Here is a 215,885-nt window from a genome sequence, read left to right on the forward strand (position 1 = left end):
TGTCCGCGACGCAGGAAGACTTCATCGTCCAGGTTTACGGTGACAGCGCCGTCGTGTGGTTCACCCTGCGCGTGGTCGGCATCCGGCAGGGGCAGGAGGCGGAGGTGATGTTGCGCTACACCGACGTCTGGGTGCAGCGCGACGGCCGCTGGCAATGCGTCTCGTCGCACAGCACGCGCGTGCGGTAGTCGCGCCCGGCGCGTTCCACCTGCCGGGTTTCCTGGGGCCGGCGGAACAGACCCGGATTCTGGCGGCCATCGAAGCGCTCGCGGCGGGGCAGGCGGGATTCTATCGTCCCCGCGTGCGCGGCGGCGGCCTGATGCACTGCGACATGCTCTGCCTCGGACGCCACTGGAACGCGAAGGCCTACACCTACGGGCCGGTGCGCTCCGATTACGACGGCTTGCCGACGCCGCCGCTGCCGGAGGAGCTGGCGGATTCCGCGAAGCGCGCGGCGGTGGCTGTCGGCTTCGATCTTGTGCCCGACATCTGCCTCGTCAATCGCTACGGCGCGGACGGCCGGATGGGCCTGCATCAGGACAAGGACGAGGACGCGTCGACTCTCGATGCGGGCGTTCCCGTCGTTTCGCTCTCGATTGGCGACAGCGCGCGCTTCCTGCTCGGTGGGTTCCGCCGCCGCGATCCGGTGACGGAAGTTGTACTGCGGTCGGGCGATGCATTCGTGATGGGCGGGCCGAGCCGGCTTCGTTACCATGGCGTGGCGCGGATACTGCCGGCGTCGTGCCCGCACGGTCTTGGGCTGGAGGGACGGATCAGCCTGACCTTCCGCCAGTTCGCGCTGGTCTGATGTGCAAGGTCGACGCCAACGGTGGCGCCAATACACCAGCGGGAGTTGGAACGTGAAGACGTCGTTATGGGAGTCGGGAGGCGGGGACATGGAAGGGTGGATCGCGGTTACTCACCACGGTTGGTACGAACATCTCGCGCGAAGGCCTTTCTGGGACGAGGTGAACTTCTGGCGGCCATCCGCACGCCATGCCTTCAGAGGCACGCCGGGCAGTCCTTTCTTCTTCAAGCTCAAGACGCCGCACAACGCCATCGGTGGGTTTGGATTGGTCGCGCGGTTTTCACGGCTACCCGACTGGCTGGCGTGGGAGTCCTTCCGGGAAGCAAATGGTGCTGTCTCATTCGCCGAGATGGAGCAACGGCTAAACGAAATACGCACCAAGAACAAGTTTCGGGACGCTGGCCCGGTGCCGCAGATCGGGTGCATCCTGCTAAGCACAGCCGTCTTCTTTCCGCCGGAGTTGTGGATTCCTCAGCCCGCTGACTGGCCCGTACGCAACCTCACGAATATGCGGTATGACTTGACGCAGGGGGAGGGTCTTCGCATCTGGCGTGAGTGCGAGCAGCGGCTGATCGCCATGCGGGGTGACATTGGACGAGCACCGGCCACCCAAGCGAACGAGTTGAGCGTCGCCGAAGACGTCCTTGGGCGATTCGGAAAACCACAGTTGGTCGCGCCCAGGCTGGGTCAGGGCGCGTTCAGAATCGGCGTAACCGACGCCTATGGTCGCGCCTGCACCGTCACAGGCGAACACTCTCTGCCCGCCCTTGAGGCCGCGCACATCAAGCCCTACCGTCAGGACGGACCGCACGCGATCGCGAACGGTCTCCTCTTGCGGGCCGATTTGCATCGTCTCTTCGACCAGGGCTACTTGACCGTTACACCGCAACATCGGCTCGAGATCAGTCGACACCTGAGAATCGACTACGCGAACGGTCGCAGCTACTATCCCCACCACGGCAGGGAGATCGTGCTGCCGGACGACCCGGCCTGCCGGCCCAGCCCGGAGTTCCTACACTGGCACAACGAGAATGTGTACCGGGCGTGATGTGACCGGCTGCGGCGCTCCTGTTGGACTTCCGTTGACTCGCTGACGGCGATTGACAGCGGTTTCCAATAGCAGGGAAGCTCACCGTGACCGGCGTAACGCCGGTGTGTTGACGGCCTAACGCACCGGGACTAGCTTCCGGACCCAGCCGTCGCCCTTCGTCAGCAGGTAGAGCTCTCCGGCGGAATCGATCCCGAGGCGCGCGTCCACACGGTCGCCCTGGCCGTAGGTGTTGGGGAACCCGGCCACGTCGACGAGGTCCTGTTCCTCGCCGTTCAGTATCAGCCGGAGTTCCTGGATCTCGGCGAGTTGGCCGCTCACGAGGTTGTCCGCGTCGATGTAGAAGACCCGGCCGCGCGGGAAGTCGGTGAAGACGTACTTGCCCTGCAGCTCGGGGATGGCCTGACCGCGGTAGACGTACCCGCCGCCGACGGCGTTACCCTCGCCGTGGTCATACTGCGCCACGGGATACACGAAGGCCTGGTCGTCCTCCGCCGGGCGCGGATACACCCGGCCCGGACGCCTTTCGCCGACCGCGAAGGCGGTTGCGAACGCGCCTTCCCGGAGCCGCCAGCCGTAGTTGGCGCCCGGGATGCCCAGATTGACCTCTTCCACGAAGTTCTGGCCGATGTCGCCCATGAACATCCGGCCGTCCGTGTCCCAGGAGAAGTACTGCGCGTGCCGCAGACCGTAGGCCCAGATCTCGGGGGCGACGCCTGCCTCGCCCACGAAGGGGTTGTCCGGCGGAATGCCGTATCCCCGGTCGCCGTCGCCGGCAAGGGGATCGATACGAATGATTGCCCCGTGAGGATCGCTGAGGGACTGGCCATAGTCGCGGGGATCGTTGGCGGCCCCCGCGTCACCGAAAGTGGCATAGAGGATGCCGTAGTCAGGCGACCCCGGGGCAGCCGTCGGATTGAACGCGATGGCGCCGACGTTGTGGTTGGAGGCGAACTGGCCGATCCGGAACACTTCGCGTGAGGTGCCGCTGAACACGTTCGCGGCCGGATCGTCCGTCGTCCACTCCCGGATAACGCTCTCGTGGCTCTCGGCGTCGTCGTCCAGGTAGTCCGCGTGGCCACTGTCCGAAGTGGCGCTGTAGGCGGTGTAGAACTTGCCGAACCCCGCCGTGCCCGCGTCGGCGAACTGCGGGTGGAACGCCACGCCCACGATGCCGGTCTCGTTGGGGAACATCGAGTCGTCGAAGCCGACGTCGAGGGTGCGAATGTCCATGTAGGTGACCGGCGCCATCCCGTTCTCGTCGGTGACGTAGAGCACGCCGCGCAGGTCGTTGAGGACGAGGCGTCCCGAGCCGTCCCCGATGGGCGTCATGTACTGGATGCGGGCATAGGCCAGGTTCGTGATGGCGTCCAGGGCCGATTCCTCGGTTCGCGGAGCGCGAACGAACTCGGTCGCTTCCACGACGAGGTCGCCCTTCCGGATCGGCTCTGGAATGGGATCGGGCAGCGCCTCCTGAGCGTCGGCCGGGAAGGTCCCGGCCAGGATGATCATTGCGGTTATGACGAGCGCTCGTGCAACGTGCATAGCGGGCTCCATGGGCTTTGTCTTGGTGATTGCGGCAGTCGCGGAGAGCCGCCACGGGATTCGGCGACGCCGTCGATCATATCGCGTCAGGCCGTCCAGATTGTGCTCTCAGTCTTATACGTATATTCTGCTTCTCATACGTGTAGCGAACGTCTGGCGGTTGAGAATGAAGAAGAAACTGACGATCACTGTCGACAGTGAGTTGCTGCCCCAGGCCAAGCAGTACGCCCGTTCGCGCGGCGTGTCCCTGTCGTCTCTCGTCGAAGCGTCACTCAGGGAGATGGCGGTGACCGACGCTCCTTCGTTTGCATCGCGATGGAGGGGCCGGTTCGATGCGGCGCGGCGAGATGATCCCCGCTACGATGCGCTGGCCTCGAAGTACCTCTGATGCTGCTGGGCACCGACGTGCTTGTCGATGTCGCCCTGGATCGGCAGCCCCATTCCGGGCCCTCTGCCGAGTTGCTTGATCGGGTCGAGCACGGTTCCCGCCGTGCGTTCGTCGCGTGGCACACGCTCTCGAACTTCTACTACCTGGTGACTTCCGCCCGTGGGGATGCCGACACGCGCGACTTTATTTCCGAGTTGATCCGCTTCGTCGCCGTCGCGCCGACGGATACAAGCGCTCTCCGTTACGCGGTTGCGCTTCCAATGGCGGACTTCGAAGACGCCATGCAGGTGGCTGCAGCACGGTCCTGTGGTGCGCGGTACATCGTGACCAGGAACGTCAGGGACTTCGCACGTTCGCCGATCCCAGCCGTTACACCAAGGGAAGCGCTCGTGCAGTTGTTCTGAAGTGTCGTGAGCGCGCGGCTGATGTAGTCTCTGTTAGCTGTAACCATGGCGGATTGTGGCCGCCGGGAGAACACCGATGTCGAGAACCTTCGCAACGCTTTGCACACTCGCCCTGCTCGTCGCGCTGGCGCCGCTGCCCTCGCTTGCCCAGGACGCCGAGCGCACCATGCCGATGCGCACGCCCGACGGTAAGCCGGACGTCTCCGGCATCTTCACCTTCAGGACGCTCACGCCGCTGCAGCGGCCGGAGCAGTTCGAGGGGCAGGAGACCCTCTCGCTGGAGGACGCGGCGGCCTTCGAGGCGGCGGAGCGCACGCGGCGCAACCGCGACCTGTTCGATCCCGAGAAGGGCGCGCTGTTCTACCGGCCGCGGTCGGAGGGCGGCGTGCTGTCGTACAACGAGTTCTGGTACGAGCGGGGCGTCGAGATGACCTCCGACAAGCGGACGTCCCTGATCATCGATCCGCCCGACGGCCGGCTGCCGCCGCGCGTTCCCCGCACCGACGAGGAAATCGCCCGCGGCCGCGAGGAGGCGGCACAGCGGGCCGCCAGCCGGTACGACTCCTATGAGAACCGGAGCATGGCCGACCGCTGCCTCATGGGTTTCAACTCCGGCCCGCCGATGCGGTCGAGCACGTACAACAACAACGTGATGGTCTTCCAGTCGCCCGGCTGGGTAGCGATTCTCACCGAGATGGTGCACGACGCCCGGCTCATCCCGGTCGACGACACCCCGATGCCGCCGTTCCCGCAGCGCAGCGGCGTCTCCCGCGCGCGCTATGAAGGGGAGTCGCTCATCATCGAGACGACGCAGTTCGCCGGTGGCAGCAGCGGCCTGACCTCGACGAACATGCACCTGGTCGAGCGGCTGACGCGGATCGACCCGGATACCGTGGCCTACGAGTACACGGTGACCGACCCGACGGTGTACACCGCGCCGTACACGGTGATGATGCCGTTCCGGCGCCTCGATGGAACGCTCTTCGAGTACGCGTGCCACGAGGGGAACTACGGGCTCTACAACATCCTGGCCGGAGCGCGCCAGTTCGAGCGGGATGGCCGGGAGCTGCGCCCATAGCCATAGTCATAGGCAGACCAATGCGAGCAGCCGACAGCCGGTACTTCCGCCTAACGGTGGCGGCGTTCGCCGTTGCGGCCTTCAGTGGTCTCCATGCCGCCGGGGCCGGGCAGCAGGGCACGACGACCCGCGAGAGCGAGCCGCCCACGATCATCGCGGGCCAGAGCCAGGCGAACTGGGCGAGCCACAACCTCGACCCGTTCAACCAGCGGTTCGCGGAGCTCGACCAGATTAATGCCGGGAACGCCGGCCAGTTGCGGCAGCGCTGGTCCTACGACGTTCCGCCGGAACTGAACGTCAGCCAGACCACGCCGCTGGTCGTCGACGGGGTGATGTACCTGCACGCCGGCGCGTCAGTGGTAGCCATTGACGCGACGACCGGCGAGCCGGTGTGGACGCTTGAGATCGAAGGCGCCAGGGGCGGTACGGTTCGCGGGCCGCTGTACGTCGACGGGAAGATCTACTCGTACCACAACGACAAGCTGGTCGCGACGGACGCGAAGACCGGCGAGTTGGTCGAGTCCTTCGGCGACGGCGGCATCCTGCCGGTCTTCGGCGACGCTCTTGCGTTCAAGTATCCGGACACCTATCCGCCCGGGTTCGATGCGTCCACGCTCGCCTATCGGATGAACAGTTCGCCCGCGTACCACGACGGCACCCTGTACGTCGGTTCCGCGATCTCCGAAGGGCACATTCCTGGCGGCCTCGTTGTCGCCGCCGATGCCGAGACCGGCAGCATCAAGTGGGTGTTCAACACGATCCCCCAGCGCCCGCAGGACGAGGGCTGGGAGCTGGCCGCCCCGACGTGGGGCGACGGCGCGCGTGCGGGCGCCGGTATCTGGACCCAGCCGGCGGTCGACGCCGAGCTCGGCATGCTCTACTTCAACGCCGCGAACCCGAACCCGCCCTACGACGGCTCGGCGCGCCCCGGGGCGAATCTCTTCACCAACTCGACCATCGCCCTGGATCTGGAGACCGGGGAGCTGGAGTGGTATTTCCAGACCATCCACCACGACCTCTGGGACTGGGACCACGTGACCGGCCCGGTCCTCTTCGACATCACGAGCAACGGCGAGACCATCAAGGGCGTCGGGGCGGCGGGCAAGAACTGCCTGCTCTACCTCTGGCACCGGGACACGGGCGAGCCGATCAATCCGATCGTCGAAACGCCCTTCCCGACCGAGACGAACGTGCCGGGGGAGGTGGTCTATCCCACCCAGCCCATCCCGTACAACGCCCGCGGCATCCCGCTCGCGCCGTTCTGCGCCACCTACCTCGACCTCAACGATCCCGAGTTGCAGGCGCAGGCGCGGCCGATGTACTGGCCCTACTCGACGGACGAGCACTACATCGTCGCGCACGGGGGCTCCAGTTTCGGCTCACCCTCGTTCAGCCCCCGGACGGGCCTGCTCTATGTGACCGGCAAGAACGCCGGGGTGTCCCTGCTCGTCAAGCCGCTCGGCGACAGCCTGCAGCTCGGCGAGGGCGGCGGCCACCAGAAGAACCTCACCGAGATCAGCCGGATCCCGGAATACCCGCCGACGATGACGCTGACCGCCTACGAGCCGGCGAGCGGGGAGGACGTCTGGCAGCAGGTGCTGCCGGCCCTCACGTTCGGCGCGTCCAGCGGCAGCCTGGCGACCTCCGGCGATCTCGTATTCCAGGGCACCGAGGACGGGGGCTTCTACGCGTTCGAGGCGGCCACGGGGGAGCAGGTGTTCCACCACCAGGCGCCGCGCACGATCAAGTCGAGCCCGCTGACGTATGAAGTGAACGGCACGCAGTACGTCGCCGTCATCGCGACGAACACGATCCTGGCGTTCGCGCTGCCATAGAACGACGCGAATTCTCTTGACGCCGCGGACCTGAAGGGCCTTTATTTAGGCCATAGGGGTATAATGGCCCTTAAGGTATGTACTTATGGACCTTATAGAAGATCTGATCAAGGACCGCTTTGGAACAGCCGCCGCAAACGAGCTGTGTCAGAAGCCTGGCCTGTTTGAGCCGGGCCGACTGTACAAACGCATCGATATCAGTAAGGCCCTGCGGGACGAGTTCGTCCGACGCGGTGGGGACGCCAACACCCGCAAGGACGACGTAGTTCCGGTACTGAAGAAGTGGTTGCTTGGGGCCGCCAGCCCCTTTCGGAAAGAAGCGCGGGGGCGCTATCGGTTTCTCGGCCACGACGGCGCGACCGAGCCGGCATTCGATGTGAGTGCTCGAGGCGCCGACGAGGGCCGTGACGCCAGGGACGACACGCCGGTTCCCGAGCGCGAGCTGGGTGCAGGGCCCTGCGAAGTGTACGCGTGGTGTCTTCCGCAGTATCGGGCAACTTTGGGTGCTCGTTGGCCAATCAAGATCGGCAGGGCCGGACCGGACGGGCTGGAGCGGCGCTTGCGTGATTTTCGGGAGAGCCTCCCCGAACGGCCGTGCTACCTGCTGCGGTTTGGGTGCGCGGACGAACGCGAAGCGCGGGAGAGGGAGTCCCTCCTGCACGCCTGGTTCCGAAGTCGAGGTCAGAAGCTGAACGATCTGCCCGGCGCAGAATGGTTCCTGACCAATCCGAGCGAGATCGAAGAGGCGATCCGGAACATCATCGGCCCTGATGCCCCTGTCGGAGAAGCGACCAGTCCGGAGATCGAGGACGTTATTGCCGCCGCGTTCAAGGATGTCACGGCCGACGACTGGGCTCGACTTCCCGAAGACCTCGTTGAACGCCTGGACTACTACCTGTACGAGGACGATCGCCAGTGAGGTCGGTATTTGCTGACACGGTCTACTGGATCGCCACGGTCATGCCGAGCGATCAGTGGCGTGCCGCGGCCAGGGACGCGCGACGGTGCCTCGGACCCGTCGAGCTCGTGACTACCGACGAAGTGCTTACGGAATTCCTCGCGGCCCTCTCGAAGGGAGGTCCGCGGATTCGTCTGGCCGCGACGCAAACGGTGCGCGCGATGCTGTCCGGTTCGAATGTTCGTGTGATTCCCCAGTCGAGAGAGTCGTTCACCAAGGCGCTGGATCGCTACGAGGCGCGTGGCGACAAGGGTTACAGTCTTCAGGACTGCGTATCCATGAACGTGATGGAGGCCGAATCGATCACCCAGGTTCTGACGAACGATCGTCATTTCGAGCAGGAAGGGTTCACGGTGCTCATGAAGCAGGATGCAGCCCGCGAACCGCTGGATTCCTGATCGTTCAAGCCGATCACCGTCTGCCACTGACAACCGGAAGGAGCACCAGCGCTTTGCCAGACCTCCATTTGGACCATGTTGCCCGAACCGTCGCCCCCGCATCTCCGTCCCGCCGCCGCTTCCTGCGGGGAGCGGCCGCGGCGCTCGCCACTGCGCCTTTCTTCCGGCCGCTGGCCACCCTCGCGCAGCCGGCGGTGCGTCCGGCGCCCGGCATGCCGGAGCCGCACTTCGTCAACACCAACGGGATCAGGATGGCGGTGTACGAGCGCGGCGAAGGCCTGCCGGTCGTCTTCGTGCATGGTTTCCCGGAGCTGGCGTACTCCTGGCGCAACCAGTTCCGCTCGTACCCGGCGGCCGGCCTGCGGGCCATCGCCCCGGACATGCGCGGCTACGGGCTTACGGACCGGCCGACGGAGGTAGACGGCTACGCTATCCCGAGCCTGTGCGCGGACCTGGTCGGCCTCCTCGACGCCCTCGAGATTGAACGGGCGCTGTTCTGCGGTCACGACTGGGGCGGCGCGGCGGTCTGGGCGATGCCGCGGCTCTATCCGGACCGGGTTCTCGGCGTCATCGGCGTGAACACGCCCGCGTCCGGCGGGGAGCCGCCAAGCACGCCGCCGGAGGAGCCGCTGATCGTCTTTACCGAGAACTACTACGCCAGGACCTTCCTGGAGCCGGGCCGGGCTGAGGCGGTCTTCTCGCGCGACGTGCGGCGGGCGCTGGAGATGATCTTTCGCCGGGGATGGTACTGGGACGTCGAGAACATGCGCGGGTACCCGCCAGACTCGGCCGAGAAGACGATGGACATGCTGCGGATGATCGAGGAGGACAACTACCAGGGCGAGCTCATCATGCCCGAGGACGTCCTCGACTACTGGACGGAGACCTTCGAGGCGACCGGGTTCACCGGCGGGTTCAACTACTACCGGGCGAACATGGGCGGTGGCGGTGGGGCGGCCCGGCCGACCACGGACATCGACGTGCCCTGCCTCTACGTGGGCGCGGAGAACGACACGATCCTGCGCCCGTCCTCGTCCGACGCCATGGCGTCGTTCATTCCGGATCTCGAGCGGCACGTCATCGCGGACTGCGGGCACTGGACGCAGCAGGAGCAGCCGGAGGAGTTCGACCGTGTGACGCTCGACTGGATTCGGCGCAAGCTCCAGTCCGCCTGATGGCGCGGTTCATCGCTGCTGGAGGACTCCTTCTCTCACGAGTCGTTTCACCAGGGTCAGCTTTCCCTCGGCATCCAGGCAGTCGGGCAAGTCCTCGACGGCAAACTCGTCAGTCGTGGTGGCGAACTGCACCGCCGGCCACACGCCGAGGGGCAACCTCAACTCGCGGCCACCGAAACGCAGGAGGCATGCCTCGCCGTCTGTTGCCGCCTCCGTCAGCAGCCCGGCGCGGCGTCCTACGCGGGTGCGCGGCGTCAGCCGGTTTCCGAGGAGCCGCTGGCTCAACAGGTCGGTGAACAGGGGCACGTCGGTGGCCAGGACCTCGTCCGCAAATCGTCGCCACACGACCTCCGGATCGAGCCGCGATTGCACGGACGCGAGCTTCTCCGCGAAGAGTCGCTCGCGCTCGGCGACCGGGAACTCGTCACGGGCGAATTCATGCGGGAGATTCCGGCGCAGCGATTCGTCTTCGAGCGCCGCCGCGGTGACGCCCTCGACCAGAAACTCGGCCCAGGTGAACGCGGTGAGGCCGAGGGTGATGTGCAACGACGCCTCATCCGTCGAGTGGGCGGAGTGCATCAGACCGCGCGGAAGATAGACGGCGCTGCCCGGGCCGAGCTCGAACTCGTCGCTGACGTCGCCGGGAGGCGTGCCCGGTTCGAAGCGCTGGCCCCGGAGCGGCAGTTTGACCTTCGTGTCGTAGATCGACCAGCGCTTGGTACCGCTGATCTGCAACACGAAGACGTCGTGGGTGTCCCAGTGCGGGGCGAAACCCTGCGCGTCGGGCGGCGTGAGATACACGTTGGTCTGGACCCGCGACGAGAAACGCCGCCCGAGCGCCACACACAGCCGCGCCAGGGTCGGCACGCGCGTATGGAGTTGGTTGAAGATGACGGTCGCGCCGTCGTCGAAGTGTCTCGCGACCTCGAGCGGTTGGACCCGGCCGGCGTCGTTCGCATACTCGGCGGGAAGGATGTCGCCATCGCCTTTGACCAGCTTGATGTCGCGATGCCCCGCCGCGTGGGTACCCAGCACGGTGTCCAGATCGGCCACGGTGAGGAGCTCGGCATAGTAGGGAGAGGCCTCGCGCCGGATGTGCAGCAGCCGTTGCTCGTAGTAGTCCCGTTCGAACTCCGCGGTCGGCAGCGGATCGATGAGCCAGGCGAACCAGTCGCGCTTGCGCGTCGTTCCGGGCTTGGCGTGGTCCGTCGTCATGTGATCGCTCCGTGCTGTAACCCGATCGTATTGCGGTTCTCGCGCGATGGTCCGGTTGCCGGTTGACAGTCGACACCTGCGCTATTACTATACTGCGACTCGTTCTCACTTTAACGACGCAGGAGAAATGGCATGAACAGACGCGAGAATCGGAAGCTCGGCGCGAATCGGCCCGTATCACTGACAGACGCGGACATCACGACGGTCCAGGTGGGTCGCCGCTCGTTCCTCTCGCGCACGATTCTGGCCGGCTCGATCGCGGTGGGCGCCGCCCTGACCGCGGCCTGCCCGGGCGGGACCGACTCCGACGGCCAAGGCGACTCGGATTCCCAGCCGACCGACTCCGACCAGTCCCAGTAGGGAGCGCACGCGCCCCCGCGTGTGGCCGCCGCCCCGAGTCGGACGCTCGCGAACGTGCGAGCCGTGGACATGTCCCTGCGCAGGGCGATCTTCTGGATCCATCTGGCGGTCGGTGTCGCGGCTGCCATCGTGATCCTCACGATGGCGGTGACCGGCGTGCTACTCACTTACGAGGCGCAGCTCAACCGGTGGGCGCTTCGCGACTATCGTGCCGATCCGGCGGCCCAGGATGTCGCACCCCTCGAGCTTGACGAACTGATCGCGCGCGTGGCGGGCGGACAACCCGCCGGTCTCGTGACTTCCGTCGCCCTGCAACGGGATCCGCGCGAGCCTGCCGTCGTCGGGTTCGACGACGGAGCCACCGCCTATGTCGACCGCTTCACCGGCGAGTTGCTGGGCGACGGCGACACGCGAACGCGACGCTTCCTCCAGAGCGTCCTGTACTGGCACCGGTGGTTTGCCCTGGAGGGGGAATACCGGATCGTGGGACGGACGATCGTGGCGGTCGCGAACGTGGGCTTTCTGTTTCTGGTCGCCAGCGGGGTCTACCTCTGGTGGCCGGGGACCGGCGGCCGCGCCGCGTGGAGACACGCACTGTGGTTTCGCCGAGGCCTCAGCGGGCGGGCGCGCGATTTCAACTGGCACAACGTGATCGGTTTCTGGTCGGCCGTTCCGCTCGCCGTCATCGTCTTCAGCGGGGTCACCATCTCCTATCAGTGGGCCGCGGACCTCGTCCATCGGCTGGCCGGCGACACGCCGCCGTTTCAGCAGTCGCCGCGGCCGTGGCAGTCGGACGCGCGGGACGCCTCGGCCGTCGCGCCGGACGCGGCCACGCCGTTGATCGAACTGGAGGCACTCGTCACGGCGGCGGGCGCCGAGGCGCCCGAATGGAGAACGATGACGGTCGACCTTCCCCGCGCCGTTCACGACCCCGTCGTGGTCGCCGTCGACCGTGGTACCGGCCGCCAGCCGTCGCTAAGCGAGGACCTTATCTTCGACCAGTCGACCGGGGAACTGGTCCAGCGCGCCGGTTATCCGACCTTCACCCCCGGCTTCAAGGTTCGCCGCTGGCTACGCTTCGCGCACACCGGCGAGGTGTACGGCGTTGTCGGGCAGTCGATCGCCGGCATCGTATCCCTGGGCGTCGCCGTCATGGTCTGGACCGGTCTCGCGATGAGTTGGCGGCGCTTCTTCGGATCCGCCCGCTAGCCGCGCGTGGTGAAACCCTCGCTACATTCGAGCGGCGATGCACCTGGCGGCCACGGAATCACCTTCCGCCACCCACGGCGCGGGGATCTAGATGGTGGGCCGCGCTGGGATCGAACCAGCGACACCCTGATTAAAAGTCAGGTGCTCTACCACTGAGCTAGCGGCCCAAATCGTTTTATATCAATAACTTCCGGTGTGCCGGTTCTGTGCTGCCAGCCGGTGCTGCCAGCCAAAACCCTCCACCGCATTGGTGCCAGCAGAGCCGTTCTGCGGCGAAAGCGGCCCATCCGCCAGTCGTCGTCTGCTCTCTGGGAGTTGGCCGGCCCACGGGTCTCCATGCATTGTATGCTTGAACGCGCCGGGGGTGACGGCCTCGAGACACGAATGCCGGACTGCTTAACGCCGTGCTCCTCATCAGGACCTGAGCGGTGCCTGACCCTACTAACGGAGCACTGAAGGACGCGGGCGCTGCCGTTCGCCGCCCGCGGACGTTTCGCGTACTGGCTCTCCTGTTCGGTGTGCTCCTCGCACTCGTCTGTTTAGAGACCGTGGCGCGGGTGCTGCCGGTCAACGAGGGCCCCCAAGCGTTGTCGGTCAACGACGCGAATCCTATCTTCCGTTATCGGCCGAACCGGGAGTTCGTGTGGTCGGCGGGGTGGAACTTCTCCGCCGTCAACGAGGTCAAGGTCAACAACTTCGGTTTCGTCAATGATCAGGATTACGACCCCGACGGGACCGGTGCCCTTCTCGCAGTCATCGGGGACAGTTTCGTCGAGGCGTTCCGGGTGCCGTTTGAGCACACCTGCCACGGCCGGCTCGCCGCGCGCCTGAACGGCACGGCTCGTGTCTATTCCTTCGGTGTGTCCGGAACACCCTTGAGCCAGTACCTGGCGTATGCCGGGTACGTTCGGGACACGTTCAGACCGGCTGGCCTTGCGATTGTCATCATCGACAACGATTTTGATCAGAGCCTTGCCAAGTACGGGCTCCAGAGGGGCAAGCACCAGTTCGTGGAACGCGGCGGCGGCCGGCTCGCGCTAGAGCGAAGCGATCTCGAGTTCCGCCCGCGCTACAGGCTGGTCAGAGGATCGGCGTTGGCGAGATACGTGGCGATCAACTTGGGCATGGCAAGGGAACGGAATTATCGGTTGTTTACCGGCGAAGACCCGGATGCACGCGTCTCGGAGGCGGATCGTGCGACGTGGGTCGTCGACTCGAAGCGAGCCGTCGACGCGTTTCTCGACATGCTGCCCGCGGCGTCCGGCCTGGAGCCGGAACGGATCATGTTCATCGTGGACGGCATCCGCCCTCGCGTTTACGGAAGCGATGTCCCGGAGTGGGAGAAGGGAGTCTACCGCGAAGACGTGGGCTACGTGGATGCCATGCGGCGCTACTTCATCGAGAACGTTGTCCGCAGGGGATACGAGACCATCGACCTGGAGCCGGCGTTCGCCGCGCACTACCGGCTGCACCGAACGCAATTCGACTGGCTGCCGCTCGACGAGCATTGGAACGCACTGGGACACGAGGTGTGCGCGGAGGCAGCGGCCGGTTCGGAGCTGCTGCGGGAGTTGAAGACTCGTTTCTCTGCGGACGCTGCCTCGCCCGCACCGTAGATGAACAGCCTCAAAACAGCGTGTACACGAACGGGGCCGCCACGCTACCCGACATCAGTATCAACGCGCCGACCAGCAGCAGCACGAGGACGATCGGCGTCAGCCACCACTTCTTGTTGGTGGCCATGAACTCCCACAGCTCGGCGAGCAGACCGGGACGCGCCGCCTCGGCCTCCACCTCGAAGTCTCCGCCGCGTTCGTTTCCGGCTGCCTGCGATGGTCGGTCTGCCATGTCTCGAATCCCGTGTCGCCCGTTCCGACCCTAGAACTGCCGGAAATAGCGCCGCACGTCGCGCACCTGCCGGCGCGCGGTCCAGTAGCTGGCCGCGGATCGGTTCGGCGCGCGGTCCAGCGGGTCGCCGTGGACGAGGCGCAGTAACAGACCGATCGGCGTCAACAGCAGATAATACGTCGCGGCCAGCACCAGGTGCGACAGCGTCCACCCGATGGGGAACGCCGCGTAGAGCCAGCCGAGCCAGACCCAGCGGCGCAACGGCGGCGCCGCGGCGTAGACGGCGGCCAACACCCCACCCGCCGTCCAGACCATCCGCGCCGCCGCCGGGGCTTCCAGCCGCCAGTACACGAAACCGCCGGCAAGCGCGACGAACGCCGCCAGAAGCACCCCGAACCAGCGCAGCTCCCCGGCCGACGGATGCCGATTGAGCTCCAGCAGGGCCATCGCGCTCAGTCGAGGGCGAACTCGCGCAGATAGGCGCCTGCGTCGACCGTTGCGGCGTTCGGTTGCACCTGCCTGCGAAGCAGGAAGCGCTCCAGGACCAGCGCGTCCATGTTCGTCGCCAGGAAGCAGCGGTAGGCATGCTCGGGCGCGCACACGATCGGCTCGCCCCGCACGTTGAAGCTCGTGTTGATCAGGACCGGGCAGCCGGTCTTCTCCTCGAAGGCCCGCAGCAGCGCCGCGTAGCGCCCGTGCCGCTCGGCGTCCACGGTCTGGACCCGCGCGGTATAGTCGACGTGGGTGACGGCTGGGACGTCGGACCGCGCCGCCTTCAACTTGTCGAGCCCGCGCAGGCCGTTCCCACCCTCGTCGAGCGGCGTCCGGCGAGACTCGCGCACCGGGGCCACCAGCAGCATGTACGGGCTGTCTTCCCGCGGCCGCATCTCGAAGAAGTCGGCGACGCGCTCGCGGAGTACCGCCGGCGCGAACGGGCGGAACGACTCGCGGAACTTGATCTTGCGGTTCATCACCGACTGCATGTTGCGGCTGCGGGGGTCGGCGAGGATGCTGCGCGAGCCGAGGGCGCGCGGGCCGAACTCCATGCGTCCCTGAAACCACCCCACCACCTGCTCGCGCGCCAGCAGGTCGGCCACCGCGTCGCACAGGGACGCATCGTCCGCGTACTCCTCGTACACTGCCCCGGCGCCGTCCAGCAAGGCCCGGATGTCGTCGCCCGTCGCGCACGGGCCGAGCAGCGAGCCGTGCTGGGCATCCGGCGTCCGCGCCTCCCGCGGGTGGTCGAGAAGCTGGTGCCAGATGAACAGCGCCACCCCCAGGGCGCCGCCCGCATCTCCCGCCGCCGGCTGGATCCAGACATTGTCGAACGGCCCTTCGCGCAGCACGCGTCCGTTGCCCACGCAGTTCAGCGCAACCCCGCCGGCGAGGCACAGGTTGCGCATTCCCGTCTCGGCGTGCACGTAGCGCGCCGCCCGCAGCATCGCCTCCTCGGTGACTGCCTGAATCGACGCGGCGATGTCCATCTCCCGCTCGGTGATTGGCGCCTCCTGCCGCCGCGGCGGCCCGTCGAAGAGCGCGTCGAACCTGCGCGACGTCATGCGCAGGCCCTGGCAGTAGTCGAAGTACGACATGTCGAGGCGGAACGACCCGTCCGGCTTGAGATCGATCAGGTGGTCGCGGATGCGGTCGACGTATTTCGGCTCGCCGTAGGGCGCCAGCCCCATCAGCTTGTACTCCCCGGAGTTGACCTTGAAGCCGGTGAAGTAGGTAAAGGCGGAGTACAGCAGGCCGAGCGAGTGGGGAAAGCGGATCTCGTGGGTCAGCTCGATACGGTTGCCGTGGCCGACGCCATAGGCGGTCGTCGCCCACTCGCCGACCCCGTCCAGCGTCAGAACGGCTGCCTCGTCGAACGGTGACGGAAAGAACGCGCTGGCCGCGTGCGACTCGTGGTGCTCGGTGAAGACGATCTGGCGCCGGTAGCCTGGCAGCCCGCGCGCGATCTCGCGGGGCAGGTGCAGCTTCTGATTCGCCCACAGCGGCACGAACCGCAGGAACGACCGGAACCCGCGCGGGGCGAAGGAGAGGTACGTCTCGATCAGCCGCTCGAGCTTCAGGAACGGCTTGTCGTAGAAGCCGACGTAGTCGAGCGCCTCCGGGGCAATCCCCGCCTCGTCGAGGCAATAGCGAATTGCATGGACGGGGAACGAATGGTCGTGCTTCCGGCGGGTGAACCGCTCTTCCTGGGCCGCGGCCACGATGTCGCCGTCGACCACCAGTGCCGCCGCCGAGTCGTGGTAGAAGGCAGAGATGCCCAGGATCGTGGTCACTGCCAAGCGAACTTTCGTGGAGATCAGCGTACCACGTCGGGACGCATGGAGTAGTCGGGGCAAAGCGCTTGCGCGAAAATCGTGCTGGGTAATCCGCGTCTTGCGCGGAGTACGCCAACCGACTGTGGCGATCTGGAACAATCGTGTTGAATAATCCGCATGTTAAGCGGATAATACATCATGGTTCACGACCGGCGCTCTGGCCTGGCAAGCTATGTCAGTGGGTTGCTCTCCGCAGGCCGGACAGTGTTCACCGCCGAGGAAGCCGAGCGGGCACTGGGCGTCGGACGTGGTGCGTTTCTGGACGCTGCCGAGCGACTGCAGCGCCGCCAGGCACTACTGAATCCGCGGCGAGGATTCTACGTGGTCGTTCCACCGCAGTACGCGTCCTGGGGAGGACCGCCGCCGGCCTGGTACATCGACGCGCTCGTGCGCCATGAAGGCCATGCCTATTACGTTGGGCTGCTCAAGGCCGCGGAACTTCATGGTGCAACGCATCAGGCCGTCATGGAGTTCCAGGTCATGTCGGCCAAGCGCCTGCCGAAGATCCGCGCGGGCCGTAACCTGATCGTCTTCTACTTCCGCAAGAACCTGGAGGCGGTGACGGCGGGGACTGAGGAGCGCAAGACCGACACCGGCACGATGAAGATCTCGTCGGCCGCGCTGACGGCTCTGGACCTCCTGCGCTATCCGCAGGCATCAGGCGGCATCGACAGCGTAGCGACGGTCCTTTCCGACCTCGCAGAGAAGATCGATCCAGAGCAACTCGCCGCGCTTTCGGCGTCAGTGGAGCGGCCGGTCGTTCAGCGCCTAGGGCACCTGCTGGAGCATCTCGGCGAAGACGCTGCGACGGGCGTGATGCACGAGGCATTGCAGGCCCGGGGATCGCTTCGATGGACCGAACTAGACCGACATGAAGTGCAGGATCCGGACTTCGCGCCCGAGCCGCAACGGCGTGATCCCCGTTGGCGCGTCGTTGTCCGGCGCGTACCGGAGCCCGACGGATGATTCCCACGCAGAACATCGTGGCGTGGGGCAATGTCGCTCCCTGGACGGAGGCGCGACAGATCGAGCAGGATCTCATCATCAGCCGCGCCCTGGTTGAGACCTTCTCGGACCTAATGCTGCGCGACGCGCTGCGGTTTCGTGGCGGAACGGCGCTCAACAAGCTGCACTTCCCCGCGCCGCTGCGCTATTCGGAGGACATCGATCTTGTTCGTACTTCACATGGTCCGATCGGTGCAGTCCTCACTCAGTTGCGTGCCGTTGTGGAACCTTGGCTGGGGCGGGCGCGGTTCGAGCAGAGTCGCGTCGCGCCGAAACTGCGCTTCCGAGTCGAGGCCGAGGATGGCGGCGCCCCGATCCGGTTGAAGATCGAGATCAACACGCGCGAGGTCGAGGCCTTCGATGTGCCGACGGCGCTGCCGCTTGAGGTCGAGAATCCGTGGTTCGTCGGTAGGGCGGCTATCTCGACTTTTTCGCGGGAGGAAATGCTGGCGACCAAACTGCGGGCGCTGCTGCAGCGGGACAGGGGACGTGATCTCTACGACCTTGCACACGCGCTCGAAGTCTTCGAGGGGCTCGATACCGACCGTGTCGTCGAGATGTTCGGACGGTACCTCGCCCTCTCCGGCCGGGCCATCTCGCGGGCCCAGGCTCAGCAGCGCATGTTCGCCAAGTTGGCCAATCCGCACTTCATGTTCGACGTGCGCCCATTGCTGCCGGCTGCTCGGGCGGAAACTCTGACAGAGGAGTCGACAGCGGAAGCATTTCGCCGGGTGTTCATGACCCTCGTTGATCAGCTTCCCGGCGATCCGTGGATGAGGACGCCGACCATGAAACAGAGGTTCGGCGTTCCATGGTGAGTGAGACACGAAGGCCACGTTTGGTAAGCCACTCGACGCTCGGTCAGATCAGTCCGGCCGAGTTTGAACGTCGGAGGCTGACGCCGGCAGCATAGTCAACCCGTCCACGAAAGTGGATCAAGCCCAGTACCGCGCGTAGGCTGTCGCCACGGGCGGGGCGGCGGTACACTGGCGACGACAACTCCATGCAGTACGACAGACTCGGTCGCACCGGCCTGCGCGTCTCGCGCATCTGCCTGGGGACAATGACGTTCGGCTCGCCGGCCTGGCGGCCGTGGGTGCTGGAGGAAGAGGAGAGCCGGCCCTTCATCCGCCGTGCCTTGGAGGCCGGCATCAACTTCTTCGACACCGCCGACATGTACTCGCGCGGGGTGAGCGAAGAGATTGTCGGCCGCGCCATCCGTGAATTCGCCGCGCGCGACCAGGTCGTCATCGCCACCAAGGCGTTCTTCCCGATGGGCGACGGGCCGAACGACGGCGGGCTGTCCCGCAAGCACCTGTTCGACGCGATCGACGCGTCTCTCCGGCGCCTCGGCACGGACCACGTGGACCTCTATCAAATCCATCGCTTCGATCCCGATACACCGGTGGAGGAGACACTGGAGGCGCTCAATGACATCGTGCGCGCCGGGAAGGCGCGCTACATCGGCGCTTCAAGCATGTACGCCTGGCAGTTCGCCAGAATGCTGCATGTCTCTGAGCGCCACGGCTGGGCGCGGTTCGTCTCCATGCAGAACCACTACAACCTCGTCTACCGCGAGGAGGAGCGCGAGATGCTGCCGCTCTGCCGGGAGGCAGGGATCGGAGTCATCCCGTGGAGCCCGCTGGCGCGTGGGTTCCTGGCCGGCAACCGCACGCGCAGCGAGGCGGGCAAGACGCCGTCGGCGGGCGAGACGCTGCGGGCGCGGACGGATCGCTACGCCCACGGGCTGTACTACGCTGACGCGGACTTCGAGGTCGTCGAGCGCGTCCGCGCGTTGGCCCACCAGCGCGGCGTCACGCCGGCCCAGATTGCGCTGGCGTGGATCCTGCGCCAGCCGGGCGTGACCGCGCCGATCATCGGCGCGACGAAGCTGGCGCATCTCGACGCGGCCATCGCCGCGCTGGAGGTCACCCTCGACGACGCCGAGTGCCGGTCGCTGGAAGAGCCGTACGTGCCGCACCCGGTGCTGGGGCACACCTAAGGGGAACCCGCGCTGGTCGTGGTAACGTGCCGCTAACGGAATCAACGCGCCGTTCGCGCCCCTCGGCCGTCAGTCGAAAGGGAGTCCACGATGACTCGTCTCGCTCCGATTGTCACGCTCGCCATGCTCGCCGTGGCCGCTCCCGCGCCCGGCCAGGCGCCCGCGGTCAGCCCCGTCACTGACGCCGTGCTGGCGGATCCGCCGCCGGAAAGCTGGCTGAACTGGCGCCGCACGCAGGATGGATGGGGGTACAGCCCGCTGGATCAGATCACCCGTGACAACGTGGGCGATCTCCGCATGGTCTGGTCGTGGGCGATGGAGCCCGGCTCGCAGCAGACCACGCCGATCGTGCACGAGGGGGTGATGTATCTCGCGAGCCCCGGCAACATCGTGCACGCGCTCGACGCCGCGACCGGCGACCTGCTCTGGGAGTACCGCCGCGAGTTCCCGACCGCGCGCGGCCGCGGCCGGCCGAACCGCAACATCGCGATCTACGAGGACAAGATCATCCTGAACACCGCGGACGCGAACATTGTCGCTCTCCATGCGCAGACCGGCGAGGTTGTCTGGGAGGCGGACGTTGCCGACCCGTCCAAGGGCTTCTTCTTCAGCAGCGGCGCGCTCGTGGTGCAGGGTGTGGTGATCTCCGGCATGGCCGGCTGCCTGCGGTTCTGGGAAGAGGGCTGCTTCATTACCGGCCATGACGCCGACACCGGGCGCGAGCTGTGGCGAACCTCGACGGTGGCGCGGCCGGGCGAGCCGGGGGGCGATACCTGGGGCGACCTGCCGATGTTGTTCCGTGGCGGCGGCGACGCCTGGATCGCCGGTAGCTACGACCCGGACCTGGGGCTTACCTACTGGGGCGTGGCGCAGGCCAAGCCGTGGGCCCAGGTCAGCCGCCGCACCGACGCGGACGCGCTCTACACCAGCTCGACGCTGGCTCTCGATCCCCAGACCGGCGAGATGCGCTGGTACTTCCAGCATCTGCCGGGCGAATCCCACGACATGGACGAGACGTTCGAGCGGATCCTCGTGGAGGTCGATGGGCGGCCGTCCGTCTTCACCATGGGCAAGCTTGGCATCCTGTGGCAGCTCGACCGCGAGACCGGACAGTTCGTCAACGCCACCGACCTCGGCTATCAGAACATCGTCGACATCGATCAGCAGACTGGGCGCATGTCGTTTCGCCCCGGCATGATGCCCGTGCTCGACGAGGAGCTCTCGTTCTGTCCGAGCCATTCCGGTCTCAAGAGCTGGCGGGCGATGGCCTACAGTCCGGAGACCGAGGCGTTCTACATCCCCCTGACGCTGAACTGCCAGCGGACCATCTACAGCGAGGTCGAGTTCCGGGAAGGGGGCGGCGGCGCCGGGATGGTGTTCCGCGAGAACTTCCTGCACCCGGACAGCGACGGCAACATGGGCGAGTTCGTCGCAATGCACGTGAGCGGCGAGATCCTCTGGTCGCACCGGAAGCGGTCGCCGTACATTTCGGCGGCGCTGACCACCGCCGGCGGCCTGACGTTCGTCGGCACGTACGACCGGCGCACGTTTGCCTACGACGTGGCGACCGGCGATCAGCTTTGGGAAACGCGGCTGCCGACCGCGGTGCAGGGCTTCCCGATTACCTACAGCGTGGATGGCCGACAGTACGTTGCCATCGGGGCCGGAACCGGGGGCGGGAGTTGGACGACGATGCCGGCCGAGCTGATCCCCGACGTCCGGCGTCCGAACGTGGGTAACGGCCTGTTTGTGTTTGCGCTCCCTTGACGTGCCGCACCCGGTGCTGGGGTACGCCTAGGGGGCGCGCCAGAGCCGAAGGGCCGTCGAGTCCGCGAGCAGGGCGAAGTCCCGGTCGCTCGACAACATGACGAGATCGTGGGCGATGCATAGCTGTGCGAGCAGCGCATCGATGGTGCCGACCTGAACGCCGCGGCGGCGGCAGGCGTTGCGGAGTTGGGCGGCTTCGATGTGGTCGTTGCGGGTCGGGGCAATCATCGCGATGGCCGCGAAACGATCAACGATCTTCGCGTGAGCTCGCGGGCCTTGAAAGCCCTGAAGCAGTTCCTGGAGCACGAGGCCGGTCGCGTGGACCACGTCGCCGTCGAGCGCTTCTCGCAGGCGTCGGACCACGGGTGTGTCCGGCGGCGAGTCCCGTCTGAGCGCCAGCGACCAGACGCTCGTGTCGACGAAGATGTTCACGAACGCGTCCGCTCACGCTTGTAGTCGTAGGAATCGTCCCACTCGATCTTGCCGAACAGATCGAGCAGCCGTTTCTGCTCCCGGCGAGCGACGAATTCACGCAGAGCCAGATTGACGGTGGCCTTCTTGGTCCTCTTGCCGCCAACGGCCAGCGCTCTGTCGAGGAGGTTCTGGTCTATTGCGAGATTCGTTGCCATGGTGTCAATGCTCACACATCAGGCTACACAATCATAGCCTGTTTCAGGAGCATGCAGCACGTCCGGTCCGGAGCAGCGCCAGCGCGTAGACAATCCCGATGGCGGGAACGACCGAGAAGGCCAAAGCCAGCTCCCAGTCCCCCCGCACCGCGCCTGTGGCGATCAGTCGCGCCAGCCAGAGGTCCGCAATCACGTTCGCGGTGAGGAGCGCGGCTATGACGAGGATGTGGGCAGCGGCGATGCCGGGCTGCAACACCAGCAGCGTCATGCCGATGGCGCCGAGGGGATGCAGGAGGACCAGCACGAGCCGCTGCCAGATGTCTCCGCCGTCGGCAAAGGCCCCCACCATGGCCGTGAGGCCGACGAAGAGGGCGTGCAGCACGGTCAGCGGCAGCAGAACCATCCTGAATCTGGCCATGACAATGGCTCATACTAGCGATACTCTGCTGTGTGTATTCGGCAACAGGCGCCAGAGTCTCGGATTCGCCCGGCGCCCGGGGAGGCTAGAGATGTTCAGAAACACCCTCGCGACGCTCGTCGTCCTGACAGCGGTGCTTGCACTCGCCCCGCCGCCGGCGTCTGCCCAGACGTCGGGCGATCGCACCATGCCGATGCGGACGCCCGACGGACAGCCGGACGTCTCGGGCACGTTCACGTTCCGCACCCTGACGCCGTTCCAGCGCCCGGAGCAGTTCGAGGGAGTCGAGAGGCTCTCACCGGAAGACGCGGCGGCGTTCGAGGCGTCGGAGCGCGTGCGCCTGAACCGGGACCTTTTCGATCCCGAGAAGGGCGCGGCCGGTTACCGCCCGCGCTCCGAGGGAGGGGTGCTCTCTTACAACGAGTTCTGGTACGAGCGCGGCATCGAGCTCACCTCCGACAAGCGGACGGCGTTGATCATCGATCCACCCGATGGCCGGTTGCCGCCGCGGACCGAGGCAGCCATCCAGGCCGCGGCCGAGCGGCGCGCCCACCTGGAGGAGCACCGATACGATTCGTACGAGAACCGCAGCCTCGCCGACCGCTGCATCATGGGCTTCAACTCGGGTCCGCCGATGCGCTCGAGCGCCTACAACAACAACGTGATGATCTTCCAGGCGCCGGGATACGTGGCGATCCTGAACGAGATGGTGCACAACGCCCGCATCATCCCCCTGGAAGACCAGGCGAAGCCGCCGTTTCCGCAGTTTGCCGGCGTCTCGCGCGCCCACTGGGAGGGAGAGACCCTGGTGATCGAGACCACCCAGTTCCGGGGCGGCCAGAGCGGGGGAACCGGCCCGAACATGCATCTGGAGGAGCGTCTCACCCGGCTCGACCCGGACACGGTGGCCTACGAGTTCACGGTCACGGACCCGACCGTCTACACGGCCCCGTACACGGTGATGATGCCGTTCCGGCGGACCGACGGCCCACTTTTCGAGTACGCCTGCCACGAGGGCAACTACGGACTGACCGGCATTCTCGCCGGCGCGCGTCAGCTCGAACGGGACGGACGCCCGCTGCGTCCGTGATCGCGCACGGCGTAGAGCGATGAAGAAGAAGTACAAACAGGGACGGCAACCAGCTCCGCGACCCCGCCATCTTCGAGGAGGGCGGGCGGGTCTTCTTCTGTACGCGGTGGCGGGCGAAAGCGGTATCGCAATCGCCGAAGTCCGCCTCGACGAGTAGCGCCGCCACGGCGAATCGCGGTCCCCCCGGGGCACCGCCCCCGTTCCCGAATCAACGAGCGGGGCGCCGGCTCGCTCGGACTGGAGTCCTCGGTCTGCTGGGCGCTGCGGCGCGGGTGTGCCCGTTGCTTCCGCGTTGTCGACTACCGGTCTTCCGGCGACGCGGCTGCCGGCGGCCTTCGGGTGGCGCCGCGTCCAGCGTTGCGTCGAACCCCGCTACCTTCTCGCGCGGGATCGAGTTTCCGACCAGCCGCTCGATAGCGGCCAATTGCAGCCGCTCTTCCGGTGCGGCCAGCGAAACCGCGTGTCCGCTCGACCCGGCCCGAGCAGTGCGGCCGATGCGGTGCACGTAGTCTTCGGGAACGTGCGGAAGGTCGAAGTTGATCACGTGGCTGATCCCTTCGACGTCGATGCCGCGCGCGGCGATGTCGGTGGCGATCAGCGTGTCGATCCTGCCGGCACGAAAGCCGGCGAGGGCCCGGGTCCGTGCGCTCTGGCTCTTGTTCCCGTGGATCGCGGCAACCTGGCGCCGTGACTTCTCCAGACGCCGCACCAATTGATTGGCGCGGGCCTTCGTGCGGGTGAAGACCAGCGTCGGTCCCATGTCCGCACGTTGGAGGAGCGTCGTGAGGAGGTCCTTCTTGCTGGTCATCACCACCGGATGGACGACCTGTTTGATAGCGCTGACCGGCGTCGCTCGGCGGGTAACTTCGATCACGGTGGGATTCGTGGCCGTCCGGCGAATGAGCGCTTCGATCTCGTCCGGCATGGTCGCCGAGAAGAAGAGGTTCTGGCGCGTCTTCGGCAGGACCTTGAGGATGCGCCGGATGTCGGGCAGGAATCCCATGTCGAGCATGCGATCCGCCTCGTCGAGGACCAGGGTCTCGACGCGGTCGAGCCGTGCATGCCCCCTCCCGAGGTGATCGAGCAGTCGTCCCGGCGTGGCGACGAGCAGATCCAAACCGGCGCGCAGCCGGCGCGTCTGCGGCTCCATCCCGACCCCGCCAAAGATGACGGTGCTGCGTAGTCGCAGGTCGCGTCCATACTGCCGGGCCGCCTCGGCAATCTGGGCAGCCAGCTCGCGCGTCGGCGTGATCACGAGCGCGCGCGGCGAAGAGCCCGGCGATCGGTCGGCCAGGCGCTGCAGGATCGGCAGCAGGAAGGCGGCCGTCTTGCCCGTACCGGTCTGTGCGCACGCTATCAGGTCGTGGCCCTGGAGCACGGCCGGAATGGCGCGCGCCTGGATCGGAGTAGAGGTTTTGTAACCCGCGCGGTCGACCGCGCGAAGGAGTTCTGGGTGCAGGCCCAGGTCGGCGAAATGCATACAGACTTGTGCTCCAGCTTCCGCGTTCACCCGGACGCGGAGCGTTGCCGGTGACCGCCCCGCCGACACGGCGGGCGGTCTCAAGAGAATCTGGGAGGAGGGAAGGGCCGGGGATTGCGCCCGGCGACACCCGCTACTCTGAGCGGGGCTTCCGGGGTGGAGGAACACCTGCTCACGATTCGACCCCCTGATCGTAGCACGCATCGTCGCCCCCGCATGCGGAGCCCGGGTTACATCCAGAGCCGCTCGTCGTCCGGGTCCGAGTCCGACGCGCAAACTGCAGCGAACCCCTGCACTGGCTACCCCCGGCTCCAGGGGAGGGACAGTACAAGTGCCAGCGTCAGAATCGCGGCCAACAGGGGACACAGATGCACGTCAACAGGTAAGGACGTTTCGTTGATAGCTAGCGGACAGCCGAAGCCCCGGTCCCTGCGAGGCAAGGCCGATCGCCGGCTCAGTAGGTGGTGCGGCGCGCCGGGTGCATCCAGGCCGCGAACACGTCCATTGCACCGTCGCACGGGACGTACTCCATCGGCAACGCCCGCTCGGCGAACGGCTTCGCCACTTCCTCGTAGATGAACTCGTCGCGGAACTCGATGCCGGCGGCATCGTGCCGGCCTATTGAGAAGTACACCTTGCTGATGCGCGACCAGTAGATGGCGCCGAGGCACATCGGGCACGGCTCGCAACTGGTGTAGATCTCGCAGCCCGACAGGTCGTACGTCCCGAGCTTGTGGCACGCCTTTCGGATGGCCACGACTTCGGCATGGGCGGTGGGGTCGTTCGAGCTGAGAACCTCGTTCCAGCCTTCGCCGACGATCGCGTCGCCCCGGACGATAACGGCGCCGAACGGCCCGCCGTGCCCTAGCTCCATGCCCTGCCTGGAGAGGGCCACGGCCCGCTCCATGTGCGCTTTGTTCATGCGGGACGCGTAGGTAGAGGAAACCGGGGGGCCAGGTCGTCGATGCGATCCCCCACCCGCTACGCGACGCAGCACGGACAGCTCGGGCCCGTGTTCGAGAAGCTGCTGGTCGCTTCCGCGGCGTTTCGCCCGTGCGGGGTGGTCGAGGACCGTTCGGCCGCGGCGCCCAGCCCCGTTGCAGCGGCCATGCCAGCTGCCGCACCGGCGCCGGCCCGGGCGGTCCGCGCCGTTCGCTCCCCTTGTTGCGCGGCGTCCGCCTGCGTACCGGGACCCCGGTAGCCCGTGAAGATCTGGTAGTGGCGCAGGTCGATGCTGGCATCCAGGCGGATAGTGTTCGGGTCGACGACGCTGAATCTCCGGAACGGCTCGCCGTCGCACAGGATGTAGACATCGTCGGCGCTTGGCAGATTGGTAACCTGCCAGGTCGTATCGAGTCCCCGCCGGTCGGGCGACGCGGCATACGTGCCGACGTGGAGGGCTCCGCTTTCGGTGTCGTTCCACGCCTGGTAGACGCCGAGGGCGGGGAATTCGATGCCCTCGACGGTGGGCGCGTCGAACTTGTCGAGGTGCGGCGCGTCGAACGCCCGGTACCAGGCGTCGCCCATCCCGACCTCCGAGACCATCATGCTGGCGCTGCGCTGGCCGCGCGGGTAGGCCTCGTTGAGGTTGAACCACCAGCCGAACATCTCGTTGTCGTCACCGAAGTAGCGGGGGTCGTACTCCCGCTCCGCAGCGGCGCGGAGCCGCGCCAGCGACGTATGGTCGCCGAGCTCGCGCGCCATCACCAGTCCGGGCTGCGAGGCGCGGATCTCGACGCGCGGGTTGTTCCAGCCGAGCGCATTGGCGGCCGATTCGTACAGGAACGTGGCGAACTCCCGATCCTGGGGCAGCAGCAGAAAAGCCGTTCCGACACCCGCCCCGGCGCCGCCGTTGGCCTTGTGGTTGACGATCGGGTCGTAGTAGCTGGTGACCCACTCCAGGCGGCCATCGTTCCCGACGCCCACGAAGTTCTCGCGCGCGTACTCCAGGAAGCCCTGCACCGGCCGGTGCGTCTCGCGGCCGTTGATCCGGTCGTAGAGATGGAGGCCAAGCCCGGCAGCGGAGTTACACACGAACCAGACCTTGGTGTTCTCGCAATGCGGTCCTTCCGGCCGCTCGCGGTACTGCTGTTCGAGCAACTCCGCGATGCGGTGCTGATCCCACTGGAACACCTCGTCCCCGTAGCCGGTGACGTCGAACGGCCGCTCGTACTTGTCGTCGCCCGAGATGTAGCGATAGATGCCCAGGACCAGATTGAACCAGCCGCGAAAGAAAAGGTTGCCTTCCGAGCCGATCGGATCCGGGGAAAGCCCCCAGGGCTCGATACCGTTCGCGGTCCAGCCGATCCGGTTGTAGTTGCCGCGGAGCCGCTCCGGAATTCCCGCCATGACGTAATCGGGATAGTTTGCCCGCCGCGGGTCGTCGCCGATCTGCGTCAGCCAGTCGATCGCGCCCCAGTAGGTGGGGTAACGGCTGGCGAGGCCGTCGGCGATCCGGGTATAGACCTCACGCCACGCCGGCGTTTCGTCGGCCATGAGCAGCAGGGCGTACGACGAATTGTGGAGATCGAAGCGGCCGTAGCTGGTGACCACCGGAATCGAGTAACGGTCCCACCACATATGGGGAACGCCGTCCGCGTTCCAGTTGTCCGGGGTCGTCGCCTTCTCCCACAGGAAGCGCAGCCAACCGCGGGCCCGCCGGTTGAGGGTGGGATGGACGGACCGCGGCGTCTCCTCCGGAAACTGCGGCGCCGGCTGAACGGCTGCTTCCGCCATGGCGGAGGGAGTGAGGGCGGCGGCGCCGGCCGCGGTGCCGAAACGCTTAACGAAGCTGCGTCGCGAGTGTACGGCGGCCATCAGGATCTCCTTGCCGGATCAGGACGTTAGCCTACCCGTCGCATCGCGGCAAGGGCGTCGTCCCCGCAGCCTGCTCCTGCCTGGCTTTCTCGCGGGCCACCCGCGGCCGCTGGCCACGTCCCGCCGTGCCATAATCGGGTCCGGTTACCGTTTGACGACAACTGGATTGGAGGCCGCGATGCCGAACGGCGCACGATGCTATCCGTCAACCGCCTGCCACGCGGCGGACCATCCGCCGATGTCGAGACGGCGGGGGCCGTGCGCGGCCGCCGTACGGGTTGCCGGCGTGCTGGCGGTACTGGCCGTGGTGCTCGCCCCGGTGGCGCTGGAGGCCCAGCGGCCCCCGGTGTCCGGCCGCACCGCCGGTGTTTCCACCGGCCATCCACTCGCGACCGCCGCCGCGTTCGAGACGCTGGTGCAGGGCGGCAACGCGTTCGACGCGGGGGTCACGGCGATGCTTGTCGGCGGCGTCGTCGAGCAGGACCTCTACGGGCTGGGAGGAGAGGCGCTGATCCTGGTCTACCCGGCCGCGGAGGGCGAGGTCACGTCCATCGTCGGCCAGGGCTGGGCGCCGAGGGGCGCCAGCATCGAGTGGTACACGGAACGCGATCGGGACCTCAACGGCCAGGGGCTGGATCCCGGTGTCGTGCCGGGCGCCCTGCACGGCATTCTCACGGTGCTGGAGCGGTGGGGCACGATGACATTCGAGCAGGTGGCGGCGCGCGCCATCGACTATGCGGAGCACGGGTTTCCCCTCCGGCCGCTGACCGCCCGGGCCATCGAGGAGAACGTCGACTTCCTGAAGGAGTGGCCGCAGAACCGGCGCTACTGGCTGAAGCCCGACGGCTCGCCCTACGCGGCGGGCGAGACGATCGCGCTTCCCGCCCTGGCGCGGACGCTCCGGAAGATGGTCGACGCGGAACGGGACCACGCACACCTTGGCCGGGCCCGCGCCGTCGCCGCCGCCCGCGACCGCTTCTACAAGGGTGACATCGCGGTGGAGATGGTCGCCTTCCTGAAGGCGCACGGCGCGCCGTTCGATATCAGCGACTTCGTCGAGTTCCATTCCCGCATCGAAGCGCCGAGCCGCACCGACTACCGCGGCTACACCATCTACAAGCAGGGGTTCAACAGCCAGGGACCGGTGCTGCTGCAGACCCTGAACATCCTCGAGAACTTCGATCTGCAGGGGATGGGGCACAACAGCGCCGACTACGTCCACACCGTCGTCGAGGCGATGAAGCTGGCCTATGCCGACCGGGACACCTACTACGCGGACCCGGAGTTCGTCGACGTGCCGGCCGCGGGACTCCTGTCGAAGACCTACGCGGGGGAGCGGGCGGCGAAGATCGACGCCCGGCACGCTTCCGTCGCGTTCCGCGCCGGCGACCCGCTGCCGCACGATCCCGACGTGAACGAGTGGCCGTTCTGGGTGGCTGACATCGAGGACGGCGTGGCGGCGAGCGACGCGGACGGCTCGTTCGTGCCGTCGGCGGGCGGACTGAAGGACACGACGCACATCGCCATCATCGACGGGGACGGAAACGTCTTCGACGCCACGCCGAGCGGCGGGTGGATTCGAGGCGCCATCATTCTGGGCGGCACCGGCATCGGGCTCAGCACGCGCGGGGAGCAGTTCTGGCTCGACCCGGAACGTGCCAACCAGATCCGTCCGCGCGCCCGCCCGCGCTACACGCTGACGCCGAGCATCGTCTTCCGCGACGGGGAGCCGTTCCTGGCGATCGGCACGCCGGGCGGCGACAACCAGGATCAGACCATCCTGCAGGCGTTCCTGAACATCGTGGAGTTCGAGCCGGACTGGTACCCGAACCTGCACGACGCGCTCGCCTGGCCGCGGGTCCGCACGCAGCACCTGCACGGCTCGTTCTGGCCGCACGCGGCCGGCTTCAACCGGCTGGATGTCGAAGCGGACGTCGATCCGGCGGTGGTCGAAGAATTGCGGCGGCGTGGACACGAGATTATCGAGGTGCCCCAGTTCGGTGTCTCGGGGTGTGCGACGGCGGTGATGATCGACCCGGCCACCGGCAACCGGATGGCCGCGGCCGATCCGCGGCGCGACTGCTACGCGCTGGCCTATTGATGCTGGATGAGCTGCGGTGGACGTTGCGGTCGGCTGTCGTCAAGACTCTGGCCCTGCCGGAGTACTGGCGTAGCGGCATCGCGTACAACCCGCTGTCCGCCCGGGTGATCCAGGACCCGTATCCGACCTACGCGCGCCTGCGCTCGCGTTCTCCCGCTCACCGCAGCCGCGTGCTCAATTCCTGGGTGTTCACCCGCTACGCGGACGTGGAGGCCATCCTCCGGGACTTTCGCCGGTTCTCCAACATTCCCACGAGCCGCAGCCTCACGCCGAAGCAACGGTCGTCCCTGTCGCCACGGGCCGAGTGGACCATGCTGTTTATGGATCCGCCGGAGCACACCCGCCTCAGAGCGCTCGTGAACAAGGCGTTCACGCCGAAGGTGGTCGACGCCCTGGCGCCTCACATCCGGACGATCATGGGGCAACTGCTGGACGCCATAGACGACCCGTCCGGATTCGACCTGATTGCGGCTGTGGCCAACCCGCTGCCCGTCATCGTGATCGCCGAGATGCTGGGTGTGCCGCCCGAGGACCGGGCGGAGTTCAAGCACTGGTCGGACGAGCGGGCGCGATTGCTCGAGCCGGTTATCACGCCGGAGGAACGGAAGCGGGCGATGGTCGCGGGTGAGTCGTTCGATGCGTACTTCACCGCCATCATCGAGGCCCGGCGCCGCGAGCCGCAGGAGGACATCGTCAGCGCGCTCGCCCTGGCGGAAGAGGAAGGGGACAAGCTCACTGCCCGCGAGGTGCTGAACATGCTGCGCCTGCTGCTGGTCGCCGGCAACGAGACCACCACCAACCTGATCGGCAACGGCATGCTCGCGTTGCTGCGCAATCCCGACCAGCTTCAGCTCCTGCGGGAAGACCCGAGCCGGATACCGGCCGCGGTGGAAGAGCTGCTGCGCTTTGACTCGCCGGTGCAGCTCGATTTCAGGGGCGTCTTGGAAGACTGCGAGATGAACGGCGCGTCCCTGCGACGCGGCGACGGCGCCATACTGGCGATTGGGGCCGCTAACCGCGACCCGGAGGTCTTCGACGAGCCGGAGCGGCTGGACGTCGAACGGTCGAAGGGAAGCAATATCTCGTTCGGCCGTGGTGTTCACCATTGTCTCGGCGCCCCGCTGGCGCGTCTGGAAGGGCGCATCGCGCTGGAAGTGTTGCTGGAGCGCTTCTCCTCGATGCGCCTGCTCGACGACACGCCGAGATTCCGGCGGGCGATCGTGCTGCGCGGCCTGGAGTCGCTGCCGATGGCAGCGGAGCCGGCCGCATGAGGAGGCGACCATGCCGCACCGACCCCTGATCCGCCACTGGCTTCCGGCGACTTTGCTGCTCGGCGTCGCGGCTTTGCCCTTGTCGTCTCTGGTGGGCGCGCAGGAGGGTGAGACAATCACCCGCGAGGTGCGGCCGTTCGTGCCGGTCACGGACGAGATGCTGCGGAATCCGGATCCGGGCGACTGGCTGATGACCCACCGGACGTACGACTTTCAGGCGTACAGCCCGCTCGACGAGATAAACCGGGACAACGTGCATCAGCTCCAGGTGGCCTGGATGCGGGCGATGGACGAGGGACCGCAGCAGACCCAGCCGCTCGTCTACGACGGCGTGATGTACCTCGCCAACAACGACGATCACATCCAGGCGCTGGACGCGGCGACCGGGGACCTGCTCTGGGACTACCGCCGCCAGTTGCCCAGCGACCTGCGCGAGTACGTCACGCTGGGCAACCGGACCCGGAATCTGGCCATCTATGGCAACCACATCTATCACCTGACCTCCGACGCGCACCTGCTCGCGCTCGATGCCCGCACCGGCGAGGTGGCCTTCGACCAGGAGATGACCGACTACCGGGCGGGGATGACCCACTCGACGGGCGCCATGATCATCGACGGCCGGGTGCTTGCCGGGAGGGCCTGCTTTCCCACCGACATCCCGGCGCGTTGCTTCATCTCGGCCCACGATTCGGATACCGGAGAGGAACTCTGGCGGGTCTACACGGCGGCCGGAGCGGACGACCCTGGCGGGCAGACCTGGGGCAACGTGCCGACGTCGCAGCGGTTCCACGTGTCGGCGTGGGGCGCCCCGGGCAGCTACGACCCGGAGCTCGGGCTCATCTATTGGGGCATTGCGGTCCCGATGCCCTACACGCGCATCATGCGACGTGGCACCTGGGACGTCGGCGACAGCACGCCGTGCGAGCTGTACTCCAACTCCACCGTCGCCCTGGCCGTAGAGACGGGCGTAATGGAGTGGTACTACCAGCACCTGCCGTGCGACGACTGGGATCAGGACTTCGTTCAGGAGCGCACGCTGATTGACACGGTCGTCGCGCCCGATCCGGAGTCGGTGATGTGGATCAACCCGCGCATCGCCGGCACCGCCGAGGAGCGCAAGGTCGCGGTCACCCTGGGGGAGCCTGGCGGGCTGTTCGTCCTTGATCGGGAAACGGGTGAGTTTCTGTGGGCGACGCCGTTGCCGTATACGAGCACGGAGCGTTTCGTCATCCGCGACATCGATCCGGCGACCGGGCAGGTCTTCATCAACATGGACCTGGTGGCGCGCGAGCCTGGCCAGCAGTTCATCATCTGCGGGCACAACGTGAAGGGCTGGTGGTCCTGGTCATACAGCCCACGGACCGGGCTGCTCTACATTCCGATCAATCGCTCGTGTCTCAACCAGACCGCCAACGATCGGACGGTCTCGGGAACGGGCCCCAGGTTCACGCAACCCGAACCGGGATTCGCGGAGGACGGCCACCTCACCGAGGTGCGGGCGCTTGATATCTCGACCGGCCGGGAAGCGTGGCGCTATTCGCAGCGGGCTCCCAACGCTGGGTCGACGCTCGCCACCGCCGGCAACGTCGTCTTCTTCGGTGACCTCAACCGCCGCTACCGCGCCTTCGACGCGGAGACCGGCGACGTGCTGTGGGAGACGATCCTGGGTAGCCAGATCACCGGCTTTCCCGTCACATACGAGGCCGGCGGCCGCCAGTATCTGTCGGTGCCGGTGGGCGGCGCGGCGATATTCCGGATGAGCAACTACGCGCCGGAGCTCGAGGCGCCAATGGGTAGCAACATGCTCGTCACGTTCGCGCTGCCGCCGTCCTGAGGCTTCAGGCGTTGCAGAGACGTCGGATTCTCACGCTCCTGTTGCCCTTGGCGGTGACGACCGCCGCCTGTGCGCCGTCGTCGGGCGGCGGCGTAGCTGCCGGCGATTCGGACCCGCCGCGGGAGGTGGCGGTCGTGACCTCCGGGGGCCTGGCTGCGGCCTATGATCGCCTCGCGCCGCAATTCGAGGCAGAAACGAGTATCGGACTCGCGACCGCCTACGGGGCGTCGACCGGCGGCGCTCCCGACTCGATTCCGGCCCGCCTGGAGCGCGGGGAACGCTTCGATGTCCTGATCATGTCGCAGGCCGGCCTGGACGATCTCATCGGACGCGGCCTGGTCCGAGCCGACACCCGGGTCGATCTGGCCAGTTCATCGATCGGGATGGCGGTGCGCGAGGGAGCCGCACTCCCGGACATCAGCACACCCGAGGCGTTCGTGGAAACGCTGCTGGCCGCCGAGTCCATCGGCTACTCGGCGAGCGTGAGCGGGACGTACGTTTCCACGGAGTTGTTTCCCCGGCTTGGCTTGGCGGAGCAGCTTGCGCCAAAGGGCCGGCGCATCGAGAGCGAGCGCGTGGCGGCCGTCGTGGCGCGCGGCGAGGTCGAAGTCGGCTTTCAGCAGGTCAGCGAGATCCTCTCGATCCCGGGGGCGGCCTACGCTGGCCCGATTCCCGACGAGTACCAGAGGGTCACGACTTTCTCGGCCGGGATCGCGACGGATGCAGGAAACCCCGAGGGCGCACAGAGACTCATTGATTTCCTGTCATCCGGCGACGCAGCGGTAACGATTGCCGAGACGGGTCTCGAGCCGCTGCAAACAGCCAGATAGCCGTTGGACGGAGGGCCGGCGGATTCGGGGTCGAATCCCGCCCGCACCTGATGTAGTCTTGCTGGTTATGCAGCCGCGGGCGCTGTTGCTCGGCCGCGCGGTGTTTCTGCTGGCATTCCTCGTAGGTGCCGACCCCGCTACGGGTCAGGATGGGCTGAGTCTCATCGAGGCCGCCCGCAATGAGGATGCTGCGGCGGTGCGCGCGCTCGTCGAGGCGCAGGCACCCGTAGGCACCCCGCAGCCGGACGGCGCGACGGCGCTTCACTGGGCGGCGCACCGCGACAACCTGGAAATCGCGGACATCCTCCTCCGCGCGGGCGCCGACGTAAACGTGGAGAACGAGCTGGGGGTTTCGCCCCTTTCGCTGGCGTGCGCGAACGGCAGCGCCGCGATGGTGGAGAAGCTGCTGGCGCACGGAGCGGACGCCAACCAGACGCTGCCGACTGGCGTCACGCCGCTCATGACCTGCGCGCGGACTGGCAGCGTGGAGGCCGTAGAGAGCCTGCTGGCCCGCGGCGCCCGCGTGAACGACCGGGAGACGGTGCGCGGGCAGACCGCGCTGATGTGGGCGGTCGCGGAGAAGCACTCGGACGTCGCGGCCGCCCTCATCGCCGCCGGTGCCGACGTGCGGGCCCGCTCGCTCGGCGAGTTCACGCCGCTGTTGTTCGCCGCCCAGCAGGGCGACGTGGCGTCGGCCCGGTTGCTGCTCGACGCCGGCGTGGACGTGAACGAGGCGGGTGGCAACGGGAGCGCGGCCCTGCTGGTCGCCACCGAGAGCCGGCATCCCGCGATGGTGCGCTTCCTGATCGAGGCCGGTGCGGACGTGGACGCGATCGGCGCCGGGCGCACGGCGCTGCACGCCGCCGTGCAGCAGAAGCGCCGGGACATCGTGGAGCTGCTGCTGGCCGGTGGGGCGGACATCGACGCGCGGCTGCTGGGGCGGCTGCCGCGGGTGCCGGGCGACCTTTCCGTTACCAGCGGCCCGCTGTCCATGGTCGGGGCCACCCCGTTCTGGCTTGCCGCGAAGTTCGCCGATCTCGATCTGATGCGCCTCCTCGCCGACCGGGGCGCGGACACACGGCTCGCCAACGAAGGCGGCACCACGCCGCTGATGGTGGCGGCGGGCCTCGGCTGGGTCGACGGATCCGACCGCTACGGGCGCGTGAAGTTCAATGACGACTCGGTCCGCCGGGAGCGGCACGATCTCGAGGCGGTCAAGCTGGCCATGGAGTTGGGCGGTGACGTACACGCGGTGGACGATCACGGTCAGACGGCGATGCATGGCGCGGCCTACATGGGCGGCGACACCATCGTGCAGTTCCTGGCCGACCGGGGTGCGCCGGTAGACGTCGCCGATAACGACGGGTGGACGCCGCTGTCTATTGCCGAGGGCCTCTACGTCGGCGGCACTTTTCAGGTGCGGCCCACCACGGCCGCTCTGCTGCGCCAGCTCGGCGCCGGACAGGACAGCCAGTGATGCCGACGAGGATCCCGGCAGTGCGCGGGATGCTAACTGGCGTGCTCGGCGCGCTCGCGGTGGCGGTCGTCGCCGCTCCCGCGAGCGCTGCGCAGCCGGACCCCTCGCGGGCCTTCCTCGACCGGAACTGCATCGCGTGCCACAACAGCGCCCGCCCGACGGCGAACCTCGCGCTGGATGCGGAGGCGATCGATCCGCGCGATCCGCCGCGCGATGCCGCGATCTGGGAGAAGGTCGTCCGCAAGCTCCGGACCGGCGCGATGCCGCCGGCGGGCCGTCCGCGCCCCGACCCACGGGCCGCCACCGCGCTGGTCGCGCACCTCGAGACCGCCATCGACGCGGCCGCGGCACTCCGGCCGATGGTCGGCCGCCCGGTGGCGCATCGCCTGAACCGCGTGGAGTACGCCAACGCGATCCGTGATCTGCTCGGGCTCGACGTGGACGCATCGACGCTTCTTCCGCCCGACGACTCGGGCTACGGTTTCGACAACATCGGCGACGTGCTCACCGTCTCCCCCTTGCTGATGGAGCGCTACCTGGCGGCGGCCGGCAAGATTGCCCGCCTCGCCACGGGTATTGCGGGCGGCGCTTCGTCGGAGATCTACACGCTGTCCAAGTACCTCCGGCAGGACGACCGGATGAGCGAGGACCTGCCGTTCGGATCACGCGGCGGCATGGCGGTCCGGCATACTTTCCCGTCTACGGGCGACTACGTTGCCAAACTGCGTCTGCTCAAGAACCATCGCGACCAGATTCGCGGCATGCGGCAGGTTCACGACCTCGAGGTCCGGCTCGACGGTGAGCGCCTGCAACTGTTCACGGTAGGCCGCCTGCCCCTCGTAAACCCGACGCCGGAGCAGCGCGCGGACGAGCAGCAGTACATCCTGAACGGCGACGAGGGGCTCAATGTGCGTTTCCGGGCCACGGCCGGACCGCACCTCGTCTCGGCCGCGTTCCTCGCCAGGCCGGTCGTGCGGGAAGGGCCCTTGCGGCCGGCGCTGTCGGTGGCTACGTTCGGGTTCAGCGGTGACGCGGCGCTCTACGCAACCGAGGAGCCGGCCCTGTGGACCATCGAGATCGAAGGGCCGCTCGACGTCGCGCTACCTGTCCGGGCCGGCCACGTGGACACCGCCAGCGGGGAGCGCCTGTTCGTCTGCCGGCCCACGGACACCGCGGCCGAGATATCGTGCGCTCGGGACATCTTCTCTCGGCTCGTCCGACGCGCGTACCGCCGCCCGGTGACGGACGCCGACCTTGAGCCACTGCTCGCGCTCTTCGTGGAAGGCCGCGCGCGCGGCGGCTTCGAGGCAGGCGTCGAGCTCGCCCTGCGGAAGGTCCTCGCCAGCCCGGAGTTCCTCTTTCGCATCACGCACGATCCGGTGGACGCCGGGCGCGGAAGTCCGTATCGGCTCACCGATCTCGACCTTGCCTCGCGGCTGTCGTTCTTCCTCTGGAGCAGCATCCCGGACGAGGAGTTGCTCGGACTCGCTGAGCAGGGGAGGCTGGCCGACCCCGCCGTCCTCGACCGGCAGGTAGCCAGGATGCTGGCCGACCCCCGCTCTAGCGCACTGATCGACAACTTCGCCGGACAGTGGCTGTATCTGCGTAACATGCGGCTCGTCATGCCGGATCCGGAGACCTTCCCGGAGTTCGACGACAACCTGCGCGAGGCCTTCGCGCGCGAGACGGAGCTGTTTCTGACAAGTCAGCTCCGCGAGGATCGCAGCGTTCTGGACCTGTTGCGGGCGAACTACACGTTCCTGAACGAGCGGTTGGCCCGTCACTACGGAATCCCGGGCGTCTACGGCAGCCACTTCCGGCGGGTGGATCTGCCGGCGGGTGGGCGGCGCGGGCTGCTGGGGCACGCGAGCGTGCTGACCGTGACGTCGTACGCCACGCGGACGTCACCGGTGCTCCGCGGCAAGTGGCTTCTCGAGAACCTGTTGGGTGCCCCGCCGCCGCCCCCGCCGCCCGACATTCCGGCGCTACAGGAGATTGGCGAGGAAGGCGTCGCACCGAGTTCCGTCCGCGAGCGGATGGAAGTGCACCGGCGGAATCCGGTTTGTGCGTCGTGTCATGCGCAGATGGATCCGCTGGGGTTCGCGCTGGAGAACTTCGACGCCATCGGCCGGTGGCGGGAGACGGGAGAAGGCGGCAATCCGATCGACGCATCGGCGGAGCTGCCCAACGGCGAGACCATCACCGGCCCCGGCGGGCTGGCGCAGCTCTTCGCCGGGCAGCCCGACCGCTTCGCCTCGACGGTGGTCGAGAAGCTGATGACGTATGGAATCGGCCGCGGGGTCGAGTACTACGACGCGCCGGCCGTCCGGGCGATCGTCCGGGCCGCCACCGCGAGCGACTACCGCTGGTCGTCACTGATCTCGGGTATTGTCAGGAGCGCGCCGTTCCAGATGCGCATGTCTGACGGAGCCGTGTCCGACGCGAGGAGAGCGCCATGATCGTCACGAAGAAGCATGTGTCGCGGCGTACGGTGATCCGAGGACTTGGCGCCACGATGGCGTTGCCGCTGCTGGACGCCATGGTGCCGGCGTTCCGCCCGGTTCGGCTGTCGGCCGGCCGTCCGACGCGGCGGCTGGCGACGGTTTACGTCCCGAACGGCATCATCATGGAGCAGTGGACGCCGTCCACCGACGGCGCGGGATTCGACCTGCCGCCCACGCTGGCTCCGCTCGCGCCGTACCGCGACGACCTGCTCGTGCTGACCGGCCTTGTGCACCAGACGGCATACCCGCTGCCTGGCGAAGGCGCTGGCGATCACGCACGCGCGGCGGCCTGCTACCTGACCGGCGTGCACCCGAAGAAGACCGAGGGCGCCGACATCCGGGCCGGAGTCTCGATGGACCAGATCGCGGCGCAGCACGTCGGGTCCGAGACGCAGCTTGCATCGCTGGAGCTCGGCTGCGACCCGAGCTACTTTCTCGGCGCGTGCGACGCCGGCTACAGCTGCGCCTACGGCAACACCCTGTCATGGCGGACCGAGACCACGCCGCTGCCGGTCGAGATCAACCCGCGTGCGGTGTTCGAGCGGATGTTCGGAGACGCGGCGGACACCAGTGCCGTCGCTCGCCAGCGCCGGATCCAGGAAGATCGCAGCATTCTCGACGCGCTTCTCGCCGATGTCCGGAAGCTGCAGGGATCGCTGGGTGCGGGCGACCGCGAGAAGGTGGCGCAGTACGTCGACGCCGTCCGCGACGTCGAGCGCCGCATCCAGAAGGCCGAGCAACAGAGCGACCGTGAACTGCCGGTGCTCGAGAAGCCGTCAGGCATCCCGGACCGCTACGAGGATCATGTCCGGATGATGTTCGATCTGCAGGTGCTGGCGTTCCAGACCGACATGACCCGCGTCTCGACGTTCATCATGTCGCGCGAGGTCAGCTCGCGGACGTATCCGGAGTTGGGCATTCCCGATCCGCACCATCCGATCTCGCACCATCAGGACGATCCGGCCAAGGTCGAGAAGCTCGCGAAGATCAACGCGTTCCACATCAGCCTGTTCGCCCATTTCCTCGATCGTCTCCGGGCGACGGAGGACGGAGAGGGCTCGCTCCTCGACCACGCGATGATCAGCTACGGATGCGGAATCAGCGACAGTAACCAGCACCTGCACGACAACCTGCCCATCCTCGTGGCGGGTGGGGCCGGCGCCCGGATCGCGGGTGGACGTCATCTGCGCTTTGCGCCGGACACGCCGATGACGAACCTCCTGCTGACGTTGCTGGACAAGATGGACGTCCCGATGGACAACCTGGGCGACAGCACCGGACAGCTTCGGGAACTGTCAGAGCTGGCGTAGCCGGGATTCGCGGTCACGCGCCCGACCCGATCCGAACAGGCGACCATCGCGGCTCCCGGTTCACCGGTTCGCGCGCTCATCGGCGCGCCCGCCGCCGAGGTAGATAGCGACGTCCTGATTTCCTTCGTGGCAGGCGTATTCGTACATCTCGTACCCTGGGGCTCGGGTCAGCGGCATCGAGATCGTCCAGGGCCGGTCATAGACGTCGAGATCCTCGATCGTGACCTCCCACATGAGCTCGTCCTCCGACACCCGGGTAAAACGCTCGACGACGTGCATGGCGTCGCCGACGGGAAGCCCCTTCAGGCGCCCGCCATTGGAGCTCGTCACGATCATCGCCTGATCGTTGAAGTTCGTCGTGTCGACGACCAGCGTGTCGCCCTCCCAGTGCGCGCGGGCGTCACCGGTCCAGAGGCCGATATCTTCGTCGAGGTGAGGTCGATCGGTCACCGGAATGACCCGCGCCTCGTGGATCATCTCGTGCAGGATCACCACGAAACCCGGCGTTTGCAGAATGCGGTACGCGTTGTTGTAGCCGGTGGGCAGCATGGAGCCGGGGACGCCGCGCGTGATGCAGCGGTCCCACGTGCTCATGGCGCGGTAGTCGTCGCGCTGGCGTGCGAGGTTCCGTTCCCGAACCGCGGCGGCCCATGCCTTGACGGGAACCCGCCCATCCGGCGGGTCGACGACCAGCGATGTCTGGCGTGTCGACAGAAAACGTTCTCCCGCGTCCATCCAGACGTTGTACGCACCCAGAACTTCCGGACGCCTGGCGTTCGTCTGCTCCTCGAGGAGCGCGGCCTCTTCCTCGGTGAAGACCGCCTTGTCGGCAGCCGACTCGGGTACGACCACGTCGGAGTACGGCATGGTGTTGCCGCGCTCGAACGGGGTGATGGTCGCGTTCGTCCAGACGGCCTGCAGGTCGGGCCGGCCGTCCGGCATGCGCGGCATCGTCCAGGATCCGTCCGACTCCGGCGCTTGGCCCGCGGCCGGAGTGCTCAGCAGCACCCAGGTTGCGATGCCGACGATGCTCGTTCTGATGGCCATGTCTTCCCCCCGGTCGAGGCGCCTGCGCCGCAGGAGTTTCGCGCCAGCGAAACTTCCAACGCGCCGGGCACGGCGCGCCCTCTCGGTGCGACGGGAACTGCGACCGATTGCGCTTTGTCAGGTAAGTGAATACTCAGATACGCTATCAGCGACCGGAAGTCGCCGCCAAGAGGAAGCCGTTTTTTGCTAGCGCGGAGCGGGCCGTCAACGGTGATGGCGGAAGGAGACCAGAATGAGTCATTTGCGAGAAGCCGGCGGCGCCGCGCTGGTCGCGGCGCTGGTGCTGGCCCCGATGGTCGTGACGGCGCAACCGTCGTCCGACGTGCCGCGGACGCCGTGGGGCGATCCGGACCTGGGGGGTGTCTACGACTACAGCAGCATTACGCCGATGCAGCGGCCGGAGCAGTACGGCGACCGCGCGTATCTGACCGAGGAAGAGGCCGCGGAACTCGAAGCCGCGGCCGTCCAGCGGGACGAGGATGCGGCCAATGCGCCCGTCACCCGGTCGGTGGCGGGCGACAGGGCCGGCGCTTCGAGTCACTCGTGGTTGTGGGGGCTCGAGTTCGGCACGCAGGTCGTGGAGGATCTCCGAACATCGCGCATCGTCGACCCGCCGAACGGTCGCTACCCCGAACTGACGGAATGGGGCAAGGCCGACGCCGCGTCGCGCTACGGGTTCAACGACGACTCGCCAGCCGACGACTACACCGACCGTGGTTGGGGTGACCGGTGTCTGGCCATTCACGGGATGCCGATCAGCCCGCTTCCCTACAACAGCTTCGTGCAGATCTTCCAGACCCCCGACTACGTGGCGATTCTGTCCGAGGCGTTCCGAATCTGGCGGATTGTCCCCCTCGACGGACGCCCGCACGGCACGATTCGTCAGTGGCTGGGAGACACGCGGGGACGGTGGGAAGGCGATACGCTGGTCGTCGAGACCACGAACTTCTCCAACTATCTGCAGCAGGCCGGCTCCGGCCGGAACATGAACAGCCTGGTCGAAAAGTTCACGCGGGTGAGTCCGGACGTGATTCGCTACGAATACACCGTGGACGATCCGGTCAAGTGGGTGAGCCCCTGGACCGCCGCCATCTCGCTGAGAAAAACCGACCACCCGATGTTCGAGGTGGCCTGCCACGAGGGGAACTACGCCCTCGAGAACATCCTTCGGGGGGCGCGCGCGCAGGACGGGACTCCGGACGAGCCGGTATTCGAGGAAGGAAAGATCTGCTGGGACTGTGAGCCTGTCGTTCGGTAGCCGCACTCGATGGCTCAGCGGGCGGGGCTGAAGTTGTTACCGCGCGTCTCGCCGAAGCTGCGCCAGTCTGGTCGTTTTCCCGTACGGGATCAGCGCACGTAGAGCGACCCGCCGCCCAATTCGTGGAACACGATGGGAACGAAGTCGTTCGCCGTCCACGTCGCCTCCTGGCCCCATTGGGCATCGTATGCAGCCGTCGGCGCCGCGGCCATCACTTCGTCCAGGTTCAGGCCCTCGGAGATCATGCCCTGCACGCGGTCACGTATGTCGACGATCATGGCGAGGAACTCCATGAGCGCGTCGCGCCCCACGACCTCCAGGCCGTGTCCCGGAATCACCCGCGTGTCCGGTCCCGCCATCGCGATCGCCTGCTCGAGCGCCGCGATGGTGCCCGCGACCGAGCCCCCGTTGTAGACGTCGACGATCGGATAGCTGGTGGTTCGGAAGACGTCTCCCAGATGGAGTGCGTCCGAGTCCGGGAAGTGGACGAACGTATCCCCGTCGGTATGGGCGGCCGGCGCGAGAAACGCCCGCACCTCCTCGCCGTTGAAGTGAAAGGTCATGGTGTCGTTGTAGGTCACGACGGGACGTGCGCCGACCGGAGGCCGTGGTGCGAAACGTCCTCCCTGCCGCGGGAAACGGAGCCGCTCCAGGGCGCGAACCCGGACGTTGTCGTGCGCGAAGATCAGCACGTCCCGTCCGGCCAGCGGTTCGTTGCCACCGATGTGGTCCGGATGCACGTGGGTATTGATCAGGAAACGGATTTCGGCATCCGATACGCTGCGCACCGCGGCAACCAGCCTGTCGGCAAGCGGCGCGAACAGGGAATCGACCAGCAGGACGCCCTCCTCGCCGGCGAAGACGCCGACGTTGCCGCCGCCGCCCGGCCGCGTCACCATGTGAACCTGACCCGCCACGGGGACGATCGTCAGCTCGACCCCCGCGAACCGGTCGGTCGGGTTCTGCTCCCCGGCGGCGCCAACGGCCACGATGCAGGCGGCAACCATCGCGGCCAGGACAATACGGGGCTGTCCGGTCATGGGCGCATCCGGGAGTCTGGCGTGGTGGTCTTTCTCCGCCGCCTGAACCGGGCGCAGGGACGGCCGGGGGCGGTCCGGCCGGGAGCGTGCGGCTCGAGTGTCAGTGCACTATCAGCGGCACGCTGGCGGTCAGTGCGCCCCAGTCGAACGAAAGCGAATCCTCGTCGAGAGCGATGGTGAGCTGCTCGGCCGGCGGATCGAGTTCGCCTACCTCCATCGCAATATGTGCGAAGTCGTTCTCGCTGTTGTAGGCAGTGCCCCATTGGCCGGTCTCGCTGTTGACGATGAGGTGGAACTCGTCGTTCATGTGCTGGGTCCAGAGGGTGTACTCGCCGGCCGGGATGTGCGTTTCGCCCAGCATGAGGTCGCGGTCGGTCCGGAGCGTCGTCGCTTCGTCAGCCCCGAGCCGCCAGACGGCGTCTTCCATGGGCGGAACGTTCTCGCCGACAACCCGACCCTTGAGGTAGGGCCGGCCATAGTCGATGGTGATGTTCCCCTCGCCGACGGCCCAGTGGACGCTGACGTGCGGGCTGCCGCCGGCTCCCTCGTGGACGAGGGTGGCGTGACCGCCGCCGAGCATCTCCATGGCCTCGGCGCTGGCGCCCGCGTCGGTGTCCATGCCGTCATGGTCCATCGCGCCGCTGTCGGGAGCCTCGGCCACGTCGCTGCCGCCGCCGCCGCCGCACGCGACAGCCACCGCCGCCAGGATGCACAGGAGTGAGAGCTTCCAGTAGCTGGTCCGCATCGAACTACCCACCTTTCGGATTCAGAGAGGGGCGCAGCCCCGTCAACGCCAGTGAATTCACGAGAATACCACGGCGCTGCACCCCAACCGGAGCGCGATCAGAGGATGCGGCGACCCAGCGCGGATAGGGCCAGCTCGACGGCCAGTTCGGCGGTCTCGTTGCGGTTGTCGAGGGTCGGGTTGATTTCCACGAGATCGAGGGCGCGGAGCCGTCCGCTGTCGGCGACGGTCTCCATCAGGAGGTGCGCCTCCCGGTAGCTCAGTCCGCCCCGAACCGGCGTGCCGACCCCGGGCGCGATCGACGGGTCGCAGACGTCGAGGTCGAACGAGACATGCACGCCGGCGGTTCCCTCGCCCGCGAGGGCAAGCGCCTGGGTTGCCACGGCCGCCATGCCGAGGCGGTCCACTTCCTTCATCGTGAAGACGGTGACGCCTGATTCCCGCACGCGCTCGCGTTCCGCCGGATCGAGGCTGCGCACACCGATCAACACCACGTTGACCGGGTCGATCCGCGTATCACCGCGCCGGCCTATCGCGGCCAGCTCGTGGGGTTCCGGGCCCAGAAGGGCGGCAAGCGGCATGCCGTGGACATTGCCGGTCGCCGTGGTCGCCGGGGTGTTCATGTCGGCATGTGCGTCGACCCAGACCATGCCGACATGTGTGCGCTCGCGCTGCGCCGCCGTCACGGTAGCGGCGACGGATCCGGCCGCCAAGCTGTGATCGCCGCCGACTACGACCGGTAACGCGCCCGCGCCGTGGGCTGCGGACGCCGCGCGGTAGACCTGCCGGCAAACGCGCGCGATCGGGGCGATGTACTTCTTGCGATCATCCTGCGGCGAATGCGTCTCGGGCACTGCCGCCGGGACGTCACCCCGGTCGGTTACCCGGCAACCGAGCGTCGCGATGCGTTCGCCGAGGCGGGCGATGCGGAGGGCGGAGGGCCCCATGTCGGTCCCGCGACGACCGGCGCCGAGGTCGAGGGGGGCGCCGATGATCTCGACGGCGGGCCGCGTGGAGATGGCCTGTGGCGTCATGGCGTCGGTTCCGAGGAGGTCACGATGTTGCCTCCAGGCGTACGCCGGCCGTCGATCGCCGGTATTCCTCGACCGCCCCGCGCGCCGCCGCGCGGCCGGCTGCGACGCAGTCCGGGATGCCGACGCCCCGGAAGGCGGCGCCGACGATCCGGAGGCCGGGCAGGCTGGCGAGGCGCTCGTCAATCCGGGCGAGCCGGTCGATGTGGCCTGTTTCGATCTGCGGATTGGCGTCGATCCAGCGGTAGACGCGCGTCAGCGACGGCGCGCCGCGGATGCCGAGGAGGCGCGCGAGGTCGTCGTTGACCAGCTCAATCAGATCGTCGTCGCTGCGATCAAGCAGCTCCGGCGCGCGCGCGCCGCCGACGAAGCCGCGCAGCAGAACCTGGCCGTCCGGGGCGCGGGCGGGCCACTTCGACGAGATCCAGGTGGCGGCGAGAATGGAGAACGCACCCTCGGTGCGCGGTACGACGAACCCGGAACCGTCGAGGCGATGGGCGACGGCGCCGCGCGGGAAAGCGAGGGCGACCACGGCGGTCGACGTGGTGGGGAGCAGCCGGCAGAGACGGGCGATCGGCTCATTCATGCCGCCGACCAGCTGCGCCGTCGCCGCGGCGGGCAGCGCGCAGATCACCTGGTCTGCGGTCACGCCCGGCGTGTGGCCGGTCAGTTGCAGCGCATAAGGTCCGCCCGCCGATGCCGATGCCGTCGGCAAGACCGGCGTGATCGTCGCTGCGCGCGCCGCGGGTCCGTCCGCACGGGCATGCGTAATGGAGGTGACCGCACTGCGGCGGCGGATCGAAGCCGCCGGCAGCGCCGAGACGATGGCGCGGGGCAGTGCCTCGAGCCCGTCGGGGAGCGAACGGAACGGTCCGTCGCGGCGCGCGGCGGAGCGCGCGGCGTTCACCACGCGCATGCCCCGGATCACGCTGCCATGCACGCGCTCGGCCTCGACAAGACGCGGGAAGAGCGCCCGCATCGACAGCCGCTCCACGTTGCCGGCGTGGATGCCGGCGAGCAGCGGCTCGGCCAGGATGTCGACGGCTTCGCGTCCGAAACGGCGCCGAAAGAACGCGGCGATGGATTCGTCTTCGGTGTGTGCGCGCCCGCCCCGCCCCAGCAGGTCGAGCGTCATCCGCAACCGGCCGGACCAGGAAATGTGATCGCTTCCGGCGAGCGCCGCGAGGCTGGCCGGTATCCCGAACGGCGCACCGTGGGGCAGCGGCCGGAGCCGGCCGCGGCGCAGCACGTAGGCGCGGCGGGGTGGCAGCATCGGCACGAGACGGTCGGCCAGGTCCAGCTCGCGGCACAGCTCGATGGCCGCCGGCTTCTCGACGAGCAGCGAGTCGGCGCCGGCATCGAGGGTGAAGCCGTCCACCCGCTCGGTTCGGATCAGCCCGCCGAGGCGGTCGGACGATTCGAACAGAAGGAACGGCACGCCCTGCCGCTGCAGTTCGAATGCCGCCGCCAGACCGCTGATCCCCCCGCCGACGACGGCGAACGGGACGTGGTCCATCAGTGACGTCCGAAGCCGTAGCCACCCTGATGCACGAAGCGGGCGAGCGCCTGCACGTGCTCGACCGGCGTCTCCGGGAGGATGCCGTGTCCCAGGTTGAAGATGTGGCCTGGGCGGCGGCCGGCGCGCATCAGTACGTCCTCCGCTCCGGCGAGCATCCGATCGACCGGTCCGAGCAGTAGTGTCGGGTCGAGGTTGCCCTGCACCGCGCGAGTTGTCCCGATCCGCTCCCATGCCTCGTCGAGGGGAACGCGCCAGTCGACGCCGATGACGTCGCCTCCCGCGTCGGTCATGACGTCGAGAAGGGTCGCGGTCCCGGTGCCGAAGTGGAGGACCGGCACGCCGGTGGCGGCGACGGCGGAGAGGATGCGGCGCGTGTGCGGCGCGGCGAACTCCTGGTAGTCGTCCGGGCTCAGGGCGCCGACCCAGGAGTCGAACAACTGAATCGCCTGCGCCCCCGCCTCCACCTGGGCGACGAGGTAGTCGCCGAGGACGGTCGCGAAGGCGTTGCACAGCCGGTGCCATGCCTCCGGATCCCCGTACATGAGCGCCTTCGTCTTTGCGTAGTTGCGCGATCCGCCTCCCTCGATGGCGTAGGAGGCAAGCGTGAACGGCGCGCCGCCGAAGCCGATCAGGGGCACGCGGTCCTCCAGCTCGCGTGCGAGAATCCGGATGGTCGCCAGAACATGTCCCAGCGACTCGCGCGGGTCGACGGTTCGGAGCCTGTCGATGTCGGCGGCGCTCCGGATCGGACTCCTGATGACCGGCCCTTCGCCCGCCTGAAAGTCGAACGGGATCCCCATGGGGGCGAGTGGCAGCAGCAGGTCCGAAAAAAGGATGGCGGCATCGACGTCGAGTTGCTCGACCGGTTGCAGGGTCACCTGCGCGGCCAGCTCCGGCTGCGCGCAGATCTCCAGCAGCGTGTGCCGCGCGCGGATCTCGCGGTAGTCCGCCATGTAGCGGCCGGCCTGCCGCATGAACCAGACCGGTGTCGCGTCGACCGGTTCGCGGCGGCAGGCACGGAGGAAGCGATCGTTCACCTCGTCGATCGTACACCGCGGCGGATCCGTGCTAGCCTTCCGCTCCGGCGCGGTTGTGAGGCGCCGCCCGACGCAATGCCTTACCTTCGATTCCTGCGCGACGACCGGGGTTACGAACACACCTACGTGCTCCACGGGTTTCAGTCCGGTTCCCGCCCGTCTCTCTTGTACTGGTTCCGAACGCCCCCGAACCTCTCGGTGGGTCGTGAGCCCCTGGACGAGGAGGCGCTGCGGGCGATCGAGGAGAGCCACCCCGAATTAACGTTCGACTGGTCGAAGATGACGAAGGCGACCCGTCCCGTCCCGCCGCCCCCGGACAAGGGTGCGAGGGCACGGGGCCGCCGTCGTGAGAGAGCCCGCGGAGCTCGGGCGGCATCGGAGTCCGCGGCGGCGGAAGCGCGGCCGGTAGTCGGACCGGATAAGTTGATGCCGTCCGACGCGGGAGTTCGCCCGTCGGAAGCGGTACCGCCGGCTGATGATACGCCGCCGTCCGACGAGGTGAATGAAGTGCCTGTCGAGCCGGAAGCGACGTCCTCCGGAGAAGAGGAAGCGGTCGAACCGGATGAGCATCCCGTGGCGGCGTTGTTGGGGGAGGACGCGCTGAACGCGCTTCGCATGCGGTACGCCGAGCTCTGCGAACTGTTGGCGGAGAGCGACCTGGAGCCAGCGGATCAGGTGGCCGTCACGGCGCGCCTGGAATCGCTCAATCCGGACGCGTGGCGTCCCGGAGAGGAAACCGTGGTCGGGATCGAGCGTTTCGACGGGGAGGCGGCGGCCATCCGCGACACGCTGGACGACTGACCGAAAGGCGCTCGACGTCGCGACGAACGGCGCTATAATTGCAGAGTCATGACTAAAGGGAACCTTGGAGCGGTCAGGTTCCGGGGCTTTCCGGCGGCGTTGCTGATCGCGGCCCTCGGTGTCGGGGTCGGGGTCGGCGCGCAGGCTCCCCAGGCTCCGGATCAGGTCGCGGACACCGCGAGCGATCCATCACCCATTTTCCGGTCGGGCGTGACGTTGGTGACGACCGACGTCATCGTGCGGGATGGAGACGGCGTCTTCCTCGCCGATCTGACCGAGAACGACTTCCGCGTCTGGGAAGACGACGTCGAGCAGGAAGTAGCGTCGCTGGTGCTCGTCCATGGCGGTCGCGTCTTCAATCAGTTGCTGCCGCCCCCGCCGCCGCAGGAGGGCATCATCCTGCCTCCCACCCGGGCGGTGAGCGAGACGGCGGGGCGGATCTTCGTCATCCTGGTGGACGACCTGCACATCGAGACCAGCAAGACGCCACGCGCTCGCGCCATCTTCGAGCAGTTGGCCGACAACCTCATCCACGAGGGCGACATGTTCGGCATCGTCTCGACCGGACCGTCCTCGATCCGTGTCGACATGACGTACGACCGGAGCCTCATCAAGTCGTCGGCCGACCGGATGACGGGGGACGGCTTCAATCCGAACGAGATGACGCTACTCTCGCCGGGCCCGCGCGGCGTGACCGAGCTGTCGTGGCGCGCCCATGTCGCCTTCAAGACGATGCGCGACGTCGTCGGCAACCTCGAGTCGATCCAGAACCGGAGAAAGGTTGTCATCTACTTCAGCAGCGGCTACGACTTCAATCCGTTCGAGCATGAGCGGATCTTCGCGCGGTCACCACTGGCTCAGGCCTACTCGGACTGGGGAAGTTTCGACCGGGAGAGCCTGTATGCAGGGCTGCCCGATCCGGTAAACGATCCGTTCGATCAGATCGCCCGCCAGGGCCAGGTGTTCAACGACGCCGATCTGGCGATGGAGATCGCCGAGTTGGCGAAGGCCGCCAACCGGGCGAACGCGTCGTTCTACACGGTCGACCCGCGCGGACTGGTGACGGGTCCGGACATCGACTTCCAGGGTCCGATGGAGTCGTTCCGCGATTACGTCTTCACGACACAGAACAGTCTGCGCGCACTTGCGGAACTGACGGGCGGGAGGGCGGTTGTGAACCGGAACGATTTTGATGACGCCTTCCGCGAGATCGACGCCGAGACGAGCGACTACTACGTGCTCGGCTTCTACTCGAGCAATCCCGATCCGACGTTCAGGACGCGCCGCCTGCGGGTCGAAGTGGAAGACCGGCAAGACCTCGAGGTTCAGCATCGGAGCCACTACACGTACGCCCGGGCAAGCGCGCGGGCCAGTGCCCCTCCACCGTAGAAACCACGGGCTCCCAGACTAGCGCGGGCCGGTTCTGGTAGACTTTCCGGACGTTGTCGAGCGAGATTCCGCTGAGGCCAACCGGTCAGGTTCGCTTTCCTCGCGAGCCGACTCGCTCCACACTGTCCGCGCTGGCCCTGTTCGTCGCGGGCATCGCCCTGCTTGGAGTCGGCCGGCTCGGTCCCGACACTACTCCTCCGGCGCAGCCCGTAGAGTCGGTACGGCTCGCCGACATTCACCTCGCGGCGACCGGGACGGAAGCCCCGCCGCCTACGTTCCTCGATGCCGAGGATCTTTCTGCGCCGCGCGTGCGTGCGGCGGCCGGCATCCTCTACAACCCGCGGACGAACGAGGTGCTCTGGGAGTCGCGCGGACTGGAGCAACGGCCGATCGCCAGCATTACAAAGGTGATGACGGCGCTCGTCCTGCTCGATCAGAGGCCGGACCTGTCGCACGACGTCGTGATTGCACGCGCCGATGTCCGCCGGGCGTCGACGACCTATCTGCGGCGCAGCGAGCGGGTGACGCTCGACGGGCTACTGCATCTTGCCCTGGTCGCATCGGACAACGCGGCGGCACGGGCCCTCGCGCGCGCGTCCGGCCTCGGTTCGCGCCACTTCGTCGAGGCGATGAACCAGAAGGCGGCGGAGCTGGGGCTGGATGCGACGCGGTTCGTCGAGCCGTCCGGTCTGGATGAGCGCAACGTCTCGACGCCGTACGACATCGCCCGGCTGATCGCGCACGCGAGCGCGGAACCGACTCTGACGCACATCATGCGGAAGTCTTCGCACCAGTTGCGGACCAGCCGGCGCCGGCTCACCGTCCGGAACACGAACCGTCTGCTGAGAGGCCGCCATCTGGTGCAGGCGGGCAAGACCGGCTATATCGACGAAGCGGGTTATTGCCTGACGGCGGTCGTCAAGCTGCCCGACAGCGATCCCCTCGCGCTGGTCGTCCTCGGCGTCAATTCCAATTCCGGCCGGTTCCGGGAAGCCCGACGTCTGGTCGACTGGGTTTCGACCAAGGGCCGGCCGCTCATCGACGGAAGCCGCCGCGCCGACTGACGGTTCGGTGCGGCCGGCGGCTGGCGGGACACACTCATGCGCGACGTCATCATCATTGGATCGGGACCGGCGGGTCTGACCGCCGCGCTCTACACGGCGCGCGCCAACCTGGATCCCCTGCTGATCGAGGGGCTCGAGGCGGGCGGGCAGTTGATGCTCACCACCGCGGTCGAGAATTATCCCGGCTTTCGCGACGGCATCATGGGGCCGGACCTTATGGCGGACATGCGTGCCCAGGCGGAGCGGTTCGGCACCGAGATAGTGCAGGGCGACGTCACGAAGCTCGGCCTGTCAGGTCCGCCGTTCACGGTGACCACCAGCGCCGGCGACGAGCAGGCGCGGACGCTGATACTTGCCACCGGCGCGTCGGCCCGGCTGCTCGGCCTGGAGTCCGAGCGGAAGCTGATGGGACACGGCGTCTCCACCTGCGCGACCTGCGACGGCTACTTTTTCCGCGGCAAGCCGATCGCGGTGGTGGGAGGCGGCGATTCGGCGATGGAGGAAGCGACGTTCCTGACGAAGTTCGCGTCGCGCGTCACTATCATCCACCGGCGCGATCGGTTCCGTGCGTCCAAGATCATGCAGGACAAGGCGCGGGCGAACGAGAAGATCAGCTTCGAAATGGACACCGTGGTCGAGCAGGTGCGCGACGTGGAGCAGGGTGTCGTAACCGGGGTCGTCGTCCGCAACGTCCGGACGGACGAGACGAAAGAACTGGAGGTCGACGGCCTCTTCGTTGCAATCGGCCATACGCCCAATACCAGCCTGGTTGAGGGGCAGCTCGAACTGGATCAGAACGGGTACATCATTCCGGGGCGGGGAGCGACCACCAGTGTGCCCGGCGTATTCGCCTGCGGCGACGTTCAGGATCACGTTTACCGCCAGGCCATTACCGCCGCCGGCTCCGGCTGCATGGCGGCCATCGACGCCGAGCGCTATCTCGAGTCGGTGTAGCTCTAGTCGATCCAGCCGCCGCCAAGCACTACGTCGCCGTCATAGACGACGACCGCCTGACCGGGCGCAATGGCCGGCTGGGCCTCATCGAACTCGAGCCGGAGCCGGTTTTCCTTCGCCGCCCAGACCCGTGCTGCCGCGGGGTCATGGTGGTGCCGGATCTGCGCCGTGACCCGCGTGCCGGCTGCCGGAGCGCCCTCGATCCAGTTGACGTCCGAGGCGTCGAGGGTCGTCCGGTCCAGCGAGTCGCGCGGGCCGACGGTGACCCGCGCGGTCGCCGCGTCGATCGCCGTGACGTAGAGCCGCGACTGACTCGGAACGCCGAGACCCTTCCGCTGGCCGACGGTGAAGCGGTGGATGCCGTCGTGGTGGCCCAGGACGTTGCCGGCGGCGTCGACCACGTCGCCCCCGCGTGACACGTCGGGAGCCCGCCGTTCCACGAACGTGGCGTAGTCGTTGTCGGGCACGAAGCAGATCTCGTGGCTGTCGGGCTTGTCGGCGACGGTGAGGCCCTGATCGCGCGCGATGCGGCGGACCGCGTCCTTCGTGAGTTCGCCGAGGGGAAAGCAGGCGCGCGCCAACTGCGCCTGCGTCAGCGAGAAAAGGAAATAGGACTGGTCCTTCGACTCGTCGACACCGCGGCGGAGGCGGCGCATCGTCTCTCCGCCAGGACTGGTAACCGTTTCGACGCGCGCGTAGTGGCCGGTAGCAACATGATCGGCGTCGAGGGCGCGCGCGCGCTCCAGAAGGCTCGCGAACTTCAGATCGCTGTTGCACCGGACGCAAGGGATCGGCGTCCGCGCCGCGGCGTAGTCCCGGACGAACGGGTCGATTACGCGTCGCGCGAAGGGCTCTTCGAAGTTGACGATGTAGTGCGGGATGCCGAGGCGTGCGGCGACGCGGCGCGCATCCTGCAGATCATCGATAGTGCAACACGAGCCGAACGACGCAGTTCCTCCGGTCTGGTCGTAGAGTTGCATCGAGAGCCCGACGACTTCGCGCCCGGTGTCGGCGAGCAGGGCGGCGGCGACGGACGAATCGACACCGCCAGACATCGCGACGACGACGCGCCCGGCTGCGGAAGCTGCGTCGCTGGTCTCCGTGGCAGCGCACGTCCGCCCCGCGACGGCGATCGTGGTCTCAGGCGGCATTGGTTCAGCCGGCGGCGACGGCGGCGCCACTCAGGGTACGGAGCTTCGCGACGACGCCGGGCATCACGTCGATGGCGCGGGCCACGTCGTCTTCGGTGTTGCCGAGACCAAGGCTGAAACGAATGGAGTTTTGTGCCCGGTGGGGCCGGAAGCCCATCGCGCGGAGGACATGCGACGGCTCCAGGGTCCCCGAAGAGCATGCGGATCCGGTGGATACGGCGATTCCCTCCAGATCGAGCGCGATGAGCAACGCCTCCGCTTCGACACCGTCGAAGCTGATATTGGTCGTGTTCGGCACGCGCTCGCCGGTTCCATTCACCATCGTGCCCGGAACCCCATCGAGAATGCCCGCTTCCAGTCGGTCGCGTAGTGCCGCGAGGCGTAGCGCGTCCGTCGCCAGCTTCTCTCGGGCGACCCGTGCCGCTACTCCCATTCCGACGATTCCCGGCACGTTCTCGGTGCCGGGCCGCCGGTTTCGCTCCTGGCGTCCGCCGGTGATCGGCGCGACAAGCCGGGCGCCGCGCCGCACCCACAGCGCGCCCACTCCCTTCGGTCCGTTGAACTTGTGGGCGGAGATCGAGAGCAGGTCGGCGCCCAGGGCACTGACGTCGATCGGATGCTTGCCCGCCGCCTGCACGACGTCGCTATGGAAAAGGGCGCCGTGTTCGTGGGCCAGGCGAGCAAGCTCGGCCACCGGCTGCAGGGTGCCGATCTCGTTGTTGGCGAGCATCACCGAGACCAGCGAGGTCTCGTCGGTCAGAGCGGCGGCCAGGTCGTTCGGATCGACAACGCCGCTCTCACCGACCGGCAGAAGCGTCGTCCTCCAGCCCTCCTTCACCAGCGACTTCAACGTGTTGAGCACCGCCTCGTGCTCTATGGACGAGGCAATCAGATGACGCCGTCCGGAAACTGCCGCTGCTGCCGCGACGCCCCGGATCGCCAGGTTGTCCGACTCGGTGCCGCTGCCGGTGAAGATCACGTCGTTGGGGCGTCCCGCCAGCAAACCGGCGACAGACGTCCGCGCCTCGTCGATCGCCGCCTTTGCCGCCTGTCCGAACGTGTGGACGCTCGACGCGTTTCCGAAGCAGCGCCGCTGCGTCGCGTCCATAGCATCCGCGACAGCGGGATTGACCGGCGTCGTGGCGTTGTGATCGAAGTAGATCCGCATCCCCAGCCATCCTAACATCGCCCCTGCGCGCGGCGAGGCCGCGCCGGCGCTCGCGCGTCGCCCTTCGGTATATACTCCCCGTTTGAGCAGGCGCCGGTGCTCGGTGCGCCGGCCGGCTCGAGCAGGAGTCCTCCGACCATGAATATGTGGATGCGTCAACCCGCTGACGACCCCAAGGACAGCCGTGGCGCGCCGGGCGCTGCAGCGCCCGGCGCCCAGCCGTCGGTTCGGGACGGCGCGAACGCGTCTTCGTCGAAGGGGTCGCAGTCGAGTAGTCGAGACGTCGTGCACATCGGCAGCTCGATTTCCATCAAGGGTCAGCTGAGTGGTAGCGAGGATGTGACGCTTGCGGGGCAGTTCGAGGGCCGTGTGGAATTGACGGACTATGTCCTGACCGTCGGTCCAGGCGCCCGCGTCAAGGCGGAGTTGTTCGCGAGAGTGATTGTCGTGCTGGGCAACGTGAAGGGCAACATCAAGGCTGGTGATCTGATTGCCATCCGGGGCAACGGATCGGTCGACGGCGATCTGGTCGCCCCACGGGTTGCCATCGAGGAAGGGGTCACCTTCAACGGCCGGATCGTGATGCAGCCCGGAACGTCGGACAAGGCGGCCGCGCCACAGGCGGCGGACAAGCAGGCGAAGGCGGATCCAGTAGCGGCACGGCCCGCGGCGGCGCCGGTCAATTAGGCGGGTCCGAGGGTTGCGACCATCCTGTCGTGACCGCTGGCGGCCGCGCGTTCCGCTTCCCGCATCACGTTCCAGCGACACCCATGGAGGAGGGTCATCGTGCGACCGGTCATCGCGCTCCTGACGGACTTCGGCACGCGGGATCATTACGTCGGCGCCATGCGCGGCGTGGTGCTGGACATCTGCCCCGACGCCACCGTCGTCGACATCACGCATGACGTACCGGCCCACGACGTGCTGACCGCCGGTCTGGAGCTGGCGGCTTCCTACCGCTATTTCCCCACCGGGACGATCTTTCTTGTGGTGGTCGATCCCGGGGTGGGCTCAACGCGGCGGGGCCTCGCGGCGGATACCGGCGACTACCGCTTCGTCGCGCCTGACAACGGCGTGCTGACGTCCGTCTTCCGCGAAGATCCGCCGAAGCGGGTTGTGCAACTGACCGAACGGCGCTACGCCCGGCCCACTGTCAGCCGAACGTTCGAGGGGCGCGACCGCTTTGCGCCGGGCGCGGCCTGGCTGGCAAAGGGCATCGAGTTGAATGCTCTCGGGCGTCCGGTGACCGACTACCGGATGCTCGACATTCCGGTGGCTGGCGTGGAGGGAGGCCGGATCGTGGGCGAGGTGCTCCGGGTCGATCGATTCGGCAATCTCGTGTCGAACATCGACCGACACACGTTCGAGCAGTTCGCCACTGGCGGATCGCTCCGGATCGATGTGGCGGAGCAGGAGATCGGACGACTCGTGGAAACCTATGCCGATATTCGCGAGGGCGAGGTATGCGCGCTGTTCGGCAGCACCGACCACCTGGAAGTCGCAGCCAACGAGGCGAGCGCGGCCGAGCGCCTGTCGGTCGACCGCGGGGCGGCTGTCGTGGTGAGCCGCAGCTGACCGGTTGGTTGAGGGAACTCGGGGGAGAGAGGGAGACGACAGATCGATGTTCGACATGGACCTGACGGAGGAACAGCAGCTACTGCAGCGGTCCGTGCGGGAGTGGGCGGCGCGCGAGATCGCACCGCGTATCCGGCAGCTTGACCGTGAACACCGGTTCGACCCGGCGATTCTGCCGCAGATGGCGGAGTTGGGCCTGCTGGGGATCTGCGTGCCGGAAGAGTACGGCGGCGCGGGGATGGACTACCTGAGCTACGGCCTGGCGTGCGAGGAACTGGAGTACGTCGACACGTCGCTACGGGTGATTCTCTCCGTGCATGTCGCACTGAACTCGCTGACCCTGCTCACGTGGGGGACGGATGATCAGAAACGGCGCTACCTGGCGCCGCAGGCGCAAGGAGAGAAGATCGGCAGCTACGGATTGACGGAGCCGGCAGCGGGGAGTGACGTCCGCGGCATTCAGACGACGGCCGTCAGGCACGGCGACAGCTACGTAATCACCGGCGAGAAGCAGTGGATATCGCTTGCCGACGTGGCGGATCACTTTCTCGTCTTTGCCTGGAGCGACCTCGAGAAGAAGCAGCAGCGCGACATATCCGGAATCAGCGCGTTCATCGTCGAGCGCGGCTACGCTGGCTTTTCGAGCGGCACGCTGACGGAAAAGTGGGGGATTCTGGCGGGTAACACCGGTTTCTTCAAGCTGGACGACGTCGAGGTGCCAGCGGAGAACCTGGTCGGGCGCGAGGGCGAGGGCTTCAAGATCGCGATGTTTGCGCTCGATCAGGGACGGTTGAGCGTTTCGGCCGGCGCCAGCGGCCTGATCCGCGCCTGCCGCGACGCGAGCGTGGCCTATGCGCGCGAGCGGAAGACCTTCGGCGTGCCGATCGCCCAGCACCAGCTGGTCAAGGAGATGATCGCGCGAATGGAGTCCGACTACCAGGCGGCGCGCCTCCTCTGGCAGCGGGCGGCGTGGCTGAAGAACGTTGGGCGGCGCAGCACGCGCGAAACCGGCCTCGCCAAGTGGTTCGCCACTGTCGCGTCGGAGCGGGCGGCGGGCGACGCGGTGCAGGTGCACGGCGCGAACGGTTACTCCGACGAGTACCCTGTCGGGCGCTTCTATCGCAACTGCAAGGCGGCAGTGATCTACGAGGGCACGCGCGAGATTCACACCCTGATGCAGGCCGACTACGCGCTCGGCTACCGGGTGGACAAGCCGACCCGTTGCACGTTGCCGGCCTACGAGGGAGAGGCGGTACGGGCGTGACGGCACTGGGACCGGAGCTGGCCAGCGGTTTCCTGGACGTGGTCGAGCAGGCGGCAATCGCCTGCGCCCACACGATGGGACAGGGCGATCGCCACCGCTCCGATCAGGTGGCGGTTGAGGCGATGCGTGGCCGGCTCGATCACGTGCCGATCGACGGTCGCGTCGTAATCGGCGAGGGCGAACGCGACCGGGCGCCGATGCTCTACATCGGCGAGCGGGTCGGGCAGGGCTCGAACGGGCATGTGGGATTGCCGGAGGTGGACATCGCGGTCGATCCGCTGGAAGGCACCAACCTCTGCGCCACCGGCGCGCCGCGCGCGATCGCGGTGCTCGCCGCGTCCGAACGAGGTGGCCTGCTGCATGCGCCCGACATCTACATGGAGAAGCTGGTGGTCGGCGCGCAGTCGAAACGCTCCGTCGACCTGAACGCGCCGGTCGCGGACAATCTTGCCGCCATTGCCCGGTGCCTTGACCGCGAGGTGCACGATCTCGTCATCGTCGTGCTCGACCGGAAGCGGCACGAGCCACTCATCAGGGAGATTCGCGAGGCCGGCGCCCGCATCCGGCTGATCAGCGACGGCGATCTGACCGCCGCGATCGGCGCCGCCATCGTAGGCACCACCGTCCATGCCGTGATGGGGAGCGGCGGGGCTCCCGAGGGCGTGCTCGCGGCCGCCGCGATGCGATGTCTCGGGGGCGAGATCTTCGGCCGGCTGATCATCGATACGCCGGAGAAGGAGGCGCGTGCCCGGTCGATGGGGATCGAGGATCCGTCACGCGTCTACACGTCGAAGGACCTGGCGTCGGGCAAGCAGGTGATCTTTGCTGCCACCGGCGTGACTGAAGGCGCGCTCATGAAGGGGGTGCGGTTCTTCGGCGAAGGGATTCGGACCAGCTCCGTCCTGATGCAGACCGATCCTCCCCGCGTTCAGTTCATCGACACGATCCACGTCAAGGATCAGGCGGGCCGCCGCGGCCTCCGTTTCTGATGGGCCGTGGCGGCGTCGTGCCCGTCGACGCCCGCCATCCCGATCCGGCCGTCCTCGACCGCGCCGGACGGGCGCTCGAGGCCGGCGATGTCGTGGCGTTTCCGACCGACACGTTGTACGGCCTGGCTGTGGATCCACGCAGTTCGGTGGCTGCGCGCCGGCTGTTCGCGCTGAAGGGGCGCGCGGCGCAAGTTGCGGTGCCGTTGATAGCGGCCGACATGGCGCAGGCGGACCTCGCCGTACGGATGTGGACGCCGCTGGCCCGGCGGTTGGCCGCGCGGTTCTGGCCCGGTCCGCTTTCGCTGGTACTGGAGGCGGCGCCGTCGCTCGACACCGCGGTGCTGGGTGGCGGAACAACCGTCGCGATCCGCGTGCCCGCGCATCCGCTGGCCCGCGCTCTCGCTGCCACGTTCACTCATCCGGTCACGGCAACGAGCGCAAACCGTAGCGGCACGCCGGCCGCCGCCGACGCGTCGGCGGTGGTTGCCGCGCTGGGTGACGGCGTCGCACTGGTGCTCGACGCGGGACCAACGGCGGCTGGCCCGCCGTCGACGATCGCCGACGCACGCGGCGAACAGCCGCGGCTGCTTCGGAAGGGCGCGATTGCATGGGACAGGCTGCTAGAATCGCTCGCGTGAAGCTGGCGCTGGCGTTGTTTCTGGCGACGGTTCTGGCGGTGGCCGCCACCGGTTGCGCCACGCGCGTGCCGGTCGTCACCACGCCGGCCTTTCCGGATTTCATCTACCCGGGTCCACCGGCGGCGTACGCGTCGTCGCCGCTCGCGGCGCTTCAGCGCGACGCCTGGGCATTCCTGCAATCGGGCGATCTCGACCGCGCCGAGGAACGTTTCTCGACCCTGTTGGAGGAGGACGAGGCGTTCTTTCCGGCTTCGGCCGGCCTCGGCTGGGTCCTGCTGGCCCGCGGCCAGGGGGGCGAGGCCCTGGGTCAGTTCGACGCCGCGCTCAACCGCTCCTCGGGCTATGTCCCCGCCCTTGTGGGACGGGGTGAGGCTCTTTTGGCGACCGGCGTGTTGTCGGCCGCGCTCGCCAGCTTTGAAGCAGCCGCCGCCGCCGATCCGGGGCTTGAGCGGATTGTTCGGGTGGCGGGCGAATTGCGCCTCCGCGTGATGACCGAACGTCTGGCCGACGCGCGCAGCGCGATGGAGCAGGGGCGGTTCGAGGATGCGGTGTCGGCCTACGCCGACGTGATTGCCGCTTCGCCCGACAGCGGATTCCTCTACGTGGAACGAGCCCGGGCGATGGCGCAGGCCGGCGACGCGGACGCGGCGCTGGAGGAGGTGCGGCGTGCGTCCGGTCTCGATCCGAACGATGTCGAGGCAATCCGCCTGGAGGGCGGGTTGCTGGAGACCCTGGGCGATCTCGACGGCGCCCTCGACGCGTTCCGGCGGGCCGAGGCCATTGCCCCGGACCCCGCGACCGCGGACAGACTGGCGCGGCTGATCGCGGCGCTCCGGCGAGAGGGGCTTCCGCGTGAGTACTCCGCCATTGCGGGCAACACCCGGGTGACCCGCGGGGATCTGGCCGCATTGGTTGGGGTAGAGCTGGCGGACCTGCTCGACGCCGCCGCGACCGGCAGGGCGACGCCGATACTGATCGACACGCGCAACCACTGGGCAAACCGCTGGATTGTCACGGCGGCGCAGGCGGGCGTCATCCTGCCGGAGGCGGGCAACCGGTTTGACCCGGAGCGCAACATCCGGCGTGGCGATCTGGCTGAGGTGGCCGGCGCGGTTCTCACCTTGATCGCGGACATCGATCCGGTTGCGGCGAGTGCCTGGGAGGGTGAGCGGCCCCGCTTCCGGGACATGGGAACGGGGCACCTGAACTACGACGGCGCCGCGCGCGCGGTTGCCGCCGGCGTCCTGTCGACGATAGAGGGTGACCGGTTCGAACCGACCCGGCCGGTCGGCGGCGCCGATGCGGTCGATGCGATCAGGCGGCTGGGGCGGCTGGCCGCCGCGGCGGGCGCGGCGCCATGACGGCGCTGACCACCGCGAATCAGTTGACGCTGTTCCGGCTCCTGCTGGTGCCGTGTCTCGTAATCCTGGTCTTGTACGGCTTCAACGGCTGGGCGTTCGTCACGTTCGTGGTTGCCGGCGTGACCGATGCCCTCGACGGCGTGATTGCCCGGCGCTACGGCCAGCCGACCCGCCTCGGGGCGCTTCTTGACCCGATGGCGGACAAGCTGCTGCTGGTGTCCACGTTCGTCGTCCTGACGATGCCGCTCGGCCTGCCGAACCAGTTGCCGATCTGGTTCACCGTGCTGGTTATCAGCCGTGACGTAATCATCGTACTGACCGTCGCCATCGTGAATCTGGCAATCGAGCGGCGGGTCTTCTATCCGTCGCTGCCGGGGAAGGTCGCGACCGTCCTGTACATCCTGACCGGCGCGATCACGTTGCTGTACAACTACCTTGGCTACGCCTCACCGGTGGTCACCTGGACGGTGTACGCGGCGCTGGCCGTGACGATCATCTCCGGGCTGCACTACATCGTTCACGCCGCGCGGCTCGTGAACGAGGGCTAGCCGGTGTCCAGCTTCCCGCGGAAGTACTCGATTGTCGGCTGCAGGCCATCGGCGAACGTAACCTCGGGCTCCCAGCCGAGCTGCTCCCGCGCTCTGGCGATGTCGGGCTGGCGCACCTTCGGATCGTCGACCGGCAGGGGCCGGTGGACGATGCGCGAGGACGATCCGGTCGCTGTGATGATCGCCTGGGCCACCTCCAGAATGGTCATCTCGGCCGGGTTGCCGATGTTGACCGGGTCGGTGACGTTCGACTCGGCCAGCGCGATCACGCCGCGCACCAGGTCGCTGATGTAGCAGAGGCTGCGCGTCTGCTCTCCGTCGCCGTAGACCGTAACGTCCTCGCCGCGTAGCGCCTGCGTGATGAAGTTCGGCACCGCGCGGCCGTCCCGCAGCCGCATCCGCGGCCCATACGTGTTGAAGATCCGGGCGATGCGGGTTTCGAGGCCGTGATAGCGGTGGTAGGCGGTGGTCATGGCTTCGGCGAAACGCTTCGCCTCGTCGTACACTCCTCGCGGGCCTATCGGGTTGACGTTGCCCCAGTAGTCCTCCCGCTGAGGATGCGCGAGCGGGTCCCCGTAGATCTCCGACGTCGACGCCAGTACGAATCGGGCGCCCTTCGCCTTGGCGAGGCCGAGTGCGTTGTGGGTGCCCAGCGCGCCTACCTTGAGGGTCGGGATAGGCAGGTCCAGGTAGTCGATCGGGCTGGCCGGGCTGGCCCAGTGCAGGACGAGATCGACATCTTCTTCCACCGCGATGTAGTTCGTCACGTTGTGCTTGATGAACCGGAAGTTCGGTCCGGCGAGGTGCGCGACGTTGGCGATGTCCCCGGTCAGGAGGTTGTCGATGCCGACAACCGCGTAGCCCCGTGCGATCAGAGCGTCGGCGAGGTGGGAGCCGATGAAGCCGGCGGCTCCGGTGATGACGGCGCGGCGCATGGGAAAGCGGCGGGCGAAGTTCGACTCAGTAGGCGTGCCGGTGCAACAGCAGGTGCACCACCGTGAGCCACATGATCTTCAGGTCGAGCGTGATCGACCAGTTCTCGATGTAGTGCAGGTCGTACTCTATGCGCTTTTCAATCGACGTGTTGCCGCGCCAGCCGTTCACCTGCGCCCACCCGGTGATGCCTGCCTTCACCTTGTGGCGCAGCATGTACTTGGGTACGCGCGCCTTGAACTGATCGACAAAGAAGGGACGCTCCGGCCGGGGGCCGACCAGTGACATGTCGCCGCGCAGCACGTTCCAGAACTGCGGCAGCTCGTCCAGGCTGAACCGGCGCAGGAAGCGTCCGATCGTCGTGCGGCGCGGATCGTTCTCGCGCGCCCAGATCGGTCCGGTGTCCTGTTCCGCGTTCTCGTACATGGACCGGAACTTCAGCAGCATGAAGGCCTGGCCGTCGAGCCCCATCCGTTCCTGCCGGTAGAGGGCCGGGCCGGGCGACGTCATCCGGATGGCCGCCGCTATGGCCGCCATCGGCAGCGCGAGGACGACGAGGGCGACGCTGGAGCTGGCGACGTCCATCATCCGTTTCAGCGCGCTGTTGAAACCGCGCAGCGGCACGTCGTTGACGTTGATCAACGGCATGCCGTCCAGTTCCTCGAGGCGGGCGCGCAACGTGACGAACTGGAGGAAGTCCGGGATGACCTTGACGTCGATGCACTCGCGGTTCGCTACTTCGATGAGGTTCAGCGTCTTGACATGCTGCTCGACGGGCAGCGCGACATACAGTTGATCGATCTCCTCCCGGTGGATCACCTCTGCCGCGTCGTCGAGCGTGCCGAGGAGCGGCAGCCCCCGGTAGCCGATCCGATCGCCGCCGGCCTCGTCGTCCAGGAAGCCGATGACCTGGTACCCGAACTCGGCGTGCTGGAGGAACCGGTCGGCCACGTGCCGCGCCAGATCGTGGGTTCCGGCGATGAGCACGCGGCGCAGCCCGATGCCCGCCGCATAGCGATGCTGCAGGTAGCGTCGGACGAGATCGCGCGACAGGTAAGTGAACCCGATGTTGAGGGCGACGAAGAAAGCCCAGACCAGACGCGAGACTTCGTAGGCGCCGGTATCGCGGGCCGCGTCAGTGGCGACGTAGACCTGGACGTAGAGGGTGGCGAGCAGGCCGACGGCAACCGTGAGCAGGGTGCCGACGAGGACCGCGAAGAAGTCGTCGACGGCGGTCCGGTTGCGGCGGTAGCGGTAGGTGCCCTGCAGGTAGAACATGACCGGGATCAGCAGGCCGATGAACGGCATCAGCACCAGGTACTGATCGAACGGGGGCTGACCCTTGGGAGCGGCGAACAGGCCGGTCTCGAAGCGGATGAAGTAGGCGAGCGCAAAGGCGCACATCCCGATCAGGCAGTCGAGGACGAGGTGCACCGCCGTGAGCAATCGGGTCTGGTGGGTCATCGTCTCGGGACCATGCCGTCGTTTCAGGTTGCCGCCACCGCCTCTATGGCGCTGCGCATCCGTTCTGCGAAGACCGGCCGCGAAAAGCGGCAGGCGGCCAGATGCAGCCTAACCGGATCGAACGAACTGTCATCGATGGATCGCATGGCGTTCGCGAACGCTTCCGGCGTTGCCTCCTCCACCAGCATACCGGTGACGCCGTGCTCGACCGTCTCGCATGCGCCTCCCCGCGCGAGCGCCACTACCGGCCGTCCGCACGCCTGCGCCTCGACCGGCGCGATTCCGAAGTCCTCTTCCCCCGGCAGCAGCAGCCCGCGCGAGTTGCGGTAGATTTCCCGCAACTCATCCGCCGGGCAATGCGGGATGAACTCGACCGACGGCCCCGCCAGCGCGCGCAGCCGTCCTGCTTCGGGCCCGTCGCCGACGATCCGCAGCGGCGTTTCCGCCAGCCGGCAGGCCTCTATCGCGAGGTCGACACGCTTGTACGGCACCAACGCTGACACCACGACGAACCCGCCCCGCGGCGGCGCCTCGCCGGGATGATAGAAACCGGTATCCACCGGGGGCGCAATCACCGCCGCCTCACGACCATAATATCGGCGAATGCGCTCTGCAACGTAGCGCGAAATGGCGATGTAGCAATCGACCCGGCCTGCCGTGGCGGCGTCCCAGCGCGCCATGCGTCGCATCGCGGCGCGGTAGAACCGGCTCCGCAGCCCCCCCACCCGGTCCGGGCCGAAATACGCGTCGAACTGGTCCCACGCATATCGCATCGGCGTGAAGCAATAGCAGAGGTGGCGCGCCCGCCCCGTCGGCACGGCTGCCTTTGCGGCGCAATGGCTCGTGCTGATCACCAGGTCGAATCGGTCGAGATCGAACTGCTCGATGGCGGCGGGGAAGAGCGGAAGGTAGTGCCGGTACCGGGTCCGCGCGAATGGCAGCAACTGGATGAACGACGTGCGCGGCCGGAGCGCTTCGAGTCGCGGCGACGTGGTGCCTCGCGCGTGCAGCAGCGTGAACAGCTCCGCCTGCGGCACCAGATCCAGGATGGCCTCGAGGGCGAACTCGCCGCCGCGCATTCCGGTGAGCCAGTCGTGGACGACCGCGACGCGGCAGCCGTCGATGGCGGCGGGAGCAACCGCATTCGCGTCGGGCGGCGGGGAGGAGGGCGACGTCGTCACCTGTCAGCCTCGATCTCTTCATAGATCCGGCGGACACGGCGAACCGACTGTTCCCAGGAGAAATGGCCTACCCGTTCCAGACCCTTCTGCTGGAGTGCCGCGCGCAGGCCGGCATCCTCGAGCAGAACGGTTATTCCCTCGGCGATCGCTTCGGGATCGTGCGGGTCGACCAGGACCGCCGCGTCGCCCAGCACTTCGGGGAGCGACGACACGTTCGAGGCGACCACCGGCGTGCCGCATGCCAGCGCTTCCAGCGGCGAGAGCCCGAATCCCTCGTACAGCGACGGGAAGACGAAGACCTCGGCGAGGTGGTACAGCACGGCCAGCGTTTCAATGGTCTGGTAGCCAAGGAACCTGACGTGACGGTGCAGATGGTGGCGGTGCACGGCTCGCCGGAGCATGCTGTAGCGGGAGACTTCGCTGCCCGTCAGCAGCAGGCCGACATCCTCGAAGCCGCGCCGGCGCACTGCGACATAGGCATCGATCAGCCGTTCGAGGTTCTTGTGGGGCTTCACGTTCCCCGCGTACATGATGAACCGCTCGGGCAACTGGTAGCGCTCACGCACCCGCACCATGGCTTCCTCGGTGCATGGGGCGTGGAAGCGGTCGTCGATCGCGTTCGGGATGACGGTCACCCTCGACTCCGGAATGCCGAAGAAGTGCAGGATGTCCTCCTTCGACGCCTGCGAGACGGTGAGTATCCTCCGCGCCCGGCGCGTGGCGGCCCAGCACTGGCTCCAGGCGTAGGCGTGCGCGAGGCGGTTCGGGAGGTACTGGGGGAACCGGAGGTGGATGCAGTCGTGGATGGTCACGACAGTGCGGCAGGGCGTGAGGGGCGGCAGAACGTAGTGAGGCGCGTGGAACAGGGTGGCGCCGGTGCGGCTCAGGCTCAGCGGCACGGCGACCTGCTCGCGCACCGAGTAGTTGGGCGCGCGAAGCGGAACGGGACGAAAGTTGGGGCCGAGCTCCGCGATCTGATCCGCGTCCTCGGGCCGCGTGAGCAGAACGTACTCGGTGCGGCGGTCGAGGCGCGCGAGCTGGCGCACCAGGTTGCTGACGTACGTGCCGATTCCGAAGTCGTGCAGCTTGCGTACGTCGATGGCGATACGCACCGTCAAACTCTATCGCGCCCGCGCCTTCCTATCGTGGCCGCGCCCCGGCCTCCGGCAGCTCGCCCCGCAGGCGCAGATAGAAACGCAGCAGGGGGAGCCAGCGGGGGTGATGCTTGGCGTAGAAGGCAAGGTGGCTTCGCCGGTAGGCATCGCGAGTGGCGTCCGGATTCGTGCTGCCGGACCGGCCCCGGCGATGAATGACTTCCGACTCCGGCGTATAGAGAATGCGTCCGCCGGCCGCCCGCAGGGCGGCGCACAAGTCGACGTCTTCCGCGTAGAGGAAGTAGCGCTCGTCCAGCCAGGCCGCCGCGTCGCCCGCCGAGCGGCGCACCAGGAGGCAGGCGCCGCTCACCCAGTCCGGATGGTGTTCCCGTGCCGCCAGCCGTGCGATCCGCCGGCGCAGCCAGCCGGGGCCGCGCGCAAGGATGCGGACGCGGCACTTCTGCCGTGCTTCGTTCCAGGGTGACATCATGCGGCCGAATGACAGCTCCAGGGCGCCGTCCGCGCCGATCAGGCGGGGGCCGGCGGCGACGGCGGCGGCATCGGCGTCGAGCCGGGCGATGAGACGGTCCAGGCTGCCCGGCGGGACTACGGTGTCGCTGTTCAGCAGCAGCACGAGGTCGCTTGCCGTCGCGCGGATACCGGCGTTGTTCGCGGCCGCGAAGCCGGCGTTGCGTCCCATCGCGATCACGTCGACCGTCGGCCAGGTGTCACGCACCGCCGCCGCGCTTCCGTCGGTCGAGGCATTGTCCACCACGACGATTCGGTGGGTTGCCGCCGGCGGCGCGTCGTGCAGCGACTGCAGGCAGTCGCACAGATCGCCGCACGTGTTGTAGCTGACGATGACGATCGCGAGGCGTGTCATCGGGCCCGCTCCGCCGCGACCCCTTCGAGCACCCCCAGGGTGGCGGCGGCCGCCCGCCGCCACGTGTAGCGGGCGAGAGTTGCTTCGCGCCGCGCCAGGAGGGCGGCACGTGCCGACGGACTGGTCAGCAGGTCGACCATGACCGCGGCGATGGCGTCCGGATCGCCGATGGGCACGTAGCGCACGGCATCGCCGTACACCTCCCGCGCCACCGGGATGTCGCCGACGACGGCCGGCACGCCGGCGGCGAGCGCTTCCAGCGGCGTAAGGCCGAACCCCTCGTATTCCGAGAGCCAGGCGAAAAGCGTGGCCCGGCGGTAGAGGGTTGCGAGGGCGCGGTCATCCACGTAGTCGAGGCAGGTTACGCGGTCGGCGACGCCGGCCGCGTCCGCACTCCAGTCCAGATCCTCCGGCGGATACGTCCGATCCGGCCCCACGATGGTCAGGTGCGCGGCCGGAACCCGTTTCGCCACCCGCGCGAACGCGGCGACCAGCAGTGGCAGGTTCCGGCGCGTGAAGCGGGCTCCTGCATACAGTACGAGCGGACCGTCGGCCGGATCCGCCGGATGCCACGGCCCCACCCCGGCATCGTCGTCCGAAGCGCCGGTGCTCTCCGTTTCTGCGGGTGGGGTGGCGGGGGTGGCCACGCCGTTCGAAACCACATGGACGCGGGACGGATCCACGGCATAACCGTCGACAATCTCCCGTCGGGAGCACTCGGACACGGTTACGATGGCGCGGGCGGCGCGGGCCGATTGGCGGGCGAGCCAGCGGCGGCGCAGTCCCTCGCGTGGCCCGAACCACTCCGGGTGGGTCTCGAACGAAATGTCATGCAGCGTGACCGCTCTCGGGGCGGCAAGGGCGAGCGGCACCGAGTAGGCGGGCCCGAAGAATACATCGACGCGATCCGTGGCGGCCCGGCGCGCAAGCGCCGTCTGCTCCCACCAGGCGCCGCCGCTGCCCGGCACCCGCACGATGGCCATGCGGGCTCCCTCCGAAGCACGTTCCTCGTCCTCCGCCGGACCCAACGCGTCCGACGCGTCCGCCGGTGCATAGACCAGCATCTCGTGTTCCGCGGCCGCCGGCATTCGTGTCCATTCCCGGCAGAGATTTACCAGATAGCGTCCAACGCCAGTCGTCTGGCCAAGCAACTCGCGGCCGTCGATGCCGATCCTCATCCGACGCCTCGGGCTGCAACCGCCTCCCGGTACGTCTTGCACAGGGCGCGTGCCGACGCCTCCCAGGTGAACTCGCGCACTTGCTCATACCCACGCGCGACGCAGCGTTCGGCAAGCGCGTCGTCGGTGATGATGCGATCGAGTGCGCCGGCGAGCGCTTCGGTGTCGTCCGGGTCCACGATCAGGCCGGCGTCGCCGACGACCTCGGGCAGCGCGCCCCGATTGGAAGCCACCACCGGAACACCGCATGCCATCGCCTCGAGGACCGGGAGTCCGAAGCCTTCGTCAAAGGAAACCAGGGCCAGGGCGCGGGCGCCGGCGTAGAGTTGGTCGCGCGTCGGACCGTCGACGTAGCCGGTGAAGCGAATCCGCCCGGCGAGGGGCGGCCTGTCGCAACGCGTGCGCCAGTCGGGCGCCGGGCCGTCGGGCATCGCGCCGGCGAGCACCAGCGGCGGAACCTCCGGCCGGAGCTGCACGAGCCGCGCGTAGGCGTCGATCAGGCCGGCGACGTTCTTGCGCGCCGCCAGGGTGCCCACGAAGAGCAGGTGCCCGTCCGCCGGGATCGAGGCGCGCGGGGCGAGGTCGGGTGCGCCATGGCGGCAGATTGCGATCCGTCCGGGCGGCACTTCCAGGCGCCGGGCCACCTCGCCCGCGGTCCATGCCGACGGGACGACGATGCGGTCGGCCCGATGGGCATGCTGTCGCACGAGTCGCGGGTAGTCACGGCGCGCTTCGCGCTCGGTCCGTTCCGGGTGATCGAGAAAGTCGAGGTCATGGATGGTGACCACGCACGCCGCGTCGCGCGACGGGATCAGGAGGGGTTCGGGGGAGTGCACCACGTCGAAAGCGCTGCCGGCGAGCATCTCGATCGGCGGCCACTCCATCCGGCGCCACGCACGGTTCAGCGTCCGGAACGGAATGCGCCGGTCAATCCATCCGACCCCGTCGGGAAGCGGATCGGCGCTATCGGCGAGGCGGTCGCGCCAGGAGGCGCTGAAGACGGTCAATTCGACCCGTTCGCCGGCATCGTCCGATGTCGGGAGGCGGGAAAGTGCGCCGACCGCCTGGTGCACGAATTCGCCCACCCCTGTCCGTCGACGGAGGGCCGGCCGATAGTCGATCAGGACGCGCACGCTGGCCGCGATGGTACCATCTGGTCGCCTGGGTACGGCGAGGCGGCCCGGCGTGCGCGGAGGATGGACGGTCGATGAAACTGGCGGTGGTTGGAAGCGGGTATGTCGGTCTGGTGGTGGGGGCGTGTCTGGCCGAAAACGGTAACGAAGTGGCCTGTGTCGATAACAACGCGGCGAAGATCGCCATGCTCGACCGGGGGGAAATCCCCATTTACGAACCCGGCCTCGAGGAGCTGGTCCGCCGCAACCGGGCGGAGAAGCGCCTCCACTTCACGACGATGCTTGCCGGCGCCGTCCGGGAGGCGCAACTGGTCTTCATTGCTGTCGGGACGCCGCCGGGGGAGGATGGATCGGCCGATCTGACGCATGTTCTGGAGGTGGCTCGCGCCGTGGCAAGGGCGCTTCGCGGGTACACCGTCGTCGTCACGAAGAGCACCGTGCCGGTGGGCACCGCCCGGCGAGTGCGTGAAGCGATGGCGGCCGAGACCGACGAGCCGTTCAGCGTCGTCAGCAATCCGGAGTTTCTGAAGCAGGGGGCGGCGATCGACGATTTCATGCGGCCCGACCGAGTGGTGGTCGGCGCCGAGGACGATCGGGCGGCGACGTTGATGCGGCAGTTGTATGCGCCCTTCACCCGGACCGGCGCGCCGATCCTGGTGATGGACTGCGCAAGCGCCGAGTTGAGCAAGTACGCGGCGAACGCCATGCTGGCGACCCGCGTGTCGTTCATGAACGAGATCGCCAATGTCTGCGAGCTGGTCGGAGCCGATGTGGACGAAGTGCGGGGCGTCGTCGCTACGGACCGCCGGATCGGCAGCTCGTTCCTCTTTCCCGGGATCGGCTACGGGGGCAGTTGTTTTCCCAAGGACGTGCGCGCGTTGGTCAACTCGGCGCGTGACGCCGGCTACGACTGCCGCATCATCGAGGCGGTCGAAGCGGTCAACGACACGCAGAAGCTGCGAATAGTCGCCAAGGTCCGCGAGCACTTCGGGTCGCTGGAGGGAAAGACCATCGCCGTCTGGGGGTTGGCGTTCAAGCCGCGCACCGACGACATGCGCGAGGCGCCGTCGATTCCGACAATCTCGGGTCTGCTCGATGCCGGCGCGCGCGTACAGGCGTACGACCCGGAGGCGGAGCAGACCGCCCGCGCGATCTTCGGTGACCGGATCGTGTATGCGCCGCACAGCTACGACGCGCTCCAGGCCGCCGATGCGCTCGCCATCGTGACCGAATGGAACGAGTTCCGCGAGCCCGACTTCGGCCGAATGCGATCGTTGATGCGCCAGCCGGTCATTTTCGACGGGCGGAACATCTACGCCGTGGAGCAGATGCGCGCCGAGGGATTCACGTATCACTCGATCGGGAGGTGACCGGTTGCATCCGATGCTCCGGCTCGCCCGTTATGCAAGACCGCACCGCGTGCGGTTCATCGGCGCGGTGGCCGGGATGGCCGTCTACGCCGCGGCGCAGGGCGCACTGGTCTGGCTCCTGAAGCCGATCGTCGACGAGGTGCTGGTCGCCGATGCGCTGAGCGATGGAGTGCAGTTCGGAGTAATCGCGGCCGGCATCCTCGGCTTCACCCTGGCCAAGGGGATAGGCGGGTACTGCTCCGCCTACCTGATGACCGACGTCGGCCAGCGCGTCGTGCGCGACCTGCGTGACGGACTGTTCCGCCACATCCTCGATCAGTCGGCCAGCTTCTTCTCGCGCCATACAACTGGCGGCCTGATGTCGCGGATGAGCAACGACATCATGCGGATCCAGCAGGTGCTCTCCGAGACGGCGGGAGACCTGCTGCGCGAGTCGATCACGGTGCTGGTGCTCGCGGGCGTGCTCGTCTGGATTGACGCGCGGCTGGCTCTTGTCTCCATCTGTTGCGCGCCGCTCGTCGTTTATCCCCTTGTGCGCCTCGGCCAACGGGTGAGACGGACCACGCGTCGGACACAGGAGGCCTTGGAGCGGTTGTCGCACATCACCGCGGAGGCGTTTTCCGGGCATCGGATCGTCAAGGCTTTCTCCGCCGAGGGATTCGAAGGGGGACGCTTCATCCGCGCATCCCAGGCCACTTACCGGATCACGATGAAGGTGGCGAGCACGCTGTCGGCGCTGCCGGCCCTGATGGAGCTGATTGGCGCCGTCGGTGTTGTTTTCGTCCTCTGGTACGGCTCGACCCGGATCCGTAGCGGGGCGATGTCGACGGGTGACTTCGTGGCTTTCGTCAGCGCGCTGCTCCTGATGTACGGGCCGGTCAGGAAGCTCAGCCGGGTCAATGCCAACGTTCAGCAGGCGTACGCGGCGTCCGAGCGTGTATTCGAGGTGATGGACACCGACAGCGAAGTGCGGGAACGGCCGGATGCCCGGCCCCTGGCGCCGGTCCGCTCCGGCATTGCGTTCCGCGATGTCGGCTTCGTCTACGACGACGCGGAGGGCGAGGAGGTTCTGCGCGGGATCTCCTTCGATGTCCCGGCCGGGCGCACGGCGGCGATCGTCGGCCTGAGCGGGGCGGGCAAGACGACGCTGGTCAACCTGGTTCCGCGTTTCTACGACGTGACGGCCGGCGCGATCCTGATTGACGGCGTCGACATTCGGGATGTCACCCTGTCGTCGCTGCGCGCGAGCATCGGCATCGTGACGCAGGAGACGATCCTCTTCGACGACACGATCGCCAACAACATCGCCTATGGTGCGCCGGGCGCCGGACGAGCCGCCATCGAGTCGGCGGCTCGCGCGGCTAACGCCCACGAGTTCATCGAGGAGTTGCCCCACGGCTACGACACGACGATCGGCGAGCGGGGTCAGCGCCTGTCGGGGGGGCAGCGCCAGCGGCTCGCTATCGCGCGGGCCCTGCTTCGCAACGCGCCGATCCTCATCCTGGACGAGGCGACTTCGTCGCTCGACGCCGAGTCGGAGCTTCTCGTGCAGGATGCACTGATTCACCTGCTGAAGGACCGCACGTCGTTCGTCATTGCGCACCGCCTGTCGACGATTCGCCGGGCGGACGCGATCATCGTCGTGGATGGCGGCCGCGTGGTGGAGACTGGCCGGCACGAGGATCTGCTTGCCGATCCGGAGAGCCACTACGCCAGGTTGTACGCCAAGCAGATCTTTGGCCGGTCCGCCAGCGGGGCGCGGGCGCCGGACGGGACGGTGGTCGCGTGATTCGCTCCATGACCGGTTTCGCGTCGCTCACGCGCGAGGCGGACGGTCTGAGAGTCCGCGTCACCGCGCGGAGCGTCAATCATCGCTATCTCGATGTCCAGGTCCGCGTGCCGTCGCCCTTGCTCGCACTGGAATCGGCAATCCGCGAGCAGGTCCGCGAGCGTGTCGCCCGAGGGCGGGTCGAGGTAACTGTCTCGACCGCACTGGCCGATGCGCCGCCGGTTGACGTGCGGGTGGACGAGAGGTTGATCGCCGCGCTTCTCTCGGCGGCCGGACGCCCCGACGTTGCGGGCGCGACCCGCGCCGGCTGGACGGCGGGCGAGTTGCTGGCGTTTCCGCGCGTTGTCACCGTTACGGAACTCCCGCCGGAGGGAGAAGCCGAGGCGGTGAACGGCGTCGTGCGTGACGCCGTCGACGAGGCGGTCGCGGAGCTCGACGCGATGCGCCAGACGGAAGGGGAGCATCTCGCGGCGGACCTCGATCGCCGCCTCGCCGCGCTCGCCGGGCTGATCGAACGGATGGCGGCGGCCGCCGCGGCAGGCGAGGCCGCGCTCCGGGAGCGGTTGACGGCACGTGTTGCGGAACTGGCGCCCGATGTGGCGACGGATCCGTCCGCCGTCGCGCAGGAGGTGGTCCGCTTCGCGGCGCGCTCGGACATCGCGGAAGAACTCACGCGGCTGGACGCTCACGTGGCGCACTGGGCGTCGCTGGCGCGGGGTCCCGAGCCGTGTGGACGCAAGCTCGATTTTCTGTTGCAGGAAATGAACCGCGAAGTGAACACGATCGGATCGAAGGCGGACGGCGGCGACACGCCAGTGCTGGTGGTTGATGCCAAGGCCGAGCTGGAGAAGTTGCGTGAGCAGGTCCAGAACGTGGAGTGAGCGGTAGTGTCGCGTCGTGGAAGGCTGTTCATCGTCTCGGCTCCTTCCGGCACCGGAAAGACGACGGTGGTGGATCGGCTGGTGGAGCTGGTGCCCGGTCTGGTGCGGTCACGTTCGTACACCGCCCGCCCGATGCGTCCGAGGGAGGTCGACCGTGTTGACTATAATTTTGTCGAGGCGTCGCACTTCCGGGAGATGATCGACGCTGGCGCGTTCCTCGAGTGGGCGGAGGTGTTCGGCCGCCTGTACGGCACCGGCGCGGCGGACACCGAACGGCACCGCGCGGCGGGACGCGATGTCGTGCTGGTGATCGACGTGCAGGGAGCCCGGCAGGTGCGATCGCGGGTCGACGCGGTCGGCATCTTCATCCTGCCGCCGTCATTCAGCGAACTGGAACGGCGTTTGCACGCGCGGACGGCTGGCGCGTCGCCGGAGGACTTGGCTCGACGCCTCGAGACGGCGCGCCGAGAGGTGGAAATGAGCGGCGACTACGACTATGTCGTGGTGAACGACGACATCGACGACTGCGTCGAGCGACTCCGCCAGATAGTCCTGGCCGAGCGGTCGTCCGCGGCGGCGATGGCCGACACGGTTCGCGTGGTCGCCGACACGTTCCACCGGCCGGGCCGACGTGTCGAGGACGACTGACCATGGCGCTGGTCGCACTCGGTGTCAGCGGCGGCATCGGCGCCTACAAGGCGGTCGAGGTGGCGCGCGGTCTCCAGCAGAGGGGACACGATGTGGCGGCCGTGATGACCGCCAACGCGCAACGGTTCGTCGGCCCTCTCACGTTTGAGGCGATCACGAAGCGCCGCGTCGCGACCGATCAGTTCGCACCCGGCGTAAACGCCGATATCGATCACATCGCGCTCGCCACCGACGCGGACCTGCTGCTGGTGGCGCCGGCCACCGCGAACGTGATTGGCAAGTTCGCCGGCGGAGTGGCCGACGATTTCCTCTCTTCCCTCTACCTCGCCACCACGGCCCCGGTGCTGCTCGCCCCGGCGATGAACACCAACATGCTGGGGCACGCGGCAGTGCAAGCGAACCTTCGGACGTTGGCCGATCGGGGCGTGCGCTTCGTCGATCCGGGGGAGGGGTATCTCGCCTGCGGCTGGGTCGGCAAGGGACGCCTGGCCGAGCCGGAACAGATCGTCGAGGCGGCCGACGTCGTGCTGCGCGGCCGCCGCGAGTGGGCGGGGCGCGCCCTGCTCGTGACGGCCGGACCGACCTGCGAGGACATCGATCCGGTCCGTTTCCTCGGCAACCGGTCGACCGGTCGGATGGGCCATGCGGTGGCGGCCGAGGCGGCGGCGCGGGGCGCGCGGGTGCTGCTCGTGTCGGGCCCGACCGAACTGCCGCCGCCCGCCGGCGTGGAGCGATTCGCGGTCAGGAGCGCGGCGGAGATGCACGAGGCGGTGATGCGCCTGACCGCCGGCGAAGCCGTCGATGCCGTAGTGATGGCGGCGGCGGTCGCCGACTACACGCCGGCCGCCGGCGCAAGTGCGGCGAAGCTCAAGAAGCGCGACCGCGAGTTGGTGCTGGAACTCCGCCGGACACCGGACATCCTGGCTGACCTGGGCGCACGCCGCGGTGGCGGGCCCAAACCGATCCTGATTGGCTTCGCGGCGGAAACGCAGGATGTCATCGACCACGCCCAGGAGAAGCTGAACGCGAAGCAGGTCGATCTCATCGTGGCGAACGACGTCACGGCGCCAGGCGCGGGTTTCGGCACGGAGACCAACGCGGCCCACCTGGTGAGCGCGGATGGCGTCGAGCCAGTTTCGCTCCGGTCGAAGCACGATCTCGCCCGGATCGTCCTCGACCGGATCGATGCGCGTCTCGCGGCGCGGACGGCGGCCGTCCCGTCGTAGTCCCATCGTGTCCGACCGCGACCAGCGCAACCGGCGGGAACAGGTCGCCGCACACCTGGCGTACTATCGTGCGCTCGGCGTTGCCGGCGTCAGCCGGGATCCGGCGTGGCGCGACCGTCCCGCCGATGCGGCGGCGCGGGCGACGAGCGAGCCGGTTGAGGCCGGCAGCTCCGGCGCCACTTCGCCGCCATCCAAAGCGAGCGAGCCCGGGCCGGGCGAACTCGAGCCGATCGCCGCCCCGCAGGCGGCGTCGTTCCTCGACGAGCCGGTGGTCGTGCCGGAAGGTGCAACGGCGGCTGAGCGCCTCGCGGCGGTCCGCCACGAGCTGGGCGACTGCACCCGCTGCAAGCTCCACGGCGGCCGGAGGCACCTGGTGTTCGGGGTGGGGAACCCGGAAGCCGATCTGATGTTCGTGGGGGAGGCCCCGGGACGCGACGAGGACCTGCAGGGTGAGCCATTCGTCGGTCGGGCCGGGCAGCTCCTGACCCGGATCATCGAGGCGATTGGCCTGCGGCGCCAGGATGTCTACATCGCCAACGTGATCAAGTGCCGGCCGCCCGAGAACCGCAACCCCGAGCCGGACGAGATCGAGACCTGCCGGCCGTTCCTCTACGCCCAGATCGACGTGATCGCACCACGCGTGATCGTGGCGCTCGGGTCTTTTGCGGTGAAGACCCTGCTCGGCGACGATTCCATCGCCATTTCTAGAGCGCGTGGCCGGCTCTACGCGTGTCGGGGCGCGCAACTGGTCCCGACATTCCACCCCGCGTACCTTCTTCGGAGTCCCGACCGGAAGCGGGACGTCTGGGAAGACATGCAGCGGGTCCAGTCGATCCTCCGCGGCTGATGCCCCGTCTGGTGTCGGTCGCGGTGCCGGTGCCGTTCCTCCCTCCGCTTACGTACGGGGTGCCGGCAGGCATGCCGCCGCCGCCCGCCGGCGCGCGTGTCCGCGTTCCGCTCGGTCGGCGCACGGTCATCGGCTGCGTGGTGCCGGAGCCCGACGGCCGGGGCGAGACCCCGTCCGGGACACCCCCGGACGGTGACGTGCGGGATCTGGTCGAGATCCTGGATGAAGCGCCCTACCTGCCGCTCGACGTCGTCCGGCTCGCGCTGTGGGTGGCCGACTACTATGTCTGCGGCGCCGGCGAGGCCATTGCCACCGCCCTGCCGCCGCTTGCGTCACGGTCGACGGATGGTCGCCGGGGCGCGGCCGGCTTCCGCACGCAACGGGTCGTACGCATCACTCCCGCGGGTCTCGCCGCGCTCGCTGCGCCGCCGGGCGATTCGCCGGCCCGGCCCGGGCGCCCGCCGGGCGCGGCTCCGCCCATCCGCCCGCGCCTCGGACCGCGCCAGCGCGATGGCCTCGATCGTCTCGCCGTAACAGGAACGGAGGGCCTGCCGGCCAGCGCCCTCGCCGCGGCCGGTGTGGACAACACGGTCGTCGCGCGTCTCCGGCAGCGCGGCCTGGTGACGGTCGATCTGCGCCGCGTAGACCGCGACCCTTTCGCGCCGGGAGCGGGCGCCCTGCCGCGGGAGCTGGCGTATCCGCCCCGCTCCGCCGCGGTGCGCCGTCTGACGGCCGGCCAGCGCGCGGCGCTCGACACGCTCGGGCCCCTCGCGGCGCGGAACGCGTTCGACGTGGCCCTCCTGCGCGGCGTCACCGGCAGCGGCAAGACCGAGGTGTACCTGCGCCTCGCGCGCGACGTCGTGACCGCCGGCCGCCGCGCGCTGGCGCTGGTTCCGGAAATCGCACTCACGCCGGCCGTGGCGGCGGCGTTCCGCGATGCGTTCGGCGAACGGGTCGCGATTCAACACAGCGGCCTCTCCGACGGCGAGCGCCACGATCAGTGGCACCGGATCCGGAACGGCGCCGTAGATGTCGTCGTCGGGACGCGCTCGGCGGTCTTTGCGCCGCTCGACCGCCTCGGTCTCGTCGTCGTCGACGAGGAGCACGACGCGTCCTACAAGCAGGATGGGAATCCCCGCTATCACGCCCGCAGCGTCGCGATCGTCCGGGCCCAGGCGGCTTGCGCCCTGGTGGTGCTCGGGTCGGCGACACCGTCACTGGAAAGCGCGCACCACGCGGCGCGGCGCAAGTACCACCTGGTCACGATGGACGAGCGGGTGCATCGGCGCCCGCTGGCCGACGTGCGCGTCGTCGACATGCGGAGAGAGGTGGCGGACAGCGGCCCCGATACGGTGCTGAGCCGCCCGCTCCGCGAGGCGCTTGGGGGGACGCTTGACCGGGGCGAGCAGGCCCTGGTCCTGCTGAACCGGCGCGGCTTCGCAGCCGCCATGCTCTGCCGATCGTGCGGCCGGACGTTCGAGTGCCCCAACTGCAGCGTCTCGCTGACCCTTCACCGCGCCGCGGACCGCGTCCGGTGCCACTACTGCAACTACAGCGTCCGCCGCCCGGACACCTGCGCCCACTGCGCCGGTCCGTACCTCGAGGCGGTCGGTTTCGGTACGGAACGGATCGAAGCCGAAGTGGCCGAACAGTTCCCGTCTGCCCGGGTGGCCCGCCTGGATCGCGACGCGGCCCGCCGGCGCGGCGCGCTGGCCTCGCTCCTCGCCGACTTCCGTGACGGAGCGATCCACGTACTGGTCGGTACGCAGATGATCGCCAAGGGGCACGACTTTCCGAACGTGACGCTGGTGGGAGTGATTTCCGCCGATGTCGGCCTCGGTCTGGCCGACTTCCGGGCGGCGGAGCGCACCTTCCAGTTGCTGACCCAGGTCGCCGGCCGCGCGGGGCGGGGCGACCGCCGCGGCGTGGCAATCGTGCAGTCGTTCCACCCGGAGCACTACGCCGTCGTGCACGCGTGCGGCCAGGCGTATCAGCCGTTCTTCGAGGAGGAAATGCGTTACCGCGACCACCTGCGCTATCCGCCGGTCGTGTCGATGGTGAACGCCGTTGTCCGCGGCCGCTCGCTCGGCGCGGCGATGGAGGACGCCGGCGCCCTGGCCACGCTGATCCGTCGAAGCGTCGGTTCCCGCGTACGCGTGCTCGGTCCCGCGGTCGCGCCTCTCGCTCGCCTCCGCGGCCAGCACCGCGCGCAGGTTTTCCTGAAGGGCAACGCGCGACCGGCGATGAGGCAGGCGGTTCGCGCCGCTCTCGATGCCCGCCCCGACCTGCGCCGCCGCGTCACGGTGGATGTCGATCCCGTGAACCTGCTGTAGAAGCCAGCAGTGCGCCGGCGTCCACGCCGGCATCGACTGTTGTTCTCTTGCCGGCCTGGAGGCCGGCGCACCGGGGCGCGCAGTCAGCCGCCGAATTCAAGTGGTGTCGGCGTGAAGCAGACGATGAAGATCGCCGCGGCGGCGAGTGCGACACGTTGGCGGACCGGATCGAGCGGAATGTGCTCGTCGAGGGTGCGTGGATGCCGCGGCCCGGCCAGAATCAGCATCAACACCATCAGGATGGCCCAGACAATCCAGCTCGCGGAGACGAAAGTCAATGCAATGACGATGGCAACGGTGCCGAGGGTAATGGCGGTGGAACGCGGTCCGAGCGCCGCGTAGGCGATGTGCCCCCCGTCGAGCTGGCCGATGGGGAAGAGGTTGAGCGCGGTAGCGAGCAGGCCGAACCAGGCGGCGAAGCCCATCGGGTGGAGGTTGATGGAGTGCCCCTCCGGAATCGGTCCCCAGATCAGCCAGGCGGCGCCCTGGAACAGGAGGGGCTCGCCCAGTGTGAGAACTCCGGCGCCGTTCTCCGGCAGCGGCGTCACGCGTGAAAGCGCGATGCCGAGGAAGAGCGCCGGCACGGCTACGACGAAGCCCGCGATCGGCCCTGCCGCGCCGACGTCGAACAGGATGGGTTTGGTGGGAATGCGGCCGTGGATCCGGATGAAGGCGCCGATGGTGCCGGTCAGGAGCGGCGCAGGGAGGAAGTACGGCAGCGAGGCGTCGATTCGGTAGTAGCGGCACGCCAGGTAGTGACCCATTTCGTGCACGCCCAGGATCGCCAGGATGGTCAGGCTGTACCAGGCGCCGTCGAGAAACGAGACGGCCGGCGGATCGCGCGTGAAGTCGGACATGAAGCCTGCGTAGTGGCCGCTCCCGACGTACATGGTGCTGGTAACGGTGGCGAGAAACAGCGCCGCATGAATCAAGCGCGGGCGGCGGCGCACGGGCGGCGGCGGCGGTGGCGCTTCCGGAAACGGGACGGCGATCGGCTCGGTCAGGTCCCTATGTCCTGGAGGTCCTTGCCCGGCTTGAATCGGATGGTTCGCCCGGGCGGGATTCGGACCTCCTGCCCCGTGCGCGGGTTGCGACCGATGCCCCGTTTCCGCGGACGCACCGAGAAAACGCCGAACCCGCGAAGCTCGATCCGTTCACCGCGCTGCAGCGAGTGGCTGAGCGCGTTGAGCATCGTCTCCACCGCCCGCTCGGACTGCTGCTTGGTGATGGCGGCGGCCTGCGACACGCGGTTGACGAGGTCAGCCTTGATCATGGCGTGTGGTCGGATCAGAATGGAGCACCATCATACAAGAGCGCCGTCCGCGTGTCGTTCTCGCCGGCCGTCCCAACGTTGGCAAGTCGACCCTCTTCAACCGCCTGACGGGCGAGCGTCGCGCCATCGTAACGCCCATCGCGGGGACGACGCGCGACGTAATGCGCCAGCCCGTCGAATGGCTCGGCACGACGGTCGATCTGCTTGACACCGGCGGACTGTTCGGCGCCAGCGAGGATCCCCTGCACGGTGCGGTGGCCGCACAGGGCCTTGGCGCGCTCGACACCGCCGCCGTGATCGTCGTCCTGGTCGATGCCCGCGATGGTCTCGTGCCGGCGGACGAGGAGGTGGTGGCGCGGGCCCGCCGCGCCGCCGCGCCGCTCGTTCTCGCGGTGAACAAGGTGGACGATCAGCGCGATGCCGGCGTGGTGGCGGCGTTCGCCCCACTGGCCGTGGAGCCGGCGCTTCCGATCGCGGCCGAGCATGGCCTCGGCGTCGGAGACCTGCTCGATGCGGTCGTGGAGCGGCTGCCGCCGTCATTCCGCCCCGCCCGTTCCAGGCGGGGTTCCGAACATGATCGGACGGTGGCGCCGGACGATTCGGATGCAACCGCTGGCCGCGATCCGACCGAGACCGGCGTGGCGATTGTCGGCCGTCCGAACGTAGGCAAGTCGTCGCTCGTCAACCGGCTCCTGCGCGAGGACCGGATGCTGGTGAGCGAGCTGGCCGGCACTACGCGCGATGCCGTCGATACGGTGCTCGCCTGGCACGGGCGGCGCATCCGCCTGGTCGACACGGCCGGCATCCGACGTCCCGGCCGGGTCGCGCAGTCCGGACGCGTGGAGGCGGTCAGCGTCCTGCAGGCGCGCCGGGCCCTCGCGCGCGCAGACGTTGCGGTCCTGCTGATCGACGCTTCCGCGCCGATCACGAAACAGGACGCCGCGATTGCGGGCGCGGCGGAAGAGGCGGGCTGCGGCGTCGTCCTCGTCGCCAACAAGTGGGATCTGGTGAAGGAGAAGGGCCCTGGCTACTACCGAACGTACGATGCGGATTTGCGCGATGCGCTCCGTTTCGCGCGTTTCGCGCCAATCCTGCATGTTTCCGCGCTGACCGGGGAGCGGACGGTGCGGGTTCTCGAGCGTGCGGCCGACGTGGCCGCGGCCCGTGCGACGCACGTGGGGACGGCGGAGCTGAACCGGGTGGTGCAACGCATCACGGCGCGTCACCGCCCGGCGAGTCCGGGCAAGCGAGAGGTGAGGATCCTGTACGCGACACAGGTGGCGGTGCGGCCCCCGACGTTCGTCTTCTTCACGAACGTGGCCACGCGCTTCCATTTCTCGTACGAGCGCTATCTGCGCAATCATCTTCGCCAGGCGTTCGGCTTCGAGGGCTCACCCATCCGCGTCCGGGCGCGCGCCCGGCGCCAACGCGCGTCCGGGCGCCGCTGAAGACCCGGCGAGACATGTAGAATTGTCGCGAGACCGTGGCAGCCGTCGAGATTCCGGATCGCCCGCTCTTCAAGGCGTCGGAAGTGTGTGCCCTGGCGAAGGTGCAACCCTTCGTCCTTAGGTCGTGGGAGAGGGAGTTTCCGAAGCTGGGGGAGTCGACGCCGAACGGCGGCCGTGTTTACCGGAAGGTCGACATCGAACTGGTGTTGTCGATCAAGCGCCTGCTTCTCGAAGAGGGGTTGACGCTTGGAGCGGCACGGCGCAAGCTTGGGGCAGAGGAAGCGCCCGAGGCGTCCGTCGAGCACTTGCCGCTGGAGGATCTGTTGGGGCAGAAGGCCCGCGAGCGGATCACCGCGGTGAAGGCGGACTTGCGGGCCATTCTGACGTCCCTCTCGTCCGATGTCGTGGAGGGGCGGAACGGTCCCGCGGGATCGACCGCGGCGGCGGCGTCGAAAGCGGCGGCGGCATTGTCCCCCGCCGCGCGCGGCGCGCCGGCGCGGCCGGGGAAGGGCGGTGCGCCGCGGAAGCGCCGGCGCGCGTCGCCGTAGGTGAGTTCGTCGGGATGTGGCGCAGCCTGGTAGCGCACCTGACTGGGGGTCAGGGGGTCGCTGGTTCGAATCCAGTCATCCCGACCATGTTTCGTATCGTTCGGGTGTTCCGTCTTCCGGGAGGATGAGGATGAAAGTGGCACTCCGAAGTGGTGTCCTGACCGCCGTCCTTGCGTTGCTGGCGCTCGGTGCTCTGCCTGCGCCGGAGCTTGGCGCGCAGCAGGATGCCCGGCCCGAACGGGTGGTCGACTTCGAGCGCGAGGTGCGTCCGGTTCTCTCGGAGAACTGCTTCGCCTGCCACGGGCCGGACGAGGCGACCCGGCAGCGGGGGCTCCGCCTCGATACGCGCGAGGGCTGGTTCGAAGACCGGGGCCGCCTGGGAGGGCCGGTCATCGTCGAGGGGGATGCCGAGGCGAGCAGCCTGTTCCAGCGTCTGACCCATCGGAACGCGCGTCTTCGGATGCCGCAGGGCGCCGATCCGCTTACCGACGACCAGGTGGAGACGATACGCCTCTGGATTGATCAGGGTGCGGAATGGCGGCCGCACTGGGCGTTCATTCCGCCCGAGCGACCCGAGCTTCCCCCGGTGGCGGATGCCGATTGGTCACGCAATCCGATCGACCGGTTCGTCCTCGCCCGGCTCGAGTCCGAGGACCTGAGACCCGCGTCCGAAACGGACCGCGCGACGCTGCTGCGGCGCGTGTCTCTCGACTTGACGGGCCTCCCGCCCAGTCCGGCCGATCTGGCGGCCTTTCTGAATGACGACGCGGCAGACGCGTACGAGCAGGCGGTTGATCGACTGCTCGCATCGCCGCGCTACGGCGAGCGGATGGCGAGCGAGTGGCTCGATGCGGCGCGTTACGCGGACACCAACGGTTACCAGACCGACGGCGAGCGATCGATGTGGCGCTGGCGCGACTGGGTGATCGACGCTTACAACGCCAACATGCCGTTCGATCAGTTCACCATCGAGCAGATCGCGGGAGACATGCTGCCGAGCGCGACGAGCGATCAACGCATTGCCACCGCGTTCAACCGGAACCACAGCCTGAACAGCGAGGGTGGGATCGTTCCGGAGGAGTTCCTCGTGGCATACGCCGTCGACCGCGTCGAGACCACCTCGACGATCTGGCTCGGCCTGACCCTCGGGTGCGCACGCTGTCACGATCACAAGTTCGATCCCGTCTCGCAGCGCGAGTTCTACGAGGTGATCGCGCACTTCAACAACATCCCGGAGCGGGGCAAGGGCTTCAAGTACGTCAACTCGCCGCCGCTGATCACCGCGCCGACGGCGGAACAGGAAGAAGAGATCGCTGCGCTCGACGCCAAGCTGGTGGAGGCGCGCGAAGCCCTGGCGGCACTCGATGCGGAGACGGCCGAGGCGCGGGCGGCGTGGGAGGCTTCCCTTGCCGAAGCGGGGCCGCTCGACTGGGTGCTCCGGGACGACCTGCTGGCCCACCATCCGTTCGACGGTGACATCGCCGCGGCGAGAAGCCCCGAAGACGTGTCCGCCGTCCTGGAGGAGGGGACGCCCCGCTTCGTCGACGGACCGCGGGATTCGGCGTTCGCCTTCGACGGCGAGCGCTACGTCAACGCTGGTGCGCATCCGGACGTGGGTTACGACGACCCATTCACCATCGCGGCCTGGATCCGCCCGGAGGCCGCTGACGGCGTGATTGCCTCGCGCGCGTCGGCCGGCGATCAGGGTGAAGTTGGCTGGGGTCTCTATCTTGAGGCGGGCAAGCTGCGACTGAACATGTCGACGCGTGTCCTCGACGACGGTGTGGCGGCCGAGACGGTGGCTCCGGTTCGCCTCGGGGAGTGGCAGCATGTCGTCGCGAGCCACGATGGCTCGAAGACCCCGGAAGGCATGGCGGTTTACGTCGATGGCGTGCCGCAGGAGCTGGAGGGGCTTCTCGACCTGGTGGGGAACCGGATGCCGCAGCGCTATCCGCTCCGGATCGGCGCGAGCGGATCGGACAAGCCCCGGTTCGATGGCGCGATTGACGACGTGCGGATCTACGGCGCGGCGCTGACGCCGGAGCAAGCGGCGGTTGTTGCGACGCGCGAGGCGCTCGGCGAGATCGCCGCGATCCCGCCGGCCGACCGGTCCGCCAGCCAGACGGAGAAGCTCCGGCTCGCGTTCTTCGATCAGTACGCCCCGCCGGACGTGCGGGAGGCCTACGCCGCCGTCGCCATGCTGGAGCGGGAGCGCGAGGCGCTCTGGGCCAGCTTCCCGACCGTGATGGTGATGGAGGAGATGGCCGAGCGGCGTCCCACTTTCCGACTGGAGCGGGGCGCCTACGACAACCCGGCGGAGGAGGTCTTTCCGGGCGTTCCCGCGGTGCTGCCGCCGCTGCCCGCGGGTGAGGAAGCGAACCGCCTGACGTTCGCCCGCTGGCTGGTCGCTCCTGACCATCCGCTCACCGCCCGTGTCACCGTGAACCGTTTCTGGCAGCAGTACTTCGGAACCGGCCTCGTGAAGACGGCGGAGAACTTCGGCACGCAGGGCGAGTACCCGAGTCATCCCGAGCTGCTCGACTGGCTCGCCACGTCGTTCATCGATTCCGGGTGGGACATCAAGGCGATGCAGCGACTGATCGTCACGAGCGCCACCTACCGGCAGGCGTCGCATGTCACCCCGGAAGCGTGGGAGGCCGATCCCGAGAACCGCCGGCTGGCTCGCGGACCGCGGTTGCGGCTCCCGGCGCAGATGATTCGCGATCAGGCCCTCGCGGTTTCCGGCCTGCTGGCCGAGCGCCTCGGCGGGCCGTCGGTCAAGCCGTACCAACCGGAGGGCCTCTGGGACGAGGTCGTGGAGGGCGGCTACGGTTCCTACGAGCCCTCGGAGGGAGACGACCTGTACCGGCGCAGCCTCTACACGTTCTGGAAGCGAACGCTCGGCCCGCCGGCGATGATGACGTTCGATTCATCGACACGCGAGACCTGCATTGTCCGCACCGGGCGGACCAACACGCCGCTGCAGGCGCTCAACCTGATGAACGACGTGACTTACGTGGAGGCGGCGCGCCGCCTGGCCGAACGGATGATGACCGAAGGAGGCGTGTCGCCCGAAGAGAGGATCGGCTGGGCGCACTATCTGGTCACCGCGCACCGGCCGCGGCCGGAAGCCGAAGCAATCCTCGTGAATGGCTTCGGGCGGCATCTCGACCGCTACCAGGCGGATCGGGAAGCGGCGCTCGCGCTGGTGACCCAGGGCGAGTCGCCGCGCGACGAGACGCTCGACGTGGCGGAGCTTGCCTCCTACACGATGGTGGCGAACCTGCTCCTGAACTTCGACGGCACCATTACGAAGGAATAGCCCACGATGGACGAAGCACTGGAACGGTGGCTGTCTCGGCGGCGGTTTCTTGAACTGGCAAGCACCGGCATAGGTTCGGCCGCGCTCGCGACCCTCTTCGGCCAGGACCTGCTCGCGCAGGCGCCCGTCGCGCCGCCGGCCGGCGGCGCGGGGGGCGGCGCGCTGCCCGGGCTGCCGCACTACGCGCCCAGGGCGAAACGGGTGATCTACCTCTTCATGTCGGGGGCGCCGTCCCAGCACGAGCTGTTCGACTACAAGCCGGCGCTGGCGCGGATGGTGGGAGAGGATCTCCCACCGTCGGTCCGCGGCAACCAGCGGGTGACGACGATGACGGCCGGCCAGACCAGCTTTCCGCTGGTCCCGTCGAAGTATCCCTTCACGCAGCATGGGCAGTCCGGCACATGGGTCAGCTCGCTCATGCCACACACGGCGCGGATCGTCGACGATCTCTGCTTCGTCCACTCGTTGCACACCGAGGCGATCAACCACGACCCCGGGATCACTTTCTTCCAGACCGGCGCGCAACTCGCCGGCCGGCCGAGCATCGGCGCGTGGCTCTCCTATGGGCTGGGTTCGATGAACGCCGATCTGCCGACGTTCGTCGCCATGGTCTCGAAGGGCTCGGCCCAGACCGGCCAGCCGCTCTACGATCGACTATGGGGAAGCGGTTTCCTGCCGACCCGCTACCAGGGAGTGAAGTTCCTGTCGACCGGCGACCCGGTCCTCTACCTGTCGAACCCGCCGGGCGTCGACGATGCGACGCGCCGCCGCTTCCTGGACGATCTGGGTGAATTGAACACCCTGAAGGAGGCGGAGTTCGGCGACCCGGAGACGGCGACGCGGATCGCGCAGTACGAGATGGCGTACCGGATGCAGAGCTCCGTTCCCGAGCTGACCGATCTGTCGGACGAGCCGGAGAGCACGTTCGATCTGTACGGGGAGGACTCGCGCAAGCCGGGCACGTTTGCCCGCAACTGCCTGCTGGCCCGCCGGCTGGCGGAACGCGACGTCCGGTTCGTGCAGTGCTTCCACCGCGGGTGGGATCAGCACACGCGGCTGCCACAGGGCATCGAGCGGCAGGCCGGGGACGTCGATCAGGCGCAGGCGGCGCTCGTCACCGACCTGAAGAACCGCGGCATGCTGGACGACACGCTGGTGGTCTGGGGAGGCGAGTTCGGCCGGAGCGCCTACTGCCAGGGCGTCTTCACCGAGGAGACCTACGGGCGCGACCATCATCCGCGCTGCTTCACGATGTGGCTGGCGGGCGGCGGCGTGCGGCCGGGCATCAGCTACGGCGAGACCGACGACTTCTCGTACAACATCGTCAGGGACCCGGTCCACATCCACGACCTGCATGCGACGATGCTGCATCTCCTCGGCATCGATCACACGAAACTGACGTACGAGTACCAGGGACGCGACTTCCGACTGACCGACGTTCATGGCACCGTGGTCGACGACATCCTGGCGTAGACCGGTGGCTGGGAGCCGGCGCCGGACGCGCCCGCAAGGGCGCCCAGCGGCCTGATGGACTTCCGACCGACGGAGGCGGAGCAAATCACCCGCCAGTCGATCCGGGAGTTCGCCGAGCGGGAGATAGCACCTCACGTCACGGAGTGGGACGAGGCGGAGGCGTTCGGTCCGGAGCTTCAGCCCAAGCTCGCGGCCCTCGGCCTGTTCGGCATGCAGTTTCCCGTGCGCTACGGCGGCGCCGAGCTCTCTGCCGTCGAGTACTGCATCATCATCGAGGAGCTGGCCCGCGTCGACCCGGCGGTTGCACTGATGGTGGCCGCGCATAATGGCCTCGCGGCGTCTCACATCGCCAGGTTCGGATCCGACACGCAGCGCGAGCGCTGGCTCGGCCCGCTCGCGCGTGGCGAGATGCTCGGCGCCTGGGCGCTGACGGAGCCCGACGCGGGAAGCGACGCCGCGGCGCTCCGGGCTCGCGCCGTGCGCGATGGAGACGGGTGGTTGCTGAACGGCACGAAGTCGTTCACGACGCACGCGGGCATCGCGGGTTTGACGGTGGTGATGGCGGTGACCGAGCCGGCCAGAGGCCAGCGCGGGATCTCGGCCTTTGTGGTGGAAGCAGGCGCGCCGGGCCTCTCCGCGGGGCGGAAGGAGAAGAAGCTCGGGATGCGCGCGAGCACGACCGCCGAGACCCGGCTGGACGATTGCCGCGTCCCCGCGGAGTCGCTCCTCGGGCGGGAGGGATACGGGTTCGTCAATGCGATGCAGGTGCTCGACGCCGGGAGGATCGGGATCTCCGCGCTCGCGGTCGGCCTTGCCCAGGGAGCGTTCGAGGCGGCGCGGCGCCATGCCAAGCAGCGCCGCCAGTTCGGGAAGCCGCTCACCGCGTTCCAGGCGATTCAGTGGAAGCTGGCCGATCTCGCTACGGCGATTGACGCTTCCCGGCTGCTCACCTATCGCGCGGCGTACGAACAGGATCAGGGGCATGCGACAACACGGGAGTCATCGATCGCGAAGCTGCATTCCAGCGAGACGGCGGTGCGCGCGGCGGAGGAGTGCGTCCAGATTCATGGCGGCTACGGCTTTGTTCGTGACTACCCGGCGGAGAAGTTCTTCCGCGACGTGAAGCTGCTCACGATCGGCGAGGGGACAAGCGAGATTCAACGGCTGGTCATCGCCCGGCACTACCTCTCGTGACCAACGCTGCCGGGTTCCCGCCGCGTCCCGCCGCTTCCGACGCCGCCCCGGCCGGACCGGCCGAACTGGCCGCCGCCGTCATCGCGGGAGACCGCCGGGCGGTGGCGCGAGCCATCTCCGTCGTCGAGCGGGAGGCGCCCGAGTCGGCGGCGCTGATCGGCGCCCTGTTCCCCCGGACCGGACGCGCGCTGGTGGTGGGGCTGACCGGCGCGCCGGGTGTGGGCAAGAGCACCCTGGCGAATCGGTTGACGGCGCTCTGGCGGTCCGCGGGCCGGACGGTTGGCGTGCTCGCCATCGACCCGACCAGCCCGTTCAGCGGCGGCGCGATCCTGGGCGACCGAATCCGGATGCAGGACCATGTCAGCGACGATGGCGTCTTCGTCCGCAGCATGGCGACGCGGGGTCAGTTGGGCGGACTGGCCCGCGCCACGTACGATGCGCTGGTGGTGCTCGATGCCGCCGGTTGCGAGGTCGTGCTCATAGAGACCGTGGGCGTTGGGCAGGCGGAGGTCGACATTTCGCGGACGGCCGACGTTTCCGTGGTGGTGACCGTCCCGGGTGGCGGCGACGACGTGCAGGCGATCAAGGCCGGAATCATGGAGATCGCCGACGTCTTCGTGGTCAACAAGGCGGACCGCGAGGGCGCCGACCGCGTTGTCGCCGACATCAAGGGCATGCTGGCCCTGCGCGACGCGCGCCCGGATGCACCCCAGCCGGAGGTGGTCCGGACGTCGGCTGCCACCGGCGACGGGATCGAGGAGCTGGCGGCGGAGGTCGCGCGCTTCGTGGCCGACGGAGGCCGTGGCGGGGAGCGAGCGCGCAGCCGTGCGCGCGCCCGCCTGGAGGCGATTGTCGCGGAACGGGTTACCGCCGCCATCACGGCCAGCGGCAGCATCGACGCGATCGTGGATGAGGTTGCCAGCCGCGCGCTCGATCCCTACGTCGCGGCGGAGCGGTTGATGCGGCACATGGCGAAGCAGTCGGGATGAAGCGCGTCGGACAGGAGAGGAAGAGCGGATGAACGTGGAACTGGATCACATCGGCATTGCCGTCGGCGACATCGATGCGGCGCTGGCCTTCTATCGAGCCGCGCTCGGTCTCGACGTGGACGGGACCGAGGAGGTGCCGGCCCAAGGGGTGCGCGCGCACTTTCTGAGGGTCGGCTCCGCATCCCTGGAGCTGCTCGAGGCGACGGCGGACGACTCGCCGATCGGGCGCTTCGTCGGCCGCCGCGGTCCGGGGCTCCATCACATCACGCTTCGGGTCGACGACATTGCGGCCTCGCTCGAACGCCTGCGCGCGCAGGGAGTGCGCCTGATCGACGAAGTCCCCCGCGACGGCGCGGAAGGCGCGCTGGTCGCTTTCGTTCATCCGTCGAGCGCGCACGGCGTGCTGGTCGAACTGAAGCAGGAGCGGCCGGCGGCGGGGGAGACGTCGTGAGCGCCGGTGATCCCATCCGGATCGGCGTCATTGGGGGAAGCGGCCTCTACGACATGGCCGATCTTGCCGGCCGCGAGCAACGCGTGATCGAAACGCCATTCGGCGATCCGTCCGCCCCGCTCGTCATCGGGACGCTCGCCGGCCATCGCATGGCCTTCCTCGCCCGGCACGGCGCCGGCCATCGCCTGATGCCGTCGGAACTCAATTTCCGGGCGAACATCTATGCGCTCAAGACGCTCGGCGTCGAGTGGATCGTGTCGGCCAGCGCCGTCGGCAGCCTGCAGGAGCGGTACTCGCCGAAGGACGTCGTCGTCCCGGATCAGTTCCTCGACCGGACACGCGGCCGCATCAGCACGTTCTTCGGTAACGGCATCGTCGCGCACGTCTCGCTGGCGCACCCGGTCTGTCAGGACCTCGCCGCCGTCGTGGCGGACGCGGCGGAGGCGGCGGGCGCCAACGTGCATCGGGGTGGGACGTATGTCTGCATGGAAGGACCGCAGTTCTCGACGCTGGCCGAGTCGCAGTTGTACCGGTCGTGGAACATGGACATCATCGGGATGACCAACCTGCAGGAGGCGAAACTGGCGCGCGAGGCGGAGATCTGTTATTCGACCCTCGCCCTGGTCACCGACTACGACTGCTGGCATCCCGAACACGATCAGGTGACGGTCGAAATGATCGTCGAGATACTGCACGCGAATGCCGCGATGGCCCAGCGTGCGATCGCCAATGTCGCGGCGCACCTGCCGGTCGCCAGGAGCTGCCCTTGCGCGACCGCCCTTCGCAACGCCATCATCACGCGCCCGGACGCGATCCCGGCGGGGACACGGGGCGCGCTCGAGCCGATCATCGGGAAGTACCTCTGATGGGGCAGCCGGTTCTGACCGTCGGGTCCGTCGCGTTCGATTCGGTCATCACGCCGTTTGGCGAGGCATCGCGCATCCTGGGTGGTGCCGCCACGTACTTCAGCGTTGCCGCGTCTTATTTCACCGACGTCCGCCTGGTCGCGGTGGTGGGGGAGGACTTCGGCAGCGAGCAGATGCACGTGTTCGAAGGTCGGCCGATCGACCTCGCCGGGCTGCAACGGGTGCCCGGCGAGACGTTCCGCTGGAAGGGCGAGTACGGGCACGACCTGAACAGCCGCGAGACGATCTACACGCATCTGAACGTTTTCAGCGAGTTCCGGCCGCACATCCCGGCGGCGTACCGGTCGAGTCCCATCGTTTTTCTTGCGAACATCCACCCGGCCCTGCAGCTGGAGGTGCTCGATCAGATCGATGCGCCCGAGTTCGTCGCGATGGACACGATGAACTACTGGATCGAAGGGACTCCGGAAGAGCTTCGGGCGGTGCTCCGGAGGGTGCACGCCGTCGTCATCAATGACGAAGAGGCGCGCCAGTTGAGCGGCGAAGCGAACCTCGTCAAGGCGGCCCGTGCGATCCGCTCGATGGGGCCCGGCCGCGTCGTGATCAAGCGGGGAGAGCATGGTGTGCTGATGACGCGTGACGACGGTTTCTTCGCCACGCCCGGGTTGCCGCTCGAGGAGGTGTCGGACCCCACCGGGGCGGGCGATACTTTCGCCGGGGGATTCGTCGGCCACCTGGCGGCGGCCCGCGACCGGTCGGATGCCGCGGTGACCCGCGCGGTGATCTGCGGCAGCGCCATGGCGTCGCTCACCGTCGAGGATTTCGGCCTGCGGCGCCTGCTCGCGCTCGACCGCGACGACATCCGTTTCCGCCTCGACGCGTTCAAGCGGCTCACCCATTTCGATGCGCTCTGAGGGTTTCCACACGCTGCTGCTCGCGCTCGTGGTGGTCGGCGTCGTCGGCTGGACCACCGCGCTCGTTGCCGCGCCGTACGTCCTGGCGCACCCGGACCCGGCCACCGGCGTCGCGTTTGCCGCTACGGGGACGTACCTTGCCGCGAGCCTGGTCTGCCACCAGTTGCCCGAGCGGTCCTTCCACCCCTGGGCGCGCAAGCTGCCGGTCTGCGCCCGTTGCGCCGGGTTGTACGGGGGCGCCCTCGGAGGTCTGCTTCTTGTTCCGTGGCCGGCCGGCGCGCGGCGGACGCGGGCGGTAATCGCGGCGGCGGCCATTCCGACCGTGGCCACGTTCCTGCTGGAGTCGGTCGGCGTGTGGGATCCGGGAAACGCGATCCGCTTCGCGGCGGCGCTTCCCCTCGGCGCCTCGGTGGCCTGGTTCGTCGCGAACGCCGCACGCGGAGTGGTTTAATCTTCGGCGATGGCACAACGTTCCGGCACGACCGACACACCGGCCGCCGCGCTCGTATGCGTCGTTGCCTGGGCGATGCCGGGGGCGGGGCATCTGTGGCTCGGGCGGACCGTGAAGGGCGCGGTGTTCCTGGTGGCGCTGCCACTGATGTTCGCACTCGGTCTGGGCCTGGAAGGGGAGCTGTACCCCGTCGATCCGTCACGTCCTCTCGTGGCCCTGCAGGGACTGGCCGATCTGGGGATCGGCCTGCCGTACCTGGTAGCGGTCGCGGCGGGGCTGGGGGACGGGCGTGTCGCCGCCGCCACGTATGAATACGGGAACACGTTTCTGGTGGTTGCCGGCCTGCTGAACGTGTTGGTGGTTCTCGATGCCTTCGACATCGCCCGGGGGAGGAAGTAGCCCATGGCGAGCCACTTCCTGTTGCTGATCGTCTTCGCGGCGTTCGTCTCCCTCGTTTTCGCGATGCTCATGCGGGATGAACCGCGCGAGCAGGCGCGCTACGGCGGCCTGCTTTTCGCCACCTTCGTTCTCGCGGCGATGGTGTTCGGCTGGTTGATGTACCCCTTTCCGCTGTGAGCGCGCTCCACCGCCGACGCATCGGACGTGCGCTCTGGATCTGGGGACCGGCTCTTGTCCTGACAGCGGCGATCTTCGCCGTTTCGCACTCGTCGGCGCCGCCCTTCGCAGGCAGCGTGCCTGACTACTGGGCCCACATGGGGATCTACGCGCTGCTGAGCGCCGCGGTCCTGCATGGGCTGCAGCGGGGAGACTGGCGCAATGTCACTCTCGCCCGCGTCGTCGTGGCGGTGTTGCTGTCGGCGGGATATGGACTGACGGACGAGTACCACCAGGCGTTCGTGCCGGGACGGACGCCATCGGCGCGGGACGTTGCCGCAGACGTCGCCGGGGGAGTCGTGGGCGCGGGCGGTGCGTGGGTCTGGAGTATAGTGTTGGCCGGTCGGCGCGGCCGGCGCCACACCTCTCATGGATCCTGAGAATTCGAGCGGCGCGGACAGTCTGGCAATTGAACATGACGGGGCAATCGCCACCGTCACCGTCACGCGGCCGAAGGTGTTGAACGCGCTGAACGTCGCGACCGTTGCGGCGTTGCACGCGGCGATGGACGAACTGGCGCGGGACGACGCCGTCCGCGTGATCATCCTGACGGGTTCGGGCGATCGGGCGTTCATCGCCGGCGCCGACATCGGGGAACTGGCGCCGCTTACTCCGGTCGCGGCCGAGGCGCTCGCCCGGCGCGGGCACGCGCTGTGCCACTTCATCGAACAGATGGGCAAGCCGGTGATCGCTGCGGTCAACGGCTTCGCCCTTGGCGGCGGATGCGAACTGGCGATGGCCTGCACCATCCGGATTGCCGCCGACACGGCCAAGCTCGGCCAGCCGGAGATCAAGCTCGGGCTGATACCGGGCTACGGCGGCACGCAGCGACTGCCACGCCTTGTCGGCCGGGGGCGGGCGCTGGAACTGATGCTGATCGGGGACCCGATCGACGCCGTGGAGGCGTACCGGATTGGGCTGGTGAACCGCGTGGTACCGCTGGCGGATCTCCGGCGCGAGGCGCAGGCATTGGCGCAGACGATCGCGGAGCGGGCGCCGGTCGCGGCGGGCTACATTCTCGACGCGGTGGAGCAGGGTCTCGGCATGACGCTTGTCGACGGCTGCGCCCATGAGGCGTCGCTCTTTGGCCTCGGCGCGGCGACGGACGATTGGCGCGAGGGGACGGGCGCGTTCCTCGAGAAGCGTCGCGCGAAGTTCACGGGGTCATGAAGGACACGCCGGTCATCGAAGGAGCGGCCGATGCATCCGGATTGCGAATCGCGTTGGTCGTCTCCGCCTATCACGGCGCGATTACGGGTGCGCTCAGAGACGGCGCGCTCGATGCGCTGGGGGAGGCAGGGGCCGACACGGCCGCTGCCGTGACGGTGATCGACGCCCCCGGCGCCTTCGAGATTCCGTTCGCCGCCCGCTGCGCGGCGGCGAGCGGACGTTTCGATGCGGTGGTCTGCCTCGGTTGCATCGTGCGGGGCGAGACGCCCCACTTCGACGTGCTCGCGTCGGCGGTTTGCCATGCCATCGCCGCGGCGTCCCAATCCACCAATGTGCCCATTACGTTCGGCGTGCTGACCACCAACACCATGGCGGAGGCGGAGGTGCGTTCGCGGGGTAACGACAACAAGGGGCGCGAGGCGGCGCTGGCGGCCGTGCAGTTGGCGAACGTGCAGCGCCAACTGCTGTGGTGACCGCGCGGGCGGACAGCCGTCGCGAACGCCACCGGATCCGCGAAACGGCGCTGCAGTTGCTCTATCAGTGGGAAGTGGCCGCGATCGCGATGGGCGAGGCGGACGACGCGGACGACGCGCTCGCGCTGTTCTGGTCCACCCATCCGGCCCCGAAGACCCGGCAGGCAGGCGCGCTGCGCCTGGCGCGAGGCACCGTGGGAGCGCTCCCGACGATCGATCCGTTGATTGAGAGTCACGCCGAGCACTGGCGGCCGGAACGGATGGCCGTGATCGATCGGCTGATCATGCGGCTGGCGATCTACGAGATGCTGGTGGAGCGGATGCCGCCGGCCGTCGCGATTGACGAGGCGCTGGAGCTGGCCAGGACGTTCAGCGGCGAGGAGGCCGTCCGATTCATCAACGGCGTGCTGGACGCGATCCGACGCGATGCGGTCGGCGCCGTGACGGTGGAGGACGCTGCAGACAGTGAGTGACGAACAGCGCCGGCAGCGGCGGGCCGTGGGCGCGCGGATCAGCGATGAAGACGCGCTGACTCGGGTTCGCAGGCTGCTCTCGAGGGCTCGTAAGCACCCGGATTATCCCCTGGGCCGCAGATCCCTCAATGCCATTCTGAAGTCGACCAAACTGCGCCAGGACTTGGTGGATCGCAAGGAGCGCCGCGCGTATTTGGAGGAACTCCTTGCCGGCCAGCCCGATATCGAGAAGTTCGAGTACGGCGAGAAGATTCTTTACGCGTTGAAGGAGCGCGACGACGAAGAGCTTGGCAATCAGCGCCAACAGAGGCTGGCGAATCACGGCGCGCTACGCGCACTGGGCATCGATCCCTACCCCGCCCGCTACGACTTGGCCGAGAGCGTCTCCGAGATCGTCGATAAACACGGCGAGAGTTCGAGAGAGGAGCTTGACGAAGCGCCTCGGGAGACGGTGACGGCCGGGCGGATCATCGCAATTCGGAGCTTCGGCAAGGCCAACTTTCTGGTCTTGTCAGACGGTCGGCGTCAGTTGCAGGTCTACGTACGCACCGACTCGCTCAGCGTTCGCGACTTCAGTGGCTTCAAGCTGCTTGATATCGGCGACCTGGTCGGGGCTGCCGGCCGTCTTTTCCGAACTCGGACGAACGAGCTTACCGTGTGGGCGCGGAGCCTGGCGTTCCTCGCCAAGTGCTTCGAACCGTTGCCGGAGAAGTGGAACAAGCTCTCGGACGTAGAGACGCGGTACCGTCAGCGTTATCTCGACCTGATCGTGAATCGGCGCTCGCGGGAGGTCTTCGAGACGCGCAGCCGCATCCTTGCCGCCATCCGCCGGTTCCTCGACGACCGTGGATTCCTGGAGGTCGAGACGCCGATGATGCAGCCGATCGCCGGCGGCGCCCTTGCTCGGCCGTTCGTCACCCACCACAACGCGCTCGATCTGCCGTTGTACCTGCGGGTGGCCCCGGAGCTCTACCTCAAGCGGCTCGTCGTCGGCGGGATGGAGCGCGTGTACGAGATCAACCGCAACTTCCGGAACGAGGGCATCTCGACGCGGCACAACCCCGAGTTCACGATGCTGGAGTTCTACGAGGCGTACAGCCACTACGAGGCACTGATGGAGCTGACCGAGTCGCTGATCGAGGCGGTCGCCGACGACGTGCTCGGCCGGCGGGAGTGCGTCTTCGACGGCGAGACGATAAGCCTCTCCGCCCCCTTTGCTCGCTCCACGCTGCGCTCGGCGGCGGCCGGCGCCGCGTCCGAGCGCCTTGGACACGAGATCCCGGAGTCCACCCTGCGCGATCGGACAGCGTGCGCGGCGCTTGCCGCGGACCTCGGCGTGGAGGTGCCCGCCGCCGCCGGCGCGGGCTGGACCGCCACGGCGATCTTCGAGCACCTGTGCGAGCCGTCGCTGGTGCAGCCGACATTCATCTACGACTTCCCGACCGAGGTGTCGCCGCTCTCGAAGCAGCGCCCTGACGATTCCGACACCGTGGAGCGTTTCGAGCTGTTCGCCGGCGGCATGGAGCTGGCGAACGCGTTCTCCGAGCTGAACGACCCGGCGGAACAGCGCCGCCGGTTCGAGGCGCAGCAGGCGGCGCGCCGCGCGGACGGCGGTCGCGACGAGGAGGCGCACGCCATGGATGAGGACTACGTCCGCGCGCTGGAATACGGATTGCCTCCCACGGGCGGGGAGGGAGTCGGCATCGACCGGCTCGTGATGCTGCTCACCGACAGCCCCTCGATCCGCGACGTCATCCTTTTCCCGCTGATGCGTCCTCGGAGCGCTCCTGCGCGTGACGAATAGGGGGACAATAGGCGGGAGGACTCCAAGTCGGCCCGATGGCGCTTCCCTTTGAGCTCTACGTCGCCACCCGCTACCTGCTGGCGCGGCGCAAGCAGGCATCGATGGCCAGCACGTCGCTCATCTCGGTAGCCGGAGTCACGGTCGGCGTCGCCTCGCTGATCATTGCGCTGGCCCTCATGACCGGCCTGGAGCGAGAGATGCGCGACCGGATCGTCGGCTCCCAGGCGCACGTCTACGTCTGGAAGGTCCTCGGCGGCGGCTTCGACGACTACCGGGCCGAAGCCGCGACGCTCGAAGCGGTGCCCGGCGTTGTTGCCGCCGCGCCCGCAATCCAGGGCAAGGCGCTCGCCCGGACGCGCGTCGGCGAGGTGTTCGTCAACATCAAGGGGATTGACCCGGAGCTCGAGGCGCGGGTCACCGAGGTGGCCTCCGCGGTGACGCAGGGGAGCCTCGACGACCTCTTGTCGGCGCCCGAAGACGCCTTCGGCGGAATCGTCATCGGCAAGGGCGTGGCGGAGCGCCTCGGGGCGTTCGTTGGCGACGAGATCGTGCTCGTCACCCAGAGCGGCACTCTCTCCCCGATGGGCGTGCTGCCACGGCCACGTCGTCTCGAGGTGGTCGGGATCTTCGATCTGGGGCTGTTCGAGTACGACACGACGTTCGGCTTCGTCAGCCTGGACACCGCCGCCCGGCTGTTTGGGCGCGAGACGGTCGAGATGATGGAGTTGCGCGTCGACGACATCTATGGGTCGCGCGAGGTGGCGGACCGGATTGCCGCAGACCCAGGCGCCGGCTACCTGACGGATGACTGGTCGCAACTGAACGCCGCGCTCTTCTCGGCGCTCTGGATCGAGAAGATGGCCATTTCCATCGCGATTTCCCTGATTGTCGTCGTCTCCGCACTCCACATCGTCGCGTCACTCATCATGCTGGTGATGGAGAAGAGTCGCGACATCGCGATCCTGAAGACGATGGGAGCGGGGCGGGGCGCTATCCGGCGCATCTTCGTTTTGCAGGGAGGCATCATCGGCCTCGCCGGCACCGCGGCGGGCGCCGCGCTCGGCTGGGGGGTGGCGACCGTGATGGACCGCTACCGGCTGCTTGAATTGCCGGGCGGCGTGTACCAGATCTCCTACGTGCCGTTCGTGATCCAGCCGCTCGACTTCGCGTTGGTGATCCTCGCCGCGAACCTCATCTGCTTCGGTGCGACGATCTACCCATCCCGCCACGCGGCGGGCGTCGACCCCGCCGAGTCCCTCCGCTACGAGTAGCGCGCGATGCCGTTCGTCGACATTGCGGGGCTGTCGAAGTCGTTCCGGGCGGCGGGTCGGGACCTGATGGTCCTCCGGGACCTCGAACTGGCGGTAGAGGCGAACGAGATGGTGGCCATCGTCGGCGCCTCGGGCGTCGGCAAGTCCACGCTGCTGCAGGTGATTGGGGGGCTCGACCGGGCCCAGCAGGGACGCATCGCGGTAGACGGCACCGATCTCGCTACGCTTGATGACGACGCCCTGGTTGGGTTCCGGCATCGGGCGATCGGGTTCGTTTTCCAGTTTCATCATCTGCTGCCGGAGTTCACGGCGGTGGAGAACGCGGAAATGCCGATGCGTATCGGTCGCCGGGCGCCGGCCGAGGCGCGGGATCGGGCCGAGGCGCTGCTCGCGCAGGTGGGCCTGGGGGATCGCTCGGCGCATCGCCCCGGCATGCTGTCGGGGGGCGAGCAGCAGCGGGTCGCCCTCGCGCGGGCACTCGTGATGCAGCCGGCGCTCCTGCTGGCCGACGAACCGACCGGCGATCTGGACGAGACGACCGCCGCCCAGATGCAGGACCTGCTCCGGACGATGCACGCGGCGCACGGGTTGACGTCGATCATCGCCACCCACAATATGCAGCTTGCGGGGGGCTGCGACCGCGTGCTGCGCCTCGCCAACGGCCGCCTCGCGGCCGCGTAGCCGCATCCCGCGGCGGCCTTGCGCTGCCGTCCCGTTGCCAAAACGTTACGGGGGCCTTGTTGCAACTACCGTATAATCGATTGCAACCGGCGGGGGCGCGATGTTCGAGCGATACACGGAACGGGCGCGGCGCGTCCTGTTCTTCGCGCGTTACGAGGCAAGCCAGCTAGGCAGCATCTCCATTGAGACCGAGCATCTCCTGCTCGGTCTGATCAGGGAGGGGAAGGGGCTCACGAGCCGCATCTTCGCCCGGTCGCAGCTCTCCATAGAGAACATCCGCAAGGAGATAGAGGGCCGGACGGTCTTCCGCGAGAAGGTTTCCACGTCCGTCGAAATCCCGTTCAGCGCCGAGACGAAGCGGGTGCTCCAGTTCGCCGCCGAGGAAGCGGACCGGCTGCTGCACAACTACATCGGCACCGAGCATCTCCTGCTCGGCATCCTGCGCGAGGAGCGTTCCGTCGCATCGACCGTCCTCTCCGAGAAGGGGATGCGGTTGAAATCGGTCCGCGAGGACATCGTGCAACTGCTGAACGAGAAGAACACGCCGGCGCGCGTCAAGGAGAAGGAGACGCCGCTTCTGGCCGAGTTCAGCCGGGATCTGTCGGCGTCGGCGGCGAAGAATATGCTCGATCCGCTCGTCGGCCGCGTAGCCGAAGTAGAGCGGGTGCAACAGGTGCTCTGCCGCCGCACCAAGAACAACGCGGTGCTCATCGGCGAGCCGGGGGTCGGGAAGACCGCGATCGTCGAGGGGCTCGCGCAGCGCATCGCGGACGGCGACGTGCCACATTTCCTCGCCGACCGGCGCCTGCTGGCGCTCGACATCCCGCTGATCGTCGCGGGGACCAAGTACCGCGGTCAGTTCGAGGAGCGCCTCAAGGCGATCATGAAGGAGCTGACCGAAAACCCGAACATCATCGTCTTCATCGACGAATTGCACACGCTGGTAGGGGCGGGCTCGGCGGAGGGCTCACTCGACGCCGCCAACATCCTGAAGCCGGCGCTCTCGCGCGGCGAGATCCGCTGCATCGGCGCCACGACGCCGGCCGAGTACCGCAAGTACATCGAGAAGGACCGGTCCCTGGAGCGGCGGTTCCAGGCCGTCAAGGTGGATCCGCCGACGGAGGACGATGCGCTCGAGATCCTGAACCGGATCAAGGAGCGGTACGAGAGTTACCACCACGTCGCGTACGCGACGGCGGCGATAGAGGCGGCCGTCCACCAGTCGAATCGTTACATTACCGACCGTTTCCTGCCCGACAAGGCGATTGACCTGATTGACGAGGCGGGCGCCCGAGTGAAGCTGCGCGCCGCCGGGTACAGCGAGGAATTCAGCCAGATCGATCAGAACATCCGGGTGGCGGTGGAGCAGATGGAGATCGCCAACGCGCGCGAGGATCACGCCCGCGTGCGCCACTACCGCGAGCAGGAGGAGATGGCCCGCGAGCACCTCCGCATGGTCCGGGAGAAATTCGACGTCAAGGGTGAGCGCCAGCCGGTCGAAGTGGCGAAAGAAGACATCGACGAGGTGATTTCGAAGTGGACCGGCGTGCCCCTGACGACGGTCAATCAGGATGAGAGTGCCCGGCTGCTCACGATGGAGGAGGAGCTGCACCACCGCGTGATCAGTCAGGAGCGGGCCATTTCCGCGCTCGCGCGGGCCATCAGGCGCTCGCGGGCCGGCATCAAGTCGCCGCACCGGCCGGTCGGCAGCTTCGTGTTCCTCGGCCCCACCGGCGTGGGGAAGACCGAGCTGGCGCGGGCCCTCGCGAACTACCTGTTCGGGAGTGACAGCGCGCTCATCCGTTTCGACATGTCGGAATACATGGAGAAGCACTCGGTTTCGAAGCTGATCGGTTCGCCGCCGGGCTACGTCGGCCACGACGAGGGGGGACAGCTCACCGAGAAGGTGAAACGACACCCCTACTCGGTGGTGCTGCTCGATGAGATCGAGAAGGCGCATCCCGACCTGTTCAACATCCTCCTGCAGGTGTTCGAGGACGGCCACCTGACCGACGGGCTGGGCAACCGGATCGACTTCAAGAACACGATCATCATCATGACGTCGAATATCGGCGCCCGGCACATCCAGAAGAAGGCGGCGCTCGGCTTCCAGTCGTCCGACGCGGCCGAGGTGCAGCGGAGCGTCACCGACATGGTGCTGGGTGAAGTCAAGCGGACGTTCAACCCGGAGTTCATCAACCGGGTGGACGAGTTGATCGTCTTTGAAGCGCTGACCGACGACGACCTGCGTCAGATCCTGGCCATGCTGGTGGAGCAGCTCAACCAGAATCTGGCCGTCCGCGATCTGCGCGTGGCGCTCGCGCCGGAAGCGGCCGACTGGATCATCGATACCACCTGCAAGGACCGGTCCTACGGCGCCCGGCCGCTACGCCGCGCCATTCAGCGCTACGTGGAAGATCCGCTCTCGGAGGAACTGATCCGGGGCCGTCTGGAGACGGGCGAGGTGGAGGTCTATCTCGATGACGGCGTGCTCGCCTGGCGGGCCGCCGGTCAGGAAGTGGACGGCCACTGCCTCGCCTGATGCTCCCCGGCGTCCGGTACTATGCTGGCGCGCCCTTGCGGGCGCGTTGGAAGTTTCGCTGGCGCGAAACTTCCAACGGAGCAAGCGCCTAGCCGGAAAGGTCCGGGATCCCGTAAAATGGTGCGGGTGACACGAGAATCTGAAACCGTGGCGCCGCTCGCGCGGAGGCGCGCCGGGATGGTTGCGCTGCCCGCCGTATGCGCCCTCCTGGCGTTGATTGCGGCGCCGGCCGGCGTCGCCGCTCAAGCGCAGCAGCAGGCGCCCACCGCGCCGTCCATCTTTGGCGGCCAGACGCCCACCCCGGCGCCCGCCCCACCGTCCGGCCCGTTGCCGCCTGAGGATTCGCCGGTCCTGCTGCGGAACATCGCGCTCCAGTTCCCCACGCAGGGCGGCGTAGCGGGCGTCGACTTCGAAACCTACCTGTACTACATGCAGGTCACCGATCTGGTGAGTCGGCCGTCGGAGGGTGCATGGATGCCCTACGACCAGGAGACGGTCGACACCATTCTGGGGGACTTCGACCGCCTGTGGGGCACCGGTTTCGTCAACGACCTCTGGATCGAGGTGATCGATACGCCCTATGAGAACGGCGTTCTGGGGAAAACCGTCATCTTCAACGTCGAAGAGCGGGAGCGGGTGAAGGTCGTCACCTACGAAGGCTCCGACGAGATGAAGACCGAGGACATCCTCCTCAACCTCGAGGAGAATGACATCGACGTGCGGATCGATTCGTTCATTGATCCGGAGACGATCAATCGGGTCAAGTGGGTGATCCGCGGCCTTTTTGCCGCGAAGGGCTACATGTTCGCCGAGGTGGACCACCAGGTGGAGGCGATCCCGGGCGGGCCGAAGCTGGTGCGGCTCACGTTCCACATGGACGAGGGGCCGAAGATCCAGATCGAGGAAATCGATTTCGTCGGCAACGACGCCAAGACCGACCGCACGCTGCGGCGCCAGATGAAAAACACCAAGGCGCGGTGGTGGCTCTCGTGGATGACGGGCCGGGGCACGTACAAGCCCGAGGAGTACGAGGAGGACGCCGAGCGCCTCATGGCGTACTACCGTAACGAGGGATACATCGCGGCCCAGGTGGGGCAGCCCGAGCTCGACTACCTCGACCTGTCGGAGGACGGCGAAACGCGCGGGTTGCGGATGCGCATCCCGGTCGACGAGGGGGAGCGCTACCGGATCGGCGACCTGAACTTCGAGGGCAACGAGATCCTGCTCGAAGAGGGTTTGCGGCGGATTTTCGACGACATCGAGTCGGGAGACTACTACAGCGAGAAAGAGGTGCGGGAAGGGTTTGACGACGCGCGCGAGCTATACGGGTCGCTCGGCTATTACGAGATGACCCTCGCGCCGGAACTCTATCCGCGGACCGAGCCGGCCGAGGACGTGAACGGCAACGGCAATGGAAACGGCAACGGCAACGGCAATGGAAACGGCAACGGCAACGGAAGTGGCGACGACTACGAGGCCGAAGAGCAGTTGGTCCGAATGGACGGGGATCCGATCGTCGACGTGACGATCCGTGTGCAGGAAGGTGAGCAGTACTTCGTCAACCGGATCGAGTTCACCGGCAACGAGACGACCCACGACGAGGTCATCCGACGCGAGCTGCAGATCGCCGAGAACGCCGTCTTCGACACGGAGGCGCTGAGGCACAGCGTGCGCCGGCTCAACCAGCTCGGCTTCTTCGAACCGCTGGAAGAAGAGGGCGTCGCCGTCGAGAAGGTGGAGACCGAGGAAAGCAACGAGGTGAACGTCACCTTCGAGTTGACCGAGTCGAACCTGAACCAGTTGACGTTCGGCGCCGGGTACTCGCAGTTCGATGGCATTTTCGGCCAGGTGTCGTTCCAGACGACGAATTTCATGGGTCGCGGGGAGACGCTCGGCGTCTCCGTGCAACACGGACAGTGGGCGCAGAATTCGCAGATCTCGTTTACTCGGCCGTACAACTTCGGCCGCCCGATCTCGTTCGGCAGCCAGGTCTTCCGGCGCAAGATCGACTGGATCGGCAGTTTCGCGGAGAACGCGATCGGCGGTAGCGTCACGATGGGCGTGCCGCTGTCGCTGTACACCCGGGCGTTCATGATCTACAGCCTGGAGCGGACCTCGGCGACGCTCGGCCCAGGGCTCGAGAGAACGCTGGAGGGCACGGGGGCCAACCTGTTTGCCTTCAACCCGTTCTTCGCCGACGCGCTGAACCTCTCGACCGGCGGTTACCGGCTGGTGAGCAAGATCACCCCGCAGGTCCGCTTCAACACGATCGACCACCCGATTTTCCCGAGCCAGGGCCGCAGCTTCTCGCTCGCTTTGGAAATGGCGGGTGCTGGCGGCAATACGAGGTTCCTCAAGCCGATCCTCGAGGGGACGTGGTACAAGCCGCACACGGCCCGGACGATCATGGGGTTCCGCGTACAGTACCGCCATCTGCAGGCGGGCGCGCCGGAGACCATCCCGGTATTCGAGCGTCTGTGGCTCGGTGGCGAGTACTCCGTCCGCGGATTCGACATCCGCCGGATCGGGCCACTGGTCAGCGACATCAATGCGGAGGTGCCGCGCGATTCCTACTCGGGCCGTATCGTGATGGGCGGCAACAAGAGCTTCCTGTTGAACGCCGAGTACCAGTTCGTGCTGGGGGGACCGGTGCGACTGGTTACGTTCTTCGACGCGGGGCAGGTGCAGGACTTCGGCTATAACTTCCGCATGGAGGACTTCAAGTCTTCGACCGGTCTCGAGTTGCGGTTCTTCATGCCGATGCTCAACGTGCCGTTCCGGCTCATCTACTACTACAACCCGCAGGTCGACGAGGTATACAACGATCGGTTCGCGCCGCAGGAAAGGCACGGATTCCGTTTCGCAATGGGGACGACGTTCTAGGTCCGGGGCAGCGAGCGGCCGTCTTGGGACGGGAGCAGCTCAGCGTGCGGCGTACCAATACTGCGCGCGTGATGAGGGTGAATATCGATGAGATTCGCGATTGCAACACTGACGGCTTGCCTGCTGGTGGGGATGGCCGTAGTCCCCGTCGCGGCGCAGGATCCACCGGTCGCCGCTCCCGCGTCGCTACCGTTCCCGGCCGGCGCCAAGTACGGCTACGTTGACCTCCAGCGGATCCTCGCTGAGTCGGTTGACGGTCAGGCCGCGAACGCGCGGGTGCAGGAGTTGACGGATCAGAAGCTGGCCGAAATCGAGTCGCGCAACGCCGCGCTCCAGACGCAAATCGATGCGAAGAACCAGCAGTTGCAGGCGTCGCAGGAAAAGCTGGCCCAGGGTGAGACGGTAATGAGTCCGGAAGCCCGAATCAGCCTGCAGCGCGAGATCTCGCGTCTGCAACTCGAGATTCAGCGCGATACGCAGGACGCCCAGGCCGAGATGCAGCGAGTGACGCAGGATGCCGAGGCCGAGTTGGCCGAGCTGCAGCAGCAGCTCCAGGTAGAGTTCGATGCGAAGCTGACGCCCGCCCTGGAGTCAGTCGCGACGGAGATGGGGATAGACTTCCTTTTCAACGTCGGTCAGGGTGGACTCGTCTGGGCGAACCGTTCCCTGGATCTGACCCAGGCCGTCGTCGACAACCTGAACTCCGCGTCGGCGGCTCCGTAGTTGGTCCAGCGCGTCGCCGCCTCGCACCGCAACGGCATCATCATGGCAGAGCAGCAGGAACAACCCTGTTTTACGGTTGGCGTCTTTCAGGATCCGTATTGGGCCGAGCGTGGCCTGGCGGCACTGGAGGAACATGGTTTCGCGGCCGGTTCGCTTTCATTGGTGGCCCAGTCGTCGCCCGATGTCGAGACGCTGGTGCAGAGGACTTTCGGCATCGGCACCGAGCACGCTGCGCTCGAGATTCCTGGTCTCGGCGCAACGGTCGCCCACGGCCCGCTCGTCGAGGCGTTGCAGGGGACCGATGGCGCACTGGCCGCAAACGGCGTCGCAGCGACGATGCGCCGGGCCGGTTTCCAGGCTCACGACGGCTTCATCTTCGAGACGCTAACCTCGCGCGGCGGCATACTGATCGCGATCGAGGGCGAACCCCGCGCCGCCGACGCGCTGGCGCTGCTGCATGCCTATGGCGGTGGTAACGCGGCGATCGGCGCCTGGCGCGGCCGAGTCTGACCAGGTGCGCCGGCGCGCAGTCGCGCCGGCGTGCACAGGTATGCTGGCATCCACGCCATGGTTGCCCCATCCCCGACAGTCCGGCAGAATTGAGATAGAGGAGCGCAGGAGGCGCTGACGTGGCCCAGGGCCTTGGTCTCGGTCCAATTCGATTTCCGCCGCAGCACGAGCCGTATACGCCGCCCGAGCGGCGGCGTCACGGGACGTCGCCCGACAGCAGGGTAGGTCTGCTACGCCTGAAGCCCGCGCGCCCCCCCGCTGCCGCGACGGGCGCCAAGGCGGGGCGGGTGGGCTCCGCTGGCCCCGACGCCGCGCTGACCATCCTCCCGGATGACGTCGCTCCTGTCCAGGTGTCGTTTCTCCTCCGGGCAGACGGCCAGCGGATGGGCCGCTCGGCCGTCGCTTCGGTAGCCAGCCACGTCGCAGGCGTTGCCCTCTTCATGCTGCTTCTCAGCCTCGCCCCGGAACGCGTCTATGAGGCCATCGAGGCGGACAACTACGACGGCCTTATCTGGCTACCGGCAGAGGGACCCGGCGGTGGTGGCGGCGGCGGTGGCAACGAGTCACTCGAGTTGCCGCCGCAGGCGCTGCTGGAGGGGCCGGACGAGGCGGCGCTGAGTGTTCCCGTCGAAGAGGTGCCGGAGGTGGTCGATCCCGAGCCGGAACCGGAGCCCGAGCCGGAACCGGAACCGCTGGTGGCGCAGGAGCTATCGATTCCCGCGTTGCCGATCGCGGCGGCGCCCGAGACTCGGCCCGGCCTGCTGGAAGGCCTGCGGGTCGAGAACTCGACGTCGCAGGGAGCCGGGACGGGCGGCGGCGCTGGCTCCGGCGACGGCGGCGGCGCGGGACCGGGGCAGGGGGACGGTCTCGGTCCGGGTGAGGGAGGCGGTACCGGCGGTGGCGTCTTTCGTCCGGGCGCGGGTGTGACCACACCCCAACTCCTCCACGATGAACAGCCCAAGTACACCGCCGAGGCGATGCGCGCCCGTATTCAGGGATCGGTATGGCTGGAGGCGGTCGTGCTGCCGGACGGCACGGTAGGCGACGTCAAGGTCACGAAGTCGCTCGATCGGGTCTTCGGCCTCGACGAGCAGGCGATTCTGGCCGCGCGGCAGTGGCGCTTTGCTCCCGGCACCCGCTTCGGCGAGCCCGTCGCCGTGCTGGTTGTCCTCGAACTCTTCTTCAACCTCCGCTGACGTACACGGAAAACGCCCGGAAGGCGGGGCCTCCCGGGCGTTTCCGGCGAACGATTCGGACTGCGGTGCGCCGCTGTGCGGGCGTCCGCCCCCCCGGCGAGGGCTCGCGCGCCCGGCAGGGCGCGCGGAGCGGGCTGCTAGTACATCCCGCCCATGCCGCCCGGCATGCCGCCGCCGGCAGGCGCGGCCTCCTTCTTCTCCTCCGGCAACTCGCTGACGAGCGCCTCGGTGGTGAGGAGCAGCGACGAGATCGAGCCCGCGTTCTGCAGTGCGGTCCGCACCACCTTGGTCGGGTCGATCACGCCCGCATTGACCAGGTTCTCGTACACCTCGGTCTGGGCGTTGAAGCCCTCTTCGAGGGCGTCCGTCTCCCGGACCTTCTGCACGACGATGGACCCCTCGAGGCCGGCGTTCTGCGCGATCCAGCGCATCGGCTCCTCAAGCGCGCGATGAATGATGTTGGCGCCGATCTGCTGATCGCCATCCAGAGAGAGCCCGTCGAGCGCCGTCGCCGCACGCAGCAGCGCCACGCCGCCGCCCGGGACTATCCCCTCCTCGACGGCCGCCTTCGTGGCGTGCATCGCGTCCTCGACGCGGGCCTTCTTCTCCTTCATCTCGGTCTCGGTGGCAGCGCCGACCTTGATGACAGCCACGCCGCCCACCAGCTTCGCGAGCCGCTCCTGCAGCTTCTCACGGTCGTAGTCGGACGTCGTCTCGTCGATCTGCGCCCGGATCTGCTTGACCCGCCCGCTGATTGCTTCCGCGGTGCCGGCGCCTTCGACGATCGTCGTGTTGTCCTTGTCGATCGTCACCTTCTTCGCCTGTCCGAGATCCTCGATCCGAAGGCCCTCGAGCTTCAGGCCGAGGTCTTCGGTGATCGCCTTTCCGCCGGTCAGGATCGCGATGTCCTCGAGCATCGCCTTGCGGCGGTCGCCGAAGCCGGGCGCCTTGACCGCGGCGCCCTGCAGTCGGCCCTGCAGCTTGTTGACGACCAGCGTCGCGAGCGCTTCACCCTCGATGTCCTCGGCGATGATGAGCAGCGGACGGCCGAGTCTCACAACCTGCTCGAGGAGCGGCAGCAGGTCCTTCATCGAGCTGATCTTCTTCTCGTGGATCAGGATGACCGGGTTGTCGAGGATGCACTCCATCCGCTCCGGGTCGGTGACGAAGTAGGGCGACAGGTAACCTCGGTCGAACTGCATCCCTTCGACCACATCGTGCGTGGTCTCGAGAGTGCGGGCTTCCTCGACGGTGATGACGCCGTCCTTGCCCACCTTCTCCATCGCTTCGGCGATGGTGGTGCCGATCTCGGCGTCGTTGTTGGCCGAGATGGTGCCGACCTGCGCGATCATGTTGCCGCTGACCTCCTTCGACATCGTATGGAGCTCATCGACCACCGCCTCGACGGCGCGTTCGATACCGCGCTTCACTTCCATCGGGTTGGCGCCCGCCACGACGTTCTTCGCCCCTTCGCGATAGATCGCCTGGGCGAGAACAGTGCCGGTGGTGGTGCCGTCCCCGGCGATGTCGGAGGTCTTCGACGCGACCTCACGGACCATCTGGGCTCCCATGTTCTCGAGCGAGTCCTTCAGCTCGATCTCCTTCGCCACCGTCACGCCGTCCTTGGTAATCGTGGGCGACCCGAACTTCTTGTCGAGCACGACGTTGCGGCCCTTCGGGCCCAGGGTTACCTTGACGGCGTTGGCGAGCTGGTTGACCCCTTCGAGGATCCGCTGCCGCGCCTGCTCTCCGTAGACGATCTTCTTGGCCATGTTTCGACTCCAATCAAGTGAACTGTCTTGCGGTTCTGACTACTCGATCACGCCGAGGATCTCGTCCTCGCGCATGATCAGATACTCCTCGCCCTCGAGCTTGATCTCCTGGCCCGAGTACTTGCCGAACAGCACCGTGTCGCCTTCCTTGACGTCGAGCGGCGTCACCGTGCCGTCCTCCTTAACCTTTCCGTTGCCCGCGGCGATCACCTTGCCCTGCTGTGGCTTCTCCTTCGCCGTGTCGGGGATGATGATCCCGCCGACCAACTGGTCGCCTTCCTCGAGTCGCTCGACGATGACGCGGTCATGAAGCGGACGTACCTTGACTGCCATGAAATCCTGCTCCTTTCGGTTCAACTGGCGGAATCAAACAAGACCGCCACGCGGCTGGACCCGCGTGCCTGCTCACTCTGGCGTTAGCACTCTCCAACCAAGACTGCCAGTATAGCGGACAGGCGCGGAGTCGCGCAAGTGCCCCCGGAGCAGGCGCCGTCTTGCCCGCCGACCGCGCGGGCTATCCGATCCGTTTCAAACGGTAGCCAGCTATCTTCCGGGCGAGCGTGTTCCGGTGGATCCCCAGCAGGGTGGCCGCGCGCCCGACGTTTCCCTTCGACTTCTTCAGGGCGCGGCGGATGAAGTGCTTTTCGAGCTCGTTCTTCGCGTCCTCGTACAGGATTCCCTTGCTCAGCATCTCGTCGACGAGGTCGCCCAGCTCCTTATGCACCACCGCCGTCCTTTCTGTCAGGCGCCGCTGTCGCCTCCGGACGCATGCGCAAGTCCCTGCCCCGTCAACCGCCGGTGTGCCTCGACGTACTTCGCCCGCGTATTCGCGACCACGTCGTCCGGCAGTTCGGGAGCCGGGGGCTGCCGGTCCCACTCGATCCGGTCGAGGTAGTCACGGACGTATTGCTTGTCGAAACTGGGCTGCCCGCCTCCCGGAGCGTAGTCCGACGCGGGCCAGAACCGGGACGAATCGGGCGTAAGCGCCTCGTCGATGAGGACGATCGCCTCGCCCCCGTCAGGGTCGTCCACCAACCCGAACTCGAACTTCGTATCGGCGACGATGATTCCGCACGATTCGGCGTGTTCCGCGCCATGCCGGTAGAGCGCCAGGGTCAGGTCGCGCAGTCGCGCCACCAGCTCGGCGCCGACTATCTCACCCGCCTCCGCCTCGGTGATGTTGATGTCGTGGCCCGTTTCCGCCTTGGTCGCCGGCGTGAAGATCGCTTCCGGGAGCCGATCCGACTCGCGCAGCCCGGCGGGTAGCTCGACGCCGCACACCCGGCCGTTCCGCTGGTATTCCTTCCAGCCGGAACCGGAGAGATAGCCCCGCGCCACGCACTCGATCGGCAGCGGCCGGGTACGCCGGACCAGCATCGACCGGCCCGCGAGCAGGTCCGCGAATGGCTGAAGCACAGCCGGAAAGGCGGCGGTGTTCATTGCCACCAGGTGGTTTGGCACGAGATCGGAGGTCCGCGCGAACCAGAAAGCAGAAAGTTGCGTCAGGACCCTTCCCTTGTCCGGGATCACCGACCCGAGGACCACGTCGTAGGCGGAGATTCGGTCGGTAGCGACCATCAACAGGTGGTCATCGCCTACCTCGAACATGTCGCGCACCTTGCCGCGACGGTGGGGGCTGACGCCGGGAAGTTCGGTTTCGTAGAGGGACTCGACGGACGGGGCGGGTGTGGACGACAACTTTCGGATCTCCCAGCCAGGGGCATCTGGCGAACGAAACGGCTATGTTATCCGACCGCGGGCCTGACGGCCAAAGAAAAAAAGTGTACGGTCCCCCCGCAATGCGATTCCGCGTCCAGAGCCTTCTCGTGGTCGCCGTCGGCGTCGGCCTGATGGCGTATGTGTTGCGCGGCGCCCAGCTCGATCGCGTGGTCGAAGCGGTGGGCGGAGCGCGCCGCGACCTGCTGTTCCTCGCGCTTGTCGTGACGCTCCTGACGTACGTCGCCCGCGCCATCCGCTGGCGGTACCTGCTCGCGCCGGTACAACAGGTTCATTTCGGCCCGGCGCTGCGCGCCACGGTGATGGGCTTCGCGGCGACATCCGTGCTCCCGGGCCGAGTCGGTGAGATCGTGCGGCCGTGGGCGCTGGCGCGCGAGGAGCGCATGAGCGTCAGTGCCGCGCTCGCCACCGTTGTCGTGGAGCGGCTGCTGGACCTGGTGGTGATCCTGGCGATGTTCGGGATCGCGCTCGGTTTGCTCGACCCGGGTTTCGCCACCGACGAAGCGGCGCCCCTCGCGGCGGCCCGTGCCGGCGCTCTGGCGAGCGCCGCGGCAGCCGCCGTCATTCTCTGGCTGGTCTTCGCGGCCGCGGGCCATCCGGAGCGGGTCAACCGGCTCGTGGAGCGTGCGACGGAGCGACTGCCGCAGCGGTGGCGCGAGCTCGCGCGCCGGCTGTCACGCCGGTTCGTCGTCGGCCTTGGCGTGATGCGCCGGCCGCACCTGCTCCTGATCTCCACCCTCTGGTCGGTCGCGGTGTGGGCCTTGATCGCCGGCAGCATCTGGCTTGTCACGATTGCGTTCGACATCGCGATGCCGTTGACTGGAGCGGCGGTCGTCCTGCTGCTCGTTGCGGTGGGAGTGGCGGTGCCGACACCAGCCGGGATCGGGGGCTATCATGCGGCGTACCAGTTCGGGGCCACGGTCCTGTACGGGGCTCCGGCGGAAGCGGCGGCGGGTGCGGGCCTGATTGCGCACGCGTTCGCCTTTCTGCCCGTCACCATAGGTGGCATTGCCCTGATGGCGCGTGCCGGGTTGCGGATGCGGGGCATCGGCCGGATACTGCACGACGCGGAGCAGGAGGTCGTTCCGCCAGCGGAAGGGGAGTCGGAATCACGATGAGATGTCCGTTCTGCGGCCACGCCGACAGCAAGGTCGTCGATTCCCGCGAGACGAAGGAGGGCGATGCCATCCGCCGCCGCCGCGAGTGCGCCGGATGCGGCCGCCGTTTCACGAGCTACGAGCGGATAGACCCGATCCAGTACATGGTTATCAAGAAGGACGGCCGGCGAGAGCCGTTCGACCGCGGCCGGGTGATTGCCGGCATGCTGAAGGCGTGCGAAAAGCGCCCCGTGTCGCCTTCCCAGCTTGAAGCGGTGGCGGATCAACTCGAAGGCATGCTGCACGACCGCAACGAAAAGGAGGTGCCGACCGAGGATGTCGGCGCCTTCGTGATGGAACGGCTTCGATCGCTGGATCAAGTCGCCTACGTTCGGTTCGCCTCCGTCTATCGCGAATTCCGTGACGTCGACGAGTTCATGACGGAACTCAAGTCGCTGCTCGAATCGCGGGAGTGACCGGGCGGGCCGTGGCTGCGAGCCGCGCTTCGATCGTCTGATCCGGTCGCACGTGGCGACCCGATTCAGCAGCCGCCATCGGCGCCAGCCCCACCAGTTCCGTGCCCGCGACCGCGATTCCGCGTGCCGCCGCCTCTTCCGTTACCCGCACCACCGCGGTGGAGATGGATGTCCGCCGGTGATCGGTCAGGTTCATCGAGACCTGCACCGGTGCGCCCTCCCGTTCCGCCAGTCGCAACCCGAGCGCCTGGACGGCCGGCAGTCCACCGTCTCGTTCCCGCACCGCACGGGCAATGGCCCGCGCTGCGTCGATATCGGCGGACGCCAGATTCACGTTGAAGGCAATGAGGGGCCCACGGGCGCCAAACGCGGCCGCGCCGGCGGTGGGATGCGGCCGGGCGGGGCCATGATCGGGAGCCCATTCCGGCGCGCGCAGCTTCGCGGCCAGACCCTCGAAGCCTCCGCGGCGGATCTGGTTGAGCTGCTGCCGCTCGGAGCTCCCCGCCGCTTCCGCGTAGAGATAGGTCGGGAGGTCGAACCGGGCGGCGACTTCGGCGGCGGTATCGCGAGCCAGGCCGATGCAGGCCGCCATCGGCATGTCGCCCAGCGGAACGAACGGAACGACATCGACGGCGCCGATGCGAGGGTGCGCGCCGGCGTGACCGCGCAGGTCGATTCGTGTGATCGCGGCATCGAACAGGCGGAAGATCGCCTCGCGCAGAGACATCGCCGTACCCGCCAGTGTGAGGACGGAACGATGATGCGACCTATCCGAGGAACAATCGAGCAGCGCGATGCCCGGGACGCCTGCCGCGGCGGCCACGATCGCGCGGACGGTGTCGGGGCGCCGCCCCTCGCTGATGTTCGGAATCGCTTCGATGAATGGCGCAGGGGACACTCCGTCTATAATGGCAGCGTTTCGTTCCTCCCCGCTCTCTGCAATGACGTGTCCTGCCTGCGGGGATCCCACCGACGGCGTGAGAGGTGTGTGTCCCGTTTGTGGTGCGCCGCGACCGGAGGCGCAGGACGGGGGGGAAACCTCGGAACCGGCGATACCCCCGCGGCGGGCTCGTCGCGGTGCGGTCCGGTCGTCGCTGCCGCTGTTTCCTTCCCGGTCGGCACGTCGCCAGGCGTCGTCGGACCGGCTTCGCCGGCTGGCCCGGACGAAACGGTCCTCGGAGCCGACGCCCGATCCGATCGTCGCGGAACTTGACTTCGAGACGGAGGGGGCAGGCCCCGACGCCAGCGGGGGGAGCCGGGCTACCATCGGGCTGATCCGCCGGCTCGTCGCCGCGGTCATCGACGCCGGCATTCTGCTGGCGATGGACGCGGCCGTGGTGGCGCTGACGCTCCGTGCGGCGGGGTTGCCGATTGACGATCTCGCGGCCCTGCCGCTTCTGCCGCTCGCCGGGTTCCTGATCCTCCTCGACGCGGGGTACCTCGCGGCGTTCCTGGTACTTGCCGGCCAGACGGTGGGCGAGTTGGCTGCCGGCGTGCCGGTTCGGGTCGCGGGCGAAGCGCAGTGACCTCATCCCTCCGCCGCATGGCGCTACTCGTCTCCTCTGCGGGCCCGGCCGGCCACGTGCCGGTGGCTCCCGGCACCGCCGGATCGGTCGTCGGCGTCGCCCTGTGGCTGCTGGTGCGCGCCGCGGAGACTCCGGCCCTCGAGGGGTTTGTCGTGGTGGCGGTGCTTGCTGTCGGGGTCTGGTCGGCGACGGTTACCGAGGAGCACTGCGGGAGGTCAGATCCGGGTGTGGTCGTGATCGACGAAGTGGCCGGGATGTTGATTGCCTGTTTCTGGCTGCCGCTGGGAACGGTTGGGGTTATCGCGGCGTTCTTCGCGTTCCGGCTGTTCGATATCGTGAAGCCGTACCCCGCCGGCGCGGCCGAGCGGTTGCCGGGCGGTTGGGGAATCATGGCGGACGACGTGGTGGCCGGCCTCTATGCCTACGCCATGGTCAGACTGTTGATCTGGCTGGCGCCGGACGTGATGCTCGGATGATGACCACGGCCGCGGTTGTCGCTGTCGGGTCGGAACTGCTGACGCCGCACAAGACCGACACCAACTCGCTGTTCATCGCCGACGGTCTCGCCACGATTGGGGTCCGTCTGCTGCAGAAGATGGTGGTCGGCGACGAGCCGGAGGGGCTGACCGAGGCGCTGCGATACGCGACGCGGCTCGCCGACCTGGTGGTCGTGACGGGTGGCCTCGGGCCGACCGCCGACGACCTGACGCGCGAGACCGTCGCTGCCCACTTCGGTCTGCCGCTCGAGGAATCGGCCGAGGTTGTCGAAGCGATGCGGGCCAGGTTCGCGGCCCGCGGTCTCGAGATGCCGGCAATCAACCGCCGTCAGGCGCAGGTGCCGCGGGGCGCCACGGTGCTTCCGAATGCCCGCGGCACCGCGCCGGGACTCTGGATCGCCGAGGCGACGGGGCGGGTACTCCTGTTGCCTGGACCGCCGCGGGAGTTGCGGCCGATGTTCGAACAGTTCGTCGCTCACCATCTCGCGCCCGAGGCGGGCGGCAGGCGTCTCTACCGCCGGATGATCCGGACGGCCGGACGGACCGAATCCCATCTCGACACGATCGCGGGTCCCATCTATGGGCCCTGGCAGGGCCGGCCGGAGCCGATAGAAACCACGATCCTCGCCACGCTCGGCCAGATCGACATTCACCTCTCGCTCGTGGCGGAGGATCCGGCGACCGGCGAGCGGACCCTCGACGACGCGGTGGCGCAACTGACCGCGGCGCTCGGCAGGGCCGTGGTCAGCACGGACGGCCGGTCGCTACCGGCGGTCGTGGGTGGGCTGCTCGCGGAGCGGGGCGCCCGGCTCGCCGTTGCGGAGTCGTGCACCGGCGGGCTGATTGCGTCACGCCTGACCGACGTGCCAGGGAGCTCGGCCTACGTCCAGGCCGGGTGGGTGTTGTACAGCAACGAGGCCAAGGTCGCTCTGGGCGTCGATGCCTCGCTGATCCTGGAGCATGGCGCGGTGAGCGAACCGGTGGCCGAGGCGATGGCGGTCGCCGCGCGCCGCGCCGCCGATGTTGACTATGGGCTGGCCGTCACCGGGATTGCCGGGCCGGGCGGAGCGACGCGAGGCAAGCCGATTGGCACGGTTTGCCTGGCGCTCGCGGGCCCCGCCGCGCCGCCGCGCGTCCGCCGCGTGCAGGTTCCCGGCGAGCGGGAGCGTGTGAAGTTCCAGGCGTCGCAGGCGGCCCTCGATCTCCTCCGCCGCAGCCTGCTTCGGGATGCGCCGCACGACGCGGCGTGAAGTTGAATCGGTCATACTCCGCACGGTATGCGCGAGATTCGTAGCGGGCCGGTTGCGGTCCTTGGCTCCGGTGGTTGGGGAACCGCACTGGCGGTCCACCTTGCCCGCGCTGGCCGCGAGGTCCGCCTCTGGGGGCGCGATCCGGCTCTGATCGAGCGGATGTGTGCGAGTAGCGCAAACCCCGTGTACCTCCCCGACGTCGAACTGCCTGTAGGGGTCGCGCCGACCGGCGAGATCGGCGCCGCGGTTGCGGGCGCCACCTACGTCGTCGTTGCCGCGCCGTCGCACGGCGTGCGCGCCGTGGTCCGTAGGGCCGCGCCGGCGATCGATCCCGACGCGGTCCTGATCAGCGCCGCGAAGGGAATCGAGGACGGCACGCTCCTCCGGATGTCGCAGGTGATTGCGGCGGAGGTGTGCAGCGACGGAGATGGGCCGGCGGTGACCGTCCTGTCCGGTCCCAGTTTTGCTGCCGAGGTGGCGCGCGGTGCGCCTACCGCGGTGGCGGTAGCGGGCCGTTCGCCCGACGCCGTAGGGGCGGTCCAGCACGACTTTCGTTCCGACTCTTTCCGCCTCTATGCGAGCGACGATGTCATTGGCGTCGAGATCGGCGGCGCGATGAAAAACGTGATCGCCATCGCGGCGGGGGCGGTGGAGTCGCTCGGTCTTGGCCACAATGCCCGCTCGGCGCTCATCACGCGAGGCCTCGCCGAGATCTCGCGGCTGGCGTGTGCGCTGGGCGGCCGGCGGGAGACGCTTGCCGGGTTGAGCGGGCTGGGCGACCTGGTGCTCACCTGCACCGGGGGCCTGAGCAGGAATCGCCGCGTGGGCATGGAGTTGGGGAAGGGCCGGACCCTCGAGGCCCTGATGGCTGGGATGCAGATGGTGGCCGAGGGCATCCGGACGACGGGTGTCGCCCTGGAACTGGGGCGTCGCGAAGCGGTGGAAATGCCCATCACGGCGGAGATGGCGGAGGTGCTGGGGGGACGCCGCACGCCCCGCGAGGCGGTGGAGGAACTGATGCTGCGACGACAACGGACGGAGCTGGACGCGTGATGTCCAGTCCTCTGGGCCGTCTGCGAGCCGGCCTGCGGCGGACGGCAACGGCCTGGGCGTCGCGCTTCGGAGCGCTGGCGAGAGAAGAGCCCCTGGCAGCCGGTGCGCCGCCGGCTGGCGACCCGCCCGATGGGGCGATTCTGGAGGCGCTGGAGGAACTGCTGATCGAGGCGGACGTGGGCGTTCGGGCGGCCGATCGCATCGTCTCGCGGATTCGCCAGGGCGAGGATGGCGGCGGCCCCGGCGTGGAGGTGCGGGAGCGTGTGAAGCGCGAGATCCGCCGGATCCTGGCCGGGACGGATGCCGGCGTGAACGGCGGTGACCCGCGGCGCGCGCCGGATCGTGAACGCGACGCCGCGCGCGCGACGCGAACCCCGTGGGTCGTGCTGGTGGTCGGCGTAAACGGCACGGGAAAGACCACGACGGTAGGAAAGCTGGCCCACCGCTTCCGCGCGGAGGGGGCGTCGCCCCTCATCTGCGCCGCCGACACCTTCCGCGCCGCGGCGGTGGAGCAGGTGGCGGCCTGGGCGGAGCGAGCGTCGGTCGACATCGTCCGGGCCGGAGCCAACGCCGATCCGGCGGCGGTGGTGTTCGATGCCATTCAGGCGGGATGTGCGCGTGGCCGCGACGTCGTGCTCGTCGACACCGCGGGACGGCTTCATACGCGAGCCGACCTGATGGGTGAGCTTGCCAAGATCCGGCGGGTGGCCGGACGGGCGCTCGCCGGCGCGCCGCACGAGGTGTTGCTGGTGCTGGACGCCACCGTGGGTCAGAACGGCGTCGCGCAGGCGCGTACTTTCCTCGAGTCGGCGGACATCACAGGAATCGTCCTGACGAAGCTGGATGGCACCGCCAAGGGCGGCGTCGCGGTGGCGATCGGAGCCGACCTGGGTCTTCCGATCCGCTACGTCGGTGTCGGCGAAGGGATCGACGACCTCGTTCCCTTCTCCGCGGACGAGTACGTGGACGCTCTCTTCGAACGGGCCTGGTGAGGGGATGACGGATTCGACGGCAGACGAGATCTGGATGCTCCAGGCGCTGGATCTCGCCGAGCGGGGGCGCGGCCTGACCAGCCCGAACCCGATGGTCGGTGCGATTGTAGTCGGCGGCGACGGCGCCGTTGCCGGCGCCGGGTTTCACGAGCGCGCCGGCGACGATCACGCGGAGGTGCGTGCCCTTGCCGCAGCCGGTGAGGCGGCGCGGGGGGCAACGCTCTACTGCACGCTGGAACCCTGCAGCCATCGCGGCCGCACGCCGCCCTGCGTCGACCGGATCGTCAAGGCGGGCGTGGCGCGGGTTGTCGTCGCGTTGCGCGACCCCAATCCACGCGTCGATGGGCGCGGTCTCGCGCACCTCCGTCGCGCTGGAATCCGGGTCGACGTCGGCGTTTGCTCGAAGGAAGCGGCAAGGCAGAATGGTGCGTTCCTCACCTGGATGTCGCAGGGACGGCCGTTTGTCACCATGAAGGTGGCGATCAGCCGCGACGGTTGCATAGCCGCCCGCGAAGGACAGCGGACCTCCCTGACGTCCGACGATACGCGGAAGGTGGTGCATGCGCTTCGCGCGGAGGTGGACGCGATCGGCGTCGGATCGACCACCGTGCTGGTGGACGATCCCCTGCTTACGGCCCGGATCGCGCCGCGCAACCGGCCGTTGACGCGCGTCGTGTTCGACCGGCGGCTGCGGACGCCGCCGTCCGCCAGTCTTCTCGGGACGCTCGGGGCGGGCCCGGTCGTCGTGTTGACGGCCGAGCAGGCGCTGGAGCAGCATCCGGATCGGGCCCAGCGTCTGGCTGACGCCGGAGCGGAAGTCGAGGTGGTGCCGGCCGGGCGGACGATGCGAGATGGACTCGTTCGGCTGGCACGGCGGGAGATCACGAGCCTGGTGCTGGAAGGGGGGCGCCGTCTGCATGAATCGGCATGGAGGGGCGGAATCGTCGACCACGTGCAGATCTTTGTTGCGCCGAAGACGCTGGGTCGGCGCGCGGTGCCGTGGCTGGATCGGCGCGAGTTGTTCGGCGCGCTCGAACAGCGCCGAATGCGCGCCTGCGGCCCGGACCTGTTGATCGAGGGCCATGTTCACCGGACTGATTGAAGCCGTCGGCAGAATCGTCGATCTGCGCGAGATCACCGAGGGGCGCCGCGTCCGCATCGCCGCTGGTGGAACCACGACGGCCGACCCGGCCGGGCCCGCGTCGGCGCCGGCGCCTGCCATCGCATCGCTGGCCCCCGGTGACAGCATCGCGGTCAACGGGGTCTGCCTCACCGCGGTGACCGTCGGCCCCGGCGGCTTCGAAGCGGACGTCTCGCCGGAGACCCTGCGGGTCACTACATTGGGGGGGCTACGGACGGGGGCCGCGGTCAATCTCGAACGGCCGCTCCAGGCCGATGGCCGTCTCGGCGGCCACTTCGTTCAGGGCCACGTCGACGGCGTCGGGCGCATCGAGGCGATTGCCGACGAGGCTGACTTCCGGCGAATCACCGTCTCGTTCCCCTCGGCGATTGCCGCTTCCATCGTTCCGAAGGGATCCATCGCGGTCGACGGCATCAGTCTGACCGTCGCCAGTCTCGACGCCGGGTCGTTCGACGTGCAGATCATCCCCTATACGTGGGAGCAAACGAACCTGCGGGCATCGTCCGCCGGAGACCCGGTCAATCTGGAGTGCGATATCATCGGGAAGTACGTCGCCCGCGCCGTCGAGGCGTACCGGCACGGGACCGGAGGCGGTGACAGCTCCTGAGCCGACGTATTCACGATGCAAGAGGAGAACGGGAAGACCGCGAAGCGGCCTGCCGGCAACCGGCGGCGGCCGGCGCCGGCGCGCCGGCGGGGGCCGTTCGCGACAATTGAAGCGGCGGTAGCCGCGTTCCGCGACGGCCGGATCGTCATTGTCGTCGACGATGAGGATCGCGAGAACGAAGGCGATCTGACGATTGCCGCGGACAAGGTGACGCCCGACGCGATCAACTTCATGGCGCGTTACGGCCGTGGGCTGATCTGCCTGTCGATGACCGGGGCTCGGCTTGACGAGCTGGAGATCCCGATGATCGTCAACGAAAACACTTCCCGCTTCGAGACGGCGTTCGCCGTGCCAATCGACGCCAAGGGGGTGACCACGACCGGGATTTCGGCGGCCGACCGCGCGGCCACGATTCGCGTCGCCATCGATCCCGAGACGAAGCCTTCCGATCTGGCGAAGCCGGGGCACGTCTCGCCCCTTCGCGCTCGCGACGGGGGTGTGCTGGTCCGGGCGGGGCAGACCGAGGCCGCGGTCGACCTCGCGCGCCTCGCGGGTCTTTACCCGGCCGGGGTCATCTGCGAAATCATGAACGAGGACGGGACGATGGCGCGCGTCCCGCAGTTGAGCCGTTTCGCCCGCCGCCATGACCTGCTCATGATCACGGTCGCCGACCTGATCAAGTACCGGCTGCGCCACGATCGGCTGGTCAAGCGGATCGCCTCGGCGCGGCTCCCAACCGACCACGGGCCGTTCAACGTCACGGCCTACGACAGCATCATCGATGGCCGGACGCACATCGCGCTGGTCCGGGGCGAGATCGGCGATGGCGAGGAGGTGCTGGTCCGCGTCCATTCACAGTGCCTGACGGGCGATGTCTTCGCGTCGTCGCGCTGCGACTGCGGGAACCAGCTGGATCTTGCGATGCGGCGGATAGCCGACGAGGGACGAGGCGTGCTGCTCTATCTCAACCAGGAAGGGCGGGGGATCGGTCTGGCGAACAAGATCCGCGCCTACGAGCTGCAGGACCAGGGACTGGACACGGTCGAGGCCAACGAGCACCTGGGCTTCAAGGCGGACCAGAGAGACTACGGCATCGGCGCCCAGATCCTGGGTGACCTGGGGGTCCGTACGATGCGCTTGCTGACCAACAACCCGCGCAAGTTCGTTGGTCTCGAGGGCTACGGCCTTGCCGTCACCGAGTCGGTTCCCATCGAGGTGCCACCGACGGAATTCACCGAGCGGTACCTGCGCACGAAAAAGGAAAAGCTGGGGCACAGCCTGCGGTCGGTCTAACAGCTCCTGCGAGTGGCCCTCGTATCGCGCGCGGGCGGTTCCGCTCCGTTGTCGGTCCGGCACCGCGCCACGTCTGCGGTGCTCACGCCCTGCCGGGCCGTTGACCGAGTGGTGCAAGGCCTCTACACTTAGTGGTTTTGTGTGGCCGTCCGTCGGCCCGCCAGGGGAGACCGGACGCTGGTCCGGCGATCTGATGTTCAACGCGCTGGGATCACGCTTCGAAGCAGTGTTCGGATCGCTGCGCCGTGAGGTGCGGCTGACGCCGGAGGCGGTGGAGCGCGCCCTGCGCGAAATCCGCCTTGCGCTGCTCGAGGCGGACGTCAACTTCAAGGTGGTCCGCGCGTTCACCGATCGGGTGCGCGACCGGGCGATAGACCGCGCCGTGCTGGACAGCCTGACCCCGGCGCAGCAGGTCGTCGCGATCGTTCGCGACGAGCTTCTCGCGTTGTTCGGCGAGCCGCGTGCCGGTCTGACGGCTTCGAGCCGCCGGCCACAGGTCGTACTGCTGGTCGGTCTGCAGGGCTCCGGCAAGACGACCACGACCGCCAAGCTGGGACGCTGGCTGACGAAGGAGAAGCGTCATCCGCTGCTCGTGTCGACCGACGTTCGCCGTCCCGCGGCGATCGAACAGCTCGCGGTGCTGGCCGGACAGGCGGACCTGCGTGTTCATGCGGCGGAGGGCAGCAACGATCCCGTGGCGCGCGCGACCGGAGCGGTGAACGAAGCCAGGCGGCTCGGCTTCGACACGGTTCTGGTCGACACGGCCGGGCGCCTCCACATCGACGACACGTTGATGGACGAGCTCACCGCGATTCGCGATGCAGTGAGCCCTTCCGACATCCTGTTTGTCGCGGATGCCATGACCGGCCAGGACGCGGTGAAGAGCGCCGGCGAGTTTCATCACCGGATGGGCCTCAGCGGCATCGTTCTCAGCAAGATGGATGGCGACGCGCGGGGTGGGGCGGCGCTCTCGGTGGTGTCGGTCGTCAGCGTCCCCGTGGCGTTCGCCGCGACCGGCGAGACGCTCGACGATCTCGAACCCTTCCGTCCCGATCGCATGGTTTCGCGCCTCCTGGGAATGGGGGATGTTCTCAGCCTGGTGGAGAAGGCGGAACAGGCAATTGCGCAAGACGACGCGGCGGCAATGGCGGAGCGGGTCCGTCGCAACGAGTTCACGCTCGAGGATCTGCGCGAGCAGATCGGCATGGTGAGTCGGATGGGCCCGCTCGATCAGCTGCTCGGGATGATCCCGGGACTGGGCAACGTCGCGGCGGGGGTCGAGGTGGGCGATGGTGCGCTGACGCGTACCACGGCGATTATCAATTCGATGACTCCGGGCGAGCGGCGCAAACCGTCGGTGATGAATGGCAGCCGGCGGCTCCGGATCGCCCGGGGCAGCGGAACCAGCGTGCAGGAAGTGAACCAGCTCTTGCGGCAGTTCACGAAGATGCGGAAGATGATGAAGGCGGCGACGGCAGTGGGGCGGGGCAGGAAACGCCGCCCTCAACGGCCGGCGCTCCCGTGGTGACACGGGCGTCGGCCCGTCCTGGGGAGACACAGAGATGCTGATGATTCGATTGCGGCGGCAGGGCGCGAAGGGCCGGCCGTTCTACCGGGTGGTGGTGATCGACAAGCGGTCGGCCCGCGACGGCCGTGCGCTGGAGGTGGTAGGGCACTACGATCCCACGGCCGAGCCGGAGGTGCTTCGGGCCAACTTCGAGCGGATCGAACACTGGGTCAGCAAGGGCGCCCAGTTGAGCGATTCGGTCCGGACGCTGCTGGCGCGGCATCCAGAGACCGCGTCATGAGCCGGGCACGCGCCGTCGTCGATGTTATCGCCCGACAGTTGGTCGATCATCCGGACGATGTGACCATCGATCTGTACGAGGAAGGCGACGAGGATGTGCTGGAGCTGACGGCGCATCCGAACGACCTGGGAAAGCTGATAGGCCGCCGCGGCCGGACTGCTTCCGCGATCCGGTCGATTGCCGGCCTGGCCGCGAGGATGGACGGTCGGCGGTCGAGCGTGGAGTTTTTGGACGACTGACGCGAGCGCACACGGGATGGAGATCGCTGCCTGGGACGAGATGGCGCTTGTGGGTGTGGTCGCGCGAACGCATGGCCGTCATGGAGAGGTCGTGGTGAATCCCGTCACGGACTTTCCGGAAGAACGCTTCGCGCCGGGCGGGACGGTGTTCCTTGAGGGGATGCCCACGCCACGGCGGTTGCGGATACGCGACCGCTGGTTCCACGGCGACCGTCCCGTGCTGGCGTTCGAGGGGATTGGGACGTTGAGCGACGCGGAAGCGTTGCGAGGCGCCCAGTTGCGTATTCCCGAGGAAGCGTTGCGGCCGTTGCCGGAGGGCGCGTGGTACGAGCACGACCTCGTAGGTTGCACGGTGCGGACGGTCGGTGGAGACGAGCTGGGCGCGGTTGCCGCTCTGGAGGGTCCGAACGGCGCTCAACGTCTGATTGTCGCGGTCGACGGCGCGGAGATCGACGTGCCTCTGACGGAGGCGATCTGCGTCGGGGTCGATCCGGTGGCGGGAGTGATTGTGATCGATCCCCCCGAGGGTCTGCTCGAGGTGAACCGATGACCTTCGACGTCGTGACCATCTTTCCCGAACTGGTGGAACGAATGGTGTCGATCGGCGTCGTCGGACGCGGGCGGGAGACCGGTCTGCTGGATGTCGCCGTGCACGATCTCCGCGGGTTCACCGACGACCGCCACCGCACGGTGGACGATGCGCCGTACGGTGGTGGTCCCGGAATGGTGTTGAAGCTGGCGCCGTTCATACGGGCGCTGGCGGCAATACGCGAGACGCGGGGCAATCCCGATGCGGTGATCCTGCTCTCCCCGCAGGGAGCCACCATGACTCATGAGACCGTCATGCGCCTCAGCCGGCTCGATCACGTGGCGTTGCTGTGCGGACGCTACGAAGGCGTGGATGAACGGGTCCGGACGTACGTCGCAACCGAGGAGCTGTCGATTGGCGACTATGTTCTGAGTGGCGGCGAGCTGCCGGCGGGCGTCGTGGTGGAGGCGGTGGCGCGGCAGGTGCCGGGCGTAGTAGGGAACACCGAGTCGGTCGGGAGCGACTCGTTCGCCCGCCGGATCCTGGATCACCCTCACTACACGCGGCCCGCCAGCCTGACGGAGCTGGAAGCGGCCGGCGGGGTCCGCCTCGAAGGCGTGGCCGCCGGAGACGGCGCGGAATCGAACGGGGCGGCTGCCGGGGACGTGCCGGCCGTACTGGTGTCCGGAAACCACGCGGCGGTGCGCCGCTGGCGGAAGCGGGAGGCGGTCCGGCGAACCTTGGAGCGGCGGCCCGACCTGCTGGCGGATGCCGTTCTGGACGAAGAAGAGAAGGAGTTCCTCCGCGAGCTCCGGTCGCCCTGAACGGGTGGCCGCGGGCGGGTGGCAGGCAAACGGGAGCAGAAAGATGAAAGCGATCGACGCCGTGGAGCAGCCGTACCTGACCGAGCGTCCCGACATTCAGTCGGGCGATACGGTTCGTGTTCATGTGAAGGTGCGAGAGGGCGAGAAGGAACGGATTCAGGTCTTCGAGGGGCTGGTCATCGCGCAGCACCATCACGGGGTGAGCTCGACCGTCACAGTCCGAAAGGTCTCGTTCGGCCAGGGCGTCGAGCGTATCTTCCCGCTGCACTCGCCGACCATCGACAAGATCGAGATCGTCCGTTCCGCCAGGGTGCGCCGCGCGAAGCTGTACTACCTGCGGAAACTGCGGGGCAAGGCGGCGCGCCTCCGCGAGCGGCGCCGCCGCTGAACGCGTGCCGGCAGTGCGCACGCGCGCGCCAAGGCGCGCGGCGAGTCGGGCGGTCGAGAATTCCGTGCGACGGCGCGGCTACGCCCGTGTGGCCGGCGCCGACGAGGCGGGGCGCGGATCGCTTGCCGGGCCGGTTGTCGCTGCGGCGGTCATCCTCGATCCGGATCGCCGGCTTCCCGGGTTGCGTGATTCGAAGCTGCTGACCCCGGCCCAGCGCGAGCGCCTCTACGCGCTAATCGTCACGCGAGCCACCTGGGCGGTAGCAGTGGCTCCGGTCGCCGATGTCGACCGCCTGAACGTCCATCGGGCGTCGCTCGACGCGATCCGCCGTGCCGTCGAAGCGCTGTCGCCGCCCGGCAACTACGCCATCGTGGACGGTTTCCGCGTTCCGGGTCTGGACTTGCCGCACGAAGCGATTCTGCGGGGCGACCGGCGCTGCGCCGCCATCGCCGCCGCCTCCATCGTCGCGAAAGTGACGCGCGACCGCGAGATGGTGCGCCTTCATACGCTGGACGGTCGGTACGGTTTCGATCAGCACAAGGGATATGGCACGCGCCTCCATCTCGATGCCATCGCGCGCCACGGCTACTCCGACGCCCACCGGCGCACTTTTACGACGGCTGCTGGGCGCGCGACTTCCGCCGTCGTTTGCTAGGATCGCCGCCCCCTGATGATCTGCCTCGTGACTGACCGTCGCGTCTTTGCCGGAGACGCGCCTGACGATGAGGCAGCGGTCGACCGGTTACTGGCGGTCATCGAGGCTTGCGCGGGAGCAGGCGTCGACCTAGTGCAGATCCGTGAGACTGGCCTGACCGACCGCCGCCTTCTGGCGCTGGTCGAGGAGGCGCTCGCGCGGACGCGAGGCACGGGAGCGCGGGTCGTCGTCAACGACCGCGCCGACATCGCTCTCGCCGCCGGCGCGGCTGGCGTCCACCTGAAGGATGACGCACGCGACGCTGCACGCATCCGCGGCATGGGACCACTCGACTGGCTCGTCGGCCGCTCCGTCCACGACGTCGCTACGGCGCGCGCGGCGGCCTCGAGCGGCGTCGACTATCTGGTAGCGGGCACCGTGCACGCGTCGGAGTCGAAGCCGGGGCGCGAGCCGCTTGGCCTCGAGGGCCTGCGCGCGATAGTCGTCGCGGCGGCGCCCTGCCCCGTACTCGCGATCGGCGGCGTGAGCGCCGGGAACGTCCGGGCGGTGGCGAAGACCGGCGCCGCTGGCGTCGCGGGTATCCGACTCTTCCGGACCGACCGGTTGGGCGACACGATAGCCACGCTGCGCGGCGCGTTCTGAGGCATGGGACCTACCGTGCCGTCAGCCGCAGCCCCTCGGTGTCGATGCCGCAGTCGAGAAGGCTCGCGCCCGCATCGTCCAGCGCACGCCTGACCGATGCGGTGGCGTCCGGCTCCGCCAGAAAGACAACACAGCCGCCGCCGCCGGCGCCGCACACCTTGCCGGCGTCGGCGCCGGCGTCGAATGCACGGCGGAAGAGCGTTTCGATCCACTCGGTGGTAACGCCCGGCGCGAGTTGCTTGCGCAACTCCCATTCGTGTCCGACGGAGCGGGCCAGCTCCGTCCAGTCCGCGCCTTCCATCGCTTCCCGGACGCGGGCGGCGGTGTCGCGAATCTCGTCGAACAGCCCCGCCAGGCTGGTGTCGCCATCAATTCGGCGCTTCGTCACCTCCCAGTTGTTGATGCCGGAGTCGCGCGATTGTCCGGTGTAGACGACTACCATCCGTTCCTCGAGAGCCCGCGGCGGGACGCGGAGCGGCACCCGATGGACACCCGCCGGGCCGAACTCGATCGCGGAGACGCCGCCGTATAGAGCCGGCCGGTAGTCCTGTCCCCCGGTGGGCACGCCGATGACCTGCACCTCGATATCGCGCGCGAGGTCGAGCAGCGCCTCCGGTTCGATTCGTCGATCCCGCCATCGCGCCATGGCCGCACAGAGTGCGATGTTCATCGCCGAGGATCCGGCCAGACCGGCGCCGACCGGCGAGTCGGAACGGGTCTCGACGGCCACTCCGCTCGCCTTGAAAAAGCGGAGGACTCGCGCCGGCAGGCGGAGGGCGGGGTGGGTGTCGTCGAGGTCGGCGACGTCCGCCACCTCGGCGGTGGCGCCAGTGTCCCTGGCGGCAAGCCGCAGGCGGCCTCCGGCACAGGGGCTGACGGTGCAGGAGGCGCGCAGGGTTATTGCGGCGTTTACCGTCTGCACGCCGTCGTGCAGCAGGTAGAGTGGCCAGATATCGAGCGTTCCGCCCGCCAGGTCAATCCGGGTCGGGGCGGAAGCCTGAAGGCGCACGCCGGGATTATAATGAGGGACCACGCCGGCCCCGGCTCCACCGGGAGCCGCCCATCCCGGATGTCCAGAGCCGTGCGGCGCCAGATCGGGCAGTTGATCGTCGCCGGCTTCGACGGTCGGACCATTCCTGTGGAGCTGGCCGCCCTCGCTCGCGAGTTCGACCTGGGAGGCGTCATTTTCTTCGCGCGGAACATCGACGCGCCGCTGCAGGTGGCGGAGCTCGCGTACGCAGCAAAGCAGTTGGCGCGGGAGATGCCGCCCTGGGTGAGCGTCGATCAGGAGGGGGGACGGGTGCAGCGGCTGCGCGCGCCGTGCACCGAATGGCCGCCCGCCGCGACGCTCGGCCGATGCGGCGACCCGGAGCTGGCGGAGGATTTTGCCCGCGCCCTGGCTCGAGAACTGCGGGCGCTCGGGATTACGCTCGACTATACGCCGGTGCTCGATGTCGCCACGAACCCGTCGAATCCGGTGATTGGCGACCGGGCGATGTCGTCCGACGCTGCACGGGCCGGTAAGCTCGGGGCAATCGTGCTGAGGACGTTACAGGAGGAAGGAATCGCCGCCTGCGGCAAGCACTTTCCGGGGCATGGCGACACTTCGGTCGATTCGCACGAGGATCTGCCGGTAGTGGAGCAGGAGCGGCCAAGACTCGACGAGGTGGAGCTGCCGCCGTTTCGCGCGGCGATCGACGCGGAGGTTGCGATGCTCATGACGGCGCACGTGCGGTACCCCGCGATCGACGAGGAACAGCCCGCCACGTTGTCGAAGGCCATAGTGACTGATCTGCTGCGAGCGGAGCTCGGCTTTGAAGGACTCGTCGCTACCGACGACATGGAGATGGGTGCGATTGCCAGGCACCGCGACGTCGCGGAGGCGAGCGTGGAGGCGCTGCGGGCCGGTTGCGACTTGTTGCTGCTGTGCGGCGCCGACGTCGCGACCCAGGTTGCGGTCATCGAGCGGTTGATCCATGCGGTGGAGAATGAAGAGTTGTCCGTGCGCCAGGTGGAACGGGCGCTCGGACGTCAGCGCCGTGCGAAGGAGCGCTTCCTGGCGGCGGACGCGGACTGGCGGCCGCCGGCGGCGCGCCAGTTGAACGCGTTGTTGGGTTGCGACGCGCACCAGGCGGTTGCGGAGCGGATGCGGGAGTTTGCCGACGAGTGAGTCGCGTGGAAGGTACGGGCATGACGAAGCCGCGCGCCCTCCGCCCGGGCGATCGGATCGGGATAATCGCGCCGGCCAGCCCGTTCGATCGGCAGACATTCGACCGGGGTGTCGCCGAACTGCGGACTCTGGGATTCGAGCCGGTCTTTGAAGAGTCGATCTTCGAGCGGCGCGCCTATGTGGCCGGATCGGCCGAGACGCGCGGCCGCCGGTTCCAGGCGGCATGGCGGGATCCGTCGACCGCCGGGGTGATGGCGGTGCGGGGCGGTTTCGGCAGCGCCCATCTGTTGCCGCTGCTCGATCCGGCGGAGCTGGGCCGAAGCCCCAAGGCCCTGATCGGCTGCAGCGACCTGACCGCGCTCCACACTTTCCTGACACAGCAGTGTGGCCTCGTTACCCTCCACGGTCCGATGGTGGTAACGCTGGCGCGCGGCGAGGCGGGTTATGACCGCGAGTCGTTGCTGGCGCACCTCACGGGCCGGCGTCCGCCGCACTCCGTCGTGGCCGGGGAACTCGCGGCAACCCGCGCCGGCCGGGCGCGCGGGCCGCTGCTCGGGGGCACGCTGTCGCTGCTTGCCGCGTCCCTGGGAACGCGATATGCGTTCGATCCGCCGGACGGTCATATCCTGCTGCTCGACGACATCGGCGAACGGCCGTACCGGCTAGACCGGCTGCTGACCCAGCTCCGCCAGGCGGGGATCCTGGCCCGCGCCGGCGGCGTGGTCTGCGCCTGCTTCCCGGACTGCGACGAACCGGACGGGTCGCTCACGGCGCACGACGCGCTCGACGAACTGCTGGCGGACATCCGCGGTCCGGTCGTACGGGGCCTTCCGACCGGCCACACGGCCGGGGCGCCGATGCTGACGGTCCCGCTCGGTGTCGAGGTGACGGTGGAGGCGGAAGGTGCAACCGGACGCCTGACGGTGGAGGAAGAGGCGGTCGCATGAGTCGCGTCCACCTGATTGGCGTCTGCGGGACGGCGATGGCGACGCTGGCCGCCATGCTGAAACAGCAGGGATGGATCGTGACGGGATCGGATGTGCAGGCGTATCCCCCGATGGGTCAGTTCCTTGCGTCGCAGGGCATCGCCCCGCTGATTGGCTACGACGCGGCGCACGTCCCGGCAGATGTCGATCTGGCCGTGATCGGCAACGCGGTATCGCGTGGCAATCCCGAAGTGGAAGCGGTCCTCGATCGGCGGATTCGGTACGCCTCACTGGCCGAGACCATCCGCGAGCACTTCCTCTGGGGGCGCCGCACGGTGGTCATCGCGGGAACGCACGGAAAGACGACCACCACGTCGATGACCGCGTGGGCGCTCGTCGAAGCCGGAGCCGACCCCGGCTTCCTGGTGGGCGGCGTGCCACGCAACTTCGACGCCGGCTACCGTCTGGGGGCCGGAGACCTGTTTGTAATCGAGGGGGACGAGTACGACAGCGCGTATTTCGACAAGACCGCCAAGTTCCTGAAGTACCTGCCGTTCGTGGCGGTGGTGGGCAGCCTCGAGTTCGACCATGCAGACATTTACGATGACATTGATGCCCTGACCCTCGCCTTCCGTCGGTTCGTGGGCCTGGTTCCCCACCGGGGGCGGCTGTTGCTGGGCGCGGACGATCCCGGTGCCCGCGCGCTGGCGGACGCCGCCCATTGCCCGGTCGAGACATTCGGTTTCGCGGACGACGCGGACTGGCGGGCGGCCGACGTCGACTACGGCCCGGACAGGACCGCGTTCGACGTGCGCCGTGCCGGTGCGACGATCGCGCGCGTCGACTTGCCGCTGCTCGGCGCCTTCAACGTTCGCAACGCCCTGGCTGCGATCGCGGCCGGCGCGGCGGCCGGGGTGGCGCCGGACAGACTGGCGGCTGCCCTCCGGACGTTTCGTGGCGTCCGCCGCCGGCTGGAGCTGAGCGGCGTCGGGCGGGGCGTGTCGCTCTACGACGACTTTGCGCACCATCCAACAGCAGTCCGCGAAACGGTCGCGGCGCTGCGTGCCGCCTCGCCCACGGGACGGATCTGGGTACTGTTCGAGCCGCGTTCCGCCACCTCGTGCCGCCGCTTCTTCCAGTCGGACTACGCGGCGGGGCTGGCCGGGGCCGACGAGGTCGTGGTCGCCCCGGTTTACCGCACCGCCATTCCGGCGGAACAACGTCTCGACGGAGCCCGCCTCGCGGCGGACCTGACGGCGTCGGGCACTCGTGCGCGCTACGTGGATTCGACGGACGCGATCGCGGCGGTGGTTGAGGCCGAGACGCGCGCGGGGGATGTTGTGGTCCTGATGTCGAATGGTGATTTTGGCGGTCTGCGCGGGCAGTTGCGGGAACGTCTTGGCATCGTTGGCAGCGTGGCGGGGGAGACGTCCGCGTGACACTCGCTGGGGGAGCCGACTGGACCCTGACGCCCGATGGCGATGCGGCGCTTCTGGTCCGCTTCGAGCAGCGGATCGATCCGGCCATCAGTGCGCGTGCGATCGCATTGGCGTCGGCACTGCGGCAGCGAGGGTTGGAAGGCGTGCGCGATGTCGTGGAGGCGTACGCGGCGGTCACCGTGCATGTCGATCCGACCCGCGCCGATATAGCGGCGGTGACAGAGGCGGTGGCGCGTCTTGCCGGGAAGGCGTCGGCGGATGACCCCTCTGGCGGCGCCTCCCGCGAACATCGCCTGCCGGTCTGCTACGGCGGGACGCACGGCCCCGATCTGGCCGAGGTTGCGCGGTTCGGGGGTTGTGCGGAGGACGAGGTGGTCGCGCGGCATCACGGCGCCGCGTACCGTGTCTATATGCTTGGCTTCCAGCCCGGCTTCGCCTATCTGGGCTCGGTCGATTCGAGCATCGCCGCGCCGCGCCGCGCCGCGCCCCGGGTCCGGGTGCCGGCGCGTTCCGTCGGCATCGCCGGCCAGCAAACCGGCGTCTATCCGGCTGCATCGCCGGGCGGCTGGCAACTCATCGGCCGGACGCCCATACGACTCTTCGATCTCGACCGGGAGGATCCCTTTCTGCTGCACGCCGGCGACACCGTCCGTTTCGACCCGATCGATGGGGCAACCTACGACCGTCTACTGGAACGGGACCAGGGGGCCGCCGCGCTGCGCGCGGAGCAGGCGGCCGACGCCGCGCGCGAGATGGTTCGATGATCGCGAGCGTGACCGCCAAGGGCGGCATCGTCGTCGAGGAACCGGGGATGCTCACGACCGTGCAGGATCTCGGCCGGTGGGGCTGGCAGCACGACGGAGTCAGCGTTTCGGGCGCGATGGATCCCCGGTCTCACCGCCGGGCCAATCGCCTGGTGGGCAACGGCGACGAGGCAGCCACCCTGGAGGTGACGCTCACCGGACCGATGCTTCGCTTCGAGCAAGCCTGCCGTATCGCGGTCAGCGGCGCCGAATTCGAGCTGTTTCTCGACGACTACCGGGTTTCGTGCGACACCGTGCTTCGGGCCGAACCTGGGCAGGTTCTCCGCTTCGGCCGCAGGACGGACGGCGCGCGCGCCTACTTGGCCGTCGCCGCCGGCGTCGATGTCCCGACGGTCCTTGGCAGCCGCTCGACCCATCTCGGTAGCGGGATGGGCGGCCTCGAAGGGCGGGCGCTCCGCCGGGGCGACCGTCTTCGGATCGGGCCGGCCGCGGACCCGACGCCGGAGGCAGGGATGCTTGCCGCTCACGCTCCGCGACCAACGGTCGGCGGAGGTTCGCAGGTGCGCATATTGCCCGGTCCCCATTGCGATCTCTTTCGGAGCGCCGATCCACTGGCCATGCTTGCCGCGGCCCGATACCGGATTCGGCCCGAGTCGGATCGGATGGGGTATCGTCTTGAGGGTGCGGCGATCGCCGGTTGCGACATCGGCGGCCTGTCGCATGGGTTTCTGTCGCACGCGGTGCCAGCCGGGTCGGTGCAGGCGCCTCCGGACGGCGGCGTCATAGTAGCCATGGCTGATCGCCACACGGCCGGAGGCTATCCTCGCATCGCTATGGTCATCACCGCCGATCTTCCTAGATTGGGCCAACTGGCCCCTGGCGACTGGATCGAGTTCGTCCCGTGCGAGATGCAGGAGGCGCGCGCCCGGCTGGCGTCGGCGGAACAGGAGTGGAGTTGCGGATGACGGCGTCGCCGCCGACCGGTCTGGCGACATCGCCGCGCGCCGCAGAGGTGCAGGCGGCGCTGGCTGCCATCGTCGGTCACGACTGCGTTCATCGCGACATGCCTCTGGCCCGTCACACCACCTTCAGGATCGGCGGGAAGGCCGACTGGTTAGTGGATGCCTGGAGGGAAGAGGACCTGGTTGACGTGCTGGCGGTGGTACGGCGGTTCGCGCTGCCGCTCACGATGCTGGGCGGCGGCTCGAACGTGCTGGTGGCGGACGACGGGGTACGCGGCGTCGTGGTCCGCACTCGTCACGCCGCGGTTTCCGAAGTGACACCCGGGGTAATTCGCGCCTCGGCCGGAGTCTCTGTCAACCGGCTGGTTCGCTGGACGATTCACCGTGGTCTGTCCGGCCTGGAAGCGTGGGCCGGCACTCCCGGAACGGTCGGTGGCGCCATTCACGGGAACGCGCACTTCCGGGGTCAGCCGATTGGTGGCCTTGTAACGGACGTTGGGCTCATTCCCCGGAGCGGCGTCGATCAGCCTGGTGATGTTGCCAGGACGCCGGGCGCCGCGATGGAGTTCAGCTACGACCGGAGCCGCGTGCAAAGGACCGGCGAGCTGGTCGCGTGGGCCGAGTTCGCCGTGTCGCCGGCCCCGCCGGATCGCCTGCGTGCGATAGCGCGCGAGTCGCTTCGCTTCCGGAAGCGTACGCAGCCGCTGGCCCAGCCGAGCGCAGGTTGCATCTTCCAGAACCCCGACGTGGTGGCCGAAGGGCTCGAGGCGGGCCAGACGCCGTATGCCGGGGCCCTTATCGACGGGGCAGGTCTGAAGGGTTGCGCGGTCGGCGGCGCGCGCGTATCGGAAACTCATGCAAACTTCATCGTCACCGAGCCGGGTGCGATGGCCGTCGATGTTCGCGGGCTGATCCACCGGGTGCAGCGCGCGGTGCGGGAGCGCTACGGCGTTACCCTGCGGCCGGAAGTGGTCTTTCTGGGCGAGTTCGAAGCGGACTGGAGGGAAACGGCGTGAACGGGCACGCAGCGGTGGATCTGCTGGAGCAGACCGTTTCGACGCTTGTTGTCGAGGGTGGACAACGGCTCTCGGGATCGATCGAAGTCGAGGGGAACAAGAACGCCGCGCTCCCGCTGCTTGCGGCCTGCCTGCTGACCGACCAGCCGTGCGTCCTGGCGAACATGCCGCGCATCAAGGATGTCGCGGTGATGGGCGAACTGCTCCGCGGGCTGGGCGCCGACGTACAGGGAGGTGGCACGACCGAGGTACGGGTCGGTTGCCGATCAGTCATCAGCGACCAGCCCGATCCTCAATTGGTGGGTCGCCTGCGCGGATCGGTCCTGCTGGTCGGTCCGCTCCTTGCGCGAAGGGGACGCGCGCGCCTGGCGCCCCCCGGCGGGGATTTCCCGGGCCGCCGTACCCTGGCCGTTCACCTGCAGGCACTGCGCGCAATGGGCGTGCGGGACGTGGAAGGAGAGGGGCATACGTTCGAGGCGCCGCATGGCCTCCGTCCCGCATCCGTTTACCTGGAGGAAGCTTCTGTTACCGGTACGGAGACGGCAATCCTCGCTGCTGCGGCGGCGCGCGGTGAATCGGAGATCCGTCACGCCGCCTGCGAGCCGCACGTAGTGGAGCTTTGCGCCTTTCTCGAGGCGATGGGCGCGCAGATCGTGGGGGCCGGCACGCCGACTATTCGGATCACCGGTCCCGCCGCTCTCGGCGGCGCCTCGCACCGTTTGCGTGGCGACTACATCGAGGCGGGAAGCTGGGCGGTCATTGCGGCGATCACCCGCGGCGAGATTGAAGTGCGTGGCGCGGAAGCAACGGACCTCGAACCGATAACGTCGGTTCTGCAACGGATGGGAGTCGATTGCGCCGTCACGCCGCTCGTGGATGCGAGCGGCGCGGGCGACATCCTGCGGGTCCATCCCTCTCGGCCGCGGGCCATCCGTCAGGTAACCACCGCTCCCTGGCCCGGGTTCCCGAGCGACATGGTGAGCCTGGTGAGCGTTCTGGCGACGCAGGCGGTTGGCCGGACGCTGATTCACGACTGGATGTACGAGTTGCGGCTTTTCGCTCTGGAGCAGTTGAGCGGCATGGGCGCCAACCTCTTCCTCTGCGATCCGCACCGGATGATCGTCGACGGTCCCCGGACGCTGAATGGCCGCACCCTCGATACGCGAGATCTCCGCTCCGGTATGGCGTTGATCGCGGCCGCGCTGGCGGCGGAAGGGGAGAGCCGTATCGCGCCGATCGAGACCGTCGAACGCGGTTACGCCAACATTGCCGCGCGACTGCGCGGCCTCGGGGCGCGCGTGATGGTCGAGTAGCGGTGCGCCGGCCTGGTACGACTGCCTGGGTGCGCCGGTCTCCAGACCGGCATCTACACTCGGCGTGGACGCCGGCGCACCCTGGAGCCAGTTCTAGCGGTTCACCGGCGGGTCGGGAGGCGTCACCGGCTCCTGTATGACAGGCGGTGGTCCGCCGAGGCGCTCGACCGGATCGCGCGGCTGCGGATCGAGACGGCCGGGGAGCGGTAGCGAGCTGCCGACCACCGCGGCGGCGCCGCCGCTGCTCACCCGGAACGGCAGCACATCCTGTTCGTCGAGGTCGAGCACCCGGATGATGTGCGGCCGAAGGGTCAGGATGATGTCGGTCTCCTGGCTCTCCGTTCTCGTCCGGCCGAACAGTCGCCCGAGCACGGGCACCCGGCTGAGGCCCGGTATCCCGTCGAGTGTCTCCCGTTCGTCGTCGCGGATCAGGCCCGCGAGAATGTTGGTCTCACCATCGCGCAGGCGGAGCGTCGTGGTGATCTCGCGGCTGCCGAACTGCGGGAGGTCGCCGAAGCCGGTGCCCGAGATGTTGCTGATCTCCACCACCAGCTCGAGCGACACCTCGTCGTTGTGATGAATCCGGGGGAGGATCTCGATGTTGACGCCGATGTTCTCGTAGTTGAACGAGGTAATCGGCTGCTGCGCCACACCACCCGCGGCAATCGGAACGAACGTGCTGACCGGCACCGGCACCCGCTCGCCGAAGTGCGCCTCCGCCGCCAGACCGTCCGAGGTGCGAAGGCTCGGGTTCGCCAGGATCCTGGTGTTCGAGTCGTCCGCCAGCATGTTGACCAGCAGGCTCATGGGATTGGAAACGAACAGGTCCGATCCGCTCAGTCGCGAAATGTCGTCCACGGTCAATCCGAATCCTTCGGCGTCGGCGGCGAGTGCGGCGTCGGCTCCCTGAGCGGCGAACTCCAGTCCATAGTCGCGGATGGTCTGGCGATCCACTTCGAGCAGCTGTACCTCGATCACCACTTCCGCGCGCGCTTTGTCTATGGCCTGCACCAGACGCGCCGCGGCTTCCAGCCGTTCCGGCGTGTCCATGACGGAAACCGCGTTGGTGGCCGTCACCGGCGCGATCCGGCGCACGTCGAGTACAAGGCGGAGCAAGTCGATGGTCTCGTTGACGTCGGCGTTGCTCAGATAGAAGGTGCGCACCACCTCCTGCTGGTACTCGCGCCGCTTCGCCGGCGTGTCAGGCACGATCGTCACGGTCCCCGGGGCCGTTACCTGGAAGAAGTTACGCGTGCTGTTGGCGATCGTCTCTATGGCGGCGGTAAAGGTAACGCCCCGCAGGTCAGCCGTGACCGGTTCGTCAACGAACTGCGGATCGAAGACGATGGTGACACCGGCGAACTGGCCGATCGCCGAGAAAACGGTCCGGGCGCTCGCCTCGCGGAACACGACCTCATCCGGCATGGGGCCGCCGTTCGGCAATTCCAGCCCCGGCGGTCCCGTGTGGCGGGTCCGTTCGATGAGCGCTTCGAGCTCGGTCTCTCCGTCGCCACGTGATTCCAGCCGGGTTCGGACCGCCTCGCGCGTCTCCGCCAGCTCGCGCTCGATGTCACCCATGGTCGGGTTCAGCTCGTAAGCGATCTGGTATTCCGCCAGAGCCTCCTCCCAGCGCGACTGCCGCGCCAGCGCCCGCCCGGCGGCGTAGTGCTGCTGTGCGGCGCGGAGCATCGCCCGCTCCAGGGCCAGTTGCGCGCTGCGGTCGTTGGGCCGCTCCTGAACGGCCCGGCGATAGAGCACGACGGCGCGGTCGTAGTCGCGCTGCCGCTCTGCAAGCCGTCCTTCCTGCAGCGCCCGGCCGCTGGCGCAGCCGGCGAGGGTGATCGCCGCAAGGGCGATCAATACGGCGCGGTTGATTCGGAGCGTGCTTCGTCTACCGAGCCCAACTCTCATCGGTCACCACCTCGACGCCGCGCGGGGCGTCGAACTCGAAGAATCTATCGGCTATCCCCTGGTTCTGCTGCAGGTTCGAGAAGATGTAGGTCGACACGCCACCCTGCAGATCGACCGCCGACATGCGCCGGATGGCAAGGTCGGCGGCGTCGATTGCGAGCGTCAGCGTCTCGTAGTCCGCGTCCGCCACGCGGGGAATCAGCTCCACCACCCAACCCGTGTCCGCCGGGGCGCCGCTGACGTAACGGGCATGGAAGTCGCGCGTCAGATCACCGTCTCCGGCGAGAAAGGAGGCAGGCGTTGCGGGGCCTCCGTCGGGCGGCAGATCGCTCACGATCGCCTGGCGGTCGGCCGGGAAGTACGAGACGACGGTCCGGCCATCCGAAATGAAACGCTTGATCTCGGGATGCGTGTAGTCGAAGCGCCAGCGGCCCGGCTTCTTGACATGCACGGTGCCACGTTCGACATCGGCCGCCTGGAGCACGCCCCCCGCGTAGCTATGGGCGAAGTCGGCGGAAAAATCGCCGATCGCATCGTACCGCGCCTGTAGCCGGCTCATCAGTTGATCTATCGGCGGCGCCCCGTCCGGTTGCTGTGCCGTGGCGCCCGGTGCAAGCAGCAGCAGGCTAACCGCAGCGGTACCGGCGAGGATGCGCGTCAGCCCTTCAAGGCGCCCGCCTGGGGCGGCTTCTGCTTCGGGGCGTCCTTGCTGTCGGTCGGAAGCTTGGCGGCAAGCCACTCGACAATGCCTCCCTCGAGCACGCTGGCACTGCACCCCTCCCGAATCAGCGCGGCGGCGATGCGCGCACCCACCACCTCCTCCGGATCGGAGTCGTAGATGATGATCTCGCGGTCACGCGGCAGAGACGAATGGTCGAACTCGGGCGGATCGAGGCGGACGGCGCCGGGCAGCCGGACCGTGCTGTGCTCGTATGGATACTTCAATCGGGCATCGACCACGACCGGGACGCGGTCGCCGCCTGCTTCGAGGCGCTCGGAGAGCGCTTCCTTGCTGATTCGCGGAACGGGCATGGGTCTATTGTCCGCAGCGCCCGCGACAGGTGTCAAGACAGGAGGATGCGTGCGGGCGCCAAGACGTGCGCCATTCGGGCGCGCGATCGCGCATGCGGGGTTACATCTCTGTAACGTTTGCGACGGCGCGCCGGACCGCGTCGTAGTCGTTCGGCAACTCGAGCGGATGGTTCGCGACGGCGGCCTGCAACTCCGGCACGGCTTCCCTGTGGTAGTTCAGCTTGAAGTCGGTGAACTTCAGCCCGTTCGCGGTCGAAATCACCACAACCCGTTCGCTTGGCGCGATCTCGCCTTGCTTGCGCAGCTTGACGAGCACGGCCAGGGCGACGCCCGTATGTGGACAGTTGTACATGCCGGTCCGGTCGGCGCGCGCCGCCGCGTCGGCCAGTTCCGCCTCGGTCGCCTGTTCGACGATACCGTCGTAGCGCCTGAGCGTTCTGATCGCCTTGTCTATGGAGACCGGGTTGCCGATCCGGATCGCGGAGGCCTGTGTCTGGCCGGCGGTGATCGGTTCGAACGCCCAGTCGTTCCGGTAGGCCCGGTAGAGCGGGTTGGCGGCGGCGGCCTGGGCGACCACGATGCGTGGACGGCGAGAAATGACGCCCAGCCCCTCCATCATGTCGAACCCGGCGCCGAGCGCGCTGACGTTGCCGAGGTTGCCTCCCGGGATGATCACAACGTCCGGCACTTCCCAGTCGAACTGCTGCACGATCTCGATGCCGACGGTCTTCTGTCCCTCCAGGCGGACACTGTTCATCGAGTTGGCGAGGTAGATACCCGTTTCGTTGGCGAGACGCTTGACGATGGCCATGCAGCCGTCAAAGTCGGTATCGAGTGCGAGGACCGTCGCACCGTTCGAGAGAGGCTGCACGAGTTGCGCCGTTGACACTTTGCCGCGTGGCAGGATGACGATGGCCGGGATGCCGCCCGCCGCTGCGTAGGCGGCTACCGACGCTGAAGTGTCGCCGGTGGAAGCGCACGCGACGGCGCGGATCGTGTCGCCGCGCGCCATCATCTCGCGGACGAGCGAGACCAGCACGGTCATGCCCAGGTCCTTGAACGACCCCGTGTGCGAGTTACCGCACAGCTTCACCCAGAGATCTTGGAGGCCCAGTTCCCGGCCGAACCGCTCCGCCCAGAATAGGTTCGTTCCCCCTTCGTCCATCGAGACGATGTTGTCGTCGTGAACGTCCGGGCAGACCCATTCCTTCTTGCCCCAGACGGCGGAGCCGTACGGCCAGGTGGTCCGTTTGTAGCGTTCGTCGAAGAGACGCATCCAGGAACCGCCCGAGCGGGTTCGCAGCGCGTCGAGGTCGTGCGCCACTTCAAGGAGGTCGTTGCAGGTGGGGCAACGGTAAATCGCCTTGAGCAGCGAGTGTTCACCACCGCAGCCGCGTATGCAGCGCAGGACGGCGCGGGGGGTGGAGGTTGCCATGCCTTTGTCGTGCTCGGAATCCTTCGCAGTCCCCACGGAATCAAAGCCGCCTCCGGGGTGGAAGAACGCGTGGCCCGTTTCGGCAGCATTGAAACAGAAGTCCGGCGAACCGTGCAATCCGCCACCCGTTTGCTATGATTTTTTCCGAAATCGGCACGCCGAGACTGCCGCCGATGCTCAACACAATGACGGGCCGTACGACAAGCCTCGGGCTTTCCTCGGCGAGGAATCGGCCGTGAGTGAGTCCCCGTGGTGGCGAATCGGCTGGCGCAACCTCGGCCGCAATCGCAAGCGCACTGCCCTGACCGCGCTGGGACTCGCGATCGGCTACTTCGCGGTGGTGCTCATGATCGGCTGGGGCGAGGGGATGGTCGCCGAGCTGATCGAGAACTCCACCTCGCTTGTGAGCGGCCAGATCGAAATCCACGATGCGGGTTATCGGCCCGAACGCAGCCTGTACGACACTATCGGCGGGCGCGATGGCGCCGATGTGGAGGAGTTGCTGAACACCATAGGGGCGGACCCCTCCGTCGTGGCGGCCGCCCCGCGAGTGTATGCGGGCGCGCTTCTCAGTTCGGGGGACTCCACACGGGCGGGTGTCCTGCTGGGAGTCGATCCGGAACGCGAGGTCGCGCTGACACGTTTCCTCGATCCGCTCGTCGCGGGACGGCTGCCCGCCCCTGGCGCCTACGAAGTGGTCGTGGGCGAGGAAATGGCGCGGCAACTCGCGATCGGCGTCGGGGATGAGCTCGTTGTCGTCGCCTCCGCCGCGGACGGGTCGATGGCCAACGACCTGTACGGCGTGACGGGCGTCTTCCGGACCGGCTTGATCGAATTCGATGGGAGCACCGCCGTGATGCCCATCGGAGACCTGCAGATCCTGGTGGCGTTCGATGCGGGTCGTGTCCACGAAATCGCTGTCTCTACCATCGATCCGGCGGGAGCCGCCGTCACCGCGGGGCGGCTTGCGGACGCGATCGGCGCCCCGGATCGCGAGATCGCCGTCGCCGCCTGGAACGAGCTCAATCCCGTGCTAAGCCAGTATGTGGCGCTTGCCGATGGCGTGTACTGGATCTTCATCGTGGTCATCTTCGGGGTCGCCTGTCTGGGGGTTGCGAACACGATGCTCATGGCCACTTTCGAGCGCCGGCGGGAGTTTGCGATCATGCTGGCCCTGGGAGCGAAGCCGTGGTCGGTAGTTGGCGCCGTGCTGTCGGAAGCGCTGGCGCTGGGCTTCCTGAGCCTCGCTATCGGCGCCGTCCTCGCGCTGCCTCTGATGGTGTGGTTTTCCGTCGCGCCGGTAAGTCTGGAAGGGCTCTTCCAGGACGTTACTCTCGAGGGAGCGCTGGTGACTCCCACCCTGCGGGTTGGGCCAAACGTGCCTCTCTGGACCTGGGCAACCATCGGGTTGCTCGTGTCAGCGGTCGTCGCGGCGTTCTATCCCGCGGTCCGGACCTCGCGGGTTCCCCCCGCCGATACGCTGTCGGGGCTGTAGCAGGAGGCGGGAGATGCACATCCGGGTCCTCGTGCTGCTGGCCATGCGCAACCTGCGCCGCCATCTGCGGCGCACGGCGCTGACCGGATCAGCGATGGCGGTCGGCGGCGCGGTGATGGTCTTTTCGTTCACGCTCGACGACGGCAGCCACGAACAGTGGATTGACTCGGGAGTGCGCTTCGGCAGCGGGCATGTGACGGTAGAGCGTCCCGAGTTCCGGATGAGCCGCCAGATCGACGACCGGTTGACCGCCGATACCCGGCGGGCCGCGGAACAGGCGCTGAGCGCTCCTGAGATGGCGTCGCACGTTGTCGCTACCTCGGCCCGACTCAGCATCAACGGTCTCGCGAGTTCGGCGGCGGGGGCCCGCCCCGCGCAGATAGTCGCCGTCGATCCGACCGCGGAATCGGAATTCGGCGTGCTCGACGAGCAGCTCGTCGAGGGGCGTTACCTGGAACCTGGCGACGAGCTGGCCGCCTTTGTAGGCGTGGGTCTGGCCGCCAGCCTGGACTTGGACCTGGGATCGCGTTTCGTCGTCCAGGCCCAGGACACCGAGCGCGAGATCGCCGGCCAGTTGCTGCGGGTCGTCGGCATCTTCCGGAGTGGCCTGCCGGCCGCCGATCAGACGATGATCCAGATCCCGCTGGACACTGCGGGAGAGTGGCTTCAGTCAGCGAATGACGTCACGAACGTGGGCGTCGTGCTGGATGACAACGGCGCCACCGGGCGGGTCGCCGAAGGACTGGAGCAGGCATTGGCCGGTCCGATAGCCCGCGGAGAAGTGCGGGTGATGGAGTGGAGAGAGTCGGATCCGGCGCTGGCCGGAGCCATTGCGATGGACTCTTTCGGCAACTACGTGATTCACGGGTTCCTGTTCGTCATCATCGGTTTCGGTATCGTGAACACCGTGCTGATGTCGGTAATGCATCGCAACCGGGAGTTTGGCGTGCTGCAGGCTCTGGGACTGACGCCGGCCGAGACCGCCGCCGTCGTGTTGGTCGAAGGTCTCACGCTGTCCGCCGCGAGCGGTCTGGTGGGCGTCGCGGTGGGGCTGCTCGGCATGTGGTACTTCCTGGGCGATGGGCTCGACATGACTGCGGTCATGGGCGAGCTGACCTTCGCGGGCGCTGTTGTCGATCCGGTCATTGTTCCCCTGTTCCTGCCCGGGACTATCGCCGGGATCACGGCGTTCATCCTGTGCATCGGCATCGTGGCTTCGATCTATCCCGCGTGGCGCGCAACCCGTATCGACGTCACCGAGGCGATGAAGTTCGACCGGTAGTGCACTGGTTACAATTGACTGCTCGAAGCACGAACCCTGGAGGCCGCCATGGCGCAGGATAGAGCGGAACCGAACATCCAGGCTCCGACTGGCTCCACGGCGAAGGTCGTCGAACCCTCCCTCGGGAACGCGCTTCCTCATTTCATCCCGCTGACGGTCTTTCCGCTCATGTTAATGGCGGCGAGCTACGGCGGCTGGTGGCTCGCGGCCCCGGTCGCCTTCTTCATGCTCGCGGACCGTTTCGACCAGGCCTTCGGGGTGGAAGAACGGAACATGGATCCTGACGCGACCCGCGAAGGACAGTTGTTCCCGTACAAGCTGTCCCTCTGGTTGTGGGCATCGTGCTGGCCGGTGGTTTTCGTCTTCTCGCTCTGGCAGATGTTCGTCGCCGGCCACCTGTCCGCATGGGAAATCGGTTTGATGGCGGGCCTGCTGACTGGCGTGGGACAGTCAGTGTTCATTGTCGGCCACGAACTCGTGCACCGGCGGGCCTCGTGGGAACGCCGTTTCGGGGAGTTCCTGCTGGCGTCGGCATCCTATCCTCAGTATTCGACAGAGCATGTCTATCTTCACCACCCTCTCGTCTGCACCCCCGGGGATCCCGGTTCCGCGCCCAAGGGAGTGAGCTTCTGGAGTTATCTGCCTCCGGAAGTGACCAACAACCTGCTCGGGGCCTGGCGCTTCGAGCGCGACCGGCTGGCGCGCCGCCACCTGCCGGCGTGGCACTACACGAACGCGTTCTGGCGGTACCTCGTGCTACTCGCCTTCTGGTACTCGCTGGTGTACTGGATAGGCGGCGCTTGGGTCGCGCTGACTTACGCCGTTCTTTGCGGCAGCGCGGTGTTCTCGATGAAGCTCAGCAACTACGTCCAACACTACGGGCTGCGCCGCGTTCGGCTTCCGGGAGGCCGATACGAACCGGTCCAGGCGCGGCATGCCTGGAGCGCCGCCTACAAGTTCACGAACTGGCTCTACTACAACATGCAGCGTCACGCCGATCATCATGCGGCGTCGAACCGGCGCTATCCCCTGTTGCAGCATCACGGTGCGGACGCCTCCCCGCAACTGCCAGGCAGCTACATCCAGATGAACGGCATGGCGATGTTTCCGAAGCGCTGGTTCGCGACGATGGATCCGCTGCTCGATCTCCAGCGCGCCCAGTTCTACCCGGAGATCGATGACTGGAGCGCCTATGACAGTCGCGCTTTTGCCGAACGTCCCGAAGCGTACGAAGAGATTGCCGAGATTCACGGCGCCGCGCCTCGTATCGCAGGGTGGATCAACCGGTCCCCGAAACTGCTCGACAGCCTCCGGGACCGGGAATTCACCGAGCTCGATCTGCCGGACGGTTTCGGACCGGATCCGGAATTCGAGATGATCGCCCGCCGCGGCCTGGCGCGCGTCTACTGGACGCTTGAGTACGGTGTCACCGAAATGAAGGAGCAGCTTGCCGATATTCCGGCGCAGGACAGCCGGGAGGCGGTCGAGGTGGCGCTGGAATGGTCAAATCGCAAGGTTTTCCAGATTGCCGTGCATACGATGCGGGGCAGCCTGTCGCCCTCCGAGGCCGCCACGGCGCTGTCGAATGTCGCAGAGGCTTCGATCGCCACGGTGTTGTCGGCGGTGGAGGAGGATCTGGCTGACCGGGGCGGGCCGCCGGCCGGAGGTGGGGTTGCGGTTGCGGTGGTGGGCGCCCTGGCCAGCCGGGAAGCGGCGCCTGGCGCCGAGCTCGGTGTTCTGTTCGTGTCCTACGGAGCCCCGGCGGACTACTACGAGGCGCTCTGCCGCAAGTGCGGCGAGGCGATCCGTGCGCTGTCGCAAGGCAACCTGCTGCTGAGCCCTCTTCCGCGCGACTGGAACGTGGGCGCCGTCCCTTCCCTTGACGAGTTCGTGGAGCATCACCGCACGGCGGGCACCCCCGACGAACTCCTGGCACTGACCCGTGCGCGGTGCGTATTCGTTTCCGGGGACAGCGGGATCGGGACGCGGTTCGAGTCGGCGCGGCGGGAGGTACTGGCTCAGGGCGCGGCGCGTGAATCGCTTATCGCCTCGTCGAGTGTGCCGGACGAGAGTGCGGTCGAACCCGGCCTGCTGTCCATTGAGGAGATGCGCGGCGGTTTCCGGGACATCGAACGCGCCGCCCTGCTTCTGCGGTTGAGGTACCCCATCGATGCGCCGGACATGCTGGCTCCGGACGCGGTTTCTGTCTTCCGGGCGGCCGGGAAGCGCGGGCTTATTGCCGCTGATGTCGCGGATCGGCTGGTCGGCGCCGCGACGATGTGGCGGAACGTGCGAGGTTCGCTGCGGCTGGTCGCCGAGGATGGCGGCGGGGTCGAGACGGCGGGTCCAAGGGTGAAGGCCGTAGTCGCGCGCGCCTGTGGGCTGGACGATTTCGACCAACTTGACGCTGCGATCCGGGGCACGGCTTCCCGCACGGCAGCCGCCATCGATGCGCTGGCGGCCTGAGCCGGCCTGAGGTCGATTAGGCAACTGCTGTCACATCGCCGCTCGAATGTAGCGGGGTTTCACCACGGGCTGCTAGCCGGCATGCGGAAGGACTATCCGCGGAGTGAGGAAGATGAGGAGCTGATCCGAGCGCCGGCGATCCGCTTCGTTGCGGAACAGGCGCCCGACCAGAGGGATACGTGACAGACCGGGGACGCGGCGATCAGCGCGGGCGCTCGTACGCTCGTAGATGCCGGCGATGACTGTTGTCTCGCCGTTTCCCACCTGCACGGTGGTGTGCGCACTCTGCGTGACGATCGGCGGCACGCCGTTTACCTGGCGGGCGAAATCGGCGTAATCGTTGTCGATCTCGATCTGCAGGATGACGCTCTCCCGGGCCGCGATGCGGGGGGTGACGGCGAGTCGCAGCGCAGCGTCGCGAAACGTGACCGTAACCGTGTTGTTGGCGACGGTCTGGATCGGGATCTGGTCTCCCTGCCGAATCGTCGCCTGCACGTTGTTCTGGGTCGTGACCCGCGGCGTCGAGAGAATCTGCACTTCACCCTCCTCCTCCGCCGCGGACAGCGCCAGGTCGAGGTTCCACGATCCGTCGACCGCGCCAAGTGCCAGCCCGACTGCTGCCGCCGCGGACTGCGCCCGCAGATCGACTGCGCGCCCGGCGTTCTCCGCCACGTCGGCGGTCGGGTCGGCGCCTTCTGCGCCCAGCCCCTGGGTTCCAGCGAGGCGGCCGCCTGCCGCGACGCGTGCCGTGCTTCCCGTCGCGGTGTGTCCCGTCACACCCCAGCGGACCCCCAGTTCGCGCAGATAGTCCTCGCTCGCCTGGACGATACGCGCCTCGATCTCCACCTGTGGCTGCGGCCGATCGAGTGTGGCGATCAACTTCTCCGCGGTATCGAGACGATGGGCCAGGTCCGTCAGGATGAGGGTGTTGGTCCGCGCGTCGATCTGCATTTGCCCACGCGGAGAGAGCGCCGCCTGTGTCACGATCGGCGCCAGTTCCGCGGCCTGCGAATAGTCGAGGGCGCGCGTGCGAACGACCAGATCGCCCGCCAGCACCTCCTCCTCGGCCAGCCGCCGGCGCTGCTCCGCTTCCGCCGTGAGGGTTGCGAGCGGGGCAATCCGAACGATGTTCCCCGCGGCTTCGTAGTCGAGTTGATTGGACCGCAGAATGACCTCAAAAGCCTGATCCCAGGGCACATCCGTCAACGCGACATCGACGATCCCGTCCACCGCCGGGTCGAGCACCAGGTTCAGACCACTGATGTCGGCGAAGGTCCGGAGCACGGATCGGAGGTCGGCGTTCTGAAACTGGAGCGAAACCGGATCTCCGGTGTACTCCTGCGCACCCGCTGCCGGAACGAAGCCGAAGGTGGCGACCAGCCCCGCTGCCAGGCAGTACTTCACGCTCATCGAAACGCCCTGCCCGGCGGCTCTTGACTGTTTCCGTAGCCGTCCAAATCGCCGGGCCCGGCGGTTGCAGACGCAGCGCCATCGCCGGCATTCGTCGCCTCGTGGTCGGCTCCGAACGCCGGCTCGCCGAGCAGGAGACGCACGGGGACGCCGGTTGCGGCCACCGCGCCAGGCGGCTGTATGTCGACGACATCGGTGCCAATCCGTCCGACCACGCCGTCCCGCAGCCGTTCGCCCCCCCGCACCAGCCAGCTCCGGCCGCCCGGCGACTCGAGAACCGCCAGTGAAACGCCGGACGCAACGACGATGCCGTGCAGTGAGAGTTCGCTTGCTGCGATGCCGGGAAGCCCGGCTGCCCGTTCCTCCCGTATGGGAGCCGGAGTCGAAACTGGCAGCGGCCTGAACGGATCTCGTCGGCCGCCCGGATCGAACCACAGCGGTGGGGACGTCGGCGGCGCCGCGGTGTCAACCGCGGTTGCCCGCTGGGACCGGAGCGTTGCCCGAACCAAAGGGTCGGAAGGATCGATCGCGAGTGTTTCAGCGGTGCCGGTGGCGAGGACCGTTCCGTCCAGGTTGTCCCCATCGGCCACGCGGACGGCCAAGTCTCTCACCCAGACCACCTGCCGCAGGTTGCCAACTCGCTCGAGAAAACCGGCGACGTGATGAAACTGCCCGGTCAACTCGAGTTGCACACTCCATCGCGTACCGCGCAGTTCCGTTCCGGCGACGGTGACCGGCTCAGGGGTTCGCGGCGTGTACGTAACGAGCGTCAACGTCGACTGTTCGGCAGTCTCGTGTAACTGGCGGAGGAGGACAGGTGCTTCGCGTCGCGACGGAAAGGCCGAAGCGAGACGGGTGATCTCATGGGCGAGGCGCGCGCTTTGGCCCGTCGCTTCGGTGAGCCTCGTTCCGGCTCGCGGTGGCGCCGACTGTTCTGCGCGCACTTGGGCCAGTTCGCGCTCCTGCATGGTCAGCCATGCCCGACGCGGCGACGCCCAGGCGATTTGGAAGACCAGAAGGAGCGCCGCCGCGACGACGAAGCCCCCCGCCAATCGCCACCACGGCCTCTCCCACAACTCCCGCACTACGGGTCTGATCCCGGCTGTCGCGTAATCTCCGGCGCGCATCGGCTATTCCTCCGCCGCGAACGCCGGCACGTGGAGCTCGAAACGGCCGCCTCCCACCGTGTCGATGTTGGCGACCTCCACCGGCAAGGCAACCCGTTCCGAACTCTCCAGGTTGTCGGCGAACTCGAAAACCGCGGCTGGGCGGGCGGCGCGGCCCGCAATGAACAGCGCCTCCCTTTCTTGGCGCAACTCCGTCAGCCACAGACCATCCGGCAGGCTGCGGCTGACGGTATCCAGCATTCGGGGCAGATCTGCTCGGGTCTTGTGCCAGCGCGAGAGTTGCGCCACGTATCGAGCCAACGTTGAACGCCGTTCCTCCTCCGCCGCAAGCGTCTCCGCGGCAACCGCCTGATCCCGCCGATCGGCGTCCACGGTCTTCCGCGCGTCGGAGACTTCCCGCGCCGTGCGGTGGAGCAACCACGCCTCCGAGACGATTAGTCCCGCCGCGGCCACCAACGCCGCCACCGCCATGGCCGTGGATGCCACCTCCCAGACACCGCCCTGCCACTCCTTCCGCATGCCAGGCGCATCAGCCCGGCGCCTGCCGATCAGATTGACTCGAATCATCGCGTTCTCCTGTCTTGCACCGACTGGACCAGGATCAACGTTCGTCCAAACCCCGGAGCGCCAGTCCGACCGCTATGCTGGCGCTTGCCCGCAACGCATCGGCCCCTGTCGAATCATCCGCCGTCAGGTTCTTCACCGTCAGCCGATGGAACGGATTGAGCGGCCTGACCACGTCGCCGAAGTGCGCGCGGAGGGCTGCGTCGAGCGCGGCTGCCCGCGAAGCGCCCCCGGCCAGCGCGATCCGATCGATGCGGCGCTGTGGATCGCTGCCTCCCTCCGCCGTACCCGCCTCGACGAACTCGAGCGTCCGCTGCACTTCAAGGGCCAGCGCGTCCGCCGCTCCGCGCAACACCGGTGCGGCGTCGGCCGGCCTCCACCCACGGGCCGGCAGCCCCAGCTTCAACCGTTCCGCAACTTCGAAAGACAGGTCCAGTTCACGTTGCAATGCCTCGCTGCAGGCATTCCCGCCGGTCGGCACGTTACGAGTAAGGAGGGACGTGCCGGCGCGAACAACATTGACCGTCGTGGCGCTGGCGCCGACATCGAGCAGCGCGACGCATGCGTGGGCGGGGACATCCATCGAGCCTTCCGGTGCCCCGCCTTCGGTCCATTCAAAGACATTCTGGAGCGCAAGTGCGCCGACGTCGATGACGGCCGGCGTGCGGCCGGCCTCCACGACCGCACCGACGTAAGCCGTCACTGTCTCCCGCCGCGCCGCCACCAGCATCACGTCGAGAGGACCATCGGCACCCGGTGGACCCGCGCCGTTCAGGTGAAAGTCGAAGTGGACGTCATCCGGATTGAACGGCAGTTGCCGTGCCGCTTCGCGGGCCACCGCGCCGGCCAGTTGGGTAGGCGGCGTCGGCGGCAACTCGATACGCTTGACGATTACGGCGCTCCCTGGCAGCGCAACCGCCACATCCCGCCTCCGGATTCCGCTCGCCGCAAACGCCTGCCGAATAGCGGCGGCCACGTCATACGGCCTGACGATCGCGCCATCAACAATGCTGCCTACCGGCGTGGACGCGCGTCCGACGGTAGCAATGGCGCGCGAACGATGGCGGACGACCTCCACCACCTTGACGGCGCTCGATCCGATGTCGAGGCCCACAAGAGGAATGGTCCGGCCGAACAGTCGCTTCAACCCACGCACGCTCAGGTGATCTCCTCCTCCACCCGTTACCCCGTGCAAGATGCAGGCCAACCGGAGAAGTGCGAGGCCTCGAGCGGAGGAACACACCGTTCCCCGACGCCTTGACACAAAACCGCAAGGATCGTTACCATCGGTAGTTTCCGGCGAGCGCCGGAGAGGATTGGTACGTCTCAGAGGGAGGCTCGTTGAACCAGACCGCGTCTACCTACGCTCCGGGACCACGGGAGGTAACCCGGGAATGGCGTCTCATCGACGCTGACTCCATGGTGCTGGGCCGTGTCGCAACCGTCGCTGCACGTCTCCTTCAGGGCAAGCATCGTCCTACTTGGGCGCCCTACCTCGACACGGGCGATCACGTGGTGATCGTCAACGCCGCGCGCGTCCGTCTGACCGGACGCAAGGAACAGCAGAAGCTGTACCGCTCGCACAGCGGTTATCTCGGCGGCCTCCGCGAGGAGCGGGCGGCCTTGCTGCGGGCCAGAAAGCCGGAACGTCTCGTCGAGGCCGCGGTTCGTGGCATGCTGCCGAAGACAAAGCTGGGACGGGCGATGTACCGGAAGCTGAAGGTCTACGCCGGGCCGGATCATCCGCATGCGGCGCAGCAGCCGGTCGCGGTCGAGGTTTCCTGATCGTGGCGCTCGAACAGCACTACGGTACCGGGCGGCGCAAGACGGCTACGGCGCGAGTCTTTCTGCGGCCCGGTGGAGGGGCGTTCACCATCAACGATGTCAGCCTGGAGCAGCGCTTTCCGACGGCGTCACTCCGCACGCTGATCACCGAACCCCTCGTCCTCACCGAGTCGACCGACAGACTCGACATCTATGCCACCGCCAACGGCGGCGGCATGTCAAGCCAGGCGGGCGCCCTCCGCCTCGGTATCGCGCGCGCGCTCGTACAAATGGATCCCGAGCTGCGCGCGCCGTTGAAGAAGGCGGGGATGCTGACGCGCGATCCGCGTTCCAAGGAACGGAAGAAGTATGGACTGGCAGGCGCGCGCAAGCGCTTCCAGTTCTCGAAACGTTAGGCCGCTGGTGGCTGCCCACGCCCTGCCGGATGGAGGAAGCTTGACGCCGTTGACGATGCAGGAACTACTGGACGCTGGTGTGCATTTTGGCCACCAGACCCGGCGCTGGAACCCGAAGATGAAGCCTTACATCTTCGGCCAGCGGAACGGAATCTACCTGATTGATCTGAGTCGGACGGCGGAGCTGATGCAGCGGGCGGAGCAGTTCGTCATGCAGCTTGCGGCGTCCGGCGGCGGCATCCTGTTCGTCGGCACGAAGCGCCAGGCTCAGGATCTCATCGTCGAAGAAGCACAGCGCTGTGGAATGTACTTCGTTAACGAGCGGTGGCTTGGCGGCCTGCTGACCAACTTCACCACCATTCAGCGCAGTCTCGATCGCCTGAAGGAACTCGAAGCGATGGAAACCGACGCGCGCTACGAGAACCTGTCGAAGAAGGAAGTGGCCCGGCTCCAGAAGGAGAAGCGGAAGTTGCACCGCAATCTCGACGGAATCCGCGCAATGCATAAGCTGCCCGAAGCGGTTTTCGTCGTCGACACGCGGCGCGAGAAGATCGCCGTCGACGAGGCTCGCAAGCTCAGCATCCCGGTTATAGGACTGGTCGATACGAACTGCGACCCGGACGACGTCGACTACGTTATCCCGGGCAACGACGATGCGCTCCGGTCGATTCGGCTCTGCGTGATGCGGATCGCTGACGCCGTGCTCGCCGGCCGCGGCCTCCGGAGCAAGCAGGAACCGGCCGGCGGCGTCGACGCCTCGGCGGTGTCGGAAGCAACGCCAACGGCCGAGGTCACCCCGTCAGCCGCCGCGGTCTGACGGAACGAAAGCGGCTCACCACCGGCGGAGATCCTGCGGCGGGATCGTCTGCCAGTCACGATCGGATACCAACAAATGGCTATCAGCGCAGCACAGGTCAAGGCACTGCGGGACAAGACCGGCGCCGGCTTCATGGAATGCAAGGCGGCCCTCACCGAGTCGGACGGCGACATCGACCGGGCGATCACCGTACTTCGGACACGAGGGCAGGCGAAGGCGGAAAAGCGCGCCGGGCGGACCACGCAGCAGGGACTCATTGGCCACTACATCCATCAGGGCGGCCAGGTGGGAGTCCTGGTGGAGGTGAACTGCGAGTCGGACTTCGTCGCGAGGACCGATGATTTTCAGACTCTTGTTCGTGAGATCGCCATGCACGTTGCCGCAGCCGATCCGCAGTTCGTCAGCCGCAACGATGCGCCGGCGGAAGCGGTGGAGCGCGAGCGGGCGATCTTCCGGGCGCAGGCGGAGGAATCGAACAAGCCGGCCCCCGTGATCGAGAGGATTGTCGACGGAAAACTGAACAGCTGGTTCAGTCAGGTGGCGCTGCTCGATCAGCCGTCGGTCCGTGAACCGAAGACAACCATCGGTGACCTCGTGAAGCACGCCATCGCCAAGCTGGGCGAGAACATCACGGTTGCCCGGTTCTCACGTTTCAAGGTGGGCGAGCGGCCCGACTAGTGGCCGGGGCGCGACCTCAATAGGCTGATCTATAATCGCCGCCCGGAACTGATGACCAGCCGGGCCTACCGTCGTGTGCTCCTCAAACTGTCGGGCGAGGCGCTAGCCTCTGACCACGGTGTCTTCGGTATCGACCCGGATGCCACCGGGCAACTGGCGCGCGACATCACCGAAGTGCACGCCCTCGGGGTGGAGATCGCCGTCGTCATCGGCGGCGGCAACATCTTCCGCGGACTTTCTGCGAGCGACCGTGGGATGGAACGCGCTACCGCCGACTACATGGGCATGCTCGCAACGGTAATCAACGCCCTTGCGCTCGCCGACGCCATCGAGCGGCTCGGCGCCCTGACCCGCGTCGTAACTGCGATCGAGATGCGCGAAGTGGCCGAGCCGTATGTGCGCGACCGTACTCTCCGCCATCTCGAGAAGGGCCGAATCGTGCTGTTCGGCGCGGGCACCGGCAACCCGTACTTCACGACCGATACGGCGGCCGCGCTCCGCGCGATGGAGATACGGGCCGACGTCCTTTTGAAGGGGACCAAAGTGGACGGCGTGTTCACGTCCGACCCGCTGACCGACCCGACGGCAACGCTGATCGATCGGGTTTCGCACCAGCAGGTGCTCGAGCAGGGGTTGCGGGTGATGGATGCGACCGCCATTTCGCTTTGCATGGACAACGGAATGCCGATCGTCGTCTTCAATCTCCGTACGCCCGGAAACATGCGGCGCGCGGCGCTGGGCGAGCCGGTCGGCTCAACGGTCACGGCGTCCGGCGCCGAGGACCGTCCGGAGGTAACGACATGACGGCCATCACCGATCCCGAGTCGGCCCACGACGATGCCGAGCGCCGCATGCACGGCGCCGTCGCCCACGTGAAGCGCGAGCTGGCGGGGGTGCGCACGGGGCGGGCGTCGATCAATCTTCTCGACAGCGTCGTGGTGAACGCTTACGGCGCGGAAATGCCGCTCAACCAGGTGGCCAGCCTCTCGGTTCCGGAATCGACGCTGATTGTCGCCACGCCGTTCGACCCGTCGCAGATCCGGGCCATCGAGCACGGGATTCAGACCGCCAACCTCGGACTGAATCCGAGCAATGACGGCAAGGTGATCAGGATTCCCATTCCACCGTTGAACGACGAGCGCCGGCGGGAACTGTCGCGTCTCGTCCACAAGCTGGCCGAGGAGGGGCGGACCAGCGTCCGGCAGGTGCGCCACCACGCGAACGATGCGCTGAAGCGTCTGCTGAAGAACCACGAGCTGTCGGAGGACGAGGAACGGCGCGCGCTCGACGATATCCAGAAGCTGACGGACGCCCACATCAAGGAGATCGACGCGTTGCAGAAGGCCAAGGACGCGGAGCTGCTGGAGCAGTAGGAGCCGAACCCGCCGCCTGATGGCCGCCTCCATCTCCCGGCTCACCCACCTCGACTGTGCCGCGATGTGCGGTGAAGGCTCCTACGATCCGGAGGAGCCGCAGCATCTGTGCCGTTGCGGGTCGCCGCTGCTCGCTCGCTACGACCTGACGCGCGACGCCGGCGTCCGGCTCCGCTCTGCGCTCCGGCGGGGCCGGCCACCGACGATGTGGCGATACGCGGAGGTGCTCCCCCCGGGTGGCGAGGAAGGCGGGCCGGTGACGCTGGGCGAGGGCTACACTCCGCTGCTCCGAACTCGCCGCCTTGCCGACCTGCTCGGAATGGACTGGCTTGCCGTCAAGGACGAATCGGCCAACCCCACGAACTCATTCAAGGCGCGCGGCATGTCGGCCGCGGTCACCGTGGCGCGGCGCCTCGGCGCGCGCACCCTCTCGGCGCCATCGGCGGGAAATGCGGCAAATGCGCTTGGCGCCTATGCCGCCCGCGCCGGACTCGAGGCGCAGGTCTTCATGCCGCGCGACGTCAAGACCCCGTTTATCCGCGAGTGCGAAGAGTACGGCGCGACCGTCACGCTGGTCGACGGGTTGATCACCGACGCGGGCCGGGTTGCCGCGGAAACGGGCGGCCCCCTCGGCTGGTACGACGTCTCGACTCTGCGCGAGCCGTACCGGGTCGAAGGCAAGAAAACGATGGCGTACGAGGTGGCGGAACAGTGCGACTGGGAATCCTGGCCAGACTGGTTCATCTACCCGACCGGGGGCGGCACCGGCATCGTCGGCATGTGGAAGGCCTTCGAGGAACTGGAAGCGCTTGGCCTGATGCCGAAGGACGCGCGCCGTCCCCGGATGGTGAGCGTGCAGGCCGACGGATGCGCACCCATCGTTCGGGCCTTCGAGCGGGGCGCCGATCATGCCGAACCCTGGCAGGATGCCCGCACCGCCGCCGACGGCCTGCGTGTTCCCCGTGCAATTGGCGACTTTCTGATCCTGCGCGCGCTACGCGAGAGCGGTGGCACGGCAATTGCGGTGAGCGACGCCGAAATGGTGGGTGCGATGCGTGAACTGGGTGCGACCGAAGGCATCAGCGCGGCCCCGGAGGGGGGCGCTACGCTCGTCGCCCTCCGGAAGCTGCTTGCCAGCGGCACCATCCTGCCCACCGACCGCGTTGTCCTCTTCAACACTGGCGGCGCCCTCAAGTACCTCGACCTGCTCACCTGACCTCAGGTGTTAAGATCACCAGTTGTCCACCGGACGGGCCGCTAGCTCAGTTGGGAGAGCGCAGCGTTCGCAACGCTGAGGTCGTGGGTTCGAGCCCCATGCGGTCCACCAACCCCTACCCTTGCGACGGACGCCGGATCCGGGTCATCGGCGCGCCGCGCTCGGCCGACCGGATCGTAGAGCTGGCCGATGAGCACCCTTCCCTTGGCCGCTGATCACACGGAGCGGCGAGCACTGGCGCACGTGGCGCTATAGTGCACGCGTGACGACGGAGACGCGAGGGCTGGCGCCGCCATCGCGGCTGGCGGATCGCCTGGATGCAGTGCGTGCGGCACTGGCGGCGGATGGGCTCGACGGGCTGGTCGTCAGCCATCTCCCACATCTCTACTACCTGCTCAACCTGCGGGCGAGTGCCGGGTTGGCAATCGTCGGGACCGACCCCGGCGACCTGACCCTCATCGTTGACTTTCGATACGCGGAGGCCGTGGATCGCCTGCAAAGCGCCGGCTTCATGCCGCCGGGCCTTGACGTCGTTCCCGTTCCGGCCGATGGCACCTACGACGGCACTCTCGCCAGCCACCTCCGCGCCAGCGGAAGCCGACGCCGTGTCGGTATCGAGTCCGACCACTACAGCGTTCGGCGTTGGAGCTGGCTGACGCGCGCGCTCGGCGGGAGTGTGGAATTGGTGCCTTCCGCCGATCTCGTCGAGCGGGCCCGGATGGTAAAGGACACGCACGAGATCGCACTGTTTCGAGCCGCCGGCCACATGCTGGCGGACGTGGTCGCGCCGGCCACGGCGGCAACTCGGGCCGGCCGGACCGAACTGGAAGTGGCCCGCGAAATCGACGCTGTCCTTCAGGCAACGGGCTTCGAAGCACTTGCCTTCGAGACAATCGTCGCCACTGGTCCCAACGGTGCGTTGCCGCATGCGCACCCTGGCGAGCGGCGAATCGAGGAAGGCGACCTGGTGTTGCTCGACTTCGGTGGAGTCCATCACCGGTACTGTGTCGATCTGTCGCGTACGGTGGCGGTCGGGACGATCCCGGACGAGGCGCGGCGCCTGCACGATGCGGTGGCGGAGGCGCAGGCGGCGGCGATTGCGGCGGCCGTCCCGGGGGTGCGCGCCAGCGAGGTCGACGCGGCCGCGAGGGCCGCACTGGAGCGGCACGATCTCGCCGACGCGTTCGGCCACAGCACCGGCCACGGCCTTGGGATCGAGGTGCACGAGCTGCCCCGTATCGGTCGTCGGCGCGTGAGTGGGGAGGGGGAGACAGACGACGCGGTTCTGGCGCCCGGCATGGTCTTCACGATAGAGCCGGGGGTGTATGTCCCCGGCTTCGGCGGCGTCCGCATAGAAGACGATGTCCTGATGACGGAAGATGGGCCGGAAGTGTTGACCACGCCCACCGATCTCCACACGACGAGGTGAGGTAGACCCCGCCGTGCTCCCGGTGCGCCTGCCGCCGCTCTACGCCATCGTTGACGCCGAACTCGCCGCGCGTCACGGTCGGCCGCCGCCCGATCTGGCCGCCGCCTGTTTCGACGGCGGCGCACGGCTCGTGCAACTCAGGGCGCCAGGTGTCGCGTCGGGGCAGCTGGAGGAGTGGTGCGACGCCATCGTTGCGCGGGCGGAGCGTTATGAGGCCATCGTGATCGTCAACGACCGCGCCGATGTTGCACGCGCCTGCGGTGCGGCGGGAGTGCATGTCGGTCAGGGCGATCTGCCTCCGGCGGCGGCGCGAGCCATCCTGGAGCCGGCCGCGATCGTCGGCTTGTCGACACACGACGCAACGCAAGTCGCCGAGGCCGGGTCGCAGCCGGTCAGCTACCTCGCGGTCGGTCCTGTCTACCCCACCGGGACCAAGGCGACGGGGTATGCACCGGTCGGCTTGGCCCTTGTGCATGCCGCCGCGGCGCGCCAGCCCGCGCGTCCGGTTGTCGCCATTGGTGGGATAACGCTGGACCGCGCACCCGAGGTGATCGCGTCGGGCGCCGCCGCAGTTGCCGTTATCAGCGATCTGTTCCGCGGAGACTCGCCGGAGCAGCGGGTCCGGGCGTACGTCGATCAATTGGGCGATTGCGCCCCGGCGTCCGACTTTCCGTAGAAGAACTCCCGGGTCAGGCGGCGGACCGTCCCAACGAGGAACAACACGCCGATCAGATTGGGAAACGCCATGAAGCCGTTGAAGAGCGTGCCGATGGCGAAGGCGAGGCGGACTTCCGCGACCGAGCCGATCAGGACAAAGGCCGTGAAGATGGCCCGATAGGGCGTGATCACGCGCGAGCCAATCAGGAACTCGATGCACTTTTCGCCGTAGTACGCCCACCCGAGCAGGGTCGACAAACCGAACAGGAACGAGCAGACGGCGACGAGCAACTGCGCGTACGGGATGGTCGTTCCGAACGCGGCGGCGGTCAGATCGGCACTCGCGCCCTGGTATCCCGGGTCCGTCCAGAGGCCCGACGAGATGATCACGAAGGCGGTCATCGAGCAGACGACAATCGTGTCCGTGAACACCTCGAAGATGCTGACCACGCCTTGCTCGCACGGGTGCCTTACTTTCGCAATGCCGTGCGCGATCGGCCCGCTGCCCAGACCCGCCTCGTTCGAGAGGACGCCGCGGCTGATGCCTGCCGCCACCACTTGCGCGACTGACGCGCCGGCGACGCCTCCCACTGCGGCAAGCGGAGTGAACGCGCCGGTCACGATCTGCAGGAAGATCGTCGGTATCTGATTCGCGTTCAGCACGATGTACAGGAGCGCGGCGGCGATATAGACCACGATCATGGACGGCACGAGCCGTTCGGCCACCGCGGCGATTCGCCGAATGCCACCCAGCAGGATCAGTCCGACAATCACGGTGACCACAATGCCGGGTATCCAGAGCGGTGGATCGATCCCGGCCGTGCTGCGCGCCGCCTCGACGAACGTACGGGCGATCGCGTTCGATTGCACCATGTTGCCGGTGCCGAACAGCGCCGTCGCCGCGCCGAAGACGGCGAACAGCACCGCAAGCGTCCGGGCTGTCGGAGCGTGGGGAATCCCGCGGACGATGTAGTACATCGGGCCGGCGGCCATTTCGCCCGTCTCGCGGGTGACACGGTAATGAACACCGAGAACCGCCTCCGCGTACTTCGTTGCCATGCCTGCGATGGCGGTGATCCACATCCAGAAGACGGCGCCCGGACCGCCGATCAGGATCGCGGTGGCAACCCCGGCGATGTTGCCGTTGCCGACGGTGGCGGCCAACGCGGTGGAGAGCGCCTGGAACGAACTGATCGTGCCCGTGCCCTCGCCCGACGGGCGGAATACGCCGGCAAGGGTCTGCCTCACCGCGAAGGGGAAGCGGCGAACCTGCACGAAACCGGTCCAAACGGTTACGACACCACCGACCAGGACGAGCAGCAACGGCAGCGCGAACGGGTGGTAGAGGAGTTCTTCCGCCCGCGCCATCAAGCTCGTCAGGGCATCCATGACTCAGAACATCGAAACGAAGGTGCCGATGATGATGGACGCGATCGCAGCGGGGCATACCCACCGGAGGAGGGCGGCCCAGACCCTTGGAGCCGGGAACCAGGCGCCATCCGCACGCAGTTCCTCCAGCGCACCGTCCACGCGCCAGACCCAGCCGACGAAGATCGCCGTCAGCAGGCCACCGATCGGCAACGCGAACTCGTTCCAGACGGTCACCATGAGGGTCAGGAAATCGGTGCCGAGGCCGGGCAGGTTCGTCAGGAACGCGACCGCTCCCCCGGAGAGGGCGCAGGGGATCGCGAACGCGGCCACGATCAGCGTCACCGAACCGACCGCGCGCCGCCGGGTCCAGCCCCAGGCGTCGACGCAGTGCGCCACCGGCACCTCGAGCAACGAGATGGTGGACGTGAGAGCCGCGACGCTCAGCAGCAGGAAGAAGGCCGCTCCGAACAGTTGTCCCCCTGGCATTGTGGCGAACAGCCCGGGCAGGACGGCAAAGATCAATCCCGGTCCGCTTGCCGCCGGGTCGAAGCCGGCAATCGAGAAGCCGGTCGGGAAGATGATGAACCCGGCGAGCAGGGCGATGCCGGTGTCGAGCATCGCGATCCACATGGCGGACGTCGCGATCCCGTCCTGCCTACGCAGGTAGCTGCCATACGTGATCATGCAGCCCATGCCGAGGCTGAGCGAGAAGAACGCCTGCCCGAGCGCCGCGTTGACAATTCCGAAGTTCGCGATCTCCGAGAAGTCGGGCTGCAGGTAGTAGGCGATTCCTTCGGCGGCTCCCGGGAGCGTGACGGCGCGAATGGCCAGCAGGACGAGCAGGACGAGCAACGCCGGCATCAACGCCTTCGTAACTCGCTCTATGCCGGCGCGGACGCCGCCCAGCAGGACGCCGGCGGTCGTCCCGACCACGACGACGGCGAGGATGATGGCTACCAGTCCATTGGCCGTGAACTCACCGAAGAAGCTGCCGACTTGCTCCGCACTGGAGGGTAGCGCGCCGGTCGCGGCGAACCACATGTAGGCGACTGCCCAGCCTGCGATCACGGAATAGAAAGAGAGAATGCCGGCGCCGGCCAGGACGCCCAGCCCTCCCACCAGCCACCACGCGCGTCCCGGCGCGAGAGCCGCGAAGGACCCGACCGGGCTCTGCTGCGTCCGCCGGCCCATCGCGATCTCGGCCACCTGGATCGGAATGCAGATCAGCAGAACGCAGGCGAGATAGATGAGGACGAACACGGCGCCGCCTCCCTGTCCCACCTGGGTCGGAAAGCCCCAGATGTTGCCGAGGCCGACGGCGGAACCGGCCGCCGCCAGGATGAACCCGGTGCGCGAGCCCCAGGCGCCGCGACCGCCACCTGCAGTCATTGGATGGCGCGCCGTCCCGCTGGAAGGAAGTGGCGAGGGGGTGAGGGCGGGTCTGTCGGTGCGCCCATGTCGCGGGGCATTCTAACGAAAGTCGGGTAGACTCCCAAACGCATCGCGCGTAGACGGAATCCCTCGCATGTCGTCCGAAGAATCTGCTTCCACGTCGACCTCAGCCGCATCCGCTGCGGCAGGAACCGCGAGAAGGCTGGACGGGACCGCCGTCGCGGAGGCGATTCGCGGATCGCTTCGGTCAAGGATCGATGCGGTACGCGACGCGACGGGCCGCCCGCCCACCCTGGGCATCGTGTTGGCGGGAGACGATCCCGGTTCCGCAATCTACGTCCGCGGCAAGGTCTCGGCGAGCGAGGCGCTCGGCATGGCAACCGATCTGCGGACGCTGCCCGCCTCCGCATCATTCGACGAGGCGCTTGCCATCGTCGAAGAGTTCAACCGTGACGACGCGATCGACGGGATCCTCGTGCAGTCGCCGCTTCCGTCGGGCATGGGAGACGACGCCGAGCAGCGGATCTTCGATGCGATCGACCCGGCCAAGGATGCCGACGGGTTCCATCCGGCGAACGTGGGTCGTCTGGTGCAACGGCGGCCGACCTGGGCGCCTTGTACGCCGTCGGGCATCATTGAGCTTCTCGACCGGCACGGCATCGAGATCGCCGGGCGCCGCGCCGTCGTCATCGGCCGGAGCGACATCGTCGGCAAGCCGATCGCGATGCTGTTGCTGCACCGGCACGCAACGGTCACGATCTGTCATTCGCGCACGGTGGACCTGCCGCGCGTGGCCTCCGAGGCGGACATCCTGGTTGCCGCCATTGGTCGTCCCGCCTTCATCACGGCGGATTTCGTCCAGCCCGGCGCCACGGTGGTCGACGTCGGCACGAACGCGCTGACCGATCGTGAACAGGTCGTCACGATTTTCGGCGAGGCGAGCAGGAAGGTGCGGGCGTTCGACCGCCGCGGCCAGGTGCTGTCCGGCGACGTTCACCCGGAGGTGGCGAGCGTCGCCGGCGCCCTTACCCCGGTTCCCGGCGGCGTCGGTCCGCTGACGATCGCGATGCTGATGTCGAACACCGTCCGCGCCGCCGAGGCGCGACTCGGCTTTCCGTAGCACGCCGTTGACTGGCGGCCCGTTGTCAGGCGAGGGCGCGACAGAGTTCGTCCACCTGCCGCGCGGTTTCCTCGAACGAGCCGTCCGTGTTGATCAACAGGGAGGTGCGAGTCACCTTGTCGGTGATCGGCAACTGCGCCGCCAGCCGCCGCCGCGCCTCAGCCTCAGAGAAACCGTCGCGCGCCATGATGCGCGCGATCTGAGTTGACGGTGCGCAGGCGACGACGACCACCCGGTCGAACTCGGCGTCCCGTCCGGTCTCGAACAACAGGGGGATGTCGGCGACGGCGAATGGCGGGGAGGTGTTCGCCGCCGCGTGGGCGCTGAACCAGTCGTCGATCGCTCGGCGCACCGGGGGGTGGACTATCGCCTCGAGGTCTGCCCGCGCCGCCGCGTCCCGGAAGACGAGGGCGCCGAGACGTTCCCGATCAAGTCTGCCGTCGGACTGGACGATGCCGTCGCCGAACCGACGGCGGATCGCTACGTGCGCCGGCTGACCCGGTTCCACGACCGCGCGCGCCAGCTCGTCTGCGTCGACAGTCGGAACTTCGTGCGCTTGCAGCTGGCGGACGACGTACGACTTGCCGGTGGCGATTCCGCCGGTCAGTGCCACGCGCAGCATGTTGGGAGGCTCGCGCCGTCAGAGCGTTCCCGTCGCGGACAATCTTGCCGCACACCCGTTTGGCAGGGCGCTCAGGCCGGCGCCTCCTCTGGCGCCTCCGCGTCCTCGGTTTCCTCCGCGTCCTCCGCCGGCGCGATCCGTTCCTCCACGAAGGTGTTCCACTCGTGGCACTGCGGGCATTGCCAGAGCAGTTCCGTGCTGCGGTAGTGACATCGCATGCAGATGTGGGGATCGAGATAGAAAACCGACTCGTGCGTCAGCGACAGGTACCGGTTGACAAGTGCCTGATCGAAGTCCAGCTTCATGAGCGATCGCCAGATCGCCAGATGCACGGCGAGCGCATGGGGATTGTGAACGAGCGAGTCGAAGAAGAACTCCAGTGCGTGCCGCGCGTCGCCTTGAGCCGCCAGATGCTGGCCGAGAGTCATTCGAGCGCGCCAGTCCTGGGGGTTCGCGTCTATCAACCGGCGGCAGAACTCGATGAACCGGCCATGGCTGCTCGCCCCGGCGTATGCCTTTTCCAGCCGGTCGAACGCCAGGTACGAGCGTTCCGGCGCGGTCCGGCTGATTTGCTCCCAACGTGCGATCGCCTCGGTGGTTTGTCCCTGCTGCAAGTGAACGTCGCCCAGATTGAGCGACGCCGGTACGGTTCTCGGGTCGAGTTCGAGCGCCGTCTCGAAGTGCCGGACCGCCTGTTCGGGTGAGCCCTGGCGCATCGCCTGGAGCCCCAGTTCGTTCTCGAGGAACGCGAGGATCGCCTGATCGCGCGGCTTCTCCACGTCGGGAGCGATGTTGGTAATCCGCTGGCGGATAGCGTGCGCTTCCTGCCACTGCTGCTGTTCTTCGTGGATCTTCTCCAGATTCAGCAACGCGTACTGGTTGCCCGGATCGAGCCGGGTAACTTCCGAGAATGCCTCGAAGGCGCGGTCGATGAAGCCGCCCCGCTTGTAGTCGAGTCCGAGACAGAGCAGTACATAGGCCTGTTCCATTTCGGTGAGCTTGGGGCGTTGCAGCAGGCGCTGATGCAACTGGATTGCCTTGCTCACCTGGCCGCGCTCGCGGTACAGGTTGCCCAGGATCAGGTTGATTTCCAGCGCCGTCGAATCCAGCCCCATGGCGCGGGTCAACTCCTCGATCGCCAGGTCAATCTGGTTCGACACGAGGAAATTCAAACCGAGGATGTAGTGAGGCGACTCACGGATCTTGCGCCGGTCGATCCAGCGGCCGTCCTGCAGCTTGTACCGCTCCCATGCCTTGCCGGCGGCAAGGCCGATGAGAAGCGCCGCAATCGGTGCGAGCAGCAGCAGGGTGTCGGTCATCGCTGTCGTTTCGCCATTCTTCTTCAGAAGAGTTCCGTCCGCCAGAGGTCATGCAGGTGGATCAGGCCGGCAACGCGCCGCCCCGCGTCGACCACCGGAAGCGACGTGATTCGACGCCGTTCCATCAGGAGCAGGGCCTCGACGGCGAGCGTTGAGGGATCGATTGTCAGCGGCTCGGCCGACATGATGTCTCGCGCGCGTTGCTCGCCAGGCGGCGGCGCTGACCGGCGGCGCGTCGGCAGGTGACGGCGCAGGTCGCCGTCGGTGACGATTCCCGCCAGCCGGCCGTCGGCGTCCGCTACGCAGGTCATTCCGAAGCCGCCGTCGGTGATCGTCTCGACGACGTCGTCGAACGACGCGTCGGGAGTAACGACCGGGACCTCTCCGCCCGAGTGCATCAGTTGATCGACGCGCAGCAGCCGCTTGCCGAGCTGTCCGCCCGGATGGAGATGAGCGAAGTCCTCCTCTCGAAACCCCTTCCGGACAAGCAGCGCCATCGCCAGCGCGTCGCCGAGCGCGAGCGCGGCGGTGGTGCTCGCGGTCGGCGCCAGGTTCAGGGGACACGCCTCGGCGGAGACGCTGCAGTCAAGGGCCACGTCGGCTGCCTCTCCCAGCGCGCTCTCGACGGAGCCGGTCAGCGCGATGAGCCTCGCGTCGAGTCGGCGGATCATCTCGATCAGGCGAATGAGCTCCGGCGTTTCGCCGCTCTGGGACAGCGCGATGACGACGTCAGTCGGATGGATCGCACCCAGGTCACCGTGCACGGCTTCGGCGGGGTGGATGAAGTACGCCGCGGTGCCTGTGCTCGAGAGGGTGGCGGCAAGCTTGCGCGCAATAATTCCCGACTTGCCCATGCCCGTCACGATCACGCGGCCCGAACCCGACGCCAACAGGTCGACCGCAGCGTCGAAACGCTCGTCCAGTCGATCGGCGATCGCCGCGACCGCCTCCGCCTCGATGCGCATCACGCGCCGGGCCAGGTCGACCGCGGTCGCAATCGCCGACAGGTCACGGGCGCTCATCGGCTTTCCCCGGCCCCGGTCGCGGCGAGCCGTCGATGCGAAGCCTCGGAGATTGTCACGAGTCTCTGCAGCAGGGGTTCGAGGCGATGCAGGGGCAGAGCGTTCGCTCCGTCGCTCCGGGCGCGCGCCGGATCGTCATGCACTTCAAGGAACAAGGCGTCGATGCCTGCCGCGACCCCCGCCGCCGCCAGCGGCTCGATGAACTCCGGGCGACCCGTGCTCGCGCCGTCGCCGCCGCCGGGCATCTGCACACTGTGGGTGACGTCGAATACGACCGGGTAGCCGAGAGAGCGAAGCTGGGGAAACGACCGGACGTCGACCACCAGGTCGCGGTAGCCGAACAGCGTGCCGCGCTCGGTGATGATGACCTGATCGTGTCCGGCAGCCGTCGCCTTCGCGACCGCGTGCCGCATATCGAGCGGCGCCATGAACTGACCTTTCTTGAGATTGACGGTTCGTCCGGTGGCGGCGGCGGCCACGATGAGATCCGTCTGGCGCGCAAGGAGAGCCGGGATCTGCACGATGTCGGCCACCTCCGCGACGGGCGCCGCCTGGGCCGGTTCGTGGATGTCGGTCAGGACGGGAATGCCCAGGTCGGCTTTGATCGCCGAGAGAATCCGCAGCCCCTCGGCCAGGCCCGGCCCGCGGAATGACCTGATCGATGTCCGGTTCGCCTTGTCGTAGGATGCCTTGAAGACGAACGGCACGCGGCACCGGTTCGTGATGTCGCGGAGAGCTGCTGCCATCGCCGCGGCATGCTCGCCACTCTCGATTACGCAGGGGCCCGCGATGAGCGGCAGTGACGCGCCGTCGCCGAACGCTACGCCGCCGGCAGCAACCGTTCGCACGCCCCCCATTCTATAGAGGGGAGCGCCGCCGGATCAGGCAATCGACGCGGCCGCGCCGGCCCGGACCGACACGTCGTGCTCGTGGGCCGCCCGTACGAACTGCGAGAACAGCGGGTGTGGGGAGTGCGGTTTCGACTGGAACTCCGGGTGGTACTGCACCGCAACGAACCAGGGATGCCGGGGCAACTCGATTGCCTCGATGAACTTCCCGTCGGGGGAACGTCCGGCGAAAACCAGACCCGCCGCCGAGAGCCGATCCTCGTAGGCGCGGTTGAACTCGTAGCGGTGCCGGTGACGCTCGTGAATCGTCGTTCGGCCGTACGCCGCGTAGGCCTTCGTGCCGGCCCGCAACTCGCACGGATAGCTGCCGAGGCGCATCGTTCCGCCCAGCTCGTCGACGCCCAGCAGGTCCCGGAGCTTGTAGATGACGTTGTGCGGCGTTTGCGCGTTGCACTCGGTCGAATCGGCATCGTCGAGGCCGCACACGTGACGCGCGAACTCGACCGCCGCCCACTGAAACCCGTAACAGATGCCCAGGTAGGGAATCTGCTGTTCACGCGCCACCTGCGCCGCGCGCATCATCCCGCGCGTTCCCCGGTCGCCGAATCCTCCCGGCACGAGGATGCCGTCCGCATCGGCCAGCCCAAGCTCGTCGTCAGCCGATTCCAGCTCCTCGGCGTCGGTCCATTGGATCCGGAGGTTGAGCCTGTGAAGGAAGCTGGCGTGCGACAACGCTTCGTTCAGGCTCTTGTACGAGTCCTCGTAGCCGACGTACTTGCCGACGATATGGATCGTGACCTCGTCGGATGGGTTCCGGATCCGCTCGACCAACTGTTCCCACGTCGCCATGTTCCGCGTCGTGTCGGGGAGGCCGATCTGCTTCAGCACGATCCGGTCGAGCCCCTCGCCGGAGAGCACGAGGGGCACCTCGTAGATGCTCTCGACATCCTTCGCTGTAATCACAGCTTCCTCGTCGACATCGCAGAACAGGGCGATTTTCTGCCGGATCTCCCGCGGCAGCAGCCGGTCGGTCCGGCAGAGCAGGATGTCGGGATGGATGCCCATCGAACGGAGGTCGCGTACGCTGTGCTGCGTCGGTTTCGTCTTCAGTTCGCCCGCCGCGCCGATGAACGGCACCAGCGTGAGGTGGACGTAGAGCGTGTTTTCGCGCCCGAGATCCTGCCGGAGCTGCCGGATCGCCTCGATGAACGGTTGGCTCTCGATGTCGCCCACCGTGCCGCCCACTTCGATCAGGACAACGTCGACGTTTCCGCCTTGTGCGACGATCTGCATCGCTCTCTTGATCTCGTTCGTCACGTGGGGAATGACCTGCACGGTACCGCCGAGATAGTCGCCGCGCCGCTCCTTCTCGATGACCGACAGGTAGATCTTGCCGGTGGTCCAGTTGTGGTTGCGTGTCGTCAGGGTGTTGGTAAAGCGTTCGTAGTGGCCCAGGTCGAGGTCGGTTTCCGCGCCGTCCGACGTAACGAACACTTCACCGTGCTGGTACGGGCTCATCGTTCCCGGATCGACGTTGACGTAAGGATCGAACTTCTGCAGCGTGACGCGATAGCCGTGCCCCTCGAGCAGGGCGCCGATGGATGCGGCGGCGAGGCCCTTGCCGAGCGACGAGACAACCCCGCCGGTGATGAAGATGTACTTGACGGGACGACCGGTATCGGTGACTGGCGGATCTTGCGTTGGAGGCATCATCGGCGTCGCGGTTCCAAACGTGTGCCGGATGTGATGCTGCTGGAGATGCCGTCGCCTCCGGTGGACATCAGGCGACGGACCTGTTCCAGATCTTCCGGTGTGTCGACGCCGACCGGGACGGAGTCTGTTTGCACGACTCCGATCCGGACGCCCGTCTCCAGCGCGCGCAACTGCTCGAGCTGCTCGGTTCGCTCGAGCGCGGTGGGCGGTGTGGCGGCCAGCGCCAGCAGCGCCGCGTGTCGATAGGCGTACAGGCCGATATGCTTCCAACCGAAGGGCGGTTCGTTCCGGGGAGCGTCGGCCCGGTGGGGGATTGGCGCCCGCGAGAAGTAGAGCGCATCGCCCCTCCCGTCGGTCACGACCTTCACTACGTGTGGGCTGGCATGCTCCGCCGCGTCGCTGACGGGGCAGCAGGCGGTGGCGATGCCCAGGGTCGGGTCACCCGCCAGCTTGCTGACCATACGGTCTATCAACGTGGGGTCGACTAACGGTTCGTCGCCCTGCACGTTGACGACGAGCGGAACGTCGAGCTCGCGCGCCACCTCCGCGAGCCGGTCGCTGCCGGTCGGGTGATCGCGCCGGGTCATCCGCGCCTCGCCGCCGAAGGACCGGACCGTGTCCAGGATGCGCGGATCGTCCGTCGCGACGATTACCCTGTCGATCCTGGTGGCTGCCGAGGCGCGACGGTAGACATGCTCGATCATGGGTCGACCGCAGATGTCGGCCAGCGGCTTGCCGGGCAGACGGCTCGAGTCGAAACGGGCCGGGATGATAGCGGTTACCGAGACAAGGGGTGCGGGTCCGGTGGACTGTGCCGCCGCCGCCGCAGGGTGCACGGTGAAGAATAGCACACGGCATGCCAATGCGTGCAGGGACGTGCAGGCGTCCGCCGGCCGGTGCGGGAGTACGTTAGTCTAGCCTGCAGAGAGACGGTTCAGCGATGTCCTCCTGGCGCATTGGCCTGCTCGTTGTCGGAAGTGCGTTTGTTACCTTGTGGCTCGCTGCCGCCACGATGGCGCGTCGCGGCGACGTGCCGGTTCCGGGAAGCATGGCTCCTGCTCCGCCACCCGCGTCGGTTGCCGCCGCGGTCGCCCGACTCGACCAGGTGCCGAGCCTGACTGCGTCGATGGCGCAGTTGCGGCAACGATTGGAGAGGGCTGACTCCCCTCGCATCGGGACTCGGAACCCCTTCGCGTTTGGTCCCGAGGCTCCTGATGCCGCAACCGCGCACGGCACGGCATCATCCGAGCCGACGGTAGGGCAGGCTGGCCCGAGTGTCATGTTGCGCGCCGCGCCCGTCGACCGGTTCGGCCTGGTGCTCTCCGGGATTGCCGCCACGAACGCTAGCGCCGGCGGAATGGAACGCACCGCGATATTGACCGCGCGCACCGGTGACGCCCTGCTCGTCCGTGCGGGTGACAGCCTGCCTGGCAACTGGCGTGTCGTTTCCGTGACCGACGCGAGCGTCATGCTGGAGGACACTTCCGGCGCGACGCGCCGGCTCGATCTGCCCTAGCTGCTAGAGCCGTACCAAATCAGCCGACCAGACGGCCGCCGCGCGGCGAATCTCTTCTAGCACGGCGTCGTTCACGTTCGGTTCGTCCGAATCGGCGCTGGCGTTGCCCAGCCCCACGCGCACTACACCGATCGCACCCGCGTCGTGCCTTCCGAGCGCGAAGGTGGAGATGTTGATCCCGTGCCGTCCCAGAATCGTCCCGACTTCGCCGATAACGCCCGGTTGATCGTTGTTCCGGATCACGATCATCGTCCCTTCGTCGAGCGGCGCCTCCACCTCGACGCCGTCCAGTCGAACGAGCCGGGGCTGATCCGGCTCGAAAACGGCTCCCTCCGCCCAGTACTCGCGTCCGTCGGCGTGGAGTTTCAGGGAGACCAGGCTGGTGAAGTTCCGCGGGCGCGAACTGCGTGACTCGACCACGTCGAGTCCGCGCTGCTCGGCGACCGAACGGGCATTCACCAGCGTCACGTTGGTCGACAGTACTTCCCGGAAGAGACCAATCAGCGCCGATCCGACCAGCATTTCGTGCGATTCGTCCGCCAACGCTCCGTAGTACCGGAGCCCGATGCCGCTCACACGTCCGCCCGAGAGCTGTGCCAGAAGCCGGCCCATTCTCTCGGTCAGCACGAGATACGGCTGGAGTTGCTGGAATTCCTCTGCGTTGACCGACGGATAGTTGACGGCGTTCCGTACGACCCCCGCCCGGAGGTACTCCCGCACGCTGGTCACCGCTTCGACGCTGACGAGTTCCTGGGCTTCGGCGGTCGCCGCTCCGATGTGTGGCGTGGCTACCACGTCCGGCCGCCCGGTCAGGGTCGTTTCCGATGGCGGTTCTTCACGAAAGACGTCGAGCGCGGCACCACCGATGCGCCCTTCCTCGATGGCCTCGGTCAGCGCCGCTTCGTCCAGGAGGTCCCCGCGCGCCGTGTTGATGATGCGCGCGCCCGGCTTGCACCGTGCGAGCAGCTCACGGCTCACCATTCCACGCGTCGCCTCCGTCGACGGCAGATGGAAAGTGATGAAGTCGGACTGCGCCACGAGCGACTCGAGAGGAGCCAACTCGATTCCCAGGTCGGACGCCACCTGTGCGGCAACGAACGGATCGTGCGCGATGACTGTCATGTCGAACGCTCGTGCGCGCCTGACCACCTCCCGTCCGATCCTGCCCAACCCCACGACCCCAAGGATCTTCCCGCGCAGCTCGGCGCCCTGGAACGTCCGCTTGGACCACCGGCCCGCCTTCATGTCCGCGTCGGCACGGGTGATGGATCGAGCCGAGGCAAGCATCAGCGCCCAGGCGTGTTCCGCCACACTGATGCTGTTGGCGCCGGGGGCGTTCAACACCAGGATCCCGCGTGCGCTGGCCGCCTCCAGGTCGACGTTATCCACACCCGTCCCGGCGCGCGCGATCACGCGCAGTTTCGGCGCCGCGGCGATCAGGTCCGCGGTCACCTTCGTCCCACCGCGCACGATCAGCCCGTCGGCATCGGATACGTGGCTGGACAGCGTCGCTGCGGAACGTCCCTCGCGCGCGTCAACGCTCCAGCCTTCCGCTTCGAGCATCGCTATGGCCGAGGGGGGGAGCGGTTCGGGAATGACAATCTTCATTGGACGTGATCTGAGGCGATGTTGCGGGCGCTGCTGGCCCGGGCGGCTGCCGCAGGCGCAGCGAATGGACGAATGAGTGCGTGAAACCTGCTCGAACGACCCGTACAGTATAATCCCCCGTTTTTCGTTGTGGCGGGGGGGCGGCACAGGGTGCCTGCAGCTTCGCCGCGGCGCCACGGGGCGGGCAGCGCATCACGATGGTGCAAGTCGCTCGAACGGTCCGGTCGACGCGGCTTGAGAGCATCTGATGGGGCAGTCTTCCACAAGGTTTTCCACAGTTTCTGTTGAAGATTCTGTGCGAGGTTGGAGCAGCAGGCGGCAATGGCAACGTTCAAACACGTGACGCCCCCCACCGAGGGGACCGGCATAACATCCCGCGACGGCGCGCTCGTCGTTCCGGACGATCCGATTATTCCGTTCATAGAGGGAGACGGCACGGGCCGGGACATCTGGAAGGCGTCCGTCCGCGTCTTCGACGCAGCCGTCGCCAAGGCCTACGGCAAGCGGAAGCGCGTCGTATGGTTCGAGGTGCTGGCGGGCGAGAAGGCTCGCGAACAGACGGGCGAGTGGCTCCCGACGGACACGATCGAGGCGGCGCGCACCTATCGAGTGGCGATCAAGGGTCCGCTCACAACTCCGGTGGGCGGTGGGATTCGCAGCCTCAACGTCTCGATCCGTCAGATCCTCGACCTCTACGCGTGCGTGCGACCGGTCCGTTATTTCACCGGTACGCCGTCACCCGTCCGCAATCCGCATCACATGGACGTCGTGATCTTCCGGGAGAACACCGAGGACGTCTATGCCGGCATGGAGTGGGAGCAGGGCTCCCGGGCGGCCCATGACATCATCGACTACTTCGGCACGAAGTTCGGCAAGAAGATCCGTCCCGACTCCGGCATCGGTCTCAAGCCGATTTCGATCACCGGCAGCAAGCGTCTTATTCGCATGGCGATCCGCTACGCGATAGACAACAACCGGAAGAGCGTGACGCTGGTCCACAAGGGGAACATCATGAAGTTCACCGAGGGGGCATTCCGGGACTGGGGGTACGAGCTGGCGAAGGAAGAGTACGGCGAGCGGACCATCGGCGAGTGGGACGACGGGGATGCGGACGGCAAGGTCGTCATCAAGGATCGAATCGCCGACAGCATGCTGCAGCAGATTCTGACCCGCACTTCGGAGTACGACGTCATCGCCACCACCAACCTGAACGGCGACTATCTTTCGGATGCCTGCGCCGCCCAGGTGGGCGGACTTGGATTGGCTCCCGGGGCGAACATCGGGGACGAAGTGGGCTTCTTCGAGGCGACCCACGGCACCGCGCCCAAGTACGCCGACCGGGACGTCATCAACCCCAGTTCGGTCATCCTGTCCGGCGCGATGATGTTCCGTTACCTGCAGTGGAACGAGGTGGCTGACCTCATCGAAGCCGGGATCGAACGATGCATTCGGGCGAAGACGGTCACGTATGATCTGGAGCGCCTCATGGAGGGCGCGACGAAGCTGAAGACGTCGGAGTTCGCCGACGCCATAATCGCCAACATGTAGTAGCCGGGATCGACCTCGGCGCAACGGAACGGAGCAGCAGCAGAGATGAATCGGAAGGTATCGGTCATTGGGTCGGGCAACGTTGGCGCGACTGCCGCCCGGAGCATCGCGGACAAGGAACTCGCCGACGTAGTCATCCTCGATATCCTCGAGGGCATACCTCAGGGGAAGGGGCTCGACATGCTCGAGGCGTGCCCCGTCGAGGGGTCGGACGCGCGGGTTCTCGGCACTAATGACTACGCCGACACCGCCGGTTCCGACATCGTGGTCATCACCGCCGGTCTGGCGCGCAAGCCGGGCATGAGCCGCGACGATCTGCTGCAGAAGAACACCAGCATCATCCGGAGCGTCACCGAAGAGGTGATGAAGCATTCGCCCGGCTGTATCGTCATACCGGTGACCAACCCGCTCGACGCGATGGCGCAGGTCGTCTATCGGGTCAGCGGGTTGCCGCGCGAACGGGTCATCGGAATGGCGGGCGTACTCGACTCGGCGCGGATGCGCGCGTTCATCGCGGAGGCGCTCGACGTGTCGGTGGAGAATACGCACGCGTTCGTTCTCGGGGGACACGGCGACACCATGGTGCCGTTGCCGCGCTACTCGACGGTTGCCGGGATCCCGATCACCGAGCTGCTCGACGCGGCGACGGTCGACGCGATCGTGCAGCGGACCGCCCACGGGGGCGCGGAGATAGTCAAGCTGCTCGGCACCGGTTCCGCCTACTATGCGCCCGGCTCCGCCGTCGTCGAGATGGTCGAGTCGATCCTGAAGGACAAGAAGAAGGTTCTTCCCTGTTCCGTCTTCCTCCAGGGCGAGTACGGCATCAGCGACCTCTTCGTAGGTGTTCCGTGCAAGTTGGGTGCGAATGGCCTTGAGGAAATCGTTCAGATCGAGCTGACCGCCGACGAATCGGCTGCACTGCAGAAGTCGGCTTCCGCCGTGCAGGAGTTGGTGCAGATCATCAACATGTAGCCTCACCGTGCGTGGCGCGGGACAGTGCCTTCCGCGCCGCGGGTCCAGGCCGCCCGTGAAAATCCACGAGTACCAGGCAAAGCAACTGTTTGCGGCGGCCGGCCTTCCGGTGCCGCGCGGTGACGTCGCGCATTCGGAGGCAGAGGCGCGGCGCGTCGCCGAAGGCCTGGGAGGCCGGGTCGTCGTCAAGGCGCAGATTCATGCCGGCGGCCGCGGCAAGGGGGGCGGCGTAAGGGTCGTCGGGGATGCGGCGGAAGCCGAACGGGCCGCGAAGACGATCCTCGGCATGACGCTGGTCACCGCCCAGACCGGTCCGGAGGGTCGGACGGTCGGACGGCTGCTGATTGAGGAAGCGCTCGACATCGCCCAGGAGTTGTATGTCGGCCTGGTCATAGACCGCGCGCTGGCGCGACCGGTGCTGATGGCGAGTGCGGCGGGAGGCATGGATATCGAGCAGGTGGCGGCGGACACGCCGGAACTGATCCACCGCGAGGCCATAGATTCCGCTACGGGCCTGCTGCCGTTTCAGGCGCGTCGCGTCGCCTTCGCGATGGGGTTGACGGGACGCGTGGCAAATAGTGTCGCGGCCGCGATGCTTGCCGCCGACCGGGTGTTCCGTCAGGTCGACGCGTCGCTGCTCGAGGTGAACCCGCTCGTCATTACCGGCGCCGGTGATGTCCTGGCCCTCGACGCCAAGGTCAATCTGGACGACAGCGCACTGGCGCGCCATCCCGACCTTCCCGAACTGCGCGACCTCGCCGAGGAGGATCCGCTGGAGGTGGAGGCGTCGAGGCACGCGCTCAACTACATCCGCCTCGACGGCACCATCGGCTGCATGGTGAACGGCGCCGGCCTGGCCATGGCGACGATGGACATCATCAAACTGTCGGGGGGCGAACCGGCGAACTTCCTGGACGTCGGCGGTGGCGCCAACGCGGATCAGATCCGGAACGCGTTCCGTCTGCTGCTTGCCGACGAGAACGTCCGTGCGGTGCTCATCAATATCTTCGGCGGCATTCTCCGGTGCGACGTTCTCGCCGAGGGTGTCATTGCCGCCGTGCGCGAGCTCGACGTTACGCTTCCCATGGTGATCCGGATGGAGGGCACGAACGTCGAGCAGGGAAACCGCATGCTGAAGGAGAGCGGCCTTAACTTCGCGACGGCGGCGTCGATGGGCGAAGCGGCGGAATGCGTCGTGGCGCTTGCCGCTGCCGGCGGGTGAAATGACACGAGTCGGCGAACCATGGCGATTCTGATCGACGAGACGACGCGGCTCCTCGTGCAGGGGTTGACCGGCCGCGAAGGGACGTTTCACGCGCGGCAGGCGGCCGCTTACGGCACCACGGTTGTGGGTGGAGTGACACCCGGCAAGGGGGGCGCGACGCACGAGGGCTGGCCGGTGTTCGATACCGTCGCTGCGGCGGTGGCGGCGACAGGAGCCGACGTATCGGTCATTTTCGTCCCACCGGTGGCGGCCGCCGATGCGGTCATGGAGGCGGCGGACGCGGGGATCGGCGTGGTCGTCTGTATCACGGAGGGGATTCCGACGCTCGACATGGTCCGCGTGATGGCGTATCTCGCGCGTCGCCCCACGCGCCTGGTCGGTCCGAACTGCCCCGGCATCCTCTCGGTCGGAAAGGCGAAGGCCGGGATCATCCCCGGACATATCGGAATGCCCGGCCCGGTCGGTATCGTCTCTCGCAGCGGAACGCTCACCTACGAGGCGATGCATCAATTGACGCGCCTGGGCCTGGGCCAGTCCACCTGTCTCGGCATCGGCGGCGATCCGGTGATCGGGACGGATTTCATCCGGGCGCTCGAGCTCTTCGGGCAGGATTCCGAGACCGAGGCGGTGGTGCTGATCGGCGAAATCGGCGGGACCGCGGAGGAGGAGGCGGCCGCCTGGATCGCCGCACGTTTCGACAAACCGGTAGTCGGTTTCGTCGCTGGCCGGACGGCGCCTCCGGGACGCCGAATGGGACATGCCGGCGCCATCATTGCCGGTGGCGCCGGCACCGCGGTCGAGAAGATGTCCGCCCTCGAAGCGGCGGGCGTCAGCGTCGTCGAGAGTCCGGCGCGCATCGGCGAAACCGTTGCCCGCCGCCTCGGCCTGTGACCGGTGTGGCGCGGGCGGCGGCCGCCGTACAGCCGTGCGATGCGTGGATGGCGCCGGCGATCCTGTATACTTGAAGGCTGTACGCCCGCGCACGAATCACAGCATGGCACTTCCTGACGTCGCAGTAGCCGACCGGCCCGCGGTCCGCGGCAAGGGCCGCATCGTCAACGACTTCAGCATCCAGGTAGCCACCGTCAACGGTTCGGGCAGCCAGACTGCCAACCTGGTGCTCCTGCGCTCCATTTTCAGGATGGGCGTCCCAGTATCGGGCAAGAACCTGTTCCCGTCGAACATTGCCGGACTCCCCACGTGGTTCACTATCCGCGCCAACAAGGATGGCTACATCGCCCGCAAGGACCAGGTGGACATTCTGGTCGCGATGAACCGGGAAACCGCGAACGAGGACGTGCTCTCTCTCTCGAGGGGCGCCGCCGTCGTCTACGACGAACCACTGGCGCTCGATACTCTGCGCGACGACCTCGTCTTCTATCCGGTCCCGTTCGACAAGCTGGTTGCCGGCATTTCGACCAGCCCGAAGCTCCGGCGCTTCGTTCGCAACATGATCTATGACGGGGTGCTGGCGAAGCTGCTCGACATCGACCTCACCAGAATGGAAGAGGCTCTGCAGAAGCAGTTGGGACGGAAACCGAAGGCGGTCGCGCTCAACAAACAGGCGCTCGAGATCGGTTTCGAGTACGCCGCGCAGCATTTTGAGAAACGCGATCCGTACGTCGTCGCGCCCTTGAACAAGACCCAGGATCTGATGCTGATCGAGGGAAACGCGGCCGCCGCGATCGGCTCGATGATGGCGGGCGTCACCGTCGTCACCTGGTACCCCATCACGCCCTCGTCCTCGCTCTGCGAGACCCTGATCGACTATCTCCGGAAGTACCGGATCGACGAGAAGACGGGCAAGGCGACTTTCGCCGTCGTGCAGGCGGAGGACGAAATCGCGGCACTTGGGATGGCGATCGGCGCGGGATGGGCCGGCGCGCGGGCGATGACGTCCACCAGCGGCCCGGGCGTCTCGCTCATGGGCGAGTTTGCCGGACTCGCCTACTACGGCGAAGTGCCGGCGGTCATCTTCAACATCCAGCGCGTCGGCCCGTCCACCGGACTCCCGACCCGCACCGCCCAGGGCGACGTCATTTCCACCGCATTCCTTTCGCACGGTGACACGCGCCACCTGATGCTCTTCCCGTCATCGGTCAAGGAGTGCTACGAGATGGCGATCGAGGCCTTCGATCTGGCGGAGCGGTTCCAGACGCCGGTTTTCGTCATGAGCGATCTCGACCTCGGGATGAACACCTGGATGTCCGAACAGTTCGAATACCCGGACCGGCCTCTCGACCGGGGAAAGGTGCTCGATGAAGAGACCCTCAAGCGGATCGGCGCGTTCGGCCGCTATCGCGATGTCGATGGCGACGGGATCCCGTACCGGACGCTGCCGGGCGACCACCTGCCTGCGTACTTCTGCCGCGGCTCAGGCCACAACGAGCTTGCCCAGTACAGCGAGCGGCCGGATGACTACCAGAACAACATCGATCGGCTGACGCGGAAGTTCGAGCAGGCGCGGAACTGGATCCCGACTCCGGAGCACGACGAGCGCAAGGAGGCTACGGTCGGCATCGTTGCTTACGGCACGAGCCACTGGGCGGTGGTCGAGAGCCGCGATCAGTTGCGCGCCGAGGAGAGCCTTGAGACTTCGTACTATCGAATCCGTGGCTATCCGTTCCGGACCGCGCCGCTCGCGAGGTTCATCGAGCGCCACGAACGGGTGTATGTCGTGGAGCAGAACCGCGACGCGCAGATGCTCAGCCTGATGAAGCTCGAACTGGCTCCGGAGCTGACTCGGCGCCTCCGCAGCGTGCGGCACTATACGGGGCTCCCGATCGATGCCAGGTCGATCACCGACAGCGTGCTGCTCCAGGAGGGGTTGCGAATCGAGCGCGTGACTCCGCATCCACGGCTGCCGCACAAGGCGGGGGTCGGAGGCGAGTAGCCCACCGGACACGGCGTTGGGCGGAAACATCGTCATGGCGGCACGGGAACCGGGGACCTCGGCGCGGGAAGGCTAGACGGAGGCATAGAAACGATCGTGGCAACGGCACCAACCGAACAGTCCAGACCATCACGTGCGTCGCGGCCGCGGGTGAACCGGATTGGCCTCGACGCAAAGGCATACCGCGGCTCGAAGACAACGCTTTGCGCCGGCTGTGGCCACAACGCCATCTCGGAGCGGATCATCAACGCCTGTTACGAGATGGGGGTTCAGCCGGAGCGCGTAATCAAGCTTTCGGGCATCGGCTGTTCCAGCAAGAGCCCCGCCTATTTTCTTGGTCAGGCGCACGGGTTCAACGCCGTGCATGGCCGGATGCCGTCGGTCGGCACCGGCGCGCTGCTCGCCAACCACAAGCTTGTGGCGATTGGCGTCAGCGGCGACGGCGACACGGGCGCGATCGGGATCGGCCAGTTCGTCCATCTGATGCGGCGCAACCTGCCGATCATCTACATCATTGAGGACAACGGTTGTTACGGCCTGACCAAGGGCCAGTTCTCTCCCACTGCGGATATCGGGTCGACGTTGAAGACCGGCGTGGTCAACGATCTGCCGCCGATTGACACCTGTGCCCTCGCTGTCGAGCTCGGAGCGTCGTTTGTCGCCCGTTCGTTCTCCGGAGACAAGAAGCAGCTGTCCGCGATCCTGAAGGCGGCGCTCAGTCACCGCGGCACCGCGATGCTGGACGTGCTGTCGCCATGCGTGACGTTCAACGATCACGAGGGTTCGACCAAGAGTTACGCCTACGTCAAGGACCATGACGATCCCCTCGAGGAGATGGACTTCGTCCCGTACTTCGAAGAGATCGAGATCGACTATGAGCCGGGAGTCACGCAGGAGGTGGAGCTGCACGACGGTTCCCGGATTTACCTCCGAAAGCTGGACGAGGACTACGACCCGCTCGACAAGGTGCAGGCGCTGAGGGTTCTTGAGGAGACGCGCCGTCGCGGGGAGTTCGCGACCGGACTCATCTATGTCGAGCCGCGGAAGACCGATTTCCTGACCGCCCTCAACATGGTGGACGAGCCCCTGGCGACACTGTCCGAAGCACGTGTCCGCCCGGGGCGGGCGGCACTCGACGAGATTATGGAGGACCTCCGCTAAGCGGGCGTGCCGCATGGAACGGACGCTCGCCATCATCAAGCCGGACGCTGTCGCGGCTGGGCACATCGGCGCGATCGTGAAGCGGATCGAGTCGGAGGGGCTGCAGATCCGCGCCATACGGCTCGTTCGTCTCTCGCGACCCGACGCCGAGGGGTTCTACGCTGTTCATCGGGAGAGGCCCTTCTTCACGAGCCTGACCACCTTCATGTCGTCCGGTCCGGCGATTGTCCTGGCGCTCGAGGCGGAGAATGCCATACGGCGCTGGCGCGACATCATGGGGGCCACCGATCCGGCTAAGGCGCCGGAGGGCAGTCTGCGGCGGCAGTTCGGAACGTCGATCGAGCGCAACGCCACCCACGGATCGGACGCGTCCGACACAGCGGCGTACGAACTCGGCTACTTCTTCCGCGGCATTGAGCTGGGTTGACGGCGGGAACGACGGGATGAGCATCAAGTCGGATGGCTGGATCAAGCGGATGGCGCTCGAGTACCGCATGATTGAGCCGTTCGTCGAAGAGCAGGTGCGCGAGGGAGTCGTCTCCTATGGCGTCTCCTCCTACGGCTATGACATTCGAGTGGCGGACGAATTCAAGGTCTTCACCAACATCAATACGACGGTGATCGACCCGAAGGCCTTCGATTCGCGGTCGTTTGTCGATCTGAAGGCGGACGTCTGCATCGTGCCGCCCAACTCGTTCGCGCTGGCTCGCACCGTCGAGTACTTTCGCATCCCGCGCGATGTCCTGACCGTCTGCCTGGGAAAGTCGACCTATGCCCGTTGCGGCATCATCGTCAACGTCACGCCGTTCGAGCCCGAGTGGGAGGGGACGGCGACCCTGGAGATCTCCAACACGACCCCGCTACCGGCCCGGATCTACGCCAACGAAGGGATTGCACAGGTGCTTTTCTTTCAGAGCGATGAGGTCTGCGAGCGGTCGTACGCCGACAAGAAGGGTAAGTACCAGGCCCAGCAGCAGGTTACCCTGCCGCGGATCTAGCGCCGTCGGTCAAGGCCCCATCGTTGGGGGAATGACGACTGCCTGGCGCCTTCCGGCGCTTGCTTCAGGACAGGGGCGCGCCCCCGGGGTCGGGTTGACCGGAAATCGCCTGCCGTAGTACCCTGCATTGCCTGCCGGTTCGCTCGTGGTGCGCGTGTCGAGGACACGCCATCAGCAACCCGGACGCACCGCCGGGCAACCCTGACGGCACCATAGATGCAGAAGCTCGTAGAGCAGGAAAATGCCCCACGTGTGAATCCGCTGCGCGCGGCCCCCGCGCTGGCAGTGCAGTTCTTCCTGATCCCACTCGCCGTCGTCGGCATGGTAGTGCTGGTTTACGGCGGCTTTCGCATGCTGGTAACGACGGAGCGGACCCCACAGGAATTACTGGTCGACGTTCAGTCAGGTGGCCGTGAACGGAGGTGGCCGGCGGCGTACGAGTTGTCCCGGATGTTGGCCGATCCGCAAACCGAAGCACAGAATCCGGAGTTGGGCGCGGCGATCGTTCAGGCCTTCACTGATGCCGATGGTGGCGACCCGCGGTTGCGGCGTTACCTGGCGCTGGCGATCGGAAGGCTCGCCGCTCCGCCCATCAACGCCGTGGACGAACTGCGGGGCGCGCTGAACGACCCGGACAACGAAACCCGGATCAGTGTCATCTGGGCCCTCGCCTCGCTCGGCGACGTGGGTGTCGTGGCGGATATCGAGGCGATGTACGCCTCGGACGATGCCGGCGTTCGAAAAATGGCCGTCTACGCGCTCGGAACGCTGCCGGGAAGCGGAGACCACGGCACGCTCCGGAACGCGTTGGATGATCCGGCGGCCGACGTGCAGTGGAATGCCGCGGTGGCGCTGGCGCGGCATGGCCGGGACGACGGGATCACGGTGCTCCGCCGGATGCTGGATCGCGAGTACGTTTCTCGTATGGTGACGCGCAGCGCAGCGGCGGAGGCAGCCATCGATCCGGTGAGCGAGGTCATCGTGAGCGGCTTGCAGGCAGCAGCGACGCTCGGAGCGGCCGAGTTGCGCCCGTCCGTCGAGGCGTTGAGCGAATCGGACGCCAACCTGCGAGTCCGTGAGGTGGCGATCAAGACCCTGGACGTGTTGAATCAGTCAACGAGGAGCCGGACCGGATGAATCCCCTGCTTGCCGTCATCGTGACCGGGATCGCCATGTTTGCGGCGCACATCCTGGTGATCCTGCTGTTTCGCGAGAAGCCGGCGCCGAAGCCGGCCGTGGTCAAGGCGCCGGCCCCCGCGGTTCGCGCACCCAGTCTGGCCGACCGGGTCGTGCCGCGCACGGCGGACGACATGTCACCGCTGATGGGTCGCCGGGGCTGGATGGGCCTCGCCTGGGGCGCCTTCACAGCGTCAACTGCGGGTTGTCTGGCCGCGACCGGCCGGTTCATGTTCCCCAACGTCCTGAACGAGCCGCCCCAGCAGTTCACTATCGGCTTCCCCGGCGAGTACGCCGAGGGCGTGGACGAAAGGTGGAAGGACCGGTTCGGCGTGTGGGTAGTCCGGACGCCGTTCGACGACTACCACGAGTCGTCCGGCTTCTACGCGCTGCTCGTCACCTGCACGCATCTCGGGTGCACGCCGAACTGGCTCTCTGCGGAGAACAAGTTCAAGTGCCCCTGCCACGGCAGCGGATTCCGTCCCACTGGCATCAACTTCGAGGGACCGGCCCCGCGGCCGCTCGAGCGGGCGCGGATCGTACTGGCGGAAGATGGACAGATCCTGATCGACAAGGCGCGGAAGTTCCAGGAGGAGCTGGGGCAGTGGACCGACCCGGAGGCATTCCTCTCCGTCTAGGCGGGCCTCCCGCGACATGGCGCAAACGAACGAATGAACCATGGCCAAGGCGAAAACGATTGATCCGCAGGAAAGCGCGCTGGTGCGCTTCTGGAACTGGCTGACCGAGACGCAGATCTGGAGGTCGGTCTTCCGGCACGCAGCGCCAATCAACGACCGCAACCGCGTGCTGGTAATGCTGTCGAACGTCTTCCTGCATCTGCACCCGGTCCGACTCAAGAAGCATGGCGTCCGCCTGCGCTACACCTGGTGCATGGGAGGGCTGAGCTTCTTCCTCTTCCTCGTACTGACGTTCACCGGCCTGCTGCTGATGTTCTACTACCGGCCAACGCTCGAGTACGCCTACTCGGACATCGTCGGCCTTCGTGAGCACGTGCCGCTCGGCATCATGCGCGAGATGCACCGCTGGGGTGCGCACGCCATGGTAATCACCGTCTGGTTGCACATGTTCCGCGTGTTCATGACGGGCAGCTACAAGCCGCCGCGCGAGTTCAACTGGAACGTTGGCGTCATCATGCTGGTGTTGACGTTGCTGCTGTCGTTTACCGGCTACCTGCTGCCATGGGATCAGCTGGCGATCTGGGCGATCACGGTCGGTGCCAACATGGCGCGCGCGACACCGTTCCTCGGCTATGAGGGGCCGGGCGCCGCTTTCCTCGCAATTGGCGACGTGCAGTTGGTCCACGCCGCCGACGACGCGCGGTTCGCGCTGCTTGGCGGCACATTCGTGGGCGAGGGCGCGCTGCTGCGTTTCTACGTGCTGCACTGTGTGGCGCTCCCCCTGGTAATCGGTTTCCTGATGGCGGTCCACTTCTGGCGCGTCAGAAAGGACGGCGGCATTTCCGGGCCCCTCTAGGCGGACGGGCACATCTGAGTAGAGCGACGCACGAAGCAGGGACGCATGATGGACGCGATTAAGGGATTCTTCAATTTCGTTTCCGATCCACGGCTGTTCTTCATCATGTCGGTGCTGGCGTTGGTTTTCATCGTCTGGAAGCGGGAGCTTTTCGCGAAGAATTCCGTCGGCTACGGCCTGATGGCCTTTCTCGGCGTCTTCTTCCTGTTCGGACTGACAGACGAGAACTTCGTCCTGATCATCGCGAAGCCGGACAACGTCCCGATCGTTGCCCTCATCTTTCTGGTGATCTTCTTCACCTGGTACTCCATGCGCGAGGCGGTCCTGAATGACCAGCGGATGGCGGCCGGCGACGATCCGATCGAGAAACAGGAATCAGACCGGGTGTGGGTCTGGCCCGATCTCGTCTACACGGAGCTCATTTCGCTCGTGCTCTGTAGCGCCATTCTGGTCGTGTGGTCGATCGTCCTCGAGGCGCCGATCGAGCAGCCGGCCAACCCCGCCAACACACCCAACCCTTCGAAGGCGCCCTGGTACTTCCTTGGCCTTCAGGAGATGCTGGTCTACTTCGATCCATGGCTCGCCGGCGTCGTCCTGCCGAGCCTGATCATCGTCGGGTTGATGGCGATTCCCTATATCGATACCAATCCGAAGGGAAACGGCTACTACACGTTCAATGAACGCAAGGCCGAGATCACCATCTTCCTGTTCGGGTTCGTCATCCTCTGGTCGTCACTCATCGTCCTGGGCACGTTCCTCCGCGGGCCGAACTGGAACTTCTTCGGACCGTTCGAGTACTGGGATGTCCACAAGCTGGAGGCACTCAACAACGTGCAGTTGTCGGAATACTTGTGGGTGCGCGCACTCGGCACGTCGCTGCCCGACAATATCCTGCTTCGGGAGGGAGTCGGCATCATCCTGTCGATCGCTTACGTGACAGCGGTGCCGTATCTCCTGGCCCGCACGGTTCTCAAACGCTACTACGAGAAGATGGGGGCGACGCGTTTCTACGTCGGCGTGTTCCTCTTCCTGATGATGCTGTCGCTGCCGATCAAGATGCTGAGCCGCTGGTTGATCAACCTGAAGTACGTCGTCTCCATACCGGAGTTCTTCTTCAACATCTAGTCGAGACCTATGCCTGACAAGAAGAGCATCGGACACGCCTACAACATCGATTTCCTGAACGTCGTCTTTGCGACGTCCAGCCTGTTCCTCTTCTTCACGACCATCTGGATGGTCTTCGACGACTTCGATCGGGAGTGGAAGGGCTACCAGCGGAACTTCGTCCTGCTGGAGGAGTACGTTACTTCCCTCAGCCTTCAGGCCGCGCAGGCCGGCATCGATCAGGAGAGGCTGCAGCAGCTCAACGCCGAGCGCGCGGCAGCCGAGCAGCAACTGGCACAGAACCAGGCGCAGGTGGACGGCCTCGAGGCGCAGCTGGCTGACGTCGAGGCGGACTTCTATCGGACGAACCAGGAGTTCAACTTCCTGAAGGCGGACTACGATGTTGCGCGCTACGCCTACGAGGAGTTGCGCGAGGAGCATCCGGAGGAGGCGGTGGATGTCCGTCCCGAGATCGACGCCATGTACGAGCGGTGGGTCGACCTGGGCATCCAGGTCGAGGAGCTGACTGCGCGGCGCGATTCACTGCGCGCGCAGATCGGCGAGTACACCGGCGGTGTGACGGATGCCGACAACGAGATCCGCGAGTTGACGGCGGAGGCGACACGGCTCGCCGATCTCGTTGCGGACCTGCAGATCGACTTCGTCGGCGACGTGTTGCTGAATGCGCCGCTGCTCGACTTCATGGCGCCCAGCCTGACGGTGCAGCAGACGATTACGCCGAACGTGGTCGATGAGCTGAACTTCATCCGCTTCCAGAAGATGGACCGATGCACCTCCTGCCACATCGCGATCGATCGCGAGGGCTACGAGGGGTATCCGCAGCCATATCGGACACACCCGAATCTCGACGATTACGTCGGCAGTGCCTCGCCGCATCCGCTTGCGCAGGTGGGTTGCACTGTCTGCCATGAGGGAATGGGGCAGTCGATCGGCTTCATCCACGCATCGCATACGCCCGGCAGCGAGGACCAGATGCACGCGTGGGAGGAGCAGTACGGTTGGGAAGTGCCGCACCTGTGGGACTATCCGATGCTCCCGACCGATATGACCGAGGCTTCGTGTTCCAAGTGTCACCGTGAGACGGTGCACGTGCCGGAAGCGGAGAACCTGAACCTTGCCTACGGGCTGTATGAGCGGGCCGGGTGCTACGCCTGCCATACGACTACCGGCTTTACCGACTTGCGCAAGCCGGGTCCGGACTTGACGAAGATCTCGGCGAAGCTGACACCAGAGTGGGTGGCGAACTGGATCCGGGATCCCCGGGTCGTAAAGCCCAGCACCTGGATGCCGCGCGTCTGGTACAACTCGAACACCAGTTCACCAGAGGATGCGGTGCGCAACGAGGTGGAGATCGATGCCGTAGTTGCGTACCTCTATGCGAACTCGGGCGACCACACGTTCGCCGTGTCGTCGCCGCCGTCCGGGGACGCGGGCAGGGGTGAAGAGCTGGTCAACTCGACCGGCTGCCTGGCGTGTCACATCACCGAGGACATGAATCGGCTCGCCGCCGGTGCGCGCCGCACGTTCGGTCAGCCGCTGCAGAACATCGGCAACAAGACGAGCTATGAGTGGCTCTTCGACTGGGTGCGTGACCCACGGCACTTCAGTAGCGATACCTACATGCCGGATCTGCGCCTTACCGATCAGGAGGCGGCTGACGTCGCGACGTACCTGGCAACTCTAACCGGTCCGGACGGCCGCCCGGCGGAGGCCAGCTACACCCAGGCGGACGTCACGGAGACGCTGCTTGACTACGTCCGTTCGGTGCTGCCGAACGCCGAGGCGCAGGAATTGGTGGGCGGGTTGTCAGCCGACGAGCAGCAGATCGAGTTGGGGCAGCGTGTGATCGGCCGCTACGGCTGCTTCAGTTGCCACGACATCAGCGGATTCGAGGATGCCCAACCGATCGGGATCGAGCTCTCCGAGGAGGGATCCAAGCTGCTCCCGCGGCTCGACTTCGCTTTCGTCCATGACATCCCGCATACCAAGGTGGACTGGTTCAAGCAGAAGATGCGGGATCCACGCTCGTTCGACCGCAACCGGGTCCTGCAGCCGCTCGAGAAGCTGCGGATGCCGAACTATGGCATGAGCGAGGAAGAGGCGACACTATTCTCCACCGCGATCATGAGCTTCCAGACGAACGTGCAGCCGCTCGCGGCGCAGGTGCCTCGTTCCGCGCGGAACGACGGCTTGCGCGAAGGGCGCAACCTCGTGCGCCGGCGCAACTGCGTGGCGTGCCACGAGATCGAGGCGGACGGAGGCGACTACGTGCAGCTGGTGGACGATCCGTCCGTCGCGCCGCCCTTGCTGACGCCTCAGGGCGCCAAGGTGCAGCCGGACTGGATGTACGCGTTCTTCCAGAATCCGATCCCGATCCGCCCATGGCTTGACGTCCGCATGCCGACGTTCGATCTGGACGACGCGCACTGGAACACGGCGATCGACTACTTCGGTGCGATCTCCGACACTATCGGCGAGTTCCGGTCGCACGCGGAGCTGACTACTGCCGACGTGCCGCGCGAGGGAGAAGAACTGTTTGAACTGCTGCGCTGCCAGCAGTGCCATGTGCTCGATACCATTCCGGCCGATCAGCCGACCGACAATCTGGCGCCGGACCTGCGGATGGCGCGCGAGCGATTGCAGCCGGAATGGATCATCGATTGGCTCCGAGCCCCACTGGAGATCCAGCCCGGTACGCGGATGCCGATGTTCTGGACTGAATTCCCGGCGTCGCCCTATCCGCAACTCGACGCCGACGGCCAGGCGCAGTTGGAAGCCATCCGCGATTACATGCTGACGTTCCGCGGCGGGCCCAGCCCGCTCAGCGGGAACTAGCGGGCGCGCGGAGCAAGCTCGCTTCTAGCCGGAAGCTTGCTCCTGGCTGGGTACAGAGGCTACTGCCGCGTCCGTTTCGACGAACTCCGCGCCGGCGGCGCGCATCTCTTCGATTGCCTGGGGGCCGTCTTCCGCATTCAGGTTGACAGCTGCGATGGCGTCCGACACGACCGACACCCGCAACCCCTGTCGGCAGGCGTCGAGAACCGACGCCCGAACGCAGTAGTCGGTCGCCAACCCGCAGACCGTCAGGTGTTCGACTCCGTGCAGGTCGAGAGCCTGGCCCAGGCGCTCGCCGGAGGCCGTCGTCCCTTCGAAGGCCGAGTAGCCGTCGGTGTCGGGCGCAGTTCCCTTGCTGACCACCGCAGTCTCGGGTGGCAGGGCCAGTCCCGGATGGAATGCGGCGCCGTTGGTTCCTGCCACACAATGAACGGGCCATACCCCGCCGCCTTCCGTGAAGTGGGACGACCCGGCCGGATGCCAGTCGCGCGACGCGAAGATCGAGGCGCCAGCCGAGGCATAAGCCGCCGTCAGGCGATTAATGAGCGGGACCACGCAGTCGCCCCCCGGTACTGCGAGGGCGCCTCCCGAGCAGAAGTCGTTCTGCACATCCACCACCAGGAGCGCCTGTCGGGTCCGTTCAGTCATGGGTGGTAGATTACACCTGCCGTCGCGATGGCGACGGACCTGAAGGCTTAGCTATGGCGACCGGACTCTCCACCGACCTGTACCAATTGACGATGGCGGCAGGTTACTTCGAAGGGGACGTCGGGGCCGTCGCCAGCTTCGAGTTGTTCGTGCGGGAACTGCCGCCGGAGCGAGGCTACCTGGTAGCGGCGGGACTCGATCAGGCACTCACGTACCTGGAAGAGTTCCGCTTCACGGCGGACGAGGTCGAGTTCCTCCGGACGGTACCGACACTGCATGGCGCACCAGCGCGTTTCTTCGACGACTACTTGCCGTCATGCCGTTTCACGGGCGATGTCTGGGCGGTCGCGGAGGGAACGCCGGTCTTTCCGAACGAGCCGCTGATCCGCGTGACCGCCCCGATCATCGAGGCTCAGATTGTCGAGACGGCGCTCCTGGCCACCGTGCTTTTTCAGACAGCGGTCGCCAGCCGCGCCTCGCGGATCGTTCGCGCCGCTGCCAACCGGCCTGTCTTCGAGTTCGGCACACGGCGCGCGCATGGCCTGGAATCGGGACTCCTAGCTGCTAGGGCTGCCTGCATCGGGGGTTGTGCGGGAACCTCGAACGTCGAGGCGGGACGCGCCTTCGATCTGCTGCTGTCGGGCACGATGGCGCACTCGTGGGTGATGATGCATGCCACCGAGCGGGAGGCATTCGAGCGTTTCGCCCGGCTCTATGGCGATCAAGCGATCTTGTTGATCGACACCTATGGTCCGATCCGGGCGGTCGATCGAATCGTCGAGGCTGGGCTCACGCCGGCCGCCGTCCGGATCGACAGCGGTGATCTGCTGGAAAGCAGCCGGGCAGTTCGGAGGCGACTGGATGCTTCGGGTCTTTCCGCGACACGAGTATTCGCTAGCGGCGATCTGGACGAACATCGGATTGCGGACTTGATGGCGAAGGGAGCGCCGATCGACGCTTTCGGCGTCGGTACCGCTCTGAGTACGGTTGCCGACGCGCCCGCGCTTGGCGGCGTCTACAAACTGGTCGAGATCGAACGCGCCGGTCGCACCGAACCGGTCCTAAAACTGAGTCAGGACAAGGCGACGCTCCCAGGCAGGAAGCAGGTATGGCGGGTCACTGGCTCGGACGGTGCCGCGACGCGCGACGTGATCGGCTGTCTGGATGAAGCTCCGCCTGCCAGAGGTGCGCCACTCCTTGCTCCCGTAATGCGGAGAGGCTGCCGTCTACATTCGGCCCTTCCGATCACAACCGTCCGCGAGCGATGCGGTCGTGCCGTCGACCGCCTGCCGCCCGCCACGTTGCGGCTGGAGGGGGCCGTTTCCTACCGCGTGGACGTCAGCGAGCCCTTGATTTCTCTCGCCGCCATGCTCGGTTTCCCGCTCGGGTGACGTCGGAGTCGCGCGATTCTACAATCAACCACCATCGGGACAACCCATGACAGCACACGATGAGCGATGCGGCAGGATGGACCTGCCACCGGCGCTGGCGGACGAGATTGCCGGCGAAGGCGAGGACTGGACTTCAACCGGGCGGGTTGGACGGCTGTGGGAGCGCGACGGTTCGGTCTGGACCGGAAATGGTGAAGGGCAGTGGCTCGGCTGGCTCGATCCGCCGCTGCCGGAGGGTGCCGAGTCAGCGCGACTTGCCCGCCTCTCGGCACACGTGCGGCGGGAAGACCTGGGCGATGCGGCGCTGCTTGGAATGGGAGGATCGAGTCTCTTTCCCGAGTTGCTGCGCCGCGTGTTCGGCCGGGGCGCGGGGCTCAATCTCCACGTTCTGGATTCGACGGATCCGTCGCAGGTGCGAGCGTTCGAGTCGTCGGTCGATCTCGATCGCGTGCTCTTCATCGTTTCCAGCAAGTCAGGCACCACACTTGAGACGAGTCTTTTCCTTCGGTATTTTCTCGACCGTCTCCGGGCCCGTATCGGCCCTCGCGCCGCGGCACGCTTCATTGCGGTGACCGACGCCGGTTCGGCGCTCGACGGCCTGGCCGCGTCCGAAGGGTTCGGCGCCATCTTCCATGGCGAGGCGAACATCGGTGGACGCTACTCGGCGCTCTCGTACTTCGGGCTGGTGCCGGCTGCCGTCATGAAGCTCGATGTGGACGAACTGCTGGCCCGTGCCCGTGCGATGGTCGCGGCGTGCGGCGCCGAGACTCTCGCGGACGACAATCCGGGCGTTCAGCTTGGACTGGCGCTCGGCCTTGCCGCGCAATCAGGGCGCGACAAGCTGACGCTCGACGTCTCTCCCCAGCTTGATGGTCTCGGCGCCTGGATCGAGCAGTTGGTGGCGGAATCGACCGGCAAGAAGGGCCGTGGGCTGATTCCGATCGATGGCGAGGCGCTAGCCGAGCCGTCCGCCTATGGCGACGATCGGTTGTTCGTGTCGCTCCGGCTGGCTGCCGAGCACGACGATGAACGCGAGGCGTTGCTGGACCGTCTCGCCGCGGCGGGCCACCCCGTGTTGCGCTACGACCTGCGCGATGCCATGGACATCACCGGCGAGTGTTTTCGCTGGATGTTCGCCACTGCGGTCGCTGGCGCCGTGATGGGCGTCAACCCGTTCGATCAGCCGGACGTCGAGGCGAGCAAGGTCGCGACACGGGCGTTGACCGACCGTGCAGATGACGCGGCGGGACTTCGCGGAGACGGCGGGCCGGTGGCGCGGCACGCATTCGAGACGGGCGAACTGACTGCCTGGGTCGATCGTCCGTACGCCACGTCGCTCCGGAGAGCGGCCGGCCGGGCTCCAACCTTGGACGGTTTGCTCGCGGCGCACGTGCGGCAGCTTCGCCGTGGCGACTATGCGGCGCTTCTGGCTTACGTGGAGCTGAACGAGCGGCACCGTGCTTTGCTCGACGGCATTCGCCACGACATCCGGCGTGCCACCGGCGCCGCCACGACAGTCGGTTTCGGGCCCCGCTTTCTCCATTCCACGGGACAGTTGCATAAGGGCGGGCCGGAAAGTGGACACTTCCTGGTCATCACAGTCCGCGAGAAGAAGGGTGGCGACCTGACGATTCCGGGCTTCCGGCTCGGCTTCGCTGCCGTCAAGGATGCCCAGGCGCGTGGCGACTGCGCGGTTCTGGCCGAACGGCGGCGCCGCTGTCTCCGGCTGGAGATCGACGGTGACGTCGAGGGCGGACTGGACACGATCGCGACGCTGATGAGCGCGGTGTTGTCGTAACCGGTGCGAGGGTGGCCGGGCGGCCTTCGGTAGTTGCACCGGGAGAATGCATGCCGTGCTGTGCGCGCGGTAGAATCCCCATCCGTGGTCGATGCGGAACCGCTTGAATGGAGCCCACGACCCTAGAACCCCGACCAACGGGGTGGCCGCTTGCCGAGGAAGGCGGCGATCCCCTCGCGAAAGTCGGCGCTTCCGTAGCAACTGACGATGAGATCCCTTCCGAGGGACGATTCAATCCGACGGTGTTCCTGAATCCGCCTGATCATCTCCTTGCTGGCCCGAATGGTGAGCGGTGCGTTGGCGGCGATGGTGTCAACGTAATCGGCGACGGCCGCATCGAGCACGCTGGGGGCGACGACCCGGTTCACGAGGCCGACCGCTTTCGCTTCGGCCGCGTCGAGCAGGCGGCCTGTGAAGAGGAGGTCCTTCGTGCGGGCCGGGCCAATAAGGTCGAGCAGCCGCGCGTGGTTCGCACCCGACAGGCAGTTGCCGAGCGTGCGTGCAATCGGAATGCCGAAACGCGTCCGATCGGTGGCCACGCGGAGGTCGCAGGCAATCGCCAACGCGAGTCCACCACCTGTTGCCGCACCGTCGACCGCCGCCACGGTCGGCTTCGCAAGGCGCTCAAGGCGATCGACCACGCTGTCGATCCTCCGCTCGTACGCAATGCCGTCCTCACCTCCTTCTTCGCCGCTCCGGAATGCCTCGAACTGCCCGATGTCGGTTCCCGCGACGAAGGCCTTTCCGCCCGCACCCCGCAGGACGACGATTCGGACGGCGTCATCCTGTTCGGCCCGGTCGCACGATGCGACCAGCGCGTCGTACATCTCCCAGGTCATTGCGTTACGCGCTTCGGGACGGTTGAACGTGATGATGGCGCTCGGGCCGTTCTTTTCGTAGAGGACTTGGGGCGTAGACACGAATCAGGCCTCCGCGGCCGCACCGGTGAAGCGCGGCCAGACTAAGAGAAACATGGGGCAGGCGCCTCTGGACGGTCTCCGCGTTCTCGACGTGACACAGGTCATGGCGGGGCCGTACTGCGCAATGCTACTGTGCGACATGGGCGCCGACGTAATCAAGGTCGAGCCGCCCGCAGGAGATTCGTCGCGCCGCATGGCAGGCGCGCAAGGGAGCGACAGCGCCGCGTTCAACGCGGTGAATCGTGGGAAGCGGGGGATCGTCGTCAACCTGAAGACCGACGCGGGCCGTGATGTCGTGGAGCGTCTCGCCACCGAGGTCGACATCCTCATAGAAAACTACCGTCCCGGAGTGATGGCAAGGCTGGGCCTCGATTACGCCACGCTGTCCGCGGACAACCCGCGGCTCATCTACGCATCAATCTCCGGTTACGGCCAGACCGGGCCATCGGCGGGGAAGGGTGGATTCGATCTGGTGGCACAGGGCGTTTCCGGCCTGATGTCGGTTACCGGAGAGCCGGATCGGCCGCCGGCCAAAGTGGGCGTTCCGCTGACCGATCTGGGCGCCGGGCTCTTCGCGGTCTGCGGTATCCTCGCGGCACTCCATCATCGTGAGGGGACCGGCATCGGACAGCAGGTCGATACGGCGCTGGTCGACGCTGGCGTCGCACTCTCCGTCTGGGAGGCCACGGAACTCTTCTCGACCGGTAATGTTCCCGGCCCGCTTGGTTCCGCGCATCGGATGAGCGCGCCGTACCAGGCGATCCGGTGCGCCGACGGCTACATCACGCTAGGCGCGGCGAACGACCGGATCTTCGCACGTCTTGCCCGCCTGCTCGGGCACCCGGAGTGGCTCGGCGACGAGCGGTTCAGCGTCGACGGGGTTCGCGTTGCCAATCGCGAGGCGCTCGCGGCTGAGATCGAAGCGGTGACCGCCGATCGTCCACGCGCGTACTGGCTGGAGCGGCTCGAAGCGAACGACATTCCGTGCGGCCCGATCAACACCTACCGTGACGTGCTGAACGATCCGCAGGTACGGGCGCGCGAGATGGTCGTCGCGACCGAACATCCGACGCTGGGCACGATCCGTACCCTTGGTACGCCGATCAAGCTCGGCGCTACGCCGCTTCAGCCGGGGAGGCCGGCTCCTCTTCTGGGTCAGCACACCGATGAAGTGCTTGCCGAAGCAGGCTACGGGGAGGAGGCCATTGCGGCGCTGCGCGCCTGCCGCGCGGTGGCGTAGTCGCTTCAGACGAGCGTCCCGGCACCGTGGATCGAACGGGCCTGCTCCGGGAACGACTCAGGCCGCTTCCACTCTGTCGGCAATGGCGTCGGCCACATCGGCGGTGGAAGCGGTCCCGCCCAAATCCCGTGTAAGCACCGTCCCTTCGGCTATCTGCGCTTCGATCGCGGTAACGATGGCACTGGCCGCGGCCGTCTGCCGCAGGTGATCGAGCATCATCGCGGCCGTCCAGATCTGGCCAATCGGGTTGGCGATTCCTTTGCCGGCAATGTCCGGCGCCGAGCCGTGAACGGGTTCGAACATCGAGGGAGAGGTCCGTTCCGGATTGAGGTTGGCGCCCGGCGCGAGGCCAATCGAGCCGGCCACGGCCGGGCCGATATCGGAGAGGATGTCCCCGAAGAGGTTGCTGGCGACAATCACGTCGAACCAGTCGGGATGTTGCACCAGATGCGCCGAGAGGATGTCGATGTGAAACTGATCGGTCGTGACGTCCGGATAGTCGGCCGCGATGGCCGCGAACCGTTCGTCCCAGTACGGCATGCTGTGGATGATGCCGTTCGATTTCGTCGCGGACGTCAGATGGCGTTTTTCGCGCGACCGGGCCAACTTGAACGCATAACGGATGATGCGATCGACGCCCCGCCGGGTGAAGACCGCCTGCTGGACCGCCAGTTCGTCGTCGGTTCCCGCATAGAGTCGGCCGCCGATCTCCGAGTACTCCCCTTCATTGTTCTCGCGAACGACGATGAAGTCGATCTCCTCCGGCTGCCGGTTGGCAAGCGGTGAGCGGACACCGGGCAACAGCCGCACCGGACGGAGGTTCACATACTGTGTGAACGTCCGCCTGATCGGAATGAGCAGGCCCCAGAGGGACACGTGGTCCGGCACGCCCGGCCAGCCGACGGCGCCGAGAAAGATGGCGTCATGGGGCCGAAGGCGATCGAGGCCGTCGGCCGGCATCATCTGACCGGTGTCGGCGTACCGCTCGCAGCCCCAATTGAACGTCGTCCAGTTGCACCTGAAACGGAAGCGCCGTCCAGCCGCCTCCACGACGCGGATCGACGCAGGGACCACTTCCTGGCCGATGCCGTCGCCAGGGATGACCGCGATAGAGTAACTGGCCAAGCTACAGCGTGAATCCGCGCTCGTCGTGCAGCGAAATGTCGAGACCGACGGATTCCTCTTCGGCGGTTACGCGAATCCCCATCATGGCATCGACCAGCTTGATGAGGACCAGCGTCACGACCGCGCTGTAGACGATCGTTGCCGCGGCCCCGACAAACTGCAGCCAGAGTTGCGGGCCAATGCCGCTGTCGAGGCCCGAGCCGCCAAACGCCTGGGCCGCGAAGACGCCGGTGAGGATCGCGCCCACGAACCCACCCACGCCGTGGACACCGAAGACGTCGAGCGAATCGTCGTAGCCCAAGGCGCGTTTCAGGTTGCTCGAAGCGTAGAAACAGCAGATCCCTGACGCCGCACCGATTGCCAGTGCGCCGATCGGTCCGACGAATCCGGACGCCGGCGTGATGGCGACGAGGCCGGCGACCGCGCCGGTGGCGATTCCCAGGACGCTCGGCTTCCCGTGGCGCATCCACTCCGCGAGCATCCAGGCGAAGCCGGCGGTGGCGGTGGCGATGTGGGTTACCGCCATGGCCATACCGGCAACGCCGTCCGCCGCCAGTTGGCTACCGGCATTGAAGCCGAACCAGCCGACCCAGAGCATCGAGGCGCCCACCACCGTCAGCACCAGGCTGTTGGGTGGCATCGGCGTTCCCGGGAAGCCCTGCCTCCCCCCTAGGACGATGCATAGCACCAGCGCCGCCACGCCGGCGTTGATGTGAACAACGGTGCCGCCGGCGAAGTCGAGCACGCCCATCTCGCCGAGCCAGCCGCCGCCCCAGACCCAGTGGGCGACCGGGGCGTACACGATGCTCACCCAGAGCGCCATGAAGACCATCATCGACGAGAACTTCATGCGCTCGGCGAACGCGCCGACCATCAGCGCAGGCGTGATGATCGCAAAGGTGAGCTGGAACATCTGAAAGACGGTTTCCGGGATCGTTCCCGAGACGGTGTCGACCCCGACGTCCGAGAGGAAGAACTTCCCGACTCCGACGAACGCATTGAGCCCTCCGCCATCCCCGAACGCCAGACCGTAGACGTACACCGTCCACAGAATGGTCACCATGCAGGTGATGGCGAAGCACTGCATCATCACGGACAGGACATTCTTGGCGCGGACCAGGCCCGCGTAGAAGAGGGAAAGCCCCGGAATGGTCATGAAGAGTACCAGGACGCTTGAAGTCAGCATCCAGGCGGTGTCGCCGGAGCTCAGTTCCTGCGCCCAGGCGGCTCGCGGCGCGAACAGCAGAATGGTGGCGGCCGCGGCGCCGGCGTACAGTCTCTTATGGCCAATGGACCATGGCGCACCCGTGTCGCCGCGGCGGTAAACTGCCGCCGCCGGCAGCAGCTGCGACAGCAGCGATTGTCTTGTCATGCCTGGCCCCCTTCAGAGCGCGCTCGGACCTGTTTCGCCAGTCCGGATTCGGATCGCCTGCCCAATATCCACGACGAACAGCTTGCCGTCACCGATCTGGCCGCTGCGGGCCGCAGTGGTAATCGCTTCGATGACGGCGTCGCACTTGTCGTCGTCCACCACTATTTCGACTTTCGTCTTCGGAACGAAGTCGATGGAGTACTCGGCGCCGCGGTACATCTCCTTGTGTCCCTTCTGGCGGCCGTAGCCCTTCACCTCGGTTGCCGTGAGCGCGTTGACACCCAAGGCAAGCAGCGCGTCGCGTACATCGTCGACGATGTGGGGTCTGATGATCGCGATGACCAGTTTCATGCAGGGACTCCTTTCTCGCTCCGGTGGTGGCTGGCGAGCGCCGCCACGAGACGATTCACTATAGCAGACAGGTCTAGTAGGCCGTGGTGAAACCGCCGGGCAGATCGGCGCTTCGAGCCCGGATTTGGTGTGTGGTAGCGGGGGGGGGATTTGAACCCCCGACCTTTGGGTTATGAGCCCAACGAGCTACCAGGCTGCTCCACCCCGCGTCCCCGTGGAAGAGTGAAATGCTAGCATGGCAGGCTGGGTCGGTCAACGCCGGTCCGACCGGTAGGGAGTCAGGCGCAATGACGCAGGAGAGTGCCAGGGAGGCGGTGGTGGCATGGACGACTCTGCCGCCCGAAACGGACGCGACCGTCTTCGCCCGCGTTCTTGTTGACGAACGCCTTGCCGCGTGCGTCACCTGTTGTGGCTCCGTCCTGTCGGTCTACCGCTGGCAGGGTGATGTCGAGCAGGGGGACGAGCAGCTCGTCATGATCAAGACGACGCGCCCGCGGGTCGATGCCCTTCGCGCGCGCGTGATCGACCTGCATCCGTACGACACACCGGAGTTCATCGTGGTTCCGGTAGTCGACGGAGCCCCGGACTACCTGCACTGGGTCAGCGAGTCGACGCGTTCCGCTTGACCTGGCCCAGGTACGAAATCCCCCAGGAGCAGAGGAAACCGGTCGCGACCAGCGTGAGGGCGGCGCTCGCCTGCCACGGGGTTGGCGTGGCGTCGCCGAACGGCCACAGGCCGATGACGGCGCCCAGAAGGAGGCCGAGCAGGAAACCGAGGGTTGCGCGTTCGTGGCGGGCGAGCAGGAGCTTGACGATGTTGCTCACGCCGACAATGCCCACCCCGACGCCGACCGCCACCGGAGCCAGCACGTTCGCGGTTGTCAGCACGGCCGCGATGTCTGCCGATCGTCCAGCGTCCGCCGCAGTCGCCACGGCATCCACTATGGTTCGGTACTGTCCCAGTATCAGTAGCAGGTAGGCGCCGGACACGCCGGGCAGGATCATCGCCGCGCCGCCCGCCGCTCCCGCCAACACGAGCAACAGCACGGCCGACAGGCCTGACGCGCCTCCATGCCCGAAACTCTCGGGGTCGATCACCGCGAGCAGCGCCATCATGATGATGGCGGTGGTCGCGTTCAGCACGATCGTTGCGTCCAGCGGCCGTACGGCGGCCCACAGCATTGGTACGCCGCCGAGGGTGAGGCCGATGAAGAGGCTGTACATGGCCCAGGGTGATCGATCGAGCGCTGCGGCGATCAGTCCCGCGCCACCCGCCACGGCGAGCACCGCGGCGCATCCGACCGAGGCGAGCATCACCAGCACGGCCGGCCGGAGGCGGAGAGTTGATACTTCGGCCACGCCGCTTATGAACTGCGGGTAGATACCCACCGCAAGCAGCATCGTCCCGCCCGAGATCCCAGGGACGAGATTGGCCAGACCCATGAACGCGCCGCCAACGACGCTGCGGACGATCAAGTCCGCACCGAGCACCATGCGTGCGCCATTGTACGCCGCCGACGGGCCGAGCGCGGGCAAGAGGGAGTGGGGTAGGCGGGTGCTACGATGTAACAGCCGGTGGTGAAACCCCCGCTACATTCGAGCGGCGATACATCCCGGCTGAACGGCGTTGCTCCTCGGTCGCATATGGCCAATATGCCCCCTCGTCGCAACTTGTCAGCCGGGCGCCTCGCCGCTCTCGGTGCGACGCGGGGTTTCACCACGGGCTGTTGACGGGGATGGCACTCGAACGGAGGGAGTATTCGCTCTGGCCGGGCGTTACATCCTGGCCGGTGGCGGTGCTGCTGGCCGGCTCGGCCGCCAAGCTTCTCCTGCTGCCGTTCAGCGGCAATACGTTGGTCGCCTGGTTCGATAACGCCGCGTCGATCGCCCTGGCCGTCGGTCTCGGGTCGATCATCCTGACGCTTCTGGTCCGCCTTCAGCGCCGCCTGCTCTGGCGGGTCCGCCGGAAGCTGTTCCTTTCGTACATCTTCATCGGATTCGTGCCGGTCCTTCTGCTGATGGCGTTTTTCGCAGTCGCCTGGACGATGTCGGTGCTTCTGACGAGTACCGATCTTGTGCGCCGGGAACTCGCGAGCATCACCGCCGACGCGCAGATTGCCGCAGGCGGGCTAGGCGTTCGGTTGTCACGAGGGATGCCTCCGGAGCCAGCGCTGGCAGGCGTGCGACGGGCTGGGGGTCGGCGGTACGAAGGCATGTCGGCCGTGATGCTCGGATTGGCGGATGGAGAGTTGCCAGGCGTAGCCGGTCCCTGGGGGCACGCGCGACGGCCGGACCGACTGCCGTCCTGGATCGGGTCGGAGGACTTCGCCGGCCTGGTGACCCTGGGGGCGGACTACGCTCCGGTTGTTCGCGCCGTAGCGATGGTTGACCGCGCGGACGTGCGGGCGATCGTCGTGGACATCCCGCTTGACGAGAATGTCCTGCAGCGCATCGAAGTCTCCACCGGCGTGAGGATGGATGCGGTCGGTTCGGACGCGGCGAACCCAGGTGCCGCCGGTCTTGTGATCCCTTCCGTCAGCGGCCTGTCGGGGGTTGGCCTCTGGGATGCAGTGGATTGGGAGAGCGGCGAGGCGCGAACCATCAACCGCCCGATCCGGATCACGCCCGCGGCGTTTTATGCGCGCCTGTTCGGAACTGTCGATCTGAGCGATCCCGTCGCAGCACACTCGACGTTCCTGTTGCTGCTTGCCGTAATTGGAGGCCTCTTTCTCGTCATCGAAGTGGCTGCTCTGGTGATGGGTGGCGCCTTGGCCAAGTCGATAACCGGATCCGTACACGAGCTCTTCACTGGCACCGGCCGGGTCCGACGCGGCGACTTCACCCATCGCATCCGAATTACGTCGGGCGATCAGCTCGGTGACCTCGCCGAGTCGTTCAACTCGATGACTGCGAGTATCGAGAATCTCATGCATCAGGCGGCGGAGAAGAAACGACTGGAGGAAGAACTGCGCATCGCGCGCCAGATTCAGATGTCCCTTCTCCCGCGAGACGCGCTCTCGATTCCCGGTCTGACGATCACCGCGCTGTGCCGACCGGCACGAGAAGTGGGAGGTGACTACTATGACGTCATACGGCTTGGCGAGCGCCGCCTCGGCATCCTCGTGGCCGACGTGTCGGGCAAGGGGGCGTCGGCCGCGCTCTACATGGCAGAGCTCAAGGGACTGATCCTGAGTCTGGGACAGATCTATGAATCGCCCCGCAAGCTGTTGAAGGAAACCAATCGGATCATGGCAGGCACGCTCGACGCGCGCAGCTTCATAACAATGCTCTACGCCGTGGTCGACCTCGAAGCCCGGACCCTGACCTACGCGCGCGCGGGCCACACGCCGCTCTTCTACGCGTCTTCGAACGGCGGAGCAGGCGCCGACTCGTTCGAAGTCCGCGTTCTGGCTCCGGATGGCCTCGTGCTGGGTTTGGCCGGGTTGGAAGAGCAGTTCAACAGCTTGATCGAACAGCACCGTCTCAGCATTCGGGAGGGCGATGTCGCCGTGCTCTTCACCGATGGCGTCAGCGAAGCCATGAACGAGGCCAACGACCTGTTCGGCGAGAAGCGCCTGCAGCACGTGATCGCCGAGAACGCGCATCTTCCGCCGGACGGACTGCGCGAGCAGGTCCTACGGGCCGTCGAGTCGTTCGTGGGTACTGCGGATCAGCATGACGACATGACGATGGTGCTGCTTCGTATCGACGATGTCGGCCCGTCATCCAGTTCGGAGCCGCTGCCCGCCGCGGTGTCGACGCCAGAGACGGGTCGTGTCTGAACATCCGGACCGCGACCTTACCGATCTGGAAGCGCGGCTCGGCTACGCCTTCAGCGACCGGTTGCTGCTGGAGCGGGCGTTGACGCACCGATCGTACTCCCATGAAGTCGACTTGCGGGAAACCGGCGACAACGAGTTGCTCGAGTTCCTGGGCGATGCCGTGATCGGCCTGGTGATGTCGCACGTGATCCACGCAAGGTGGGGCGGGGCAGGGTCACCGGGCGATGCATCGCAGTGCAAGGCGATGCTGGTCTCGCGTGGCACGCTCTCGGCAATGGGAGCCCGGTTGGCGCTGTCGGACTTTCTGCGGCTGGGACGGGGTGAGGAACGCAGCGGCGGACGGACGAAAGCGTCGCTCATCGCCAACGCGTTCGAAGCAGTGACCGGCGCGGTTTTCCTCGACGGCGGATACAAGGCCGCTCGGCGGGTTCTCGATCGGGTGTATGCGGACCTGTACGACGAACTGCTTCCCCGGTCCCCGTCAGCACCTTTGGCGTCGGTCGACGGGGCCGGCTATCGCGATCCGAAGTCGGCGCTTCAGGAATGGTTGCAGGCGCGTGGTCGTTCGCTCCCGGTATACACCGTGCTGGACACGAGCGGTCCGGATCACCACAAGACATTTCAGGTCGCCGTCGCGATCGACGGGGCGCCGGCCTGTACCGCGACCGGAGACTCCAAGAAGGGAGCGGAGCAGGCAGCCGCGCGGGAAATACTGCGCCGCCTGCGCGCGGCCACCGAGGACGGGCTATCGGGCCTTGCCCCCGAACCGGACAGCCCTCAGTCGATCTCGATCAGGTCCACCGGCGGTTCGGGCAGCAAGGGCGTTGCGCCGGACTCCCCGGACGAGGGCAGGTCGTGATCATCCGGAGTCATTGCTCCGCCGGGCGGGAGGCGGCTGACCGCGTAGTCCTGCACCTCCCGCGCCAGCGCGACATCGTTCGGCGGGCTGGGGCGGCAGTGTAGCCGGACCCAGAGCCGCAGCAGAGGATCCGCAAAGCGGTAGCGCTTCGCCTCGCCCGCGATCAGATCGACATCCGCCAGCCACAGGAGGTAGTCCTTTGTCGATCCGGGTGTTCGGCCAAGCCGCCGCGCAATGTCCGACAGCGTGAGCGGTTCCTCGTCAGCCAGTGTTGCGAGAACGCCCTTCAGCGCGCTGTAGCCGCGTGCCCGGTGCAACCGCAGTTCGTACGTGAAACGGAGGGCGGTGGCAAGCGGTGCCCCGGAGCCCATCTGCGCGGCTAGTGCGCTGAGCGGATCGTTCGCGCCCTCGTCCGCCACCAGGCCGTCCGCGATTCGGTGAACATAGCTCGGACGCCCGTCGGCGAGGGATAGCACCACGCCGGCCAACTCGTCGAGGTCCGTGTCGTCAGGGCTGGCCATCCGTTCGGCGAGGACGGCGCGCACTTCAGCCGCGGACAGCGGTGGCAGATCGACGACCGTGAAGCGGTTGGCCGGCAGCGAGGCGAGCAGGCGGGTTGCGCGTGCGATATAGCGGCTCGTCAGAACAAGGCGGTTCGAGCTGCGTGTGACGGCGTCGAGAAACTGACCAAGGAGACCGCGCAGTCCCGGGAATGCGTTGAGCCTCTCGAGTTCGAGGAACTCGTCGAGCAACAGGATGGGTTGCTGCGGCCCCGACGGACGCGCGGGTTGACTGATGTAGTCAAGCAGCGCATCGAACGCCGCGCGCGGCGAATCGGCCGGAATGGGAACGGCCCCCTGGGAGGAGTCCGGTCCGATGAGTGCTCCGAGGAATCGCTCGGGAGTGGAGAGGACCCGCTCGGCGTCGACGTAGCGCGACGGAACTCCGTCCAGTCGTGCTTCGATGCCTCGCAGCACCGAGGTCCGGCCGCTGCCGGACAGGCCGAGCACGACGGGAACGCGCGGAGGCGTGGCGTCAAGCGCCAGCAGGATTTCGCGTTCGACCTCGGGCCGTTCGTGAAGCAAGGGTGCCCCTCCTGACGATAGGCAAGGGGAGGGGGCGTGTCAATCGTTCTGTTATCATCGGGCGTTTGCCTGCACCCCGATGGTCGCAACAGGGAATCTCGCCGTGCTTGGCGCCCAGTGGGGTGACGAGGGAAAGGGGAAGATCGTCGATCTCCTCGCACCGGCGTTCGCCATCGTGGCCCGGTCCCAGGGAGGCCACAACGCTGGCCACACGGTCTTTGTCGAAGGCGACCAGTTCATTCTTCACCTGATCCCGTCCGGAATCCTGCACCCGGGCGTCACCTGCGTAATCGGTAACGGCGTCGTGGTCGACCCCACGGCGCTCTTCGCCGAGATCGACGAACTGCACGGGCGCGGAATCGACACCGACGGCCGCCTCCTGGTGAGCAACCGGGCCCATGTCATCCTCCCGTATCACCGGCATCTTGAGGCCGCGTCCGAGGATCGATTGGGTGCGCATCGGATCGGGACGACGTCGCGCGGAATCGGTCCGAGCTATGAGCAGAAGGCGGCCAGAAGCGGGGTACGCATTGGCGATCTTGCGGACAGTAGCAGCGGGGGCCGGCTCACGGCGCTGGTTCGGTCCAATGTCGAGGTGCGCAACCGTGCCGTCCCCGGTACGCCGCTGGACTGGCGCACCGTACGTGATGCGGCAGCCGGTGCGTGGCCCCGACTTGCGTCACGCGTCGTCGACACGTCCCGCTATCTGCATGATGCGATTGCGGCGGGCCGGCCCGTCCTTTTCGAAGGGGCGCAGGGCGCGATGCTCGACGTCGACCATGGCACGTATCCGTATGTGACTTCCTCGAACGCAACGATCGGTGGTGTCTGTACCGGGCTGGGGGTAGGACCCCGCGCGATCGGCCACGTGCTGGGAATCGCCAAGGCATACACGACGCGGGTCGGCGAGGGCCCACTCCCGACCGAACTGAACGGGGACGCGGCGGATCGCCTGCGTGAGCTTGGACGCGAATACGGCGCCTCGACCGGCCGCCCGCGCCGTTGCGGCTGGTTCGATGCCGTGGCGGTTCGTTACGCGGTGCGGGTGAATGGCATTGAATCGCTTGCGGTAACGAAACTGGATGTGCTCGATCAGGTGGATTCTCTGCAGGTCTGTACCGGCTACCGCTGCAACGGACGGTTGCTGGACGATCCGCCGGGCGATGTCGCGCTTCTCGGCGCTTGCGTGCCGGTGTACGAGACTTTGGCCGGCTGGTCGGGCGAAGGAACGACGGCTGGAGTTCGGAACGAGGCAGACTTGCCGACTGCCGCGTGCGCTTACCTCGAGCGGCTTGAAACGTTGATCGGCGTGCCGATCGCGATCATCTCGACCGGGTCGGACCGACGCGACACAATCGTCCGAACCGACACGCCCGTCGCTCGACATCTTGGTGCGTAACAGAGGCCGCTGGACCGCCCCGCCGACCTGCCCGCCCTTCAGGGGATGACCAGCGACACAAGGGATCTGGCGGTGGCGTGCCGCGGTCTCGTCAAGCGCTACGGCGACGTTGTCGCCGTAGCCGGGCTCGATCTCGACATCCGCCGTGGCGAGTGCTTCGGCCTTCTCGGACCGAATGGCGCCGGAAAGACCACCACCGTCGAGATGCTCGAGGGCATACTCGTGCCGGACGCTGGAGAGATTCGCGTTCTGGGCTCGACATGGGGGAAAGGCAGCCAGGCCCTGCGTGCGCGGCTCGGAATTCACCTTCAGGATGCCCAACTCGACGAGAAGCTGTCGGTGGAGGAAACGCTCCAGCTGTTCCGTACCTTCTACCCTCACGGACGGAGGGTTGGCGACGTGCTCCGCCTGCTCGAGCTGGAAGCCAAGCGGACCAGTTGGGTCAGCACGCTCTCGGGCGGTCAGCGGCAGCGCCTTGCTGTCGGTTGCGCGCTGGTGGGCAACCCCGACTTGCTGTTTCTGGACGAACCGACAACCGGGCTCGATCCGCAGTCCCGCCGGCAGCTCTGGGCATTGCTCGAACGGTTTCGCGCGGAGGGCGGCACCATCGTGCTCACGACTCACTATATGGACGAGGCAGAGGTCCTCTGTGACCGCCTGGTGATCATCGACCACGGGCGCGTGATTGCTCAGGGGAGTCCGGACGAGCTGATCGAGTCGATCGGCGTGCCGCACGTGACGAAGCCGAAGCCGCCCCGGGCGACGCTCGAGGACGTCTTCGTGGCCCTGACGGGTCACCACCTGCGTGATGAGTGAACTGGCCAGCGCGCGGGTACGGCATCCGTTCGTCGAACTGACGAGAACCCGGGTGCTGCTGCTGGTGCGTGAGCCGGAGATGATCTTCTGGGTCTTCGTCTTTCCGATCCTGATGGCTCTCGCTCTTGGCCTGGCGTTCGACAGACCGGGCGAAGCGGCGGCGGCGCCCGGCTACCGGTACGTCGACTGGTTGATCCCGGGACTTCTCGGGATGAACATCATGGGGACCGGAATCTGGGGCATCGGCTTCCAGATCGTGACGCAGCGCTCGCGCAAGCTGCTGAAGCGGATGATGGCGACGCCCATGCAACGCGCTCACTATCTCGGGTCGTTTGTAGTGGCTCGGCTGGTGCTGCTCGCCCTGGAGGTGGCAGCCCTGGTGGGCGTCGCGTGGTTGATCTTCGACATTCCGATAGAAGGGTCGCTGGTCACGTTGGCTCTGGTCGCGCTTGTCGGGGCGATGGCCTTCGGAGGAATAGGTCTTCTGACCGCGGCGCGCCCGCGGACGATCGAAGGGGTGTCGGGAATCATGAACGTCGTGATGGCCCCGATGTGGATTGCGTCGGGCGTGTTCTTCGCCGCCTCGAACTTTCCCGATCCGCTGCAGCCCTTCATTCAGGCCATGCCTCTGACCGCGCTCGTCGACGCGTTGCGCGGTGTCATGCTGCACGGCGATGGACTCCGCACCATCGGCTTCGAACTGCTGATCCTGCTTGCCTGGACCAGCGGGAGTTTCGTTCTGGCGCTACGCCTGTTCCGCTGGAGGTGAAGCGATGAAGGGACATCGGAACGCGTTTGCCGCCGCCTGCCTGGGCGCCGCAGTGCTTGTCGCGTGCGGCGGCGATGGCAGGCCGGTGCCGTCGGCGGCCGATGCCGGCGTCTTCCTCAGGGAAGCCGAGACACGATTGCTCGAGTTGCGCATCGCGGCCGAACAGGCAGCGTGGGTGCAACAGAATTTTATTTCCGACGAGACGAACGCGCTCGCCGCGGCGACGAACGCCGAGTTGATGGGGGCGACCATCGAGCTGGCATCGGCTGCCGCGCGCTTCGTGGGCATCGAGCTGCCTGAGGAGGCAGCCCGCAAGCTCACGTTACTCCGGACATCGCTTGCTGCAGTGGCACCGTCCGACCCGGCTCTGCAGCGGGAGTTGGCGGGCATCCAGGCTGAAATGGAGGCGGCGTACGGTCGGGGCGAATACTGCCCGGAGGAAGGCAGGGCGAGATCCGGCAGACGCGGGGCGGACGGGGATGACGACTGTCTCGACCTGCCAGTGCTGGAACGCATCCTGGCAGAGTCGCGCGATACGGATGAATTGATCGAGGTGTGGGAGGGATGGCGATCGATCTCGGTCCCGCTACGGCGCCGCTACGAACGGTTCGTCGAGATCGCCAACGCCGGAGCGCTTGAACTCGGCTTCGATGATGCGGGCACGATGTGGCGTTCGGCGTATGACATGCCACCCGATGCCTTCCGGGGCGAACTCAACCGGCTCTGGGACCAGGTTCGTCCGTTGTACGAATCCCTTCACTGCCTGGTCCGCGCGGAACTCGGCGATGCCTACGGAACAGCGATCGTGCCCCCGGACGGTCCCATTCCCGCGCACCTGCTCGGAAACATGTGGGCACAGAGCTGGGGCAATGTCATCGATCTGGTGACACCCGACGACGTCGGTTCGGGGATTGACCTGACACGGCAGTTGGAGCGTCAGGATGTCGACGCGATCGAAATGGTCCGCTACGGCGAGCGGTTCTTCAGTTCCCTCGGGTTCGAACCGTTGCCCGATACCTTCTGGGAGCGCTCGCTGTTCGTGCAGCCGGCGGATCGCGACGTCGTCTGCCACGCGAGCGCCTGGAACGTTGACTACGACCAGGACGTCCGGATCAAGATGTGCATTGAGCCGACGGGCGAGCACTTCGCGACGATCCACCATGAACTGGGCCACACGTACTACCAGCGGGCCTACAGGCGGCAGGATCCGCTCTTCCGAACGGGGGCGAACGATGGCTTCCACGAGGGCATCGGTGACGCGATCGCCCTGTCGATCACGCCGGAGTACCTCGTGGAAACGGAGTTGCTGAACCGTGTGCCGCGGACGGCGGGAGACATTCCGTTCCTGCTGCGGCAGGCGCTCGACAAGGTGGCATTCCTCCCGTTCGGCCTGCTGGTCGATCAGTGGCGGTGGCAGGTTTTCAGCGGCGAGGTGCCCCCCGGCAGATACACCGAGGCATGGTGGCGGCTCCGGGAGTCATACCAGGGAGTGAGCCCGCCGACGCCGCGGACCGAGGCTGATTTCGATCCGGGCGCGAAGTACCACGTTCCCGCCAACGTTCCCTACGCGCGCTACTTTCTGGCCCACATCCTGCAGTTTCAGTTCCACCGCGCCCTGTGCGAGTCGGCGGGGGTTGACGGCCCGTTGCATCGTTGCTCGATCTACGGCAGCCGGGCGGCAGGGGAGCGGCTCGGTGCACTGCTCCGTATGGGAGCGAGCCGTCCATGGCCGGACGCGCTAGAGGCGATTGCCGGCACCCGCGAGATGGACGCGGGCGCAATCCTCGACTACTTTGCGCCCCTCCGCGTCTGGTTGGACGAACAGAACGCCGGCCGCGCGTGCGGCTGGTAGTCGAGCGTCGGCCAGCGCCGGTTCAGGCGGCGTCGGTGGCGGAATACTCTGCGTCGCTCACCGGTTCGAGCCACGTGGTTCTGGAGCTGATGTTGATCGCGACGTGCGTCATCGGTCCGTCGGGCGACGCGCCGTGCCAGTGACGCTCTCCCGGCGCAATGCAGGCGACATCGCCCGAAGCGAGCTCGATTACCGCCTCGCCGTCCTTTTGCAGCCGGCAGGTGCCCGCAACCACGATCAGCAGTTGCGGACCGCTGTGCGTATGCCAGTTGGTCCGGGCGGCGGGCTGGAACTCCACGCGAAATCCGTGGACGGCCGGGTCGTCCGATAGTCCCGGCAACCGGGTCAGGCGTGCCCTCCCGACGAAGGTGTTCGGGTCAGACGCCTCGCTAGCGAGTTGGGCCAGTTGCGCGATCTGCATGGTCCGGTGCGTGCCCGCGCTTCAGTCCGCTGTCGCCGGTCGCCCGCCGTACCGCACGATCATGTAGACCGCGAGAGCGGCGATCAGCGCCACGAGCAACGTGCCGATGTTCAGCAACCCGCTCGTGGCGTACGAGACGAACAGATAGCCGAGCGAGCCGGGCAGCAGGGCGTAGTAGACGAACGGAATCACCGTCATGCGGATGACCGCGCCCTCCCGGCCGAGGAGGCCTACCACGGCCGAGGCGGCGACGACGTTGTGGACGCAGATCATGTTGCCGGCCGCGCCGCCGATTGCCTGTAGTGCGACGATCCAGGTCGGGTCGACCATGATCCGCCCTCCCATGTCGAACTGGAAGAGCGAGAACATCATGTTGCTCACGGTGTTGCTGCCTGCGACGGCCGCGCCGATGCCCCCGATGAACGGTGAGAAGATCGGCCAAGCGCCGCCGGCGAGGGCGGCGACGCCCTCGGCCAGCACGATAGGCATGCGTTCGTAGCCCGCCGCGCCGCCCGTGCTGTTGAGGAACACCTGCACCATCGGGACGGTGAAGACCAACGCGACGGAAGCGGCTGCGGTCACCTTGAGCGACGTGCCCCAGGCACGCCTGTACGCCTCAGCCGGGATGCCGTGCAGGACAAACGTGATGAGGGACGTCACTATGAAGAGGAAGCCCGGCAGGTAGAGCGGCTGGACGGCGTTGGCGGATACCGACGTGCCGAACATATCGGGCCAGGTGATGGTCCATGACTGCAGCGCCGCCTGTAGCGGAGGCACCAGGCGAGAGCCGAGCAACAGCAGCGCGACGATGACGTAAGGCGACCACGCCTTCACCAGACTCATCGATCCGCTGGCGTGAGCCGTGTCCTTCACTTCAATCGTGCCGGTCCACTCGCCCGGCCAGTTCTCCTTCGCGTCGAACTCCCACGTATCCCCAGCCTTCGGAACGAGGAACCCGGCTCGCGCCGCACTGACGACTATTGCGAGGCCCGTCATGCTGCCGATCAGGGCGGGGAATGCAGGTCCAAGGAAGTAGCCGGCCAAGAGGTACGGGATGGTCATCGCGAGTGCCGCGAAGATGGCAAACGGCCAGACTTGCAGTCCCTCTGCGACTGACCGGTTACGGCCGAAGAACCGGGTCATGAACGCGACCAGGATGAGTGGGATGAGGGTTCCGGCGATCGCATGCAGGATGGCGACCTTGAAACCGATTGAAGCCAGAAACGCGCTCCACTCACCACACTGGGCCAGGGTTTCGGCGCTGGTGCAGCCGGCGACGTAGCCTGCCTCCTGCACGCGGTCGAGCCCGGCCGTCAGCCCGGTGTTGACGCCTACCAGAATGGGGGTTCCGAGAGCCCCGAAGCTCACTGGTGTGCTCTGGATGATCATGCCGGCAGTCACGGCCGCCATGCCTGGGAAGCCGAGGCCGACCAGTAGCGGCACGGCCACGGCGGCGGGTGTGCCGAAACCGGCGGAGCCCTCGATGAAGGCGCCGAACAGCCAGGCAATGATGATCACCTGCACGCGCCGGTCGGGGGTGATGTTGGTGAAGCCCTGACGGATTGTCCGGATCGCTCCGCTCTCCTGCAGTGTATTGAGCAGCAGGATGGCGCCGAAGATGATGTACAGCAGGGTGAGGGCGACGATCAGGCCGTTGACGCTAGCCGCCACCACCTGGAGCCCCGGCACTTGCCAGACGACGAGCGCCAGCGCCACCGCGGTGATGTACGAGAGCGGCATGGCGCGGCTCGCCGGCCACCGAAGGCCGACCAGGAACACCGCGACGACAATGATCGGAAGCAACGACAGGATCGTCAGCATCGAGGGAGCCCTCCCTTACGTTTGGCCGCCTACTATATCGTAGCCATCGGCGCCGTTCGCCAGGAGCGTGCGACAGCCTCCTAGCGCGACAGGTAGCTTCGCGTATGGCCGGTTCGGCCGTTCGTCATCGTCCAGCTCCGGCCGTCCGCCGCCACCGTTGCCTTGATCCAGTGACCGGCGCAATCATCTTCTTCGGTCAGGTTGGCGATCAGCGCCTCTTCCGTGTTGTGGTCCGCGTTGTCCGCCAGCGCACGATGTGACTGCCAAACATCTTCGATGCCGGCGGTCCGTTGAGCCACGGCGAGAGATTCGGGTGTGCCGCCCTTGCGCGGACCGTTATTGATCACCATCACGGTCGGTTGTAGTGCGCCGGTCAATTCCGGGCGTATCGCACCGTAGCCACCATGGTGCGGCGCCTGATACAAGTCGATGACGCCAAGGCGGTTTTCCGGGCAGGCGAGCGCGTGCTCGCGGTCGGGGGTCAGATCGCCCAGATTGAGAAACTGGAACGCGCCGAACGAAACCAGATAGCCAAGGCTGTGGCCGTTCTCGCCCATATCCGGCTCGATTTCACCGACGCCGGCGCAGAGCGGATTCGGTCCTCGCGACTCCAGGCTGTCGATGAGCGCGCGGTGCGCGGCAACGAACGACAACTCGATCCGGCGGAGTGGCAGCTTGTCGCCCGGCGCGACGCTCCGGCGGCGCCCCTCGGCCACCGCCGTGTAGTCGTTCCACAGGGCGCGGCCGGATTCCCGATTCAACTCGACGCTGTCGCCGTGGTCGACCAGCTGGCCAATCGGAACGCTCTCGGCGAGGGCGCCGATTCCACCGACGTGGTCGGTGTGGAAGTGACTGATGAGCACGTAGTCCAGCTCGGCCAGGCCGGCGTCCTCCCTCGCCGCCAAGATGCGTTCCGTGTCGCGCCTGTCCGGCCGTGGCCATCCGGTGTCCATCAGGATCGACTCGCGCTCGGGTGTGACGACCAGCGTTGCGGCGCCGCCCTCGACGTCGATCCAGTAGATGTCTAGCGTGCCACCGCCGGTCTGGGCCGCCGCCGACGCGGTGAGGGCCAGGGTGAGTACTCCGGCCGACAGCTCGAGCGCGCGCCGGTCGAAACCACGTCGCGGGGCATGGGGCGTCATCGGGCCTCCTCGGGATGAGGTAGTCGCCGCATTATATGCACGCGGTCCAGGCCGGCGTGGTAACACGGGTTGCAGCTTTTGCGCACCGGCGATTGCGCCAGTAACCACGGGGCAATCCGGAACCACGGGGTTAGTCGGCGCCGAATGCCGGGTCCCGGGCGGTCAACTGCGGCTGCCGGGCGGCGGGTGGTCCGGTTCGCGCTCGCCGGCTATTCGATCCCGTCGAATCACCCGACCGGTCGCCGCATTCATCGGGAGACATGGGAGGCGTGTGGTGCGGGAGGTTGCGGGGTCGGAGTGGCACGGTTCTTGCTTCATGTTCGCGCAGCCCTGCCGGCACTAGCCGGCGGTACTCAGGCCCGCAAGACACGCTGCTCCCGGCAGGGCGGCGAATCCGGTCGGAGAGTAACGCCGCCGGCGCGCAGCACATCGAGACGGAGGTGAATCATGACTCGGACGGTTCTTCTCGTGGCGCTCTGCGCCGGAACACTCATGGCATCGGTGGCGGCCCCCCTCACCGCGGAACAGGCGTCCGTCCAGCGGACGCAGGGGCCAGGGGACACCCCGCCGCCGGAGGAACGGATCGACCTGAACACTGCAACGCCGGCGGAGCTCGAGGCGCTCCCCGGTATCGGTCCACGGACCGCCGAGCTGATCGTCCAGTACCGCCAGGAACAGCCATTCACGAAGGTGGAGGACCTGATGAACATCCGCGGTATCGGAGAGCGGACCTTTCTACGTCTGCGGCCCTTGATCCGGGTCGCCGACGCGGGTCCGGCTGGTCCGTAGCCCGTTGCGATGATCTCCTGGAGAATGTTCGTTACGCGCCGTGGCGGAAAGGAGGCGGGATCCCCGGCGGGATCCCGCTTCTCCCGCGGGCCGCGCCAGCCTAAGGTGCGGGGCGTTTCGTTACTGGAGACCGTGGTGATGGCCGGACTGTTCATTGCGGTGGCGGGACTGAGCATGCCGCTGCTGACCACCGTGCGCCATCAGCAACACGTTGCCAGTGCGGCCCGCTACCTCACCGGCCGGATCATGCTGGCGCGCGCAGACGCCGCCCGGAGCGGTGCGACGGTCGGGCTTCGTTTCGCGACTCGCGACGGGCAGGTGTTCTTCCGTTCGTACCGGGATGGCGACGGCGATGGTGTTCGAACCGCAGACATAGGCGCCGGCGTCGATCTGCCGGTGGGCGAGGAGACGGCAATCGGTGATCTTTTCGAGGGGGTCCGCTTTGCGCTCGGCGCAGCGGTGCCGCCGGTGGGATCCACGGGTCCGGCCGGGGCGGACGCGGACCCGGTGCGGTTCGGCTCCTCCGACATCCTGAGCGTGACGCCGCTCGGCACGGCCAGTTCGGGGACTCTCTACCTTAGAAGCCGCGAGGGACATCAGGTGGCGATTCGCGTCCTTGGTGGAACAGCGCGAGTGCAGCACCATGCGTTCGACTACACGGCGGGACGGTGGCGGATACGGTAGCGTCGGCGAGTGCGCGCCCACCCGGCACGCCTTCGTGGCTCACCGCGATCCGGCTCCGCCCGGGGGGGAAGGTCGAGCCGATAGCCTGGACGTCGGCCGGTGTGCTGGTCGAGGGCCAGATGCGGCTCGTGCCGGCGGCCCGGGTTGTCGTGGTTCTGGAAGGCGGACGGCGGCCACGGTCGCTTACTGGTGAAGTGTGGAGTGCGTGCATCACGTCGCTGACAGGGAGAACCGGCATGCGGTACAGGGCCGCCATCCGGTTCGAGCCGCCGGTGGACGTCGGCCGGATGGTCGACGACGAAGGCCCCGTGGCGCTGCTTGATTCCTGACTGGAGCGCCGTGTATCCTTTGGCCGGGACTTAGCCAGAATTGGCGTTATCCGGAGGAATGCATGGCCTACTCCATCTGTGAACCCTGTGTCGGCACGAAGGACACTGCGTGCGTCGATGTCTGCCCGGTCGACTGTATTCACCCACGTTCCGACGAGGATGAGTTCGAAGCGGAAACGATGCTCTACATCCACCCGGACGAGTGCATCGACTGTGGCGCCTGCGTTCCGGCATGCCCCGTGGAGGCAATCTTCGCCAACGACGAGGTGCCGGACGAGTGGCAGGACTACATCGAGACGAACGCCCAGTGGTACGAGGGCAAGTAGTTCAGACAGATGGGTCTGATAGATCATCGGTTCGAAGACAACTTCATCACCACTAACCTGGACCGGGTGCTCACCTGGGCGCGACAGTCCTCCTTGTGGCCGATGGGGTTCGGCCTTGCCTGCTGCGCGATCGAAATGATCGCCACCTCGACGTCCCGTTACGACATCGCGCGTTTCGGGGCTGAGGTGTTTCGCGCTTCACCTCGGCAGTCGGACCTGATGATTGTCGCTGGCACCGTGACGAAGAAGATGGCCCCGGTGCTGCGACGCCTGTACGACCAGATGCCCGAGCCGAAGTGGGTCATTTCGATGGGAAGCTGTTCCAACGCGGGCGGTCCGTTTCCGACCTACAGTGTGTTGCAGGGAGTGGACAAGATCGTGCCGGTCGACGTCTACGTGTCTGGCTGTCCGCCTCGCCCCGAGGCGTTGCTGTACGGGCTCATGCGGCTGCAGGACAAGATCCGGAAAGAGAGCACCGTGCTGCGCCGGCGGCGGGTGATTCCGGCGGGGCAGAGCGAGCCGATTCTCGTCGAAGATCGGGTGTAACTGGCGATGCTGGGCAAGCTGTTTCGCACAATTTTTCTGGTCGACCTGCTCAAGGGTCTCTTGGTGACGTTGAAGTACACCCCGCAGCCCGCCTTCACCTTTCAGTACCCGGAGGAACGGCGTCCGGTCGCTCCGCGGTTCCGTGGTGTGCTCCGCCTTCAGGTGGAGCCGGAGACGGGTGCGCAGACCTGCATAGTCTGCGATCAGTGCGCCAAGGCGTGCCCGGACGAGTTGATCAATCTGGGTGGCCATAGGGAACCGGGACACAAGATCAAGGTGCTCGACTACTTCGATTTCAATCTGTCCCGCTGTTCGTTTTGCGGACTCTGTTCGGAAGTCTGCCCGACCAAGCCGGTGAAGGCGCTCATCATGAGCGAGGATTATGAGCTGGGCACCTACAGCCGCAGTGCGCAGATCCTCCGCGTCGACGAAATGTACGACGGCGTTCCGATCGAGCACTACACCCGGTAGTTCCGCGTAGCAAGTCGGGCGGGAGGCAAGCCATGCGCCCTGTGGTTCGAACGGCGTTTCTCGGGCTGGCGCTTGCAGCCGCAGCACCGATCCTGCTCGCTGCCTGGTCTACACCCGACGCGGCCCGGGTGGAAACCCGTCTGCAACTCGCTGACCTGCTGTATGGCGATCAGCGGTACTGGGAGGCGATGACGGGGTACGACCGCGCCAAGGAGGGAGCCCGGGCCGATCAGATGGTCCGCGCCTCAACCGGCCTGCTCCGGTCGTTGCTGCATGTTGCCGAGTTCACGCGCGCCCAGCAGGAAGCGGAGTTTCTCAGAGGCCTTGGTCCGACCGATCCGGATGATCAGGCGCTGTACGGCGACGCCTTGTGGGCGTTCGGCCTCTTCCCGGAAGCGGAGCGAGAGTTCGAGCGAATCCTCGCCGGGACGCCCGACACGCCCGCGGCCCGACACGGCTACGGGCGCGGCTTGGCTGCACAGGGACGTCTCGACGAGGCTCGCGTCGAAGTGCAAGCTGCGATTGCAGGAGACGACCGGGCAGAGTTTTTCCACACGCTGGGCACCATTCACCGCCGCCTCGGCGAGTACGGCGTTGCCGCGGACGCGTTCGACCAGTACATCGCGCGGCTCTCGCTCGAACGGCAGGCGGAGAAGATAGAGTGGGCGCGCTCCGAGGTTCGGTTCCTCAGGTCGTTCGGGGATCGGGTGCCGATCGACATCGTGGCGGACGGAGCCGACGCGGTCCACACCATTCCCTTCCGTCTTGAGCGCGACAAGGTGATTGTGCGCGCTCGGGTCAATGGGAGCGATCCGCTCGATCTGGTCGTTGACACCGGCGCGGAGCAGATGGTGCTGTCGCAGCGGACGGCGCAGATGGTAGGGCTCCGACCGATTACCAACACCCTGAGTGCAGGTGTCGGCCGGGTCGGCATGCGCGGACTCGAGCTGGGACGAGTCGATACGCTTGAGGTGGGGACACTTCAGGTCGAGAACATTCCCTCCCTCATCAAGAATCCGCCTCTCACCGGACTCCCTGAAACGCGCAGCGAGAACAGTTTCTCACCTTTGGCCCTCGGTCTGTCGACGGTGATGGATTACGCGAACGGGCAGATGATCGTTGCCCGCCGGCTACCGCCGGAATCAGGCGAAATTGAGCTCCCGATGCGTTTTCAGCGCCTTGCCATGGTGCGCGGCGTGGTCAACGGCGAACATCAAAAGTCCTTCATCGTAGACACGGGCGGTGAGGTAATCTCGATCAGCCTGAGCACGGCCGCCGTCATCGAGACAAGACCGGTACGCCACATTCCGTTGCGCGTCTTCGGCACGTCCGGCTGGGACGAGGACGCGTTCCTGCTACCGGGAGTCAACCTCGGCTTCGACCGCATCCAGTACGACAATTTCTCGGTGGTAGTGCTCAATCTGCACCGGCCGAGCGCGCTGCTCGGATTCAACGTCGGGGGCATCATCGGCCACCGATTCCTGAGCAATTACCGGGTCGTGCTCGACCTGTCGAACAACGTGCTCCGGCTGAGCGAGACCTGATCCGCCAGCCGCGCGCTACGCGCCTCCTGAGGCGCGGTCCCCTCTGATCAGAAGTCGTAGCCGATCCAGACCTGGAAACGGACCTTCCGGAAGTAGTCGCTGCCCCGGATGAATCCGTTCTGCTGCGCTTCGGTCGCGAAGACAATGTTCTCCCATTCCTGGTTGAACAGCGTCGGCCATGACCAATCGAGGTGGATCGGGAAGCCGATGGCGAAGGTGGTCAAACCGAATCCGTAAGCCGCGCGTGCCCTGTCCAGCCGGAAACCGCTCACGGTGGTCGGCTCGCCGTAGATCGGCTCGAGGTTGCCCGTAAAGGGATTCGTTCCGTAATGGGTGACCGGGCGGACCGTCACCTCGTCGGTGGCCCAGATGTTCCAGGGCTGGCCGTCGATTCCGGCCACGCCGAAGTTGAAGAAGAACGTCCCGCGGATCCCTCCCAGGATCCCGATTGGCGTGGCCATGGCCTCAACCAGCGGGAAACGGAGTTCGACGTTGCCATGAAACGCCTTGTGGCCCAGGAAGTGAAGGTAGTCGTAGCCGCGCATATCACCCTGGCCGCCGAAGAAGGTGAAGTCGGGGAACTCGCCCCAGCTCTGGAAAGCGCGGCCGCGAAACGCCAGCACGCCGTTCTCCATCAGGCGCTGGTAGTAGCGGGCATCTACTTCGACTGTCTGTCTTGACAGGAATCCTCCCATTCCGGGCGCGTACTCATATCCCGCCATGACCGAGTTGCCGGCAACCGGTCCGTACTCGCGGAAGACGGTGGTTTCCTGCACGAAGCGCGTGCCGAACGGCATGAACGCTCCGTTGCGGAACAGGGTCGTGCCGAACTGCTGCAACTGGAACTGGTCGGATTGCAGTTGCAGTTCCTCGTTGGCGAAGGTCTCGCGGAAGCTGTACATGCCGGCCGACAGCTCTATCCGTCGGAAGCGGTCAAGCGCATAGATCCCGATCGCGCTTCCGCCGTCCGATCGCCGGGTGGCAATGGCGTTGTCCCGCGACAGGAAGGCGATGCTGGGGACGAAATAGGCGCCGAGCCCGTAGAAGTACTGCTCCGACGAGATCCCCTGGAAGGCGTACTGCATCCGGCTCGCCCGATTGACGTAGGAGGCGCCGTAGGTTCGGTAAGTCTGCACCGAATAAGCCTGGATGTTGAACAGTTGATCGCCCAGCACGTCGGCAAAGCTGATCACGGTGCCGCCCAGCAGGTCCCCGTTGCTGGTCATCCCGAGGCCGAAGTTCGGGCGCCCCTGCATGTACATGTTCTCGAAGGCGCCCTTGCGGCGCACGTTCGCCACGTCGAGCGAGTGGCCGAGCGGCGCCTGGAAGTCGATCAGGGGACCCGGTCCGCCGAAGTCCGCCGTGTTGACTTCAAGGAGCGGGTCGCTGGCGAGTTCGAGGGTGTGTAGGCCGTACTCTCCCCTGAAGTAGGTGACAAAACCGATCCGCTGACCCTCGGAGTCTTCGTCTGGCGCGAGAACGACCGGGTTGACGAAGCCGGTGGCGGTGTCGGTGAGCTGGTTGAGGGCGCCGTTCTCAAGGTCGAGGGTCCAGATGTTGAAGATCTCGCCGTCGCGGGCCGTCTGCGGATCGAGCGCCTCGGCCGGATCGACGGCGGTTGAGGCGAAGACGATGGTCCGCTCGTCCAGGAACTGGCCGCCCGCTTCGTCGTGGGTCCCGAAGGTGAGCTGCGTCCGCGCGCCTGTGCTGCGGTCGAGGCGAAAGAGCTTGTCGTTGCCGCTGACGCGCGACAGGTGGACGATTGACTGTCCATCGGGCGAATAGAACGGCGCATAGTCGGCGAACGGGCTGTTGGTGAGGTTCGTCACCTCGCGCGTCTCGAGGTCGATCTCGTAGATGTCGCCGACGCCGTTCCGGAGGGCGGAGAACGCAACGCTTCGGCCATCGGGCGCAATGTCCGGCGACTCCGGTTCGTCCACCATGTCGAGATCGATCAGGGCCTCCACCTCCCGGGTGACGACGTTCTGGATCGCGAGCGACCTGCCCTTGCCGTTACGAACCATGTAGACGAGCTGATCGCCGTCCGGAGCCCAGGACATCCAGGGTACGGTGTTCCAGCGGAGCCCCCCGGGCTGCGAGATGTACTCGAAGCCGAAGTCCTGATCGAAACCTTCGGTCAGATTCAGGATCACGTCGCCGGTCCGGGACGACAGCAAGACGATATCCGCCTCGCGGTCCCTGCGGTTCACGCCAAGGGCCGCGATGACCTCGCCCGACGGGGACGCCTCGAGCGAATACACCACCGGGTACCGGCTGCGCAGCGGGTCGGGGGCCAGGTCGCGTCCGTAGTCCGCCGGCCGGTCCTTCTCGCGGAACGGTTCGAAGCGGTCGTCCAGGTACGACTTGAACGCATCGTCCCATTCCTCCGCTTCCAGGTCGAAGGCTTCCTCATAGGGATCCTCGCCGCCCCCGATCGCCGTGCGCCGGAGCGCGAACATGAACTGCCGGACGCCCTCGAGTCCCCACTCCTCCTCAATGAACTCGAAAGCCGCGTGGCCGAGGTTGTAGACCACGCGTCCGCTGGCGAAGCCGCCGTATCCCTGGAACTCCGACATCGACGGAACGATGTCGGCGATGGCGATGTCGCGCACCGTCATCAGGTCGATCGGCCGCCAGACGCCCGCCATGAAGTCGGCCAAGCCCTCATCGACCCAGAGCGGCACCGTGTTCCGGATAATCGAACGCGGAATGATGTCGAATTCGAAAATGTGCGTCAGCTCGTGAGTGATCAGCCGGTAGAGTCCGTCCGGCGGCTCGTCGATCGGAAGGACGATGCGGTTGCGCTGGGGTTCCGCAAACGCTGCCACGCCCTCGGGGATGGCGCCCGGAATCAGGTTCTGCTGCTGGAATTCACTGTGCGTCTTGAACACGATCAGTGGCACGCTGAACGCCAGATCGTGCCGGAGGTCGGCGCTCACCTGTTGATAGGCGCTCTCGGCGTAGCTTGCCACCCGTTCGAGGTGCTCCTCGAGTTCGGGGTAGTAGTAGATGTCGAAGTGGTCGGTCGTGTAGATGTGCCAGTCGAACTTGTCGTACTTGACCCGGTTCTTGCCGTAGTAGGACGTGAACTGGGCGAACGCGGTCCCGGCGGTCCACGTCACGAGAAGGGAAAGGGCGAGCAGAAAGGCAACCGGCCACCTGCTCCGGAGCGTGAATCGGCGTTCGGTCATGTAGCTACCTCGCGGCATGCAGGCTGACTTCATCTTATCTGATCGGCTCAGCCGCTTGCTCCGCGGCGGTACTTCCTGTCAGTCTCCTCCGTCAACGCAATGACTGCCTCCACTGGTCCAATACTCCGCTCCACGCCGAACGCCACGCTGAACGGCGCCTCGTGGGACAACTTCACACCCGCTCCCGGCCTCGACGGCGGGCACCGGATGACGTTGTACACCTGGGGCCGGCCGCGCCATTTTCCGAACCTCCCGCCCCCGGCGCCGCGTTACTTCGACGTTGCGCCCGACGCACGCGTGCTCGCGCACTGCCACTGGCAGCCGTCGCCCGCGTCCCACCCGACGCTGGTGGCCCTCCACGGTCTCGAAGGATCGAGCGAGGCGCACTACATGCGCGGCCTCGCCGACAAGGGTTACGCCGCGGGAATGAATGTTGTCCGGCTCAATCAGCGGAACTGCGGGGGCACGGAACACCTCTCGGCCGGGCTCTACCACTCCGGACTGTCGGCCGACCCGGCGGCGGTCGTGCGTGAACTGACGGAAGTCGACGGCCTCCCGGCCGTTGCGGTCGTGGGCTACTCGCTCGGCGGCAACGTCGGTCTGCGTCTGGCGGGCGACACCGGTGCGGGCGTGCCGCCGTCGCTGCGTGCGGTCTGCGCCGTCTCGCCCACGATGGATCTTGCCTCCTGTGTCGACGCGTTGGAGCGTCCGCAGAACGCGTTGTACGAATGGAACTTTGTCCGCAACCTGAAACGGCGAATGCGGCGCAAGGCGCGTCGCCTGCCGGATCGCTTCGATCTGGCCGCGCTTCGGACCGTCCGGACCGTCCGACAGTTCGACGATGCTTACACCGCCCCCCACCACGGGTTCCGCGATGCCGACGACTACTACCACCGCGCAAGCAGCCTGCGCGTCATCGACCGGATTGCGATCCCGACGCTGATCCTGAGCGCGGCTGACGATCCCTTTGTGCCGCCGGAACAGTTCCAGGATCCCGCGCTCGCCGGCAACCCGCATATCACGGCCGTAGTCACCCGCCACGGTGGGCACTGCGGCTTCTATGCCGAGCCGGAGCCGGTCTCCCGCTTCGATGGTTACTGGGCCGAGCGGACGGCAGTGGAGTGGGTGCTGGGCCGCCTTACCGACTGACGGCGGGAGCGCGGATCAGGCACGGAGCTGTTCGAGCAGGCGCGCCGCGAACAGGGGGCCGGCGCCCCTCTCCTCGTGCTTGAAGTAGACGTAGACGTCGTCGCAGTCCGCGGTGCGCTTACGGATCGTGTCCGCCCAGTGGATGAGGTCATCGTCGGTGTAACCCTGGTCGCGAAGCCGGAAGTAGGCGAAGGGCGCGGTTACTTCGACCGGCGTTCGCAGTTTCTCGCTGTCCGACACGCAGAGGGCCGCGCCGCTTGAAGCAAGGCAGTCGAGAACATCGTCATCGTGCCAAGAAGCATGGCGGAACTCGAAAGCGGGCCGGGCGCCCTCGGGCAGCACGTCGAGGAACCCCTTCAGCCGGTCTAGCGACTTGCGGAAGAACGGGGGCAACTGGAACAACAGCGTGCCCCGCTTGTGGGCCAGGGTCCCGGCCGCGTCGCACAGCGCGCGGGCTGTCTCCGCGCAGTTGGCCAGGCGCGCCTCGTGGGTGATGCGGCGAGGAGCCTTCAGCGTGAAGCGGAAGTGGCCTGGCGTCTGCTCGGACCATCCGGCAAGCAGCCGTACCGTCGGCATGCGATAGAACGTGTAGTTGATCTCGACCGTGTCGAGACGAGCCGCGTAGTACGGCAGCATCTTCTTCTGCGGATGCTTCTCCGGATAGAAGGAGCCGCGCCACTCGGGGTAGTTGTAGCCGGACGTGCCTACCCAGTAGCGTGGCATTTGCCGCGCGTCAGTCGAGGTCGAAATCGCGCGTCGGGCGCGTGATCGGTTCCTCGTTCGCCTGCTTCAGGGCGTCCTCGAACCGCTTGGAGAGCGCGTCGCTACGACCCCGCTCCTGAACAACGGATTGCTGGAAGGCCGCTTCCCGCCTCGCTCTCGCGGCAGCCAGAATATCATCGGCGTCCTCGAGCGCGGGCCGGTCCGATGACGGCGGTTCGTGGTGGGAGACCACACGCCGCAGGTTCAGATCGTAGACAAGGGTCGCACCGCAGCAGGGGCAGTCGATCTCAACTTCAGAGGCCAGCGGGGGCACGGGGCTGCTAACCCTCTTCTTCGTAGTCGCCTTCGGCGATCGGGACGATCCGGTTCGGAGGGCGGAGAGCTTCGCGGTGGTCGTAGACCGGGAGGCCGCCGACATGGCGGGGCAGCGGACATCCTGCACCCTTCGCCTCGATCACCACGGTGACGGGGCTTCCTTCGACGCCGTCGCGGAACCGGACGCGGCACCCGCATCCGAGGCGTGCCCGCTCGAAGCCCTTGCCCATGACCTGATGATACACCAGCGCCGAATCGGCCCCGGCTAGAGCAGGTCCTTGATGTCCTGTTCGAATGCCTCGCGCGTGGCAATACCCATATGCGTCCGGCAGAGCGTGCCTTCGCGGTCGATGAAGAAGGTGACCGGCAGTCCCCAAATCGGCCCGTAGGCCTCCTGGAAGTCCTCGCGCCCGAGCCCGACCAGCATCGGGTAGTTCACCTGGAACTCTGCCGCGAACGGGCGGATCTGCTCCGGTGTGTCATCGACCGAGAGGCCGAGCACCACGAGGCCGTCGTCTTCGTACTCCCGCTGGAACTCTACGAACCAGGGGATCTCGATCTTGCACGGGCCGCACCAGGTGGCCCAGAAGTTGAGCAGGATGACGTTGCCGGTCAACTCGGCGAGGTTCACCTGGTCGCCGTTGATGTCGCGCAGGGTGAATTCCATCGGAGCCGGACGTGCGTCGTCGTCGCAGGCCACTTCCGCCGTTTCCGATCCATCGCCGCCTGCCGTCATCGTGCCGAGCGTGAAGCTCCGCACTCCCGGCAGCGTCAGCAGTCCGAGCGCCAGCGCCGCGATGCCGGCCAGCATCCACCGTTTCGTCGTCATGAGTACTCCTGAGTCGTACTGTACCCCGTCTCACAGAGCGTATCGCGGGCGCCTCTGCGATCTCAAGCCGTGCCATAATGCCGCACCGTGGAGTTGCGGCGCCTGAACGTGGGCTGCCTCGGAGGCGGCACCGGCCTGCCGAGCCTGCTGGGAGGGCTCAAGCAGAACCCCTGGGTGGAGGTGAACGCTGTCGTGACCATGTTCGACAGCGGAGGAAGCTCCGGCCAGCTTCGGGACGAACTGGGCGTCCTGCCACCCGGCGACGTGCTGAAGTGCGCCTGCTCGCTCGCGCGCAACGAGAAGGAGGCTCGAGCCCTCCTGCTGTCGCGTCTGCCTGCGTTCGAGAATGGCCGGCTGGGTGGGCATACCGGCGGGAACCTCCTGCTTTCGATGATGCAGCAGTACAGCGGGGACTTCCTCGCGGCCGTCGACGGTCTCCGGAGCCTGCTGGATTGCAGCGGTCGTGTGCTCCCGGTCAGCGTCGAACAGTCGACGCTCTTCGCGGAATACGAAGACGGCACGCGCGCCGAGAGCGAAGTCGGAGTGGATCGGGAGCAGACCAACGGACATCGGATCAGCCGGATCTGGCTCGACCCGGTGCCGGCGGTTCACACGGCGACAGCGGAGGCGATCCGCCGCTTCGACGCGATTGTGATCGGGCCGGGGAGCTTCTACACGAGCCTGATGCCGATCCTTCTGGTCACCGGGGTAGCCGAGGCGGTTGCCGCTTCGCCGGGTCCCATCATCCTGGTGACGAACATCGTGACCGAGGGCCGGGGCATGCATGGCTTTACGGTGGGAGAGGCCGTGCGCCGGGTCGGTGAGGCCATTGGCCGGCCGATCGATGTCGCCATCGCGAACACCGCCGAGCAGCAACCCGACGTGATGGCGCGCTACGCCGCCGAGCACAAGGAACTGCTGCCGATAGGTGAGATCCCGAAGGGATGCGAGCTGGTTACCGGGCAGTTCTGGCAGGGCCAGATCGCGCGCCACGCGCGCCGTCGCCTTGCCTATGCGGTCTGGAGCGTGCTGGCTCGTCGCCTGCTGCAGTAAGGGCGCCCGAAGGGCGCGGCTGCTAGCGTCGCCGCGCCCTTTGCCGCGCCAGGATCTTTCTTGCCGCCCGCTCGATCACGTCGCGCGTCAGTGCCGCCGCGCGTCCCGAGCCGACCGCGGTTGCCGGTCGTCCCGTCACCCACTGCGCTGGCATCTCTTCGGCCAGAATGTCGTCGAAGTCTCCCTCGCTCTTCACACTCAGCGGGGCAAAACTCGTGATCTCGACCGGCCCCGACCAAAAGTCGGCGTGCTTTATCAGCAGCCAGTTGCGGCCGCGCTGTTTCGGGGGCGTGTCCGCCCGGTCGCGGATGCGGACGAGCGCCCAGGATCCCTTGAGCTTGAAGCCGTCGAGCGAGAACTTCAGGTCGCCCCGTCCGAGCGCGGCGTCGATGTCGTCAACTTCCGGCGTCCACTTGCCGCGGTCCCAGAGCATCACGATTCCGGCCCCGTAGCCTTCCGGGATGACGCCTTCGAAGCTGCCGTAGTCGTATGGATGATCCTCGGTTCGGACCGCCATGCGCTTGTCTGCCGGTTGCAGCGACGGTCCCTTCGGGACTGCCCATGACAACAGGACGCCCTGATGTTCCAGACGAAGGTCGTAGTGGAGGTGGCTGGCGAGGTGCTTCTGAACACAGAAGTACAGCTCGGACGTCTCGCGGGATCGCCGACGTCTCGTCTTCTGCCGCGCCTGCTTGCCGTCCGGTTCCGGCGTCTTCGTGAAGTCGCGCTTTGTCCGGTATTCGTCGAGCGGGCGGGTCGTTCGTTTCGGCGCGGGCGATTGTCGTGCGGCTGCTTTCTTCGTTGGCATGGCGGCCTGGATGACTACCGGCGGTCATTATCGGCCAGATGATCCAGAATGATCCCGTGCTGACCGCAGTCGTTCTCTATCTGTCGCTTCTGGTTCTGATTGGCGTGTGGCGCAGCCGCCGCATCCGTACCGGGGACGATTTCCTGGTCGCGGGGGGGGGGGGGGCCCCCCCCCCCCCGGGGGGGTTTTAAAAAACCTACGAGCGCTGAGGCTGGTGAGCTGATGGATTGAGGGCGCGCCGGGTGAGG

General features: G+C 67.2%; 202 protein-coding genes, 4 tRNA genes and 2 pseudogenes (1 of these 208 only partly in view). 139 read left to right on the plus strand and 69 right to left on the minus strand.

Annotated features, from left to right (window positions below; all coding sequences use genetic code 11):
- The 3 genes from F4Y45_06100 to F4Y45_06110 form a co-directional block, all read left to right on the plus strand.
- Window positions 1-188: the final stretch of a nuclear transport factor 2 family protein gene (locus tag F4Y45_06100; protein ID MXY24080.1), read on the plus strand. 262 nt of this gene lie to the left of the window's left edge; 188 of the gene's 450 nt are visible here — the last part of the coding sequence; its start codon lies off the left edge, out of view; it ends in the stop codon at window positions 186-188.
- Window positions 155-808, plus strand: coding sequence for an alpha-ketoglutarate-dependent dioxygenase AlkB (locus F4Y45_06105; protein ID MXY24081.1), 654 nt, complete (start codon window positions 155-157; stop codon window positions 806-808). Before F4Y45_06100 ends, F4Y45_06105 begins: the two co-directional genes overlap by 34 nt.
- Before the next feature lie 88 nt (window positions 809-896).
- A complete protein-coding gene (locus tag F4Y45_06110; GenBank protein ID MXY24082.1) occupies window positions 897-1,856 on the plus strand; it encodes an HNH endonuclease in 960 nt (319 codons plus the stop codon).
- A 117-nt stretch (window positions 1,857-1,973) separates the two neighbouring features.
- Here F4Y45_06110 and F4Y45_06115 read toward each other — a convergent pair whose 3' ends face one another.
- Window positions 1,974-3,413 carry a PQQ-dependent sugar dehydrogenase gene (locus tag F4Y45_06115; protein ID MXY24083.1) on the minus strand — a complete coding sequence of 480 codons (1,440 nt, stop codon included), beginning with the start codon at window positions 3,411-3,413 and terminating at the stop codon, window positions 1,974-1,976.
- A gap of 154 nt (window positions 3,414-3,567) precedes the next feature.
- On the opposite strand from F4Y45_06115, the gene F4Y45_06120 reads away from it, so the two are divergent.
- The 7 genes from F4Y45_06120 to F4Y45_06150 all read left to right on the plus strand — a co-directional run bounded on the left by F4Y45_06120 (window position 3,568) and on the right by F4Y45_06150 (window position 9,637).
- Window positions 3,568-3,789, plus strand: a complete 222-nt coding sequence (locus tag F4Y45_06120; GenBank protein ID MXY24084.1) for a hypothetical protein — start codon at window positions 3,568-3,570, stop codon at window positions 3,787-3,789.
- The gene (locus F4Y45_06125) at window positions 3,789-4,193 is read left to right on the plus strand and encodes a PIN domain-containing protein (GenBank protein MXY24085.1); all 405 of its coding nucleotides are present in this window, start codon (window positions 3,789-3,791) and stop codon (window positions 4,191-4,193) included. Before F4Y45_06120 ends, F4Y45_06125 begins: the two co-directional genes overlap by 1 nt.
- Before the next feature lie 76 nt (window positions 4,194-4,269).
- Window positions 4,270-5,271 carry a hypothetical protein gene (locus F4Y45_06130; protein ID MXY24086.1) on the plus strand — a complete coding sequence of 334 codons (1,002 nt, stop codon included), beginning with the start codon at window positions 4,270-4,272 and terminating at the stop codon, window positions 5,269-5,271.
- 20 nt (window positions 5,272-5,291) lie between these two features.
- Window positions 5,292-7,106 carry a PQQ-binding-like beta-propeller repeat protein gene (locus F4Y45_06135; GenBank protein ID MXY24087.1) on the plus strand — a complete coding sequence of 605 codons (1,815 nt, stop codon included), beginning with the start codon at window positions 5,292-5,294 and terminating at the stop codon, window positions 7,104-7,106.
- An 85-nt stretch (window positions 7,107-7,191) separates the two neighbouring features.
- On the plus strand, window positions 7,192-8,025 hold the full coding sequence (locus tag F4Y45_06140) for a GIY-YIG nuclease family protein (protein ID MXY24088.1): 834 nt from the start codon (window positions 7,192-7,194) through the stop codon (window positions 8,023-8,025).
- Window positions 8,022-8,462, plus strand: coding sequence for a PIN domain-containing protein (locus tag F4Y45_06145; GenBank protein ID MXY24089.1), 441 nt, complete (start codon window positions 8,022-8,024; stop codon window positions 8,460-8,462). The genes F4Y45_06140 and F4Y45_06145 overlap by 4 nt, the downstream gene beginning before the upstream one ends.
- A gap of 53 nt (window positions 8,463-8,515) precedes the next feature.
- Window positions 8,516-9,637 carry an alpha/beta hydrolase gene (locus F4Y45_06150; protein ID MXY24090.1) on the plus strand — a complete coding sequence of 374 codons (1,122 nt, stop codon included), beginning with the start codon at window positions 8,516-8,518 and terminating at the stop codon, window positions 9,635-9,637.
- Window positions 9,638-9,646: 9 nt separating this feature from the next.
- On the opposite strand, the gene F4Y45_06155 is transcribed toward F4Y45_06150, so the two are convergent.
- Complete coding sequence (locus tag F4Y45_06155) at window positions 9,647-10,852, minus strand: hypothetical protein (GenBank protein ID MXY24091.1); 1,206 nt, start codon at window positions 10,850-10,852, stop codon at window positions 9,647-9,649.
- A gap of 132 nt (window positions 10,853-10,984) precedes the next feature.
- Between F4Y45_06155 and F4Y45_06160 the strand changes: the two genes are divergently transcribed.
- Complete coding sequence (locus F4Y45_06160; GenBank protein ID MXY24092.1) at window positions 10,985-11,212, plus strand: hypothetical protein; 228 nt, start codon at window positions 10,985-10,987, stop codon at window positions 11,210-11,212.
- A gap of 69 nt (window positions 11,213-11,281) precedes the next feature.
- Complete coding sequence (locus F4Y45_06165; GenBank protein MXY24093.1) at window positions 11,282-12,421, plus strand: PepSY domain-containing protein; 1,140 nt, start codon at window positions 11,282-11,284, stop codon at window positions 12,419-12,421.
- Between the two features lie 92 nt (window positions 12,422-12,513).
- Here F4Y45_06165 and F4Y45_06170 read toward each other — a convergent pair.
- Window positions 12,514-12,588: transfer RNA gene (locus tag F4Y45_06170), tRNA-Lys, on the minus strand.
- A 261-nt stretch (window positions 12,589-12,849) separates the two neighbouring features.
- Here F4Y45_06170 and F4Y45_06175 point away from each other — a divergent pair.
- A complete protein-coding gene (locus F4Y45_06175; GenBank protein ID MXY24094.1) occupies window positions 12,850-14,037 on the plus strand; it encodes a hypothetical protein in 1,188 nt (395 codons plus the stop codon).
- 10 nt (window positions 14,038-14,047) lie between these two features.
- On the opposite strand, the gene F4Y45_06180 is transcribed toward F4Y45_06175, so the two are convergent.
- From F4Y45_06180 to F4Y45_06190, 3 genes are read right to left on the minus strand one after another with little or no spacing between them, the layout of a single operon-like run.
- Window positions 14,048-14,269 carry a hypothetical protein gene (locus tag F4Y45_06180; protein ID MXY24095.1) on the minus strand — a complete coding sequence of 74 codons (222 nt, stop codon included), beginning with the start codon at window positions 14,267-14,269 and terminating at the stop codon, window positions 14,048-14,050.
- A gap of 30 nt (window positions 14,270-14,299) precedes the next feature.
- Complete coding sequence (locus F4Y45_06185; protein MXY24096.1) at window positions 14,300-14,716, minus strand: hypothetical protein; 417 nt, start codon at window positions 14,714-14,716, stop codon at window positions 14,300-14,302.
- A 5-nt stretch (window positions 14,717-14,721) separates the two neighbouring features.
- Window positions 14,722-16,557 carry a carbamoyltransferase gene (locus F4Y45_06190; protein ID MXY24097.1) on the minus strand — a complete coding sequence of 612 codons (1,836 nt, stop codon included), beginning with the start codon at window positions 16,555-16,557 and terminating at the stop codon, window positions 14,722-14,724.
- 180 nt (window positions 16,558-16,737) lie between these two features.
- On the opposite strand from F4Y45_06190, the gene F4Y45_06195 reads away from it, so the two are divergent.
- From F4Y45_06195 to F4Y45_06210, 4 genes are all read left to right on the plus strand, one after another.
- Window positions 16,738-17,565, plus strand: a complete 828-nt coding sequence (locus F4Y45_06195; GenBank protein MXY24098.1) for a hypothetical protein — start codon at window positions 16,738-16,740, stop codon at window positions 17,563-17,565.
- Window positions 17,562-18,422, plus strand: a complete 861-nt coding sequence (locus tag F4Y45_06200) for a nucleotidyl transferase AbiEii/AbiGii toxin family protein (protein MXY24099.1) — start codon at window positions 17,562-17,564, stop codon at window positions 18,420-18,422. Before F4Y45_06195 ends, F4Y45_06200 begins: the two co-directional genes overlap by 4 nt.
- A gap of 185 nt (window positions 18,423-18,607) precedes the next feature.
- Entirely contained in the window at window positions 18,608-19,606 is a 999-nt protein-coding gene (locus tag F4Y45_06205; protein MXY24100.1) for an aldo/keto reductase, read from the plus strand.
- 90 nt (window positions 19,607-19,696) lie between these two features.
- Window positions 19,697-21,373 (plus strand): PQQ-binding-like beta-propeller repeat protein, encoded by a 1,677-nt coding sequence (locus F4Y45_06210; protein MXY24101.1) that lies wholly within the window; start codon window positions 19,697-19,699, stop codon window positions 21,371-21,373.
- Window positions 21,374-21,400: 27 nt separating this feature from the next.
- Here the strand turns inward: F4Y45_06210 and F4Y45_06215 are convergent, their stop codons facing one another.
- The 3 genes from F4Y45_06215 to F4Y45_06225 are packed head-to-tail and all read right to left on the minus strand — an operon-like array spanning window position 21,401 to window position 22,420.
- On the minus strand, window positions 21,401-21,805 hold the full coding sequence (locus F4Y45_06215) for a PIN domain-containing protein (GenBank protein ID MXY24102.1): 405 nt from the start codon (window positions 21,803-21,805) through the stop codon (window positions 21,401-21,403).
- Window positions 21,802-22,002, minus strand: coding sequence for a type II toxin-antitoxin system VapB family antitoxin (locus F4Y45_06220; protein MXY24103.1), 201 nt, complete (start codon window positions 22,000-22,002; stop codon window positions 21,802-21,804). The genes F4Y45_06215 and F4Y45_06220 overlap by 4 nt, the downstream gene beginning before the upstream one ends.
- Window positions 22,003-22,045: 43 nt before the next feature.
- Window positions 22,046-22,420: a hypothetical protein gene (locus tag F4Y45_06225; GenBank protein MXY24104.1), complete on the minus strand. Its 375-nt coding sequence runs from the start codon at window positions 22,418-22,420 to the stop codon at window positions 22,046-22,048.
- A 91-nt stretch (window positions 22,421-22,511) separates the two neighbouring features.
- On the opposite strand from F4Y45_06225, the gene F4Y45_06230 reads away from it, so the two are divergent.
- Window positions 22,512-23,510 (plus strand): hypothetical protein, encoded by a 999-nt coding sequence (locus tag F4Y45_06230; GenBank protein MXY24105.1) that lies wholly within the window; start codon window positions 22,512-22,514, stop codon window positions 23,508-23,510.
- A gap of 208 nt (window positions 23,511-23,718) precedes the next feature.
- Here F4Y45_06230 and F4Y45_06235 read toward each other — a convergent pair whose 3' ends face one another.
- From F4Y45_06235 to F4Y45_06245, 3 genes are all read right to left on the minus strand, one after another.
- A complete protein-coding gene (locus F4Y45_06235; protein ID MXY24106.1) occupies window positions 23,719-24,990 on the minus strand; it encodes a DEAD/DEAH box helicase in 1,272 nt (423 codons plus the stop codon).
- Window positions 24,991-25,444: 454 nt separating this feature from the next.
- Complete coding sequence (locus F4Y45_06240; protein MXY24107.1) at window positions 25,445-25,912, minus strand: nucleoside deaminase; 468 nt, start codon at window positions 25,910-25,912, stop codon at window positions 25,445-25,447.
- A 59-nt stretch (window positions 25,913-25,971) separates the two neighbouring features.
- On the minus strand, window positions 25,972-27,807 hold the full coding sequence (locus tag F4Y45_06245) for a hypothetical protein (protein ID MXY24108.1): 1,836 nt from the start codon (window positions 27,805-27,807) through the stop codon (window positions 25,972-25,974).
- Between F4Y45_06245 and F4Y45_06250 the strand changes: the two genes are divergently transcribed.
- From F4Y45_06250 to F4Y45_06280, 7 genes are read left to right on the plus strand one after another with little or no spacing between them, the layout of a single operon-like run.
- Window positions 27,725-29,908 carry a gamma-glutamyltransferase family protein gene (locus tag F4Y45_06250; protein ID MXY24109.1) on the plus strand — a complete coding sequence of 728 codons (2,184 nt, stop codon included), beginning with the start codon at window positions 27,725-27,727 and terminating at the stop codon, window positions 29,906-29,908. The two genes, F4Y45_06245 and F4Y45_06250, sit on opposite strands and share 83 nt — an antisense overlap.
- A complete protein-coding gene (locus F4Y45_06255; GenBank protein ID MXY24110.1) occupies window positions 29,908-31,179 on the plus strand; it encodes a cytochrome P450 in 1,272 nt (423 codons plus the stop codon). Before F4Y45_06250 ends, F4Y45_06255 begins: the two co-directional genes overlap by 1 nt.
- Window positions 31,180-31,189: 10 nt before the next feature.
- Window positions 31,190-33,013, plus strand: a complete 1,824-nt coding sequence (locus tag F4Y45_06260; protein MXY24111.1) for a PQQ-binding-like beta-propeller repeat protein — start codon at window positions 31,190-31,192, stop codon at window positions 33,011-33,013.
- Window positions 33,010-33,843 carry an ABC transporter substrate-binding protein gene (locus F4Y45_06265; GenBank protein ID MXY24112.1) on the plus strand — a complete coding sequence of 278 codons (834 nt, stop codon included), beginning with the start codon at window positions 33,010-33,012 and terminating at the stop codon, window positions 33,841-33,843. The genes F4Y45_06260 and F4Y45_06265 overlap by 4 nt, the downstream gene beginning before the upstream one ends.
- Window positions 33,844-33,901: 58 nt before the next feature.
- The gene (locus F4Y45_06270) at window positions 33,902-35,320 is read left to right on the plus strand and encodes a hypothetical protein (protein ID MXY24113.1); all 1,419 of its coding nucleotides are present in this window, start codon (window positions 33,902-33,904) and stop codon (window positions 35,318-35,320) included.
- Window positions 35,320-37,779 carry a DUF1592 domain-containing protein gene (locus F4Y45_06275; protein ID MXY24114.1) on the plus strand — a complete coding sequence of 820 codons (2,460 nt, stop codon included), beginning with the start codon at window positions 35,320-35,322 and terminating at the stop codon, window positions 37,777-37,779. Before F4Y45_06270 ends, F4Y45_06275 begins: the two co-directional genes overlap by 1 nt.
- On the plus strand, window positions 37,776-39,134 hold the full coding sequence (locus F4Y45_06280) for a DUF1552 domain-containing protein (protein MXY24115.1): 1,359 nt from the start codon (window positions 37,776-37,778) through the stop codon (window positions 39,132-39,134). The genes F4Y45_06275 and F4Y45_06280 overlap by 4 nt, the downstream gene beginning before the upstream one ends.
- 779 nt (window positions 39,135-39,913) lie before the next feature.
- Here F4Y45_06280 and F4Y45_06285 read toward each other — a convergent pair.
- Window positions 39,914-40,126 (minus strand): annotated as a pseudogene (locus F4Y45_06285) (hypothetical protein).
- 287 nt (window positions 40,127-40,413) lie between these two features.
- Here F4Y45_06285 and F4Y45_06290 point away from each other — a divergent pair.
- Window positions 40,414-41,439, plus strand: coding sequence for a hypothetical protein (locus F4Y45_06290; protein MXY24116.1), 1,026 nt, complete (start codon window positions 40,414-40,416; stop codon window positions 41,437-41,439).
- Window positions 41,440-41,528: 89 nt separating this feature from the next.
- Here F4Y45_06290 and F4Y45_06295 read toward each other — a convergent pair whose 3' ends face one another.
- From F4Y45_06295 to hemE, 5 genes are all read right to left on the minus strand, one after another.
- Complete coding sequence (locus F4Y45_06295) at window positions 41,529-42,479, minus strand: MBL fold metallo-hydrolase (GenBank protein ID MXY24117.1); 951 nt, start codon at window positions 42,477-42,479, stop codon at window positions 41,529-41,531.
- Window positions 42,480-42,579: 100 nt separating this feature from the next.
- A complete protein-coding gene (locus tag F4Y45_06300) occupies window positions 42,580-43,224 on the minus strand; it encodes a DUF2911 domain-containing protein (protein MXY24118.1) in 645 nt (214 codons plus the stop codon).
- A 98-nt stretch (window positions 43,225-43,322) separates the two neighbouring features.
- Window positions 43,323-44,258, minus strand: a complete 936-nt coding sequence (rocF, locus tag F4Y45_06305; protein MXY24119.1) for an arginase — start codon at window positions 44,256-44,258, stop codon at window positions 43,323-43,325.
- Window positions 44,259-44,277: 19 nt separating this feature from the next.
- Window positions 44,278-45,771 carry a protoporphyrinogen oxidase gene (gene hemG / locus F4Y45_06310; protein MXY24120.1) on the minus strand — a complete coding sequence of 498 codons (1,494 nt, stop codon included), beginning with the start codon at window positions 45,769-45,771 and terminating at the stop codon, window positions 44,278-44,280.
- Complete coding sequence (gene hemE / locus F4Y45_06315; protein ID MXY24121.1) at window positions 45,771-46,811, minus strand: uroporphyrinogen decarboxylase; 1,041 nt, start codon at window positions 46,809-46,811, stop codon at window positions 45,771-45,773. The genes hemG and hemE overlap by 1 nt, the downstream gene beginning before the upstream one ends.
- A 75-nt stretch (window positions 46,812-46,886) precedes the next feature.
- Between hemE and F4Y45_06320 the strand changes: the two genes are divergently transcribed.
- The 4 genes from F4Y45_06320 to trxB are packed head-to-tail and all read left to right on the plus strand — an operon-like array spanning window position 46,887 to window position 51,019.
- Complete coding sequence (locus F4Y45_06320) at window positions 46,887-47,612, plus strand: hypothetical protein (GenBank protein ID MXY24122.1); 726 nt, start codon at window positions 46,887-46,889, stop codon at window positions 47,610-47,612.
- A gap of 48 nt (window positions 47,613-47,660) precedes the next feature.
- Window positions 47,661-49,001, plus strand: coding sequence for a VWA domain-containing protein (locus F4Y45_06325; GenBank protein ID MXY24123.1), 1,341 nt, complete (start codon window positions 47,661-47,663; stop codon window positions 48,999-49,001).
- 53 nt (window positions 49,002-49,054) lie between these two features.
- A complete protein-coding gene (locus tag F4Y45_06330; GenBank protein MXY24124.1) occupies window positions 49,055-50,065 on the plus strand; it encodes a D-alanyl-D-alanine carboxypeptidase in 1,011 nt (336 codons plus the stop codon).
- A gap of 36 nt (window positions 50,066-50,101) precedes the next feature.
- Complete coding sequence (gene trxB, locus F4Y45_06335) at window positions 50,102-51,019, plus strand: thioredoxin-disulfide reductase (protein ID MXY24125.1); 918 nt, start codon at window positions 50,102-50,104, stop codon at window positions 51,017-51,019.
- 2 nt (window positions 51,020-51,021) lie between these two features.
- On the opposite strand, the gene mnmA is transcribed toward trxB, so the two are convergent.
- Together mnmA and F4Y45_06345 are read right to left on the minus strand one after the other, a co-directional pair.
- A complete protein-coding gene (mnmA, locus tag F4Y45_06340) occupies window positions 51,022-52,170 on the minus strand; it encodes a tRNA 2-thiouridine(34) synthase MnmA (GenBank protein MXY24126.1) in 1,149 nt (382 codons plus the stop codon).
- Window positions 52,171-52,174: 4 nt separating this feature from the next.
- Window positions 52,175-53,356 carry a cysteine desulfurase gene (locus F4Y45_06345; protein ID MXY24127.1) on the minus strand — a complete coding sequence of 394 codons (1,182 nt, stop codon included), beginning with the start codon at window positions 53,354-53,356 and terminating at the stop codon, window positions 52,175-52,177.
- 132 nt (window positions 53,357-53,488) lie between these two features.
- Here F4Y45_06345 and F4Y45_06350 point away from each other — a divergent pair, with 132 nt between their 5' ends.
- Genes F4Y45_06350 through F4Y45_06380 form a run of 7 tightly spaced genes read left to right on the plus strand, consistent with a single transcriptional unit; the run spans window position 53,489 to window position 59,713 of the window.
- On the plus strand, window positions 53,489-54,025 hold the full coding sequence (locus F4Y45_06350) for a polymer-forming cytoskeletal protein (protein ID MXY24128.1): 537 nt from the start codon (window positions 53,489-53,491) through the stop codon (window positions 54,023-54,025).
- 36 nt (window positions 54,026-54,061) lie between these two features.
- Window positions 54,062-54,913, plus strand: a complete 852-nt coding sequence (locus F4Y45_06355) for an SAM-dependent chlorinase/fluorinase (GenBank protein ID MXY24129.1) — start codon at window positions 54,062-54,064, stop codon at window positions 54,911-54,913.
- A gap of 46 nt (window positions 54,914-54,959) precedes the next feature.
- On the plus strand, window positions 54,960-56,177 hold the full coding sequence (locus F4Y45_06360; protein MXY24130.1) for a butyryl-CoA dehydrogenase: 1,218 nt from the start codon (window positions 54,960-54,962) through the stop codon (window positions 56,175-56,177).
- A 5-nt stretch (window positions 56,178-56,182) separates the two neighbouring features.
- Complete coding sequence (gene glpX, locus F4Y45_06365) at window positions 56,183-57,166, plus strand: class II fructose-bisphosphatase (GenBank protein MXY24131.1); 984 nt, start codon at window positions 56,183-56,185, stop codon at window positions 57,164-57,166.
- Window positions 57,166-57,804: a threonylcarbamoyl-AMP synthase gene (locus tag F4Y45_06370; GenBank protein MXY24132.1), complete on the plus strand. Its 639-nt coding sequence runs from the start codon at window positions 57,166-57,168 to the stop codon at window positions 57,802-57,804. Before glpX ends, F4Y45_06370 begins: the two co-directional genes overlap by 1 nt.
- A complete protein-coding gene (locus F4Y45_06375; GenBank protein ID MXY24133.1) occupies window positions 57,774-59,165 on the plus strand; it encodes a tetratricopeptide repeat protein in 1,392 nt (463 codons plus the stop codon). The genes F4Y45_06370 and F4Y45_06375 overlap by 31 nt, the downstream gene beginning before the upstream one ends.
- Window positions 59,162-59,713, plus strand: coding sequence for a CDP-alcohol phosphatidyltransferase family protein (locus F4Y45_06380; protein MXY24134.1), 552 nt, complete (start codon window positions 59,162-59,164; stop codon window positions 59,711-59,713). The genes F4Y45_06375 and F4Y45_06380 overlap by 4 nt, the downstream gene beginning before the upstream one ends.
- Here F4Y45_06380 and F4Y45_06385 read toward each other — a convergent pair.
- Genes F4Y45_06385 through F4Y45_06415 form a run of 7 tightly spaced genes read right to left on the minus strand, consistent with a single transcriptional unit; the run spans window position 59,710 to window position 67,519 of the window.
- The gene (locus tag F4Y45_06385; protein ID MXY24135.1) at window positions 59,710-60,648 is read right to left on the minus strand and encodes an SDR family oxidoreductase; all 939 of its coding nucleotides are present in this window, start codon (window positions 60,646-60,648) and stop codon (window positions 59,710-59,712) included. The genes F4Y45_06380 and F4Y45_06385 overlap by 4 nt on opposite strands.
- Before the next feature lie 25 nt (window positions 60,649-60,673).
- Complete coding sequence (locus F4Y45_06390) at window positions 60,674-62,110, minus strand: undecaprenyl-phosphate glucose phosphotransferase (GenBank protein MXY24136.1); 1,437 nt, start codon at window positions 62,108-62,110, stop codon at window positions 60,674-60,676.
- A gap of 23 nt (window positions 62,111-62,133) precedes the next feature.
- Complete coding sequence (locus tag F4Y45_06395) at window positions 62,134-63,234, minus strand: glycosyltransferase family 4 protein (GenBank protein ID MXY24137.1); 1,101 nt, start codon at window positions 63,232-63,234, stop codon at window positions 62,134-62,136.
- Window positions 63,235-63,287: 53 nt separating this feature from the next.
- Window positions 63,288-64,409, minus strand: coding sequence for a glycosyltransferase family 4 protein (locus F4Y45_06400; GenBank protein ID MXY24138.1), 1,122 nt, complete (start codon window positions 64,407-64,409; stop codon window positions 63,288-63,290).
- Between the two features lie 22 nt (window positions 64,410-64,431).
- Window positions 64,432-65,268: a glycosyltransferase family 2 protein gene (locus F4Y45_06405; protein MXY24139.1), complete on the minus strand. Its 837-nt coding sequence runs from the start codon at window positions 65,266-65,268 to the stop codon at window positions 64,432-64,434.
- Window positions 65,265-66,446 (minus strand): glycosyltransferase family 4 protein, encoded by a 1,182-nt coding sequence (locus F4Y45_06410; protein ID MXY24140.1) that lies wholly within the window; start codon window positions 66,444-66,446, stop codon window positions 65,265-65,267. Before F4Y45_06410 ends, F4Y45_06405 begins: the two co-directional genes overlap by 4 nt.
- Entirely contained in the window at window positions 66,443-67,519 is a 1,077-nt protein-coding gene (locus F4Y45_06415) for a glycosyltransferase family 4 protein (protein ID MXY24141.1), read from the minus strand. The genes F4Y45_06410 and F4Y45_06415 overlap by 4 nt, the downstream gene beginning before the upstream one ends.
- A 134-nt stretch (window positions 67,520-67,653) precedes the next feature.
- On the opposite strand from F4Y45_06415, the gene F4Y45_06420 reads away from it, so the two are divergent.
- From F4Y45_06420 to priA, 7 genes are read left to right on the plus strand one after another with little or no spacing between them, the layout of a single operon-like run.
- On the plus strand, window positions 67,654-68,949 hold the full coding sequence (locus F4Y45_06420; GenBank protein ID MXY24142.1) for a UDP-glucose/GDP-mannose dehydrogenase family protein: 1,296 nt from the start codon (window positions 67,654-67,656) through the stop codon (window positions 68,947-68,949).
- A 4-nt stretch (window positions 68,950-68,953) separates the two neighbouring features.
- The gene (locus tag F4Y45_06425) at window positions 68,954-70,738 is read left to right on the plus strand and encodes an ABC transporter ATP-binding protein (protein MXY24143.1); all 1,785 of its coding nucleotides are present in this window, start codon (window positions 68,954-68,956) and stop codon (window positions 70,736-70,738) included.
- Window positions 70,735-71,619 (plus strand): YicC family protein, encoded by an 885-nt coding sequence (locus tag F4Y45_06430; protein MXY24144.1) that lies wholly within the window; start codon window positions 70,735-70,737, stop codon window positions 71,617-71,619. The genes F4Y45_06425 and F4Y45_06430 overlap by 4 nt, the downstream gene beginning before the upstream one ends.
- Before the next feature lie 6 nt (window positions 71,620-71,625).
- The gene (locus F4Y45_06435) at window positions 71,626-72,267 is read left to right on the plus strand and encodes a guanylate kinase (protein ID MXY24145.1); all 642 of its coding nucleotides are present in this window, start codon (window positions 71,626-71,628) and stop codon (window positions 72,265-72,267) included.
- 2 nt (window positions 72,268-72,269) lie between these two features.
- Window positions 72,270-73,493 carry a bifunctional phosphopantothenoylcysteine decarboxylase/phosphopantothenate--cysteine ligase CoaBC gene (gene coaBC / locus F4Y45_06440; protein MXY24146.1) on the plus strand — a complete coding sequence of 408 codons (1,224 nt, stop codon included), beginning with the start codon at window positions 72,270-72,272 and terminating at the stop codon, window positions 73,491-73,493.
- The gene (locus F4Y45_06445) at window positions 73,387-74,340 is read left to right on the plus strand and encodes a uracil-DNA glycosylase (GenBank protein ID MXY24147.1); all 954 of its coding nucleotides are present in this window, start codon (window positions 73,387-73,389) and stop codon (window positions 74,338-74,340) included. Before coaBC ends, F4Y45_06445 begins: the two co-directional genes overlap by 107 nt.
- Window positions 74,340-76,673, plus strand: a complete 2,334-nt coding sequence (priA, locus tag F4Y45_06450; GenBank protein ID MXY24148.1) for a primosomal protein N' — start codon at window positions 74,340-74,342, stop codon at window positions 76,671-76,673. Before F4Y45_06445 ends, priA begins: the two co-directional genes overlap by 1 nt.
- Before the next feature lie 83 nt (window positions 76,674-76,756).
- Here priA and F4Y45_06455 read toward each other — a convergent pair whose 3' ends face one another.
- Window positions 76,757-77,623 (minus strand): site-2 protease family protein, encoded by an 867-nt coding sequence (locus F4Y45_06455; GenBank protein MXY24149.1) that lies wholly within the window; start codon window positions 77,621-77,623, stop codon window positions 76,757-76,759.
- A 50-nt stretch (window positions 77,624-77,673) separates the two neighbouring features.
- On the minus strand, window positions 77,674-77,946 hold the full coding sequence (locus tag F4Y45_06460) for an integration host factor subunit beta (protein MXY24150.1): 273 nt from the start codon (window positions 77,944-77,946) through the stop codon (window positions 77,674-77,676).
- Between the two features lie 32 nt (window positions 77,947-77,978).
- Here F4Y45_06460 and F4Y45_06465 point away from each other — a divergent pair, with 32 nt between their 5' ends.
- The 24 genes from F4Y45_06465 to F4Y45_06580 all read left to right on the plus strand — a co-directional run bounded on the left by F4Y45_06465 (window position 77,979) and on the right by F4Y45_06580 (window position 103,943).
- Window positions 77,979-79,394 carry a ribosome biogenesis GTPase Der gene (locus F4Y45_06465; protein MXY24151.1) on the plus strand — a complete coding sequence of 472 codons (1,416 nt, stop codon included), beginning with the start codon at window positions 77,979-77,981 and terminating at the stop codon, window positions 79,392-79,394.
- A gap of 35 nt (window positions 79,395-79,429) precedes the next feature.
- Window positions 79,430-79,942 (plus strand): MerR family transcriptional regulator, encoded by a 513-nt coding sequence (locus tag F4Y45_06470; GenBank protein ID MXY24152.1) that lies wholly within the window; start codon window positions 79,430-79,432, stop codon window positions 79,940-79,942.
- A 10-nt stretch (window positions 79,943-79,952) separates the two neighbouring features.
- Window positions 79,953-80,029 (plus strand) — tRNA-Pro (locus F4Y45_06475).
- 37 nt (window positions 80,030-80,066) lie between these two features.
- Entirely contained in the window at window positions 80,067-83,264 is a 3,198-nt protein-coding gene (locus F4Y45_06480) for a DUF1553 domain-containing protein (protein ID MXY24153.1), read from the plus strand.
- A 6-nt stretch (window positions 83,265-83,270) separates the two neighbouring features.
- Window positions 83,271-84,737 (plus strand): DUF1501 domain-containing protein, encoded by a 1,467-nt coding sequence (locus F4Y45_06485; protein MXY24154.1) that lies wholly within the window; start codon window positions 83,271-83,273, stop codon window positions 84,735-84,737.
- Between the two features lie 54 nt (window positions 84,738-84,791).
- Complete coding sequence (locus tag F4Y45_06490) at window positions 84,792-85,931, plus strand: acyl-CoA dehydrogenase (protein MXY24155.1); 1,140 nt, start codon at window positions 84,792-84,794, stop codon at window positions 85,929-85,931.
- Window positions 85,932-85,996: 65 nt separating this feature from the next.
- Complete coding sequence (meaB, locus tag F4Y45_06495; GenBank protein ID MXY24156.1) at window positions 85,997-86,920, plus strand: methylmalonyl Co-A mutase-associated GTPase MeaB; 924 nt, start codon at window positions 85,997-85,999, stop codon at window positions 86,918-86,920.
- Between the two features lie 28 nt (window positions 86,921-86,948).
- Window positions 86,949-87,371, plus strand: a complete 423-nt coding sequence (mce, locus tag F4Y45_06500) for a methylmalonyl-CoA epimerase (GenBank protein MXY24157.1) — start codon at window positions 86,949-86,951, stop codon at window positions 87,369-87,371.
- Window positions 87,372-87,424: 53 nt separating this feature from the next.
- Complete coding sequence (gene mtnP, locus F4Y45_06505) at window positions 87,425-88,237, plus strand: S-methyl-5'-thioadenosine phosphorylase (GenBank protein MXY24158.1); 813 nt, start codon at window positions 87,425-87,427, stop codon at window positions 88,235-88,237.
- Window positions 88,237-89,151 (plus strand): sugar kinase, encoded by a 915-nt coding sequence (locus F4Y45_06510; GenBank protein ID MXY24159.1) that lies wholly within the window; start codon window positions 88,237-88,239, stop codon window positions 89,149-89,151. The genes mtnP and F4Y45_06510 overlap by 1 nt, the downstream gene beginning before the upstream one ends.
- Complete coding sequence (locus F4Y45_06515) at window positions 89,141-89,602, plus strand: DUF2085 domain-containing protein (GenBank protein MXY24160.1); 462 nt, start codon at window positions 89,141-89,143, stop codon at window positions 89,600-89,602. The genes F4Y45_06510 and F4Y45_06515 overlap by 11 nt, the downstream gene beginning before the upstream one ends.
- A gap of 9 nt (window positions 89,603-89,611) precedes the next feature.
- Window positions 89,612-90,001 carry a hypothetical protein gene (locus F4Y45_06520; protein MXY24161.1) on the plus strand — a complete coding sequence of 130 codons (390 nt, stop codon included), beginning with the start codon at window positions 89,612-89,614 and terminating at the stop codon, window positions 89,999-90,001.
- A 173-nt stretch (window positions 90,002-90,174) separates the two neighbouring features.
- Window positions 90,175-90,597 (plus strand): VanZ family protein, encoded by a 423-nt coding sequence (locus F4Y45_06525; protein ID MXY24162.1) that lies wholly within the window; start codon window positions 90,175-90,177, stop codon window positions 90,595-90,597.
- Window positions 90,587-91,387, plus strand: a complete 801-nt coding sequence (locus F4Y45_06530) for a hypothetical protein (GenBank protein MXY24163.1) — start codon at window positions 90,587-90,589, stop codon at window positions 91,385-91,387. Before F4Y45_06525 ends, F4Y45_06530 begins: the two co-directional genes overlap by 11 nt.
- Complete coding sequence (locus F4Y45_06535) at window positions 91,384-91,860, plus strand: 6,7-dimethyl-8-ribityllumazine synthase (protein MXY24164.1); 477 nt, start codon at window positions 91,384-91,386, stop codon at window positions 91,858-91,860. The genes F4Y45_06530 and F4Y45_06535 overlap by 4 nt, the downstream gene beginning before the upstream one ends.
- Entirely contained in the window at window positions 91,854-92,333 is a 480-nt protein-coding gene (gene nusB / locus F4Y45_06540; protein MXY24165.1) for a transcription antitermination factor NusB, read from the plus strand. The genes F4Y45_06535 and nusB overlap by 7 nt, the downstream gene beginning before the upstream one ends.
- 262 nt (window positions 92,334-92,595) lie before the next feature.
- Window positions 92,596-94,137 carry a lysine--tRNA ligase gene (lysS, locus tag F4Y45_06545; protein MXY24166.1) on the plus strand — a complete coding sequence of 514 codons (1,542 nt, stop codon included), beginning with the start codon at window positions 92,596-92,598 and terminating at the stop codon, window positions 94,135-94,137.
- Between the two features lie 35 nt (window positions 94,138-94,172).
- A complete protein-coding gene (locus F4Y45_06550) occupies window positions 94,173-95,408 on the plus strand; it encodes an FtsX-like permease family protein (GenBank protein MXY24167.1) in 1,236 nt (411 codons plus the stop codon).
- Window positions 95,409-95,414: 6 nt separating this feature from the next.
- Window positions 95,415-96,089 (plus strand): ABC transporter ATP-binding protein, encoded by a 675-nt coding sequence (locus F4Y45_06555; protein MXY24168.1) that lies wholly within the window; start codon window positions 95,415-95,417, stop codon window positions 96,087-96,089.
- Window positions 96,090-96,189: 100 nt separating this feature from the next.
- Window positions 96,190-98,631 (plus strand): ATP-dependent Clp protease ATP-binding subunit, encoded by a 2,442-nt coding sequence (locus F4Y45_06560; GenBank protein ID MXY24169.1) that lies wholly within the window; start codon window positions 96,190-96,192, stop codon window positions 98,629-98,631.
- Between the two features lie 21 nt (window positions 98,632-98,652).
- Window positions 98,653-101,514 carry a BamA/TamA family outer membrane protein gene (locus tag F4Y45_06565; protein MXY24170.1) on the plus strand — a complete coding sequence of 954 codons (2,862 nt, stop codon included), beginning with the start codon at window positions 98,653-98,655 and terminating at the stop codon, window positions 101,512-101,514.
- An 87-nt stretch (window positions 101,515-101,601) separates the two neighbouring features.
- Window positions 101,602-102,237 (plus strand): OmpH family outer membrane protein, encoded by a 636-nt coding sequence (locus F4Y45_06570; protein MXY24171.1) that lies wholly within the window; start codon window positions 101,602-101,604, stop codon window positions 102,235-102,237.
- Complete coding sequence (locus tag F4Y45_06575; GenBank protein MXY24172.1) at window positions 102,238-102,747, plus strand: hypothetical protein; 510 nt, start codon at window positions 102,238-102,240, stop codon at window positions 102,745-102,747. It begins immediately after the preceding gene.
- A 119-nt stretch (window positions 102,748-102,866) separates the two neighbouring features.
- Window positions 102,867-103,943, plus strand: coding sequence for an energy transducer TonB (locus F4Y45_06580; GenBank protein MXY24173.1), 1,077 nt, complete (start codon window positions 102,867-102,869; stop codon window positions 103,941-103,943).
- 137 nt (window positions 103,944-104,080) lie between these two features.
- Here the strand turns inward: F4Y45_06580 and groL are convergent, their stop codons facing one another.
- The 4 genes from groL to F4Y45_06600 form a co-directional block, all read right to left on the minus strand.
- Window positions 104,081-105,715: a chaperonin GroEL gene (groL, locus tag F4Y45_06585; GenBank protein ID MXY24174.1), complete on the minus strand. Its 1,635-nt coding sequence runs from the start codon at window positions 105,713-105,715 to the stop codon at window positions 104,081-104,083.
- Between the two features lie 39 nt (window positions 105,716-105,754).
- On the minus strand, window positions 105,755-106,048 hold the full coding sequence (locus F4Y45_06590; GenBank protein MXY24175.1) for a co-chaperone GroES: 294 nt from the start codon (window positions 106,046-106,048) through the stop codon (window positions 105,755-105,757).
- A 181-nt stretch (window positions 106,049-106,229) separates the two neighbouring features.
- Window positions 106,230-106,406 carry a hypothetical protein gene (locus F4Y45_06595; GenBank protein MXY24176.1) on the minus strand — a complete coding sequence of 59 codons (177 nt, stop codon included), beginning with the start codon at window positions 106,404-106,406 and terminating at the stop codon, window positions 106,230-106,232.
- A 50-nt stretch (window positions 106,407-106,456) separates the two neighbouring features.
- Window positions 106,457-107,413, minus strand: coding sequence for a phosphoribosylaminoimidazolesuccinocarboxamide synthase (locus tag F4Y45_06600; GenBank protein ID MXY24177.1), 957 nt, complete (start codon window positions 107,411-107,413; stop codon window positions 106,457-106,459).
- Between the two features lie 44 nt (window positions 107,414-107,457).
- Between F4Y45_06600 and F4Y45_06605 the strand changes: the two genes are divergently transcribed.
- Window positions 107,458-108,570 carry a flippase-like domain-containing protein gene (locus F4Y45_06605; GenBank protein ID MXY24178.1) on the plus strand — a complete coding sequence of 371 codons (1,113 nt, stop codon included), beginning with the start codon at window positions 107,458-107,460 and terminating at the stop codon, window positions 108,568-108,570.
- Window positions 108,567-109,025 carry a transcriptional repressor NrdR gene (gene nrdR, locus F4Y45_06610; GenBank protein MXY24179.1) on the plus strand — a complete coding sequence of 153 codons (459 nt, stop codon included), beginning with the start codon at window positions 108,567-108,569 and terminating at the stop codon, window positions 109,023-109,025. The genes F4Y45_06605 and nrdR overlap by 4 nt, the downstream gene beginning before the upstream one ends.
- Here nrdR and ftcD read toward each other — a convergent pair.
- Complete coding sequence (gene ftcD, locus F4Y45_06615) at window positions 108,997-110,337, minus strand: glutamate formimidoyltransferase (GenBank protein MXY24180.1); 1,341 nt, start codon at window positions 110,335-110,337, stop codon at window positions 108,997-108,999. The two genes, nrdR and ftcD, sit on opposite strands and share 29 nt — an antisense overlap.
- Here ftcD and F4Y45_06620 point away from each other — a divergent pair.
- The 16 genes from F4Y45_06620 (at window position 109,820) to F4Y45_06695 (ending at window position 122,469) form a co-directional block, all read left to right on the plus strand.
- A complete protein-coding gene (locus tag F4Y45_06620) occupies window positions 109,820-110,551 on the plus strand; it encodes a hypothetical protein (GenBank protein ID MXY24181.1) in 732 nt (243 codons plus the stop codon). The two genes, ftcD and F4Y45_06620, sit on opposite strands and share 518 nt — an antisense overlap.
- Window positions 110,552-110,568: 17 nt before the next feature.
- Entirely contained in the window at window positions 110,569-111,027 is a 459-nt protein-coding gene (locus F4Y45_06625) for a phosphatidylglycerophosphatase A (GenBank protein ID MXY24182.1), read from the plus strand.
- Window positions 111,024-112,298 carry a competence/damage-inducible protein A gene (locus tag F4Y45_06630; GenBank protein MXY24183.1) on the plus strand — a complete coding sequence of 425 codons (1,275 nt, stop codon included), beginning with the start codon at window positions 111,024-111,026 and terminating at the stop codon, window positions 112,296-112,298. The genes F4Y45_06625 and F4Y45_06630 overlap by 4 nt, the downstream gene beginning before the upstream one ends.
- 27 nt (window positions 112,299-112,325) lie before the next feature.
- Entirely contained in the window at window positions 112,326-113,351 is a 1,026-nt protein-coding gene (locus F4Y45_06635) for an NAD(P)-dependent glycerol-3-phosphate dehydrogenase (protein MXY24184.1), read from the plus strand.
- Complete coding sequence (gene ftsY, locus F4Y45_06640) at window positions 113,351-114,343, plus strand: signal recognition particle-docking protein FtsY (protein MXY24185.1); 993 nt, start codon at window positions 113,351-113,353, stop codon at window positions 114,341-114,343. Before F4Y45_06635 ends, ftsY begins: the two co-directional genes overlap by 1 nt.
- 4 nt (window positions 114,344-114,347) lie before the next feature.
- Complete coding sequence (gene ribD / locus F4Y45_06645; protein MXY24186.1) at window positions 114,348-115,445, plus strand: bifunctional diaminohydroxyphosphoribosylaminopyrimidine deaminase/5-amino-6-(5-phosphoribosylamino)uracil reductase RibD; 1,098 nt, start codon at window positions 114,348-114,350, stop codon at window positions 115,443-115,445.
- Complete coding sequence (locus tag F4Y45_06650) at window positions 115,426-116,091, plus strand: riboflavin synthase (protein MXY24187.1); 666 nt, start codon at window positions 115,426-115,428, stop codon at window positions 116,089-116,091. Before ribD ends, F4Y45_06650 begins: the two co-directional genes overlap by 20 nt.
- 15 nt (window positions 116,092-116,106) lie before the next feature.
- Window positions 116,107-117,384 (plus strand): bifunctional 3,4-dihydroxy-2-butanone-4-phosphate synthase/GTP cyclohydrolase II, encoded by a 1,278-nt coding sequence (locus F4Y45_06655; protein ID MXY24188.1) that lies wholly within the window; start codon window positions 116,107-116,109, stop codon window positions 117,382-117,384.
- A 193-nt stretch (window positions 117,385-117,577) separates the two neighbouring features.
- The gene (locus F4Y45_06660) at window positions 117,578-118,912 is read left to right on the plus strand and encodes a signal recognition particle protein (protein MXY24189.1); all 1,335 of its coding nucleotides are present in this window, start codon (window positions 117,578-117,580) and stop codon (window positions 118,910-118,912) included.
- A 34-nt stretch (window positions 118,913-118,946) separates the two neighbouring features.
- Window positions 118,947-119,192, plus strand: coding sequence for a 30S ribosomal protein S16 (gene rpsP / locus F4Y45_06665; GenBank protein MXY24190.1), 246 nt, complete (start codon window positions 118,947-118,949; stop codon window positions 119,190-119,192).
- On the plus strand, window positions 119,189-119,431 hold the full coding sequence (locus F4Y45_06670; protein ID MXY24191.1) for a KH domain-containing protein: 243 nt from the start codon (window positions 119,189-119,191) through the stop codon (window positions 119,429-119,431). The genes rpsP and F4Y45_06670 overlap by 4 nt, the downstream gene beginning before the upstream one ends.
- Before the next feature lie 16 nt (window positions 119,432-119,447).
- Window positions 119,448-119,981 (plus strand): 16S rRNA processing protein RimM, encoded by a 534-nt coding sequence (rimM, locus tag F4Y45_06675; GenBank protein ID MXY24192.1) that lies wholly within the window; start codon window positions 119,448-119,450, stop codon window positions 119,979-119,981.
- A complete protein-coding gene (trmD, locus tag F4Y45_06680) occupies window positions 119,978-120,784 on the plus strand; it encodes a tRNA (guanosine(37)-N1)-methyltransferase TrmD (GenBank protein MXY24193.1) in 807 nt (268 codons plus the stop codon). Before rimM ends, trmD begins: the two co-directional genes overlap by 4 nt.
- Before the next feature lie 43 nt (window positions 120,785-120,827).
- Entirely contained in the window at window positions 120,828-121,172 is a 345-nt protein-coding gene (locus F4Y45_06685; protein ID MXY24194.1) for a 50S ribosomal protein L19, read from the plus strand.
- A gap of 4 nt (window positions 121,173-121,176) precedes the next feature.
- The gene (locus tag F4Y45_06690; protein MXY24195.1) at window positions 121,177-121,827 is read left to right on the plus strand and encodes a ribonuclease HII; all 651 of its coding nucleotides are present in this window, start codon (window positions 121,177-121,179) and stop codon (window positions 121,825-121,827) included.
- 15 nt (window positions 121,828-121,842) lie between these two features.
- On the plus strand, window positions 121,843-122,469 hold the full coding sequence (locus F4Y45_06695) for a thiamine phosphate synthase (protein ID MXY24196.1): 627 nt from the start codon (window positions 121,843-121,845) through the stop codon (window positions 122,467-122,469).
- 10 nt (window positions 122,470-122,479) lie between these two features.
- Here F4Y45_06695 and F4Y45_06700 read toward each other — a convergent pair whose 3' ends face one another.
- Complete coding sequence (locus tag F4Y45_06700; GenBank protein ID MXY24197.1) at window positions 122,480-123,478, minus strand: hypothetical protein; 999 nt, start codon at window positions 123,476-123,478, stop codon at window positions 122,480-122,482.
- Window positions 123,479-123,490: 12 nt separating this feature from the next.
- Between F4Y45_06700 and nagZ the strand changes: the two genes are divergently transcribed.
- The 7 genes from nagZ to murA are packed head-to-tail and all read left to right on the plus strand — an operon-like array spanning window position 123,491 to window position 131,059.
- Complete coding sequence (nagZ, locus tag F4Y45_06705) at window positions 123,491-124,639, plus strand: beta-N-acetylhexosaminidase (protein MXY24198.1); 1,149 nt, start codon at window positions 123,491-123,493, stop codon at window positions 124,637-124,639.
- A 20-nt stretch (window positions 124,640-124,659) separates the two neighbouring features.
- Entirely contained in the window at window positions 124,660-125,586 is a 927-nt protein-coding gene (locus tag F4Y45_06710; protein MXY24199.1) for an LD-carboxypeptidase, read from the plus strand.
- Window positions 125,583-127,004 carry a UDP-N-acetylmuramate:L-alanyl-gamma-D-glutamyl-meso-diaminopimelate ligase gene (mpl, locus tag F4Y45_06715; protein ID MXY24200.1) on the plus strand — a complete coding sequence of 474 codons (1,422 nt, stop codon included), beginning with the start codon at window positions 125,583-125,585 and terminating at the stop codon, window positions 127,002-127,004. Before F4Y45_06710 ends, mpl begins: the two co-directional genes overlap by 4 nt.
- Complete coding sequence (gene pxpB, locus F4Y45_06720; protein ID MXY24201.1) at window positions 127,001-127,768, plus strand: 5-oxoprolinase subunit PxpB; 768 nt, start codon at window positions 127,001-127,003, stop codon at window positions 127,766-127,768. The genes mpl and pxpB overlap by 4 nt, the downstream gene beginning before the upstream one ends.
- Entirely contained in the window at window positions 127,765-128,733 is a 969-nt protein-coding gene (locus F4Y45_06725; GenBank protein ID MXY24202.1) for a biotin-dependent carboxyltransferase family protein, read from the plus strand. The genes pxpB and F4Y45_06725 overlap by 4 nt, the downstream gene beginning before the upstream one ends.
- The gene (gene murB, locus F4Y45_06730; GenBank protein MXY24203.1) at window positions 128,730-129,746 is read left to right on the plus strand and encodes a UDP-N-acetylmuramate dehydrogenase; all 1,017 of its coding nucleotides are present in this window, start codon (window positions 128,730-128,732) and stop codon (window positions 129,744-129,746) included. Before F4Y45_06725 ends, murB begins: the two co-directional genes overlap by 4 nt.
- Window positions 129,551-131,059: a UDP-N-acetylglucosamine 1-carboxyvinyltransferase gene (gene murA, locus F4Y45_06735; protein ID MXY24204.1), complete on the plus strand. Its 1,509-nt coding sequence runs from the start codon at window positions 129,551-129,553 to the stop codon at window positions 131,057-131,059. The genes murB and murA overlap by 196 nt, the downstream gene beginning before the upstream one ends.
- Before the next feature lie 93 nt (window positions 131,060-131,152).
- On the opposite strand, the gene F4Y45_06740 is transcribed toward murA, so the two are convergent.
- From F4Y45_06740 to thrC, 4 genes are all read right to left on the minus strand, one after another.
- A complete protein-coding gene (locus F4Y45_06740; protein MXY24205.1) occupies window positions 131,153-132,970 on the minus strand; it encodes a hypothetical protein in 1,818 nt (605 codons plus the stop codon).
- Window positions 132,951-133,529, minus strand: a complete 579-nt coding sequence (gene lolA / locus F4Y45_06745) for an outer membrane lipoprotein chaperone LolA (protein ID MXY24206.1) — start codon at window positions 133,527-133,529, stop codon at window positions 132,951-132,953. The genes F4Y45_06740 and lolA overlap by 20 nt, the downstream gene beginning before the upstream one ends.
- 98 nt (window positions 133,530-133,627) lie before the next feature.
- Complete coding sequence (locus F4Y45_06750) at window positions 133,628-134,002, minus strand: hypothetical protein (GenBank protein ID MXY24207.1); 375 nt, start codon at window positions 134,000-134,002, stop codon at window positions 133,628-133,630.
- A 100-nt stretch (window positions 134,003-134,102) separates the two neighbouring features.
- Window positions 134,103-135,437, minus strand: a complete 1,335-nt coding sequence (gene thrC / locus F4Y45_06755) for a threonine synthase (protein MXY24208.1) — start codon at window positions 135,435-135,437, stop codon at window positions 134,103-134,105.
- On the opposite strand from thrC, the gene F4Y45_06760 reads away from it, so the two are divergent.
- The 3 genes from F4Y45_06760 to F4Y45_06770 are packed head-to-tail and all read left to right on the plus strand — an operon-like array spanning window position 135,400 to window position 140,680.
- The gene (locus F4Y45_06760; protein MXY24209.1) at window positions 135,400-136,932 is read left to right on the plus strand and encodes an ABC transporter permease; all 1,533 of its coding nucleotides are present in this window, start codon (window positions 135,400-135,402) and stop codon (window positions 136,930-136,932) included. The two genes, thrC and F4Y45_06760, sit on opposite strands and share 38 nt — an antisense overlap.
- Window positions 136,933-136,945: 13 nt before the next feature.
- Window positions 136,946-138,214: an ABC transporter permease gene (locus F4Y45_06765; GenBank protein ID MXY24210.1), complete on the plus strand. Its 1,269-nt coding sequence runs from the start codon at window positions 136,946-136,948 to the stop codon at window positions 138,212-138,214.
- A gap of 48 nt (window positions 138,215-138,262) precedes the next feature.
- A complete protein-coding gene (locus F4Y45_06770) occupies window positions 138,263-140,680 on the plus strand; it encodes a hypothetical protein (protein ID MXY24211.1) in 2,418 nt (805 codons plus the stop codon).
- Window positions 140,681-140,752: 72 nt separating this feature from the next.
- Here the strand turns inward: F4Y45_06770 and pilQ are convergent, their stop codons facing one another.
- From pilQ to pilM, 4 genes are read right to left on the minus strand one after another with little or no spacing between them, the layout of a single operon-like run.
- Entirely contained in the window at window positions 140,753-142,090 is a 1,338-nt protein-coding gene (gene pilQ, locus F4Y45_06775) for a type IV pilus secretin PilQ (protein MXY24212.1), read from the minus strand.
- Window positions 142,087-143,217: a type 4a pilus biogenesis protein PilO gene (gene pilO / locus F4Y45_06780; protein MXY24213.1), complete on the minus strand. Its 1,131-nt coding sequence runs from the start codon at window positions 143,215-143,217 to the stop codon at window positions 142,087-142,089. The genes pilQ and pilO overlap by 4 nt, the downstream gene beginning before the upstream one ends.
- Window positions 143,218-143,220: 3 nt before the next feature.
- Window positions 143,221-143,784 carry a PilN domain-containing protein gene (locus tag F4Y45_06785; protein ID MXY24214.1) on the minus strand — a complete coding sequence of 188 codons (564 nt, stop codon included), beginning with the start codon at window positions 143,782-143,784 and terminating at the stop codon, window positions 143,221-143,223.
- A gap of 34 nt (window positions 143,785-143,818) precedes the next feature.
- Complete coding sequence (pilM, locus tag F4Y45_06790) at window positions 143,819-145,111, minus strand: type IV pilus assembly protein PilM (GenBank protein MXY24215.1); 1,293 nt, start codon at window positions 145,109-145,111, stop codon at window positions 143,819-143,821.
- 11 nt (window positions 145,112-145,122) lie between these two features.
- Here pilM and rplM point away from each other — a divergent pair, with 11 nt between their 5' ends.
- The 10 genes from rplM to thiE all read left to right on the plus strand — a co-directional run bounded on the left by rplM (window position 145,123) and on the right by thiE (window position 152,150).
- Window positions 145,123-145,566 (plus strand): 50S ribosomal protein L13, encoded by a 444-nt coding sequence (gene rplM, locus F4Y45_06795; GenBank protein MXY24216.1) that lies wholly within the window; start codon window positions 145,123-145,125, stop codon window positions 145,564-145,566.
- Window positions 145,567-145,568: 2 nt separating this feature from the next.
- The gene (rpsI, locus tag F4Y45_06800) at window positions 145,569-145,961 is read left to right on the plus strand and encodes a 30S ribosomal protein S9 (GenBank protein ID MXY24217.1); all 393 of its coding nucleotides are present in this window, start codon (window positions 145,569-145,571) and stop codon (window positions 145,959-145,961) included.
- Window positions 145,962-146,001: 40 nt separating this feature from the next.
- A complete protein-coding gene (rpsB, locus tag F4Y45_06805) occupies window positions 146,002-146,778 on the plus strand; it encodes a 30S ribosomal protein S2 (GenBank protein MXY24218.1) in 777 nt (258 codons plus the stop codon).
- A 75-nt stretch (window positions 146,779-146,853) separates the two neighbouring features.
- Complete coding sequence (gene tsf / locus F4Y45_06810; protein ID MXY24219.1) at window positions 146,854-147,456, plus strand: translation elongation factor Ts; 603 nt, start codon at window positions 146,854-146,856, stop codon at window positions 147,454-147,456.
- Window positions 147,457-147,507: 51 nt separating this feature from the next.
- Window positions 147,508-148,260, plus strand: coding sequence for a UMP kinase (locus F4Y45_06815; GenBank protein MXY24220.1), 753 nt, complete (start codon window positions 147,508-147,510; stop codon window positions 148,258-148,260).
- Window positions 148,257-148,829 carry a ribosome recycling factor gene (locus F4Y45_06820; GenBank protein MXY24221.1) on the plus strand — a complete coding sequence of 191 codons (573 nt, stop codon included), beginning with the start codon at window positions 148,257-148,259 and terminating at the stop codon, window positions 148,827-148,829. Before F4Y45_06815 ends, F4Y45_06820 begins: the two co-directional genes overlap by 4 nt.
- Before the next feature lie 19 nt (window positions 148,830-148,848).
- Window positions 148,849-150,045, plus strand: a complete 1,197-nt coding sequence (locus F4Y45_06825) for a threonine synthase (GenBank protein ID MXY24222.1) — start codon at window positions 148,849-148,851, stop codon at window positions 150,043-150,045.
- 35 nt (window positions 150,046-150,080) lie between these two features.
- A tRNA-Ala gene (locus F4Y45_06830) sits at window positions 150,081-150,156 on the plus strand.
- A 151-nt stretch (window positions 150,157-150,307) separates the two neighbouring features.
- Window positions 150,308-151,474, plus strand: coding sequence for an aminopeptidase P family protein (locus F4Y45_06835; protein ID MXY24223.1), 1,167 nt, complete (start codon window positions 150,308-150,310; stop codon window positions 151,472-151,474).
- Window positions 151,455-152,150: a thiamine phosphate synthase gene (gene thiE / locus F4Y45_06840; protein ID MXY24224.1), complete on the plus strand. Its 696-nt coding sequence runs from the start codon at window positions 151,455-151,457 to the stop codon at window positions 152,148-152,150. The genes F4Y45_06835 and thiE overlap by 20 nt, the downstream gene beginning before the upstream one ends.
- Here the strand turns inward: thiE and F4Y45_06845 are convergent.
- Entirely contained in the window at window positions 152,111-153,520 is a 1,410-nt protein-coding gene (locus F4Y45_06845; protein ID MXY24225.1) for an alanine:cation symporter family protein, read from the minus strand. The two genes, thiE and F4Y45_06845, sit on opposite strands and share 40 nt — an antisense overlap.
- A gap of 3 nt (window positions 153,521-153,523) precedes the next feature.
- The gene (locus F4Y45_06850) at window positions 153,524-154,891 is read right to left on the minus strand and encodes a sodium-dependent transporter (GenBank protein MXY24226.1); all 1,368 of its coding nucleotides are present in this window, start codon (window positions 154,889-154,891) and stop codon (window positions 153,524-153,526) included.
- Window positions 154,892-155,027: 136 nt separating this feature from the next.
- Between F4Y45_06850 and F4Y45_06855 the strand changes: the two genes are divergently transcribed.
- On the plus strand, window positions 155,028-156,014 hold the full coding sequence (locus F4Y45_06855) for a bifunctional 5,10-methylenetetrahydrofolate dehydrogenase/5,10-methenyltetrahydrofolate cyclohydrolase (protein ID MXY24227.1): 987 nt from the start codon (window positions 155,028-155,030) through the stop codon (window positions 156,012-156,014).
- 25 nt (window positions 156,015-156,039) lie between these two features.
- On the opposite strand, the gene F4Y45_06860 is transcribed toward F4Y45_06855, so the two are convergent.
- The 6 genes from F4Y45_06860 to kdsB form a co-directional block, all read right to left on the minus strand.
- Window positions 156,040-156,636, minus strand: coding sequence for a dephospho-CoA kinase (locus F4Y45_06860; GenBank protein MXY24228.1), 597 nt, complete (start codon window positions 156,634-156,636; stop codon window positions 156,040-156,042).
- Between the two features lie 71 nt (window positions 156,637-156,707).
- Entirely contained in the window at window positions 156,708-157,955 is a 1,248-nt protein-coding gene (locus F4Y45_06865) for a tetratricopeptide repeat protein (GenBank protein ID MXY24229.1), read from the minus strand.
- 23 nt (window positions 157,956-157,978) lie between these two features.
- Window positions 157,979-158,977, minus strand: coding sequence for a KpsF/GutQ family sugar-phosphate isomerase (locus F4Y45_06870; protein ID MXY24230.1), 999 nt, complete (start codon window positions 158,975-158,977; stop codon window positions 157,979-157,981).
- The gene (gene kdsA, locus F4Y45_06875) at window positions 158,974-159,834 is read right to left on the minus strand and encodes a 3-deoxy-8-phosphooctulonate synthase (GenBank protein ID MXY24231.1); all 861 of its coding nucleotides are present in this window, start codon (window positions 159,832-159,834) and stop codon (window positions 158,974-158,976) included. The genes F4Y45_06870 and kdsA overlap by 4 nt, the downstream gene beginning before the upstream one ends.
- A 24-nt stretch (window positions 159,835-159,858) precedes the next feature.
- On the minus strand, window positions 159,859-161,535 hold the full coding sequence (locus F4Y45_06880; GenBank protein ID MXY24232.1) for a CTP synthase: 1,677 nt from the start codon (window positions 161,533-161,535) through the stop codon (window positions 159,859-159,861).
- The gene (gene kdsB, locus F4Y45_06885) at window positions 161,535-162,374 is read right to left on the minus strand and encodes a 3-deoxy-manno-octulosonate cytidylyltransferase (GenBank protein MXY24233.1); all 840 of its coding nucleotides are present in this window, start codon (window positions 162,372-162,374) and stop codon (window positions 161,535-161,537) included. The genes F4Y45_06880 and kdsB overlap by 1 nt, the downstream gene beginning before the upstream one ends.
- Before the next feature lie 104 nt (window positions 162,375-162,478).
- Between kdsB and F4Y45_06890 the strand changes: the two genes are divergently transcribed.
- Window positions 162,479-163,054, plus strand: coding sequence for a hypothetical protein (locus F4Y45_06890; GenBank protein MXY24234.1), 576 nt, complete (start codon window positions 162,479-162,481; stop codon window positions 163,052-163,054).
- A 3-nt stretch (window positions 163,055-163,057) separates the two neighbouring features.
- Here the strand turns inward: F4Y45_06890 and F4Y45_06895 are convergent, their stop codons facing one another.
- On the minus strand, window positions 163,058-164,662 hold the full coding sequence (locus F4Y45_06895; GenBank protein MXY24235.1) for a phosphoglycerate dehydrogenase: 1,605 nt from the start codon (window positions 164,660-164,662) through the stop codon (window positions 163,058-163,060).
- 321 nt (window positions 164,663-164,983) lie between these two features.
- Here F4Y45_06895 and icd point away from each other — a divergent pair, with 321 nt between their 5' ends.
- The 13 genes from icd (at window position 164,984) to F4Y45_06960 (ending at window position 180,089) form a co-directional block, all read left to right on the plus strand.
- Window positions 164,984-166,210: an isocitrate dehydrogenase (NADP(+)) gene (gene icd, locus F4Y45_06900; GenBank protein MXY24236.1), complete on the plus strand. Its 1,227-nt coding sequence runs from the start codon at window positions 164,984-164,986 to the stop codon at window positions 166,208-166,210.
- Between the two features lie 45 nt (window positions 166,211-166,255).
- Window positions 166,256-167,182: a malate dehydrogenase gene (gene mdh / locus F4Y45_06905; protein MXY24237.1), complete on the plus strand. Its 927-nt coding sequence runs from the start codon at window positions 166,256-166,258 to the stop codon at window positions 167,180-167,182.
- A gap of 55 nt (window positions 167,183-167,237) precedes the next feature.
- Complete coding sequence (sucC, locus tag F4Y45_06910; protein ID MXY24238.1) at window positions 167,238-168,404, plus strand: ADP-forming succinate--CoA ligase subunit beta; 1,167 nt, start codon at window positions 167,238-167,240, stop codon at window positions 168,402-168,404.
- A 21-nt stretch (window positions 168,405-168,425) separates the two neighbouring features.
- Window positions 168,426-169,298 carry a succinate--CoA ligase subunit alpha gene (sucD, locus tag F4Y45_06915; protein ID MXY24239.1) on the plus strand — a complete coding sequence of 291 codons (873 nt, stop codon included), beginning with the start codon at window positions 168,426-168,428 and terminating at the stop codon, window positions 169,296-169,298.
- 103 nt (window positions 169,299-169,401) lie between these two features.
- Complete coding sequence (locus F4Y45_06920) at window positions 169,402-171,300, plus strand: 2-oxoacid:acceptor oxidoreductase subunit alpha (protein MXY24240.1); 1,899 nt, start codon at window positions 169,402-169,404, stop codon at window positions 171,298-171,300.
- Window positions 171,301-171,396: 96 nt separating this feature from the next.
- On the plus strand, window positions 171,397-172,461 hold the full coding sequence (locus tag F4Y45_06925; GenBank protein ID MXY24241.1) for a 2-oxoacid:ferredoxin oxidoreductase subunit beta: 1,065 nt from the start codon (window positions 171,397-171,399) through the stop codon (window positions 172,459-172,461).
- 13 nt (window positions 172,462-172,474) lie between these two features.
- Window positions 172,475-172,888, plus strand: a complete 414-nt coding sequence (locus tag F4Y45_06930; GenBank protein MXY24242.1) for a nucleoside-diphosphate kinase — start codon at window positions 172,475-172,477, stop codon at window positions 172,886-172,888.
- A 16-nt stretch (window positions 172,889-172,904) separates the two neighbouring features.
- A complete protein-coding gene (locus F4Y45_06935; protein ID MXY24243.1) occupies window positions 172,905-173,459 on the plus strand; it encodes a dCTP deaminase in 555 nt (184 codons plus the stop codon).
- Window positions 173,460-173,675: 216 nt separating this feature from the next.
- Window positions 173,676-174,596 carry a HEAT repeat domain-containing protein gene (locus F4Y45_06940; GenBank protein MXY24244.1) on the plus strand — a complete coding sequence of 307 codons (921 nt, stop codon included), beginning with the start codon at window positions 173,676-173,678 and terminating at the stop codon, window positions 174,594-174,596.
- A gap of 173 nt (window positions 174,597-174,769) precedes the next feature.
- A complete protein-coding gene (locus tag F4Y45_06945; protein MXY24245.1) occupies window positions 174,770-175,273 on the plus strand; it encodes a ubiquinol-cytochrome c reductase iron-sulfur subunit in 504 nt (167 codons plus the stop codon).
- Window positions 175,274-175,313: 40 nt separating this feature from the next.
- On the plus strand, window positions 175,314-176,129 hold the full coding sequence (locus F4Y45_06950; protein MXY24246.1) for a DUF4405 domain-containing protein: 816 nt from the start codon (window positions 175,314-175,316) through the stop codon (window positions 176,127-176,129).
- Between the two features lie 309 nt (window positions 176,130-176,438).
- Window positions 176,439-177,254 carry a cytochrome C gene (locus F4Y45_06955; GenBank protein MXY24247.1) on the plus strand — a complete coding sequence of 272 codons (816 nt, stop codon included), beginning with the start codon at window positions 176,439-176,441 and terminating at the stop codon, window positions 177,252-177,254.
- Window positions 177,255-177,263: 9 nt separating this feature from the next.
- Window positions 177,264-180,089 (plus strand): c-type cytochrome, encoded by a 2,826-nt coding sequence (locus F4Y45_06960; GenBank protein ID MXY24248.1) that lies wholly within the window; start codon window positions 177,264-177,266, stop codon window positions 180,087-180,089.
- A gap of 24 nt (window positions 180,090-180,113) precedes the next feature.
- Here the strand turns inward: F4Y45_06960 and F4Y45_06965 are convergent, their stop codons facing one another.
- Complete coding sequence (locus F4Y45_06965; protein MXY24249.1) at window positions 180,114-180,737, minus strand: nicotinamidase; 624 nt, start codon at window positions 180,735-180,737, stop codon at window positions 180,114-180,116.
- A gap of 53 nt (window positions 180,738-180,790) precedes the next feature.
- Here F4Y45_06965 and F4Y45_06970 point away from each other — a divergent pair, with 53 nt between their 5' ends.
- Together F4Y45_06970 and F4Y45_06975 are read left to right on the plus strand one after the other, a co-directional pair.
- On the plus strand, window positions 180,791-182,128 hold the full coding sequence (locus tag F4Y45_06970) for a nicotinate phosphoribosyltransferase (protein ID MXY24250.1): 1,338 nt from the start codon (window positions 180,791-180,793) through the stop codon (window positions 182,126-182,128).
- A 46-nt stretch (window positions 182,129-182,174) separates the two neighbouring features.
- Window positions 182,175-183,926: a transaldolase gene (locus F4Y45_06975; GenBank protein MXY24251.1), complete on the plus strand. Its 1,752-nt coding sequence runs from the start codon at window positions 182,175-182,177 to the stop codon at window positions 183,924-183,926.
- A gap of 122 nt (window positions 183,927-184,048) precedes the next feature.
- Here F4Y45_06975 and F4Y45_06980 read toward each other — a convergent pair.
- Window positions 184,049-184,900 (minus strand): annotated as a pseudogene (locus F4Y45_06980) (enoyl-CoA hydratase).
- Between F4Y45_06980 and F4Y45_06985 the strand changes: the two are divergent.
- Window positions 184,899-186,086 (plus strand): CoA transferase, encoded by a 1,188-nt coding sequence (locus tag F4Y45_06985; protein ID MXY24252.1) that lies wholly within the window; start codon window positions 184,899-184,901, stop codon window positions 186,084-186,086. The pseudogene F4Y45_06980 and the gene F4Y45_06985 overlap by 2 nt on opposite strands.
- A gap of 57 nt (window positions 186,087-186,143) precedes the next feature.
- Here F4Y45_06985 and F4Y45_06990 read toward each other — a convergent pair whose 3' ends face one another.
- The 4 genes from F4Y45_06990 to F4Y45_07005 all read right to left on the minus strand — a co-directional run bounded on the left by F4Y45_06990 (window position 186,144) and on the right by F4Y45_07005 (window position 189,143).
- The gene (locus tag F4Y45_06990) at window positions 186,144-187,211 is read right to left on the minus strand and encodes a tartrate dehydrogenase (protein MXY24253.1); all 1,068 of its coding nucleotides are present in this window, start codon (window positions 187,209-187,211) and stop codon (window positions 186,144-186,146) included.
- A gap of 1 nt (window position 187,212) precedes the next feature.
- Entirely contained in the window at window positions 187,213-188,583 is a 1,371-nt protein-coding gene (locus F4Y45_06995) for an ammonium transporter (GenBank protein MXY24254.1), read from the minus strand.
- A 12-nt stretch (window positions 188,584-188,595) separates the two neighbouring features.
- Window positions 188,596-188,934 (minus strand): P-II family nitrogen regulator, encoded by a 339-nt coding sequence (locus tag F4Y45_07000; protein ID MXY24255.1) that lies wholly within the window; start codon window positions 188,932-188,934, stop codon window positions 188,596-188,598.
- 132 nt (window positions 188,935-189,066) lie between these two features.
- Window positions 189,067-189,143: transfer RNA gene (locus tag F4Y45_07005), tRNA-Met, on the minus strand.
- A 78-nt stretch (window positions 189,144-189,221) separates the two neighbouring features.
- On the opposite strand from F4Y45_07005, the gene F4Y45_07010 reads away from it, so the two are divergent.
- Window positions 189,222-189,560, plus strand: a complete 339-nt coding sequence (locus F4Y45_07010) for a divalent-cation tolerance protein CutA (GenBank protein ID MXY24256.1) — start codon at window positions 189,222-189,224, stop codon at window positions 189,558-189,560.
- Here the strand turns inward: F4Y45_07010 and F4Y45_07015 are convergent.
- Window positions 189,535-190,428, minus strand: a complete 894-nt coding sequence (locus tag F4Y45_07015; protein ID MXY24257.1) for a DUF368 domain-containing protein — start codon at window positions 190,426-190,428, stop codon at window positions 189,535-189,537. The genes F4Y45_07010 and F4Y45_07015 overlap by 26 nt on opposite strands.
- 242 nt (window positions 190,429-190,670) lie before the next feature.
- On the opposite strand from F4Y45_07015, the gene F4Y45_07020 reads away from it, so the two are divergent.
- Window positions 190,671-192,716, plus strand: a complete 2,046-nt coding sequence (locus F4Y45_07020; GenBank protein MXY24258.1) for a SpoIIE family protein phosphatase — start codon at window positions 190,671-190,673, stop codon at window positions 192,714-192,716.
- Window positions 192,646-193,575 (plus strand): ribonuclease III, encoded by a 930-nt coding sequence (gene rnc, locus F4Y45_07025; GenBank protein MXY24259.1) that lies wholly within the window; start codon window positions 192,646-192,648, stop codon window positions 193,573-193,575. The genes F4Y45_07020 and rnc overlap by 71 nt, the downstream gene beginning before the upstream one ends.
- On the opposite strand, the gene F4Y45_07030 is transcribed toward rnc, so the two are convergent.
- A complete protein-coding gene (locus tag F4Y45_07030) occupies window positions 193,494-194,660 on the minus strand; it encodes a hypothetical protein (GenBank protein ID MXY24260.1) in 1,167 nt (388 codons plus the stop codon). The genes rnc and F4Y45_07030 overlap by 82 nt on opposite strands.
- 79 nt (window positions 194,661-194,739) lie before the next feature.
- Between F4Y45_07030 and F4Y45_07035 the strand changes: the two genes are divergently transcribed.
- The 4 genes from F4Y45_07035 to F4Y45_07050 are packed head-to-tail and all read left to right on the plus strand — an operon-like array spanning window position 194,740 to window position 199,496.
- The gene (locus F4Y45_07035) at window positions 194,740-196,059 is read left to right on the plus strand and encodes an adenylosuccinate synthase (GenBank protein MXY24261.1); all 1,320 of its coding nucleotides are present in this window, start codon (window positions 194,740-194,742) and stop codon (window positions 196,057-196,059) included.
- A 45-nt stretch (window positions 196,060-196,104) separates the two neighbouring features.
- The gene (locus tag F4Y45_07040; protein ID MXY24262.1) at window positions 196,105-196,875 is read left to right on the plus strand and encodes an ABC transporter ATP-binding protein; all 771 of its coding nucleotides are present in this window, start codon (window positions 196,105-196,107) and stop codon (window positions 196,873-196,875) included.
- A complete protein-coding gene (locus F4Y45_07045) occupies window positions 196,868-197,644 on the plus strand; it encodes an ABC transporter permease (GenBank protein MXY24263.1) in 777 nt (258 codons plus the stop codon). Before F4Y45_07040 ends, F4Y45_07045 begins: the two co-directional genes overlap by 8 nt.
- Window positions 197,645-197,648: 4 nt before the next feature.
- On the plus strand, window positions 197,649-199,496 hold the full coding sequence (locus tag F4Y45_07050) for a M2 family metallopeptidase (protein ID MXY24264.1): 1,848 nt from the start codon (window positions 197,649-197,651) through the stop codon (window positions 199,494-199,496).
- A gap of 22 nt (window positions 199,497-199,518) precedes the next feature.
- Here the strand turns inward: F4Y45_07050 and F4Y45_07055 are convergent, their stop codons facing one another.
- The 3 genes from F4Y45_07055 to F4Y45_07065 all read right to left on the minus strand — a co-directional run bounded on the left by F4Y45_07055 (window position 199,519) and on the right by F4Y45_07065 (window position 202,880).
- A complete protein-coding gene (locus F4Y45_07055) occupies window positions 199,519-199,917 on the minus strand; it encodes a cupin domain-containing protein (protein ID MXY24265.1) in 399 nt (132 codons plus the stop codon).
- Between the two features lie 21 nt (window positions 199,918-199,938).
- The gene (locus tag F4Y45_07060; protein ID MXY24266.1) at window positions 199,939-201,738 is read right to left on the minus strand and encodes an L-lactate permease; all 1,800 of its coding nucleotides are present in this window, start codon (window positions 201,736-201,738) and stop codon (window positions 199,939-199,941) included.
- Between the two features lie 80 nt (window positions 201,739-201,818).
- Complete coding sequence (locus F4Y45_07065; protein ID MXY24267.1) at window positions 201,819-202,880, minus strand: MBL fold metallo-hydrolase; 1,062 nt, start codon at window positions 202,878-202,880, stop codon at window positions 201,819-201,821.
- A 447-nt stretch (window positions 202,881-203,327) separates the two neighbouring features.
- Between F4Y45_07065 and F4Y45_07070 the strand changes: the two genes are divergently transcribed.
- The 6 genes from F4Y45_07070 (at window position 203,328) to F4Y45_07095 (ending at window position 207,569) form a co-directional block, all read left to right on the plus strand.
- Window positions 203,328-203,669 carry a helix-hairpin-helix domain-containing protein gene (locus tag F4Y45_07070; GenBank protein MXY24268.1) on the plus strand — a complete coding sequence of 114 codons (342 nt, stop codon included), beginning with the start codon at window positions 203,328-203,330 and terminating at the stop codon, window positions 203,667-203,669.
- Window positions 203,670-203,807: 138 nt separating this feature from the next.
- Window positions 203,808-204,353, plus strand: coding sequence for a hypothetical protein (locus tag F4Y45_07075; GenBank protein ID MXY24269.1), 546 nt, complete (start codon window positions 203,808-203,810; stop codon window positions 204,351-204,353).
- A gap of 391 nt (window positions 204,354-204,744) precedes the next feature.
- Window positions 204,745-205,008 (plus strand): ferredoxin family protein, encoded by a 264-nt coding sequence (locus tag F4Y45_07080; protein ID MXY24270.1) that lies wholly within the window; start codon window positions 204,745-204,747, stop codon window positions 205,006-205,008.
- Between the two features lie 9 nt (window positions 205,009-205,017).
- On the plus strand, window positions 205,018-205,554 hold the full coding sequence (locus F4Y45_07085) for an NADH-quinone oxidoreductase subunit B (GenBank protein ID MXY24271.1): 537 nt from the start codon (window positions 205,018-205,020) through the stop codon (window positions 205,552-205,554).
- A gap of 6 nt (window positions 205,555-205,560) precedes the next feature.
- Window positions 205,561-206,025, plus strand: a complete 465-nt coding sequence (locus F4Y45_07090) for an NADH-quinone oxidoreductase subunit I (GenBank protein MXY24272.1) — start codon at window positions 205,561-205,563, stop codon at window positions 206,023-206,025.
- A 32-nt stretch (window positions 206,026-206,057) separates the two neighbouring features.
- Window positions 206,058-207,569: a hypothetical protein gene (locus F4Y45_07095; protein ID MXY24273.1), complete on the plus strand. Its 1,512-nt coding sequence runs from the start codon at window positions 206,058-206,060 to the stop codon at window positions 207,567-207,569.
- A gap of 47 nt (window positions 207,570-207,616) precedes the next feature.
- Here the strand turns inward: F4Y45_07095 and F4Y45_07100 are convergent, their stop codons facing one another.
- Complete coding sequence (locus tag F4Y45_07100) at window positions 207,617-210,760, minus strand: hypothetical protein (protein ID MXY24274.1); 3,144 nt, start codon at window positions 210,758-210,760, stop codon at window positions 207,617-207,619.
- A gap of 99 nt (window positions 210,761-210,859) precedes the next feature.
- On the opposite strand from F4Y45_07100, the gene F4Y45_07105 reads away from it, so the two are divergent.
- On the plus strand, window positions 210,860-211,909 hold the full coding sequence (locus F4Y45_07105) for an alpha/beta fold hydrolase (protein ID MXY24275.1): 1,050 nt from the start codon (window positions 210,860-210,862) through the stop codon (window positions 211,907-211,909).
- Window positions 211,910-211,924: 15 nt separating this feature from the next.
- On the opposite strand, the gene F4Y45_07110 is transcribed toward F4Y45_07105, so the two are convergent.
- Genes F4Y45_07110 through F4Y45_07125 form a run of 4 tightly spaced genes read right to left on the minus strand, consistent with a single transcriptional unit; the run spans window position 211,925 to window position 213,776 of the window.
- Window positions 211,925-212,632 (minus strand): DUF72 domain-containing protein, encoded by a 708-nt coding sequence (locus F4Y45_07110; protein MXY24276.1) that lies wholly within the window; start codon window positions 212,630-212,632, stop codon window positions 211,925-211,927.
- Window positions 212,633-212,642: 10 nt separating this feature from the next.
- Entirely contained in the window at window positions 212,643-212,945 is a 303-nt protein-coding gene (locus F4Y45_07115) for a hypothetical protein (protein MXY24277.1), read from the minus strand.
- A 7-nt stretch (window positions 212,946-212,952) separates the two neighbouring features.
- Window positions 212,953-213,192, minus strand: coding sequence for a hypothetical protein (locus F4Y45_07120; GenBank protein MXY24278.1), 240 nt, complete (start codon window positions 213,190-213,192; stop codon window positions 212,953-212,955).
- Between the two features lie 20 nt (window positions 213,193-213,212).
- Complete coding sequence (locus tag F4Y45_07125; GenBank protein ID MXY24279.1) at window positions 213,213-213,776, minus strand: TlpA family protein disulfide reductase; 564 nt, start codon at window positions 213,774-213,776, stop codon at window positions 213,213-213,215.
- Between the two features lie 87 nt (window positions 213,777-213,863).
- Between F4Y45_07125 and F4Y45_07130 the strand changes: the two genes are divergently transcribed.
- Entirely contained in the window at window positions 213,864-214,829 is a 966-nt protein-coding gene (locus F4Y45_07130) for a YvcK family protein (GenBank protein ID MXY24280.1), read from the plus strand.
- Window positions 214,830-214,851: 22 nt separating this feature from the next.
- Here F4Y45_07130 and F4Y45_07135 read toward each other — a convergent pair whose 3' ends face one another.
- Window positions 214,852-215,637 (minus strand): hypothetical protein, encoded by a 786-nt coding sequence (locus F4Y45_07135; protein ID MXY24281.1) that lies wholly within the window; start codon window positions 215,635-215,637, stop codon window positions 214,852-214,854.
- Between the last annotated feature and the right edge of the window lie 248 nt (window positions 215,638-215,885).

This window comes from Acidobacteriota bacterium, from assembly GCA_009838525.1.
In the GTDB taxonomy this organism is placed as follows: domain Bacteria; phylum Acidobacteriota; class Vicinamibacteria; order Vicinamibacterales; family UBA8438; genus VXRJ01.

What these genes read in the sequence shown, in the direction of transcription:
- F4Y45_06405 (MXY24139.1), bottom strand. Translation starts at nt 65,268, where the DNA reads ATGACACGCCTCGCGATCGTCATCGTCAGCTACAACACGTGCGGCGAT.
- F4Y45_06555 (MXY24168.1), top strand. Translation starts at nt 95,415, where the DNA reads ATGCCGTTCGTCGACATTGCGGGGCTGTCGAAGTCGTTCCGGGCGGCG.
- F4Y45_07125 (MXY24279.1), bottom strand. Translation starts at nt 213,776, where the DNA reads ATGACGACGAAACGGTGGATGCTGGCCGGCATCGCGGCGCTGGCGCTC.
- F4Y45_06115 (MXY24083.1), bottom strand. Translation starts at nt 3,413, where the DNA reads ATGGAGCCCGCTATGCACGTTGCACGAGCGCTCGTCATAACCGCAATG.
- F4Y45_06950 (MXY24246.1), top strand. Translation starts at nt 175,314, where the DNA reads ATGGCCAAGGCGAAAACGATTGATCCGCAGGAAAGCGCGCTGGTGCGC.
- murB (MXY24203.1), top strand. Translation starts at nt 128,730, where the DNA reads ATGACGGCGTCGCCGCCGACCGGTCTGGCGACATCGCCGCGCGCCGCA.
- F4Y45_06710 (MXY24199.1), top strand. Translation starts at nt 124,660, where the DNA reads ATGACGAAGCCGCGCGCCCTCCGCCCGGGCGATCGGATCGGGATAATC.
- F4Y45_07035 (MXY24261.1), top strand. Translation starts at nt 194,740, where the DNA reads ATGGTCGCAACAGGGAATCTCGCCGTGCTTGGCGCCCAGTGGGGTGAC.
- rpsP (MXY24190.1), top strand. Translation starts at nt 118,947, where the DNA reads ATGCTGATGATTCGATTGCGGCGGCAGGGCGCGAAGGGCCGGCCGTTC.
- trxB (MXY24125.1), top strand. Translation starts at nt 50,102, where the DNA reads ATGCGCGACGTCATCATCATTGGATCGGGACCGGCGGGTCTGACCGCC.
- F4Y45_06230 (MXY24105.1), top strand. Translation starts at nt 22,512, where the DNA reads ATGTTCAGAAACACCCTCGCGACGCTCGTCGTCCTGACAGCGGTGCTT.
- F4Y45_07055 (MXY24265.1), bottom strand. Translation starts at nt 199,917, where the DNA reads ATGCAGATCGCGCAACTGGCCCAACTCGCTAGCGAGGCGTCTGACCCG.
- F4Y45_06850 (MXY24226.1), bottom strand. Translation starts at nt 154,891, where the DNA reads ATGACTGCAGGTGGCGGTCGCGGCGCCTGGGGCTCGCGCACCGGGTTC.
- F4Y45_06975 (MXY24251.1), top strand. Translation starts at nt 182,175, where the DNA reads ATGACAGCACACGATGAGCGATGCGGCAGGATGGACCTGCCACCGGCG.
- F4Y45_06920 (MXY24240.1), top strand. Translation starts at nt 169,402, where the DNA reads ATGGCACTTCCTGACGTCGCAGTAGCCGACCGGCCCGCGGTCCGCGGC.
- F4Y45_06965 (MXY24249.1), bottom strand. Translation starts at nt 180,737, where the DNA reads ATGACTGAACGGACCCGACAGGCGCTCCTGGTGGTGGATGTGCAGAAC.
- F4Y45_06290 (MXY24116.1), top strand. Translation starts at nt 40,414, where the DNA reads ATGAGTCATTTGCGAGAAGCCGGCGGCGCCGCGCTGGTCGCGGCGCTG.
- F4Y45_06255 (MXY24110.1), top strand. Translation starts at nt 29,908, where the DNA reads ATGCTGGATGAGCTGCGGTGGACGTTGCGGTCGGCTGTCGTCAAGACT.
- F4Y45_07065 (MXY24267.1), bottom strand. Translation starts at nt 202,880, where the DNA reads ATGACGCCCCATGCCCCGCGACGTGGTTTCGACCGGCGCGCGCTCGAG.
- F4Y45_07015 (MXY24257.1), bottom strand. Translation starts at nt 190,428, where the DNA reads ATGGTGCTCGGTGCGGACTTGATCGTCCGCAGCGTCGTTGGCGGCGCG.
- F4Y45_07105 (MXY24275.1), top strand. Translation starts at nt 210,860, where the DNA reads ATGACTGCCTCCACTGGTCCAATACTCCGCTCCACGCCGAACGCCACG.
- F4Y45_06515 (MXY24160.1), top strand. Translation starts at nt 89,141, where the DNA reads ATGCGCTCTGAGGGTTTCCACACGCTGCTGCTCGCGCTCGTGGTGGTC.
- F4Y45_06210 (MXY24101.1), top strand. Translation starts at nt 19,697, where the DNA reads ATGACTCGTCTCGCTCCGATTGTCACGCTCGCCATGCTCGCCGTGGCC.
- F4Y45_06560 (MXY24169.1), top strand. Translation starts at nt 96,190, where the DNA reads ATGTTCGAGCGATACACGGAACGGGCGCGGCGCGTCCTGTTCTTCGCG.
- ribD (MXY24186.1), top strand. Translation starts at nt 114,348, where the DNA reads ATGACGGATTCGACGGCAGACGAGATCTGGATGCTCCAGGCGCTGGAT.
- F4Y45_06855 (MXY24227.1), top strand. Translation starts at nt 155,028, where the DNA reads ATGTCGTCCGAAGAATCTGCTTCCACGTCGACCTCAGCCGCATCCGCT.
- F4Y45_06325 (MXY24123.1), top strand. Translation starts at nt 47,661, where the DNA reads ATGACTAAAGGGAACCTTGGAGCGGTCAGGTTCCGGGGCTTTCCGGCG.
- F4Y45_06530 (MXY24163.1), top strand. Translation starts at nt 90,587, where the DNA reads ATGGATCCTGAGAATTCGAGCGGCGCGGACAGTCTGGCAATTGAACAT.
- F4Y45_06225 (MXY24104.1), bottom strand. Translation starts at nt 22,420, where the DNA reads ATGGCCAGATTCAGGATGGTTCTGCTGCCGCTGACCGTGCTGCACGCC.
- F4Y45_06785 (MXY24214.1), bottom strand. Translation starts at nt 143,784, where the DNA reads ATGATTCGAGTCAATCTGATCGGCAGGCGCCGGGCTGATGCGCCTGGC.
- F4Y45_06510 (MXY24159.1), top strand. Translation starts at nt 88,237, where the DNA reads ATGGGGCAGCCGGTTCTGACCGTCGGGTCCGTCGCGTTCGATTCGGTC.
- F4Y45_06390 (MXY24136.1), bottom strand. Translation starts at nt 62,110, where the DNA reads ATGACCCACCAGACCCGATTGCTCACGGCGGTGCACCTCGTCCTCGAC.
- F4Y45_06460 (MXY24150.1), bottom strand. Translation starts at nt 77,946, where the DNA reads ATGATCAAGGCTGACCTCGTCAACCGCGTGTCGCAGGCCGCCGCCATC.
- F4Y45_06960 (MXY24248.1), top strand. Translation starts at nt 177,264, where the DNA reads ATGCCTGACAAGAAGAGCATCGGACACGCCTACAACATCGATTTCCTG.
- F4Y45_06970 (MXY24250.1), top strand. Translation starts at nt 180,791, where the DNA reads ATGGCGACCGGACTCTCCACCGACCTGTACCAATTGACGATGGCGGCA.
- F4Y45_06550 (MXY24167.1), top strand. Translation starts at nt 94,173, where the DNA reads ATGGCGCTTCCCTTTGAGCTCTACGTCGCCACCCGCTACCTGCTGGCG.
- F4Y45_07090 (MXY24272.1), top strand. Translation starts at nt 205,561, where the DNA reads ATGCTGGGCAAGCTGTTTCGCACAATTTTTCTGGTCGACCTGCTCAAG.
- F4Y45_06870 (MXY24230.1), bottom strand. Translation starts at nt 158,977, where the DNA reads ATGAGCGCCCGTGACCTGTCGGCGATTGCGACCGCGGTCGACCTGGCC.
- F4Y45_06320 (MXY24122.1), top strand. Translation starts at nt 46,887, where the DNA reads ATGCCTTACCTTCGATTCCTGCGCGACGACCGGGGTTACGAACACACC.
- F4Y45_07060 (MXY24266.1), bottom strand. Translation starts at nt 201,738, where the DNA reads ATGCTGACGATCCTGTCGTTGCTTCCGATCATTGTCGTCGCGGTGTTC.
- F4Y45_07020 (MXY24258.1), top strand. Translation starts at nt 190,671, where the DNA reads ATGGCACTCGAACGGAGGGAGTATTCGCTCTGGCCGGGCGTTACATCC.
- F4Y45_06860 (MXY24228.1), bottom strand. Translation starts at nt 156,636, where the DNA reads ATGCTGCGCGTGGCACTGACCGGCGGAATCGCCACCGGCAAGTCGTAC.
- ftcD (MXY24180.1), bottom strand. Translation starts at nt 110,337, where the DNA reads ATGCCGGCGTCGATGACCGCGGCGACGAGCCGGCGGATCAGCCCGATG.
- F4Y45_06220 (MXY24103.1), bottom strand. Translation starts at nt 22,002, where the DNA reads ATGGCAACGAATCTCGCAATAGACCAGAACCTCCTCGACAGAGCGCTG.
- F4Y45_06895 (MXY24235.1), bottom strand. Translation starts at nt 164,662, where the DNA reads ATGAAGATTGTCATTCCCGAACCGCTCCCCCCCTCGGCCATAGCGATG.
- groL (MXY24174.1), bottom strand. Translation starts at nt 105,715, where the DNA reads ATGGCCAAGAAGATCGTCTACGGAGAGCAGGCGCGGCAGCGGATCCTC.
- F4Y45_07010 (MXY24256.1), top strand. Translation starts at nt 189,222, where the DNA reads ATGACGCAGGAGAGTGCCAGGGAGGCGGTGGTGGCATGGACGACTCTG.
- mce (MXY24157.1), top strand. Translation starts at nt 86,949, where the DNA reads ATGAACGTGGAACTGGATCACATCGGCATTGCCGTCGGCGACATCGAT.
- F4Y45_06300 (MXY24118.1), bottom strand. Translation starts at nt 43,224, where the DNA reads ATGCGGACCAGCTACTGGAAGCTCTCACTCCTGTGCATCCTGGCGGCG.
- F4Y45_06420 (MXY24142.1), top strand. Translation starts at nt 67,654, where the DNA reads ATGAAACTGGCGGTGGTTGGAAGCGGGTATGTCGGTCTGGTGGTGGGG.
- nagZ (MXY24198.1), top strand. Translation starts at nt 123,491, where the DNA reads ATGAGGGACCACGCCGGCCCCGGCTCCACCGGGAGCCGCCCATCCCGG.
- F4Y45_06995 (MXY24254.1), bottom strand. Translation starts at nt 188,583, where the DNA reads ATGACAAGACAATCGCTGCTGTCGCAGCTGCTGCCGGCGGCGGCAGTT.
- F4Y45_06385 (MXY24135.1), bottom strand. Translation starts at nt 60,648, where the DNA reads ATGCGCCGCGCCGTCATCACCGGAGCCGCCGGCTTCATCGGCTCCCAC.
- F4Y45_06825 (MXY24222.1), top strand. Translation starts at nt 148,849, where the DNA reads ATGGCCGCCTCCATCTCCCGGCTCACCCACCTCGACTGTGCCGCGATG.
- F4Y45_06930 (MXY24242.1), top strand. Translation starts at nt 172,475, where the DNA reads ATGGAACGGACGCTCGCCATCATCAAGCCGGACGCTGTCGCGGCTGGG.
- F4Y45_07080 (MXY24270.1), top strand. Translation starts at nt 204,745, where the DNA reads ATGGCCTACTCCATCTGTGAACCCTGTGTCGGCACGAAGGACACTGCG.
- F4Y45_06820 (MXY24221.1), top strand. Translation starts at nt 148,257, where the DNA reads ATGACGGCCATCACCGATCCCGAGTCGGCCCACGACGATGCCGAGCGC.
- F4Y45_06880 (MXY24232.1), bottom strand. Translation starts at nt 161,535, where the DNA reads ATGCCTCCAACGCAAGATCCGCCAGTCACCGATACCGGTCGTCCCGTC.
- F4Y45_06260 (MXY24111.1), top strand. Translation starts at nt 31,190, where the DNA reads ATGCCGCACCGACCCCTGATCCGCCACTGGCTTCCGGCGACTTTGCTG.
- F4Y45_06195 (MXY24098.1), top strand. Translation starts at nt 16,738, where the DNA reads ATGGTTCACGACCGGCGCTCTGGCCTGGCAAGCTATGTCAGTGGGTTG.
- F4Y45_06770 (MXY24211.1), top strand. Translation starts at nt 138,263, where the DNA reads ATGGCGCAGGATAGAGCGGAACCGAACATCCAGGCTCCGACTGGCTCC.
- F4Y45_06620 (MXY24181.1), top strand. Translation starts at nt 109,820, where the DNA reads ATGCCCGGGACGCCTGCCGCGGCGGCCACGATCGCGCGGACGGTGTCG.
- F4Y45_06235 (MXY24106.1), bottom strand. Translation starts at nt 24,990, where the DNA reads ATGCATTTCGCCGACCTGGGCCTGCACCCAGAACTCCTTCGCGCGGTC.
- F4Y45_06375 (MXY24133.1), top strand. Translation starts at nt 57,774, where the DNA reads ATGGGACAGGCTGCTAGAATCGCTCGCGTGAAGCTGGCGCTGGCGTTG.
- thrC (MXY24208.1), bottom strand. Translation starts at nt 135,437, where the DNA reads ATGGCAACCTCCACCCCCCGCGCCGTCCTGCGCTGCATACGCGGCTGC.
- F4Y45_06635 (MXY24184.1), top strand. Translation starts at nt 112,326, where the DNA reads ATGCGCGAGATTCGTAGCGGGCCGGTTGCGGTCCTTGGCTCCGGTGGT.
- mdh (MXY24237.1), top strand. Translation starts at nt 166,256, where the DNA reads ATGAATCGGAAGGTATCGGTCATTGGGTCGGGCAACGTTGGCGCGACT.
- F4Y45_06240 (MXY24107.1), bottom strand. Translation starts at nt 25,912, where the DNA reads ATGAACAAAGCGCACATGGAGCGGGCCGTGGCCCTCTCCAGGCAGGGC.
- F4Y45_06650 (MXY24187.1), top strand. Translation starts at nt 115,426, where the DNA reads ATGTTCACCGGACTGATTGAAGCCGTCGGCAGAATCGTCGATCTGCGC.
- F4Y45_07110 (MXY24276.1), bottom strand. Translation starts at nt 212,632, where the DNA reads ATGCCACGCTACTGGGTAGGCACGTCCGGCTACAACTACCCCGAGTGG.
- F4Y45_07040 (MXY24262.1), top strand. Translation starts at nt 196,105, where the DNA reads ATGACCAGCGACACAAGGGATCTGGCGGTGGCGTGCCGCGGTCTCGTC.
- F4Y45_07045 (MXY24263.1), top strand. Translation starts at nt 196,868, where the DNA reads ATGAGTGAACTGGCCAGCGCGCGGGTACGGCATCCGTTCGTCGAACTG.
- rocF (MXY24119.1), bottom strand. Translation starts at nt 44,258, where the DNA reads ATGACGCCACAGGCCATCTCCACGCGGCCCGCCGTCGAGATCATCGGC.
- F4Y45_06480 (MXY24153.1), top strand. Translation starts at nt 80,067, where the DNA reads ATGAGGATGAAAGTGGCACTCCGAAGTGGTGTCCTGACCGCCGTCCTT.
- F4Y45_06110 (MXY24082.1), top strand. Translation starts at nt 897, where the DNA reads ATGGAAGGGTGGATCGCGGTTACTCACCACGGTTGGTACGAACATCTC.
- F4Y45_06985 (MXY24252.1), top strand. Translation starts at nt 184,899, where the DNA reads ATGGGGCAGGCGCCTCTGGACGGTCTCCGCGTTCTCGACGTGACACAG.
- hemG (MXY24120.1), bottom strand. Translation starts at nt 45,771, where the DNA reads ATGGACCACGTCCCGTTCGCCGTCGTCGGCGGGGGGATCAGCGGTCTG.
- mpl (MXY24200.1), top strand. Translation starts at nt 125,583, where the DNA reads ATGAGTCGCGTCCACCTGATTGGCGTCTGCGGGACGGCGATGGCGACG.
- F4Y45_06275 (MXY24114.1), top strand. Translation starts at nt 35,320, where the DNA reads ATGCCGACGAGGATCCCGGCAGTGCGCGGGATGCTAACTGGCGTGCTC.
- F4Y45_06565 (MXY24170.1), top strand. Translation starts at nt 98,653, where the DNA reads ATGCTGGCGCGCCCTTGCGGGCGCGTTGGAAGTTTCGCTGGCGCGAAA.
- F4Y45_06520 (MXY24161.1), top strand. Translation starts at nt 89,612, where the DNA reads ATGGCACAACGTTCCGGCACGACCGACACACCGGCCGCCGCGCTCGTA.
- F4Y45_07050 (MXY24264.1), top strand. Translation starts at nt 197,649, where the DNA reads ATGAAGGGACATCGGAACGCGTTTGCCGCCGCCTGCCTGGGCGCCGCA.
- F4Y45_07095 (MXY24273.1), top strand. Translation starts at nt 206,058, where the DNA reads ATGCGCCCTGTGGTTCGAACGGCGTTTCTCGGGCTGGCGCTTGCAGCC.
- F4Y45_06205 (MXY24100.1), top strand. Translation starts at nt 18,608, where the DNA reads ATGCAGTACGACAGACTCGGTCGCACCGGCCTGCGCGTCTCGCGCATC.
- tsf (MXY24219.1), top strand. Translation starts at nt 146,854, where the DNA reads ATGGCTATCAGCGCAGCACAGGTCAAGGCACTGCGGGACAAGACCGGC.
- F4Y45_06350 (MXY24128.1), top strand. Translation starts at nt 53,489, where the DNA reads ATGCGTCAACCCGCTGACGACCCCAAGGACAGCCGTGGCGCGCCGGGC.
- F4Y45_06155 (MXY24091.1), bottom strand. Translation starts at nt 10,852, where the DNA reads ATGACGACGGACCACGCCAAGCCCGGAACGACGCGCAAGCGCGACTGG.
- F4Y45_06660 (MXY24189.1), top strand. Translation starts at nt 117,578, where the DNA reads ATGTTCAACGCGCTGGGATCACGCTTCGAAGCAGTGTTCGGATCGCTG.
- icd (MXY24236.1), top strand. Translation starts at nt 164,984, where the DNA reads ATGGCAACGTTCAAACACGTGACGCCCCCCACCGAGGGGACCGGCATA.
- rimM (MXY24192.1), top strand. Translation starts at nt 119,448, where the DNA reads ATGGAGATCGCTGCCTGGGACGAGATGGCGCTTGTGGGTGTGGTCGCG.
- F4Y45_06725 (MXY24202.1), top strand. Translation starts at nt 127,765, where the DNA reads ATGATCGCGAGCGTGACCGCCAAGGGCGGCATCGTCGTCGAGGAACCG.
- F4Y45_06140 (MXY24088.1), top strand. Translation starts at nt 7,192, where the DNA reads ATGGACCTTATAGAAGATCTGATCAAGGACCGCTTTGGAACAGCCGCC.
- F4Y45_06485 (MXY24154.1), top strand. Translation starts at nt 83,271, where the DNA reads ATGGACGAAGCACTGGAACGGTGGCTGTCTCGGCGGCGGTTTCTTGAA.
- F4Y45_06125 (MXY24085.1), top strand. Translation starts at nt 3,789, where the DNA reads ATGCTGCTGGGCACCGACGTGCTTGTCGATGTCGCCCTGGATCGGCAG.
- F4Y45_06360 (MXY24130.1), top strand. Translation starts at nt 54,960, where the DNA reads ATGTTCGACATGGACCTGACGGAGGAACAGCAGCTACTGCAGCGGTCC.
- F4Y45_06370 (MXY24132.1), top strand. Translation starts at nt 57,166, where the DNA reads ATGGGCCGTGGCGGCGTCGTGCCCGTCGACGCCCGCCATCCCGATCCG.
- mtnP (MXY24158.1), top strand. Translation starts at nt 87,425, where the DNA reads ATGGCCGATCTTGCCGGCCGCGAGCAACGCGTGATCGAAACGCCATTC.
- F4Y45_06180 (MXY24095.1), bottom strand. Translation starts at nt 14,269, where the DNA reads ATGGCAGACCGACCATCGCAGGCAGCCGGAAACGAACGCGGCGGAGAC.
- F4Y45_06940 (MXY24244.1), top strand. Translation starts at nt 173,676, where the DNA reads ATGCAGAAGCTCGTAGAGCAGGAAAATGCCCCACGTGTGAATCCGCTG.
- mnmA (MXY24126.1), bottom strand. Translation starts at nt 52,170, where the DNA reads ATGCCGCCTGAGACCACGATCGCCGTCGCGGGGCGGACGTGCGCTGCC.
- F4Y45_06280 (MXY24115.1), top strand. Translation starts at nt 37,776, where the DNA reads ATGATCGTCACGAAGAAGCATGTGTCGCGGCGTACGGTGATCCGAGGA.
- coaBC (MXY24146.1), top strand. Translation starts at nt 72,270, where the DNA reads ATGGCGCTGGTCGCACTCGGTGTCAGCGGCGGCATCGGCGCCTACAAG.
- F4Y45_06410 (MXY24140.1), bottom strand. Translation starts at nt 66,446, where the DNA reads ATGAGGATCGGCATCGACGGCCGCGAGTTGCTTGGCCAGACGACTGGC.
- lolA (MXY24206.1), bottom strand. Translation starts at nt 133,529, where the DNA reads ATGAGCCGGCTACAGGCGCGGTACGATGCGATCGGCGATTTTTCCGCC.
- F4Y45_06490 (MXY24155.1), top strand. Translation starts at nt 84,792, where the DNA reads ATGGACTTCCGACCGACGGAGGCGGAGCAAATCACCCGCCAGTCGATC.
- F4Y45_07135 (MXY24281.1), bottom strand. Translation starts at nt 215,637, where the DNA reads ATGCCAACGAAGAAAGCAGCCGCACGACAATCGCCCGCGCCGAAACGA.
- F4Y45_07000 (MXY24255.1), bottom strand. Translation starts at nt 188,934, where the DNA reads ATGAAACTGGTCATCGCGATCATCAGACCCCACATCGTCGACGATGTA.
- F4Y45_06135 (MXY24087.1), top strand. Translation starts at nt 5,292, where the DNA reads ATGCGAGCAGCCGACAGCCGGTACTTCCGCCTAACGGTGGCGGCGTTC.
- F4Y45_07100 (MXY24274.1), bottom strand. Translation starts at nt 210,760, where the DNA reads ATGACCGAACGCCGATTCACGCTCCGGAGCAGGTGGCCGGTTGCCTTT.
- F4Y45_06380 (MXY24134.1), top strand. Translation starts at nt 59,162, where the DNA reads ATGACGGCGCTGACCACCGCGAATCAGTTGACGCTGTTCCGGCTCCTG.
- F4Y45_06160 (MXY24092.1), top strand. Translation starts at nt 10,985, where the DNA reads ATGAACAGACGCGAGAATCGGAAGCTCGGCGCGAATCGGCCCGTATCA.
- F4Y45_06935 (MXY24243.1), top strand. Translation starts at nt 172,905, where the DNA reads ATGAGCATCAAGTCGGATGGCTGGATCAAGCGGATGGCGCTCGAGTAC.
- F4Y45_06445 (MXY24147.1), top strand. Translation starts at nt 73,387, where the DNA reads ATGGCGTCGAGCCAGTTTCGCTCCGGTCGAAGCACGATCTCGCCCGGA.
- nrdR (MXY24179.1), top strand. Translation starts at nt 108,567, where the DNA reads ATGAGATGTCCGTTCTGCGGCCACGCCGACAGCAAGGTCGTCGATTCC.
- F4Y45_06695 (MXY24196.1), top strand. Translation starts at nt 121,843, where the DNA reads ATGATCTGCCTCGTGACTGACCGTCGCGTCTTTGCCGGAGACGCGCCT.
- pilO (MXY24213.1), bottom strand. Translation starts at nt 143,217, where the DNA reads ATGCGCGCCGGAGATTACGCGACAGCCGGGATCAGACCCGTAGTGCGG.
- F4Y45_07070 (MXY24268.1), top strand. Translation starts at nt 203,328, where the DNA reads ATGACTCGGACGGTTCTTCTCGTGGCGCTCTGCGCCGGAACACTCATG.
- priA (MXY24148.1), top strand. Translation starts at nt 74,340, where the DNA reads ATGCCCCGTCTGGTGTCGGTCGCGGTGCCGGTGCCGTTCCTCCCTCCG.
- ftsY (MXY24185.1), top strand. Translation starts at nt 113,351, where the DNA reads ATGTCCAGTCCTCTGGGCCGTCTGCGAGCCGGCCTGCGGCGGACGGCA.
- F4Y45_06595 (MXY24176.1), bottom strand. Translation starts at nt 106,406, where the DNA reads ATGCTGAGCAAGGGAATCCTGTACGAGGACGCGAAGAACGAGCTCGAA.
- F4Y45_06185 (MXY24096.1), bottom strand. Translation starts at nt 14,716, where the DNA reads ATGGCCCTGCTGGAGCTCAATCGGCATCCGTCGGCCGGGGAGCTGCGC.
- F4Y45_06605 (MXY24178.1), top strand. Translation starts at nt 107,458, where the DNA reads ATGTTATCCGACCGCGGGCCTGACGGCCAAAGAAAAAAAGTGTACGGT.
- F4Y45_06295 (MXY24117.1), bottom strand. Translation starts at nt 42,479, where the DNA reads ATGACCGGACAGCCCCGTATTGTCCTGGCCGCGATGGTTGCCGCCTGC.
- F4Y45_06590 (MXY24175.1), bottom strand. Translation starts at nt 106,048, where the DNA reads ATGGCAGTCAAGGTACGTCCGCTTCATGACCGCGTCATCGTCGAGCGA.
- trmD (MXY24193.1), top strand. Translation starts at nt 119,978, where the DNA reads ATGACCTTCGACGTCGTGACCATCTTTCCCGAACTGGTGGAACGAATG.
- F4Y45_06630 (MXY24183.1), top strand. Translation starts at nt 111,024, where the DNA reads ATGATGACCACGGCCGCGGTTGTCGCTGTCGGGTCGGAACTGCTGACG.
- pilQ (MXY24212.1), bottom strand. Translation starts at nt 142,090, where the DNA reads ATGAGCGTGAAGTACTGCCTGGCAGCGGGGCTGGTCGCCACCTTCGGC.
- F4Y45_06245 (MXY24108.1), bottom strand. Translation starts at nt 27,807, where the DNA reads ATGGCCGCCGTACACTCGCGACGCAGCTTCGTTAAGCGTTTCGGCACC.
- F4Y45_06570 (MXY24171.1), top strand. Translation starts at nt 101,602, where the DNA reads ATGAGATTCGCGATTGCAACACTGACGGCTTGCCTGCTGGTGGGGATG.
- kdsA (MXY24231.1), bottom strand. Translation starts at nt 159,834, where the DNA reads ATGGGGGGCGTGCGAACGGTTGCTGCCGGCGGCGTAGCGTTCGGCGAC.
- F4Y45_06845 (MXY24225.1), bottom strand. Translation starts at nt 153,520, where the DNA reads ATGGATGCCCTGACGAGCTTGATGGCGCGGGCGGAAGAACTCCTCTAC.
- F4Y45_06120 (MXY24084.1), top strand. Translation starts at nt 3,568, where the DNA reads ATGAAGAAGAAACTGACGATCACTGTCGACAGTGAGTTGCTGCCCCAG.
- F4Y45_06655 (MXY24188.1), top strand. Translation starts at nt 116,107, where the DNA reads ATGCAAGAGGAGAACGGGAAGACCGCGAAGCGGCCTGCCGGCAACCGG.
- F4Y45_06955 (MXY24247.1), top strand. Translation starts at nt 176,439, where the DNA reads ATGCGCGAGGCGGTCCTGAATGACCAGCGGATGGCGGCCGGCGACGAT.
- F4Y45_06685 (MXY24194.1), top strand. Translation starts at nt 120,828, where the DNA reads ATGAAAGCGATCGACGCCGTGGAGCAGCCGTACCTGACCGAGCGTCCC.
- F4Y45_06760 (MXY24209.1), top strand. Translation starts at nt 135,400, where the DNA reads ATGCAGCGCAGGACGGCGCGGGGGGTGGAGGTTGCCATGCCTTTGTCG.
- F4Y45_06535 (MXY24164.1), top strand. Translation starts at nt 91,384, where the DNA reads ATGAAGGACACGCCGGTCATCGAAGGAGCGGCCGATGCATCCGGATTG.
- F4Y45_06865 (MXY24229.1), bottom strand. Translation starts at nt 157,955, where the DNA reads ATGACCGACACCCTGCTGCTGCTCGCACCGATTGCGGCGCTTCTCATC.
- F4Y45_06625 (MXY24182.1), top strand. Translation starts at nt 110,569, where the DNA reads ATGGCGCTACTCGTCTCCTCTGCGGGCCCGGCCGGCCACGTGCCGGTG.
- F4Y45_06200 (MXY24099.1), top strand. Translation starts at nt 17,562, where the DNA reads ATGATTCCCACGCAGAACATCGTGGCGTGGGGCAATGTCGCTCCCTGG.
- F4Y45_06105 (MXY24081.1), top strand. Translation starts at nt 155, where the DNA reads ATGCGTCTCGTCGCACAGCACGCGCGTGCGGTAGTCGCGCCCGGCGCG.
- F4Y45_06345 (MXY24127.1), bottom strand. Translation starts at nt 53,356, where the DNA reads ATGTTAGGATGGCTGGGGATGCGGATCTACTTCGATCACAACGCCACG.
- F4Y45_06130 (MXY24086.1), top strand. Translation starts at nt 4,270, where the DNA reads ATGTCGAGAACCTTCGCAACGCTTTGCACACTCGCCCTGCTCGTCGCG.
- F4Y45_06740 (MXY24205.1), bottom strand. Translation starts at nt 132,970, where the DNA reads ATGAGAGTTGGGCTCGGTAGACGAAGCACGCTCCGAATCAACCGCGCC.
- F4Y45_06165 (MXY24093.1), top strand. Translation starts at nt 11,282, where the DNA reads ATGTCCCTGCGCAGGGCGATCTTCTGGATCCATCTGGCGGTCGGTGTC.
- F4Y45_06250 (MXY24109.1), top strand. Translation starts at nt 27,725, where the DNA reads ATGGCGGAGGGAGTGAGGGCGGCGGCGCCGGCCGCGGTGCCGAAACGC.
- F4Y45_06815 (MXY24220.1), top strand. Translation starts at nt 147,508, where the DNA reads ATGACCAGCCGGGCCTACCGTCGTGTGCTCCTCAAACTGTCGGGCGAG.
- F4Y45_07075 (MXY24269.1), top strand. Translation starts at nt 203,808, where the DNA reads ATGGCCGGACTGTTCATTGCGGTGGCGGGACTGAGCATGCCGCTGCTG.
- F4Y45_06765 (MXY24210.1), top strand. Translation starts at nt 136,946, where the DNA reads ATGCACATCCGGGTCCTCGTGCTGCTGGCCATGCGCAACCTGCGCCGC.
- F4Y45_06750 (MXY24207.1), bottom strand. Translation starts at nt 134,002, where the DNA reads ATGCCCGTTCCGCGAATCAGCAAGGAAGCGCTCTCCGAGCGCCTCGAA.
- F4Y45_06890 (MXY24234.1), top strand. Translation starts at nt 162,479, where the DNA reads ATGTCCTCCTGGCGCATTGGCCTGCTCGTTGTCGGAAGTGCGTTTGTT.
- F4Y45_07085 (MXY24271.1), top strand. Translation starts at nt 205,018, where the DNA reads ATGGGTCTGATAGATCATCGGTTCGAAGACAACTTCATCACCACTAAC.
- F4Y45_06670 (MXY24191.1), top strand. Translation starts at nt 119,189, where the DNA reads ATGAGCCGGGCACGCGCCGTCGTCGATGTTATCGCCCGACAGTTGGTC.
- F4Y45_06945 (MXY24245.1), top strand. Translation starts at nt 174,770, where the DNA reads ATGTCACCGCTGATGGGTCGCCGGGGCTGGATGGGCCTCGCCTGGGGC.
- sucD (MXY24239.1), top strand. Translation starts at nt 168,426, where the DNA reads ATGGCGATTCTGATCGACGAGACGACGCGGCTCCTCGTGCAGGGGTTG.
- rnc (MXY24259.1), top strand. Translation starts at nt 192,646, where the DNA reads ATGTCGGCCCGTCATCCAGTTCGGAGCCGCTGCCCGCCGCGGTGTCGA.